This is a genomic window from Shewanella sp. GutCb (assembly GCF_002836135.1).
Taxonomy (GTDB): Bacteria; Pseudomonadota; Gammaproteobacteria; order Enterobacterales; family Shewanellaceae; genus Shewanella.
This window is the reverse complement of sequence record NZ_PJBL01000106.1, coordinates 1-230,686: the sequence shown is the minus strand read 5'-3', so window position 1 is coordinate 230,686 and position 230,686 is coordinate 1. Positions and strand designations below refer to the sequence as shown.

The 230,686-nt window shown below is 42.8% G+C and carries 204 protein-coding genes and 1 riboswitch (1 of these 205 cut by a window edge); of the genes, 66 read left to right on the top strand and 138 right to left on the bottom strand.

Translation table 11 applies throughout. The features are described 5' to 3' along the window. The 5 genes from pepN to CXF86_RS22435 form a co-directional block, all read right to left on the bottom strand. Positions 1-886: the start of an aminopeptidase N gene (pepN, locus tag CXF86_RS22455; protein ID WP_102040061.1), read on the bottom strand. 1,676 nt of this gene lie to the left of the window's left edge; 886 of the gene's 2,562 nt are visible here — the first part of the coding sequence; it begins with the start codon at positions 884-886; the stop codon falls past the left edge of the window. Between the two features lie 74 nt (positions 887-960). Beyond that, entirely contained in the window at positions 961-3,003 is a 2,043-nt protein-coding gene (gene prc / locus CXF86_RS22450; protein WP_101091034.1) for a carboxy terminal-processing peptidase, read from the bottom strand. Between the two features lie 33 nt (positions 3,004-3,036). Beyond that, positions 3,037-3,675: an RNA chaperone ProQ gene (gene proQ / locus CXF86_RS22445; RefSeq protein WP_101091035.1), complete on the bottom strand. Its 639-nt coding sequence runs from the start codon at positions 3,673-3,675 to the stop codon at positions 3,037-3,039. Between the two features lie 285 nt (positions 3,676-3,960). Further along, the gene (locus CXF86_RS22440) at positions 3,961-4,419 is read right to left on the bottom strand and encodes a GAF domain-containing protein (protein ID WP_101091036.1); all 459 of its coding nucleotides are present in this window, start codon (positions 4,417-4,419) and stop codon (positions 3,961-3,963) included. Positions 4,420-4,513: 94 nt separating this feature from the next. Then, positions 4,514-4,795 carry a YebG family protein gene (locus CXF86_RS22435; protein WP_102040060.1) on the bottom strand — a complete coding sequence of 94 codons (282 nt, stop codon included), beginning with the start codon at positions 4,793-4,795 and terminating at the stop codon, positions 4,514-4,516. Between the two features lie 196 nt (positions 4,796-4,991). On the opposite strand from CXF86_RS22435, the gene CXF86_RS22430 reads away from it, so the two are divergent. From CXF86_RS22430 to CXF86_RS22420, 3 genes are read left to right on the top strand one after another with little or no spacing between them, the layout of a single operon-like run. Then, a complete protein-coding gene (locus tag CXF86_RS22430; RefSeq protein WP_101091038.1) occupies positions 4,992-5,618 on the top strand; it encodes a paraquat-inducible protein A in 627 nt (208 codons plus the stop codon). After that, on the top strand, positions 5,608-6,252 hold the full coding sequence (locus CXF86_RS22425) for a paraquat-inducible protein A (RefSeq protein ID WP_101091039.1): 645 nt from the start codon (positions 5,608-5,610) through the stop codon (positions 6,250-6,252). The genes CXF86_RS22430 and CXF86_RS22425 overlap by 11 nt, the downstream gene beginning before the upstream one ends. Further along, positions 6,230-8,854: an MlaD family protein gene (locus tag CXF86_RS22420; RefSeq protein WP_102040059.1), complete on the top strand. Its 2,625-nt coding sequence runs from the start codon at positions 6,230-6,232 to the stop codon at positions 8,852-8,854. The genes CXF86_RS22425 and CXF86_RS22420 overlap by 23 nt, the downstream gene beginning before the upstream one ends. A gap of 97 nt (positions 8,855-8,951) precedes the next feature. Here CXF86_RS22420 and CXF86_RS22415 read toward each other — a convergent pair whose 3' ends face one another. After that, on the bottom strand, positions 8,952-10,178 hold the full coding sequence (locus CXF86_RS22415) for a nucleoside recognition domain-containing protein (protein ID WP_102040058.1): 1,227 nt from the start codon (positions 10,176-10,178) through the stop codon (positions 8,952-8,954). A 111-nt stretch (positions 10,179-10,289) separates the two neighbouring features. Here CXF86_RS22415 and rsmF point away from each other — a divergent pair, with 111 nt between their 5' ends. Next, positions 10,290-11,714, top strand: a complete 1,425-nt coding sequence (gene rsmF, locus CXF86_RS22410; protein ID WP_102040057.1) for a 16S rRNA (cytosine(1407)-C(5))-methyltransferase RsmF — start codon at positions 10,290-10,292, stop codon at positions 11,712-11,714. Positions 11,715-11,959: 245 nt separating this feature from the next. Here rsmF and CXF86_RS22405 read toward each other — a convergent pair whose 3' ends face one another. From CXF86_RS22405 to apbC, 9 genes are read right to left on the bottom strand one after another with little or no spacing between them, the layout of a single operon-like run. Next, the gene (locus CXF86_RS22405) at positions 11,960-12,748 is read right to left on the bottom strand and encodes a TatD family hydrolase (RefSeq protein WP_101091043.1); all 789 of its coding nucleotides are present in this window, start codon (positions 12,746-12,748) and stop codon (positions 11,960-11,962) included. A 41-nt stretch (positions 12,749-12,789) separates the two neighbouring features. Beyond that, entirely contained in the window at positions 12,790-13,116 is a 327-nt protein-coding gene (locus CXF86_RS22400) for a PilZ domain-containing protein (RefSeq protein WP_101091044.1), read from the bottom strand. A 6-nt stretch (positions 13,117-13,122) separates the two neighbouring features. Next, complete coding sequence (gene holB / locus CXF86_RS22395; RefSeq protein WP_102040056.1) at positions 13,123-14,040, bottom strand: DNA polymerase III subunit delta'; 918 nt, start codon at positions 14,038-14,040, stop codon at positions 13,123-13,125. A 1-nt stretch (position 14,041) separates the two neighbouring features. Continuing rightward, positions 14,042-14,686 carry a dTMP kinase gene (tmk, locus tag CXF86_RS22390; RefSeq protein ID WP_102040055.1) on the bottom strand — a complete coding sequence of 215 codons (645 nt, stop codon included), beginning with the start codon at positions 14,684-14,686 and terminating at the stop codon, positions 14,042-14,044. Continuing rightward, entirely contained in the window at positions 14,683-15,690 is a 1,008-nt protein-coding gene (mltG, locus tag CXF86_RS22385; protein ID WP_101091047.1) for an endolytic transglycosylase MltG, read from the bottom strand. Before mltG ends, tmk begins: the two co-directional genes overlap by 4 nt. After that, positions 15,687-16,505: an aminodeoxychorismate lyase gene (gene pabC, locus CXF86_RS22380; RefSeq protein WP_102040054.1), complete on the bottom strand. Its 819-nt coding sequence runs from the start codon at positions 16,503-16,505 to the stop codon at positions 15,687-15,689. Before pabC ends, mltG begins: the two co-directional genes overlap by 4 nt. After that, a complete protein-coding gene (gene dcd / locus CXF86_RS22375; protein ID WP_101091049.1) occupies positions 16,506-17,090 on the bottom strand; it encodes a dCTP deaminase in 585 nt (194 codons plus the stop codon). Positions 17,091-17,129: 39 nt separating this feature from the next. Next, entirely contained in the window at positions 17,130-17,768 is a 639-nt protein-coding gene (gene udk / locus CXF86_RS22370) for a uridine kinase (RefSeq protein ID WP_101091050.1), read from the bottom strand. 8 nt (positions 17,769-17,776) lie between these two features. After that, complete coding sequence (gene apbC, locus CXF86_RS22365) at positions 17,777-18,892, bottom strand: iron-sulfur cluster carrier protein ApbC (RefSeq protein WP_101091051.1); 1,116 nt, start codon at positions 18,890-18,892, stop codon at positions 17,777-17,779. A 160-nt stretch (positions 18,893-19,052) separates the two neighbouring features. On the opposite strand from apbC, the gene metG reads away from it, so the two are divergent. Further along, positions 19,053-21,098 (top strand): methionine--tRNA ligase, encoded by a 2,046-nt coding sequence (metG, locus tag CXF86_RS22360; protein ID WP_102040053.1) that lies wholly within the window; start codon positions 19,053-19,055, stop codon positions 21,096-21,098. Positions 21,099-21,184: 86 nt separating this feature from the next. On the opposite strand, the gene CXF86_RS22355 is transcribed toward metG, so the two are convergent. Continuing rightward, entirely contained in the window at positions 21,185-21,937 is a 753-nt protein-coding gene (locus CXF86_RS22355) for a Nif3-like dinuclear metal center hexameric protein (RefSeq protein ID WP_102040052.1), read from the bottom strand. A gap of 374 nt (positions 21,938-22,311) precedes the next feature. Between CXF86_RS22355 and CXF86_RS22350 the strand changes: the two genes are divergently transcribed. Beyond that, positions 22,312-22,653: a hypothetical protein gene (locus tag CXF86_RS22350; protein ID WP_101091231.1), complete on the top strand. Its 342-nt coding sequence runs from the start codon at positions 22,312-22,314 to the stop codon at positions 22,651-22,653. Between the two features lie 132 nt (positions 22,654-22,785). Here CXF86_RS22350 and CXF86_RS22345 read toward each other — a convergent pair whose 3' ends face one another. Continuing rightward, complete coding sequence (locus CXF86_RS22345; RefSeq protein ID WP_102040051.1) at positions 22,786-24,645, bottom strand: choice-of-anchor I family protein; 1,860 nt, start codon at positions 24,643-24,645, stop codon at positions 22,786-22,788. 504 nt (positions 24,646-25,149) lie between these two features. On the opposite strand from CXF86_RS22345, the gene CXF86_RS22340 reads away from it, so the two are divergent. The 3 genes from CXF86_RS22340 (at position 25,150) to ilvN (ending at position 28,863) form a co-directional block, all read left to right on the top strand. After that, positions 25,150-26,295, top strand: a complete 1,146-nt coding sequence (locus tag CXF86_RS22340; RefSeq protein ID WP_101091232.1) for a multidrug effflux MFS transporter — start codon at positions 25,150-25,152, stop codon at positions 26,293-26,295. Between the two features lie 352 nt (positions 26,296-26,647). Continuing rightward, positions 26,648-28,369 carry an acetolactate synthase 3 large subunit gene (locus CXF86_RS22335; protein WP_101091055.1) on the top strand — a complete coding sequence of 574 codons (1,722 nt, stop codon included), beginning with the start codon at positions 26,648-26,650 and terminating at the stop codon, positions 28,367-28,369. Further along, positions 28,369-28,863 carry an acetolactate synthase small subunit gene (ilvN, locus tag CXF86_RS22330; RefSeq protein ID WP_101091056.1) on the top strand — a complete coding sequence of 165 codons (495 nt, stop codon included), beginning with the start codon at positions 28,369-28,371 and terminating at the stop codon, positions 28,861-28,863. Before CXF86_RS22335 ends, ilvN begins: the two co-directional genes overlap by 1 nt. 123 nt (positions 28,864-28,986) lie before the next feature. Here ilvN and CXF86_RS22325 read toward each other — a convergent pair whose 3' ends face one another. From CXF86_RS22325 to CXF86_RS22315, 3 genes are all read right to left on the bottom strand, one after another. Beyond that, the gene (locus CXF86_RS22325; RefSeq protein WP_102040050.1) at positions 28,987-29,427 is read right to left on the bottom strand and encodes an Hsp20 family protein; all 441 of its coding nucleotides are present in this window, start codon (positions 29,425-29,427) and stop codon (positions 28,987-28,989) included. A 299-nt stretch (positions 29,428-29,726) separates the two neighbouring features. Continuing rightward, a complete protein-coding gene (gene ushA / locus CXF86_RS22320; protein WP_102040049.1) occupies positions 29,727-31,475 on the bottom strand; it encodes a bifunctional UDP-sugar hydrolase/5'-nucleotidase UshA in 1,749 nt (582 codons plus the stop codon). A 383-nt stretch (positions 31,476-31,858) separates the two neighbouring features. After that, positions 31,859-32,530, bottom strand: coding sequence for an alpha/beta hydrolase (locus tag CXF86_RS22315; RefSeq protein WP_101091059.1), 672 nt, complete (start codon positions 32,528-32,530; stop codon positions 31,859-31,861). A 440-nt stretch (positions 32,531-32,970) separates the two neighbouring features. Here CXF86_RS22315 and CXF86_RS22310 point away from each other — a divergent pair, with 440 nt between their 5' ends. Further along, the gene (locus CXF86_RS22310) at positions 32,971-33,981 is read left to right on the top strand and encodes a glutathione S-transferase family protein (protein ID WP_102040048.1); all 1,011 of its coding nucleotides are present in this window, start codon (positions 32,971-32,973) and stop codon (positions 33,979-33,981) included. 12 nt (positions 33,982-33,993) lie between these two features. Here CXF86_RS22310 and CXF86_RS22305 read toward each other — a convergent pair whose 3' ends face one another. The 4 genes from CXF86_RS22305 to CXF86_RS22290 form a co-directional block, all read right to left on the bottom strand. Beyond that, positions 33,994-34,212, bottom strand: coding sequence for a DUF3389 family protein (locus CXF86_RS22305; RefSeq protein WP_102040047.1), 219 nt, complete (start codon positions 34,210-34,212; stop codon positions 33,994-33,996). A 79-nt stretch (positions 34,213-34,291) separates the two neighbouring features. Beyond that, a complete protein-coding gene (locus CXF86_RS22300) occupies positions 34,292-34,774 on the bottom strand; it encodes an FKBP-type peptidyl-prolyl cis-trans isomerase (protein ID WP_101091062.1) in 483 nt (160 codons plus the stop codon). Positions 34,775-34,846: 72 nt separating this feature from the next. Continuing rightward, positions 34,847-35,710: a WYL domain-containing protein gene (locus tag CXF86_RS22295; RefSeq protein ID WP_101091063.1), complete on the bottom strand. Its 864-nt coding sequence runs from the start codon at positions 35,708-35,710 to the stop codon at positions 34,847-34,849. Positions 35,711-35,837: 127 nt separating this feature from the next. Further along, positions 35,838-37,028, bottom strand: a complete 1,191-nt coding sequence (locus CXF86_RS22290; protein ID WP_101091064.1) for a lytic murein transglycosylase — start codon at positions 37,026-37,028, stop codon at positions 35,838-35,840. A gap of 371 nt (positions 37,029-37,399) precedes the next feature. On the opposite strand from CXF86_RS22290, the gene CXF86_RS22285 reads away from it, so the two are divergent. Together CXF86_RS22285 and CXF86_RS22280 are read left to right on the top strand one after the other, a co-directional pair. Then, positions 37,400-37,759 carry a DUF2750 domain-containing protein gene (locus CXF86_RS22285; RefSeq protein WP_101091065.1) on the top strand — a complete coding sequence of 120 codons (360 nt, stop codon included), beginning with the start codon at positions 37,400-37,402 and terminating at the stop codon, positions 37,757-37,759. A 112-nt stretch (positions 37,760-37,871) separates the two neighbouring features. Then, positions 37,872-38,522 (top strand): hypothetical protein, encoded by a 651-nt coding sequence (locus CXF86_RS22280; protein WP_102040046.1) that lies wholly within the window; start codon positions 37,872-37,874, stop codon positions 38,520-38,522. Positions 38,523-38,536: 14 nt separating this feature from the next. On the opposite strand, the gene CXF86_RS22275 is transcribed toward CXF86_RS22280, so the two are convergent. Further along, positions 38,537-39,490, bottom strand: a complete 954-nt coding sequence (locus CXF86_RS22275; RefSeq protein ID WP_101091067.1) for a chemotaxis protein CheV — start codon at positions 39,488-39,490, stop codon at positions 38,537-38,539. Positions 39,491-39,714: 224 nt separating this feature from the next. Here CXF86_RS22275 and CXF86_RS22270 point away from each other — a divergent pair, with 224 nt between their 5' ends. Next, on the top strand, positions 39,715-40,359 hold the full coding sequence (locus CXF86_RS22270) for a sigma-70 family RNA polymerase sigma factor (protein WP_101091068.1): 645 nt from the start codon (positions 39,715-39,717) through the stop codon (positions 40,357-40,359). After that, on the top strand, positions 40,352-41,017 hold the full coding sequence (locus CXF86_RS22265; protein WP_102040045.1) for a ChrR family anti-sigma-E factor: 666 nt from the start codon (positions 40,352-40,354) through the stop codon (positions 41,015-41,017). The genes CXF86_RS22270 and CXF86_RS22265 overlap by 8 nt, the downstream gene beginning before the upstream one ends. A 64-nt stretch (positions 41,018-41,081) precedes the next feature. Here CXF86_RS22265 and CXF86_RS22260 read toward each other — a convergent pair whose 3' ends face one another. Together CXF86_RS22260 and CXF86_RS22250 are read right to left on the bottom strand one after the other, a co-directional pair. Beyond that, positions 41,082-42,689, bottom strand: coding sequence for a mechanosensitive ion channel family protein (locus tag CXF86_RS22260; RefSeq protein WP_101091070.1), 1,608 nt, complete (start codon positions 42,687-42,689; stop codon positions 41,082-41,084). Between the two features lie 893 nt (positions 42,690-43,582). Then, complete coding sequence (locus CXF86_RS22250; protein ID WP_102040044.1) at positions 43,583-44,503, bottom strand: pyridoxal-phosphate dependent enzyme; 921 nt, start codon at positions 44,501-44,503, stop codon at positions 43,583-43,585. 226 nt (positions 44,504-44,729) lie between these two features. Between CXF86_RS22250 and CXF86_RS22245 the strand changes: the two genes are divergently transcribed. Then, positions 44,730-45,137, top strand: a complete 408-nt coding sequence (locus CXF86_RS22245) for a YccF domain-containing protein (RefSeq protein WP_101091072.1) — start codon at positions 44,730-44,732, stop codon at positions 45,135-45,137. Here CXF86_RS22245 and CXF86_RS22240 read toward each other — a convergent pair. The 3 genes from CXF86_RS22240 to CXF86_RS22230 form a co-directional block, all read right to left on the bottom strand. After that, on the bottom strand, positions 45,134-45,880 hold the full coding sequence (locus CXF86_RS22240) for an alpha/beta fold hydrolase (RefSeq protein WP_101091073.1): 747 nt from the start codon (positions 45,878-45,880) through the stop codon (positions 45,134-45,136). The genes CXF86_RS22245 and CXF86_RS22240 overlap by 4 nt on opposite strands. A 48-nt stretch (positions 45,881-45,928) precedes the next feature. Next, positions 45,929-46,924 carry a M14 family zinc carboxypeptidase gene (locus CXF86_RS22235; RefSeq protein WP_102040043.1) on the bottom strand — a complete coding sequence of 332 codons (996 nt, stop codon included), beginning with the start codon at positions 46,922-46,924 and terminating at the stop codon, positions 45,929-45,931. Positions 46,925-47,048: 124 nt separating this feature from the next. Then, entirely contained in the window at positions 47,049-47,732 is a 684-nt protein-coding gene (locus CXF86_RS22230) for a substrate-binding periplasmic protein (protein ID WP_232775195.1), read from the bottom strand. A 426-nt stretch (positions 47,733-48,158) separates the two neighbouring features. Between CXF86_RS22230 and CXF86_RS22225 the strand changes: the two genes are divergently transcribed. Beyond that, the gene (locus CXF86_RS22225) at positions 48,159-48,386 is read left to right on the top strand and encodes a PGPGW domain-containing protein (RefSeq protein WP_101091076.1); all 228 of its coding nucleotides are present in this window, start codon (positions 48,159-48,161) and stop codon (positions 48,384-48,386) included. A 235-nt stretch (positions 48,387-48,621) separates the two neighbouring features. Next, a complete protein-coding gene (locus tag CXF86_RS22220) occupies positions 48,622-49,614 on the top strand; it encodes a cytochrome-c peroxidase (RefSeq protein ID WP_101091077.1) in 993 nt (330 codons plus the stop codon). Between the two features lie 87 nt (positions 49,615-49,701). On the opposite strand, the gene CXF86_RS22215 is transcribed toward CXF86_RS22220, so the two are convergent. Both CXF86_RS22215 and CXF86_RS22210 read right to left on the bottom strand, forming a co-directional pair. After that, on the bottom strand, positions 49,702-50,061 hold the full coding sequence (locus CXF86_RS22215; protein WP_101091078.1) for a DUF6508 domain-containing protein: 360 nt from the start codon (positions 50,059-50,061) through the stop codon (positions 49,702-49,704). Positions 50,062-50,762: 701 nt separating this feature from the next. Beyond that, positions 50,763-51,668 carry a LysR family transcriptional regulator gene (locus tag CXF86_RS22210; RefSeq protein ID WP_101091079.1) on the bottom strand — a complete coding sequence of 302 codons (906 nt, stop codon included), beginning with the start codon at positions 51,666-51,668 and terminating at the stop codon, positions 50,763-50,765. A gap of 158 nt (positions 51,669-51,826) precedes the next feature. Between CXF86_RS22210 and CXF86_RS22205 the strand changes: the two genes are divergently transcribed. The 3 genes from CXF86_RS22205 (at position 51,827) to CXF86_RS22195 (ending at position 54,942) form a co-directional block, all read left to right on the top strand. Then, entirely contained in the window at positions 51,827-52,987 is a 1,161-nt protein-coding gene (locus tag CXF86_RS22205; RefSeq protein ID WP_101091080.1) for a homogentisate 1,2-dioxygenase, read from the top strand. A gap of 64 nt (positions 52,988-53,051) precedes the next feature. Continuing rightward, a complete protein-coding gene (hppD, locus tag CXF86_RS22200) occupies positions 53,052-54,095 on the top strand; it encodes a 4-hydroxyphenylpyruvate dioxygenase (RefSeq protein WP_102040042.1) in 1,044 nt (347 codons plus the stop codon). Positions 54,096-54,321: 226 nt separating this feature from the next. After that, positions 54,322-54,942, top strand: a complete 621-nt coding sequence (locus tag CXF86_RS22195; protein WP_102040041.1) for a LysE family translocator — start codon at positions 54,322-54,324, stop codon at positions 54,940-54,942. Positions 54,943-54,974: 32 nt separating this feature from the next. Here the strand turns inward: CXF86_RS22195 and CXF86_RS22190 are convergent, their stop codons facing one another. Continuing rightward, on the bottom strand, positions 54,975-56,189 hold the full coding sequence (locus CXF86_RS22190) for a GNAT family N-acetyltransferase (RefSeq protein ID WP_257985430.1): 1,215 nt from the start codon (positions 56,187-56,189) through the stop codon (positions 54,975-54,977). Positions 56,190-56,412: 223 nt separating this feature from the next. On the opposite strand from CXF86_RS22190, the gene ggt reads away from it, so the two are divergent. Next, positions 56,413-58,164, top strand: coding sequence for a gamma-glutamyltransferase (gene ggt, locus CXF86_RS22185; protein WP_102040040.1), 1,752 nt, complete (start codon positions 56,413-56,415; stop codon positions 58,162-58,164). Positions 58,165-58,253: 89 nt separating this feature from the next. Here the strand turns inward: ggt and CXF86_RS22180 are convergent, their stop codons facing one another. The 27 genes from CXF86_RS22180 to hinT all read right to left on the bottom strand — a co-directional run bounded on the left by CXF86_RS22180 (position 58,254) and on the right by hinT (position 85,080). Beyond that, the gene (locus CXF86_RS22180) at positions 58,254-61,430 is read right to left on the bottom strand and encodes an NAD(P)-binding protein (protein ID WP_102040039.1); all 3,177 of its coding nucleotides are present in this window, start codon (positions 61,428-61,430) and stop codon (positions 58,254-58,256) included. A gap of 529 nt (positions 61,431-61,959) precedes the next feature. Continuing rightward, entirely contained in the window at positions 61,960-63,177 is a 1,218-nt protein-coding gene (gene nqrF / locus CXF86_RS22175; RefSeq protein WP_101091085.1) for an NADH:ubiquinone reductase (Na(+)-transporting) subunit F, read from the bottom strand. Positions 63,178-63,232: 55 nt separating this feature from the next. Further along, positions 63,233-63,841, bottom strand: a complete 609-nt coding sequence (gene nqrE, locus CXF86_RS22170) for an NADH:ubiquinone reductase (Na(+)-transporting) subunit E (RefSeq protein WP_102040038.1) — start codon at positions 63,839-63,841, stop codon at positions 63,233-63,235. Between the two features lie 8 nt (positions 63,842-63,849). After that, the gene (locus CXF86_RS22165) at positions 63,850-64,473 is read right to left on the bottom strand and encodes an NADH:ubiquinone reductase (Na(+)-transporting) subunit D (RefSeq protein WP_101091087.1); all 624 of its coding nucleotides are present in this window, start codon (positions 64,471-64,473) and stop codon (positions 63,850-63,852) included. Between the two features lie 3 nt (positions 64,474-64,476). Continuing rightward, positions 64,477-65,250 (bottom strand): Na(+)-translocating NADH-quinone reductase subunit C, encoded by a 774-nt coding sequence (locus CXF86_RS22160; RefSeq protein WP_101091088.1) that lies wholly within the window; start codon positions 65,248-65,250, stop codon positions 64,477-64,479. After that, a complete protein-coding gene (locus tag CXF86_RS22900) occupies positions 65,250-65,399 on the bottom strand; it encodes a hypothetical protein (protein WP_157822907.1) in 150 nt (49 codons plus the stop codon). The genes CXF86_RS22160 and CXF86_RS22900 overlap by 1 nt, the downstream gene beginning before the upstream one ends. Next, positions 65,389-66,603, bottom strand: a complete 1,215-nt coding sequence (locus CXF86_RS22155; protein ID WP_102040037.1) for an NADH:ubiquinone reductase (Na(+)-transporting) subunit B — start codon at positions 66,601-66,603, stop codon at positions 65,389-65,391. The genes CXF86_RS22900 and CXF86_RS22155 overlap by 11 nt, the downstream gene beginning before the upstream one ends. Further along, complete coding sequence (locus CXF86_RS22150) at positions 66,603-67,964, bottom strand: Na(+)-translocating NADH-quinone reductase subunit A (protein ID WP_101091090.1); 1,362 nt, start codon at positions 67,962-67,964, stop codon at positions 66,603-66,605. Before CXF86_RS22150 ends, CXF86_RS22155 begins: the two co-directional genes overlap by 1 nt. A gap of 624 nt (positions 67,965-68,588) precedes the next feature. Then, entirely contained in the window at positions 68,589-69,854 is a 1,266-nt protein-coding gene (locus tag CXF86_RS22145) for an ABC transporter permease (protein WP_180961140.1), read from the bottom strand. Further along, on the bottom strand, positions 69,851-71,038 hold the full coding sequence (locus CXF86_RS22140) for an efflux RND transporter periplasmic adaptor subunit (protein WP_232775196.1): 1,188 nt from the start codon (positions 71,036-71,038) through the stop codon (positions 69,851-69,853). The genes CXF86_RS22145 and CXF86_RS22140 overlap by 4 nt, the downstream gene beginning before the upstream one ends. Positions 71,039-71,088: 50 nt before the next feature. Beyond that, entirely contained in the window at positions 71,089-72,255 is a 1,167-nt protein-coding gene (locus CXF86_RS22135) for an efflux RND transporter periplasmic adaptor subunit (RefSeq protein ID WP_101091092.1), read from the bottom strand. Beyond that, positions 72,252-73,295 carry an HlyD family secretion protein gene (locus CXF86_RS22130; protein ID WP_101091093.1) on the bottom strand — a complete coding sequence of 348 codons (1,044 nt, stop codon included), beginning with the start codon at positions 73,293-73,295 and terminating at the stop codon, positions 72,252-72,254. Before CXF86_RS22130 ends, CXF86_RS22135 begins: the two co-directional genes overlap by 4 nt. Next, positions 73,285-73,971, bottom strand: a complete 687-nt coding sequence (locus tag CXF86_RS22125) for an ABC transporter ATP-binding protein (protein WP_101091094.1) — start codon at positions 73,969-73,971, stop codon at positions 73,285-73,287. Before CXF86_RS22125 ends, CXF86_RS22130 begins: the two co-directional genes overlap by 11 nt. Positions 73,972-74,366: 395 nt before the next feature. Then, positions 74,367-74,756 carry a hypothetical protein gene (locus CXF86_RS22120; protein WP_101091095.1) on the bottom strand — a complete coding sequence of 130 codons (390 nt, stop codon included), beginning with the start codon at positions 74,754-74,756 and terminating at the stop codon, positions 74,367-74,369. 149 nt (positions 74,757-74,905) lie between these two features. Beyond that, positions 74,906-75,310 carry a hypothetical protein gene (locus tag CXF86_RS22115; RefSeq protein WP_101091096.1) on the bottom strand — a complete coding sequence of 135 codons (405 nt, stop codon included), beginning with the start codon at positions 75,308-75,310 and terminating at the stop codon, positions 74,906-74,908. 427 nt (positions 75,311-75,737) lie between these two features. Further along, positions 75,738-76,340: a GNAT family N-acetyltransferase gene (locus CXF86_RS22105; RefSeq protein WP_101091098.1), complete on the bottom strand. Its 603-nt coding sequence runs from the start codon at positions 76,338-76,340 to the stop codon at positions 75,738-75,740. 51 nt (positions 76,341-76,391) lie between these two features. After that, positions 76,392-76,940 (bottom strand): NAD(P)H nitroreductase, encoded by a 549-nt coding sequence (locus CXF86_RS22100; protein WP_101091099.1) that lies wholly within the window; start codon positions 76,938-76,940, stop codon positions 76,392-76,394. A gap of 113 nt (positions 76,941-77,053) precedes the next feature. Then, positions 77,054-77,647, bottom strand: coding sequence for an HvfX family Cu-binding RiPP maturation protein (locus CXF86_RS22095; RefSeq protein ID WP_101091100.1), 594 nt, complete (start codon positions 77,645-77,647; stop codon positions 77,054-77,056). 110 nt (positions 77,648-77,757) lie between these two features. After that, a complete protein-coding gene (locus CXF86_RS22090) occupies positions 77,758-78,600 on the bottom strand; it encodes a DUF6279 family lipoprotein (protein WP_102040035.1) in 843 nt (280 codons plus the stop codon). A 135-nt stretch (positions 78,601-78,735) separates the two neighbouring features. Then, positions 78,736-79,764, bottom strand: a complete 1,029-nt coding sequence (locus CXF86_RS22085; protein ID WP_102040034.1) for a phosphotransferase — start codon at positions 79,762-79,764, stop codon at positions 78,736-78,738. A 1-nt stretch (position 79,765) separates the two neighbouring features. Further along, positions 79,766-80,428, bottom strand: coding sequence for a nicotinamide riboside transporter PnuC (gene pnuC, locus CXF86_RS22080; protein ID WP_101091103.1), 663 nt, complete (start codon positions 80,426-80,428; stop codon positions 79,766-79,768). Positions 80,429-80,551: 123 nt separating this feature from the next. Further along, positions 80,552-80,812 (bottom strand): hypothetical protein, encoded by a 261-nt coding sequence (locus tag CXF86_RS22075; protein ID WP_101091104.1) that lies wholly within the window; start codon positions 80,810-80,812, stop codon positions 80,552-80,554. A 66-nt stretch (positions 80,813-80,878) separates the two neighbouring features. Beyond that, the gene (locus CXF86_RS22070; protein ID WP_101091105.1) at positions 80,879-83,017 is read right to left on the bottom strand and encodes a TonB-dependent receptor; all 2,139 of its coding nucleotides are present in this window, start codon (positions 83,015-83,017) and stop codon (positions 80,879-80,881) included. A gap of 51 nt (positions 83,018-83,068) precedes the next feature. After that, positions 83,069-83,200, bottom strand: a riboswitch (TPP riboswitch). Between the two features lie 121 nt (positions 83,201-83,321). Then, entirely contained in the window at positions 83,322-83,711 is a 390-nt protein-coding gene (locus tag CXF86_RS22065) for a YcfL family putative periplasmic lipoprotein (protein ID WP_101091106.1), read from the bottom strand. Between the two features lie 49 nt (positions 83,712-83,760). Next, complete coding sequence (locus CXF86_RS22060; protein ID WP_101091107.1) at positions 83,761-84,231, bottom strand: PaaI family thioesterase; 471 nt, start codon at positions 84,229-84,231, stop codon at positions 83,761-83,763. Next, the gene (locus CXF86_RS22055) at positions 84,224-84,727 is read right to left on the bottom strand and encodes a PaaI family thioesterase (protein WP_102040033.1); all 504 of its coding nucleotides are present in this window, start codon (positions 84,725-84,727) and stop codon (positions 84,224-84,226) included. Before CXF86_RS22055 ends, CXF86_RS22060 begins: the two co-directional genes overlap by 8 nt. Continuing rightward, positions 84,724-85,080 carry a purine nucleoside phosphoramidase gene (gene hinT, locus CXF86_RS22050; protein WP_101091109.1) on the bottom strand — a complete coding sequence of 119 codons (357 nt, stop codon included), beginning with the start codon at positions 85,078-85,080 and terminating at the stop codon, positions 84,724-84,726. Before hinT ends, CXF86_RS22055 begins: the two co-directional genes overlap by 4 nt. Positions 85,081-85,267: 187 nt before the next feature. Between hinT and CXF86_RS22045 the strand changes: the two genes are divergently transcribed. Beyond that, entirely contained in the window at positions 85,268-85,681 is a 414-nt protein-coding gene (locus tag CXF86_RS22045) for a helix-turn-helix domain-containing protein (RefSeq protein WP_101091110.1), read from the top strand. Positions 85,682-85,760: 79 nt separating this feature from the next. Here CXF86_RS22045 and CXF86_RS22040 read toward each other — a convergent pair whose 3' ends face one another. The 16 genes from CXF86_RS22040 to bioB form a co-directional block, all read right to left on the bottom strand. Continuing rightward, positions 85,761-86,108, bottom strand: coding sequence for a hypothetical protein (locus CXF86_RS22040; RefSeq protein ID WP_232775115.1), 348 nt, complete (start codon positions 86,106-86,108; stop codon positions 85,761-85,763). A 169-nt stretch (positions 86,109-86,277) separates the two neighbouring features. Continuing rightward, the gene (locus CXF86_RS22035; RefSeq protein ID WP_101091112.1) at positions 86,278-86,913 is read right to left on the bottom strand and encodes a helix-turn-helix transcriptional regulator; all 636 of its coding nucleotides are present in this window, start codon (positions 86,911-86,913) and stop codon (positions 86,278-86,280) included. A gap of 263 nt (positions 86,914-87,176) precedes the next feature. Next, a complete protein-coding gene (locus tag CXF86_RS22030) occupies positions 87,177-89,000 on the bottom strand; it encodes a bifunctional protein-serine/threonine kinase/phosphatase (protein ID WP_180961139.1) in 1,824 nt (607 codons plus the stop codon). Positions 89,001-89,017: 17 nt separating this feature from the next. Beyond that, positions 89,018-90,499: a NarK family nitrate/nitrite MFS transporter gene (locus CXF86_RS22025; RefSeq protein ID WP_102040032.1), complete on the bottom strand. Its 1,482-nt coding sequence runs from the start codon at positions 90,497-90,499 to the stop codon at positions 89,018-89,020. A 31-nt stretch (positions 90,500-90,530) separates the two neighbouring features. Next, entirely contained in the window at positions 90,531-90,857 is a 327-nt protein-coding gene (gene nirD, locus CXF86_RS22020; protein ID WP_101091115.1) for a nitrite reductase small subunit NirD, read from the bottom strand. Continuing rightward, on the bottom strand, positions 90,854-93,472 hold the full coding sequence (nirB, locus tag CXF86_RS22015; RefSeq protein ID WP_102040031.1) for a nitrite reductase large subunit NirB: 2,619 nt from the start codon (positions 93,470-93,472) through the stop codon (positions 90,854-90,856). Before nirB ends, nirD begins: the two co-directional genes overlap by 4 nt. Before the next feature lie 295 nt (positions 93,473-93,767). Further along, a complete protein-coding gene (locus CXF86_RS22005; RefSeq protein ID WP_101091118.1) occupies positions 93,768-94,328 on the bottom strand; it encodes an ANTAR domain-containing response regulator in 561 nt (186 codons plus the stop codon). Continuing rightward, positions 94,306-95,487: a glycosyl transferase gene (locus CXF86_RS22000; RefSeq protein WP_102040029.1), complete on the bottom strand. Its 1,182-nt coding sequence runs from the start codon at positions 95,485-95,487 to the stop codon at positions 94,306-94,308. The genes CXF86_RS22005 and CXF86_RS22000 overlap by 23 nt, the downstream gene beginning before the upstream one ends. Further along, complete coding sequence (gene cobA, locus CXF86_RS21995) at positions 95,480-96,376, bottom strand: uroporphyrinogen-III C-methyltransferase (protein WP_101091120.1); 897 nt, start codon at positions 96,374-96,376, stop codon at positions 95,480-95,482. Before cobA ends, CXF86_RS22000 begins: the two co-directional genes overlap by 8 nt. Next, positions 96,376-99,156 (bottom strand): nitrate reductase, encoded by a 2,781-nt coding sequence (locus CXF86_RS21990; RefSeq protein ID WP_180961138.1) that lies wholly within the window; start codon positions 99,154-99,156, stop codon positions 96,376-96,378. The genes cobA and CXF86_RS21990 overlap by 1 nt, the downstream gene beginning before the upstream one ends. Before the next feature lie 374 nt (positions 99,157-99,530). Continuing rightward, the gene (locus tag CXF86_RS21985; protein ID WP_180961137.1) at positions 99,531-99,878 is read right to left on the bottom strand and encodes a tetraheme c-type cytochrome CctA; all 348 of its coding nucleotides are present in this window, start codon (positions 99,876-99,878) and stop codon (positions 99,531-99,533) included. Between the two features lie 301 nt (positions 99,879-100,179). Then, on the bottom strand, positions 100,180-101,043 hold the full coding sequence (gene htpX / locus CXF86_RS21980) for a protease HtpX (RefSeq protein WP_101091122.1): 864 nt from the start codon (positions 101,041-101,043) through the stop codon (positions 100,180-100,182). 293 nt (positions 101,044-101,336) lie between these two features. After that, positions 101,337-102,002: a dethiobiotin synthase gene (gene bioD / locus CXF86_RS21975; RefSeq protein WP_102040027.1), complete on the bottom strand. Its 666-nt coding sequence runs from the start codon at positions 102,000-102,002 to the stop codon at positions 101,337-101,339. Positions 102,003-102,029: 27 nt separating this feature from the next. Continuing rightward, positions 102,030-102,800: a methyltransferase domain-containing protein gene (locus tag CXF86_RS21970; protein ID WP_101091124.1), complete on the bottom strand. Its 771-nt coding sequence runs from the start codon at positions 102,798-102,800 to the stop codon at positions 102,030-102,032. 55 nt (positions 102,801-102,855) lie between these two features. Continuing rightward, on the bottom strand, positions 102,856-104,049 hold the full coding sequence (locus CXF86_RS21965) for an 8-amino-7-oxononanoate synthase (RefSeq protein ID WP_101091125.1): 1,194 nt from the start codon (positions 104,047-104,049) through the stop codon (positions 102,856-102,858). A 121-nt stretch (positions 104,050-104,170) separates the two neighbouring features. Next, a complete protein-coding gene (gene bioB / locus CXF86_RS21960; RefSeq protein ID WP_101091126.1) occupies positions 104,171-105,223 on the bottom strand; it encodes a biotin synthase BioB in 1,053 nt (350 codons plus the stop codon). Positions 105,224-105,469: 246 nt separating this feature from the next. Between bioB and bioA the strand changes: the two genes are divergently transcribed. Then, complete coding sequence (gene bioA / locus CXF86_RS21955; protein ID WP_102040026.1) at positions 105,470-106,834, top strand: adenosylmethionine--8-amino-7-oxononanoate transaminase; 1,365 nt, start codon at positions 105,470-105,472, stop codon at positions 106,832-106,834. Positions 106,835-106,928: 94 nt separating this feature from the next. On the opposite strand, the gene CXF86_RS21950 is transcribed toward bioA, so the two are convergent. Then, a complete protein-coding gene (locus tag CXF86_RS21950; RefSeq protein WP_102040025.1) occupies positions 106,929-107,915 on the bottom strand; it encodes a M61 family metallopeptidase in 987 nt (328 codons plus the stop codon). A gap of 1,207 nt (positions 107,916-109,122) precedes the next feature. Between CXF86_RS21950 and fusA the strand changes: the two genes are divergently transcribed. After that, positions 109,123-111,216, top strand: a complete 2,094-nt coding sequence (gene fusA, locus CXF86_RS21945; RefSeq protein WP_101091129.1) for an elongation factor G — start codon at positions 109,123-109,125, stop codon at positions 111,214-111,216. Between the two features lie 437 nt (positions 111,217-111,653). Beyond that, complete coding sequence (locus CXF86_RS22895; RefSeq protein ID WP_180961136.1) at positions 111,654-111,815, top strand: hypothetical protein; 162 nt, start codon at positions 111,654-111,656, stop codon at positions 111,813-111,815. 78 nt (positions 111,816-111,893) lie between these two features. On the opposite strand, the gene CXF86_RS21940 is transcribed toward CXF86_RS22895, so the two are convergent. After that, the gene (locus tag CXF86_RS21940) at positions 111,894-112,364 is read right to left on the bottom strand and encodes an AAA family ATPase (RefSeq protein WP_101091131.1); all 471 of its coding nucleotides are present in this window, start codon (positions 112,362-112,364) and stop codon (positions 111,894-111,896) included. Positions 112,365-112,369: 5 nt separating this feature from the next. Continuing rightward, a complete protein-coding gene (gene cobB / locus CXF86_RS21935) occupies positions 112,370-113,104 on the bottom strand; it encodes a Sir2 family NAD+-dependent deacetylase (RefSeq protein WP_101091132.1) in 735 nt (244 codons plus the stop codon). A gap of 268 nt (positions 113,105-113,372) precedes the next feature. On the opposite strand from cobB, the gene fur reads away from it, so the two are divergent. Further along, positions 113,373-113,804: a ferric iron uptake transcriptional regulator gene (gene fur, locus CXF86_RS21930; protein ID WP_101091237.1), complete on the top strand. Its 432-nt coding sequence runs from the start codon at positions 113,373-113,375 to the stop codon at positions 113,802-113,804. A gap of 123 nt (positions 113,805-113,927) precedes the next feature. On the opposite strand, the gene CXF86_RS21925 is transcribed toward fur, so the two are convergent. Next, the gene (locus CXF86_RS21925; RefSeq protein ID WP_102040024.1) at positions 113,928-114,428 is read right to left on the bottom strand and encodes a GNAT family N-acetyltransferase; all 501 of its coding nucleotides are present in this window, start codon (positions 114,426-114,428) and stop codon (positions 113,928-113,930) included. 210 nt (positions 114,429-114,638) lie between these two features. Between CXF86_RS21925 and CXF86_RS21920 the strand changes: the two genes are divergently transcribed. Further along, positions 114,639-116,309: an FMN-binding glutamate synthase family protein gene (locus CXF86_RS21920; RefSeq protein ID WP_102040023.1), complete on the top strand. Its 1,671-nt coding sequence runs from the start codon at positions 114,639-114,641 to the stop codon at positions 116,307-116,309. Here the strand turns inward: CXF86_RS21920 and CXF86_RS21915 are convergent. The 10 genes from CXF86_RS21915 to sdhC all read right to left on the bottom strand — a co-directional run bounded on the left by CXF86_RS21915 (position 116,304) and on the right by sdhC (position 128,000). Then, positions 116,304-117,227, bottom strand: coding sequence for an AEC family transporter (locus tag CXF86_RS21915; RefSeq protein WP_102040022.1), 924 nt, complete (start codon positions 117,225-117,227; stop codon positions 116,304-116,306). The genes CXF86_RS21920 and CXF86_RS21915 overlap by 6 nt on opposite strands. Positions 117,228-117,488: 261 nt before the next feature. After that, positions 117,489-117,797 (bottom strand): hypothetical protein, encoded by a 309-nt coding sequence (locus CXF86_RS21910; protein WP_101091136.1) that lies wholly within the window; start codon positions 117,795-117,797, stop codon positions 117,489-117,491. Between the two features lie 615 nt (positions 117,798-118,412). Continuing rightward, a complete protein-coding gene (gene sucD, locus CXF86_RS21905) occupies positions 118,413-119,285 on the bottom strand; it encodes a succinate--CoA ligase subunit alpha (protein ID WP_101091137.1) in 873 nt (290 codons plus the stop codon). Further along, a complete protein-coding gene (gene sucC, locus CXF86_RS21900; RefSeq protein WP_101091138.1) occupies positions 119,285-120,451 on the bottom strand; it encodes an ADP-forming succinate--CoA ligase subunit beta in 1,167 nt (388 codons plus the stop codon). Before sucC ends, sucD begins: the two co-directional genes overlap by 1 nt. An 80-nt stretch (positions 120,452-120,531) precedes the next feature. Then, positions 120,532-121,722, bottom strand: a complete 1,191-nt coding sequence (odhB, locus tag CXF86_RS21895) for a 2-oxoglutarate dehydrogenase complex dihydrolipoyllysine-residue succinyltransferase (RefSeq protein ID WP_102040021.1) — start codon at positions 121,720-121,722, stop codon at positions 120,532-120,534. A 32-nt stretch (positions 121,723-121,754) separates the two neighbouring features. Next, on the bottom strand, positions 121,755-124,577 hold the full coding sequence (gene sucA / locus CXF86_RS21890) for a 2-oxoglutarate dehydrogenase E1 component (RefSeq protein ID WP_102040020.1): 2,823 nt from the start codon (positions 124,575-124,577) through the stop codon (positions 121,755-121,757). Positions 124,578-124,777: 200 nt separating this feature from the next. Then, entirely contained in the window at positions 124,778-125,485 is a 708-nt protein-coding gene (locus CXF86_RS21885) for a succinate dehydrogenase iron-sulfur subunit (RefSeq protein WP_101091141.1), read from the bottom strand. Positions 125,486-125,496: 11 nt separating this feature from the next. Next, a complete protein-coding gene (sdhA, locus tag CXF86_RS21880; protein WP_101091142.1) occupies positions 125,497-127,263 on the bottom strand; it encodes a succinate dehydrogenase flavoprotein subunit in 1,767 nt (588 codons plus the stop codon). After that, entirely contained in the window at positions 127,264-127,611 is a 348-nt protein-coding gene (gene sdhD, locus CXF86_RS21875) for a succinate dehydrogenase, hydrophobic membrane anchor protein (protein WP_101091143.1), read from the bottom strand. After that, positions 127,605-128,000 carry a succinate dehydrogenase cytochrome b556 subunit gene (gene sdhC / locus CXF86_RS21870; RefSeq protein ID WP_101091144.1) on the bottom strand — a complete coding sequence of 132 codons (396 nt, stop codon included), beginning with the start codon at positions 127,998-128,000 and terminating at the stop codon, positions 127,605-127,607. Before sdhC ends, sdhD begins: the two co-directional genes overlap by 7 nt. Before the next feature lie 410 nt (positions 128,001-128,410). Here sdhC and CXF86_RS21865 point away from each other — a divergent pair, with 410 nt between their 5' ends. Beyond that, the gene (locus tag CXF86_RS21865; protein ID WP_101091145.1) at positions 128,411-129,700 is read left to right on the top strand and encodes a citrate synthase; all 1,290 of its coding nucleotides are present in this window, start codon (positions 128,411-128,413) and stop codon (positions 129,698-129,700) included. Positions 129,701-130,025: 325 nt separating this feature from the next. On the opposite strand, the gene CXF86_RS21855 is transcribed toward CXF86_RS21865, so the two are convergent. Continuing rightward, complete coding sequence (locus CXF86_RS21855) at positions 130,026-130,877, bottom strand: RluA family pseudouridine synthase (RefSeq protein ID WP_102040019.1); 852 nt, start codon at positions 130,875-130,877, stop codon at positions 130,026-130,028. A gap of 159 nt (positions 130,878-131,036) precedes the next feature. Further along, positions 131,037-131,291 carry a hypothetical protein gene (locus CXF86_RS21850; protein ID WP_101091147.1) on the bottom strand — a complete coding sequence of 85 codons (255 nt, stop codon included), beginning with the start codon at positions 131,289-131,291 and terminating at the stop codon, positions 131,037-131,039. Between the two features lie 580 nt (positions 131,292-131,871). Between CXF86_RS21850 and CXF86_RS21845 the strand changes: the two genes are divergently transcribed. From CXF86_RS21845 to CXF86_RS21830, 4 genes are all read left to right on the top strand, one after another. Beyond that, positions 131,872-132,933 carry an efflux RND transporter periplasmic adaptor subunit gene (locus tag CXF86_RS21845; protein ID WP_101091148.1) on the top strand — a complete coding sequence of 354 codons (1,062 nt, stop codon included), beginning with the start codon at positions 131,872-131,874 and terminating at the stop codon, positions 132,931-132,933. A gap of 16 nt (positions 132,934-132,949) precedes the next feature. After that, positions 132,950-136,243 (top strand): efflux RND transporter permease subunit, encoded by a 3,294-nt coding sequence (locus CXF86_RS21840; RefSeq protein ID WP_101091149.1) that lies wholly within the window; start codon positions 132,950-132,952, stop codon positions 136,241-136,243. Further along, positions 136,240-139,314: an efflux RND transporter permease subunit gene (locus tag CXF86_RS21835; RefSeq protein ID WP_101091151.1), complete on the top strand. Its 3,075-nt coding sequence runs from the start codon at positions 136,240-136,242 to the stop codon at positions 139,312-139,314. Before CXF86_RS21840 ends, CXF86_RS21835 begins: the two co-directional genes overlap by 4 nt. A 518-nt stretch (positions 139,315-139,832) precedes the next feature. After that, complete coding sequence (locus tag CXF86_RS21830) at positions 139,833-141,881, top strand: bifunctional 2',3'-cyclic-nucleotide 2'-phosphodiesterase/3'-nucleotidase (protein WP_102040018.1); 2,049 nt, start codon at positions 139,833-139,835, stop codon at positions 141,879-141,881. Positions 141,882-141,978: 97 nt separating this feature from the next. Here the strand turns inward: CXF86_RS21830 and CXF86_RS21825 are convergent, their stop codons facing one another. From CXF86_RS21825 to CXF86_RS21815, 3 genes are all read right to left on the bottom strand, one after another. Beyond that, complete coding sequence (locus CXF86_RS21825) at positions 141,979-142,164, bottom strand: hypothetical protein (protein ID WP_101091154.1); 186 nt, start codon at positions 142,162-142,164, stop codon at positions 141,979-141,981. Between the two features lie 215 nt (positions 142,165-142,379). Continuing rightward, a complete protein-coding gene (locus CXF86_RS21820; protein ID WP_102040017.1) occupies positions 142,380-142,685 on the bottom strand; it encodes a Fis family transcriptional regulator in 306 nt (101 codons plus the stop codon). Between the two features lie 27 nt (positions 142,686-142,712). Next, on the bottom strand, positions 142,713-143,078 hold the full coding sequence (locus CXF86_RS21815; protein WP_101091157.1) for a hypothetical protein: 366 nt from the start codon (positions 143,076-143,078) through the stop codon (positions 142,713-142,715). A gap of 281 nt (positions 143,079-143,359) precedes the next feature. Between CXF86_RS21815 and CXF86_RS21810 the strand changes: the two genes are divergently transcribed. Then, a complete protein-coding gene (locus CXF86_RS21810; protein WP_101091158.1) occupies positions 143,360-143,968 on the top strand; it encodes a DUF938 domain-containing protein in 609 nt (202 codons plus the stop codon). On the opposite strand, the gene yjjG is transcribed toward CXF86_RS21810, so the two are convergent. Next, positions 143,965-144,645, bottom strand: coding sequence for a pyrimidine 5'-nucleotidase (gene yjjG, locus CXF86_RS21805; protein ID WP_102040016.1), 681 nt, complete (start codon positions 144,643-144,645; stop codon positions 143,965-143,967). The genes CXF86_RS21810 and yjjG overlap by 4 nt on opposite strands. Before the next feature lie 158 nt (positions 144,646-144,803). Then, a complete protein-coding gene (locus tag CXF86_RS21800) occupies positions 144,804-146,594 on the bottom strand; it encodes an acyl-CoA dehydrogenase C-terminal domain-containing protein (protein ID WP_102040015.1) in 1,791 nt (596 codons plus the stop codon). 206 nt (positions 146,595-146,800) lie between these two features. On the opposite strand from CXF86_RS21800, the gene CXF86_RS21795 reads away from it, so the two are divergent. The 4 genes from CXF86_RS21795 to CXF86_RS21780 all read left to right on the top strand — a co-directional run bounded on the left by CXF86_RS21795 (position 146,801) and on the right by CXF86_RS21780 (position 151,987). Then, a complete protein-coding gene (locus CXF86_RS21795) occupies positions 146,801-147,646 on the top strand; it encodes a D-hexose-6-phosphate mutarotase (RefSeq protein WP_102040014.1) in 846 nt (281 codons plus the stop codon). Positions 147,647-148,121: 475 nt separating this feature from the next. Beyond that, positions 148,122-151,346 (top strand): intermembrane phospholipid transport YdbH family protein, encoded by a 3,225-nt coding sequence (locus CXF86_RS21790; RefSeq protein WP_102040013.1) that lies wholly within the window; start codon positions 148,122-148,124, stop codon positions 151,344-151,346. A gap of 95 nt (positions 151,347-151,441) precedes the next feature. Continuing rightward, complete coding sequence (locus tag CXF86_RS21785; protein ID WP_101091168.1) at positions 151,442-151,642, top strand: YnbE family lipoprotein; 201 nt, start codon at positions 151,442-151,444, stop codon at positions 151,640-151,642. A 24-nt stretch (positions 151,643-151,666) separates the two neighbouring features. Beyond that, positions 151,667-151,987: a YdbL family probable chaperone protein gene (locus CXF86_RS21780; protein ID WP_101091169.1), complete on the top strand. Its 321-nt coding sequence runs from the start codon at positions 151,667-151,669 to the stop codon at positions 151,985-151,987. A gap of 103 nt (positions 151,988-152,090) precedes the next feature. Here the strand turns inward: CXF86_RS21780 and CXF86_RS21775 are convergent, their stop codons facing one another. From CXF86_RS21775 to CXF86_RS21755, 5 genes are all read right to left on the bottom strand, one after another. Then, a complete protein-coding gene (locus tag CXF86_RS21775) occupies positions 152,091-153,245 on the bottom strand; it encodes an AI-2E family transporter (protein ID WP_101091171.1) in 1,155 nt (384 codons plus the stop codon). Position 153,246: 1 nt separating this feature from the next. After that, positions 153,247-153,924, bottom strand: a complete 678-nt coding sequence (locus CXF86_RS21770; RefSeq protein ID WP_232775117.1) for a potassium channel family protein — start codon at positions 153,922-153,924, stop codon at positions 153,247-153,249. Positions 153,925-154,440: 516 nt separating this feature from the next. Further along, positions 154,441-155,988 (bottom strand): winged helix-turn-helix domain-containing protein, encoded by a 1,548-nt coding sequence (locus CXF86_RS21765; protein ID WP_102040012.1) that lies wholly within the window; start codon positions 155,986-155,988, stop codon positions 154,441-154,443. A gap of 150 nt (positions 155,989-156,138) precedes the next feature. After that, positions 156,139-156,477, bottom strand: a complete 339-nt coding sequence (locus CXF86_RS21760; RefSeq protein ID WP_102040011.1) for a hypothetical protein — start codon at positions 156,475-156,477, stop codon at positions 156,139-156,141. A gap of 79 nt (positions 156,478-156,556) precedes the next feature. Next, positions 156,557-157,036, bottom strand: a complete 480-nt coding sequence (locus CXF86_RS21755) for a hypothetical protein (protein ID WP_102040010.1) — start codon at positions 157,034-157,036, stop codon at positions 156,557-156,559. A 347-nt stretch (positions 157,037-157,383) separates the two neighbouring features. Between CXF86_RS21755 and CXF86_RS21750 the strand changes: the two genes are divergently transcribed. The 3 genes from CXF86_RS21750 (at position 157,384) to CXF86_RS21740 (ending at position 162,183) form a co-directional block, all read left to right on the top strand. Beyond that, positions 157,384-158,547: an efflux RND transporter periplasmic adaptor subunit gene (locus CXF86_RS21750; protein WP_180961135.1), complete on the top strand. Its 1,164-nt coding sequence runs from the start codon at positions 157,384-157,386 to the stop codon at positions 158,545-158,547. A gap of 4 nt (positions 158,548-158,551) precedes the next feature. Further along, positions 158,552-161,635: an efflux RND transporter permease subunit gene (locus CXF86_RS21745; RefSeq protein WP_102040008.1), complete on the top strand. Its 3,084-nt coding sequence runs from the start codon at positions 158,552-158,554 to the stop codon at positions 161,633-161,635. A gap of 296 nt (positions 161,636-161,931) precedes the next feature. After that, entirely contained in the window at positions 161,932-162,183 is a 252-nt protein-coding gene (locus CXF86_RS21740; RefSeq protein WP_101091182.1) for a hypothetical protein, read from the top strand. 166 nt (positions 162,184-162,349) lie between these two features. Here the strand turns inward: CXF86_RS21740 and CXF86_RS21735 are convergent, their stop codons facing one another. From CXF86_RS21735 to putP, 3 genes are read right to left on the bottom strand one after another with little or no spacing between them, the layout of a single operon-like run. Beyond that, positions 162,350-163,597, bottom strand: coding sequence for a glutamate-5-semialdehyde dehydrogenase (locus tag CXF86_RS21735; RefSeq protein ID WP_102040007.1), 1,248 nt, complete (start codon positions 163,595-163,597; stop codon positions 162,350-162,352). Further along, entirely contained in the window at positions 163,594-164,694 is a 1,101-nt protein-coding gene (gene proB, locus CXF86_RS21730; RefSeq protein WP_101091185.1) for a glutamate 5-kinase, read from the bottom strand. Before proB ends, CXF86_RS21735 begins: the two co-directional genes overlap by 4 nt. Before the next feature lie 9 nt (positions 164,695-164,703). Next, on the bottom strand, positions 164,704-166,200 hold the full coding sequence (gene putP / locus CXF86_RS21725; protein ID WP_101091186.1) for a sodium/proline symporter PutP: 1,497 nt from the start codon (positions 166,198-166,200) through the stop codon (positions 164,704-164,706). Positions 166,201-167,102: 902 nt separating this feature from the next. Here putP and CXF86_RS21720 point away from each other — a divergent pair. Next, complete coding sequence (locus CXF86_RS21720) at positions 167,103-167,528, top strand: hypothetical protein (protein WP_102040006.1); 426 nt, start codon at positions 167,103-167,105, stop codon at positions 167,526-167,528. A 13-nt stretch (positions 167,529-167,541) separates the two neighbouring features. Here the strand turns inward: CXF86_RS21720 and CXF86_RS21715 are convergent, their stop codons facing one another. Further along, positions 167,542-169,467, bottom strand: a complete 1,926-nt coding sequence (locus CXF86_RS21715; protein WP_102040005.1) for a DNA repair helicase YoaA — start codon at positions 169,465-169,467, stop codon at positions 167,542-167,544. A gap of 562 nt (positions 169,468-170,029) precedes the next feature. On the opposite strand from CXF86_RS21715, the gene hisG reads away from it, so the two are divergent. From hisG to CXF86_RS21665, 10 genes are all read left to right on the top strand, one after another. Continuing rightward, complete coding sequence (gene hisG, locus CXF86_RS21710; RefSeq protein WP_101091191.1) at positions 170,030-170,929, top strand: ATP phosphoribosyltransferase; 900 nt, start codon at positions 170,030-170,032, stop codon at positions 170,927-170,929. A 4-nt stretch (positions 170,930-170,933) separates the two neighbouring features. Continuing rightward, the gene (gene hisD, locus CXF86_RS21705; protein WP_102040004.1) at positions 170,934-172,241 is read left to right on the top strand and encodes a histidinol dehydrogenase; all 1,308 of its coding nucleotides are present in this window, start codon (positions 170,934-170,936) and stop codon (positions 172,239-172,241) included. Further along, positions 172,241-173,308, top strand: coding sequence for a histidinol-phosphate transaminase (gene hisC / locus CXF86_RS21700; protein ID WP_102040003.1), 1,068 nt, complete (start codon positions 172,241-172,243; stop codon positions 173,306-173,308). Before hisD ends, hisC begins: the two co-directional genes overlap by 1 nt. A 73-nt stretch (positions 173,309-173,381) precedes the next feature. Further along, positions 173,382-174,461: a bifunctional histidinol-phosphatase/imidazoleglycerol-phosphate dehydratase HisB gene (gene hisB / locus CXF86_RS21695; protein WP_102040002.1), complete on the top strand. Its 1,080-nt coding sequence runs from the start codon at positions 173,382-173,384 to the stop codon at positions 174,459-174,461. Further along, positions 174,458-175,168, top strand: a complete 711-nt coding sequence (gene hisH / locus CXF86_RS21690; RefSeq protein ID WP_102040001.1) for an imidazole glycerol phosphate synthase subunit HisH — start codon at positions 174,458-174,460, stop codon at positions 175,166-175,168. The genes hisB and hisH overlap by 4 nt, the downstream gene beginning before the upstream one ends. Then, complete coding sequence (hisA, locus tag CXF86_RS21685; RefSeq protein WP_101091196.1) at positions 175,165-175,902, top strand: 1-(5-phosphoribosyl)-5-[(5-phosphoribosylamino)methylideneamino]imidazole-4-carboxamide isomerase; 738 nt, start codon at positions 175,165-175,167, stop codon at positions 175,900-175,902. Before hisH ends, hisA begins: the two co-directional genes overlap by 4 nt. Beyond that, positions 175,884-176,657 (top strand): imidazole glycerol phosphate synthase subunit HisF, encoded by a 774-nt coding sequence (hisF, locus tag CXF86_RS21680; protein ID WP_101091197.1) that lies wholly within the window; start codon positions 175,884-175,886, stop codon positions 176,655-176,657. Before hisA ends, hisF begins: the two co-directional genes overlap by 19 nt. Before the next feature lie 37 nt (positions 176,658-176,694). Next, complete coding sequence (gene hisIE / locus CXF86_RS21675; RefSeq protein ID WP_101091198.1) at positions 176,695-177,342, top strand: bifunctional phosphoribosyl-AMP cyclohydrolase/phosphoribosyl-ATP diphosphatase HisIE; 648 nt, start codon at positions 176,695-176,697, stop codon at positions 177,340-177,342. Positions 177,343-177,519: 177 nt separating this feature from the next. Beyond that, the gene (locus tag CXF86_RS21670) at positions 177,520-178,302 is read left to right on the top strand and encodes a type 2 periplasmic-binding domain-containing protein (protein WP_101091199.1); all 783 of its coding nucleotides are present in this window, start codon (positions 177,520-177,522) and stop codon (positions 178,300-178,302) included. Between the two features lie 153 nt (positions 178,303-178,455). Further along, positions 178,456-179,559: a phosphoribosylaminoimidazolesuccinocarboxamide synthase gene (locus CXF86_RS21665; RefSeq protein ID WP_101091200.1), complete on the top strand. Its 1,104-nt coding sequence runs from the start codon at positions 178,456-178,458 to the stop codon at positions 179,557-179,559. Positions 179,560-179,647: 88 nt separating this feature from the next. Here the strand turns inward: CXF86_RS21665 and lpxM are convergent, their stop codons facing one another. The 4 genes from lpxM to pheS all read right to left on the bottom strand — a co-directional run bounded on the left by lpxM (position 179,648) and on the right by pheS (position 184,370). Further along, the gene (gene lpxM, locus CXF86_RS21660) at positions 179,648-180,604 is read right to left on the bottom strand and encodes a lauroyl-Kdo(2)-lipid IV(A) myristoyltransferase (protein WP_101091239.1); all 957 of its coding nucleotides are present in this window, start codon (positions 180,602-180,604) and stop codon (positions 179,648-179,650) included. A 78-nt stretch (positions 180,605-180,682) separates the two neighbouring features. Then, complete coding sequence (gene ihfA / locus CXF86_RS21655; protein ID WP_101091201.1) at positions 180,683-180,979, bottom strand: integration host factor subunit alpha; 297 nt, start codon at positions 180,977-180,979, stop codon at positions 180,683-180,685. 4 nt (positions 180,980-180,983) lie between these two features. Next, a complete protein-coding gene (gene pheT, locus CXF86_RS21650) occupies positions 180,984-183,371 on the bottom strand; it encodes a phenylalanine--tRNA ligase subunit beta (RefSeq protein ID WP_102040000.1) in 2,388 nt (795 codons plus the stop codon). Positions 183,372-183,386: 15 nt separating this feature from the next. Further along, entirely contained in the window at positions 183,387-184,370 is a 984-nt protein-coding gene (gene pheS / locus CXF86_RS21645; protein WP_101091203.1) for a phenylalanine--tRNA ligase subunit alpha, read from the bottom strand. A gap of 429 nt (positions 184,371-184,799) precedes the next feature. On the opposite strand from pheS, the gene CXF86_RS21640 reads away from it, so the two are divergent. Together CXF86_RS21640 and CXF86_RS21635 are read left to right on the top strand one after the other, a co-directional pair. Then, the gene (locus CXF86_RS21640; RefSeq protein WP_102039999.1) at positions 184,800-186,293 is read left to right on the top strand and encodes a methyl-accepting chemotaxis protein; all 1,494 of its coding nucleotides are present in this window, start codon (positions 184,800-184,802) and stop codon (positions 186,291-186,293) included. A 202-nt stretch (positions 186,294-186,495) separates the two neighbouring features. After that, positions 186,496-189,105, top strand: a complete 2,610-nt coding sequence (locus CXF86_RS21635; protein WP_102039998.1) for a PDC sensor domain-containing protein — start codon at positions 186,496-186,498, stop codon at positions 189,103-189,105. A gap of 51 nt (positions 189,106-189,156) precedes the next feature. Here CXF86_RS21635 and CXF86_RS21630 read toward each other — a convergent pair whose 3' ends face one another. The 7 genes from CXF86_RS21630 to speA all read right to left on the bottom strand — a co-directional run bounded on the left by CXF86_RS21630 (position 189,157) and on the right by speA (position 196,464). Beyond that, positions 189,157-190,032, bottom strand: a complete 876-nt coding sequence (locus CXF86_RS21630; RefSeq protein WP_101091206.1) for a putative ATP-dependent zinc protease — start codon at positions 190,030-190,032, stop codon at positions 189,157-189,159. 608 nt (positions 190,033-190,640) lie between these two features. Next, positions 190,641-190,994 carry a DUF3802 family protein gene (locus CXF86_RS21620; RefSeq protein ID WP_101091208.1) on the bottom strand — a complete coding sequence of 118 codons (354 nt, stop codon included), beginning with the start codon at positions 190,992-190,994 and terminating at the stop codon, positions 190,641-190,643. 113 nt (positions 190,995-191,107) lie between these two features. Further along, positions 191,108-191,683, bottom strand: a complete 576-nt coding sequence (locus tag CXF86_RS21615) for a YceI family protein (protein ID WP_101091209.1) — start codon at positions 191,681-191,683, stop codon at positions 191,108-191,110. 195 nt (positions 191,684-191,878) lie between these two features. Beyond that, on the bottom strand, positions 191,879-192,520 hold the full coding sequence (pdxH, locus tag CXF86_RS21610) for a pyridoxamine 5'-phosphate oxidase (protein WP_101091210.1): 642 nt from the start codon (positions 192,518-192,520) through the stop codon (positions 191,879-191,881). 71 nt (positions 192,521-192,591) lie between these two features. Then, positions 192,592-193,521, bottom strand: coding sequence for an agmatinase (speB, locus tag CXF86_RS21605; RefSeq protein ID WP_101091211.1), 930 nt, complete (start codon positions 193,519-193,521; stop codon positions 192,592-192,594). 24 nt (positions 193,522-193,545) lie between these two features. Further along, a complete protein-coding gene (locus tag CXF86_RS21600; RefSeq protein ID WP_102039997.1) occupies positions 193,546-194,466 on the bottom strand; it encodes an adenosylmethionine decarboxylase in 921 nt (306 codons plus the stop codon). An 87-nt stretch (positions 194,467-194,553) separates the two neighbouring features. Beyond that, positions 194,554-196,464, bottom strand: a complete 1,911-nt coding sequence (speA, locus tag CXF86_RS21595) for a biosynthetic arginine decarboxylase (RefSeq protein ID WP_102039996.1) — start codon at positions 196,462-196,464, stop codon at positions 194,554-194,556. 537 nt (positions 196,465-197,001) lie between these two features. Here speA and CXF86_RS21590 point away from each other — a divergent pair. From CXF86_RS21590 to CXF86_RS21575, 4 genes are all read left to right on the top strand, one after another. Continuing rightward, positions 197,002-197,835 carry a CvfB family protein gene (locus tag CXF86_RS21590; protein ID WP_101091214.1) on the top strand — a complete coding sequence of 278 codons (834 nt, stop codon included), beginning with the start codon at positions 197,002-197,004 and terminating at the stop codon, positions 197,833-197,835. A gap of 128 nt (positions 197,836-197,963) precedes the next feature. Next, positions 197,964-198,638, top strand: coding sequence for a YceH family protein (locus CXF86_RS21585; RefSeq protein ID WP_102039995.1), 675 nt, complete (start codon positions 197,964-197,966; stop codon positions 198,636-198,638). 155 nt (positions 198,639-198,793) lie between these two features. Further along, positions 198,794-199,558 carry an ABC transporter permease subunit gene (locus tag CXF86_RS21580; protein ID WP_145992417.1) on the top strand — a complete coding sequence of 255 codons (765 nt, stop codon included), beginning with the start codon at positions 198,794-198,796 and terminating at the stop codon, positions 199,556-199,558. Further along, positions 199,555-200,454, top strand: a complete 900-nt coding sequence (locus CXF86_RS21575; protein ID WP_101091217.1) for an ABC transporter ATP-binding protein — start codon at positions 199,555-199,557, stop codon at positions 200,452-200,454. The genes CXF86_RS21580 and CXF86_RS21575 overlap by 4 nt, the downstream gene beginning before the upstream one ends. 679 nt (positions 200,455-201,133) lie before the next feature. Here the strand turns inward: CXF86_RS21575 and CXF86_RS21570 are convergent. The 3 genes from CXF86_RS21570 to CXF86_RS21560 all read right to left on the bottom strand — a co-directional run bounded on the left by CXF86_RS21570 (position 201,134) and on the right by CXF86_RS21560 (position 203,276). After that, the gene (locus tag CXF86_RS21570; RefSeq protein WP_012155714.1) at positions 201,134-201,340 is read right to left on the bottom strand and encodes a cold-shock protein; all 207 of its coding nucleotides are present in this window, start codon (positions 201,338-201,340) and stop codon (positions 201,134-201,136) included. Positions 201,341-201,645: 305 nt separating this feature from the next. Continuing rightward, entirely contained in the window at positions 201,646-202,452 is an 807-nt protein-coding gene (gene rlmA, locus CXF86_RS21565) for a 23S rRNA (guanine(745)-N(1))-methyltransferase (protein ID WP_101091218.1), read from the bottom strand. Further along, complete coding sequence (locus CXF86_RS21560) at positions 202,452-203,276, bottom strand: hypothetical protein (protein ID WP_102039993.1); 825 nt, start codon at positions 203,274-203,276, stop codon at positions 202,452-202,454. The genes rlmA and CXF86_RS21560 overlap by 1 nt, the downstream gene beginning before the upstream one ends. 170 nt (positions 203,277-203,446) lie before the next feature. Between CXF86_RS21560 and sbcB the strand changes: the two genes are divergently transcribed. Then, complete coding sequence (gene sbcB / locus CXF86_RS21555) at positions 203,447-204,859, top strand: exodeoxyribonuclease I (RefSeq protein WP_102039992.1); 1,413 nt, start codon at positions 203,447-203,449, stop codon at positions 204,857-204,859. 97 nt (positions 204,860-204,956) lie between these two features. Next, positions 204,957-205,847, top strand: coding sequence for a cytidine deaminase (cdd, locus tag CXF86_RS21550; protein ID WP_101091542.1), 891 nt, complete (start codon positions 204,957-204,959; stop codon positions 205,845-205,847). A gap of 77 nt (positions 205,848-205,924) precedes the next feature. Here the strand turns inward: cdd and CXF86_RS21545 are convergent, their stop codons facing one another. From CXF86_RS21545 to CXF86_RS21490, 12 genes are all read right to left on the bottom strand, one after another. Then, a complete protein-coding gene (locus CXF86_RS21545) occupies positions 205,925-206,800 on the bottom strand; it encodes an NAD(P)-dependent oxidoreductase (protein ID WP_102039991.1) in 876 nt (291 codons plus the stop codon). Positions 206,801-206,937: 137 nt separating this feature from the next. Then, entirely contained in the window at positions 206,938-207,417 is a 480-nt protein-coding gene (locus tag CXF86_RS21540; RefSeq protein WP_101091540.1) for an acyl-CoA thioesterase, read from the bottom strand. Between the two features lie 294 nt (positions 207,418-207,711). Beyond that, positions 207,712-208,080 (bottom strand): hypothetical protein, encoded by a 369-nt coding sequence (locus CXF86_RS21535; RefSeq protein ID WP_101091539.1) that lies wholly within the window; start codon positions 208,078-208,080, stop codon positions 207,712-207,714. A gap of 212 nt (positions 208,081-208,292) precedes the next feature. Beyond that, entirely contained in the window at positions 208,293-209,531 is a 1,239-nt protein-coding gene (gene fabF, locus CXF86_RS21530; protein ID WP_101091538.1) for a beta-ketoacyl-ACP synthase II, read from the bottom strand. A gap of 200 nt (positions 209,532-209,731) precedes the next feature. Further along, a complete protein-coding gene (acpP, locus tag CXF86_RS21525) occupies positions 209,732-209,965 on the bottom strand; it encodes an acyl carrier protein (protein WP_011496723.1) in 234 nt (77 codons plus the stop codon). A 158-nt stretch (positions 209,966-210,123) separates the two neighbouring features. Then, positions 210,124-210,870: a 3-oxoacyl-ACP reductase FabG gene (gene fabG, locus CXF86_RS21520; protein WP_101091537.1), complete on the bottom strand. Its 747-nt coding sequence runs from the start codon at positions 210,868-210,870 to the stop codon at positions 210,124-210,126. Positions 210,871-210,879: 9 nt separating this feature from the next. After that, entirely contained in the window at positions 210,880-211,806 is a 927-nt protein-coding gene (gene fabD, locus CXF86_RS21515; RefSeq protein WP_101091536.1) for an ACP S-malonyltransferase, read from the bottom strand. A 44-nt stretch (positions 211,807-211,850) separates the two neighbouring features. Beyond that, positions 211,851-212,810, bottom strand: a complete 960-nt coding sequence (locus CXF86_RS21510) for a beta-ketoacyl-ACP synthase III (RefSeq protein WP_101091535.1) — start codon at positions 212,808-212,810, stop codon at positions 211,851-211,853. 10 nt (positions 212,811-212,820) lie between these two features. After that, a complete protein-coding gene (gene plsX, locus CXF86_RS21505) occupies positions 212,821-213,849 on the bottom strand; it encodes a phosphate acyltransferase PlsX (protein ID WP_101091534.1) in 1,029 nt (342 codons plus the stop codon). 14 nt (positions 213,850-213,863) lie between these two features. Further along, entirely contained in the window at positions 213,864-214,034 is a 171-nt protein-coding gene (rpmF, locus tag CXF86_RS21500) for a 50S ribosomal protein L32 (RefSeq protein WP_012142966.1), read from the bottom strand. A 17-nt stretch (positions 214,035-214,051) separates the two neighbouring features. Beyond that, positions 214,052-214,576, bottom strand: coding sequence for a 23S rRNA accumulation protein YceD (yceD, locus tag CXF86_RS21495; RefSeq protein WP_101091533.1), 525 nt, complete (start codon positions 214,574-214,576; stop codon positions 214,052-214,054). A gap of 393 nt (positions 214,577-214,969) precedes the next feature. Further along, positions 214,970-215,167 carry a hypothetical protein gene (locus CXF86_RS21490; RefSeq protein ID WP_102039990.1) on the bottom strand — a complete coding sequence of 66 codons (198 nt, stop codon included), beginning with the start codon at positions 215,165-215,167 and terminating at the stop codon, positions 214,970-214,972. 262 nt (positions 215,168-215,429) lie between these two features. Here CXF86_RS21490 and CXF86_RS21485 point away from each other — a divergent pair, with 262 nt between their 5' ends. Further along, a complete protein-coding gene (locus CXF86_RS21485; protein ID WP_102039989.1) occupies positions 215,430-216,011 on the top strand; it encodes a Maf family protein in 582 nt (193 codons plus the stop codon). A gap of 210 nt (positions 216,012-216,221) precedes the next feature. Here the strand turns inward: CXF86_RS21485 and CXF86_RS21480 are convergent, their stop codons facing one another. Then, on the bottom strand, positions 216,222-216,866 hold the full coding sequence (locus CXF86_RS21480) for an HAD family hydrolase (RefSeq protein ID WP_101091530.1): 645 nt from the start codon (positions 216,864-216,866) through the stop codon (positions 216,222-216,224). Continuing rightward, on the bottom strand, positions 216,863-217,822 hold the full coding sequence (rluC, locus tag CXF86_RS21475) for a 23S rRNA pseudouridine(955/2504/2580) synthase RluC (RefSeq protein ID WP_101091529.1): 960 nt from the start codon (positions 217,820-217,822) through the stop codon (positions 216,863-216,865). The genes CXF86_RS21480 and rluC overlap by 4 nt, the downstream gene beginning before the upstream one ends. Positions 217,823-218,417: 595 nt before the next feature. Here rluC and rne point away from each other — a divergent pair. Both rne and CXF86_RS21465 read left to right on the top strand, forming a co-directional pair. Further along, entirely contained in the window at positions 218,418-221,720 is a 3,303-nt protein-coding gene (gene rne, locus CXF86_RS21470) for a ribonuclease E (protein WP_102039988.1), read from the top strand. 129 nt (positions 221,721-221,849) lie between these two features. Beyond that, a complete protein-coding gene (locus CXF86_RS21465) occupies positions 221,850-223,409 on the top strand; it encodes a SulP family inorganic anion transporter (protein ID WP_101091527.1) in 1,560 nt (519 codons plus the stop codon). Between the two features lie 71 nt (positions 223,410-223,480). Here CXF86_RS21465 and CXF86_RS21460 read toward each other — a convergent pair whose 3' ends face one another. Next, positions 223,481-224,395 carry a bifunctional methionine sulfoxide reductase B/A protein gene (locus CXF86_RS21460; RefSeq protein WP_102039987.1) on the bottom strand — a complete coding sequence of 305 codons (915 nt, stop codon included), beginning with the start codon at positions 224,393-224,395 and terminating at the stop codon, positions 223,481-223,483. A 385-nt stretch (positions 224,396-224,780) separates the two neighbouring features. On the opposite strand from CXF86_RS21460, the gene CXF86_RS21455 reads away from it, so the two are divergent. Further along, complete coding sequence (locus CXF86_RS21455; RefSeq protein WP_102039986.1) at positions 224,781-225,620, top strand: isopenicillin N synthase family dioxygenase; 840 nt, start codon at positions 224,781-224,783, stop codon at positions 225,618-225,620. Between the two features lie 106 nt (positions 225,621-225,726). Then, a complete protein-coding gene (ylqF, locus tag CXF86_RS21450) occupies positions 225,727-226,665 on the top strand; it encodes a ribosome biogenesis GTPase YlqF (protein WP_101091524.1) in 939 nt (312 codons plus the stop codon). 43 nt (positions 226,666-226,708) lie between these two features. On the opposite strand, the gene CXF86_RS21445 is transcribed toward ylqF, so the two are convergent. The 3 genes from CXF86_RS21445 to CXF86_RS21435 form a co-directional block, all read right to left on the bottom strand. Continuing rightward, complete coding sequence (locus tag CXF86_RS21445) at positions 226,709-227,194, bottom strand: low molecular weight protein-tyrosine-phosphatase (protein WP_374702348.1); 486 nt, start codon at positions 227,192-227,194, stop codon at positions 226,709-226,711. Positions 227,195-227,608: 414 nt separating this feature from the next. After that, positions 227,609-228,028: a DUF1353 domain-containing protein gene (locus CXF86_RS21440; protein ID WP_219622758.1), complete on the bottom strand. Its 420-nt coding sequence runs from the start codon at positions 228,026-228,028 to the stop codon at positions 227,609-227,611. A 127-nt stretch (positions 228,029-228,155) separates the two neighbouring features. Continuing rightward, positions 228,156-229,043: a DNA ligase gene (locus CXF86_RS21435; protein WP_101091522.1), complete on the bottom strand. Its 888-nt coding sequence runs from the start codon at positions 229,041-229,043 to the stop codon at positions 228,156-228,158. Between the two features lie 200 nt (positions 229,044-229,243). Here CXF86_RS21435 and CXF86_RS21430 point away from each other — a divergent pair, with 200 nt between their 5' ends. Then, positions 229,244-229,615 carry a diacylglycerol kinase gene (locus tag CXF86_RS21430; protein ID WP_101091521.1) on the top strand — a complete coding sequence of 124 codons (372 nt, stop codon included), beginning with the start codon at positions 229,244-229,246 and terminating at the stop codon, positions 229,613-229,615. A gap of 347 nt (positions 229,616-229,962) precedes the next feature. Further along, the coding region (locus CXF86_RS21425; protein WP_102039984.1) for a hypothetical protein at positions 229,963-230,686 on the top strand (724 nt) is incomplete at its 3' end.

The following is a 230,686-nucleotide window of genomic DNA, read 5'->3' as shown; positions in this document are numbered from 1 at the left end:
CATGACCAACAACGGACTCAATACCATGATAATCATCATCTGTCGCTGAGGCTTTATCTGCTAGTACATACTTAGTATTAAAGACATTGAGCCCTTTATTTTCCATGGCGCCCATATTGAAAAAATCAACGGCTACAATCATGTAAATATCGAGGTCATATTCTAAATTAAAGCGTGTTTCATCCCACTGCATCGACTTCTTAAGTGACGCTATCGCGTGATGCGCTTTATGTAAATTCCCCTTATCAACAAACACCTGTAACTTGACGGGTCTATCACTACGAGTGATGTACTCATCTTCTAAAAGATCGAAATCGCCTGCAACTAACGCAAATAAGTAAGCTGGTTTTGGAAAGGGATCATGCCATTTCACATAATGTAGACCGTCTTCTAGATCACCACTAGCAACAAGATTACCGTTACTGAGTAAGAATGGAAATAATGCCTTATTGGCTTGAATACGAACGGTATAAATGGCCAGCACATCGGGTCGGTCTAGGAAGTAAGTAATACGTCGGAAGCCCTCTGCTTCGCACTGAGTACAGTATGCGCCGTCGGACATGTAAAGGCCTTCAAGACTGGTATTTGCTTCAGGGTCCAGTATAGAAATAATTTCTAAATCAAAGCTTTGAAGATCCGTCTCTATAGTCAGCTGGCTAACCTGCTCGCTAAATTTAGCTTCAACACCATTAATTTTGACTGATTTAAGTTGAATATCTTCACCATCAAGGATTAAAGGCTCGCTATGAGTACCGACTTTGGTCACTTTGCTTGTAGCAACTATTACTGTTTGTATACCCGCTAAAGAGATATCTAAATCAAGATGAGATATTTGAAAACGCGGTGCTTGGTAATCTTTGAGATACTTAGCTTGTGGTTGTGTCATTGTAGGCCTACATATTCTAATTTTAGGTTAAAAAAAACGCGCTAAAAGCGCGTTTTCTAATTCAGGATGAATCACTATTTTTGATTCTTCGCTACTTTCTCTACGTCGACTAAATCGAGTGTAATGTAAGCAGTTTCATCAAGAAATGCATCTGTTTTTTCAGTGTCATCTTCAATATCGTCTAACGATTTAACAATCTCTAGACCTTCTCGAACTCTACGCTCATTGACACGATCAAGTTGCTTCTTATCATTTTCATCACGTTCAGCGAGTCGTTCACTTTCGACCAATGAAACGGTCTTGTCGTTATGACTCTCTTTAAACTCCGCTATATCTTGGAAGATATAACTGAATTCAACGTCAGTCTTAATTCTTTGCTGATGTTTACCATCAAGATTCTGAATTAACTCTGGGTATATTTCATTTAACGTACCGTATTGAGCAACAGGTACCTTATCCCACGGCAGTGCATTTTCTTCTTCAGCCTCGCCATATTCACCAGGCGCTAATGCACTTGGGAACGGAATATCAGGGGTTACCCCTTTAAGTTGAGTGCTACCGCCATTGATCCGGTAAAACTTTGCGATAGTGTACTGTACATGGCCAATAGGCTTCTCATACATATCGTATATACGGCCAAGTCCTTTATGCTGTTGCACAGTACCTTTACCAAAGGTAGATTCACCTACAATCAACGCGCGGTCATAATCTTGCAGCGCTGCAGCAAAAATTTCTGAGGCTGATGCACTGTAACGGTCTACCATCACGGTTAAAGGACCGTCATAAGTCACCCTTCCGTCATTGTCTCTATTTTGCGAAACTCGACCATTAGCGTCACGTATTTGTACAACAGGACCTTGTTCAATGAACAGACCGGTAAGCAAAGTTGCTTCTGTTAACGCACCGCCACCATTCCCGCGCAGGTCAATAATAATCCCTTCAACTTTTGCCTCTTTCAGCTCAGCAAGCTCTTTAGAAACATCCTTTGAAAGGTTCATATAAAAACCAGGGATATGGATGACGCCCACTTTACGATTAGCGTAAGGACCTTCTGTAGGTTCAACAACCTTTGATGTCGCTGCACGGTCTTCTAGTCGTATTTTATCTCTAACAATTGTTAGTTCAAAAGGCTTGGCACTCGATCCGCCTTTATTTGGCAAGATCTCTAAAACAACCTTACTGCCTTTTGGTCCTTTAATTAACTCGACTACATCGTCTAAACGCCAACCGATAACGTCAACAACGTCTTCACCTTCTTGGCCAACACCAACGATCTTATCTTCTGGTGATAACTTCTCACTTGTCGCCGCTGGACCACCTGCTACTAAGCTCTTAATAATCGTGTAATCGTCATCGACTTGAAGCACCGCACCAATACCCTCTAGGCTCAAATTCATTTCCATTTGGAAACGTTCAGCATTTCGAGGAGATAAGTAGCTAGTGTGGGGTTCTACCGTTCTTGCAAATGCGTTCATCACCCCTTGGAAAACATCTTCACTGTGGGTTTGACTCAGACGCTTAATTGAATTGTTATATCGCTTCGATAAAACAGTAACTATTTCATCCCACTTTTTGCCTGTGAGTGAAAGATTAAGCGCATCATATTTGACTCGCTGACGCCAGAGTTCATTTAACTCAGCTTCATTTTTAGGCCAAGCAGCATCTTTACGATCGAATTCGTAAGCATCGCCGACGACATCAAACTTCATCTCTTTATCTAGCAGAGAAAGTGCATAGGTAAACCGTTCATAGCGACGCTTTTGAATGACTTCAAACATTGAATATGCTTGCTGGAGATTGCCACTTTTTAACATTTCGTCAAATTGAGTTGAATAAGCCATAAAGCTATCAACATCGGATTGCAATAACACATTCTTACGATAATCTAATTGCTTAAGATAACGCTCGAAAACTTGCTTTGAGAACGCATCGTCCATTTCAAAACGATGGTAATGTGATCGGGTAAACAAACCAGTGACGCGTTTACTCGCCACCTTATGTTGGGGTTCCTGCTTTAAAGCAGGTAACTCGCTGAATTGAATAGTAGGGCTAACAGCCCACGCCGAGAATCCTACAAAAATACTGGCGATAGATACAGCCAGAGACATTTTCCGCATCAACAAGTTACTCCTTTACATGCTTTTAAACCATTACAGTAGTATGTATTCCGCTTTAACTTTAATCGTTAAACCTGAATCTAGCTGAACTTGAACATCTTCTTTTTTGATATCCAAAATAACACCAGCTACTGGCGCCTTACCTAGTTTGACATTTACACGTTGATTTTTCTTCAACTCAGCCAATACTGCAGGCGTTAAAATTGCTACCGCGACTTTCTCTTTTGCAGGTTTTGCGTTAGTAGCCGCTTTCGGTCTTCTCGCAACCGGTTTTTTAGCTGGCTTGTTAGCAGTAGCTGAAGGCGCTGGAGTTTTACCTGCCTTCGCTATTCTTTTTGCTTTCGCTTTTTCCTGACTTTCTTTAAGTGTAGCTTGAGCATGGTCAACGTGCTCTTGTTCTAGCTCACCACAAGAATTACCATCTAAATCGATACGGTGTGCACCGGCTTTCACACACTTAAGGTAACGCCAGCTACTTGTGTATCTTCTTAAAGCGATTCTTAGTTGAGTCTTACTGACTTTAGAATCATCAGCTAACCTTTCCGCTAAATCTTGAAACAACCCGATTTTTAATGGTTTCGTTTCACCTTCAGCAATAAAGCATAAAGGAAATGTTTCATATAAGTACGCAAGAATAGCGTTGGTATCGGTCAACTTTTCTGTTGATTCCATCTTTACTTCCACAGTTTAAAAAAGGGACACCACCAAAAGAGTTTATCTCTCTCATTGATTTACGTGTCGTTTATATTTGTCTGATTATGACCTAAAGCACAAATTAATAATGATTAATTTATATTTTTAGTGCCAAAATCAAACCTACCTTAGCAACAACCTATCATAAACGCTATTGATTCGCTTTAGCGAATAATCACGATTTGAAATTTCATTGCTCAAACCGCTCATTATAGAGACGCACGAAATGATTGCGACCACCAATTAGCAATAATTGGTCGTAGATTAACCAAATAGGCAGTTTTCGAGACTTTTAACCATCGTTTCCACACCACGCTGGTCAATTTCATCAAATCTTGATAACGAAGGGCTATCGATATCGAGTACTCCGATAACAATACCATCTCGCCTAAAGGGCACAACTAATTCTGAAACACTGGCAGAATCACACGCAATGTGTCCCGAAAATTGATGTACGTCGGCAATTCTTTGTGTTTGATTTTTTTCCACTGCTGTGCCACAAACACCTTTACCTACCGGAATACGGGAGCAAGCAACTTTCCCTTGAAAAGGTCCAAGTACTAACAGATCATTCTTTAATAGATAGAACCCAACCCAATTAAGGTCAGCTAAGTTGTCATTTAACAACGCTGAAAAATTGGCTAAAGCGGCAATTTGATCATCTTCACCCGTCAGTAAAGCGGTAACCTGACGGTTTAATGTGTCATAAAACGACGCAGTCATAAATATCCTTTAACAGTTCCATCAATTAAAACAAATAAATTCGTCGCATTTTACCAACAAACAATCAATTTCAAACAGACTATTTTCGACTTTTTTAGTTTGAATCAGTCTTTTTAGATACTTTTTTAGCGGGTGTACTTTTTTCCGGTGCACTACCTTTCAGCAAAGATTGCAGCTCATCTTTATGTTGCGCCAAATAAAAACCAATTTTTTCAATATCATTATCTTCGAGTCCTAGTTCAGATTTACTTAGAAAAGGGATCAAGTTGTCAGCGACATCAAGCATCTTGTCGTAGGCATCAGCCTCCTTCTTCGATGTAAAAGTCATCTTTTCAACCCCTTCTCTAACTACGACAAATTTTGTTATAACGGCCATAATTAACCTCACACTGTTTTTATATACAGTAAAGAGTCTCACACATTGAAGTTCTTATGCAAGTTTTCTTGAAAATCTGGTAGGCTTATCAATATAAGGACTCTGTATTAATCAATTGCCTACGCATAAATTGAGTTCAATATCACGATAAAGCTTTTTCTTTAACTTTGTACGTTTTATAGAGGTTTTAATTCTTATGACATCGGACGCGCTAGATAATAGTGTTACTTTATGTCGGTCTTGTGACCTCGTCATCAGAAAGCGTGCATTGCCTACAGGCGTCAGAGCCCTTTGTCCACGCTGCCACACCCAGCTCTATGACACACCATATTGCTCATTAAATGGCATGCTAGCACTGTGTATTACCGCAATAATATTTTTCTTCCCTGCCAATACCTACCCAGTGCTAGAATTAGAATTTCTTGGTAGCATGCGTACCACAACGGTATTAGAAGGCGCTTTAGCAGTATACCAACAAGGCTACTGGATTGTTGCCATTGCAGTAATGACTGCCGCAGTAATTGCACCAGGCATTCTACTTATGTCTATCTTGATACAAATCGTTATCATAAAACATGGATTGCAGCATCGTCTATTAAGGTCAATATTAAAGCAGGCATTAAAACTACAGGGATTGCTGACACAACTCACAATGCTCGAAATTTACGTCATTAGCTTTTTAGTGGCCGCTTTCAACCTTGCCGACTTTGCTACAGTTTCATTTGGTTTCGGCACCTTCTGCTTTACAATGCTGTTTATTATGAATTTATTCCTTTTAAGAGAGTACGATTTGGAGCATATGTGGAGTTTTCTTGAAAAGTAACCCAAACGAATCCACATTAGGTAAGCAAATAGGCCTAACATGTTGCCCAACATGCAATAAGGTTACCTGTGCTGAATCAGCTTGTTGCAGTCGCTGTGATACCAAACTCGTTATTAGAGATTATGGGAGTTTACAAAAAAGCTGGGCTTTGTTAATCACAGCCGCGATTTTACTCATACCCGCGAATCTATACCCGATAACGACGCTTACAAATCAGGGGCAAGTCACTCAAGACACTATTTTTTCGGGTATCGCACACCTTGTAAAAACAGATATGATCCCTATAGCAATCATATTATTCACGGCGAGTATTTTGGTGCCATTATTAAAAATAATTGGCCTTACCATATACTTAACCGCGATCAGTTTTAAATTACCTATTTCAAAAAAGAATTTGATGATAGGTTTTCATATTATTGAATGGATAGGCCGTTGGTCTATGCTCGATCTTTTCGTTATTTCGTTAACCGTTGCCGTAGTTAATATGGGGCAATTACTAGATGCGAAACCCGCACCGGCTGCTACTGCATTTGCCTTGGTCATTTTACTGACGCAACTGGCAGCAAAAGTAATTGATACGCGTTTACTCTGGGACCGACTGGAAACAAAAAATGACTCAAGTACAAACACCTAAAGTCGTAAAGAAAAAACTGTTCTCGCCTATTTGGTTATTGCCCATTATTGCGCTCGCGTTAGGCGCTTGGCTTGGCGTAAAAAGCATCCGAGAATCAGGTGTAGAAGTGAGAATTCATTTCCCAAACGCTACCGGAATGGATATTGGTAAAACACTGGTTAAATACCAAGGTTTAACTGTAGGAAAAGTGGCCGATATCAGTATTGATGATCAACTACAAGGTGTGAATGTCGATGTATTAATGGACTATCGCTCTTCGCCTTTTATCAATAAAGGGACTAAATTTTGGTTGGTGACGCCGAAAGCTTCAATCACAGGCATCGAAGGACTAGACACTCTATTTTCAGGTAACTACATCAGCATTTTGCCCGGTGAAGGTGAATCACGTTCATTTTTTGAAGCTGAAATTACCGCCCCCGTTATTACCCCTGGTAATGAAGGCCTTATTGTCAACATAACCTCGGATAAGCTAGGGTCTTTAGACGTTGGCTCACCGCTCTTTTATCGTCAAATTCCCGTGGGACAAGTCGTTGGATACCGCTTAGACAATAGCCAAAAAATCATTGTAACGGCGTTTATTCAGCAACAATATGCCAGTTTAGTCAAAGTTGATTCACAATTTTGGAATGTATCAGGGATCAGTATTGATGCATCACTTTCAGGGATAGAAGTTCGCAGTGAAAGCCTCGCCTCCATCCTAGCCGGTGGTATTAGTTTTAGCTCTAGTGATCATTCTGACGCGGCTCAGAACCAACATGAATTTTCTTTATACGACAGTGAAGAGCAAGCATTCGGTGGTGTAGAGTTGATGCTTACGGCGACGGGATCTGAATCCGTATCAAAGCACACGGCAATTATATTCAGAGGCATTAAAATTGGCCATGTCACTGATAAAATATTGACGGATGATGGAGTCAGTTTACTTGTTAAAATTGACAGCCAATATAGTGAGCTACTCGCTGGCAGTTCGTCATTCTGGCTAGAAGGCGCAGATATCTCTCTCAATGGTATAAAGCACCCTGAAAGATTATTGACCGGCAGCGTGATTAACTTTACTCCAGGTACTGGAGAGCCACTTCAGCAATACCCACTGTTAACTGACCAACCGCAGCCTTTAAATACGCAAAAACTGGCTTTAACGTTACATTCCGATACAAACCCGGGTATTTCCGCGGGTGCTGAACTGCGATTTAAACAGATAAAAATAGGCACTGTGTTGTCTAGCCAACTCAATGCTGCGTTAACAGAAGTGGAATATAACATTGAAGTCGACGCTGATTTTAGCTCGCTTGTCACTAAAGACAGTTACTTTATCGCCGAGTCGGCATTATCTATTGAGGCTGACCTTGGAGGCGTTGCCGTTAAAACACGTGATTTAAATACTTTTAGCCTTGGAGCATTAAGCTTAGTCAGAAGTAGTAATAATCAGCAGATCGCTAAGGGTGCATCATTAAATGTGTTTGCCAACAGCAGCGACGCTAAAAGCTTCTTTAAGAATAAGCAGCGAATCAATAAGCAGCTCACCAGTAAAGACGGAGCGGACGTGATTAAAGGTTCGCCAATTTATTATAAAAAAATGCAGATTGGTCAAGTAGAACAGGTCGAATGGCAGCGTAAAGAGAATAATTTCATCATCGATATCAGTATCCAAAAATCATTTGCCAGTTTACTCAACGACAAAACGGTATTTTGGCGTAATAGCGCATTATCAATAAACGCCAGTCTAAACGGTATCGAAGTTGAAGTCGCACCACTTCAAGCTGCCATTAAGGGTGGGATCACATTGGGGTTACTCGATAGTCCAGTGCTAGACAATGGTAAACACCTATACGATTCAAAATTTCTCGCCTTGAGTCAGTCAACAACAATCGCATTAACCTTCCCTGCCACGGTTAAATTGGAGAAAAAAGCACCCATCCGTTATTTAGGCCACAAGGTGGGTGAGGTTCACTCTGTGGTACTGAGTAAAGACCTATCTGAATTAAACGTAGAGGCTTACCTTTATGGTGATTATGCCGCCAGCTTTAATCAACAAGATGCTAGTTTCTCGATTGTCGATGTCAGAGTGTCTCTAGCAGGAATTGAAGCGCCAGAAACCATCCTAACAGGGCCCTATATTTCAGTGTTTCCAGGGGTGAGTGCTCAAACATCATCAGAGTTTATCGGTTTAATTGAAAAGCCGTTTCATAATATTAATAACGCGCTCACCTTCGTCATCAGCAATGATAATTTGGGTTCGATCAATAAAGGCACCGCCATATTCTTCCGTGGTATTAAAGTCGGTCAAGTTGATGAATACAGATTGATAGCAGATGGCACCAGCGTTGAAATGACAGTACACGTAGATAACCAGTATCGACACCTTATTAATAACACCAGTGTATTTTGGGATCTTTCCGGGGTAAAAGTTGATGTAGGTCTTTTCTCTGGAGCCCAAATTGAAACGGGGTCTCTAGAAACTATTCTTGCCGGTGGCATAGGCTTAGCGACCAAAGAGATTACCAGCTCGGATAACATGATTAATACCGACTACCGCTTTTCTCTTAGCTCAACAGTAGATCCACTTTGGCTTGAATGGGCGCCTAAACAAACGGCTCAATAGAGCCTGAGACATTGAATCTCTTTAAAAAGACGCTGCTCTTCGGTAGCGTCTTTTGATGTAATAACTATCGTTATGTACCCAAGTCACTTAGAGATCATTAACCATAAAACTGGTAACAAACAATAATAGCTGCCGAAATACCGGCGAGATCAGCAAACAAACCACACGCTAATGCATGCCTTCCATTGCGAATGCCTACCGCGCCAAAATACACAGCCAGTACATAAAAAGTGGTTTCAGTACTGCCCTGTAAAATAGCTGCCAACCGCCCAGCAAAAGAATCGACCCCATAATGCTGCATTGTCTCTAGCATCATCGCCCTCGCCCCTGAACCACTAAACGGTTTCATGATTGCGGTTGGCATTGCATCAACAAAACGTGTATCCCCGCCAGCAAATGCGACGAGTCCAGCTAACAGTTCTAAAGCGTAATCTAACGCACCAGAGGCGCGTAACAAAGCAATAGCAAGTAACATTGCAAGCAGGTAGGGAATAAGCTTTATTGACTGAGAAAATCCCTCTTTAGCACCTTCAATGAACTCATCATAAACCGCCACTTTTCTAAGTCCTGCAATCAACACAAAGCTGAAAATGAGTAACAGCAAAATACCATTGCCCATTGCGGTGCTCACCTCCCCTATCGCTGTTACTGTTAGGGTCGACAAATAAAACATCAGCGCCGTTAACGTCGCTAAAATACCTGCTGCATAAGCAATAACAACAGTATTGATAATTGATAGACGCTGCACAATGGCCACAGCCAAGACCCCGGCTAACGTCGATGCAGTCGTCGCTAACAAGATGGGCAGAAATATATCTGCAGGTGCGACCGCACCTTGCTGCGCCCGATATAGAAATACCGTGACGGGCACCAGCGTTATAGAAGAAGTGTTGAGCACCAAGAATAATATTTGAGCATTGGTCGCGGTATGCTTTACCGGGTTTAATGTCTGTAAGTCCTGCATCGCTTTTAACCCTAACGGGGTTGCTGCATTGTCTAGACCAAGCATGTTTGCCGTAAGGTTCATGGTGATACTGCCATAAGCGGGGTGTCCACGTGGCACCTCAGGCATCAACCTCGATAATAGCGGCTCGAAAGCACGAGAGAAAAATGCTACAACCCCCGCTTTTTCACCAACACGCATCAGTCCCATCCACAGACAAAGCACACCTATCAATCCTAATGCTATTTCAGCTGCCAGCCTTGCACTCGAAAAAATGGCTTCAACACTATGACTCAGTACAACGACATTACCGTTCAATAGCTGGATAAATATTGCGGCTAACGCTATAGCAAAAAAGCCAAACCAAATCTTATTTAGCACTGAAGTTCCTTTCCTTATCTAGTACAACGCGACGCAGTTCTCTACATGTGCTCCCACTATATCGCTGTTTAGGGTTATAATCTGAATACTTTATCGCATTATCTTCGGCATATGGCTCATTTAAATCAGAATTTTATCAGTAGCATTGAACAAGATCTTCCATCTCACCTTACCATGGAAGACTTTATCCGTTTCAGCAACAAGCCACTGCGGCCCTCTATACGTATTAATACGCTAAAAATATCAGCAGAAAATTTCATCGCATTGATGACGCCTAAAGGCTGGAATTTCACCCCAATACCTTGGTGTGAACACGGCTATTGGATTGAACTGAGCGTTGGCATACAACTCGGCAATACCATTGAGCATTTACAAGGGCTGTTTTATATTCAAGAAGCCAGTTCAATGTTGCCCCCAACGGCACTCATTACCGAAGGGCAAAACTGTACCAAACAATATGTGCTCGACATGGCATCAGCCCCTGGGTCAAAAACAACACAAATAGCAGCTCTGATGAACAACAAGGGATTACTTGTTGCTAATGAGTACTCCGCTAGTCGAGTTAAAGTCTTACATGCCAATATAGCGCGAATGGGTGTTTCTAATTGCGCGCTAACTCATTTTGACGCCCGTGTGTTTGGCGAGTACTTGTTTGAGACGTTTGATTCCATATTACTCGATGCACCATGCAGTGGTGAAGGCACCATTAGAAAGGATCCCGATGCCTTAAAAAACTGGGATAACAATGATGTTAAAGGCATCGTAAACACGCAGAAGGAATTAATAGACTCAGCTTTTCAATCACTAAAACCAGGGGGTGAATTAGTTTACTCGACCTGTGCTTTAAGTCGAAAAGAGAATCAAGATGTTTGCGCTTATTTAAAGGAGCGTTATTCTGATGCTGTTGAGTTTGTTAATTTATCATCACTATTTCCTGGTGCAGAGAGAGCTTGTACTGAAGAAGGCTTTTTGCATGTATGGCCGCAAATATATGATAGTGAAGGTTTTTTTGTCGCTAAAATAAAAAAGGTATCCAGTGTAGAAAGGCTATTACCTGAACCCCGAAAGCAAAAAAACTTCCCATTTGAGAAGGCCTCAGCAAAACAGGTCGAAGCACTAGCCGACTATCTTGAGACTTCCTTTAATATCATTGTGGCCAATGAAGCGGATATCTATGTTCGCGATGCCGAATTATGGCTTTTCCCTAAGCCCTTTCAGGCTCTTATCGGAAAAATGCGTTTTCAACGTATAGGGATCAAGCTGGCTGATACCTTAAAGAAAGGCTTTAAAGTGAAGCACGAAGCGATTTCGGCATTAACGACACCAACAAGCGTTGCGTTAACTGATGAAGAGGCGCAAACGTTTCTGATGGGACGTGATATCGCATTGATTGAAAAAATTAAGCCTCAAGGCGAAACTATTGTCAGTTATGCAGGTTGTTCTTTAGGTGTCGTTAAACACCTTGGTAATAAGCTAAAAAACAATCTTCCCAGAGACTTAGTCAGAGACAAAATTGCTCGCTACCCAACATTGTAATTTTTATTAGTATTGATAAAGCGTTTAATAAAAAAAGTAGGCCTAAATACAAATGCTCTACTACACTCTATTACATTAGTTTTACTGAATTGAGTAATAGCAGATTTTAACCGTAAAGGTTATCAACAGTAGCGCACGGCTCTTTAAGAGCCATTCCCCTAGACCCAGAACAATTGGAATAGTTTTGGGTCTCTTTTTGCCTAAAATTTGTCGTTAAAAGTACTGAAGGGAAATCACCAATGTGGTTATCTTCCGACTATACGCGCCGCATCTTTGAACAAGTTAAAGAAGTTCTCAGTCGTATACTCAGCAACATCAGAGTATTTTTCGCCCCTGAGCTCGGCAACAAACTCAGCAACATCACGCACAAAAGCGGGTTGATTCTCTTGGCCTCGATGAGGCACAGGTGCTAAATAAGGAGAATCGGTCTCTACAAGTAGTCTATCTTTAGGGACTTTCCTAATGACGCTACGCAGATCACCTGCATTCTTGAAAGTGACAATACCTGAAACCGAAATGTAAAAGCCCATATCAATTGCAGCTTTCGCCATTTCCCAATTCTCAGTAAAGCAGTGCAATACGCCACCGACGGTGTCTGCATTGCCGCGCTTGAGAAAATTAATGGTATCTTCCCTTGCATCACGGGTATGAATAATCAGTGGTTTTTTGACTTTAACGGCGAGATCTATCTGTTGTTCAAAACATGATTGCTGTAACGCTTTAGTTTCATTGGCATAGAAATAATCTAAGCCTGTCTCTCCTATCGCCACCACTTTTTCATCGCGTGCAAACTGCTCTATCTCTTCAACATTTAATCCGTCTTGCACATCGAGCGGGTGCACTCCAGCAGACAGAAAAACCTCATCAAATGAAGCCATTTTTTGCTTCATCTCTAGAAAACCTTGCTGCCTAACGTTTACGCACAAAAAATACGCGATATCACGCGCTTTGGCTGCATTAATAATGTTGGTTAATGCATCTTGATCGGGGGCAGTTTTGAGGCGGTCTAAATGACAATGTGAATCGATAAGCACTGGAGAGTCCTACTTTCTAAAAGGAGAGCAAGTCTACCGAGCTACATGGTGCAGGTCAAATTTCCAGATGCTAGTTCTGCAGAAAGCAGCTTTTCAATGTGGTGTTTGTGCATGTCTGGCTCGGAAATGATTTTGACCCCGATACCTGCAGGCCGTCCGCCAGAGGCGCCTAAAGGGTTAATCCAAACCACGATGCCCTCAAACTGCATTCTTTCCGTTGAACCAGGCAGGTGATAAGCCACGGACAGCGATTGTCCAAGGAAAAAACTCTCTGTAGTGCCAACAAATAAGCCCGCTGGTTTTATAAAAGGCATATAAGCCCTGTATAGTTGATGCAAGGTATCAAAGTTGACAACAAGATTAGTCATAATTATTTAGCGGTCCAATAACGTAACGTATTCAATGATTATGCCTTCAAACAATCCCAATACATTCACGGTTGGCATGACTGATAAGCGTACTTCTTGCTGCATGATCTTAGCTGCAAAAGTGGCGAGTGATGAGCGGATCAATGGATCCATGGTCTGATCTTTTACAAGCTTTCGATGCAGCACAAGATATAAAACCTTAATCGCGTCAGAAACTTGCTTCTCATTCACATTTTGTAAACTAGCACAGAGCTGAGCTGACGACAAACTTTGTATCCAACCTTTTCTGAAGTCCAACAAGCTCTGGTAACGGCCACTTTCGATAGCTGACACTATCGCTAATGGTCCACCGACGACGGGTAAACACCAGCTGTAATCATCAGCCACCTTTAGTTCTTCATTAAGCCAGCTCTTTACCTCCAGTCTTGAAGGGAGCCTGACTTGGATCCGTTGGCAGCGGCTGCTAATCGTCGCCATTAACCGACTAGGTGAATTTGCCTGTAAAAAAAGAAGGGTGTCTTTACCTGGTTCCTCTAAGGTTTTAAGTAATGCATTTGCAGAAGCTTGATTAAGGCGTTCACAATTAAGGATCACAGCGATTCTGCGGCCACCTTGCTGAGCAGTAGTGGTCAGTTTCTGGCATAACGCCCGGATTTGATCAACTTTAATCTGTGCACCATCGGCTTCAATTTTATAAAAGTCAGGATGACTACCCGCTTCTATTAGCTGACACGCTTTACAAAACCCACAAGCGCCAGAAATCCCTACTTGACTGCATAATGACGCTTTAGCAAGATCTAACGCTAACACTTCACCGCCATAACCGGCGTCTAGTCCAATGAGATAAGCATGTGCGACTTGTTGACGGCCTAATTGCGCTTGAAACTCATCGCTTGCGCCCTGCAACCACGGTAAATACTGCATATTACCAAGCCTGATCTTGAAGTACTGCAATGATATCTTTATGCACTGCCGCCATACTCTGGCTCGCATCAACGATCATAATAGAATCATCGTTGTCAGCATAAGACAAAAACGTCGCTCGGGTTCGGTTAAAAAACGCAATCTCTTGCTGCTCGATTCGGTCCAACTCGCCACGGTTGGCAGCGCGAGCTAAACCCAGCGTCGGGTCAATATCGAGGTAAAGCGTTAAATCCGGTTTAAACCCTTTTAAAGTCGCCTCACTAATGGCCGAAACCAATGGCATTAAACCACGCCCACCGCCTTGATATGCAAGCGATGAAAGGTTGTGCCTATCACCCAGTACCCATTTCCCCTCTGCAAGAGATGGCTTAATCACATTCGCGACCAATTGAGCTCTGGCGGCATAAAATATGAGGCATTCAGCTTCATCGCATAATGGGTCAGACTCATTGGCAATTTTGACTAAATCACGCATCTGTTCAGCTAAAGGCGTACCGCCTGGCTCGCGGGTGCATACCGGCGCTTGGCCAGTGTGTTTTTCAATAAAATCGCGTACTAATGCGATTGCACTGGATTTACCAGCCCCTTCAAGCCCTTCTATGACAATAAACTTTGCTTTTTTAGCCACGGTTGATTCAGTGTTCATCGATTTCTCTGATATTTATTCACTGCTCGGTTATGTTCTAACAGTGTTTTTGAAAATACATGGCTACCATCATTTTGTGAGACAAAATAAAGGTAATTAACATCAGCTGGATTGGCTGCTGCATGCAAGGCCGCAAGACTCGGAGCGGCAATTGGCGTTGGTGGTAGCCCGTTAATTCTATAAGTGTTAAAAGCCGTTTGCTCGCGCAGATCTTTACGGGTGATATTACCTTGGTAACGTTCCCCCATGCCATAAATGACCGTAGGATCAGTCTGCAAGCGCATGCCTTTGCGCAAACGATTAATAAAGACCGCAGATATCCAGGGTCTTTCACTCGCTTTACCCGTTTCTTTTTCAATAATTGACGCGAGTATTAATAGTTCATACGGTGACTTAAGCGGTAAGCCTGCTTGCCGACTGTCCCATGCCTTTTCAAGTTCTACTTGCATCTTGCGATAGCTTTCTCGCAATAATGTGTTGGCAGAACTGTGTGCCCTGTAATGGTAGGTATCAGGGAAAAACTTCCCTTCTGGCAATCCGGAATTATCACCATTATTCATTAATATATTGGTAAATAGCGCGTCGTCAAACCTTAACTTTTGTTGCTCTGATAATTGCACCCGCCACTCTTTTACGGTTTGCCCTTCCAGTAACGTCAGCGCAAATGATTTTTCATTTCCTGCCACTAGCTTTTCAAGCAAACTGTTGACAGTCTCTTGTGGAACGACTTCGTATAAGCCTGACTTTATTTGTGCTAATGCGGGGTTAAGACGCACTAACCACTTTAATTTCCAACCCTCTTCTATTAACTTTTTCTGGGTTAATATGTTGGTAAACTGATTAAATGATGTGCCTCTTTTAATCTCTAATTCTTGTGCGTTTACGACATTGAGTTGTGTTTGACCAAACGTCATTAACGTTTGGTAACCCCAATAGCCACCCACTGCGGTAATGGTGAGTAGCGTAAAACTTGTTGCTAGAAAACCAATTAAGAATTTTTTCATAATGTCAGATCAAGCTGCTCTCTTAATAATGAAGTGTAAGGCGCTATTTTAAAGGACTGTTGGTCTATTTTATTGATATCAACAACCCCGAGTAAACTGTTGGTCATGAAAACATGTTTCACTTGAGACAGTATATCAACATTTATTTCAGTCACCGATACCGAAAATTTCATCTCTAGCAATTGATAAATCACTTGTTCTCTCATCATGCCCGCCACTCCGGCATAGGAAAACTGAGGTGTTATGATGCCGGCATCGGTTTCAAAAAACAGATTAGCCATTGAAGATTCGATAATATTTTTATTGCTATCAAGTACTAACCAGTCATCGATCCCATTGGCTAAAGCAACCGACTTAATTAACACTTGCTCAAGTCGATTACAGTGCTTAATGCCCGCCAAGCGAGGTTGCCTTGCCAGTAACACATCCGATGATTGTAAGCTGATGCCCGTTTTTTGCCAATGTTGGTAAATATCAGGGAAAGGATGAACGGATACGATTTCAGTTATCGATGGGTTTGAATTTGGCGGCGTATAGCCACGTCCACCCACACCACGAGACAATAGTATTTTGAGGCATGACTGAGGGTTATCTTTAGCGCACTGCAACAACCGCTCTCTCAGCGCCGCTGTTGGTTGCCATTGAAAGCCTAACCGCTGTGCGCCTTGGGTTAATCGCAAAAAGTGAGATTCAATAAATTGAATCTCACTTTTGTTGACTCGCATTGTTGCAAATAAACCATCGCCGTAGGCTAATCCCCGATCAAGAGGACTAATAGTGGCATCAGGTTGTCCATTAACCCAAACTACCGACATTTAGTTATCCTGGCTAATTCTGCTAGCGACTGCGTTTTGCTGATCTTTGTACTTTGCACTCTTACGTTTATTGTAAGGTCTAGCAACAGGCTGAGACAAACGTTCAAAGTTAAGCGCGCCGATCGTCATATTAGGCTTAAGAGCCAATGGCAATTTACCACTGTTAAAAAACTCTAATACGATTTTTCCTTGCCAACCCGGATCAATGCGATGCGCGGTAACGTGGACCATTAACCCTAAACGGGCCAGCGATGAACGACCATCTAACCAACCGACAATATCTGCTGGTAAAGTAACTTCCTCATGAGTGACCGACAGTGCAAGTTCACCTGGATGCAAGAAGAATGATTGATCTTCTGCTATCACAATGGTTTCACTCATTACTCTATCAAGTGCTTGCTGCATTTCTGCACTCGGGCCGCTTAAATCAATAAAAGGGGCAGTGTGATCTTTAAATACGCGAAATTCATTGCCTAATTTAACGTCAACACTCACACCACTTATCGCCTCAGCGCAGGGCCGAGGCTCCATAACGATAGTGCCATTATCTAAACATTCTTCAATTTCAATATCTGTCAAACGCATAATCGTTAAGGTCCCTTATACTGATTTTTTAGGTTACTTTTACTTAACTAGAAGGTGCTGTATTCGTGCCTTTAAAATATCGGTCGCAATACGGTTCTTACCGCCACGAGGTACAATAATATCTGCGTATTGTTTTGACGGTTCAATGAATTGTAAAAACATCGGTCGTACCGTCTCGGTGTACTGTGCCATCACCGATTCCATTGTTCTACCACGTTCAGCTACGTCACGGGAGAGTCTGCGCATAAAACAGATATCGAGTGGAGTATCCATAAATACACTCGCATCCATTTGCTCACGCAAAGCAGGGTCAGTAAGCAGTAGGATCCCTTCAAGAATAATCACTTTCTTAGGGGTTAAGGTTACTTTCTCATCAGTACGAGTATGTTCGTTATAGCTATAAACTGGAATATCAACAGCGTTGCCTTCTTTGAGCGCACGTAAATGCTTACAAAGTAACTCGTGATCAAGCGCTTTAGGATGATCGTAGTTAGTTAAAACACGTTCATCCATCGACATATGACCTTGGTCACGATAGTAAGCATCTTCAGCAATAACACCAATTTGATCAGTGCCTAAATCACGGCATAACTCTTCATAAATCGTTTTGGCAATAAGACTCTTACCTGAGGCCGATGCGCCTGCAATTGCGATTACAACACATTGTTTTGAATTCATTTTAAAATCTACTCATCGTCCGATATGCTTATTGACACTTTAGATTGCGCTTGGCATAACGCAAGTTGAGCGCCCACTTTGCGGGCTATTTCACGATACATGCTAGAAACCTGACACTCGCTATCAGCGACTACCGTGGGTATTCCTTTATCGACATCTTCTCGAATATTTAACTGTAATGGCAACTGCCCCAATAATGGAACATTGTAACGAGTTGCCATTTTTTCGCCGCCATCAGCGCCGAAAGGATGATCTTTATGACCGCATTCAGGGCATAAATGAAAACTCATGTTTTCAACAATACCGAGTACTGGAATATTGACCTTTTGGAACATATTCACGCCTTTTTTAGCGTCAGCCAAGGCAATATCTTGCGGTGTTGTTACAATGACGGCGCCACTTACCGGTACTTTTTGCGATAAGGTGAGCTGGATATCACCTGTTCCTGGTGGCATATCGATCACCATATAATCCAACTCTGGCCATTCAGTCTCAGTCAGTAATTGAATCAATGCACCCGCTGCCATTGGACCACGCCATACAGCTGCTTGGTCACCATCTAGCATAAAACCTATCGATTGCGCAGAAATGCCATGAGCTTTGGCGGCAGTCATTATCTTTCCATCCGGAGAGACAGGTTTAAAACCTTCAACGCCTAGCATCATAGGAATGGATGGACCATAAATGTCAGCATCCAAAATACCCACGCGGGCACCTTCTGCTGCCAGCGCTAATGCAAGGTTGACAGCCGTTGTTGACTTACCTACACCGCCTTTACCTGATGCAACCGCAATAATCTGGCGTATATTTGGCAGAGGTTCTACTGCACTGATCGCTGATACAGTATCTGGCTGAAAATCGATTTCACACTCTACTTCATCAATTGCATCTAATACCGCTAACTCTTTTGTTACCGCCATGACGATATCTTGATATTGCGTTTGGCATGGGTACGAGTAACAAAGGCCCAATTGCAAGCGTTTACCTTCAATTGCAAGGCTAGTCACCATGCCGGCACTTAAAAAGCTTTTGTTTAAATATGGATCTTGGAACGCATCAAGAATGGCTAGAACAGGAACGAGAAGATCATCACTGAGATGATAATTTGGGTGAGATGAAGACAAAATGTAGACCCCCTAAATATGATTTGCGCAATTGTACCAGAATTTTAGGTAAACATTAGTTTAGATTTACCACAGTTACGCTAGGTTTTGATGAAACTCAGCATTGGATCGGTTAGTATCTATTCCATTCTATTTAGGTTCCCAGCGATTTCGAGAAAAGATGGCCAATTCACAACGTAAAATCTTAGTCACTAGTGCACTTCCGTATGCCAATGGTCCGATCCATTTAGGCCATATGCTTGAGTATATTCAAACCGATATTTGGTCACGTTTTCAAAAGTTACGTGGACATGAATGTCACTATATCTGTGCGGATGATGCTCATGGCACGCCAATTATGCTTAAAGCACAGCAGATGGGCATTGCACCAGAAGAGATGATTGCTCAAGTACAAAAAGAGCATGAAAAAGATTTTGCTGATTTCAATATTCAATTTGATAATTTCCACAGCACTCACAGCGAAGAAAACCGTGAACTTGCCAATGAAATTTACCTCAAGTTACGTGATGCGGGTTATATAAAAACCAAAACGATTTCACAGTTATTCGATCCAGAAAAGTTAATGTTCTTGCCAGACCGATTTGTCAAAGGCACTTGCCCAAAATGTAAAAGTGAAGACCAATACGGTGATAACTGTGACAATTGCGGCGCGACTTATAGCACTACCGACCTAATCAACCCTTATTCTGCAGTTTCTGGTGCTACACCAGTGATGAAAGACAGTGAGCATTTCTTTTTTGATCTACCTGCATTTGAAACCATGCTTGGCGAATGGTTAGCTTCTGGTTCACTGCAACCTGAAATCGCGAACAAATTAAGAGAATGGTTCGGTCAAGGATTGCAACAGTGGGATATTTCTCGTGATGCGCCTTATTTTGGGTTTGAAATACCGGATCAACCAGGTAAATTTTTCTATGTATGGCTAGATGCGCCAATCGGCTACATGGGTTCATTCAAAAATTTATGTGACAAACGTGAAGATTTAAATTTTGACGAATTTTGGAGCCTAGATTCTAAAGCTGAGCTATATCACTTCATCGGTAAAGATATTGTCAACTTCCATGGTTTATTCTGGCCTGCCGTACTAGACGGTGCCGGAATTCGGAAACCTACAGCGGTCTACGCACACGGTTATGTCACTGTAAACGGCGCTAAAATGTCTAAGTCAAAAGGCACGTTCATTAAAGCACGTACCTATTTAGATAATTTAGACCCTGAGTATCTTCGTTACTACTACGCAGCTAAATTAAATAGTCGTGTCGATGACTTAGATTTGAACCTTGAAGACTTCGCTCAACGTGTTAACTCAGATTTAGTCGGAAAGCTTGTTAACTTAGCCTCAAGAACAGCTGGTTTTATCAGTAAACGTTTCGATGGTAAGTTAGCTAAAATTAATGATATGACTTTGACTGAAGCATTCTTGTCAAAGCAGGACATTATTGCAGATTTATATGAAACACGTGAATTCGGTAAAGCGATGCGTGAAATCATGACGCTTGCTGATGTTGCTAATGCTTATGTTGCTGACGCTGCTCCATGGCAATTAATTAAAGATGACGCTAAGCAAGAAGAAGCCCATCAAGTCTGTAGTAACGCACTAAACTTATTCCGCATTCTAGTCACATATCTAAAACCAGTATTGCCAAAACTTGCGGCAGATGTTGAAGCATTCCTACAGATAGAGCTAACGTGGAATAATTTGGACGTCGATCTCGCTGATCATGAAATCGCTAAATTCAAAGCATTAATGCAGCGTATCGAAATGAAGAGTATCGAAGCGATTATCGAAGCTTCATCAGAGAATCTCCAAGTCACCAAAGACGTTGAAGTGCCTAAAGTTGAAGAAGTGCAAACGGAACTTGAGAAAGAACCGTTAGCAGCTGAAATTAGTTTTGATGATTTCGCCAAGATTGATCTGCGTATTGCGCTGATTTCAAAAGCTGAACATATTGAAAAAGCCAACAAACTGCTTCGATTAGAGCTTGATTTAGGGGGTGAAATCAAACAAGTCTTCGCCGGTATAAAATCAGCTTATGCGCCTGAAGATTTGGTTGGCAAGCACACGGTAATGGTGGCTAACCTTGCGCCGCGTAAAATGAAATTCGGTGAGTCTGAAGGTATGGTACTCGCTGCTGGCCCAGGCGGTAAAGATATCTGGATCCTTGAGCCACATGCAGGTGCAAAACCTGGTATGCGAGTGATGTAGCGCTTATCTAAACGCGGGCACCCGCCATAAAAAGCCGCTCAACGTTGAGCGGCTTTTTTGTATCCGTTTATCGTTATCAACTCAGTCTAAACTGGATTACTGATATCAATGAAATGGTGCTTTAAGCCAAATTTATCGGCTAGATGTTTACCGAGCGCCTGAATGCCATAAAGCTCTGTAGCGTGATGTCCCGCGCCGTAATACTGAATATTTTGCTCGATTGCGCAGTGATATGTGCGCTCTGATGCTTCGCCACTAATAAATGCATCAATCCCAAGGGATGCTGCAATATCGATGTAGTCTTGCGCGCCACCCGTGCACCAAGCAATTGTCTCGACTAGGCTTTGTTCGTCACCAAGGTGCAAACACTCTCTTGATAGCGTGTGTGAGATGGCCGCTGCAAGATCTTTTGCCAGCACGGGTGTGCTGAGTTCGCCACGCCATATTAAGCCTTGCGCGTGCCCTTCAATCACTCGTGCGTTTTCTATGCCAATCACTTTACCAAATTCAGCATTGTTGCCCACCTCAGGATGTGCATCTAACGGCAAGTGGTAACCAAACAAGTTAATATCATTGAGCAGTAACGCTTTAATTCTTTTCTGCTTCATCCCAACGATAATCTCGGGCTCACTTTTCCAAAAAAAACCATGATGTACAATAATCGCATCGGCGTTTAACGCTATCGCTTCATCAATCAAGGCTTGGCAAGCCGTTACGCCTGTCACAATAGTGTTAATCTCTTGTTTACCTTCAACCTGCAACCCATTAGGTGCGTAATCTTTAAAATTGGCGACCTGTAGGTATTGTGCCAAATACTGGCTTAATTCTGTGCGTGTCATTAGCTCACCTATAAAATGTTCTTTTGCATACCCTATTCTCGCTTTTTATGCCCAAACAAGCCAATTCAAGTTCCATTTAAGCAGCACATTTTTATACCAGTTGCATTAAAAGTTTGACCATTCAGCGGGAATTCAAAAGCCCTGTTGGCGAGTTAGGGGATTCAAGCTAATAGTTATTCTATAGCTAAAGCCCACCGAAATTTAAATTGTCATATCCCAAATATCAGCAATTTTGACTCACATAATGGCGGTGAAATGTCTAAATCATCCTATAGTTGAAGGCATTAGTGGTGAAAATTGGACTTTTTGGTGCATTAAACGATAAAATCACTCGAAACCTTCATGTAAACACAAAAAATAAACAGGTTATTATTATGTCAAAACTGACCAAAGAAGAGGTTATCAGTACACTTGAGGCCACACTTGCTAAGCAAGAAGGCCAAGCTGTTAAAATTGAACAGAAAGGTAGCTGGTACAAAATCGATGGCGGTAAATCATTACGCTTCAGTGAGTTAGAAGTGATGTTAGCCGAAATGGGTGACAAAAGTGCTCCCATAGAAGCTAAAGCCGATAAAAAAGTAGCAGCCAAGCCAGCTGCCATAAAAGCCACGCCTAAAAAGGTCGCTAAACCCGCGGCTAAAACTGGCGGCAAAACAGCTAAAGAACTTTGGCGTGAAAAGTTAGCGGGTAAAGGTCAACTTCCTCGCGGCTTCTAAGTCGGTACTTGCGGCAATTTGAGCATCGCTCATCATTTGCCTTGCTTAAGTGCTAAAAAACTCCGTTACTGTTGCAGCAACGGAGTTTTTTATTTTAACGCTTTTAATCATCGTTTCTAATACCAACTATAACTAGAAACTCAGTGCATACACACTGGTGGTTCCACTCACCTCATTGCCTATAACTAACAAAGGCTGCGAAGTAGGACTGTCGTTTGCGCTGATGAACTTCATCCCTTCAGGGCCGAGATCTCCAGCAAGACTCGCATCACCTTTCACTTCACCCGTATCGCTATCAATTTCAAAGTCTGTATCAAAATCACGATTGACCACATAGTCGACAAAGCTGACTGAAAATGGGTTGGTGATATTGTAAATCATAATGCCACCAGTGCGCTCTAAACCAATAAAAGCATAGTATTGGTCGGCTATTTTTCCAATCGCTAATGCTTCAGGTTCGCCGGCCTTGTCATCACTGCGGCTATCGCCTTTGTTCTCATCGTTATTATTATTAAAATTATCTCCAAGTACTGCGGCGGTAATACGGGAAAACTCTGAGCCACTGTCAAACACCTGATTGCCATGCTCGTCCCAGATAGAGAATGAACGGGCGCCATAACTGATAATTTGATCTACGTCACCATCGTTATCAATATCACCCATGCTGGTCGTCACTTTAAGACGGCCTAATTGGGTCTTGTCTTGCGCTGCACCTAATTGTGGGTGACTGGGGTCTAAATTCAAATCATCTGCTCTGGCTTCTTCTGAAAAGCCATCGTAGTCCCTAGCATCACCTTCGTTAGCGGTGACAATAAAATTAGTCTGCCGCCACTGATAGCTGCTAATGGTATCGGGTTGATACATGCCGTAGACCCCAGCATATGCACTGAAGTTAATCCGGCTATCTTTGTCACTGGCGTCAATTCTATTTTCATATAAGCCGTAATCTTTAAGCCCTAGCGGCAGAATAGATTCAATCTTTTTATCTTTAAGATCGATGACCGCAATGGCATTGTTTTCTTGTAAAGACACGTAAGCCTTTAGATTATCTTCACTCACCGCAATATATTCAGGCTCCAAGTCTTGTGCGACAGAGGCATTAGGCCCGTTGATCTTGATCATTGAGTCCAGCTCACCTTCGCGGGCTCCACCCTTGTTAAAATCAGCAAAACCGATAGCTGTCGCAGTCGTTGCTGGAATATTTTCTGTAATTGCAATCATTGATATGCTGCCTTCAGGATCAAGGCTATAAGCCGTGTTTGGCTCTCCTTCATTAGCCACTATCAATAACGAGCCATTGCGATTAAACGTCACGTTATCCGGTAATGCTCCGACTTCAACGGCATGAAGGAAGCTTGTTTCACCCGCGTCATTGATACGATAAAAAGCGACGAAACCATTGGCTTGTTTACTGTTGCCCAGCGCATCACCTCGCTCTATCGCCACCGCGAGCAGATCCCCATAAACACTTAAACTATTAACGCCGCCTAAATGAGTAAGACCCACATCTGCAGCCACATCAATATCAGTAGTTTTAACGATATTATTAAGGGCCAGTGCACCACTGCCTGACACCGCATCAGTGACATCGATATCAGCCGCGTTAAGTACATCGACTTTGCCGCTCTTAGCGTTGATCACAAATACTTGTTTCGATAACGGGTCAAAATCGACGATTTCAGCTGCGCTCAGTCCATAGATTTCGCTTTGGTAACGGCCGACCAATTCAGCCTTTAACGTCGCGCCCTGACCATGACAAACAGTTTGTGACTGAGCATCGTCAATCTCACTTTCATCCAAAACGCCATTAGCGTTTACGTCTAAACCTGACTGCAGTAGTTGTCCACCCATAGCACATTGTTCATTACCAATCGAGAGTGTTGACATTTTCACCAAGGTATTACTACCATTTTGCCCAGATGTGCCATCACTGCAAGCCGTTAGTAATAATGCCGACATTAACAGCGGTACAATTGTGTACTCGTTATTCATTTCATTCCCTTCGTAATAAGCAATTAGCTGCACCTACTTTTTCAGCAACTTGAATTATAAAGTCGCCTAATTTAGAACGAAATAAAGTCACGGCAATGACATTTAGATAACAGTTGAATGACAGTTGAATGACAGTTGCACGAGAAAATGGACTGACTAATTAGTTGCGAGGCTTTCAACACAAATTGAATCACTTTTTAGCACGGTTACAATATAATTTTGATTGGTTAAATGTTTTTAAAACGATAATATAGTGTCGTAAAATACTTTTTATACAATGAGTACCATCTCAATTCGACCTTAAATCAACTAAACTAACGGGTCCTTAATGCTTTAATTAAGTCACATTAAGATCGACTCCCTAGTTAATATATTTCAAGTATTTCCGACAAATCCGCAGCTCAGCAAGCAACACTCAAAGAGGCAGTATTGAAGAACACGTCCAACAATGAACAACCAAGCACCCATCCGGTTGGCATCCCCAATTTAGCATTACTCATCCCAATGCTTGCCGCGATTGTAGCCATTACACCGTTAGCCATCGATATGTATTTACCGGCCATGGCAGCGCTAGCCAGCAGTTTTGACACTGGCATTACGTTAGTTCAACAATCTCTTAGCCTATATTTAGCTGGCTACGCCCTAGGTATGCTGTGCTTTGGTCCGCTTGCTGATAGGTATGGTCGCCGCAAGATGGTGATAATTGGTTTAACGGGCTTTATGCTCACCAGCTTTGCTCTGACATTTGTTCAATCAATTGAAGCCTTTTTGGCATTAAGATTCTTACAAGCTTTTATCGGCGCTGCCGCCACGGTTGTTGTGCCCGGATATATTAAAGAGGTTTACGGACAGAACACCGCTAAAGGGATGTCCTATGTCAGCCTTATTATGATGCTTGCACCGCTTATTGCGCCGAGTATTGGGAGCTTAATTTTAGAACTTGGGGATTGGCACCTAATTTTCTTTATTCTAGCGTTTTATGCGCTGGCATTACTTTTTTTAGTGTGTTTTAAATTAAAAATGCCGAGTGACCGTGATGCAAGCAGCCGCAGTGGTAAATCATTTTTTGGCGCCTATGCCACCGTATTGACCAAACCAGGTGTGAAGCTCAATATTACCTGTGGTGTACTCACCTCCTTTGCCTTTTTCTGCTATTTAACCGCCTCACCGTTTGTCTATATGGAAGTGTTCGGACTCGACAAATCACTATTTGCCATTTTGTTTAGCACCAATGTTGGTGCACTGATGCTCGCGAATGTAGTCAATAGCAAGATTGTGGGTCGTTACGGCTCAAAAAGAATGCTACGTGTATCGACCATTTTCGGTGCAATAGCCGCAAGCGGCTTATTACTGGTCAACATGCTCGACTTAAACTACCTATTTACTGTTGTTATGTTACTGCCATTAATGGCGTGTCTCGGTGTGATGTCTGTCAATGCCGATGCCATTGTATTGATGAAATTCCAACAAGAAACCGGCACCGCAACGGCCGTAATAGGAACACTTAGGTTCGGATGCGGCGCACTCGCAGGTCCGCTACTTGCATTGTTCTATACCGGAACCGCAGTGCCCTTCTCTGCACTCATGTTGGCTGCTGTTATTCTTGTCGGCTTATGCCAACTGTTTAGTAAACGAGAGCCGAACCTATAACAATGTAAGACAATCACGCTTACCGTGATTGTCGCCTCTCTATAGCCAAACCTTCCTTTAATCACTTGTCATTAACCACCTGCAACTTTGCTTTTCTGTCCGCCATATTGAAAATTCTTCATTTAGAACGATTTATTTGCATTCATGCCTTGTAATCGTATGGGGGTTTTATATGATGAAGCTGACTCAAATTGAAGTCATCGCCGCACAAGTACCTCTGTGAAGACTCATTTTCAGTTGAGATTAACGGCAAACGAGAGCAAGGATTACCATCCAAGCTTAATTTTAGAGCGATTACCGTCGCTGTAGTGAGATACTGCATACCGTAGCGGTAACTTAAAAAGGAATTATTATGGAGAAGCTATCAGGCGCCAGTATGGTCGTCCGTTCTCTTATCGACGAAGGCGTTAAACATATTTTTGGCTATCCAGGCGGATCAGTTTTAGATATTTACGACGCACTGCACGAAAAGTCCACCATTGAACATATACTCGTGCGACATGAACAAGCTGCCGTGCACATGGCTGACGGTTATGCTCGTGCTACAGGTGACGTTGGCGTAGTCCTTGTCACCTCCGGTCCTGGTGCTACCAATACCATTACTGGTATTGCTACCGCTTACATGGACTCTATTCCTTTAGTGGTTATTTCAGGTCAGGTTCATAGCCACCTCATTGGTAATGATGCATTCCAAGAATGCGACATGATTGGTATATCTAGACCGGTTGTTAAGCATAGTTTTTTAGTCACTGATCCGCGTGACATTCCGACTATCATCAAGAAAGCATTTTTCATTGCCGCCAGTGGTCGTCCAGGTCCTGTGGTGGTTGATGTGCCTAAAGACTGTATGAACCCAGAAATTTTGCATGAATATCAATATCCAGAGGATATTTCCATGCGTTCATATAACCCCACTACATCTGGCCACAAAGGCCAGATCCGCAGAGGTTTACAAGCACTCTTAGCCGCTAAAAAACCTGTTTTATACGTCGGTGGCGGCGCAGTTATATCTGGGTGTGACAGCCAGATCCTCGCGCTGTCAGAAAAGCTTGGAATTCCAGTGGTAAGCACTCTGATGGGACTAGGCGCCTTTCCTGGTACTCACCCTAACAGTGTCGGTATGCTCGGTATGCACGGTTGCTATGAAGCAAACATGACCATGCATAACAGTGATCTTATCTTTGGTATTGGGGTTCGTTTTGATGATCGCACCACCAATAATGTAGAAAAATACTGTCCAAATGCCACTATTTTACACATTGATATCGATCCCTCTTCAATCTCAAAAACCATTAAAGTCGATATTCCAATCGTGGGTTCTGCTGATCAAGTATTGGATGAAATGCTAAAGCAGATTGAAGCCAATGATTATGCTATTACCGATCCGACTGCCAATGATCATTGGTGGGGCGACATTGCCAAGTGGTGTGGTCGCAAGAGTTTAGATTACCAAAAATCAGATACAAAGATAAAACCACAGCAAGTTATCGAAGTCATGCATAAATTAACCAATGGTGATGCCTATGTAGCATCCGATGTTGGTCAACACCAAATGTTTGCTGCGCTCTACTATCCATTTAATAAGCCACGTCGTTGGATTAACTCTGGCGGCCTTGGCACCATGGGCTTTGGCCTGCCTGCCGCAATGGGTGTTAAGCTTGCAAAACCCGATGAAACGGTTATTTGCGTTACGGGTGATGGCTCTATTCAAATGAATATCCAAGAGTTATCAACCGCACTACAATACGATATTCCCGTTAAAATCATCAACCTAAACAATCACTTTTTGGGTATGGTTAAACAGTGGCAAGACATGATATACGCAGGTCGTCATTCTCAATCCTACATGGACTCGGTACCCGATTTTGCCAAAATTGCCGAAGCGTATGGCCATGTAGGTATGACCATTCGTGATCCTGCCGAGCTAGAATCAGGTTTAGAGAAAGCCTTCGCCATGACAGACAAATTAGTCTTTGTCGACATTCACGTTGATGAGACCGAACACGTATACCCGATGTTAATTCGTGGCGGTGCGATGAATGAAATGTGGTTGAGCAAAACGGAGAAAAGCTAATGCGTCGGATTATATGTGTATTACTTGAAAACCAACCGGGTGCGCTTTCTCGGGTTGTAGGATTATTTTCTCAGCGTGGTTATAACATTGAAACCTTAACTGTAGCGCCAACAGAAGATAAAACCCTATCTCGCTTAACCATTGCCGTAAAAGCTGATGAAGCTGTTCTTGAGCAAATAGAGAAGCAACTACATAAGCTCATTGATGTACTAAAAGTATCTAATATCACTGAGTCTGCGCATGTAGAAAGAGAAGTCGCACTGATTAAAGTCAAAGCACAAGGTGAGCACAGAGAAGAAGTCAAAAGACTGGCAGATATTTTCCGTGGTCAAATTGTCGATGTCACTCAGAGCTTATATACGGTCCAATTAATTGGCACCAGTGATAAGTTAGATGCCTGCATCTCCGCCTTGGCAGATGTGACTAAAGTGATTGAGATTTCACGCTCAGGTGTGGTGGGTCTAGCACGCGGCGAAAAATCAATGCGCGCATAGCGACTAAGCTGAATAGCAATAGTAGATTAGCTGATTAAAAACACCCACTAAAAAGGGAGTCTAAAGACTCCCTTTTTTACATTTCACACTGTAAATAGATCAGCCAGGGAGGCGATAATTTACTTACTTAGCATCCAATATTCTTGATGTGCCGATCTCAATTTTTCTCGGTTTTAACGCCTCGGGGATCTCTCTTTTAAGATCAACATTGAGTAAACCATTTTCTAGATTTGCACCAATAACAGTGACGTAATCAGCCAATTGGAATGTGCGTTCAAATCCACGTTCAGCAATACCTTGATAGAGGTATTTACTCTCTTTATCTTGTTCGGCTTTCGTGCCTTTTACCAGTAGCTTATCACCTTCACTGGTAATATCGAGTTCATCCATAGTAAAGCCAGCAACCGCCATAGTAATGCGATAACGATGTTCATCAATGAGTTCAATATTATAAGGTGGGTAACCAGAATTACCTTTGTTCGACGCGGCATGTTCAGCAAGTTGCGCTAAACGGTCAAATCCAATGGCACTGCGGTAAAGTGGAGTTAGGTCGTAATTTCTCATGGGTATATCCTTGTATTAAGCAATATATTAAATTAATTTGGCCAACTAGATTGCAAATGCAATGTTGTCGCACCGATTTGTTAAAGGTTAACTTTTATGACCCCGAAGGCATCAATAATTCCGTTAACTTAAGAACCTCGTTGAGCGTTCCATAGTTAATATATGTAGGCATTTTTTTTGTTTTCAAGGCTAGAGTTACAATTATTTGAAGAAATAATCTTAGTAATATTTTTATAAATGAGAAAATTTAGACATAAAAAAAGCAGCCTCAAGGCTGCTTTCTTAAAACAAAGACTAGATTAGCGCTTACAAGCCAATGTGCTATTGCTGTTCAAGAACTGGATTTCACCCGCTACAGGAGCAAAGTCAGCAGCCTTGATATCACCAGTGTCTTTAATGAATGTGTACATAACTTCAGCATCAACATAACCTGTCATAACTGGAGTCAGCTTAGGGTAGCCATCGCCACCAGCAGCATTGAAGCTAGGGACGGTAAAGCTATACATCGCATCAGCAGCGTAGCCTTTACCATTAATGTCGTTAATTGAAACTGTTTTAGCTTCACAATCAACATCCATCTTAATACCCGCAAGTTGTGGATATGCTCCAGAACCTGTTTCACCAACATCAACTGTTGCTACAACATTCAAATATTCAGTAATCTCAGCGCCGGTTAAAGTACTCTTAGTAATTGAGTTGCCAAATGGCTGCACTGTTAACACGTCTTTATAAGTGATTTCGCCCATCTGGATAGAATCACGTACACCGCCAGAGTTCATTACCGCAAAGTCTGCATCTACTTTACTACGTTGAGCTTCAGCAATCAGACGACCCATATTAGTTTGTTGTGTACGAACGATATCTCGGTCACCTTCAAGCTTGCCATCAGTATTACCGATAACTTCAAGCAATTCTTCTTGACCGACATTTTGGTACTGCTGCATAACTTCAAGTACAGTTGCATCAGGCTTAATTTCTTCGCCGATAAGTTCGTAAACTGAGTTGCCATCAGCATCTTTAACCGTATTGCCATCAGCGTCTTTCAGTTTTGCCTTCAAGTTAACAGGGATCAACTTGTAGCTAGCTAAATGCAGCTCATCATTAAAGTATTCAAAATCAGCTTGGCCAACATACTTGCCCCATTCATGTGCCTGCATGATGACTGTACCGTTCTGAACGTCTGGCTTACATTCTGCACCAGGTTTGAACTCAGCATCATATCCGTCGCCTTCCATACAAACAGGATTCTGAGAGTGTCCACCAATCACTGCGGCTAAATCACCTGCTGTCATAGCACGTGCTAGAGCTACGTCACCAGGAGCATTGCTGCCGCTAGCGCCATCGGCATAGTGACCCATATGAGTCGTGGCGAAGATTAAGTCAGCAGTATCTGCGTCCTTAATGTCTTTGATAACTTTCTTAAGCTCTTCTTTTGGATCGGTAAATTCAAGACCGCTGATAAATTCAGGATTACCGATTTTAGCTGTATCTTCCGTCGTTAGACCGACAACAGCAATACGAATACCGTTAATATTAAAAATCTTGTACGGTTCGAAGTAACGAGCACCAGAAACTTTGTCATAGATATTAGCTGCTAGCATCGGGAAGTTAGCTAATTCACGCTGCATATCAACCGTTGATAATGGATTATCAAACTCATGGTTACCAACAGCCATGGCGTCATAACCAATCAGGTTCATACCCACGAAATCTGGACGTGCATCTTGCAAGTCTGACTCAGGTACACCCGTGTTGATATCACCACCAGAAAGTAAGATAGTCTCACCACCGTTCGCCTCAACTTCAGCACGGATCTGGTCGATCAGCGTCTTACGCGCTGCCATACCATACTCGCCCTTACTGTTTTCAAAGAAACGACCATGGTTGTCGTTAGTGTGAAGTACGGTGAAAATAGTACAAGCTTCACCAGCTTCTGCACATGTTGTCGGCAATACAACTTCTTTATTGTCATCATTGTCGCTGCCACACGCTGTTAACGCAGTTACAACAGCAGTCGCCACTAGCCCTTTGATTAAAGTCTTATTCATTAAAATCAACCCCTTGATTATTTTTATGTTTTCGTAATATTTTAATTAGTTCGGCAGAAATAACCCTATTTTCGCCGTGAAGCATCTTAGCAAAGATTATGCTTTATTTGTGTTACAAATATTACATTAGATGAACTAAATAACTCATTTCTAAGTGTTTTATTTCAAATTACGTGTTAAAAACAGAACAAAGGGGTAACCATAATGATTAAGCGAGGGCGTTATAAACTGTGGCAACATAAATACAGGCAACTAAAATAAAGCATTTCATCAATTTAGATATTTTAACGGTTTATAAAAGATTGTCTTTAAATGAGAACAAGCGTTGCAACAACTCACAACGCCTCGCTGCTCAAAAAACAAGCTATTAGACTATTCTAATCTTACTTTAGGACTTTTTGTAGCCATTTTGAGATGTCACGCAGCTGTTCCGGTAGCACATTATGTCCCATATCATAGGTTTGCCACTGATTAACATAGCCTTGCTCTTTAAGAAGTTCGAATGCCATTAACCCTGCACTTAATAGGACAACTTCATCCTGAACACCATGTTGCTGAAGTACTGGGGTCAATGCATTCACACTCGCAAGGTCATTTGGCAATTTATCAGCAGTAGGCAAATAACACGACAACCCCATTATTCCTGCCAATTTATGTTGCAGTCTTAAGCCGGTAAACAAACTCATTACACCGCCTTGGCTGAATCCTGCGAGCACGATATTACTCGACTCAATGCCCAACGCTATTTGTTCATCAATAAGCGCTCTGATGAGAACTTCACTTTCTAAAACCCCCTGCATGTCAGCGCGGTCATGCAAGTCCATACTTTTTATGTCATACCATGCACGCATAACATAGCCACCATTAATGGTGACAGCTTGCTCTGGGGCATGGGGAAAGATAAATCGAATAGCATGATCACTTGGCAGCCCTAATGCTGGCACCACAGGCGCAAAACCTGCACCTGAATCTCCCAACCCATGCAGCCAAATCACACAGGCAGTTGCCTTAGTGATGGGCTCGACTGTAATTCTCTCTAACGGCTTATCTAACATGACGTTCCTTTTCAATGGCAATGGCTAATTAACTGCGCGCAATAATATCAGGAGCAGAGCTGTTAATACCAGTTCCATTAAATATGTGACCAATTCAGAGCTCTCTCAGGGCTTTCAATTCCAGGCGCATTGTGGAAGAAATGGTTATTCCCTTTTAAGGCGATGCAACGCAGGAGTAAAAGTCCTGAGAAGCTCACAACGTGCGGGTTTAAAATCACTTTAATACTGCGCATGTGGCTTTCGATATAGAATAACTATTAGCTACAACCCACTTGCTTGCCTAAAGTAATTTTAATTCCCGCTGAATGAGCAACTATTTAATGGAATTGGTATAACACATATTTAATAGAAAGGTTTAAACCACTAAATGCGCTTTAATGTCGACCTTCTGGCAACTAAGCTGTGATTACTAATAATAGATAAAATGGAAATCGAACATAATGGGCTTACTGCATAATGGTCAATGGATCGACAAATGGTATCCAACAGATAAAACGGCTGGCGAGTTTAGCCGATCAGAATCTAGCTTTAGAGACTGGATAACCCAAGATGGGCAACCTAAAAAAGCGGGTACACAGGGGTTCAAAGCCGAAAAAAATCGCTATCATCTTTATGTATCATTAGCTTGTCCGTGGGCGCATCGAACATTAATCTATCTACAATTGAAAAACCTACAACACATAATAGGCGTTACAGTGGTTGAACCGCATATGCTCGCTAATGGCTGGGAGTTTTCTGGCGTCAACCAAAGCGAAATCGCACATCATATCGATGGTGCTCAACACGACGCATTAAACGCTGCCAATTTTCTCTATCAAATCTATCAAAAAGCAGATGCCAACTATAACGGCCGCGTTACAGTACCTGTGCTATGGGACTCGCATACACACACCATTGTCAGTAACGAATCAGCTGAAATTATACGGATGCTGAACAGTGAGTTTGATCATTTAGTTGATAACGACCGTGATTTTTATCCGCTGCAATTACAAACTGAAATTGATGAATTAAACACATGGATATATAGCAGCATTAATAATGGTGTCTATAAAGCCGGTTTTGCCACCAGCCAAACCGCATATAATGACGCTTACCAGCAACTCTTTGATGCACTCGATAAGCTAGAACTGCGGCTTACAACTAAACGCTACCTCACTGGTAATGTCTTTACTGAAGCTGACATTCGTCTGTTTACCACCTTAATTCGTTTTGATGCTGTTTATGTTGGACACTTTAAAACCAATAAAAAGCGCATAGAGGACTACCCTAACCTCTCCGGTTATGTGAAAGATATTTATCAGATGAAGGGAGTGTCGCAGACGGTAAATCTTGAGCACATTAAGCAGCATTACTATTTCAGTCATGACATGATTAACCCAACTCGAATTGTTCCCAACGGGCCGGAACTCGATTTTAACCAACCCCATAGTCGACAAGATATGAGGTCATGAATGTAAGCTTCGCTAGCCAATCCCGAGTTCTGTTTTTATTGTTTGTAGCTGTTCGTTGTTGTCCAATTTAATACTCCAACGAACGGCGCCAGCATCAGCAACCATCATTAATGCATCTGGATGAAACTTAATATCTTCCACCATCGCATAAAGCTGACACTGATTATTTAGTCTGATTTGAACTTCAAATGGACTCAGTACCATTTTGCCACTGCTTAATTCTATGATCATGTTTTGTCTCTGCAGTATTGACTCATTAATCAAAAAAGCCCAAACAATGTTGGGCTTTTTTGTTGCCGATTAAATCAGCTTAGTGGTGGTGACCACCTTTACCATGGGCGTGGCCGTGGGCAACCTCTTCAGGTGTTGCATCACGAACATCAGCCACTTCAATATCAAATGTTAATTCACGGCCCGCAAGAGGATGGTTAACATCCACAGTCGCCATAAACTTACCCATTTTGATAATAGTCACCTGACGTTGACCGTCATCGGTATTAATCAATGCACGCATACCCGCTTTCCACACTTTAGCGCCTTGCAGATGCTTAACCGAAACACGCTGCTCTGCATCATCATTACGCTCACCGTAAGTTTCGCTTGCTGGCAGTGTGACTGAAAAAGTAGCGCCAGCGTCTTTTCCCACAAGTGCTTTTTCAACACCAGGCATCATATTGTTGTGACCATGAAGGTACGCAATCGGCTCAAGGTCTTTATTGCTCTCTAAAACTTCGCCCTGTTCATCACGTAGTGTGTAGTTAAATTGCACTACAGAATTGTCTTTAATACTCATGGTAATCCTTAACTCAAATTTTGTTGCGTGAGCTTAACAAAAGTCTTTCAAAGCCACTAGTGTTATCTCTTGTTACGATTTGGCGCCAGGTACTATGGTCAAATGTTCTATCTGCTGCAGCACCTCATGGTTGGCCAATGCTAATTGGCATACTCCTGAACCAATCTGATGCTTTGCAGAGCAATCAACGCTCCATTGCCGAAGCAGGTAACCCGCTAACGATGCCCGGCACTTTAAGCTAAGGCGTTTGTCGACCATTTGATAGTCCAGCTCTATTGCCTCAGGGTGAGCTAAAGAGGGGTGAGGAATGAGCGTTAGCTGCACTTCTTGCTGCCAATATTGGTCATTTTCGCAAGTCTCCAAAGATTTAGCACTTACATCTGACATCGAAGCTGTCTTAATTCGTGTCACAACAAAATCAGTAAACACCTGGTTTGCTCTGTCAAAAGCGCGCACATGCCAACGCTGGCCGTTATTAACCAATGCATGGGGCACTATTTCTCGTTGTTTCTTGCCCGATGACACCGACACATATTCAATAGCAAGTGCCTGCTTAGCTTGAATGGCGCGCATTAACGCCGCAATAATCTCTGTATTTGGGTGAATAAGCTGTATCGCGTCAATACACACTGCGCTCGGCTTTATGGGGTGTGATAAACCATCGCCAAAGCCCTTAGCCAGCCCGTGCAGTATAGCTTCGGGCTCGTGGGTAAATAGCGCGGTAAACTCGGGTAAACGATGATAGCACTTCGTTTGATGTACCAAGCGCATATTGGTTGGCGCCAATGTTTTATAACTTTGAAAATCACGTGTAGCGGCGGCAAGTCCGGTGGCAAACTTATTAATTAAATCCTGACGGGAGACTTGACCAAAATACTGTAGGCTGAAATCGATAAATGCTAAACGTTGACGTTGTGCGTGGGAGAGGTTGTCCATTGATATAAGCCATTCCAGTCGATAACTTTATTGATGGAATTCAATCTAATGGATCAACAAAAAAGATGCAATCTTTTTGATTGCATCTTCATTATTGGAAAACGATATGCCTAATAGCCGCTAATGATTACTTTACGGCAAGGGCCTTAAACGTCGCTTCGCTCGGATAGCCGTCAGCAACTAAACCCTTGTCTTTTTGGAATGCTTGCAAGCCCTTTAATGACTTAGAACCCAAAATCCCATCAGGTTTACCCACATCAAAACCGAGAACATTAAGCTGAGTCTGTAACTCTTTTACCCTTGCTCGGCTTAAATTAGGCATTTTAGGCGGATTAACGTTAAGCCCTGCCGCGCCGTTTATTCTGTCAGCAAGATGGCCAACGGCAATGGCGTAGAACGTAGAGCGGTTCCATTTCATTATCACATTGAAGTTGTCATAACCTAAAAAAGCCGGTCCAGTATGCCCTGATGGCAAATATAACGCAGCTTGCATATCCGGTGTGCTAAGTGCGTTTCCATTGGTTTGTCTCAAGCCAAGCTCTGCCCACTTAGTGAGCGGCTGCGCCTCAGATCGCCCAAGGTATGCGTAGCTGAAATCCGCCGGCAGTGTCACTTCACGCCCCCAACGTTCCTCTTTCTTCCAGCCTAAATGTTGCAAAAAATTGGCTGCAGATGAAAGCGCATCTTCCGTACTGTTCCAAAGATCGGCTTTACCATCACCATCACCATCGACCGCATATTTAGCATAAGCAGACGGCATAAACTGTGTATGTCCCATGGCACCCGCCCACGAGCCCACCATTTGTTTTTCATCAAAGCCATACTGCTCTTTTAGCTTTAATGCTTGCATCAACTCAGTGGTAAAGTATTGGCTTCTACGAGGATCACATGCCAATGTTGCCAAAGAATTCAGCACCGACATCTTACCTTTATATGAACCAAAATTAGTTTCAAGTCCCCAAAATGCTAATAAGTACTGCGGGGGAACACCGTATTCTTTTGCTAAGCCTTGCAGCAGTGCTTTGTGCTCTTTATAGAGCTTTCGCCCTTGTTGAACTCGCCAATCGGTAACCCGCTTAGTGAAGTAATTTTCAAACGAGGAACTAAATTCAGGTTGTTTATTATCCAGTTCCATCACTCTAGCCACATATTTTACATTCGCGAGTGTTGTATCAATGGTATGTTGCGACAAACCTTGAGATTTAGCCGTTTGCTGAAGATTAGCCACACAAGTTCCCCAGTCAGGAGAAGCCACTGAGGCGATAGCGGTGGAACTTGTTAATATAAGCGTTGCTGCCAGGGGGATTGATTTAAACAAGAGAAGACTCCCAAAAAATTTAATGACACTAACGTGTTACTTTGATGTGTAGAGATGAAGCTTACCTTAAACGGGTGAGTTAAATGATGATCTTTAATTCATTAAACACTCTATTTGGACCTGTAAGCTGATTTACTCGAAAAACAACATCCTGCAGCATTAATATAGACTAAATCAATGTCATTATTGCAGTTATCTTCACTCATTTGCTTAACCGCTCAATTTCCGCCCGTTAGCCTATAAACACCTAAGCTCATCGCGCTAAAAACGTCGTCGAAAAACATTAAATAACTTGCTAAAAGTAACATGCAGTTGCAGACTATTGTGAGTGGATATAATCGATATCTTCCAATAACCAAAAGAGATTAATCATGACTGAGATCACTCCAGCATTAGAAAGCTTTATTAATAACGTAAAGCAACACCAAGTGGTTTGGGGCCTGCAAGATGAAACAGGTGAAGGTTGGGTCGTATGTGATTCATCTGAATTCGAAGCGACTGATGTGATGCCTCTATGGTCGGAAGAAGCGCAAGCTAAAAGCCATTGCACTGAAGAATGGCATGGTTATAACGCGGTTGCCATTACACTTAATGAATTTTTAGATTTTTGGGTTGCTGATCTAAATGACGATGGTGTACTCGTCGGTGTTGATTGGGTTGCAGAACAAGACTGCCTTGAAATCGATCCAATCGTGCTAGCCACTTCACTCGTTAATGTTGAAGAAGAGTAAATCTTTCTCCAAAGCGAATAAAACATTAAAAGTAAGCGCCAATCATCTGTGATTGTGCGCTTTCTTTTTAAGTGAAAATCCAATCTTTATCAATGCTATTAAGTGAGCCATTGTGTTTGAATTAGCCCCTTTAATCGACATCCCATTTGACTGCAGACACCAATGTTGGTTTTGTGGCGAACCCAGTTCTATGCAATTGAGTTATATCAAAGAGCACTACACGCCGCACCCATCGCTTATGCTTCCCGCGTGTAAAGAGTGCTGCAAAATTGCTAAACAGCATAAGCTGACCTCTATCTGGGATTGTAAAATGGCGGTCAAAGATGAGCTAATGAGAATTTATGAAAAGCATCTCGCCATTGGTATCAATTGGACTAAACAAGAGCTCGAAGAATCAGAGTTTGAAGACAAAGTCTTTGGTGGATTTAAAAAAAGTGCTTGGATGATGTATGAGATAGCCAGGGATAGAGTTAACTATCCAGCTTGGCCATTGAGTCTTACTGGTGTCACCATTGATGACTATGGTTATGACGCGGACTTTAGTTTTGATGGCGTCAATTACAGTTCAGTCACTCAAGCAATTAAGTTCTACGCTAAACAATTTGTGCTCGATAAACGTTTTTTAGAAGACATCATTAGCATTGTTGGTAAACAGCGGTTTGGTTATGCTATTCGAGTCGCACAGATCAATATTGCTGCTGCTCCAGAACTTAAGCGACAGATCATTAATGACTTAAAACAAGAACAAGAGCAAGAGGGCTAAATTATCTACTGGCTCTACTGCGCCTTAATCAATTCTGATTGGCGCAATTTATCTTGCACAACTTCGACAAGCAGATCAGGTTGAAATTTCGAGATAAAGCGATCACAACCCACCTTTTCAACCATCGCATTATTAAAACTACCACTCAGTGACGTATTCAAGGTGATATAAAGGTTACTCATACGCTTGTCGTTACGGATCTCGTGGGTCAGCTTGTAGCCATCCATTTCGGGCATTTCTGCATCGGTGATCAACATAATGATATGCTCTGTTACATCGATACCATCATCGCACCATTGGGTTAATTGATTTAATGCCATCAAGCCATCTGAGACTTCAATCACCTCTAAGCCTAATTGTTCTAATGTCTCTCTGACTTGACGCCTTGCGGTGGCCGAGTCATCCGCGATGAGTACCCTTTTTCCCTGCATTAATGGCAGTAATTGTTGATCTAATACACCTTCAGATAACTTAATATCGTAATGAATAATTTCAGCCAGTACTTTTTCAACATCAATAATTGACACTAATTCTTGTTTATCTTGATACTCAACCCGCGTTATTGCCGTGAGATAATTATTTCGCCCTACTGTCTTAGGCGGCGGTAAAATATCGCTCCAGGTCAGGTTGACAATATGCTCAACCTTGTCGACTAAGAATCCCTGCACTGAACGATTGTATTCAGTAATAATGAGGTTACTGTTCTCATGCACAACTGAAGGTCTGAAGCCGATGGCTTTACGAAGATCAATCACTGGGATTGCTAACCCACGTAGGTTAGCGATACCAATGATACTAGGGTGACTGCCAGGCAAAGTACTTAAAGGTGGCATTTTTACCACTTCTTTTACTTTGAAAACATTAATGGCAAATAATTGCGTCACACTAATTCTGAACAACAAAAGTTCCAATCGGTTTTCACCAACAAGCTTGGTACGCTGATCAACACTTGCAAGCATTTGCGCCATAAGACTTCACACCTAAGGTACTATAAGAACGACGATTATAACGATATAGAGTATAAAATCACTAAGCGAAAGCTAACTTTAAGGCATGCATCTCATTAAAAGTACCTCATCTCCTATCGGCAGAAAGTGACCAATAGCCTGATCCATTCTGCCACTAGCTGCGTAATAACGTTAAAGAGCTGATATTTAAAGTATCGGCGGCGTTACAACACAGAGTGAGAATAATGCAAAATATTCAATCACAACGTTCACAAAGTCGTTATGCTAAGGGTTATGTCCTCTACAATAAGCCCTATATGGAAGAAAAAAATTCCGATATAACAACTGAACAACTAAAAGAAAAGCTTATTAGTGTTGCTAACAGCCGTAGCAGATCTGACTACGCGATGCTGTTTAGCTATTTTGCGCCCAAAATTTTAGCCTTTGGTAATCAACGATTATCCACCCAAGGCTTAGCGATGGATCTGGTGCAAGAAACAATGACAGCAGTGTGGACTAAGGCGCATCTATTTGACGCAGACAAAGGCGCTGTAACAACTTGGATATTCACCATTATGCGCAATCGCTGTTTTGATATGCTGCGTAAAGTTCAGCACAACAGAGAAGATACGGTCAGTGATGATATTTGGCCTATTTTTGAAACCGTTGAGCATGTCGAGCCAGAAGATCACATGCTGACCAACAAGTTAATGAAGCATGTCGATGAGCTACCACCACTACAGCAGCAAATTGTCAGGGGGATTTACTTACAAGAGCTAAGCCAGCAGGAACTCGCAAGTAAACTGAATGTTCCTCTAGGCACCGTTAAATCAAGATTAAGATTGGGTTTGGTCAAACTTAGAAGCATTTTGGAGAAACACCATGATTAATTACCATCCAAATGATGACATGTTACTTGAACATGCTAAGGGCTGCCTCAATCTAGCAATGACAACCGCGTTATCTGCTCATTGTGAACTTTGCTCAATATGCCAAGAAAAACTGACCACTATGACTCAGCAGCATGCACATATTGCATTAATTGAAGAAGATGCCGCGGCTGATGAACTAGAAACCAGTATTGACCTTGATGATATGTTAAATAGCATTATGCTTTTAACCCCATCGTCCGCAAGCAAAAGACAGTCCAAGAGTGCCATCGTCACAGTAAAAGGGCATGAATATCAATTACCGAATGCTTTAAGGCAGCAGATTAGTGGGACTTGGAATGGCTTAGGTAAAATTAGTCGAATGCGACTTGAAACTGACAGTGGTGAGGCACGCGCTAGCTTACTGCATATCGACGCTGGTGGAGAAATACCAGAGCATACTCACCAGGGAACAGAATTGACACTGTTACTTGCAGGCCATTTTGAAGATGAATTTAATCGTTATAGTCCAGGGGATTTTATTTTACTCGATAGCGACCACCAGCATACGCCTAAAACTGAGGATGGATGCCTTTGTTACACAGTAGTCGATGCCCCTTTGCGCTTTACCAAAGGGATCAGTAAACTGCTGAATCCTATCGGTGAACTGATTTATTAAAAGCAGTATTGCCCCTAAAAAAGGCCGCTGATTAGCGGCCTTTTTTAATCGAACATTTGTTGCGCTATTCTGCTGCAATAGGCACTACTGGCACAATTCTAGTGCCATGTTTTACCACGGTATTCATAATACTAAAATGCAGTTCTTCAGAGACCAACTGAAACTCAGCAAAGTCGGTAGTACCGATGTAAGCAAACACATTGAGTTGCAGCCCGTGTAAGCCAAAACCTTTGAATGTAACTCTTAACGGTGTCTCATCTACTTTTTCATGCTCTATGAGGAGTGCACGTATATCTTCGATGATGCCATGTAACTGCGCTGTCGTGGTTTTATAATCCAAGCGGATATCAGTCTTTAAACGGATTTTTTCGCGCTCCGATATGTTTTCAATATCCATTTCAGATAAACGCGCGTTAGGTACGTTTATCACCGTTCTATCAATTGTCCTAATGCGAGTGCAACGTAGACCAATCTCTTCTACGGTTCCCGTAATAGTCCCAAATCGACCAACATCCCCAACCCTTATAGGTGCTGATGAGTATAGGGTGATGGTACCAATAAAGTTCTCAATAGATTGCTTAGAGGCTAATGCGATCGCAACACCACCAATACCAAGACCAGCAAGAATTGTGGAAGCATCAAAACCAAGATGTTCTAGCCAGATCAAAATAGTCAGCGCAACTAAAATCACTCGAAGAAAGTTTGCTAATGGCCGCAGTAAAGAAGCGGTTTGGCTCTTACCCTGATTAATCCAACGTAGGCGCAAACTGTTTTGCAGTACATCCGCTAAGTTCCAGATAAACCAAATGACGGCGATAACCAGTAAGAAACCGGTATTAATGGCTTCCATCACATTGGCGGAAAGCGTGGTATTTGCCATCCATATCCGGACTAATAGTAATGCAAGTAAAAAGCGTGAAGGCCCAACTACAAGATGCGCGACATCATCTTTATATTGATATTCGCTGCGCAAAATGAGTTTTTTTGCAAACCAAGTTAACGGGATAATAACGAGCAATGCCAAGATTAAGTAACTAATCAGCAGCGCCCATTCCCACAAGTTAAGTTTAAAGAGGTGACCTTGTGGAATATTTTGTACGTACCACTCAACGACTGGCCCATAACCCAGTTCGCTATAAAGCATCGGCACTTTGGCCACCGTCGCATTCGATATCTTCCAGATTTTACCTAGCTGTTTATCGGGTACTTTTTGCAGTAACAGTGTTATCTCATTACCTTTAACTTCAACTCTGCCAAAAGCATCTCGGTAATTTGGCAGTTGGTCATCGCTAGTACCACTTGGTACATCACTGATCTCTTCCAGATTAACCCAAAGATTACGCTCTATAATTGCTACTAGTTGCTTTGCGTATTCTGGCCCTAGCTCTTTTGACATACCTTCTGGCAAATAACGTAAATCTAAGTATTTGGAGGCCTTTTCGAAGTTCTGTTCAAATGTTGCTTCAAAAAAACCTTCAATTGTGCCTCGTGGTGTATCTCTAAATAAGCTGTCTTTATATTCATAAGTACTGGCTTTAAAGCTCGTCGGTTGCGCCTCTTCAGTAGGTTCTGCAGCCTGTTTAACAGCACTCACTAGCCCTGTAGCGCCATATGCCACGGATATATTGCCCATTAGCATGACTAACAGTAGAGAGAAAATAATCCTTGTCATCGAAAGACTCCATTTTGATACACCGATGTTTAATAAACATCGACAAAATATGATTAATCAAATATTAGTCAACCTAGCACTGATTAACGTATTGTTAACACTTAATAATAAACTATCTTAAACACAAGCGTTTTAATTTTATTTGTTGACAAGATTCATTTACTCGATATAATCCAGTCAGTTTTTAGAGATATACCCTTTTTTGATATACTTTCACCGCCTTCTGTAAACATCCACGATTCGTCGTTTGATCCCCACATAAGCGTTATCACAACTGGTTCAATCATCTTAATAGACAGTCATTTTACTGTCATATCTTTATGCTTTACTTGGTTCAGCTTGAGATTAGTTTTGTTTTTGCGACATAAACAACACATTCGTTAACAAAACTGACTACAAGTCACTTGTATAAGCATAAAAAGATGAGTACTCTCGAATTGAACTTAAATTCATCTTTCGCAAAAATGCTAAGGATATCTTATTGTTATAAATCACTACCAACTTGGTAGCGTTAATAAAAGGAGTGTGACCATATGTCATACCTAGTAAATGGACACGAAATTACAGTCAACTTTCCAGTAGATTCAATTTCAGTCAACAAATCTTCAATCGCCTTCACAGACAGTCAAGGCAAAAACAGACAGACTTTTTCAAAGCGCACTGAAGCGCTTAAATTTATGAATTGGTTATTGTCTTCAAGTAAGTAAAACCGACTTTTCGATACAACTCCTCTCACTCGTATCGATAGTTTGTCTTCATAGGCAAACGAATAGGACTGAAACATATTCAGCTATTTAGTCATCTTCATTTGGTTTAGGCTTTACCTCTGCTCAGGTATCTAGCCTAACCAAATGGAAATTCCTCCCCCCAGAAAAAAAGAAACAATCCTAAGCTCACAATACTGCCGTATATTTACGTTGGTAACGTGGCAACATCGTCTCATTTCCTAATAAACCACCTTGATGAATGTAGATAATCGCTGCATCTGGATATTCGGATAAATACTGCTCTACACACATCCAACCCTTAGGATCATACAGTAATTCAAACTCAATCCCCTGCTCACCCACTTTACGCCAAATGTCATAAAAGATTTTATATAGCTTTCCGAAATGATATTTTTTAGCTGTGCTTATTATCTCTGGGTGAAATGAAGTGTCATTGATTAGCTCAGAAAACTGCTGGTTAAGGTAGTCTTCATCTCCTACACAAGCACATGTCATTACTTTTATGTTGTTATTATTAAGTACAAAATATTCATTTAAGAATACCGCAGTAGTGCCGGTTCCAGACGGAAGAAAAACAGTCAATTCATCTAGCTGACTAGACGCGAACCAATTGACAATCTCTTTTGCAAGTTGGTGTACCCCTTCCCGAGCATAAAGACAACGGCCTCCCTCAGGAACAAACAAAGCCTTACTATCATTTGGTAGCACATCTTGCTCGATATACTCTTTACAGCCTCTACCCTTCCTATCAGCAACCAAAGAGAGATCGATGACGTTTGCGCCATTCTCGACAGCCGCTGCATAATTTCCCTTTGACGATGCTAAAACTTGCGCTGCAATATGATCAGTATAAAAATCAAGTTGCCAGCCTTTTAATTTAGCTAAAGCTGACATTGAATAAAGCGAGTTTGCAACAGGAGAACCATAACCGACTAATCGGGTGATACCAGGGAAGTCGTTATGTAGAAAGTAAGCAAATTTACGTGCCTTATTACCAGAGAAATCTTTATGTAACAGATCATCTCTTTTTACAAAAACACGGCAACCATTAAAGTCGATACTATCAACTGGAGTGTGAGTAAACACAGCAAATTCTCTTAATGTAATGAGTGACTATTGTAACGCTTTACTTAGTGCAGTTTTGACCTCGATGTAAAAAAATCACTAACTTTTGGTCTATTCCGTTATTCGAAAACATTCATAAACCCCCAAACAGCATATAAAACAACCCACCAACACATGGCGTGATAATTGCTTTATACAATATAGCAGTGCCCACAGGGCAGTATATTTTTATAGTGAGGGATCTTTCATGGCAGTTTTACGCTTAGTGTTTAATATAGCTTGGTTTGTGTTGGGCGGTTTTGTAATGGGGCTAGCGTGGTGGTTAGCCGGCCTTTTGTGCTTTATTACCATTATTGGGATCCCATTCGGACGAGCTTGTTTCGTTATCGGTGAGATGACTTTTTGGCCATTCGGTCAAGACTCTATAAGTCGCCGCTCAATCACAGGGGTGGAAGATTTAGGCACGGGTGCTTTTGGTATGCTGGGCAATATTGTTTGGTTTTTATTGTTTGGTATCTGGCTTGCGATTGGTCATATCGTTCACGCTTTTGCATGCGCCGTTACCATTATTGGTATTCCGTTTGCAATACAGCATTTAAAGCTCGCCATTTTGAGCTTAACCCCTATAGGTCAAACCGTGGTAGCAAAAGCTTAAGCCGATGACAAAAGCACTTTTTCCAGCTGCGCAATTAGCGCAGCTGGACAATCTAAACTAATATCATGTCCCGCCGCTTCAAACTCAATCAGTTCAGTTTTATAATAAAGTGACAGTTGTACACTACAACTGGGATTAACTAGCCTATCAGAGCTGCCATTGAAAACAAAAATGGGCTGCTGTAAATTATCAGGGGTTTGAAAGTTAGCACAGGCCCATATTTGCCGAACGACATTATGCATCTTGCTTCGATAATCTAATCTGAGTTCACTCCAATGCTCACACATCGCTTGATTGTCACCATAACGCTCACTCGAGAGTTTAAGCGCTGTGCACTCTAACCAATGCACCGCCCCCTGCTTAACTCGCCCCAGATAGGCAGTAACGATGGCTTTTAGATTAAACCTTGCATACCAAGGAGATAAGTTAGCCGCACTTGCGTTGATAACAACCACCTTGCTTACTTTTTGTGGCGCTAAGCGAGCCATTTCAAGCGCGATCATTGCGCCCATAGAAAGCCCTATAAGACAGTTGTCATTGCCTGTTAGTTGTTTAACTAATGCCTTAGCGTATGCCGTTATGGTTAGCGGGCTGGTGCAATCACTCAATGTCCCATTGCCTAACGTATCGAGCGCGATAACATCAATTTTATTTGCTGCCACTTGCACCGTTAAATCATCTTCAAATTCTCGCCAATGACGCTTATCTCGCATCAAGCCCCTAATGAGTACCCAGCTTTGCATAGTCCGTCCTTAATTAACTTTTAGGCCTGCTGTCTTTTATAGTTATCTTTAGTCATACCAGTCTTGCATTGCAGCAGCGTATTGACGAGTTAATAACTCACAACTCATGTCCTCTATAGCTCGGCTCGCCGCTAAGTCCATTAGAAACTGCATCAATACAGTGTGTTTTCGCAACGTTCTAACATGTCGATGTTGCTTTTGAGGGTTAAATAAACCGGCAAAATTGAATAGCTGTCGTGGGTTTTTCTTTACCCATGCCCAAGAGCCCATCTCCAATGTCAAAGGCAACAACGGCGCGTCATTTTGCTTCATTGCCAAATAATCCCATATATCACCATGAGTACGATAAATAAGGCTCTGGGGGGAGAACTGATAATGATTATGGTGCGGGAAGCTTGCTTTATAAAGCTGCTTTAAATGGTAAATTTGGCCTAGACTCTTTATCGGTTGATGAGACCCTGCAAACGGAAACCAAATATGATCTGATAGTCCAAATCCTGAGTGTGCATCCAGTGAAATAACACTAGAAGCATTTGATCGCAATAATTCTACATAGTTGATTAAGGCGGCGGTTTCCGGCTCCACCCCTTTTTTGCCTCGATACCAGGGTAATAGCGGAGTCACTCTTTGCCCCCCCACTAAAAAGGTCACTTTCGTTGTCGCATCAATTGGCGCGTTACGCATTAAATCAACTTGCTGACCATTGCACCGAGTGCCATTTAGCAAGCCTATTGGATTAACGATAGGCACAAATGCAATTCTAATTTTTGTTAACAGAATTTGTAACTGACTATCCCACTCCAGCCTGGCTAATAGGCTTTCGAGTAAAGCGAGGATCACTTGAGTGCCAATTCTTTCAACTCCATGTACACCTCCGACAAACAGCACACAAGGCTTGTCTGCTGCTTCACTGCCTAGTTCAGCACAAATGACAGGGAAAGACTGATTTTTATATGTCAGTTCAGTTAGTGTTTTGGCTCGCAATTGTGGAAAGGATTCAATAAGGGTTGTTAGTGTATTGAGTTCTGGTGGCGTTATCTGCATCATACCACTTGCAAAAGAGATGAATAATGTCGTAAAAATAACAGCAGATTAAGACAAAGTGAGGTCAGCTACATGACAATATCTAACGGGTGATATCTAATCGTTCGAGCCTAATCAAACGAACTTAATCGACCATGTTGTCTTTTAATATTTTATCGACATCTATTTGTTTCAAACCTCGATTAAACAAGTCTCGCCACTTCTTTCCCTCTACATTATTTTTAAAGGCAATATAGAGTTCTTTCTTTGTCAGTGTACGCTTATTTAACTGAACTCGACTGGCGACAGACTCCATATCGGGTTGCGCAAGCAGGTAACGCAACACATAAACGTCAATAACCGCAGCGTCAATTCGTCCAGACACCACTTTTTTAATGTTATGGATGTCAGACGCGACCACTTCAACAGGCTGAACACCTTGAGCTATCATGTTATCGAGTTGCTCGGTATTGACATAACCTTGCACCACACCAATATTGTATTGGTTAAGATCGCTTTGCTCTGACCAACTAATAGGATGGCGTTTTTGCTCAACCAGTCCCAGCGGGCTGCTTCCCATCGAGTCTGAAAAAACAAACTTTTCTGTTGGATAAGCATATTCTGGTAAATATCCAGAGTATTTTGAGTCCGCTCTTGAAGCCATTCTTACCGCTCGGCTCCATGGATAAAAATCGACCTCCACTTTATGGCCTACCGCCGCAAGAGCAGCTCGCGTGATAGCAATACTCGCGCCCTCATTTTTGAGCTGACTTCCAGAATAAGGCGGCCAATGCAATGATGTTAAGTACAGGGTATCAGCACTCACCATTGGTGAGAAGCAAGCCGCTATCAGTAGCAACCGCCTAAGCGCTGGAACAATATTAATCGTTCGGCGTACATAATCCATTAAATAACAACACATGTGTATTTCGCAGCCTTTCGTTTAGTAAGCCGTTTCAGTTTAAATGCTCTCGTGATGACTCACTGTCATTACCACCTATTTTAGTCAATAGTGCCGATATCACCAAGGTCACTGTACAAAACAATGTTATCGCTTATTGGTTATAAAGAGTCAATTTGGACTAAAGTGGCTCTTGAGGATGCAAAAACAAACAGAAAAGGATTTGTTACAGTTAGGTCAAGAACTGCAGATTAAATGCGCATATACTAAACGCTATAACGCTAAATGAATGAACCTGCGCATAACGCGCCATGCATCTTTTAGCTGCAAATACATACACCCTTGGAGTCAAAGATGTTAAAAAGAGCACTTATCACCATTGTGGGTGGTTTATTAACCCTAACAGGTGCAGCACTGATCATTCTGCCAGGTCCAGCTTGGTTGCTTTTACCTATTGGCTTAGCCGTATTAAGCATTGAATATCCTTGGGCTCATCGTTGGCTAAAGAAGAGTCAAAACCACATGAGTAACACCGCTCGCTGGCTCGATAGAAAAATCCTGCTGCGTAAGATGAAACGATAACAACCATTATGTTACTCAATGGTGATAACCATCACCATTTCTAGGGCAAAAGGTAAATCACTGCAGTCCCCCCCCCTACCAAGGCTATTGCCAATAGTCTGCGACTAAGGTCGCAATAAATCAATCCAAACTAACGATAGCCTCAATCGAAACAAAGCGTTACCTACTATAAAGATAACTATTTATTATGGCCTTAGAAATATAACCACAATTATTGTAAGCTTATAGGATAACCATGCTAAAACTGACCACACTCACTATCGCTATTGCAGCAATCTGTTCTGCTAGTTCATTTGCAGCAAGTGAACCTATTGAAATAATCCCCGCAGCGGTCATCACTAATCCAGAAAAAGTTGAACTGGGTAAAATGCTATTTTTCGAGCCTAGACTGTCTAAATCTGGTTATATCTCATGCAACTCTTGCCACAACCTATCACTTGGCGGTGTTGATGCTCTGCCAACATCTATTGGTCATCATTGGCAGCAAGGTCCTATAAACTCACCCACTGTATTGAATGCTGAATACGGCTTAGCCCAATTTTGGGATGGCAGAGCTAAAGATTTGCAAGAGCAAGCCGGTGGTCCGATTGCCAATCCTAAAGAGATGGGCTTTAGCCATGAACTCGCGGTTGATACTATTCGCTCTATGCCAGCGTATCAAGCACGCTTTGCCAGCGTGTATCAAACAAACAATATCAGTATTGATGCCATAACGGATGCCATTGCTGAATTTGAAAAGACACTAGTAACACCTAATGCACCTTTCGACCAATACTTGCTTGGCGATAAAAGTGCCATTAATAGCGATGCTAAAGCCGGCTACCAGCTTTTTAAAGACAAAGGATGTGTCAGTTGCCACAATGGACCAGCCGTTGGCGGGACGATGTACATGAAGATGGGGCTAGTAAAACCTTTCCATACAAAGAATCCTGCTGAAGGACGAAAAGGGGTTACGGGTAAAGAAGCCGATAAATCTGTCTTTAAAGTACCTACGTTAAGGAATATAGAGCTAACCTATCCTTACTTCCATGACGGCAGTGTATGGAACCTTGCTGACGCCGTGAATACCATGGCAGATATTCAACTAGGTCAAGCTTTAACAGCGACAGAAACCAAGCAAATGGTGTCGTTTTTAAATTCACTTACAGGCGAGCAACCACAGATAGTCTTACCTATATTGCCACCTTCAACACCGAATACGCCAAGACCAGTGCCTTTTGCAGACTAAATAATCTAAACTCGATTTAAAATATGATTACAGCAAAAAGCCGCTAAATGCGGCTTTTTATTTTCAAATTAATGTTCTATCTACTCGTTACATAACAGGTTCAAAAGATAATGCTTTAAATCGTTCTGCAATTGCATTAAGCACTCCTTGGCGGCGCATATTACTCAATACACCGGGACTAAATCGGTCTAATCTCGACATGGCGGTGACCAATAACTGGCACTCATATAACGTGGCGTCGGCAATATACTCAGGACGTTCAACCATATAACTATTGTTATACCACTCATCCCATTTAAAGCTTTCGAGTAATAATCCTTCACGTGCTAGATCAGCCACAAACTCTTGTAAACGTTTGTCCGACACAAAATGGTTACCAATAACAAGATCTTTAGCATACTCATTATATAAACCAGTAGCGTGGCTCTGTATTGTTGAGTTGTTCATACTGTACCTCCGTTTAGAACTGGTCTTTTGCCTCGGTGTATAGAGGACAAATATGCAGAATGTGTAAACATTCATCTGCATAAGCCATACCAGCTTTTAATGAGGTAATTCTAATTGAAGGTAACTGAACACAACCTTAACAACGGCTAGTCAAATTAAACTATTGTTATAAAAGAAATAAATACAGTATCATTAAATAAATCCGTTTTCTCAATACGCTATAAAGCGTTAATAAAGCATCACTGAATACCTAGAAATCTTATTTTGGCCGCCTTACTCAAGTCCACTTTCAACGGTTATTGCAAGATGTAGTCGCAATTTGCAATAACGATACTAATGCTTGATGAAGCCTAACATTGAGCCCGCTACAAAATTTACCCCCCGCTGAATTATGTTATTACTTGTTGCCAACACATCTGCTCGACTCCCGCTTATCTGTTGGCTAAACACGATAAGGACGACAAACAAAAAGGTAGAAAGAGGAGAAGCTCTGCCGCCTGAATGGCAGAAGAAACTCAAAGCAGAAGACAGATTAGGCAATAATCAATTTTAAAGAGCTAGGATAACGGCACCTGTAGACTCTTATGGCAACATAGCCATAGAGAGTCATCGATTAATCTTAATAGTAAGATCAGAGAGAGAATCGACATTAGATTAAAGATAACCTACACCCAAGTAAAAACGTCATCCTTAATAAATGATTAAGTTGATGCGGGCGGGTCTTCGGCATTAAACTCCTCCATTATCAACTCGGTAAACAGACGCCCTGCTTTTCCGAGTGGCCGCTCCATGGTAGAGACCAATTGCGGCGTAAAGCTGTAGCGGTTACCACCATTGAAATCGACTTCGGCTAACTGACCACTGGCTAGCTCCTCTGTTATCAAAAAGTCTGGCATCCATCCAAACCCTAATCCCATCAACAGAGCATTTTTTTTCATAATAAAGCCCGAAAGATAGAACACCTTATCACCACCAAACTGCAGCTCATCGCGGTATCGTTTCTCGGGTGAAGAATCTTCAATGGTTAATTCAACATGACGTTGCAGTTCAAATAGGCTGATATTTTTTTCGCTGGCCAAGGAGTGACTATTGGCAACAACCAAAATACTGGTAATTTGCGGTAAGGCTTGCGGCCGGTAATTGGGACCCGTTCGATAATCTTTAACCAACATTAAATCGGCACTGTCCCGTTCGAAGCGATCCTGTACGCCGCCCAAAAATTCCATATTCAATTGTACTTTTGTGGGTATTTGCTGCTCAGCCATTCGTTTTAGTGCCCGCATAATTGGCTTCATTGGCAATGCACCATCAACCACTAGCTCCAACTTGGGTTCCCAGCCCTCACTAAATCTGCTGGCTAAATGCTCAATATTTGCTAGGTATTGCAGCAACCTTTGGCCTTCAGCCAAGATAACTTTGCCCTCTGGCGTTAATTCTGCGCGGTATTGATCGCGACAAAAAAGATTTACACCTAGGTGTTGCTCTAGCTTTTTGACTTGATAGCTCACTGCCGACTGCGCTTTGTGCAATCGCTCTGCAGCCTTAGCAAAACTGCCTTCTTCGACTAAGACTTGCAGTACTTTAAACGCATCTACATCAATACGCATTTGGCTCTCCTAGCGTAAACACAAACATACCATCTATTTTTTAGATGGAGATAGAGTAATTATTATTCTTTTTTTTGCGGGTGTTAGCAACTAAATTGATACCTAGATCACGTTATCGACTAGATAAGTGCAATGTGCACATTACAAGGAAAGCCAGTATGCCATTTTATGTGAAGCAAGGGAGCATTCCCACAAAGCGTCATATCACATTTAAAAAAGACAATGGGGAGCTCTATCGTGAAGAGCTCTTTTCAACTCATGGCTTTTCCAATATCTACTCCAATAAGTATCACCATAATATGCCGACCAAGGCATTAGAAGTTGCACCTTACAGTCTGTCTCATGGTAAGGACTGGCAAGACTCTTTAATTCAAAACTATAAGCTTGATACTAAGCTGGCTGATAGTGAAGGTAACTTCTTTAATGCTCGCAATAAAATATTCTTCAATAATGACGTTGCGATGTACACCGCTAAGGTCACAGAAGATACAGACGAGTTTTATCGTAATGCCTATGCTGACGAAGTGGTGTTTATCCACGAAGGTGAAGGAACGCTTTATAGTGAGTATGGCGCTTTAGCGGTTAAAAAGTGGGATTACTTGATTATTCCGCGCGGTACCACCTATCAATTGAAATTCAGTAATTATAGTACTGCCCGCCTATTTGTTATTGAGTCTTCAACCATGGTTGAAGTGCCAAAACATTTTCGCAACGAATACGGACAGATGCTCGAGTCGGCGCCTTATTGTGAACGAGATATCCGCACTCCTGAGCTACAACAAGCTATCGTCGAAAAAGGCAATTTCTCTTTAGTCTGTAAGTTCGGTGATAAGTATCAACTGACCTCGCTAGAGTGGCATCCATTTGATTTAGTCGGTTGGGACGGTTGTGTATACCCGTGGGCTTTCAATATCCAAGAATATGCGCCGAAAGTGGGTAAAATCCACCTTCCACCATCCGACCATATTGTCTTTACAGCGCATAACTTTGTGATCTGTAACTTTGTACCACGTCCATACGATTTCCACCCTCAATCGATTCCAGCGCCCTACTACCATTCAAATATAGATAGTGATGAAGTGCTCTATTACGTTGATGGCGACTTTATGAGCCGTACCGGTATTGAAGCGGGCTACATGACATTGCATCAAAAAGGGGTGCCTCATGGACCACAACCGGGTCGCACCGAAGCCTCAATAGGCAAAACAGAAACCTACGAATACGCAGTGATGGTCGATACTTTCGCCCCACTCAAATTAACTGAACATGTAAAGAACTGCATGAGCATCGACTACAACCGTTCTTGGATTGAAAGCTAAGCAATTAACCAAGCACACCGGCCGTCAACGTAATGGCTAGTCTGAATTGATAAAGGATATAACAATGGCAAGCGAAAAAAACCCACTAGGCCTACTCGGTATTGAATTTACTGAGTTTGCGACACCTGATCAAGATTACATGCATCAGGTATTTATCGATTTCGGTTTTTCTTTGTTGAAGAAATCTAAGTCAAAAGATATTTTGTACTACAAGCAAAATGACATCAATTTTTTGCTTAATACTGAGCGTAAAGGGTTTTCTGCTGAATTTGCTAAGAGTCATGGTCCAGCCATTTGCTCAATGGGCTGGCGTGTTGAAGATGCTAACCTCGCCTTCGAAGGTGCAGTAGCGCGTGGCGCCAAGCCTGCAACTGATGCAGCATTGAAAGATATGCCATACCCCGCTATTTATGGCATTGGTGATAGCCTTATCTACTTTATCGATACCTTTGGCGAGTCAGACAACATTTATGCCACTGACTTTGAAGATTTAGATGAGCAAGTAATCACTCAGGAAAAAGGCTTTATTGAAGTCGACCACCTAACCAATAACGTCTACAAAGGAACGATGGAGCATTGGTCAAACTTCTACAAAAATATTTTTGGCTTTACCGAAGTACGTTACTTTGACATTAAAGGCTCAAAAACCGCGCTTGTTTCTTATGCGCTACGTTCGCCTGATGGTAGCTTCTGCATTCCGATCAACGAAGGCAAAGGCAGTGACAAAAACCAAATCGATGAATACTTACGTGAATATGACGGACCGGGTGTACAGCATTTAGCTTTCAGAAGCCGTGATATTGTAGGCTCTTTAGATGCGATGGAAGGTTCATCAATTCAAACTTTGGATATTATTCCTGAGTACTACGAGACTATCTTTGAGAAGTTACCCCAAGTCACTGAAGATCATGACCGTATTAAACATCACCAGATCCTGGTTGACGGTGATGATGATGGTTATTTACTGCAGATTTTCACCAAAAACCTGTTTGGTCCTATTTTTATTGAGATCATTCAACGTAAAAATAATGAAGGATTTGGTGAAGGTAACTTTAAAGCATTATTTGAATCAATTGAACGTGATCAGCAACGACGCGGCGTACTTTAATACAACACGTTAATTAAAGTGCTGGCATAAGAACGTTTATAACACCTTACCTCTCCATGATAAAACCAGCTATAGCCTTATCAATTGGCTAAGCTGGTTTTTTTCTGCCCCATCGTCTCCATATTTATAACTCGTTTGTATCCAAAGCTCATCATCTTCTCTACAATGACGCTTCCGTTTGCCCCAAGCGACTAAACCCTTTTAAACTCACGAGACTTGCCACGCCATGCCTGATATCGCTTTACTCGCCGTATTTTTACCGACCTTCTTTTTCGTCTCAATTACACCCGGTATGTGTATGACATTAGCCATGACACTTGGTATGAGCATTGGTGTTCGCCGCACTATGTGGATGATGCTAGGCGAGTTGGTTGGTGTCGCATTAGTCGCTGTAGCGGCGGTCATGGGAGTTGCTAGCATTATGCTCCATTACCCTGAGATGTTTGCAGTACTCAAGTGGGTTGGCGGTCTTTATCTCGCCTATATTGGCGTTAACATGTGGCGTTCGAAAGGAAGAATGGCGTTAGTCGAAGGTCAAACTGCACCGAGTGTTGGCAATATAGAGCTGATGACACAAGGCTTTATGACCGCGATTGCTAACCCCAAAGGGTGGGCTTTTATGGTTTCGCTATTACCGCCATTTATTAGCGTAGAGCGCGAAGTTGCGCCACAGCTGCTAGCCCTACTCAGTATTATTATGCTTACCGAATTCACCAGCATGATGGCCTATGCCACCGGCGGTAAAAGTTTACGCGTCTTTTTAAGTCGCGGTGACAACATTAAGTGGATGAACCGTATTGCAGGTTCGCTAATGATTGCGGTCGGCTTTTGGTTGGCGTTAGGCTAGGAGCTAGCTAGGACCAACAGCTTCGCTATTTCTTAGCTGGGGTCTTGTCGATAAGGTAGCTTGCTGGTTAATTGCTGCATATAAGTTTTAATATTGTCAGCTTCCTGAAAAGTAAAGTTTTCAATCGCATTGCGAAACTCAGGGTGAATAACCTCGTGAGTAGAGTATGTCGCCATAGGCTCAAAACCGCGTGCGACCTTATGCTCACCTTGCGCGCCTGCGTCAAACACGGCTAAATTGTGGGTAATGCAGTATTCAATGCCCTGGTAATAACAGGCTTCAAAATGCAGCCCATCTATATCGACTAAACTGCCCCAGTATCGACCATAGAGATGCGTTGTTGATTTAAAATACAGCGCAGAAGCCACCACTTCGCCTTCGATGTCATGCACCAACAATAACAAGATATTTTCAGGCATCGTTTTAGCTATCGACTCAAAAAAAGCCAAGTTTAAATAACCGGAATGCCCTGAACGTTTTGTATAGGTTTGTCGATAACAGGCATAAAAGGTATGCCACATTGCTGTCGTCGCTTGCGCTGCATTGATAAATTCAAAGCGCAGCTCGTGTGGCGTCAATTTAGCGCGTTCTTTGTTAATGTCTTTACGCTTACGAGATGTCAGTGCCGCTAAAAAATCATCAAAATGTTGATAACCTTTATTTTTCCAATGAAACTGAGTACTGAGTCGTTTCAAGCAAGAGTGGCTGTCTTCAGCAGATTTGGACATCTCTATGAACTGCTCTTTTGGCAGGAATAAACAATGCCAGCTAGAAAACCCATGCTCCAATAAACTGCCATCAAGCGCTTTTTTAATCACATCCCACACTAATGACGGTTGAGTAATATCACTGGCAATACCGATACGTTTGCCTGTAACTGGGGTAAATGGAATAGCAGAAACAAGCTTTGGATAATAAGGGATTTGATGTTTATCGTAAGCCTCAGCCCAAGCCCAATCAAAGATATACTCCCCATAGGAGTGTGTCTTAATGTACAGCGGCATGACAGCAATGATCCGAGAGGACTGACGCACTAACAGATGTAACGGAGTCCAACCCGTTTGCTGACTGACACAGCCACTTTGTTCTAGCGCCGCTAAATAAGCGTGTTGATTAAAGGGATTATCATCATCCATTAAATCATCCCAAATACTCGCATCCACAGCATCGATAGCGCGAATAAACTCTAAGCTTAGATCCAACGCTGCTCGCGGTGGCGGAGCCACTTTTAACTGATTTTTGTCCAAACTTAATCCCTGAGCCTTTAATAAAACTGATGTTAAATAAGCCAGTTAGCGCCTAATGCTGCACCTTTAGCCTATCGCTATTGCATTTAATTGCGATAAGCGTCACATTGCTAAACTCAAATGAAGAGTTGAACTCAAGACCTAGAGTTAACCTGGCGCTAACGTCGAGTTAACCAAGAGATTCAACCGCAATAGACAATACAAAAAATACAAAGGATTGAAAATGCGTATGTTTAAGAGCTTAGCATTTGCCATCTCCATGGCAATTCCACTCACAACTCTAACATTAACCGCCAGCGCCCCGCTATCGGTTAATGCTGCTGAAACTTCCATATACAGCCATATGGCAACAGCTCTCCCCGTATGGGCCGAGCACGGTATGGTCGCGAGCCAAGAAGCATTGGCCACAAGGGCGGGGGTTGAAATTCTTAAACAAGGTGGTAATGCTGTAGATGCTGCTGTTGCCGTAGGATTCAGTCTTGCTGTGACTCTGCCGCGCGCCGGTAATATTGGTGGCGGTGGTTTTATGTTGGTTCATTTAGCCGAACAGAACAAAACCATCGCAATTGATTATCGTGAAATGGCCCCTGCTAGCGCGCACAAAGATATCTTTCTCGATGAGAATGGCAATGCCGTCAATAAACTTAGCCGTGAGCATGGCTTGGCGGTTGGCGTACCGGGCACCGTCATGGGTATGGAATTGGCATTACAAAAGTACGGCACCATGACCATGACGCAAGTGACTCAGGCCGCGATTAAAATGGCTAAAGATGGCATCATCGTCACGCCCGATCTATCATCCTCGTTAACAGGTTTAAAAAGACGCATAGCACAGTGGCCAAGCTCTGCTGCAGTGTTTTACAAAAAAGACAATTCCGACTATCAAATTGGTGACACGCTTAAACAGCCAGAGCTAGCCCACTCGCTATCACTCATCGCAACACAGGGCAGTAAGGGCTTTTATCAAGGTGAGACAGCTGAGAAAATTGTCACAGCAATTAAAACGGCTGGTGGGATAATGACCCTTGATGATCTAAAAACCTACCAAGCTATCGAAAGAAAGCCCGTAACAGGCAATTACCGAGGCTACCAAGTGGTATCAATGCCGCCTCCCTCCTCTGGCGGAGTGCATATTATTGAGATGCTCAACATACTCGAGCAATACCCTATTGATAAGTTAGGTCACAATACCGCTGCCACTTTGCATTTAATGACAGAGGCGATGAAAAGAGCTTATGCCGACCGTAGTGAGTATTTAGGTGACCCAGACTTCGTCAATGTTCCCGTCGAGGCTTTGACTAACAAAGATTACGCTAAAGCCTTAGCTAAAAAAATCAACATGAATAAGACCACGCCTAGCAGTGAGATAAAACCAGGTAAAATAGCGCCTTATGAAAGTAATCAGACCACCCATTATTCTGTCGTGGATAAGTGGGGCAATGCAGTTTCTAATACTTACACGCTCAACTTCAGTTATGGCTCAGGTCTAGTCGCTAAAGGAACGGGGATTTTACTCAATAACGAGATGGACGACTTTTCAGCAAAACCAGGTGTACCCAACGGTTTTGGCTTAATTGGCGGAGACGCAAATGCGGTTGAAGGCAGAAAACGCCCCTTGAGTTCAATGAGTCCGACGATGGTGATGAAAGACGGTAAACCTTACATCATCACTGGCAGTCCAGGCGGTTCACGCATCATCACCACCACCTTACAAGTAATAATGAACGTAATCGACCATGGCCTGAACATCGCAGAAGCCACTAATGCTGCGCGTATTCATCACCAATGGTTGCCCGATGTGCTACGTGTAGAACATACGTTAAACCGCGATACTCGCGACCTACTTGAGGCCAAGGGACATCACATAAAGGTGAATAACTCGATGGGTTCAACTCAATCAATTATGGTCACTGACCAAGGTATTTTCGGTTCATCGGACCCTCGCCGAGCGGGCAGCGAAACCGTCGGTTACTAACGCATAAGAGATAGTAAAAGGCGCTTCAACATTGGTTGAAGCGCCTTTTTTATTGCTAGCCTAACGTCATTTTATACACAGAAAAGAGCTTAAAAGTCTTGCTCACCTTTTATCGCTGTTGGAAAACCGCTAATGGCTTTGGAGGTTTGCATTCCGGCCATTGTTGCCGCTTCAACACAACTGGCATTAATGCCGGTTTTTATCCAATCGCCAGTGACGAAAAGGTTATCTATCCCCGTACCATCAGTTGCGATACGATACTGCGTACTGCCTTTTACTGACATCACATAACGCTCAGACGGGTCGACATTGGCTCGCCAGTATTGGCTATCAAACCTCGCTACGCCAGAAGCCCCACTCTCATCATGTAACCACTGCCATGGGAATGATCCTGCTGTATCAGCCAGAGAACTGCCCGGCGTAGGAACATTGCCCCAGAGTTTATAGATTTGATGAGTAAGCTGGCCAATGGCCCCGGCTTTTGCCTCTAATGTCTTTTGAGTTTGAAAATCGATATCACTGCTCGGTGGATAACTATCGACAGGTAAAGCCGAGCAAAAGTAACTGGCATTTTTAGGTTGTATCGCTGGCCAGTCTTCTTTATCGATAAGGTGAGTTAATGATGCCCACGTATCAAAAGGTTCTGTAAAGCCAGACAGCACTGGCTCTTCACCATTATCAGGTGTTAAAGGCCAACCGATCCCGGCTAAATCTTGATCCATCCACAACTGATAAGCCTGCGTTGCAACCGTTTTGACTTTATCAACACTTAGGCTTAATGCTTCGCTCTGTGCCATCACTTCGCTGGCTACATGGGGTACAGAGCCTATTGAAAGGCCAAAGATAACTTTGTCAAAATCCTTGCCCTTAACCAAGCGCTTTTTCGGTAATGCATGGCCATAGTGTGACTGGTACACCTCGTCCCAATTGCTCCAAAAATGCTCCAAGTTAATATCATGCTCTTGCATTAACTGTGCTTGAATAGGCTCCAGCTGGTCTAAATTTGGTTTGCTAGGCCAACAATCTAAGCCTTTCACATCCACCAGTGGTGAGTATGATTGCAGCCCCTCTTTTAAAGCCACTTGCTCGGTGATCTCAATCGCCTGAATACTGGCATTTCTGCATTCAAGGTTGTCGACTTTATTGAAGAAATGAAAATTAACGCCACGGCGTTTAAGCACTTCATAATAAGGCGTAAACACGGTATCGCCCATACCTGCTTGCATCTCCCACATCACTCCGCCTTGATAGCAAAGCGCAATGCGCATCATAGACCGAATAATCGTCCCTGCCTCAAGATTCGGTTTATCAAAGTTGCCTTTTTCATAAGCAAACACCAGATCATAAAAACCACGTACTGGTGCAGAATCAACCGTGAATGTTTGGTTAGCACCGTGCTTGGTTAGCCACTCTCGATAATCATAATCATTGATCACATCAAAACCGTGCTTGAACACGTCATCAACGAACATACCTTTCAGAATGGTCAAACCCAAATCCGCAGCAATATACAAGCGGCGCAGCTCATCATTGGTTTCTAATTTGTCGACAAAACGCTCTTCTAGGCGTGCTCTGAAGGCATCAACCGCGGACTCGACAAAACCGCCTTCATCTTCAGTATCATGATGATGTGCTTCACAGTCACGACCGATCATTTGATTGAAATGACATTCCAACTTATCGGCAAGTGATGACAAACTCTCTTTTGCGTCATCAATTGAGTCTTCAATGCTGTCGTTTAGCTGTTCAAACCATTCACGACTGAACCAATGCACTGGCCTTGCAGACTCTTTAGTCGCAGCGGTATCTTCATTTTCTAGTGCATCTAGCAGATCGTCCATCTCAGTTAACCAGTGTCGGATCCAGCTAAACGCCGCCTTGACCACTTTCCACAGTGTTAGCACTTCAGTACTGTCACCAGGCAAGCCATTACGTTCAGGAAATTGAATAGGCCAACTATCAGAATCACCACCCACATCTTCTTGCAGCACAATAAAATTATGCGGTTTAAAGGCATCTAAAAAAGTTGCGAGTGGTGCCCCCGCTGGTCTATCAAGTTCTTCGTACGCTTTACGCATTAAGCTAAAGGCATTTTGATAGAATCCAAACCATATATGCAGGCCATGCTCTTCAATACGTTGGCCTTTTTCAGCATTACGCCCACTGGCACCTTTACCGCCAATACGCCAGCCCATTTGATAAACATCTATCTCATAACGATTTTGCCAACCTGGTTGCTCCGTTAGGCAAACTGCAGCCGTCATTGCTGCAACGCCGCCTCCCAATATCGCGATTTTCTCTTTTTTAACGATCGAGTTATCGACAAGTACCTCGCCTTGCGGTACCTCAAAGTCGAAGTTAACATGGTAAGGCAACAGTACATGCTGCTCGCCCAGCTCAACACCAAGTGAGTCTTTAAATGAGAATGAAGCATTGTCAAAAATGGTCGCCAGCAAGTCATTTTCTAATAACGCAATGGAATGCACTTTATTCACTTTGGCTGGCGCTGCGGTAATGGCTTGATACACCGCTTTATTACCCGCGCTATCCGGTAACTGCTTGAGAAACACTTGATCGATTGCAGGTTTAAACAACAAACTAAACAATTGATTTTCACCCAGCTTATCAAGCTCAGGGATAAAGTCAGTCTGCGCTTTAAATAAGTCCCATGTCTGGCTAATCGCTTCTAATGTCGATAGTTGTTGCTCTTCCGCTGCCTCGCAATCAACGCTAAGTAGGGGGTGAATGGCAAGTTCACTCTCCGCTGAGAACACCTTAAAGCTTTTAGCAGATAAGCTAAGCTTCGTTAGCGGCGCTCCCACCTCAGGCATTTCGTACTCGCACATGTATTTGGGATAGCCAAAAAGCTCACGGCCATTAATTAATGCCATCGCGTCGTTGACAAAAATATGTAACGGGTGGAAGTAAACATGACTCACATCATCACTGTCACTGCTGTTTTGCCTCCCCACCATCACCCAAGTGACAATATCAGTTTCTTGGATCCAGCCTTTATCTCGATCTTGAGGATCCTCAGAATAGGCTTTTTCTACCCGAGTAAAACTGGTTAACACATAGGGTGATAACACTTTGAAATACATGGCACTGCAAGCCACTTGATTAAGACAGGTATCGATAGATTTTTGCAGATTTGCCATTTTGCCTTTTAAGAAAAAGCCGTACATATCCGCTTTACTTAACATCAGTGGTGAGTGCATTAACATTGAGCCAGGGGGATAGATAAAATTGGGGCGTTGAGCGTCCATTGCCAGTTTCCTGTAAGTTCCAGAGTAAAAGTAGTTAACCCCTTATTAAACCAGTAAAAACACTGTTATACCAATGCCATTAAATATGTGATCAATTCAGAGCTCTCTGAAGGCTTTCAATGCTAAGCACATTGTTGAAAAAATGGTTATGCCCTTTCGAGACAATGCAACGCACGAATGGGAGTCCTGAGAAGCTCATAAATTTACTTCATGCTGCGCATGTGGCGTTCGATATGCACAACATTGTCTATTTTTTCCAAACGAAATAAGACATGCCCTTTCTCCATAAAGCTCAGATGAGGAAGCTATAGTAACGCAGGAGCAACAATCCACTCACTTGCCTACAGTGATTGAGATCACTCGCATAGTGAGGAACTATTTAGTAGCGTGGGTATTAAACAATGGCAATACGTTTCTGCTCTGCCACGTTACATCTCAGTCTAACATCGAGTAAGTTTGTAGCTTGCAGTCAATAAAAAAACGCAGCCAATGGGCTGCGTTTTTATTGTTTTAAACGATTGAGATTTGCTTAGTCACCAAAATCATCGAGTAAAATATTTTCAGGTTCCACGCCTAAGCTTTCAAGCAAGTGGATCACTGACGAGTTCATAATTGGAGGGCCACACATGTAAAACTCACAATCTTCTGGCGCTTTATGATCACGCAGATAGTTTTCAAATAAGACATTGTGAATAAAGCCGGTGTAACCTGTCCAGTTATCTTCAGGTAACGGATCAGACAGTGCCACATGCCAAACAAAGTTTTCATTCTCTGCAGCAAGCGCATCAAAATCCTCTTGGTAAAACACTTCACGTGTTGAACGAGCGCCATACCAGAAGCTCATCTTACGCTGAGTTTTTTTACTCTTAAGTTGGTCGAATATGTGTGAACGCATCGGTGCCATACCCGCACCACCGCCAACAAATATCATTTCAGCATCCGTTTCTTTGACAAAGAACTCGCCAAATGGACCTGAAATCGTCACCATGTCACCCGCTTTCAGGTTAAAGATATACGACGACATCTTACCCGGTGCCACTTTATCATTTGGCGGCGTAGCAATACGCACGTTCAGCATGATGGTGCCTTTCTCGTCTGGATAGTTAGCCATTGAGTATGCACGTAGCACTTCTTCATCGACTTTAGAGACTAACTTAAAGAGGTCGTACTTAACCCAATCATCACGATATTCAGCTGGAATATCGAAATCAGCATAGTTAACTTTATGTGCCGGCGCTTCAATTTGAATGTAGCCACCTGCTTTGAAGAGTACGTCCTCTCCTTCAGGAAGTTTAAGCAGCAACTCTTTGATGAACGTCGCAGTGTTATTATTTGAAATAACCTCACACTGCCATTTTTTAACACCAAAGATCTCCTCTTCAACTTCGAGTTCCATATCGGTTTTCACAGAGACTTGGCACGCTAAGCGACAACCTTCCTTCGCTTCTTTCTTACTGATATGATCTCGCTCGGTAGCCAAAATATCACCACCGCCCGATTTAACGGTCACTCGGCATTGGCCACACGTTCCGCCGCCACCACACGCTGATGGAATAAAGATATTCTTACTTGCGAGTGCCCCGAGTAATTTATCACCCGCTGAAGTTGAAATGCTTTTCTCTGCATCATCATTAATACGAATGTTGACATCACCCGTAGACACCAATTTACTTTTGGCGAACAAAATCACCATGACCAAGATGCTAACCACAACGGTGAACATACCGATACCAATTGCCATTTCCATCGAATCTACCTTTTGTTTAATTCGTTTTCATTAAGTCGTTTTATTGCTAACAGACTTAAATAGAAATACCAGAGAAAGCCATAAAGCCTAACGCCATCAAGCCTGTGGTAATAAAGACAATCCCAATGCCTTGCAGACCTTCTGGTATTGCATGGAATTTCATCCGCTCTCTAAGTCCTGCGAGCATGACAATGGCCATCGCCCAACCAAAGCCTGAACCTGCTGCAAACACCACAGACTCGCCTAGATTGTAATCGCGGTTAGCCATGAAAATAACACCAGCAAAAATCGCGCAGTTTACCGTCAACAAAGGTAAGAAAATACCTAAAGAGTCATAAAGTGCAGGAATGTACTTATCTAAGAACATCTCTAGGATTTGCACCAGCGCAGCGATAACACCAATAAAGGTGATTAACTGTAAGTAGCTCAAGTCCAATGCTGGATATCCTGCCCATGCAAGTGCACCAGGCGCTAAGATATTGGCATAAATCAACTGGTTAAGAGGGACAGCTAAGACCATCACAACGATAACCGCAACACCCAATCCGAAAGACGTCGATACTTTTTTAGATACCGCTAAAAAGGTACACATTCCCATAAAGAACGAGAGCGCCATATTGTCGATAAACGCCGCCTGAATAAACAGGTTTATATAATGTTCCATATCGCTTACTACCCTCGTTTACGCTGAATGACGTTTATTGACCAAATCATTAAGCCAATTAAGAAAAACGCACTTGGCGGTAACTTGAACATTTCATTGGCTAAATACCAGCCACCGTTTTCAACAGTCTTTAGAATTTCATGCCCAAATAAGGTGCCGCTACCCAAGAGTTCACGTACAAACGCGACGCCTAATAAGATAACGCCGTAGCCCATAGCATTACCGACAGCATCAACCACGGCGAGATGCGGCGGATTCTTCATGGCAAACGCTTCTGCGCGTCCCATAATGATGCAGTTGGTAATAATCAATCCAACGAATACTGAAAGCTGACGTGATAATTCATAAGCGATGTCTTGCAATACCATATCAACGATAATCACTAATGAAGCAATAATCGTCATTTGCGCAATAATACGAACACTATTTGGGATCAGAGAACGTATGCTTGAGATAATGAGGTTTGAAAACACCAATACAAACGTCACGGCCAATGTCATCACCAATGCAGTTTGCATTGAGTTACTGACGGCCAGTGCCGAACAAACGCCAAGTACTTGCATGGCGACTGGGTTATTACTAAAAATGGGACTGGTTAAAATGTCACGAGTCGATGCAGTTTGAGTACTCATCAATTACCCCTCCGACGCTTTTAGCTTATTAAAGAACATTTCGAATCCTTGAGCGCCAAACCAAAACTGTACTGCTCGCTGAACGCCACGACCGGTCATGGTTGCACCACTAACGGCATCAACGCCATGTAAGTCGCCCGCTTTAGCCCCCCCTTTAACAATCTTAAATGAGACCTTACCGTTAGCATCAAAAATTTGCTTACCATGCCATTTATCAGTCCAGTCTGGATCATTAAGAAAGTCGCCAATACCAGGGGTTTCACCATGCTCATAAAACACCACGTTTTCTATTGTATTAAAGTCGGATTGCAGCGCAACATAACCGTATATCATCGACCATAAGCCTTTACCGTAGATAGGCACCACGACGCTGGTTAACTTGCCATTGTCGTCAAACACTTTGAACACTCGCGCTTGATCAGCACGGGTCTTAATTTTTGCTTTATCTTTCTTTCTCTCTAGCTTACTCGACGTTTCTGGATTTATCGCCGCCATACGCTCGTCAAAATCAAGCACTTCGGCATTGGCTTCAACAACCCCCGTATCAAGCGATACCAACATCGATTTAACGTCTTTATCAAAAATGGCTCTAAAGTCTTTATCTGCGATATCGACATCTGCCGCGATTAATACATTACGCTTAAGTTCATCACGCTTTTTTACCAGCTTGCGCTCTTTAAGTAGCTCTGCTGTGCCAGTGATCATAAATGAGCACAGTAGGCATAGGGTCACCGTAAAAATCATGGTGCCCACAAATGAATCTTTCTTAAATGCCATTACGCTTTATTCCTCGTATTGACCTGCTTTGCACTTGTTGGCGTACGATAAAGTAGGTACTCAAATATCGCTTCCCAAAGTTTTGCTAACAACATTGCTGGCATTGCCACTGCGGGTAAGTCAGCTTTCTGATTAGGTTTAAAGGCCATTGCGTTTAAGTCTCCGTTTAATATTGGCTTTAGCCACGAGATAATCGAAGATAGGCGCCCACAAATTAGCGAACAATATTGCCAGCATCACGCCTTCAGGCATTTTGGGATTAACCACACGAATAAGCACCGTCATAAAGCCAATGAGCAGACCATAGGCCACCTTACCTTTACGGGTATAAGACGTTGTCACCGGATCGGTTGCCATAAACATCATCGCAATCGCAAAACCACCCGTGACCAAGTGCCAAGTCCATGGCATGGCAAAGAGTTCATTTTTAGACGAGCCGATAATGTTAAATAGGGTTGCTGTTACGATCATACCAGCGAGTACGCCTGCCACGATGCGCCAATCTGCAAGGCGTGTGAGGATTAAAAAGCCACCACCAATAAGTAATGCCAGCGTGCTGGTTTCACCAATTGCACCAACGGTAAAGCCGAAGAATGCGTTCCACCAATTAGGGTCGGTAAATGCTTCGTACCAAGCGTAATCTGCAAAGCTTAAATCGCCTGCAGCGGTTTGCATCAGTGTTGTTGCACCTGAGAAACCATCGACCGCAACCAATTGAGTCACCGCGGTGACTTGTGATGGATAGGCAAAGTAGATAAAGGCAAGACCTGCAAGCGCTGGGTTAAGGAAATTATATCCCATCCCTCCAAACACTTCTTTTGCCATTATTATGCCAAACGTTATCCCCATCGCGACTAACCAAAGTGGTGTCGAAACCGGTAAAATTAGCGTAAATAGCAGTGCAGTAACAAAGAAGCCTTCGTGTAACTCTTGGCCACGCACTTTAGCAAAGACCATTTCCCAAAACAGACTTACCAACAGCGCCGTTAAATAGATAGGGGCATAAAGGCTTAGACCGTAAACAAATAGGCCAAAAAAACCAGTTTGCTCTGTCATTCCACCAAAAACAAAATTAAAGGGGATAAGCTGCCAAATATCGGAAGCCACTAGACCTGATGCAATCGCGATTTGCGCTTGTAAGCCAATATTGTACATGCCGAACAATATTGCTGGCAGTAAGCACAAGCCAACAATCGTCATGGTTCTCTTTACATCAATTGCATCACGTACATGGACTTTGCCTTTAGTGCTGCGACCATTTGCAACTAATAAAGAGTGCAAGTAGCCTCTTACTGAGCTGCCCGGTGCATAATAATCTTCTTGGATATCAGGCTTTTTATCTTGCTGACTCATCAACCTTCCCTCTCAATAATTTCTAAGCAAGCACGTAACTCTTTACCAAAGTCGTACTTACCAGGACAAACAAAGGTGCACAACGCGAGATCTTCTTCATCGAGTTCGAGTGCTCCCAAAGCTTGTGCTTCATCTGTATCTCTAACAACGAGATCGCGGACCAAGAGTGTTGGCAATATATCCAGCGGCATCACTCTATCTAATTGACCGAAAGCCATCATGGCGCGAGCCGAACCACCGGTGTGGGTGGTGAAGTCAAATAGTTTCTTAGCACCCTTAAAGCGAGATGTTACCGCTCGGGTAATTGAAAACTTCTCAGAACCGCCTCTGATCCAAGGCAAGACCTGATGTTTTGAATCTTCTTGAAGGACGCTAATTTGATTATGGAAACGACCAAGAAAGTCATGCGCACCGAATGCAGTATGCCCTGATAGCACCGAGCCAGAGACCACACGAGAGTTGCCCTCTGTGAGTTCACCGGCAACCACTTGGGATAAACATGCGCCGGTTTGAACGCGGATTAATCGAGGTTCAATCACATCTGGCCCCGCGAGTGAAACGACGCGGTCGGTATAAATTTCACCCGTTAAGAACAGCTTGCCGTAAGCGATGACATCCTGATAACCCAAATGCCAAACCGGACGCTCAATACTCGCAGATAAGATAAAGTGAATATGAGTGCCGACAAGCCCTGCTGGGTGCACGCCAGTAAAACAATGATTGCTTACATGCGCTAAATCGCTACCAGGTAGTTCTGCACCCGGCGCCTGACACAAATGGACTTTACCATCGGTTAGGTGACCCAGTACTGCGATACCGGCAGCGAAAGATTCAGCTTGTTCAGCAATAACAATACGAGGGTCTGCAGCCAATGGATTGCTATCCATTGCACTGACAAAAATACCTGAAGGCGCAGTGTCTAACTGAGGTACTCGAGAGAACGGGCGAGTACGCAGCGCTGTCCACAGACCACTGTCGACTAATTTAGATTGCACTTGGCTGCGTTCTAGCGCGGAGATATCGTGACTCATACCAAAGTTAATAGCATCACCTTGGTTACATTCAATGACGATAGATTGAAAAAGTCTACGATCGCCACGGTTGATAGCGATGACTTTACCGCTAGCAGGAGCGGTGTACTTTACGCCAATGTTCTTTTTATCTTCCAAAAGAACCTGACCTTTTTGCACGAGTTCGCCAACTTCGACTAGCATCGTCGGTTTTAGGCCAACATATTCCTCTCCGAGAAGGGCAACATGGGAGCAAGATTTGCTAGTGTTAACAACTTGCTTCGGTTCTCCTGCAATAGGCACATCAAGGCCTTTTTTCACTGTTATAACTGGGTTTGAATAACCTGTCATCACAAACATCAACCGTTAAATAATTGGATGACTAATAGTAGTTGTTTGTTAACTAATATTCCACGTTTAACATCACACTTTACGGTCGATTTCGTAACTTACATACAGAACACCCTAATCTCGAGCTACATTGACACTATTACGCTGTAATTAATTAATACAAACGTGACGTAATGTAATTTTACAACACAAAGTATTGATCACTATCAGCTCTAGAGTTGCGTTCTAAAAGACCTAAAATAGATTTTTTTTTGTAAACCGATAGAAATTTCAACAGCCGTGACATTACCCCCTCGAAATAAGTTCAAATCACTACCACAACACCAATAACTAGTCGTTTACGCTTTACTATAAAATCCTTCTTCTTTGATGATATCTAATAAAGCGACACAAACTTGAAAGTTTACTCATGATATAAAACAGAGCACTTTTTTTGCCAGAAAAATGGCTATTTTATTGGATAACAATGATAAAAGTTGAGAATTTAGCGGTGAGTCTAGCGCTGATGTGTAGGCACCTTAAAATAGTGTTATCTAGGTTAGATATCATCAATAAAAAAGGGCAATAAATTTATTATTGCCCCTTCACAGGTTACTTTTATCGCTCCACTAGTCTATAAGCGATTTAATCGCGCTGTAGCGCAACAATAGGGTCTAACCTTGCCGCCTTTTTTGCAGGGTATAGACCAAAGCCAACCCCTATCGTCATACAAACCCCTAAGGCAAGCACAATGGCAAAAGGAGACCAAGCAACAGGCCAACCTGCGGCAGTGGAGATAACCAATGCCAGCAATAATCCAACCCCGATCCCGATAATGCCACCGGTGGCTGATATTGCGATACTTTCAATAAGAAACTGACGTGCTATATCCTTGCGCTTGGCACCTAAGGCTCTTAATAGCCCTATTTCACCAGTTCTTTCTAAAATGGTCGCTAACATAATATTCATTATGCCGATGCCGCCCACAAGCAAAGAGATCCCTGCGACGCAGGCCATCACGATATTAAATATTTGTTGGGTTTTTTGATGCTGCGCTAGCAGGTCCGCTGGCACCACTACATCAAAGTCTTTTTCCCCACCATGACGGCGATTGAGCAGATGTTGCACACTTTTAGATGCCAATGTGGGGTCAATGCCGTCAACAAGTGCTAATTTAAAGGAGTCCAGCTCATCTTCTAAATGTTTAAACTGCATCTTTTTTAATGCTGTACTAAGTGGGATAAAGACTTGGTTACGCTCGCCACCCAATTTAACACCTTGAATCGTTGACTTGGTCCCCTCTTTCTCAGACAAAACTCCCACCACCGTAAACCACTGATGGTTAACTTTAACTAAACTGCCTATCGCACTGCCCTGTGGGAATAGGCTCCGTGCCGCCTCCGGCCCTAGTACGGCCACTTGCTGAAAATGCGACTCATCAGCCGCATTAAGAGTACGACCCTCTCCTAAATCTAATGCACTTAAATCAAAGTAGCTTGGCGTTACGCCCAGTACTTTTGCATCGCTTCGACCTTTCAAACTAAACAAGCTAAATACTTTGACGTTCTTTTCTGCGCTCCAGTTTTCAACAAAAGGTAAGGTATCATTAGCACTGTCGATATCCCTTAGACTTAAGCCAATACTATGTTCGCGTATTGATTTTAATGCTTCGCCCTCAGTTGCTCTGGCGTTTACAACGAGGTTGTTCACCCCCATTGATTCAATCATCTTTAACGCTTCACGCTCAGCGCCTTCGCCGACACTGAGCATCGCGATAACCGCTCCCACACCAAAAATCATGCCTAGTAAAGTTAATAGGGTACGTAACTTATGATGACGCATCTCATCGAAGGCTTGTTTAATACCGTCCCAGTAAATCAACATATTTGCCGATGGTTTATTACCCGTCATACTCGATTCCTTTTCGGCGGCGTGGTAAGGGCGATAGTATCGCCTTGTGTGAGGCCTTCGGTAATAACAGTACGATTTAAACTGCGGTTACCTGGCGCTACTTTCTGCTTTATAAAGCCTGCTGAGGTTTTTAAGTAAACCCAATACTCACCTGATTTCTGGAATAAAGCTTGATTAGGCACCGTGATGACGTTTTTAAGATCTAATGCATGAACATTGGCGTTAACTTGTCTGCCGGGTTGCATCACTTCAACCAAGGTTTTATCAATACTCACGACCATCTCAAAATAATTAACCGGACTGTCTTTCTCTTTCGCTTTTGACAAAGCATCAAGCTGGGACACGGTGCCATGTATCGGCATTTCAGGGTAAGCATCGAGATATAAAGTCACCGATTTACCCACCGCTAAACCCAATGCTTCAGACTCAAGCACATACAACTTGGCTTGCATCTTTGACGTATCAGGTAAGGTACCGATTGTCATACCGGACCACATCATATCGCCCACTACAGGTGGTACCCCGCTCCAACCTGGTTTAGCCACAAATACCCCATCATGAGGTGCGATAATCTGCATTTGATTTAGGTTATTTGAATAGCGAGTCATTTTCGCCTTATGGCCCTTCTGCTTAAGCTTAATCAACTCCTGCTCAGCTTGTGCTTGAGAACCATGCTGATCGATGCCCCAGTTATAAAACATCATTTTTGCTTCTAAATAATCTTGATTACGCATCTGGTCGATAATGTCTATCTTGGTATACACTCGCTCATCTTCGCTAAAGAAGCGGTCAGCGAGCTCGCGTTCCTGCCCCGTTAACTTAGTGTCTGTTGTTAAAGTCTTATCGATAGTGTTGTCTTTCTCTGTTTGGATCTGACTGTCTAAGCCTAAGCGGTCAAAGTCCAACTTCTCCATTTCTAAGCGATAACTCTCACGTGTTGAGTCCATAGTGGCAACGACATCACCCGCTTTTACATTGCTAAAGTTATCCATGATCCACGCCAGAGATTGTGGCCCTCTAAGCCCGGATGGCACGGTTACGGTCGTTGAATTACTGGCCTCTAACTCCCCTGCTGCAGGGATATCAACCTTAAAATCGGCGGGCGCGATTTCAAGCGTCAACACGCCATCACTAGATTGTTGACTACAGCCTACGGTGCCAATTAAAAGCAATGTGCTTACCATGCTAATCGCGATACGGATTGCAGCCGAGTGGTGCCTTTTCGATGGATTATTCATGGTAACAGTACCTCATCGCCTTCATTTAAACCGGAAGCGATAACAACCTGTTCTTTTCCCATTGCCCCTAACGATACCGATTGTTTACTGTCGCTAAATAAGCCTGGGGTATACACGTAAGCATTACCCTGCTCGTAATGCACAGCATCAACAGACAGCAATAATTCTGGGATATCGTTAGCTATATCGATGCTAATTTTTGCCGTCATTCCAGGCCTCATCAAATCTGTATCCACCTCAGCAATACTGGCTACAGCATCAAAGATAACCAGAGGCACATCCTGATTCTTCACCCTAAATATGACACCAAGTTCTTTGATCTCACCATTAAAGCTTTTTTCTGGATTAGCATCTAATCGAATTTTTAGCTTCTGCCCAACCTTAACTCTACCGGCTTCAACTTCAGGAATCGTCATATTGACTTGCATATGCTTAAGGTCTGGAATGCTTAACAGCGTATCCCCATTAAACACATTTTGGCCTTCGGCGACTTTATTGCCTTGTTGATCATTGCCGTAAACGACCATGCCGCTGCGGGGGGCTATCAAGGTAAGAGATTGAATGCCTTTTTTTAGCGCGGCCACTTCGAGTTGGAACTTTTGTTTATCTCCTTCAAGCATTTTAACTCTTTGTTCAGCGCCCATGATCTCAAGTTCAATTTTCTTGTTAATCAAGCTCACTCTATCCGTTGCAATAATCGCATCACGCTGATACTTCTTTTTATCGATGACAGAGATAGTTTCATCAGAGATCTCAACTTTAAGCTGGCTTTTTTCCTGGTTCATTTTAGCTTCAGCTAGCTCTAGCTTTAGCTCCTCCAGTTTCTTTGCATTCCGAAGTTTTGATGTTGCTAGATCTTGTATGGTTGTTTCTAAACTTGCCGTTTTAACCGAAAGTCGTTGTCCCAGCTCAGAGGTGTCAAGTTGAGCAACCTGATCGCCTGCACTCACAACCCCACCTTCAGGCGCTAACATTTTAATTTGATATTGCCACACACGTCTAACCGCAGGCGGTTTTAGGTTGACCGTATTAGACGAGACTAGCTCGCCAGTCACCTCAATTTGCTGACTCAAGACACCGGTTTCAACTTGAGTAATGGCGATGTCTGAGCAACCCACTAAGAAAACACTCAATAAAGAAACACTCAATAACGATGCTTTCATGATGCATCCCTCTTAGGCTCGACTAACACACTCATTCCTGGAATAATTTTCACCCGTTCATCACCTGAAAAAGCGATCTTAACCCGAAACCAATTACTATTACCCCAAGCGGCTTGTTTGGTTGCTTGGCGACTAATACCTTGAACTGAGCCTTTAAGGGATATGCTTGATTGCGAGTCTAATCGAAGCTGTACCGGCTCACCAATAGTTAACCTATCAGCGTCAACCTCATTGACCCAAGCAATCACCTCTAGCTCATTCATGGCTGGAATGGTGGCGACTTGGCGGCCAATTTGAACTGAATCACCCACGGCAAATTTTTTATCTGACCAAGGATCGCGTGAATATAAAATAGGGCCATCTAGACTGGCGTTTATCTCTAACTGTTGAAGACCTTTAAGTGACTGCTCTAACTCTCTTTCAGCCCGTGTTCTATCAATCTGTAACTGTGCTATTGACGCGACTCTCTTGTCAGTGATCTCTTTCAATAACTGTGCCTTTTTAGACAGTTCAGATATTGCTTTAAGCTTATTAAATTGATTATCGGCATAATTCTTAGCCGCGATATAATCGGCAGGGATCCCAGCATCTAATTCTGCTTTTTCCAGCTCCAACCTCGCTTGTTTCAGGTCAAACTCCGCCTGCAATATTTGCGCATCCAGTTCTATCGATTGACTCTGTTCTTGCGCCGTGACTCTTAACAAGCTCGCTTCTAATTGCTCAATTCGATTTGCAATAGCACTTTTGTCAAAAATAACCACGACTTCGCCAACTTTAGCAATGCTACCCTCAGGTAGCATCCATTTGATCTGATAGCGCCAGGCATCACCGGCCTTGGGCACCATGATCGCTTGTGAGTCTACTGAGGATATTTTCCCGGTTAAAAGCAAAGGTGATAACTCTGCAGGCGATGGCGACAGTGGTGCAGTATTGAGCAGTGTAACTGGCTTGACGGCCACTTCATTTGCTTGAGCTAGGCTTGGTGAAAGGGCTAATAAAATACACAAACTGCTTAACCCAATAATCGTATTAGGCTGCATTAGTCGCCCTCTCTTCAATCTCAACGATATCACCATCTCTCATACGAATAATTCGCTGTGCATATGCGGCAACTTCCTCTTCATGGGTCACCAAAATAATGGTTTGGCCAGCCTTATGCAATTCAGTGAAAAGGGCCATAATTTCAACTGACGTTTTACTGTCGAGCGCCCCTGTTGGTTCATCGGCAAGCAAAATGGCAGGGCGATTAACTAAAGAACGGGCGATGGCGACGCGCTGCCTTTGACCACCTGACAGCTGATTAGGACGGTGATCATGCCGAGTCTCTAAACCGACTCTTGCGAGTAACTCATGTGCATAACGAGGGTCTTGATCAGGATGATCCGAAAACCTTAAAGGCAGTAACACATTTTGTAATGCTGATAAGCGCGGTAATAAATGAAAGCTTTGAAAAACAAAGCCTATCTCTTTATTTCTAACTGCCGACAATGCGTCATCATCCAATTGAGCTACTTCTTGCTCGTTCAAGCTATAGCCTCCTGAACTTGGTTTATCTAAACAGCCGATAATATTCATCAAGGTGGACTTACCCGAACCTGAAGGCCCCATAATCGCAACGAATTCATTTTTAGCGATACTAAAGCTCACTCCATTGAGTGCTTTTACACATGTATCACCCATGGGATATTCTTTTTTTAAGTCATGGACTTCTATCATAAAAATGCTCTTTATATAGCAATTAATCAGCCGAACAATGGGCCTATCATACAACCAAAGCCCAAATGATATAGCCAGCCATTGTGAAAAAAATTGTAAATTATCGTGATATTACCGAACCCCCTATCAATCGATAGTTGGCTAGAATGGTTTATCAACAGTGGGAATATGGGGGGAGGATTGTATTCGACTTAGCTTTGTTTGCATTTTTCATCCTGATTGCAGCGATCCAATCCATTTGGAACACACCTTACTCTGTAAACAACTTACTGATTATTTTTTATAAACACAACAAATAACACGATTAACAACGTGCAAATAATTCAACTCGTTTATCTATGACTGTCACCAATATAGCGCCACTCATCAGTCGTTATATAAGGTCGGCACCTCTACTATCCCAACAAAGCGCCTAATAGGGTAAGTACCGAAATTACAACAAAAAATATCCATTGGAATAGGTGTTTAAATGGCTGTTCAAGATCACTGCTAAAACCAATATAGATTTGCCATATCGCGAATAAGCCGAAATTAAGAGCAATAAACACCAACATGCCAAAGCTATGCATTTGAGAAATGGCTTCAAAAGCGCAAGCCAATAAAATAAACGTTGAAAGTAGCAGAAAGACTGAAATATAGTGAAAGACACATTGCATCACAGATTTAGCGATAGGGTCGAAAACAGCTTGCTGCATGGGCACTAAGAATTGTTGTCTGTCATAGGTAAAGTGCATGACACAAGTTAATGCAGCAATGATCCCCGCCAGTAAAAAATAGATATTCATCTCTTGCTCCGACACGATTTTTTCTTTCAAAAACAGCGCTAAAACGCTGCTTTTAAAGATAGCTCATATTTTAAGGGTTACTCATACCCGATTAGACAGGGAATATCGTGGTTATCTTACAAAAAAAGAGAGCTTTCGCTCTCTTTTTATTACATCGTTGCCATGGTCCAGTAATCAAGCCGCTTATCTGGCTGACTAATCACCACTTTACACGACTCTTTATATTTCCCCATCAAAGGACCTAGGCTCTTTGAGTTAGGCATTGATGCTTTATGTTGCTCTGTAGCTGCAATAACAGCCTGATTAACATACTCTGTGCTTTGATATTTATTCGCGATTTCAACCGCTTGTTCGCCAGAGAGTTTTAATCTATCACCTACAGCTTGCATTTGTGGTGCATTCATAGCTGCAATCGCATTCGACGCTATCTGATAATATGCAGCACATTCAGTTAACTCTTTAGTCAATGCGTCTTCAGCATCGCCCGCAACAGCATTAAAAGACAATAAACCGACGGCTATTGCTAGCGTACTTGCGTAAGTGGTACCAGACATGAAAATAATCCCTTTTTATATTCGTTCGATTTAACTACTTCTACTTTAGCTTTCATTTAATATCAAGCGTAACATCAAAAAAGATGCAAAGACGCTAGGGGCTGTTGATCTTTCACGGTTGTTTTTGCCGCAGTTTATTGGCTATTTTGACAAGGCGGAGGCTATGTCGTTTAGTTATTCTCCACAAATAGCCTACAGCACCGTAAAAATAGCCAAGAAGTGCGGCCCTTAGGGTTCGTTTCAATAATTTTAGTCTTTTATAACTAGAATGCGTTACGAGCTTTTCGCTTAGCCAGCTAAGCATCATCGCTCAAGCCTTGACCTAAAATCATTATTCTTTACGGTAAAGAGTCGAACAAAAACTAAGCTCGAAAGATCAACAGCCCCTAATGAACAGATTAAAAACCATCGTTTAATGTGTACACATTTATGGGGTAGTCACATTGAGTTTGTTACGCAAAGCGGTTTTTACCTCACCCCATTCAGAGTCAATAATTGAGTAAACGACTGTATCTCTTATAGTACCATTCTCTAAAATTTGATGGTTGCGCAAAATACCATCTTGATTCGCCCCTAAACGACAAATCGCCTGCCGTGACACTTCATTCTGAATATGAGTTCTAAACTCTACCGCGATAACATCCAATGTTTCAAAGGCATAGGCTAACAGCAGCAACTTACACTCGGTATTCACTGCAGTGCGTTGCACACTTTTAGCATACCAAGTATGGCCGATTTCAAGACGTCGATGATTTTGCTGCCAATGACAGATCCGTGTGCAACCGACAATGGCTCCCGAGTGACGATCTCGAACCGCAAATGCCAGTGTTTCCCCTTTTTCTTCGGCTAAAAGAGCTTGGCTAATATAATCGTTCACATCGTCGGGATGAGGGACTTTGGTAAACCACAGTTGCCAAAGCTCACCATCACAAACAGCAATACTCAATGCTGGAGCATGCGCTAACGTTAAAGGTTCTAAAACAACGTGTTCGCCCACCAGCGCGTTGTCATTCACTTGTTGTGCGTTCAACTCAACCTCCTTTTAAATTGTTGTCACTAACTTAGCATGGTTGCTCATCCACTATAAATATCGAGCGAACCCCATCCCCTCTTTCACCGGCTTAGTTGTTGCTTTCAGTGCTGGTGTCCCGATATAAAGGAAGCCAACAATCTGATCCGTCTGTTCAAGATCAAGTAATTGATGCACATTTTTATCAAAGGCTAAGGCGCCAGTTCGCCATATTCCGCCCAGGCCCTGGGCAAATACAGCTTGCTGCATTGCCATCGCCGCGCAACCTGCTGCAAGCTGTTGTTCAAATGCCGGAACTTTAGGGTGCTGCTTTACTTTAGCCACCACAGTGATAACCATAGGGGCTCTTAAAGGCATGTTCTTTGTTTTATTGATAACATCTTCTTCTGCACCATTTAATGCTGACGCTTCAGCAAAAACGTTCCCTAGTTTCTCAAGCCCACCACCCGTCGCAATGATAAACTCCCATGGCGTCAAACCACCATGGTCGGGTACTCGTGCCGCAGCATCTAAAATAGTCTTAAGCTGGTCGTCTGATGGGCCTGGCGCGATAAGGCGTGGCGCGGATTGTCTGGTCAATAAAAGGGTTAATGCGTCCAACGGATCATCCTTAATAAATTGCGATTAATAATTGCTTGCGTTGAGAGTATCAAGCTCCCAAAAAAAATCCCACCTATTTGGTGGGATTTAATAAAGTGAGCTCGTTGGCAGCGTTAAGCAATGCCGTTTTTCTTCGCAATGTAATAATCAAGACTGGTATATCGGCCGCCCCCCATAAATACCAGAGCCACCAACATAAAGAGGTAAGTTATCGCAAACTCAATGCCATTATTCAGTACCACAATATTACCTGAACTGGTTAGCCACTCATAATTCCCGTTCTGTTGTAGCAGTTCTTTAGCGCGTTCAAGCTTTTCTGTCGATGCCAACACCTTGTCGTTTGCTAACCATGAACTCGCATCCGCTATTGCTAACCAGCCGTTATCCCAATGAACCGCAAAAGCGGCAACTAACATAGTAATTGATAATGGGATTGCGATTAAACGAGTCGCTAAACCAAGAATGAGTAAGCCACCGCCGACAAATTCAGTACCCGCTGCTAATACGACCATCACTTCAGGGAATGGCAGACCAAGTCCCCAATCAGGATTACCAAACCAAGCCGCTGTGTCACCAAAATGAGAGAGTTTGTTATAACCCGCCTGCATTAATACCGGCGCAAGATAAAGTCGTAGTGCCAACGGTGCAATACCTTCAGCATAGCGAATGGTGTTTAGAAATTTTTGATATAGTTGTCCAAGTAGCATGTCGATCCCTCTTTAAATTCCATTAATCCATTAGACCTTAACAAACATAACAATCTTTCAACTGTAGTTGATAAAAATTGTCCTGCTACAATAATATCAAGATGTTAAGGTTAAATATCTTCACTGATTTCAGTAAGCTCTCTAATGAGTGTATTCAATTTTTTTTCAAAACGCTGTTTTTGTTTTTCACTTGTTAAACGGTTTAGTTTGATCAGTAGCTCACCGAACCTTGCCGTGTTGTCATCCAATTTTGTCTGATAGGCTTTTGATTTCAGCGTATCAGGCTGAGTCATTAGCAACCTTAAGCTATGTGACAGCGCTTTTTGGTTTTGCCTATTTTTTAATGCTTGTGAGAATAAACGGATCCAATCATGACGGTATTCAAGCCACATATCTAACGTATCCCCGCGCTCAACATTGTAAGTATGTATTGCTGTTTTTTGCGACGGCAAGAGTTTTCCAACCCATTTTTCAACCCGTTTCTCTATTCGCTCATCAGCCATTTCAATCAATTGCGATTGACTCTTGCCAAGGTACTTCTCATTTAACTCTTTTTCTTCGACTCTTAGATGAGCAATCACCTGTTTAACTTGCTCATCTGAGAAAGAACTTATGATTGGGATTAACGATGGCTCAACAAAATCAAACACTCGAATCCAATGTGCTTTGGCCGAACGCACATGGTCACTCCAAGATTGTGTACTAAAACGTTGATGATTGATTTCAGCCCCGAGCAGGGCTAACTGATCTCTATAGCGGGGCATTTCTTGTGTCCGATGCCACACTAAAAATGTATCTAACGCCAATTCAAATTGCTTGCCCTGCTGGTCATCTAATGTCACGAACTCCTCGAGTTTCCACTCAATAGCCCAATCCAAAAAGTAATAACCGACTTTGGTGGAGCAGCCAATTAAGCTAATAGACAACAATCCCCATAAAATCACTTTTTTCATATCTCTCCCCAACCGTTAATATCAACCTAGCACAGAATATGCGCAATCGTATGAACGGTTACAAAGTGTCAATAAAGGGAGTTTACAAGGTCGCGTTGGATATATTGGCAGGTTTACGGCGTAAAGGGTCTTGAATTATGAACAACTGGCAATAATATGCTGGTATTGCTCGGCGCAAATAAGATAATTACTCGATTGTTCATTAGAGGATATTGGTTGGCTGTTTTCATCAAATGCTAGAATATTATCAAACGCCATTTGCAGCGCCCAACAGACAGCAAAAACCCAATAGAGATCAACGGCTGCGGGTACAGCATCCGCTGCGTGTTGATTCAAATTACCTTGCTGTCGCAGATAATTTGCTATCAACCAATGCCGCTGTTTCGACGACAAGGAATGACTCGCGATCACTGAGGCTAGATCGCATAATGGATGCGAGCTACAGGCATATTCAAAGTCGATGCAATGGAGCTTGTTTTGCCCGATTAATATGTTAAATGGATTTAAATCACGGTGGCTAAACTGCAAATTAACCAAGCACTGTTCAAGAGTGTCTAACATTGAATTAATTGCATCAGTCTGTGTGATTAAACAATCAAACTGTTGTAACCAAGGCTCAATATTTGGATGAATATCACTGTCTTTATTCAGTAATTGTTGCTGCATTTGGCACAAGCGGGCGTGATATATCTGCCATTGTTTATCCACTGTGATGACATTTTTAGGGGGAGGCAACTGTTTTAAACCATTGAGTAATTGCAGTAACAATTGTTCTGCACCCGGCCAATTCTCTTGGGTATGGGTAACAGGGTGAGCCCCATTCGCACTTATAAGCTCACTCCAGCTACGGTGGTGCTGTTGGGATAAGAACTCACTCAAATAAAATTGCTTATCAGGGCTGATATAGACCATCTTAGGCGCCAGGTTAGCATCGCTTGCAGAGCGCCAAGCATGCACTTCACTGTCTCGGTCACAGATTTGAGAGCTAGCCCAGCTGTTGAGCCTAAGCACCCACTCAGACTCTACGGCCTTACTCGGGTGTAATCCGCGAACATAATAGTTTTGATTGCTCAAACCTTGCGTTAAAGGGGCTATAACACTTACCCGAGTCAAACCTGACAGAGTCAAATAGCGAGCTAAGTCTTGCTTAAGCGAGTCACTCAACTTAAGCCGCTCCTGCCAGTACAACCATACTGTCACTTGGCCGTTGCGTTTTCATTTGATTGCGCCACATAAAGTAACCAAACACCACCATAACGACATAGAACACAAAGAGCACTGACGTTAACATCAGTCCCTTGCTTACATACAAGTAGATAGACACAGCATCAATAACAAACCAATAGATCCAGTTTTCCAACACTTTTTTAGCCACTAAAAAAGTTGTCATCACTGCAAAACAGGTCGTTGCGGCGTCTAAATAGGGAAATGAGGCTTGAGTTTGTGTTGCCATAAAATAACCAATAATCAACGCCAACAATGTGGTACTTGCAATCAATTTAAGGTGAGTCGACAGTCGCCATGAAACAATTTTAACCCCATCATGGCCATTGCCTCCTTTGGTCCACAGCCAATAACCATAAACGGCCATCGCCATATAATAAACGTTAAGCACCGATTCCATCAGCAATGACACTTTCCAAAACAACACCGTATAAATTGCAGTACTGGTTAATGCCGCGGGCCAACACCACACGCTACCTTTCATCGCGAGTATCAAGTAGGCTAAAGCCAGCAGCACAGCAACCGCTTCCCACGCTGTTAGGGCTTGCGCTTCACCGAATGCTGATGTAAAACTGTCGACTAACGATAGCCAGAAATCTGCCATTGACTTAAGTCTCTCTATTAAAAATATATACTATTAAAAGCTCAAAATAAAAAGCCACAAAGTATCGATAACACCCTGTGGCTAATTGTCATTACGGCTGTGGCTTATATTACTTTAGCTTAGTTATTCACTGTGGCTTAAGTCGAGCTCACCACCAATAAATTTACATACAAATACCGCTTTGCCCCACTTTTCGTGGGCCGCTTCCATCTCTGTTGCCAACATTGCCATCACCTCGGCGTACTCACCGCACACCTGTGTTGCCATAGCGTTAGTCACACGTTGGATATTGTCATAGGTATCGACCCGGCCTATAAACCACCTTATTGGATCTAAATAATTGTCTTGTAGTGGGTAGCAACTAATTTCTGCCGTTAACTTCATTTTTGACCTCAAGCACTTATTGTTGGTAACAATATTAAAGAGTAATAACTATTTATTAATTAGGATTTACATAAACTTAACGTTTAAAGTAACCCCTAGTTGGCGTGGATCACCATAGCGCACATATTGCTTATCTGCCCAGCCTAAATCTGGCTCGTTGCCAAAATAGAAGCCTCGAACGCCGTATTTTTCATCAAATAGGTTACGTCCCCAGAGATATGCAGACCACATGTCAGCTTCGTAACCTATTTTGGCGTTAAAAATTTGGTATGCATCTGATGTAGACTCGTTACTATCCGAGTAATAAAAATCACTCTTACCACTGGCATTCACGTTAGCAAACCAACCAGCATCGTTGCGATAAGTCGCGCCAACACTAAAGGTAAAGTTAGGGGAATGCGCTAGCTCACGGCCAGAAAGATCGACTACGGTGCCATATTTATCTTCGTACTCGTAATCACCATAAGCGGTTTCTAACCAACCTAAACTGGTGTAAAGCTTTAGGTTATCGGTTGCATACCAGTTGCCGTCAAGCTCAGCACCATAGTTATGAGAACTGCCTGCATTTTCGGTAAAGAGAATAAAATTCCCCTCTTCGCCAGGTACTGTCGATTGTTGCGATGCCGCGACTTGTTGATCTTGTCTATCCATAAAGAATACCGACAGATTAGTGCTTGCTTGACCATCAAACCAAACCGACTTCAAACCCACTTCGTAGTTATAAAGAATTTCAGTGTCGTACTCTTTTTTATCGGCGAGTTCACTCGGCAGTGACATATTAAAGCCACCCGCTTTATAGCCTCTCGCCACGCGGATATATGACTCGTGGTTTTCACCGAGTGCTTTGCTTAACGCAATATGCCCGCCCCACATGGTTTCGCTTGGCTTAAATTCGTCGCCATCTGAATCACTGTATTCACTATCTCGACGCTCTGTCCGCAGTCCTACCGACAAAGCATAGCCCGAACCTAGGTCTGAATCTAATTGACCAAATAACGCATAGTTTTGCGCCTCGTATTCCGCACTTAACTGACTATAAGTATCCATAGTCTCATTGTCTTCTTGTAGATCCATTGCGTATACACCGACGAGCCAGTCAGTACTGCCCGCAAATATACGGCCTGATTCAGTTGAAGCTAACCTAAACTCTTGCGTGATGGTCTGCCTGTCGCCTTTCTTATCCCAGTTATACTCATATTCACAAGGGCTACCATCGCAATCTCGACTGTCCCAATAATCAGGGTTAGCCCAGTCACCGTCATAGTTATGGTGAGTTTTTGACTGTGCCAGAGAGGTTAATGAAGTCAGTTCAACATTTTCAGCACCAGTGTAAATAAACTTTAAAACGGTGCCGTTAGTACGTTGCTTATCAACGCCAGGTGCATCCGTTAACGTATCAAAACCGTTATTATCTAATGTCCAAGCATCATATCCATTATCGTAATTTGCATGTAAGTAAGTCAGGTCAATTTCTAGTTCTTCAGTCGCGTACCAACGTAATTTTGCGCGACCAGTGAATTCATCACGGTTATTAGTATCGCTCTCACCAAGATAAAGATTATCTCGATAACCATCTTGCTGATGCTGTTGCAGCGACACACGGTAAAGCAAGTTTCCAGAATCGGTTAATGGACCCGAGCTAAAACCACTAAAGGTCTGTAAATTATCATCGCCTAGCGAGATCTCTGCACCATTTTCAAATACGTCGGTAGGATCATTACTTTTAAGGTAGATAAGACCTGCTAACGCATTAGCGCCATAACGTGTACCTTGAGGACCGCGTAATACTTCAACTTGTTGTAAGTCGTACATGCTTGAAGCCATGCCTAAACCGGACAAATCGATATCATCAACGATAAAGCCAACAGAGGAGTTAGGTGCGCCTTGATACTCTTCTTGCTCACCGACACCACGAATTTGGAAGTATTTGGGTCTTGAGCTACCACCGGACCAGTTGAAATTAGCAATTGAGTTTAAGATATCTTCAAAGTGCTGTGCACCTTCATCCTCAATTTGCTGCTGATCAATAACGGTGACGCTTGATGGCATTTTTTCTAGCGATGTGCCCCGAAAATCAGATGTCACAACCATGACTTCCATCTCATCAACAGGTGTTTCTGAGTCAGTATTGGCAAACGTAGGTGATGAAACTAGCGCAGCCATGACGGCAACCGCTATAGGAGAATAAGTTTTTAGATTTAACATAGGACCTCAAATTAAAATTTTGAGATCCGGCAACATAAAGAAGCGTTCGGGAAATGAATTGTGGCCCATTCCTACGCCGGTATTAGCCGGATCAGGTTCTAAGGGTTCGTTTTTCAACATCTCAGTTAAAATCCACAATATCCAACTTATGGTTTATAGACTTTAACACCCCTTGGCGCGGCCGATTATACATGAATTTCACAAACTGATGACAGTCTTCTTAACGTTTACAATCTTTATGCATAAAAAAACGTCAGCTTTGCTGACGTTTTCATAACAAATATAATTTCTAATCATCTACATATTAATTTGAAAAGGCTTTTCTTACATATAGCTCAAAGCGAGTTGCGTTAACATTAGGCGCAACCGCTGATACTTGTAGCTGCTGCTTGCCATGCAATTTTACTGACTTCCAGCTTACGCCTTCATCATCAATCGTCATGCCACTGGTATCAAACCAAGTGAATTTATACTGCAAGCGCAAGTCAGTAGAGACCTGACTAATAATCGTGCCCGTGCCTTGTAAAAAACCACCTTCAGGGCGCGCCATTACACTTCGTACGGTGACTTCTTTACCAAAGCTGTTGTTATCAACACGCACTTCACCTTTAGAACCCACCATTAAGCCTGCTGTGTGTGGTGCACAAGCCGCGACAATCAACGCTGTAAATAAGCCTAAAATCAATTTTTTCATTTTGTTCCCTAGAATAAAATCATTCAGTGTTAATACAAGGATAGCTAAGTTAATCTATTAAAAAATGGGCTCTTGCCGTCGCAATCAAGTGTTTACGATTAGTCTGCCAACAAGTAATGCTCACGTTAGCGACTCGTCGACCTTGGCGAGTGATCTTACATTCAGCAAAGCTACCTTTATGGTAGCCAGCTCTGAGATAATCAATTGAGAAATCAACTACTTTTGGTACTTTAGTGGTCTGCATAAAGACCATTAGCTGCACAATGGCTGACATTTCCATAAAACCTGCGATAACACCACCATGCAGTGCAGGTAGTACTGGGTTACCGATATTATCATCTTTTGCTGGCAGCTTAAAAACTAGTTCATCGCCAAAACGCTCAACACCCATTCCAATAAACTGGGCGTAAGGCACATGTTCAAGCAAGTGACCAAAATCATTTAGTTCCGTTGCTTTTCGTACGATACTTTTGAAATCTAACTTTGTCGCATCAGATTCTGAATGACTCGGGTTAGTCATGACGCGGCTCTCCCATCAGTGCTTGTCTAAACTCTTCGCCAACCATTTCTGGACTAATTCGCATAAACGAGCCTACCGCATTAGCAATGGGATCATCGATTGAATCTTGGTAAGCAATAGCACGAGTAAAAGCGACGCTAGATGACAATTTATAACACTCTGCAAAACCATAGACTGGCTTAAACGGTTCAGCAGGTTTCATGTAATCAACTCGCAGATCAAGCGTTGGTGAGATCTCCAAAGCACCAAACTGATAAAAAATAGAACACACGACAGCGCAGCCACTGGCCGTATCCATCAATGTTGTTATCACTCCACCGTGGATCACACCAGTGTCTGGGTAACCAACAAGTTGAGGATCATAAGGCAGCTCAATGAGCACATGTTTATCACTGCCCTCTAACACCTTAAGCTTTAATTTTTGGCACTGAGTAAGTTGCCCAACAAATCGACTTGCCATCTCCGTTAACGGAAAAACATCGGCAGCTTTTTTCATCGTTTTTGACTCAACATAGGGCCTAAAGAGTGGCCTCCGACTAAATGCATGTGAATATGGAAAACCTCTTGGCCTGCGTGTTCATTACAGTTCAAGATCACGCGATAACCGTCTTCTGCTATCCCTTCCTCGCGAGCCAGTTTGGCCGCAACAGACATCATTCTTCCCAACGCTTTCTCATCGGAAGCCTTAATATCATTTATTGTCGGGATCAGATGGTTAGGAATAATCAATATATGCGTCGGTGCTTGTGCACTGATATCTCTAAATGCAGTCACTAGCTCATCTTGAAATAGGATATCTGCTGGAATTTCACGTCGAATAATTTTGCTGAATATGGTTTCTTCGGCCATTTTATTGCTCTCATAAGAATAAGTTAAACCTAGTATACTCGAAAAACGGCATCTGGCGATTCGCGTTTTTATGCGTTAAAAAGTCTATTTGCAATGATTTGAGTGCCAATTGAACAGCTGTATACACAATATGATTGACTTTAGGACCATATCCATTTTAAATAAATAAAAAATTACAGGACTCATCATGCTCACCGCTAAAGAAACCGCACTGCTTAATGCTGCCGCCGAGCTGATAAAAGAAAATGGCATGATCGCGCTCAATATGTCCGACGTTCACAAAAGAGCTGGTTACTCACGCGCTGCTCAATATCAGTCATTCAGTGACAAAAACTCACTACTTGCCGCACTTAGCATGCGTGAACTGGTGTTGAATACGTATGCGTTAGAAGAACAGCGTTACTCAGATCTTAGCGGGGATTTTTCAGTTGTTTTAAGACCTGTTGTGTATCGTTACCTCAAATTATCAGATCGACTTATGATTGACTCAGCTTTTAACAATATGCTTAAAGAAGTGAGAAAGTTACCTGATGAAGAGCAATTTATATTTTGGAAAAGAGGCTTTGAATTTTTAAACAGTGAACGTGAGCAAGACAAGTAATATTAGATTTGGTGCTCGTTATATGTACATGGCCAAAACAACACCGCTTTCCGTTGATTTGGCCCATAGATTATCCAAGTTAACTCTGTTCCTTAATCAGGTAAACAACGCCATCTTTTTCATAAACATTTTTAACTTCATTACCTTCCCCAAGCACCACCACTTTATCGCCTTTATTGGTTACCGCATTACCGGCAGCATCTAGCACAATAGCTAAGCCTAATGCTGAAAGCAGTGGCGTATGATAAGCATGGTAATGAAGATGACTTCTAGGAATGACAATCACTTTTGCACGTTTATAGGACTTGTAGGGCTTATTAACTTTCTGGCATTTCACTCCACCCGCCCTATCACAACCGACAGTGGCCGCCTCAGCAAAAAACATTACCGATAAAATAGTAATAACCAACATAATAACTTTAATCATATTCATCTCTTTCGATCTCATAGTTTAACCACGAAAGCGATAATACCAAATGAATACACAACTGTATAGCAATGAGTTTAGTTGTGATGGTAGTGATAAAAAAGGCACTTAAGTTGAGCGCCTAACAATATCAGTAAAGTCAATGAGAGCTTAATCCCATTGAAGAGATTTATTGAATGACTTCATGGGTATTCATTTGTGCCCAAGCGATTGCTTGGCCGCGGCTAGAAACTCCAATTTTTCTAAAAGCACGATATAAATGGGTTTTAATCGTACTTTCACTCACAAATAGTTGATTGGCAATATCAATGTTGGTACTCCCTGAACGCAGGACCTGCAGTACTTCACGTTCTCGGATAGTCAGAGCGTCTGACTCTTCATCAGTACTGACGTTATGAACATCTTGTTGATTAAAATCGTCTGGAATACAAGTTAACCCCTGAACTATTTTGGCCATGCCTAAACCAATAGTGTCTAATGAGGCGCCCGAATAGAATAGACCCGCTGTAATATTGCTTTGAACTAAGAATTTGGCATCTACTTGTTGAGGATAATGCAGGAACACAACCCGAGCCCCACTCCTCTCTTTATCTAACCTTCGTTGAATTTGATAGGCTTTTGGGATATCTACACTAGAGAGATCAATAATGACCAGACTTACTCTGTTTTCAGTAAAATAATCGATAACATTATCTGGAATAACATTATGAATTTTAACTAAAAATTGTTGAGGCCATCGAGTATTGAGCAGATCGACTAATATTTGTGATCGGGTTACAATAACCCAGTGCATAACTTTAAACATTTAACTCTCCATGTTTATATGGTAACCATCCTTGTATCTATTAGTGTAATACAAAATTCAAATAATGAACTAACGAAAGAAATTCAGCATTGAATATTTATAATTTTCATACTATTTTTGCTATCGAAAATCCAGATTGTATACCTCCATAGTCTGTTAATAAAATACGCTCGTCGCTGTTATAAGCCCTCTTCCTTTGAGACGTCAATTCATTCAAAAATATAGCAAGCCAATCTTGAGTACAACTCAAGATATAACCCATCTTAAAACAGGGCAAGTAGTACGGCCAACAACCCAAAAAATACAGTCAAACATTGCCAAAAAAGCAATGGTTGACGATCAATCAACGGCGATTTCACGGCTGATTGCTGCCAATGTGTTACCGGCTGAGTCATCTCAAACAACCATTCACGGCTGTCAGCTTGGCGCTGCTCTGGCGCAACACTAAGCCCCTTTTTAAGGGCTTTATCCATCCAGATTGGCACCAGCGGATTAATGTCATAACTGGGGGTATACTTAAGCCGTAAAAAATCCTGTTTTGTTTTACAGTGCGACTGCTTTCCATCGAAGGGTAATCGACCCGTTAACATCTCAAACGCTATGACCGCAATAGAATAAAGATCCGCTTTTTGATTAACTTGATAACCCAATATGCTCTCTGGGGCTGAATAATCTGCAGTACCCAAGATTAGGTCTCGTGGTAAGGGGCTGGTGATCTCAGCAATACCTTTAATAAAACAGGCGCCAAAATCGATGATCTTCAGCCGCCTCTCATTGGTCAACATTAAATTGTCTGGCTTAAGGTCTTGGTGCAGTGTTTCTTTACGATGAAATGCTCGTACCCCCGCCTCTAGCTGTTTTAACAGCTCTAATACCTCTTGAACTTCAGGTGCTGGATTGTGTTTAATCCATTGACTCAACGAATGACCTGCAAGGTATTCGGTTAAATAGTAGAGTGCCGACTTCTCTCTATCTCGATCGATTATCGACACCACATAAGGGCTATTAATACGTTTGCCAATCCAGCTTTCAAGCAGAAATCGCTCTATGTAGGCCGCATCATCTAAATAGTTGATAGACGGTGTTTTCATACACATCAAACTCCCTAGCTCATTTTTAACTAAATAGACTTGGCTCCTCTGGCTTTCGTGCAACACATCAACCACCTTGTAACCGTCTAACGTCATACCAATGCTGAGCGGTGGTGGAAATGGCAGTTTAGATAGGCTTTGATAAACCTCATCAATGTTTTTATCCGGTAAGGCCTCGATATGCAGCAGTTGGCAACTAGCGTTATCCTGAGAACGGTAATTGAACGCGTTATCAACCATCGCCATACAAAACTGATCACAATCTTCATCGGTAAATCCAGCACTTTTCCCTGCATCATAACGACTTTGGGAAAACTGCTGCAGTCTTGCCTCAATTTCGACGTCGGTAATGACATCATGCACACCATCTGTGGTGAGCAAATACAGATCGTCCTTGGCTATTGCTAACATTCGGTAATCTACGTCAACGTTGACATCTAACCCCATGGCTCGGGCCAGGTACTGCTGGTTTTTCCCCACAAGGCTGGTGTGATCATGGCTAAGTTTATCAAGCGTGCCATCGCGGTAACGGTAAACTCTTGAGTCCCCAACATGAAACATATGTAGATGGCAGGATTTAAAGACTAATGCGCTAAAGGTACATACGTAGCCCCGCCTGGCATCGCGGTAATCTTGCCCTAATCCGTAAAGCCATCGATTCAGTGCCGTTAATACTTGAGTACTAGACTTTTCTACCGACCAAAGATCAGGAGTCGAGTAGTAATCCGCGAGGAAATTACTCACACTAATAGCGGAGGCGGCAGCGCCACTTTCGGCCGTACTCACGCCATCACTTATTGCAGCAACAGCCCCCTTAGTTGTGAGCATGAGCCCACTTGGAATACGGATCCCAATAGCATCCTCATTTGTGGCTTTAATGCCCTTATCAGAATACTGACCAGCCGCTATCATTAAGCCGTTAGCAGGTTTTAATGAGGCTATAGTATTGCTATCTTTGAAGAGTTCATCCGTTTTATCCAAGGTCTGCCTAGCCATGTTCAATAAACTCATGATTAGTTGACGCTAATCAAGGTAACTTCACCTTTCTCATTTACTTCCGCGATATGGCCTTTGGGCTCGGTCATCAGGAACAATGTAAAAAAGCCAAATAGCGCACTAGCCGCAATAATGTAGAAGAATGTTTGCGTTGATACCATTGAATAAGCGGTTAAAAAGAACACTGCGCCCACATTGCCATATGCTCCAGTCATACCAGCTATCTGGCCAGTCAAACGGCGCTTAATCAGTGGCACAGCCGCGAATACAGCGCCCTCTCCAGCTTGAACGAAAAACGAGCAAGCCATCACCATCAAGATCGCTAAAGGCAATGCCCAGCTACCATCAATTTGCGCAACTCCTAAATAGCCGATGGCGAGTCCTGCCGTTAAAATCAATAACGTTGATTTGCGGCCAAAACGGTCACTTAACCAACCTCCTCCAGGACGAGACATTAAATTCATAAAGGCATATGAAGACGCCACCATTCCCGCTTGAGCAAAACCAAGCTCAAATGTCTCGGCAAAGAAAAGCGGCAACATAGAAACAACTGCCAGTTCAGAGCCAAATGTTGAAAAGTACAATACATTGAGCACTGCCACCTGCTTAAACTCGTAGCGTTCAAACTCTGGGATCGTGCCAGTAAACACTTGTTTGTTAACTTGATAAGTCTGATATACGTCAATGATAAATATGGCGATAAGTAGCGCATAAATGCCATTGGTGACTTGTTGGCTAAACATCACTACGCCGGTGGGTGACAATTTCCAAGCCAGCAATGCTAACGTGGCATACATAGGCACTTTCATGATCAGTAACAACACAAAATCGCCCTTACTAGTGACTTCCAGTGCCCCCGCCTTTTTCGGTTTAAAGTAGGTTGAGCCTTTAGGAGTATCTGTCACATTAAAATAGTAGATAAATGCAAAACCTAAGCTCATCAAACCGGTAAGACCAATGGCATAGCGCCATCCATCTGGCCCTCCAAATGCTAATGCTATCGTAGGCAACGTAAAGGCGGCTGCCGCTGAACCAAAGTTCCCCCAACCACCATAGATCCCTTCTGCAGTACCTAACTCCTTCGCAGGGAACCATTCACTGACCATGCGAATACCGACAACAAAACCTGCGCCAACAAAACCAAGGAGGAAACGTGCTAATGCCAGTTGCTCGAAAGTCGTCCCCAAAGCAAACATAAAGCAAGGGATAGAGCAAAAGCCAAGTAGTAAGGAGTAAACCAATCTGGGTCCATACTTATCGGTCACCATACCGATCAATACTCGAGCCGGGATAGTTAAGGCGACATTGAGAATAAGCAGGGTCTTTATTTGCGATGTCGTCAGCCCAATACTTTCAGCAATCACCCCTAGCAGAGGCGCCGCATTAAACCAAACCATAAAGGTAATGAAAAATGCCATCCAGCTTAGGTGCATCATTTTCATTTTTCCTGAAAACGAAAACAGCTTAAATGTTGACTGACTTACATTGTTATTACTCATACTGTCCTTGAACATAATAGCGACCTCATCCTTAAGCTAATGCACGCGCCAGGACGTTGCCCGACTGACGTTTGATTTCAAAAATATCGACACTTAGCGCTTCATTTTCCAAACACTGGCCAGTCGTTAAACTGTAATGTTGCTTATGAATTGGGGAGGCGACAAACAGCTCATTATTGAGTTCACACAATAGTCCACGCGACAGCACGCTAACCCCGGTAGCGGGATCAATATTATCTATCGCGAATATTCCCGCTTCTCCCAAATGAAATACCGCAACAGCTCGACCAGCAACCCAAGCGGCAACCCCTCTTTTTGCCGGCAGTACCGACTCTTCGCAAATAGTGACCCAACTCATACCAACGCCTCCTCGTTATCCAATAGGGTGATAGCAATATTGCCAGCCCCTGACTCACGGTTATTTATCGCAGCAAAAGTCTGCACATCTGATGTTATTGGGAATTTTTGTTCACGTTGATATTGATAGTGTTTTTCAGCGTTCATCGGCGCCTCTTCTGGATTAACAAACTCACTAAAGCGCTGCAAAAAAACGTCATCTTGTAAGCTGGTTTTCCATTCACACTGATAATTAGCCACCACTTTATCCATCTGCTGCTCTAATTCATGATTTACACCTAGTGCGTCATCAATGATCACCGACTGCAAATACTCAAGCCCACCAGCAACAAGTGACTCCATCCACACTGAAGTGCGTTGTAGTCGAGCGGCTGTTTTGGTGTAGAACATCAGTACACGGTCGATGTACTGAACTAATTGTTCAGTAGAAAGATCAGTGGCAAATAGATCACCGTGTCTTGGTCGCATGCCGCCATTACCACACACAAACAGGTTCCATCCTTTTTCAGTGGCTATCACACCGATATCTTTACTTTGTGCTTCGGCGCACTCTCTTGTGCAGCCCGACACGGCAAACTTAATCTTATGGGGAGAACGCAGACCCTTATATCGATGCTCCAACGCAATCGCTAACCCGACAGCATCTTGCACACCATATCGACACCAAGTACTGCCAACACATGATTTAACCGTCCGCAATGACTTGCCATAGGCATGTCCGGTCTCGAACCCTTGTGCTATCAGTTCTGACCAAATCGCGGGTAGGTCTGAAAGTTGTGCGCCAAACATGTCTATCCGCTGCCCACCGGTGATCTTGGTATAGAGATCATATCGTTTGGCAATTTGCCCCATAGCAATTAACTTGTCTGGGGTGATCTCCCCTCCAGGAACTCTTGGCACCACCGAGTAGCTGCCATTTTTTTGTAGATTACCCAAATAGGCGTCATTACTGTCTTGCAGTGCCACATGCTTTTCATTAAGCACATACTGATTTTCAAGCGAAGCAAAAATAGAGGCGGCAACAGGTTTGCAAATATCACAACCCAGTGCTAATGGTGAGGCATTCTCGACAGCGTGCTGTTGGTACAAGTGTTCGAAGTCTTTAATATCTTCAACCTGGCATAGGTGAAATAGCGCCTGACGGTCATGATCAAAATGACAACAGATCCCGGAGTCCGTTTCTAACCCTTGCGCCTGCATCGTTTGATCAATGATCTGCTGTACCAAAGCAGAACAACCACCACAACCAGAAGCCGCTTTGGTACAGCTCTTTACCTCAGCCAATTGATGATTACCCGCTATCACCTGTTCAACAATATCGGCCTTGGTCACCTGATGGCACGAACACACTATGGCGTTGTCTTTTAGCGTTAGTGGCGCAGACTCATCCGCTAGCAATAAGGTTACTGCTGGCTCTTCAAGTGCTTCACCGCTCAAGTATTGACTGAGCAAAAGGCTATATTCATCGACGTTACCGACAAGCACTGCGCCGCGAAGATAAAGACCCGTTTCGTCAAGCCACAGCTTTTTGTAGACGCCCGCTTGTACGTCACTCAACTCAACATATTGTGCTTTATCAAAGCCTCGACTTTCGCCAATTGACGCCACATCAACACCCAGTAGCTTTAACTTGGTGCTCATGTCTGCCCCCGAAAATGTCAAAGGGGCCACCGATAAGCCCGGCATTAGCGGCGTAATTTGTGACAAGGCCACTTTTGCCATTTGATATCCAGGGGCCACTAAGCCAAATATCTTTTGTTGCCATAAAGCGCATTCGCCTATCGCATACACATCATTAACAGAGGTCTGGCAGTTATCATCAATAACGATGCCACCTCGCTCACCTACGCTGATATGACTGTTTCTTGCCAATGTATCTTGAGGTCGAATACCCGCAGAAAATACAATCATGTCCGTTTCTAAAAAGCTTCCATCACTGAATTTAAGCCGATGTTGTGCAGTCTCCCCATCGACAATTTCTTCAGTGGCTTTACTTAAATGGACGCCAAGCCCTAACGCTTCGATTTTCTGCTTCAGTAGCTCACCGCCTTTATCGTTTAACTGAACTGACATCAGTTGCGGTGCAAATTCAACGACATGTGTCTTTAAGCCTAATGCGCTCAAAGCATTAGCCGCCTCAAGCCCGAGTAGACCCCCACCGATCACGACCCCAGAGCTGGCATTGAGCGCTGCTTGCTCTATTGCTTCTAGATCGTCAATCGTGCGGTAAACCATACAATCGCGGCGATCATTGCCTTTTATTGGCGGCACAAATGGATAAGATCCTGTCGCGAGCACCAGTTTGTCATATGGGGTTTGCTCGCCATTAACGGTCAGCCATTTATTCGCGGTATCGATATGAGAAACCTGCTGACCCAGGTGTAGTGCGATACCTTTAGACTCATAATCAGCTTGTGACGTCAGCATCAGTTCATCAGCGCTGCCATTGGCAAAATATTTAGACAGTTGCACTCTATCGTATGCAGGTATCTTTTCGGCGCCATACACCTCAACATCATAGTGTTGGCTTATCTGTCGTTCACATAACTGCTCGACAAAATGGTGGCCAACCATGCCATTTCCCACCACGACCAACTTGGGTTTATTTGTTTTCATGTTTCGCCCCTATCGCTATCCACACTGGCTTTTTGCCAACAAAAAGGCGCCAATCTCCCTTGCAGGAGATGGCGCCTTTGCCAAAAATTAAAATTGTTAGTTTTCTATACTGCTATTATCTGTTCTATTTATATGTTGCAGAGAGTATGCCAGTTTACAAATTACCTACTTCCCAAGCTAAAGCACTGTTACTATTAACTTTAATATTGAAAATAAAAACGAGGCCAACGCATTTCAATATGTTCCACGCTGCCATTGCACCATTGTGGTTACCTTGTGCTGATTTAGGTGCAATTTAGCGGCTCGGAGCATGATTACCAAGGTGAGTAGCAACTTCAGTCAAGCTCAATCCACTGCTCATCGATTGTTGCTGTAGTGCCATATGTGCGTCTTGCTCAGATAAGCCAATGTGTTGCAGCTGTTGTTTGGCGACACGCACTTGTTTTTGGTCTTCAAGGCTTTGCTTCAGTTCCGCCAGCTTATTAAGCAATTGATTTGCTGTTTTAAAGCGTATCAACGCTAACTCTATAATTTTATCTAGACGTGCAAAATTAAATTGCTGCGGGATATAAGTCACTCGTCCACATTGTAATAGTGCCGCGATTTGCGAGGGCTCTGCACGCCTTGAGGTTATAATCAGCGGCACAGCTGCAAACATCATGACTCGTTCAATGAACTGGACGTGCATCGCCGTCATTGAGTCAACGCATAAAAGCACAATATCGCTATCCGTTTTTAGCGAAAAACGTTCTAATTCAGATAACGTGTTGAATTTTATTAGCTCATGGTTGCGGTTGACTGCACTGCTTAATAGCGGCTCATGATCCGTCATATCATATAGATTCAGTATGCGCATTAGCCACCTCACAATTAGTCGTAAGCGATAGATAAGGCTTGAAAATAGCTGTAGCAGATTGAGTCATTAAGTGGGAATGCCTACTCATCCAATATTCACTCGCCAACCTCTTAGCGTTATCAATATTGAGGGACTGATCCGTTAACATCAGTACCGCCATGACATTGGTCATAATAGCGCTGTGAGCCCGAAGAGCTTCGGTTGCATTTCCAGTGCTAGTACAAATATCATGACTATCGCTGTCCAACGGCTCACCATTCCAAATTGCCGTTAACCACTGCGCCTGAAGTTGTGCCGCTTGCGCCTTACGGCCTATTAACGCATTAAGCTGAGTTGTAATCTCAACCTGAGCAAATCCTTCATGCCTGAAAACATTGATGCTGCTGCTCGATCTTGGATTTAATTCACACTCTCCTTGATAGCCTTTAAATATCGCCACATTCGTTCTATGTAATGCTTGCGCATTGTCAGCCATTAACTTGGCCACGTTCAAATGAATATCATCTAGGCCCGGATGAAAATAACTTCTAAGACTGAGCCTTGCCCCCGTAGGGTTGATACAACGGATGGCACTTTGATAAAGACTTCTAAGGCCAATTTCCTGATGAATATCCGTAAACGAATTCACTAGGGGGGACAATACATCGGCGTTGACATAACAGATCCCCGTTGATGTTAATGCAACTTCCGCTTCGGCCATTGAAGTGGCACTGGTGATCCCTACCGCCTCAACGAAACCCGCAATGTGTTGCCGATGAGGCAATACCCTATTATCGCCGTGCAATAATATCTTAAACCCATTACCAGCCAACAGTTTGGCGCTCAGCAGTAAATAAGGCAGCTGATCTCTCTTTGCGCCATAACAGGGCCAGTCAATATCGACCTGAAGTTGCTGCCATTGATTATCGACCGTAGAGCGCAGAGCGAGTGCCGCCCCAGCAACCTCTTCTGCGGTCTCACCTTTTACGCGCATAAGCATTAACGCCACACTAAGCTGGGTAACAGTGCCAATGTTGTCGTAAAAACCACGAACCAACTGAAAGCTTTCAACTAACGTCAATGATCGAGACCCTTTTTTACCTCGGCCAAGCGTTTTAATAAGCTGTCGATATTCTGCCGGGTCAGTCACTCCTGTGAGCTTATTATTGTGACTATCCATATGCACGCTCAAATGCATTACTTTTAACATCGCTGTTGATATCACAAGCAGCCAACCATTGCGCTAGCTCTTGCCCTATACCAACCACCTCTCCCACGATTAAAAGCGTTGGACCGTCGACGTTAATGGTCGTGGCAACATCCACCATATTTTGCACAGAGGTGGTCATTATCGATTGATTATCGCGGGCACCATTGCTAATAAAGGCCACAGGTAAAGAGAGTTTTGCTCCCGCTTGTAGTAAACCATGGGCGATATCAGCCGCTCTCTCTTTTCCCATATAGAAAACCATGGTACTTTTTGCCGCTAACAATCCCGCCCACTCTATCGCGGTGTCATCACAAAGATGTCCGGTCACAAAAGTAACCGAGCGCGCAACCTTTCTATGCGTCAACGGGATCCCCGCACCAGCAGCGCAGCCTAACGCGGCAGTCACTCCAGCGACGAAATGGCTTTTAACGCCGTTTTCAGCCAAAAATAGGGCCTCTTCAGCGCCTCTACCAAACACATTAGGATCACCGCCCTTAAGTCTAATAACCACTTTACCTTGTTGGCTTAACTGCAGCAGTTTTAGGTTTATTTGTTCTTGCGTTGCACTGGGTTTTCCAAAACCCTTACCCATGTCATACATGTCGCAATCATCAGCGGCTAATTGCAAAATATCTTTACTCACCAAATTGTCATAGACGATCGCTTGTGCTGCTGTAATCGTTCTGGCCGCCTTAATCGTTAACATATCGATATCACCACAACCCGCCCCTACAATCGTTACTGTATTGGGGTCATCGTTACCCGTGGGGTCCTTAAGCTGCAGTAGCTCTACCAACAATAAGTCACTATTTGTTGGCTTTATTGATCGCGTTAACTTGCCAATATGATTGAGTTTCATTAAGCAACCTCCTGCTTTGATTTCTGTTGTTCTGCAATAACTGAATCGGCAATATCATTCACTTGGTTTAAGCAGCTGCCACACACAGCACTGCATTTGAGTTTTTGCTGCACCGCGTCGACAATCAACGCCGTTGTTGTCGCGCCACAGTCAAAACTCACCAGCATCTGTTGCTCAATTTCATTTTCGGTCACGCCAGTACAGGCGCAGACCACTTTGCGACTACCTGCTCGTAAAACCTGGTGTAAGTATTTAATAAATTTAGTATCAAAAGGATTGTTGATAAAGGATTGAATCGCGTTAACATCAATGTCTAACACCTGCTCACATGTGATAAGTAAGCTTTTGAGGCTACCTTGGCTGAGGATGCAGTAAATCTGTTTGTCTTGATCGCGCCAGTGCATAATACGGTGGTAAGACAATGGACTGAGGTTCGCCCCACGGTGCTGTTCAAGCTCCATCATCTCAGAGGTAAAGCTCGATGTTGCCGCAATATGACGGCAGACCCCACCGCGGAGTTGCTGCTTTACGTCCCAACAAAGTTGCTGAGGATCGATTAGCGTCTGCCCCCACTCGATCCCCTGCTGCAACACCTGCTGATGTTGCAATTCAACCCATTGATTTTTAAAACCGGGTTGTTTTGAAAAAGGATCAACATGAGCGGCTGTTACCTTATTTACACCACCACTTTTGCTAAATTGCGATGACCAATGCATTGAAAGAAACGCTGTATCTTGCAATAGTGATTCATCAATCACCGCTCGAGCGATAAGTGGCTCCACTAGGTTATCGGTTTTAATTGCCACCAGCCCACCAGCCTCTAACCCATGCTTATTCAGAGTATGTGCATCGAGCATCAATTCAGGTTGATAATTTGAGGCTGCCAGTTGCTCAATATGCCCCGTTCTCGTCATGGTGTGCCATTGATCGCGACTACGACCACTGTTTAACCGCACTCGATTCTGACTTAAGGAATGATGGTCAATCACGGCTTGGATATCGCTCGCTTGAGACAATCGAGTCTCTACAAAGTGAGCTTTACCACTGTGAGTGGCAAACTGACCTTGGGTAAATAAGCGAATGTTTTTTTGGCCGATCGCATCGACATGTTCAACCGGCCATTGGGTGGGTATTAGTTGCTTATATTGCTCAGTGGATAGATCTGATAAACCCGCGAGGGATAATTGTTTTTCAGGAAAGTTTTGCTGCACTTTTACAGTGAGATTAGCGTACTCATTAAAGATATCGGCACTGTCTTTGAATGCAAACTCATCATTAAACCCAAGCTGTTTTGCGACTTCACACAGCGCCCACCAATCCGCTTTTGACTCTCCTTGAGGCTGAATAAAGCCGCGTTGACGGCTAATAGTTCGTTCACTGTTGGTGACCGTGCCTGACTTTTCTGACCACCCCTGCGCCGGTAGTAACATATCGGCATATTGAGCGGTATCGGTGTCGGCTGTAATATCAGAAACCACCACATAATCACACTGCTGTAATGCCTGTTTTACTAACTGGGTATCAGGCATTGAAACCGCCGGGTTGGTGCCCAAAATCCACACCGCCTTTATTTTACCCTTTGCCATATCGGCAAACATCTCAGTGGCGGTTAATCCTTTGGATTTTGGCAGCGCTGATGTCTGCCAAAAGTCTCCCACTAACTGCCGTTCTGGCTCCGAAAAGCCAAGGTGACAGGCTAGCTGGGTTGCCAGGCCGCCTACTTCACGACCTCCCATTGCATTGGGTTGTCCCGTTAACGATAAGGGGCCACAACCAACTTGACCGATATCACCTCGCGCCAAGTGACAGTTAATAATCGCATTAGCAGTGTTAGTGCCAGAGGTTGACTGATTAACGCCTTGGCTACTGGCTGTAACCACTTTATGATCTTGTTGGTAAAGTGCGTAAAACAATTCAATCTTATCTGCTTCAAGCCCTGTGACATCGACAATGTCGGCCTGCGTGGCACCGCTTTGTCGGGCACTATGAAGTGCTTGTTTGAAGCCTTCCGTATGACGATGTATATAGTCATCATTCAGTTGGCCTTTATCGGCTAGGGAACAGAGTAAACCATTAAATAAGTGCAGATCTGAGCCTGGAGTGAGTTGCAAATGTAGATCTGCTTGCGACGCTGTGGCTGTTAGCCGTGGATCGATTACCACAATTTTAGTACCACGCTTTGCTCTAGCAGCGAGAATTTTTTTAAATAGAACCGGATGGGTCCAAGCGGTATTTGCCCCGACTAATACCACCACATCAGCAAGTTGCAGATCTTCATAACAACCAGGAACCACATCTTCTCCAAAAGCTCGTATATGGGCACTTACCGCTGACGACATGCATAATCTGGAGTTAGTATCAACATTTGCGGTACCCATAAACCCTTTGGCAAGCTTATTGGCAACATAATAGTCTTCGGTCAGTAACTGACCTGAAAGGTAGAAAGCGACAGAATCGACTCCGTGCTCAGCGATGGTATCTTTAAAATTTTTCGCTATTTCTACTGTCGCAGCAGACCAGCTAATATTTTGATCGCCGGCCTCTAAACCTGAACGGTTTCTTCGGCGTGGGTACAGTAATTTATTCGGAATGTTTAAACTATCGATTAATGCAAGTCCCTTACCGCATAAGTCTCCAGAATTAGCCGAATGTTCACTATCACCAGAAACCGTCAATGTAGGGTGGTGTGAAAAGCTGATGCTGTCTGTTTCGATAAGATTATTAACTGTAACCCCGCAGCCAACGCCACAGTATGCACAGGTTGTTTTACAGCTTGGCATGATTAGCATCTCTTAATATTAGTATTAACTCATGCCTATCACTTCGCAAATCCTATGCCAATACACAACCAACTGTTTTATATACTAAATAAAGAAAACGAATTCATAAGTTATCATCTAATGTGCTACATGAGTGCATATTCACGCACTAAAATCAGGCAAACTATTGATAAAAAACAATGGGATAACCATAAAGAGGTATTAGCAGATTTAAAACGATAGACAAATAACAACAAGAGGACGAATCAACGGAAAAAGATCAGGTGACCACATTGAGTCACTATTGACGCCTGACATCGATTAAAAACATCAGTCTCAAATTTTTGGCACAAAAAAGCCAGCGCGAAGCTGGCTTTTATTGGTAACGGTTTAGGTTACTTAAGTATTGACTCTGCCGTACGGCCATCATCGTGACAGCTGTCACATGTTGGCTTATCACCCACGTTCATTTCGTGAGGTGCATGACAATCAGCACACATCAACATGCCATCGTGTGGTTGATGAACAGCGTCCATCTCGTCTAATGTACCGTGACAAGATTGGCATTGCTCAAATTCGTACTCGCCATCTGCAGATGGAGAACCGTCTGCGTGACATGCTTCACATCCGTCCATTTCTGCATGCATTTCAGCCAGTTCTTGGCCTTCAGCGAAAACAGCAGGAGATAATGCTAGCGCTGCGATAGCCGCACCAAAGATTGCACTTAATAGTTTTTTGCTCACAATTGTATCCTCATTTAATGTCCGCATAGTGGAAACGCTATCAGTCAGGTTTGTTTCCATCTTGCGATCAATATTATTAGCACGACTTAGCTTAATTTAGCTAAGGAATGACAAATTCGCAACTAATTTAGTTTGAAGATCATATCATTGTGGTAAATAGCAAAACGTGCGCTCCATCAAATTATACGGCTCACTTGCGCTATGAAAGCCCACAAGCGTTCAATTATCATCTTGATTTTGAGTGGTAAAAACACGATTCGGAAGTTTAACCTCCGAATCGGCTTTATTAGTGAAACATGAATTAGCTTGCTCTTAGAGCCGCAATACGTTTCTCAAGTGGTGGATGGCTCATCAATAATTCAGACATTGATTTCTTACCATTGATACCAAGTGCTGACATCTGAGCTGGCATAGCGCCTGTCTCTGGGCCTTGACGAAGCCTGTCGAGCGCAGCAATCATCTTCGCTTTACCGGCCAATTTAGCACCGCCTTCATCTGCTCTAAACTCACGAATACGAGAGAAGTACGCCACTATCATTGATGCCAAGATACCAAACAGCATATCGAGCACAAAGACAACGCCCATATAGGCGAACATACCAAGGCCTTCACCTTCTTCATCATTGCTAGACACAAAATTGTTGATAATGCCTGCAACCACTCGAGCTGCAAAAATCACAAAGGTATTAACCACGCCTTGAATAAGCGTCAGCGTCACCATATCACCGTTAGCAACGTGGCTGATTTCATGAGCGAGTACCGCTTCAATCTCATCATGATTCATACCATAAAGTAAGCCACTACTGACTGCGACCAACGAGTTGTTTTTACTCGGGCCCGTTGCAAAAGCATTGAATTCTGGCGATTGATAAATGGCCACTTCAGGCATTTTAATCCCCGCTTGCTCCGCTTGGCGCGTAACCGTCTCAACGAGCCAACGCTCGGTATTATCACGAGGCGTTGTAATGACTTCACAACCCATGGTTTTCTTTGCCATCCATTTAGAGATAGCCAAGCTGATAAATGCACCACCAAAACCAAAAATAGCAGCGAAGACTAACAGTCCACCCATGGTTGAAGTATTAACACCCAAAATAGACATCACGATTGATGCCACTAATAAGATCGCCATATTGGTAGCAATCAGTAAAAATATACGCTTCATTTAAGCTCCTGTAGGATTCATACGTTCCAGATAAACACTCTTAAAGACATAATATGTCCAAAAGTTGAAATTTCAAGGTGCGCTAAGCAAAAAACAGTTCAACTGCGTTTATCTTAGACGATTCGCTTTATTTATCAGGAGCTGCGAGTTTATGCCGTTTTTATTAATCTAATCTTAAATCGCTACTGAATAGAAGGATAAGAAGATTAATCTTTTTTAACAGAGGGATAGCCCTTAATAAAATGAACAATTTAGCGTCATTTAAAGGGCTAAAATAGCGAGGAGTTGATTGTCTAAGCGAGCAGTGTTACATCAAGGTGCAACGCCGCTTCTGCTGCTGTAGCATTACCTAGATAAGGAATATGGCCAAGAAACGGTGCTGACATCATCTGTTGTAATGCCGCTAGGTTATCTTGTTGATTAGCCATGTCAGCGTCAACTTGATTCGCAACCCAGCCCGCAATTACAAGGCCATCTCGCTCAATCGCTTCTGCAGTCAACAACGCATGATTTAAGCACCCTAGTTTCATGCCAACCACTAATATTACTGGCAGTTGCATCGCTTGCACCACTTCAGACATGAAGTGACCATCGCCTAATGGCAAACGCCAACCACCCGCCCCTTCGACAAGTGCGAAGTCGGCCCCTAAATATTGCGCCATATTGAGTTGGGCTTGGATCTTTTTCGGTGACAACAAGATATTTTGTTCGCTCGCGGCGATATGCGGTGCAATAGCCGGTAAAAAGGCAAACGGATTAACGTCGTCATAAGGAAGCTTGATGCTTGATGCTGCCATCAGCGCTAGTGCATCACTGTTTCTAAGGCCCTGTTCGGTTTGCTCACAACCTGACGCTACAGGTTTAAACCCAACCGTTTCTCCCTTTACTGCTGTTAACAATGCTGAAGACACTAACGTTTTACCGCAGTCAGTGTCAGTCCCGGTTACAAAATAAGTCATGCATACTCCAAGGTTTTTCAGCCTTTATTAACGCGTCTTTCTCGCTTTGATAAAACTGATATTATAAGTCAAAGGAAGCCCCTGCGGGCCGCGGCTTAACTCTGCCTTATTAAGCAATTTTTGCCAATCGCCTCGCCCTCTCAATGTGACGTGACCTTGATTAAGCTGACTTTTAACCTCAACGGTAGATGCACCAACACCTTTAATGGACTGAAGTAACGACTTAAAGTCATTAAAATATACCGTGATAGCACGCGTCTCTATATGCTCAATGGTCCAAACATCTTCATTAAAGCAGTCTTTTATCGTTCGTTCGCTTTTAAATCGGTTAACGTTTAAGCGGAGATCTGACAGTTGGTACAGACTATTTTCGGCTACAATACTGGCATTAAACTCCCCCCCCACGTTAAGGACTCTATTGGCTTCTGCTACCGCAAGCGGCAGATTGCTACACCATTGCAGTGCAACATTGGAATAAACCGTCGCTATTGAAGCATCCAACAAAGGTAAGTTTTGCGCATCACCACACAGCGCCTTGTAATCTGGAAAGTCTTGTTTCAGCGTGCGCAGCATTCCTTGTGCGATGTCGACACAGATAACATCTTCGATATGATTAAAACGCGTAAATGAGGTTCCGGGGCCGCAACCAAGATCGAGTAAGGGTTGAGTAGGCGACATTTTATCGAACAAATACTTAGCTGCAATTCGCTGTAAAACATCATGTGAATGGTATGAAGATGCCGCTGCGGAGAACCGATGAGCGACATCACTTTTTAACTGGTTTACCCCTGTTTTCACGACATTGGATCCTAAACGCTATGAGAGATGGAAATCATACTGATAAACAAGCGCTTTAATCATCTTGTAAAATATCAGCAAGTACGGCGACAAATGCGTTAATCTCTTCTGCGCAATGCTCTGCTGTTATGGTGATTCGGAGTCTGGCACTTCCCTGAGTTACCGTAGGGGGTCTTATTGCGCCAACCCAAAAACCATGCTCTTTCAATCGTTTTGCAATCGCAAGGGTTCTCGCACTGTCACCGATAATAATCGGTTGAATTGCAGTGGTTGAGCCCGTTAAAGTGATATCTTTTGTTTTACATACTTCTATAAAACAATCAATGTTCTGCTGTAGCTGCTCATTGAGTGAGGGACGCTCAATAATTGTTTCTACTGCAGCGCAAACAGCGCACGCCATGGCAGGAGACAACGCCGTCGAATAGATATAATGACGGGCATTGGCAACGAGGTAGTCGATTAACTCACGGCTTCCTAAAATGGCTGCGCCCTGGCCGCCGAGTGCTTTTCCAAAAGTGACTATCTGCGCATCGATATGAATATCGCCTGCAAGTGCGCTGGCGCCAAGCCCCTTGTCGCCGATAATCCCAAAGCCATGTGCATCATCAACAATAAGCCACGCATTATACTGTCTACACAGCGCCGATAATTCAGCCAAAGGCGCAATATCGCCATCCATGCTAAAGACGCTTTCAGTTAATAAAGCGCAGGGAGCATGACGTTCAAAATGGGTGTTTACTGATGCTAAATCATTATGAAGAAAACGCTTTATAACAGCGCCACTCTCTTGTAATCCATCAATCACCGAGGCGTGTACCAGTTTATCGGCCACTACCGTATCGTTGCCGTTAAACAGGCTTTTCATTAAGGCATTATTGGCGCTAAAACCGGAGCAAAATAGTAATGCGGCTTCGTGACCCGTTGCTTGGCAAAGGACTTGCTCCAATTGTTGGTGGGCTTGATTATAACCAGTCACCAACGGAGACGATGTGCCGCCAACACCATAATCCTGCGCGCCTTTATGCAGCGCATCAATGACATTTGCAGACCTCGACAAGCCTAAGTAGTCATTACTGCTAAAATTTATGTATGGTAAATCATCGACTTCAAAGCAATTAGCATGTTCAGTATCAAGGATAACCTCAACTCTCTTTCTCAACAGTCCTTTATTATCGAGTTCACGATTTTTATCGATGACTCTCGATTGCAGTGAAGGCGGTGTTGTATTTCGATCAGCAGCGTCAGACATTAACTCGACTCAATTGAAAAGCGGAACCTAAGTACTCATAGTATAATAAAAACTTATCAATACGTTAGCCAAACGAGGCGCTAAAAATGAATGTTAGCGCCTGATATTGTTTTACTGAAAATTAAAGCGCTGCTGCATCGTAAAATGCTGAGGATTTTTTGTCTTGCTGTGCTGCAGCTTTAGCCAGCATGGCTTTATCTTGCTCTTTCGTTGCAGCCACGCCCTGCTCTGGGTGCAAACCTAAACGCTTAAACAAACTCATATCATCATTTTCTTCAGGATTTGCCGTGGTAAGTAACTTACAGCCATAGAAGATTGAGTTTGCCCCCGCAAAGAAGCACATGGCTTGTAATTCATCAGACATGCTTTCACGGCCGGCCGACAAACGTACACGAGATTTGGGCATGATAATACGCGCCACAGCGATAGTTCGCACAAACACAAGCGGATCTAAATCTTCAATATTCTCAAATGGCGTGCCTTCGACTTTAACCAACATGTTAATCGGTACTGAATCGGGGTGTTGCTCTAGGTTGGCTAACTGCTGCAGTAGCCCTGCTCTATCGGTTGCCTTCTCGCCCATCCCCACAATACCGCCTGAGCACACTTTCATTCCTGAAGCTCGCACATTTGATAGCGTGTCTAATCGATTTTGGTAAGTGCGGGTAGTGATGACTTCACCATAATATTCAGGTGAAGTGTCTAAGTTATGGTTGTAATAATCTAGTCCTGCATCGGCTAATTCACCGGCTTGGTCGGATGAAAGCATGCCTAGCGTCATGCACGTTTCCATGCCCAAGGCTTTAACCTCTTCAACCATGGTCTTTAGATAGGGCATGTCGCGCTCTTTTGGATTACGCCAAGCAGCCCCCATACAAAAACGTGAAGCGCCAGCCGCTTTTGCGCTACGCGCTTCAGTTAAGACCGTTTCCATTGCGACTAAACGTTCTTTTTCTAAACCAGTGTCATAACGAGCACTTTGCGGACAATACTTACAATCTTCCGGGCAAGCCCCTGTCTTTATAGAGAGTAAACGGCTGATTTGAACCTCATTGGGATCAAACTCTTGGCGATGTACGCTATGCGCCTGAAACAACAAATCATTCATTGGTAACGCAAACAAGGCTTCTATCTCTTCGCGTTGCCAGTTATTTCTCACTTGTACTTCAGACATACTTAATCCTTTTCTACCACACTCATTAAAAAAACGTGCTTTGGTATCAATACTAACGCTGTGTTTATAATTACTGAGCTAATAAATGTACAGGGAAAAGTAAGGGTTATAAATTATATCCTTACTAAGCAGTAACATAAGCCACAGGCATCGCGTGATCTAGTTATTATTTATCTTGCCTAGGATACCTACAAGCCTTAACCTGTCAACGCCAACCAGTTTAAAAGGTTTACTAACGGTTAATTTATGAACACAAAAAAATACTCAATCACTCAAGCCGTCGAGCAATCGGCCGATCAATCTATTGATTTGGAGTTTGATAAGAACCATCTTTGGCACCCTTATACGTCGATGGAAAATGCCTTGCCGGCTTTTGGTGTGGTAAGCGCTGAAGGGGTCGAACTCACATTGCAAAATGGTGACAAGCTAATTGATGGCACCAGTTCGTGGTGGGCCTGTGTTCATGGTTATAGTCATCCAAAAATAGTGGCCGCGATGCAACAGCAGACACAGCAGCTAAGCCATGTGATGTTTGGTGGTATCACCCATCGCCCTGCGATTGAGCTGGCAAGAATGCTTGTGGATATGACCAGTGAGCATCTTACAAAGGTATTTCTAGCCGATTCAGGTTCTATTGCAGTTGAAGTTTCAATGAAAATGGCGCTGCAATATTGGCAAGGTAAAGCCAAACCCGATAAACAGAAAATTCTTACGGTCAAGAGTGGTTACCATGGCGATACTTTTGCCGCTATGAGCGTTTGCGATCCTGATGGCGGTATGCATACCATGTTTGGCGAGTTGGTGACCAAACAGTTGTTTGCCCCCGCGCCAACCTCTTGCTTCGGGGATACGTTCGATCCTGAAGAATTGGTCTCTATTAGTGACATGTTTGAAAACAATCACCAACAGATTGCGGCAGTATTGATAGAGCCCATCATGCAAGGTGCGGGTGGCATGCGCTTTTATCACCCTGAGTATCTAACAGCTTTGCGCCGCCTTTGTGACAAATACGATGTGTTGCTCATTTTAGATGAAATCGCCACTGGATTTGGCCGTACAGGCAAATTATTTGCTTATGAACACGCCAACATTGAAGCCGACATTTTGTGTTTGGGTAAAGCGCTCACGGGTGGCTATATATCACTTGCTGCAACTATGTGTAGTGATAAGGTCGCCAAAGGTGTTAGCGACTCTCCTGCAGGCGTTTTCATGCATGGTCCTACTTTTATGGGGAATCCACTCGCTTGCTCTGCTGCCATCGCCAGTCTAGAACTGATAAACCAACAACAGTGGCAAGCGCAGGTATCAAGTATTGAGTCACAGATGAAATCTGAACTTGCTGACGCCAAGGCGTTTAGCAACGTTGTGAATGTCAGAGTACTCGGTGCCGTTGGCGTATTAGAGATGAATTCGATATTGAATACCGCTGAGCTTCAGCAGCAGTTTGTTGATTTAGGCGTTTGGATCCGACCTTTCTCCAATCTCATCTACATCATGCCGCCCTATACCATCTCAGCCACGCAGTTATCTAAACTCACAGCTGCGATGAAAACCGTCGCTAGCCAAATTAAGCTATCTGATGATAAACAGGCGTTTATCAGTCACGGTTAGGACAACAATAAACTCGCTGACGGTACAGGCCGTTGGCGTTGCATTATCTTTTTAGCCCACATTTTTATCGCCTTGAAGATTTAATGCTGAAAACTCAATTCTGTAATGAACCATCTTTTGAATGCGCTTGCGAATGCTCTGGAAAATGCCTTAGTAAATTGCCTTGTGATGAATAATACCGCGCTAATCGTTGCAGCTGCTCAGCTTTAATCATCGGGAAATCCTGTCTATCGATATAACGGCGGTACGTTTGATAAAATAAGCGAGTATCAGCAATAGCATCTAACTGCTGCATCAATGCTTCACCCGTACTCTCTTGTGCCAAACAACACTGACTGTATTTTCCGACCACCGCCGCCAAACTGCTTCCTTGTTGCATCAGCAGTAAGTCAACCTCAACAAAAAAGGCTGTACCGGTCCAATACACCCGCATATAGGCGTGCTGACGCCACATATCGGCCGAAACGTCGCTTAGTTTTCCCGGTCTTAATAATGTATTTTTACGCCCCCTCTCTAACCCCGCAAGCACCTTCTGCATGAACGCCTTTTTATCAATCACCCCACCGTTTAGCATGCTGACATTCTGCATATAGGTGGCAAAGCCCTCATTGAGCCAAAACGCTGAATAATTCAGGTAGGGAAGATATAGGTGTGATAACTCATGATATAAGGTCCAGTCATCAACAAAGTTTTGCAAAGGCCAAGTTGGATTAACTTGCAGCTTAACTTTATTGGGATCCCCCCGTATGACTTGAGCAAAAGGGACGGGTTCATTCGCAAATGATTTTTTGACCAATTCGACATTCAGTCTGTCGGCAGGCATTGGGCCTAACGTCAGTTCAACCACTTTCACACCATTTTCAAGCCAGTGCTTCATCTTCTGTAGCTGTGCTTTTTCGATATGAGATTGCTGAATCAAAACCTCAGTGGTATCACGTTCAGCTTTACTATAAGCACCTAAAGGCACTAGCAGCAGAATGAATACCATCGCTAAGCCAAGTAAGAGCCTGCTAATGAGGCCAATAAAGTTAACCGACTTGAGTTTACCGCCAATAGCAAAAATCATCCCTTTTACCTGCATATTTTATCCCTTACTCTATTTAGTTTTCAGCTAATCAAGTGGATTACGTAATGCTAGTGTAAAAGGGACAAATTATTGTGCAAAGGACTGTAACAAAGCATGAACGGTTTCGAGGGAACAAAATGTGGATAAGGTGGCTTGGGTGCCATTAAGTCAGCGATATATTCGCCACGCGCTTTTCCGCGTCGCTCAGTCGCTCTATTGTGGATTTGGCTACCGCGAGCATTTAAAACCGTCAATTCCCAGCGCTAACCGTCCTTACATTTGGTTACTATTTAGCTCATAAATGCTGCTTCTAGCGCTGATATTAACGCATTATAAACGTGCTCTTTAATGATCACCTTTTGACTGTCCATCGTCAGTAATGGTGTAAGTTTCAGCTAGCAGATGAACTAAGATGCGCTATACATTAGCAGTCATATCTTGCACCTTCGCACTCGCAACAACATCTTTACGACGCAGTTTATGTTCAGAAACCGGTTTTGCACAGCGGCTCTGCTCACCTCAGTGAATCGAAGCGCTTGATCTAGCTCAACATAAGATGAGTCGATAAGCCGAGGACTTTACTTGTTATTTGCAACGCCCGCTTATCCTGAAAGTGCACTAAAAGCGTGCGCCAATCATTAAAAGTTAGCAGTGTTACAATAGCAACTAGGTCAATTTATTTTTAAAGCTCAATCGATTAGCGATGCAGGTTAAGGTAAAGGCAAGAGCAATCATGAGCTGTTGAGCCCGTTCTTTCATTGGATTAGGTTCCGTTGAGCCTAAGCCCGCACTTTTCATGTTATTTATTTAGCATTTAACATTAATGTTGAATGCTAATATATCAAATACTCGCTGTTAGCCTTTAACGTCAGCTAACGGCTATTTTTCGAACTCACTATTGCAACTGACATTGCCGTTGGAATAACCGTTGGAAGTGCACCAAAAGCAACGCGAATCCTCTTCGTTTATTGGATCTGCTGAATCTGCAATATGCGTTAGCTTGCCACTGGCTTTTCAGTTCTCAGTATAAGAATTAAGCAACACCGCCTGCCAAACGGAGCGTTGTGAAACATTGCCCGGAGCCCTTTTAGGCCAAAAAATATGGTTTTTTCATGATATTTCGCGAAATTTAGCCCTGAATGATAAAAATGAATAAAATAAATGGGAAAGTATTGCTATACTTGCGCGGAATTTTAGAACGTAACTCCAATAGAGTAGAAAAATGACTGATTTATCAAAGTACAGAAACATTGGTATCTTTGCTCACGTTGACGCGGGTAAGACCACCACAACTGAGCGTATCCTTAAGCTTACCGGTAAAATCCATAAGATCGGTGAAGTTCATGATGGCGAATCAACAACTGACTTCATGGAACAGGAAGCTGAGCGTGGTATTACCATTCAGTCTGCTGCTGTTAGTTGTTTTTGGAACGACCACCGTTTCAACGTTATTGACACCCCTGGCCACGTTGACTTCACAGTAGAAGTTTATCGTTCTCTTAAAGTGCTTGATGGCGGTATCGGCGTATTCTGTGGTTCTGGTGGTGTTGAACCACAATCAGAAACTAACTGGCGTTATGCTAACGAATCAGAAGTTGCTCGTATCATCTTCGTCAACAAGTTAGACCGTATGGGTGCTGACTTCCTACGTGTTGTTAAGCAAACTAAAGATGTTCTGGGTGCTAACCCGATCATCATGGTACTTCCGATCGGTATCGAAGATGAGTTCACAGGTCTGGTTGATCTGCTGACTCGTAAGGCTTGGATATGGGACGAAACCGGACAAGCTGAAAACTACAAGATTGAAGAAATTCCTGCTGACATGGTAGAGCTTGTAGAAGAATACCGTGAAATGCTAATCGAAACTGCTCTTGAGCAAGACGATGACTTATTAGAAGCATACATGGAAGGCGTAGAGCCATCTATGGAAGACATCAAGCGTTGTATCCGTACCGGTACTCGTAAGATAGATTTCTTCCCAACATACTGTGGTTCTGCTTTCAAGAACAAAGGTATGCAGCTTCTGCTTGACGCCGTTGTTGATTACTTACCAGCTCCACAGGAAGTTGATCCACAGCCGCTTACCGACGAAGAAGGCGAGCCAAATGGTGAATTCGCTATCGTATCTGCCGATGAGCCACTTAAAGCATTAGCATTCAAGATCATGGATGACCGTTTCGGTGCCCTGACCTTCGTACGTATTTACTCAGGTACACTTAACAAGGGTGACACCATCCTTAACTCGTTCACAGGTAAAACTGAGCGTGTTGGTCGTATGGTTGAGATGCAAGCCGATGAGCGTAACGAGTTATCTTCAGCACAAGCTGGTGACATTATCGCTATCGTGGGTATGAAGAACGTGCAAACTGGTCACACTATTTGTGATCCTAAGCACCCTTGTACTCTAGAAGCTATGGTATTCCCAGAGCCAGTTATCTCTATCTCTGTTAAACCGACAGATAAAGGTGGCAGTGAGAAGATGGGTATCGCTATCGGTAAAATGATTGCTGAAGATCCAACTTTCCGCGTTGAAACTGACGAAGATTCAGGTGAAACCATCCTTAGAGGCATGGGCGAACTTCATCTAGACATTAAGGTTGATATCCTTAAGCGTACCTACGGTGTTGACTTGGTTGTCGGTGAGCCACAAGTGGCATACCGTGAGACTATCACTCAGGTTGTTGAAGATAGCTACACGCACAAGAAGCAGTCTGGTGGTTCTGGTCAATTCGGTAAGATCGATTACATCATCCGTCCAGGCGAAGCCAACACTGGTTTAACATTTACCTCTAAAGTTGTTGGTGGTAACGTTCCTAAGGAATTCTGGCCAGCCGTTGAGAAAGGCTTCAAGAGCTTAATGGGTACCGGTACTATTGCTGGTTTCCCTGTGCTTGACGTTGAGTTTGAACTTCATGATGGTGCTTTCCATGCAGTTGACTCGTCAGCTATCGCATTCGAAATCGCTGCAAAAGGTGCTTTCCGTCAGTCAATTCCAAAGGCAGATCCTAAGCTTCTTGAGCCAATCATGGCTGTTGACGTGTTCACTCCAGATGACCATGTTGGTGATGTTATTGGTGACCTTAACCGTCGTCGTGGCATGATTAAAGACCAAATGGCTGGCGTTTCAGGTGTTCGTATAAAAGCTGACGTAGCGTTATCAGAAATGTTTGGTTACATCAGTACACTACGTACTATGACATCAGGCCGTGGTCAGTTCTCTATGGAGTTCTCTCACTACAGTCAGTGTCCAAACAACATTGCTGAGAAAGTTATCGCTGATGTTAGAGAAAGAAAAGCTGCTGAAGCTAAGAAGTAACTATTAATCATAGTTATTGCTCCTAGGAGTTTTACACTTTAATAAAAGCCTATAGATGAAAATCTATAGGCTTTTTTATTGACTCACATATATGGTTATTTTAATCATCTTTATCTTTGACTTACAATAATGCCCTTGTTTTTAATAATCTAACGCACGTAATTATTCAGGGCTTAGACGCAAAGTCTCTGTTATCTTACAATGCTAAAATCGACTAACCTTGCCCTAGCCCCTGTTAATATGCCCTCTCGGTTTACAATCTACTTATTCAATCAAAACACTCACCCCCCCACGTGTTAGCAGATAACGAATTCAAGTTCAGAGAGACAGCAGATGGTGTGCCCCATAGAGCCATTTGATGGTGTTATGCCTGAACAAGTGTAAAGCAGGGCTTGCGACAAAGATGGTCAATTACAACTCTACGCTTAGATATTGCCTTGTCAGAAACCTATCTGAACCTCGACGATACCCAAGGCAACAAGGGTATTGACGCCAAACTAGAGCATGTTGAAGTTTACGCTGTGGTGACAATATTGTGCAGTCGAGCATACCTTGCATATCGCGATAAACGATGGATTAGCAACAGTGATGAGCGGTAAGATTGGCCCCATTATGGCTGATACGCCATTTACCATAATGACGTTTAGCGTAATAATGAAAGCTAAGCAGCCTAAGAATTAGTGGGCTTCAAACACTGATCCCATGCGTTTGATACTATTGAGTGGAACATGATGACGATTGCGTTTTGCGCACACTAATTGGTGTTCTAAATCTGTAGGAACACCCATTTGCTGTATGCGAACCTCGTACCCTAACGCTACTGCAGCAGCTTGATATGCCTTAAACTCCCACAGTGCTAGATTGGTGTTATCACAAATAACAAACGGTACAGCATCCGACATCGCTTCAATAAAGGCTGTCAGGTTTAATTGGTGGTATTTGGACAACAATTTAACATTAAACTGATAAATACCGTTTTGACAAAAGTACTGGTCGGTTGAAAAAACCTCGACTTGAGCGGGCGTGCCGCTCAACTCCATCTGCTGAACTTTAGCCTCGACAAACTGCGACACCCAGTAACTTTTACCACTACCGGGCAGTCCACGCATTATAATCGCCTGCCTTGGAGTATCAATTTGTTCACGCATTGACGCTACCCTACTTGTAACTGATCATTAAGGACTTTACCTTGCAGGATCTGTTCAACTAATTTCGGTAAAACCTCACTGGCTTTACCCTCTAAATGATACTGAAATTGACTGTGGCGATCTGCCGGCAATAAATTAACATCAATCGTTTGAGCACCATGGTGATTAGCGGTATCGACAAAACCCGCTGCGGGATAAACCGTGCCTGAAGTGCCAATGGCGATAAACAGATCGCACGTATCCAATGCATGTTGAATTCTATCGAGGCCTATTGGCATCTCTCCAAACCAAACAACATGAGGCCTGAGCCTTTGCGCTGGAATACAGCAGGTACAAGTATGATCTGGGCCAAAAGGCTCTCTAAGCAGAAAGGTTTGTCTAGAACGCGGACAACGTCCTTTTGAAAGTTCGCCATGCATATGCAATAGACGCTGTGATCCCGCTCTCTCATGCAAATCATCAATATTTTGCGTTACGACGAGCAACTTACCATCGAACTCACTTTCTAATTTTGCCAGGGCTAAATGACCTGCGTTAGGCTCGATGGACCCATTATGAAACTGTTGCCAGCGCTCATTATAAAATTTTTCAACGAGCAGTGGGTCATTCTCATAACCTTCAGGTGTGGCAACTTCTTCAATCTTGTGCTCCTCCCATAAACCATCTTGATCTCGAAAGGTACGTAATCCAGATTCTGCGGAGATCCCTGCTCCGGTTAATATCACTATCTGCTGGTACATCTACAATCCTATTTCTTAGTTTTATTATTTCCATTTTGCCTAGTTAACAACCCTTTTCACATTAGGCGTTAGTATAAACACTAATAACAATACAAAAAGTATGCTTAAATTGCTTGTTTTATATCGGCTTTATCGCTTTTATCTACAATAGATGGCTTATTGATAGATCAAAGGTTTAAGTTTTCTAATTGTGCACATATAATGGATTGCATACCCACATATGAACTGGCTCGTGTTATCAGGCCGTTCTGCAATCAAGAGACCAATAATGACAGATGGAAATCAAGCGCTAAAGAAAGCGGGTTTGAAAGTAACCTTACCACGAGTCAAAATTTTAGAATTGATGCAAGCGCCAGAGAGTCAACACATCAGTGCTGAAGATCTCTATAAAAAACTGCTCGTATTGGGTGAAGAAATTGGATTGGCAACTGTTTATCGAGTTCTCAATCAGTTTGACGATGCAGGCATTGTTACCCGCCACCACTTTGAAAGCGGCAAAGCAGTATTTGAACTTGCTACCCAGCATCATCATGACCATCTAGTTTGTTTAACTTGTGGCAAAGTGTTCGAATTCTCAGACGATATGATTGAGCAGCGTCAAGATGAAATCGCGATGAAGCACAATATTAAACTGACAAACCACAGTTTATACCTTTATGGTGTTTGCACTAACGACAACTGCGAGCACGGCGAAGCATAAAAGAAATTAAAAAAACAAAAACCAGCTTAATGCTGGTTTTTTTGTTTTATCTCCATTCCACTATATAGTTGCTCATTCCGCGGGAATTGAAATCACTGTATTCGAGTAAATGGGTTCTCGATATTAGAGATGTTTGTGAAAGACGTTTACTTTATGCCCCATAAATTTGTCTCTACCACGTTCTGTCATGCCTAACTTTTTAGCGACCCCTTCAGAGCCTTTATTACCGATCAAAATCAATGCAATCGCTTCTTTGACACCGTAATCTACGAATTTTGATAGTGCGGCACTGCCAGCCTCGCCTCCGATCCCTTTCCCCCAATAAGCGGGTAAGTAACGGTATCCCAATTCCACTTCATCAAACTCGTCGATATATTTCGGCCCACAAAAACCGATAACGTTACCATCGGCCTTATGCTCTACAGCCCAACGGCCATAGCCAAATTGTTCATAATTTTTCAATATCATATTTTCGAAAATCTGTTCAGCCTGAGAAATGTTCGTCATCGGCGCACCCGGTATATAGGTGAGAATTTCCGGAATACTATTGAGTAAAAAAATAGCTTTAATATCTTTAGACTCAAACCTGCGTAAGATTAGCCGTTCCGTTTCTGCGATTATCACTTTGAACTCCTTGGTATTGCACATCACTGCAACATACGACTGATTCAGCTTTGTATGCCTATCTGTATTCGCGACTCATTGACGATTATTGCTATTAATATACCCAGTTTCTGTTTAAATTAGAAAGTATTAAAACAAGTTTGCCTAAATTGCAATAATGGCTTTCAATATCACTGAGACTTATCTGCTGTATAATAGTAAGGAACAATTATGACCATCATGCAAAAATTCTTTTGGATTATCGCTTCCTTTGGAAATTTGTTCGCCATTAACTTTGCCCTCAGCCAGGTAGGTGTAGGGACGATATTATTGCTGCTGTTTACGCTCAGCTATACCGCTGTTGGTTATTTTGATATGTACCACAGCAAACATACTTTAAATCGTTTATACCCTGTTGTGGCGCATATTCGATACTTCCTTGAATCCTATCGTGTCGAAATTCAACAATATTTTATTGCCAATGACACTGAAGAGAAGCCTTTTAACCGCGAGCAGCGCTCACTAGTGTATCAAAGAGCTAAAAATGTACGTGACACCATTGCTTTTGGTACTCAGCGCGATCTTTTAGAAGATAATTATTTAAGTCTCTGGCAATCATTACACCCTCTGCATGTGGTGGCAGAGGCTAAACGTGTTCGCTTTGGTGGGCCTGACTGCTTAAAACCCTACGATGCCTCCTACTTAAACATATCAGCAATGAGCTTTGGCTCTCTTAGTGCTAATGCTATTGAAGCGCTAAACCTAGGCGCCCTGAAAGCCGGCTGTTACCACAATACAGGAGAAGGTAGTGTTAGCCCTTACCACTTGAAACATCATGGTGATATCGTTTGGCAGATTGGCTCAGGATTATTTGGATGCCGTGATGATGAAGGTAACTTTAACCCAGACACTTTCAGTGCCATGGCAACTCGACCACAGATAAAGATGATTGAGATAAAGCTCTCACAAGGCGCAAAACCCGGACATGGCGGCGTTTTACCCGCAGCAAAAATCACTGATGAAATTGCCGCTATACGCCATATTCCCAAAGACAGAGATTGTGTGTCTCCCGCGGTTAACCCTGAATGTACAACTCCCAAAGATCTGCTCAATTTTGTTGTTAAACTGAGAACATTAAGCGAAGGAAAACCGGTTGGCTTCAAACTATGCATGGGTAATCCAGTTGAATTTCTGGGTCTATGCAAAGCGATGCTTGAAACAGGGATAACACCCGACTTCATCACTGTAGATGGTGCAGAGGGCGGCACTGGTGCCGCACCCGTCGAGTTTTCTAATCGTTTAGGCATGGTATGTCTTGAAGGCGTATATTTTGTTCACAATGCGCTTATAGGCACTGGACTCAGAGACAAAATTAATATTATCGCTTCGGGTAAAACAGCATCCAGTTTCGACTTGTTAGCCAAAATTGCCATGGGTGCGGATACCGTTAATGCAGCCCGCACCATGATGATGTCGCTTGGCTGTATTCAATCTCGTCATTGTAATAACAACATGTGTCCTACGGGCATTGCCACACAAGATCCCGCCAGAAGCAAGGCGGTTAATGTGGTTGAAAAAAGTGAACGGGTTAAAAACTACCACAACAACACCATTGAAAGCTTCTTCGAACTGGTCGGTACGATGGGGTTAGATAATCCCGCCAAACTCATGCCGCATATGCTAAAAAGACGCACCCCATATGGCCTACTAATGTCTGTAGGCAGTCTCATTAAACCTTTAAAGGAAAATGACTTGGTCGATGAAAAACCAATAGAGGGACCTTGGAGAGAATGGTGGAGGATGGCAAACAGCGAAGATTTTTACAGCGAAGATACCTATATCCTATCGCCAGCGGAGTTTTCTCGCGCTAGACATGCGAGCAATAATGTAAATCACTCATAATAAAATCGCTAACCAAAAGCTCATTGAAAATACACACAGTACTGTGGAAAGCACCACAGTACTGGCTATCACTGTTTGTTGAGCCTTTACTTGCATTGCCACCAGATATGCATTGATACCGAGAGGTGAAGCACTTAAGAGTACAAGTACCGCTAACAGTTGCTCCTCCAACTTCAATGATAACCCCAAAGCATAAACGAGCGAAGGAAGCAGTAACAACTTAACCAACGAAGCAAGCAATGCCAATTTCCAGTCCTTAGCTATTTTATAAAAACTCAGGTTGGCACCCAATACAAAAAGTGCACAGGCTAACGCTGGCTGACTAAGTAAATTAATCCCATTAACCACATTTTCATATAGCGGAATGTGCAGTAAATTCAGCAGTAAACCTAAAGAAATACTCATCACTATCGGGTTAAGCACTATCCCTTTTATAAAAGGCCAACACTTAACACCAGCGCCCTCTTCTCTCAACGCTAGCATGAAGGTTAAAGAGAACAGTAATGCACTATGAAATGTAATAATTACAAATACATTTCCCATCATCTCTTGTCCAAGCGCCCCGATAATAATAGGTAGGCCGACCAAGATTGTATTTGAATAACTGCATCCGAGGCCGTAAGCAGACGCATTAGCGATAAGCTTAGCCTGACCTTTACGTAGGAAACAATATAACGCGACGCCGACGCCATATGCTGTAAGTACAGGCAAGTAAAAACAGGCTAAGGCTTTAACATCAAAGCTCTTACTAAGGTCTGCTTGAACCATATTAATAAACAAAAACGCAGGTATGCTGAGATAGAAGGTAAACAAACTAATACCGCTAATTTGTTCTTTAGAAAAAATGGATTTAGTGGTTAATACATAACCTAAAACAGCCATAAAAATGAGCGGGAAAACGATTGAAATAATAACCATTTTTTGTTTACAACATCCTATAAAATTGTAGCAACCCAAGTCTATCGACCGAGAAAAATTAGCCGTAATGGTAACAGATTAAAGGGATATTAAAGTCATTTAACGAAGTGAACCAAGGTAAACACTGACTTATATGAAAAATAGTGTTTGGAGATAGGAATTAAATTATTGAGGGGCTATAAGCATCCGCTGCTAACAATATTAAATTTTTTACAAAGAGACTAAATCCCAAAGAAGATCCCACAGACTCGTTGACCTCGCTTAATTATTAGAGATATTTAGCGGTATGACATTACAAAAAATCTCTTTCTCAAACTGCTCTTCGAGCTTTACACGCCACGATTGTTTATTAATTGGAACTAGATAAAAATTTTCACGAGACGTGTCCGTCACAAAAGCTAAATCATGACGCATTAATTCAAAATGAATATCATTAACAAAATCTGATGAAAAATTTTGCCGACCCGTAAGCTGATTGATATCTTTTCGGCTTAAAGATACTCCTTCACTAAGCCCTTCAAACCTTAACCTTAACCAATCCGAAAACTCTTTTGCACTGACCATAGACATATAATGTACCTACAAGTTCCTCTATAGATAAATTAGGTATAACAGATGGTGGCTATACCGCCATATTTTTGACTAAATATAGCGATTTTTGCACCATAAGTTCTAGCCACACTGATAAATGCACTATTAAGCTCTAAAAACAATAAGGCAGATTAATGTAGATACGCTAACAGTGCTTCTTTAAATGAGTCTTCTCCAGTGTTTAACCCATCACGTTAACGGCATACCAATAGCTTGTTTAAAACTGCAACTCGATTAGCTTTTCGTTTGATCAATAGGACTTCTATATTATTCGCTGATTAATATTTTTAATCGTTTAAATACCGTTAACCCCACCGACTTTAATTTAAGAAGTGCTGGTAGAAATATTTTATGGTAGCTAATGCTGCAAATTGAAAACGTTGCAGATGGTACGCTAGGTATTATGGAAGAGTCAGTGATTTATAATGAGCAGTAATAGTGCTGTCTTATGCTTGCGACAAAAATAATAATTAGAAATGACTTAATGCCCTAATGAATATCGCTAACTAAAATAGAAATCATCTATGAGCCCTTTAAATGAGCCAATAAAAAAGCCGCTCTACAAGAGAGCGGCTTTTCAATAAAACGTGGTTATTACCAACCCGTTCTAGTACGAAGTGCTTTACCAATATCAGCAAGAGAACGTACAGTTGTTACGCCTGCTGCTTCTAGCGCAGCAAACTTATCTTCTGCAGTACCTTTACCGCCAGCGATAATCGCGCCAGCATGGCCCATACGCTTGCCTTCAGGTGCAGTAACACCAGCAATGTATGAAACAACAGGCTTAGTCACATTCGCTTTAATGTATTCAGCTGCTTCTTCTTCAGCAGTACCACCAATTTCACCAATCATTACGATTGCTTCAGTTTGTGGATCGTTTTGGAACATTTCCAATACGTCGATGAAGTTAGTACCAGGAATAGGGTCGCCACCAATACCAACACATGTTGATTGGCCGAAACCTTCGTCAGTTGTTTGCTTAACCGCTTCGTACGTCAACGTACCAGAGCGAGAAACAATACCGACTTTACCCGGCTTGTGAATATGACCAGGCATGATACCAATCTTACATTCACCCGGAGTGATAACACCTGGGCAGTTAGGACCGATCATACGTACGCCAGTCTCTTCAAGTTTAACTTTAACTTGAAGCATATCTAACGTAGGAATACCTTCAGTAATACATACGATTAGCTCAATGCCACCGTCGATTGCTTCAAGGATTGCATCTTTACAAAAAGGTGCTGGTACGTAGATAACTGACGCTGTAGCGCCTGTCACTTCAACTGCGTCTTTAACAGTATTAAATACTGGAAGACCTAGGTGAATTTTACCGCCTTTCCCTGGTGATACACCACCGACCATCTGAGTACCGTAATCGATAGCTTGCTCAGAGTGGAATGTACCTTGACCGCCAGTGAAACCTTGACAGATAACTTTGGTATCTTTATTAATTAAGACAGACATTATTTGCCCTCCGCAGCTTTAACAACTTGCTCAGCCGCGTCAGTTAGACTTGTAGCAGCAATGATATCTAGATCTGAGTTCGCAAGCACTTCACGACCCAGTTCAGCGTTAGTCCCTTCTAGACGTACAATAACAGGCACTTCAACGCCAACTTCTTTCACTGCGCCAATGATGCCTTCAGCAATCATGTCACAACGAACGATACCGCCAAAGATGTTCACAAGAACAGCCTTAACATTTGAATCTGACAAGATGATCTTGAATGCTTCAGCAACACGTTCTTTAGTTGCTCCGCCTCCTACATCGAGGAAGTTAGCCGGCTTGCCGCCATGAAGGTTTACGATATCCATCGTACCCATTGCTAGGCCTGCGCCGTTAACCATACAACCCACGTTTCCGTCAAGTGCTACATAGTTAAGTTCAAACTTAGCAGCGTGAGCTTCACGAGCATCATCTTGTGATGGATCGTGCATATCACGGATTTTAGGCTGACGGAATAAAGCGTTACCGTCGATACCAATCTTGCCATCAAGACAATGAATGTTGCCTTCGTTTGTGATAACAAGTGGGTTGATTTCGAGTAATGCGAAATCATGATCTTCAAACATTTTCGCCAAGCCCATAAAGACTTTAGTGAACTGCTTCATTTGTGTTGGGTTTAGACCCAATTTGAAGCCAAGATCACGTGCTTGGTATGGTTGAGGACCTGTAATCGGGTCGATGATAGCTTTATGGATCAACTCTGGCGTTTCTTCTGCCACAGTTTCAATTTCAACACCACCTTCAGTTGAAGCCATGAACACAACGCGTCGTGTTGCACGGTCTACAACAGCACCTAGGTATAATTCTTCTGCGATATCGGTACAGGTTTCTACTAAGATTTTAGCAACCGGCTGGCCTTTCTCGTCAGTTTGATAAGTTACTAGGTTCTTACCTAACCACTTTTCAGCAAATGCTCTGATCTCTTCTTTATCGCCAGTAACTTTAACGCCACCTGCTTTACCACGGCCGCCTGCGTGTACTTGACACTTAACAACCCACATATCACCGCCAATATGTCCTGCAGCTTCTACAGCTTCTTGAGCTGTATCACATGCAAAACCTTCTGACACTGGTAAACCATATTCGGCAAATAAAGATTTTGCCTGATACTCATGCAAATTCATGATGATCTATCCATTATACTACTAATCAATTTTTCAACAGGCCCAAATGGACCTGCAGCGAGGGTATTGTCTGTCTTGATTTATAGGTCAAGTAGCAGACGAGTTGGGTCTTCTAGGAAGTCTTTAATAGCAACCAAATAACCAACCGACTCACGACCATCTACGATACGATGATCGTAAGAAAGTGCGAGGTACATCATAGGCAGGATTTCAACCTGACCATTAACTGCCATAGGGCGATCTTTGATGGCATGCATGCCTAAAATCGCGCTTTGTGGCAGGTTCAAAATTGGAGTCGACATTAGCGAGCCAAATACACCACCGTTAGTGATGGTGAAGTTACCGCCGGTCATGTCAGCAACAGTTAACTTACCGTCACGGCCTTTAAGCGCAAGTTCACGAACATTACGCTCGATGTCTGCAAGGCTCATCTTATCGGTGTCACGCAGCACTGGAGTCACTAGACCACGAGGGGTCGAAACGGCGATGCTGATGTCGAAATAGTTATGATAAACAATTTCGTCACCATCAATAGAAGCGTTAACTTCTGGGAATCGCTTCAATGCTTCAGTCACGGCTTTCACGTAGAAAGACATAAAACCTAAACGGATACCGTGGCGCTTCTCAAAAACTTCTTGATATTGCTTACGGATATTCATGATTGGCTTCATGTTAACTTCGTTAAACGTCGTTAGCATGGCAGTAGAATTTTTAGCTTCAAGTAGACGATTAGCAATCGTCTTACGCAGACGGCTCATCGGTACACGCTTTTCACTACGTTCAGCAAGCGGCGCTGCAACAACGGCTGGTGCGCTAGGGGCAGGAGCTGCTTTAGCATTTTTAACAAATGCTTCAACATCTTCCTTAGTAATACGGCCACCAACGCCAGTGCCTTTAACTGCGTTTGCATTAAGATTATGCTCAGCAATTAAACGTCGAACTGATGGGCTTAAAGCATCACTTGTCTCTTCAGCTGCAGCTGCAGGCGTTGCCGCTTCAGCTTCAGCTTTAGTCACTTCTTGACCCGCTACTGCGCCAGCAACGAACTTAGCAATCACGGCTTCGCCTAAAACAGTCTCGCCTTCTTCCGCAAGGAATTCAGCAATTTGACCATCTTCAGGTGCAACAACTTCAAGTACGACTTTGTCGGTTTCAATATCAACAAGGATTTGATCACGAGAAACTTGCTCACCAGCTTGAACATGCCAAGTAGCAATAGTTGCATCAGCAACAGATTCTGGCAGTACGGGTACCTTAATTTCGATACTCATGGATAACGATCCTTTTTATATAATGTCTATAACTACAGTTTTAATGCACTGCTAATTAACGATTCTTGTTGCTGAGCGTGCAGCGTAGGGTAACCACATGCTGGCGCTGCTGAAGCTTCACGACCGGCGTAGCTCAACTGAGCTCCTGCAGGTACAACGCTCCAGAAATGATGTTGGCTGCAATACCAAGCCCCTTGGTTTTGCGGCTCTTCTTGGCACCAAACAAAATCTTTGACGTGTGCATAATCAGCGATCATCGCTGCCGCTTCTTCATGTGGGAACGGATATAATTGTTCCACGCGAATAAGTGCGACGTTATCTTTGCCTTCTTTACGACGACGCTCTAGCAATTCGAAGTAAACTTTACCGCTACAGAACACAACGCGATCAACTTTACTCGGCTCTAAGTCATCAATTTCACCGATAACATTTTGGAATGTACCTTCGGCTAACTCTTCCAAGCTTGAAACCGCTAATGGATGACGTAGCAGTGATTTAGGTGACATAACCACAAGTGGACGACGCATAGGACGTACAACTTGACGGCGCAACATGTGATAAACCTGCGCTGGCGTTGATGGCACACAAACTTGCATATTGTGGTTAGCACAAAGCTGTAAGAAGCGTTCTAGACGCGCACTTGAATGCTCAGGGCCTTGACCTTCATAACCGTGTGGCAGCAACATCGTTAGGCCACATAGACGGCCCCACTTTTGCTCACCAGATGACAAGAATTGGTCAATCACCACCTGTGCACAGTTAGCGAAATCACCAAACTGAGCCTCCCACAGTGTCAGTCCACCAGGTTCCGCCGTTGCATAGCCATACTCAAATGCAAGCACTGATGCCTCAGACAAGACAGAATCAATAAGGTCAATTGGGCCTTGATCGTCAGCGATATTACGCAATGGCATATACGCCGTTGCGTCATTTTGATTATGCAATACAGCATGACGATGGAAGAATGTTCCACGGCCTGAATCTTGACCTGTAATGCGGATACGCTTCTTATCTTCAAGAATGGATGCGTATGCCAACGTCTCGGCAAAACCCCAATCGAGAAGCTTTTCGCCAGCAGCCATCGATAGACGGTCTTTGTAGATTTTTGCTACTCGAGATTGCAACTTGTGGCTTTCTGGCACATAACTGATTTTATCGGCGAGGTTCTTAATGCGATCCATTGACATTTGCGCAGGATAATCATCATTCCACTCAGCGCCGATATAGGGTGTCCAGTCGACAGAATGTAACGTCATAGGACGCCACTCTTTAACCACACAATCGCCTTCATCTAATGCATCACGATAAGCGTTCACCATCGAGGTTACTTCGTCGCTGCCGATTGCATTTTCAGCAATGAGCTTGTCGGCGTAGATTTTTCTTGGTGTAGGATGTTTTTTGATTTTGGCGTACATCAATGGCTGAGTCGCACTCGGCTCATCCGCTTCGTTATGGCCATGACGACGATAACAAACCAAATCAATCACCACATCACGCTTAAATTCATTTCGGTAATCAACAGCAAGTTGAGAAACAAAAGCGACCGCTTCAGGGTCATCAGCATTAACGTGAAAAATAGGCGCCTGTACCATCTTGGCAATATCAGTACAGTATTCTGTTGAACGAACATCTTCCATCAAGTTTGTGGTAAAACCGACTTGGTTGTTGACAACGATACGGATTGAACCGCCTACTTTAAAGCCGCGAGTTTGCGACATATTAAAGGTTTCTTGAACAATGCCCTGACCCGTAATAGCAGAATCACCATGGATGGTGATTGGCATCACTTGCAGGCCGGTGTCACATTCACGTCGGTCTAAACGAGCACGTACTGAACCAATAACCACTGGATTTACGATCTCTAAGTGAGATGGGTTAAAGGCGAGTGCAAGATGGACATTGCCACCGGGTGTTTCAAAATCTGAGGAAAAACCTTGGTGATACTTAACATCACCCGAGCCGTTAAGTTCATCGCTATGCTTACCGGCAAATTCATCAAACAACTCTGATGGTTTTTTACCAAGCACATTGACGAGTAGATTTAAACGACCACGGTGAGCCATGCCGATGACCACTTCTTTGGTACCTGCATCACCCGCACGATAAAGTATTTCGCGCATCATAGGAACAAGCGCATCACCACCTTCGAGTGAGAAACGTTTTGCACCTGGGAACTTAGCTCCAAGGTATTTTTCGATACCTTCGGCTGCGTTAAGTCCTTCAAGAATGCGAGTTTTATCGGCTTTAGAATATTTTGCGGCACCGAGAGACGGTTCGAGACGTTGCTGGATCCAGCGTTTCTCGTCCGTATCAGTGATATGCATGTATTCTGCGCCAATCGAACCACAATAAGTGGCTTTTAACGCTTTAACAAGATCGACTAGCTTCATGGTATCACCACCATGAGCAAACGAACCGGTATTGAATTCACGCTGCATATCATCGCTGTCTAGACCGTGGAAAACCGGGTCTAATTCAGAAACTTTATCGCGTTTCCAAATGTCTAACGGGTCCAAATTCGCGTTCTGATGACCACGAAAACGGTGCGCGTTAATCATCTGTAGGACTTTAACTTGTTTTGCATCGACTTCGTGATCGGTCACCTTAGGTGAACCTTTCTGACGTCCATCTAATGCAAGACTACGAAAATAGTCGCGTACTTTAGAGTGGGCAGCTTCAGGCACGTCACTAGATGTACCATTCACTAGAGGGAGGTTATCAAACACGACACGCCAGTCTTCAATTACTGACTGCGGATCTTCTTGATAGGCTTCATACATCTCTTCTACATAGGTCAAATTCGCGCCATTAAGATGAGACGATTCAAGCCAGGCTTTCATGATGCCTTGGTGCATTTCTATTCCTTTCAAACTGTATACACGTGCTTAGCCAAAGTCATAAATACAGAATCTTGTTCTAAGCAAGGATTCTGCAATCTCTGTAGCCCCTAGAGTTCCAGATTTACTATTTTTGTCTTCCATGACAAAAAGAGTCACTCTCCTAAATGAAAGTGACTCTCATAGAGCTATATCAATATCGGCTCTTTAATTTGCATCTAAACAGCTCTCTTCAGAAGCATAGACTTAATGTGTCCAATTGCTTTTGTCGGGTTAAGCCCTTTAGGACAAACATCAACACAGTTCATAATACCGTGACAGCGGAATACACTGTACGCATCATCAAGCTCTGATAAACGCTCTTCAGTCGCAGTATCGCGGCTGTCGATCAAGAAGCGATAGGCATGAAGCAAACCACTCGGACCGATGAACTTATCAGGGTTCCACCAGAACGAAGGACAAGCTGTAGAACAACATGCACACATGATGCACTCATAGAGCCCATCTAAATGTGCACGCTCTTCTGGTGATTGCAGATGTTCACGCGCAGGCGTTTTCTCATCGTTAATCAAGTAAGGCTTTATCTTTTCGTACTGGGTGTAGAACTGTGTTAAGTCTACAATTAAGTCACGCACTACAGGCATACCAGGTAGTGGGCGGATCTCAATCTTCTTATTTTTGAAGGTAGAAACAGGCGTGATACACGCTAGACCGTTTTTACCGTTCATGTTAACACCATCACTACCACACACACCTTCACGGCATGAGCGTCTAAATGACAATGTTGAATCTAACTCTTTTAGCTTTATCAGTGCATCCAGTACCATCATATCAGTACCTTCGTCCACTTCTAAGCTGTAATCCTTCATGTAAGGCTTAGTGTCTACATCAGGATTGTAGCGATAAACTGCAAATTCCAATTTCATCGGGGCTTCTCCTAGTAGGTGCGCTTAACAGGCGGGAACGCATCACGAAGCTTAGGCTCCATGTTCACATCACGCTTAGTCATAAGCTCGGTAATCGGGTCATAAACACTGTGGCATAACCAGTTTTCATCATCACGTTCTAGATAATCTTCACGAGAATGTGCGCCGCGACTTTCAGTACGGAAGTTAGCTGCCGTAGCTGTCGCAATCGCTGTCGCCATCAAGTTATCAAGCTCTAAGCACTCGATTCGCTGAGTATTAAACTCAGATGAATTATCAGAGAGCTTAGCGTTTGCTAGACGTGTTCGAATAGTCTTCAGTTCTTCAAGGCCTTCAGCCATTGCGTCACCACTTCTGAATACTGAGAAGTTAAGCTGCATACAAAGTTGAAGATCTTTACGGATAGCCTCAGGCTCTTCACCATCTTTGTTACTTTCCCAACGATTTAAGCGTGCTAGAGAAGCGTCAATATCGGCTTCAGTGGCATCTTTAGGGTTAGGTGTAGCATCAAGCGCTTTACCTAAGTGCTGACCTGCTGCACGGCCAAAGACCACCAAATCAAGCAGCGAGTTACCACCTAAACGGTTAGCGCCGTGTACTGATACACACGCAATCTCACCAACGGCAAATAGACCCACTATATCTTCTTCGCTGCCATCAGCATTTTGGCGTAACACTTGACCGCTCACTTTGGCAGGTAATCCACCCATCATATAGTGACAAGTCGGTAATACTGGAATTGGACCATCAGCTGGATCGATGTGCGCGAATGTGCGAGACAATTCACATACACCAGGAAGACGCGCTTCAAGCGTTTCTTTACCCAAATGATCAAGCTTAAGTAAACAGTGCGGTCCTAATGGACCGTCAAGACCACGACCTTCACGAATTTCAGTCATCATCGAACGTGCTACCACGTCACGAGAAGCCAAATCTTTCGCGTTAGGGGCATAACGTTCCATGAAACGTTCGCCGTCTTTGTTTAGCAGGTATCCACCTTCACCACGACAACCCTCTGTTACAAGAACACCTGCGCCAGCGATACCCGTTGGGTGGAACTGCCACATTTCCATGTCTTGCATTTGAACGCCGGCACGGATCGCCATACCAACGCCGTCACCGGTGTTGATGTGTGCATTAGTAGTCGATGCGTAAATACGCCCTGCGCCACCTGTCGCTAAAATTGTTGCCTTAGCTTTGAAATAAACGATTTCGCCAGTTTCAATTTCGATTGCTGTACAACCGACAATGACACCGTCGTCGTTTTTAACTAAATCTAGCGCGTACCACTCTGAGAATACTTGAGTCTTATGCTTAACGTTTTGCTGGTATAAACAATGAAGTAGAGCGTGACCTGTACGGTCAGCTGCTGCAGCAGTACGCGCCGCCTGTTCGCCACCAAAGTTCTTTGATTGGCCACCGAACGGACGTTGGTAAATAGTACCGTCTTCAAAACGAGAGAATGGTAGACCCATCTGCTCTAATTCGATAACGGCTTCAGGACCGGTTTTACACATAAACTCAATCGCTTCTTGGTCACCGATAAAATCAGAACCTTTCACGGTATCGTACATGTGCTGTTCCCAGTGATCTTCGTGCGCATTACCCAGTGCGACTGTAATGCCACCCTGTGCAGATACGGTGTGAGAACGAGTAGGAAAAACTTTAGATAACAGCGCGCAGCTCTTACCTTCTTTTGAAATCTGCAATGCCGCGCGCATACCCGCGCCACCAGCGCCGATAACAACCACGTCAAATTCGCGAACTGGAATACTCAATTAAACACCCCACACAATCAAAATGCCTGCGGCCATATAAGAAAAGGCTGCTACGACAAAAACAAACTGAAGCACACCACGTAATGACACACACTTAACGTAATCGGTAAGTACCTGCCAAACACCAATCCATGCATGGACTAGAATCGCAACCAGTGCGAGAAGTGTGAAGACTTTCATCGGCAGAGCACTGAATAAACCGTGCCATGCATCGTAAGTCAATGGAGAGCTACATGCGATAAAACCAACCATAAAGATGGTGTAACAGGCTAGAATTACTGCACTTGCACGTATAAGAATAAAGTCATGGACACCACTGCGACCAAGACTTGCTGCATTAGTTACCATACCCAAATCCCCGCGATGATAGAAAACACTACTGATAACGCCATAGCGACTTTAGCTGAAGTTAATCCTGAAGAAAGTTCTTCCCAGTAGCCGGCATCCATCACTAAGTGGCGTAAACCCACTATCAAGTGATAACCCAACGCGGTAAGAATTCCCCAAACGATAAACTTGACGATAAAGTTATCAAAAAGAGATTGGACGCCAGCAAAACTTTCAGCGGATGCTAATGATTCATTAAGCAACCAAATAAGAATACCGACAGCAAACAACATAATAACGCCCGATACACGGTGTAGGATGGACGCGATCGCCGTTGCTGGGAACTGTATAGTCTGCAGATCTAAATGGACAGGTCTTTGCTTTTTCACGTTCTGCTCACTCTGCTCAATTGAGCTAATTTTTGTTATACGAACCGCTTTTACTCAGATCCCCATCCGTGAACTAGGTCACAGTTTAAGCCCTTTGCAAAAGAAAACTTGAAACAAACATTTAACAGTTTAGCGACCACTAATTAAGGTTGTATAAATGTGGTAACTATTCGTCAATGTATGCAGCTCATCTGAGCCGCAGCAAGTATACGTGGGTGAAATGTCAAATACAAACATCACATTATGCAAATTTTGTTTTTTTGGTAAAAAAATCTGCCAAGCCCCTGTTGCAACAGGTGGTTATTGCTAATTAAGACCATGGTCTAACAAATTTAAACGCTTATTTAAATTGAAATGTGATCTAGATTCACTGTAAAGTATTGGGGTTTGATAAGCCGCACTCAATAAGAATGAAGTAAGGAGAATGGGGTATGGCTGATAATATAGCCAAGTTGGAACTACCAGGGAACGAATCAATCGATTTGCCGATCAAGAAAGGAACGGCAGGATTTGATGTAATAGACATCAGTAAGCTAGGTAGCACAGGTCACTTTACCTTCGATCCAGGATTTCTCGCTACAGCTTCCTGCGAATCAGCTATTACTTACATCGACGGCGACCAAGGGATCCTGCTTCATCGCGGATACCCAATTGGCGAGTTGGCAATAGATTCTGATTATCTAGATTTATGCTATTTGCTGCTTTACGGAGAGCTTCCGAATAAAGCACAGTACGATACATTCGTACACACGGTTAAAAACCACACCATGGTTAACGAGCAACTTGCGAGCTTCTTTAGAGGTTTCAGACGTGATGCTCACCCAATGGCAATGTTGTGTGGCGTTACTGGCGCCCTTTCTGCATTCTACCAAGATTCTTTGGATGTGAATGACGAGCGCCATCGCGAAATTGCTGCTTACCGCTTGGTGTCAAAAATGCCAACAATCGCAGCGATGTGCTACAAGTACTCTATTGGTCAGCCTTTTGTCTATCCACGTAACGATTTAAGCTACGCTGGTAACTTCCTAAGCATGATGTTTGCAGTGCCATGTGAAGAGTACAAGGTTAATCCAATCGTTGAACGTGCTATGGATCGTATCTTCATACTACATGCGGATCATGAGCAAAATGCATCGACTTCAACCGTTCGTTTAGCCGGTTCATCTGGGGCTAACCCATTTGCGTGTATTGCTGCGGGTATTGCGTCTCTTTGGGGACCTGCTCACGGTGGTGCAAACGAAGCTTGTTTAAACATGCTTGAAGAGATCGGTAGTGTTGACCGTATCCCAGAGTTTATTGCACGTGCTAAGGACAAAGAAGATCCTTTCCGTCTAATGGGCTTTGGTCACCGTGTTTACAAGAACTTCGACCCTCGTGCAAAAGTTATGCGCGAAACATGTCATGAAGTGCTTGCCGAACTCAACGTCAATGATCCATTGTTAGATGTTGCAATGGAACTTGAACGTATTGCTTTAGAAGACGAGTATTTCGTGTCTAAGAAGCTGTACCCGAACGTTGATTTCTACTCAGGGATCATCATGAAGGCTATTGGTATTCCAACAAGCATGTTCACCGTACTATTCGCATTAGCGCGCACAGTCGGTTGGATTGCACATTGGAAAGAGATGCTAGATCAGCCTGGTCACAAGATCAGTCGTCCTCGCCAGCTATACACTGGTGATGCTGAGCGTAGCTTTGTTGCTAAAGACAAACGCGATTAATGACTCAATCGAGTAATTAATAGCTAAAAGGCACTCATTGAGTGCCTTTTTTATTGGCTAACAAAGCACGTTCACCCCGTTATGATTCGCCCTAGCGCGTACAGCTGGTTGGATTGCACATTGGAAAGAGATGCTAGATCAGCCTGGTCACAAGATCAGTCGTCCTCGCCAGCTTTATACCGGTGATGCTGAACGTAGTTTTGTTGCTAAAGACAAACGCGGTTAGTAAGCAAGCTCATTGCTAAACTAAAAAAGGCACTCATTGAGTGCCTTTTTTATTACCTGCGTCAAACATTATTGGCTAGCATGGTGAGGCAATTTGCTATTATCGGAGCAAATTAAGAAAGTCATCCGGTGCCGGTGTCTCAAAAGTAAGTCGCTTGCCAGTCTTTGGTCGCGTAATACTCAGGCGCAACGCATGCAAACCCATGCGCGGGCCTTCAGTTCCATAACGGGGATCGCCAATCAGCGGATGCCCTAGCCAAGCCATATGGGCACGAATTTGATGTTGTCGACCCGTCTCCAGTTGAACTTCAAGCAATGACCGCTCCCCCACTGTTCGCTGGGTGTTAAAATGCGTGATGGCTTTTTTAGCTTCTGGATGTGGACCAACTATCATTTGATACTTCTCAGGATCTATTCTCAAGGGCTGGTCAATGGTGCCTTGACTCGGATTAGGGCAACCCTCAACCACCGCAAGGTAGGTTTTTTCAGCCTCAGCCCAACCATCCATAACGGCTTCGCGCATCTCGCGAGAAGTTGCAAACATCAAAACACCCGATGTATCACGGTCAAGCCTATGTACAGGCCAAAGATTAACAGTACGCTTAGGACGCGTGAGCTGCTTGCGAAGAATGGCAAGCGCATGGTCTTTGTTTTCATTGGCTGTTGCCACTGACAACAAGCCAGCAGGTTTGTTGATGACGATAAGATCGTTATCCGAATACAAGATTTCAAGCCGGGAGACTTTAAGTTGCACGTTCTTCCCCGTTGCCCGAACTTCCACGTCATCGCCGACGTTGATCTCATGATCATGGCGCATGATAGGCTGACCGTTGACGATGATGCATCCTGTTGTCAGCCGTTGTTTTATTTTGCTGCGACTCCAGCCTTTTAGCTCTGTGGTGAGGAAAGAGAGTAAAGGCGATGCCTGTTTCACTCGTAATCTTTCAGACATAGTAAGTTGTTCTCCAGCTTGGTGTTTCCAGTAATTCAATAGACATAATGATCATAACAACGCCCACGTAACAGGCAAATAATGCTTGGCTAAAATTGGCGGGAAAATTAGCGTTTGACGTACATTAGATGCGTTTGTTAAGTGTCGCAGCACTGATTTTCAGTAATAAAAGTAAATGAATTCAGCGATTGAGTTTGAAACATTGATACCGATAACGGTCTCATTATGTTCAATGAACTGCCACATTATAAAATCAATAATGTGAGATTCTAACAGCAAGAGATCAATACCACTAGATAACAGCTCTTTATAAAAATGGCCTTCAATGCTTTCCATCAGTAAAATTTCAGTTATGGAGTCAATGACAATGGCTTGGGTGTAAAAATGTTCACCCTCATGAGCATAGGTAAACAATAACGTTTGAACCCTTCTTCACTTAGTTCTGGACAGAATTTTGTTAACGCATTTTGGACAAAAGGCGTTACAGGGCTGCCCTAACCCACTTATGGAAAGGAATGAACTACACTTTCCACCTCTATGAGTTCAAGTCTTGAATCAAATTCTGGGCTACTTACAAAATCCAATAATCGATAACCACCACAATTGAATTTTATGAAACCAAGAGCGGGTACAAGCGCTTTCTCCCTTGACTCTGCTCTATTACAACAGAATGGGCGAAGCGCCACGACCTTGACTTATTAAGAGAAAGCCACAGATTGATAGATTCACAAGTCCAATCGTCAACGAACAAACTTTAGCGCAAAAGTAATTGACCTCAATACCCTAGAGGTCATCGCACTCTCTCTACTAAAGTGAGCTTCCGCTTACATTGTTAAAAACCGCAACAATTGAACCTTTTCGCTACATCACCCATCAAAATAACCAACAAACATTCACGTGCACAACCTAAGCTATTGTATCTAAACTCAATTAAACTTTGGCACACATAATGCTTAGTAAAGCCTAATGAAATAACTTAAATGGGTTTAAAGACATGGAAGCATTCAAAAACAAAAAAATCATTCTCCCAATACTACTTGCTGCACTGCTTAGTGCTTGTGGCGCAGAAGAAGAGGTTAAAGAAGAAGAGAAATATGCCGTCCCTGTAGAGACAACCACAGTGATCCAAGGGGATGTGTCGTCATTTTATAGCACTACCGCGACCCTAGAAGCACCAGAAGAAGCTAAAGTTGTTACCCGCGTTGCCGGACTTATCCAGTCAATCAATGTTGAAGAAGGTGATCGCGTCGCTAAAGGCCAGCTGTTGGCGATTATCGATTCAAAAAGACAGAAATTTGATTTAGACCGCTCACAAGCTGAAGTCGAGATTATTCAACAAGAGCTGAATCGCCTCAAAAAAATCAACAACAAGCAATTTTTTAGTGCCGACTCTATGGCTAAACTCGAATATAACCTACAAGCTGCCATGGCTAAACGTGATTTGGCCGCATTGTACGTACAAGAAAGCATGATCCGCTCACCCATTGAAGGCGTGGTCGCGACGCGATTTGTTAAATCAGGCAATATGGCTAAAGAGTTCGACGAACTGTTTTATATCGTTAACCAAGATGAGCTGTACGGCATTGTCCACCTCCCAGAGCAGCAGCTGCAACACCTCCGCTTAGGACAAGATGCACAGATTTTTGCCAATAAACATACTCAAGATACCACTCACGCGACAGTGTTGCGGATAAGCCCTATTGTTGATGCTCAAAGCGGTACATTCAAAGTTACGCTTTCAGTGCCAAACCAAAAGGCAACCTTAAAAGCTGGTATGTTTACCCGCGTAGAGCTTAGATACGACACTCATAATGACGTAATAACCGTTCCGTATAACGCGCTTGTAAATCAAGACAATGAATTTGCCCTTTATGTGATTGACGGAACAAGTGCTAATCGCCGTACAGTAACACTCGGTTATCGCGAAGCAGATACAGTAGAAGTCGTTGCTGGTATCGAACCTGGTGAGCAAATCGTTATTCGTGGTCATCAAAATCTAAAAGACCAATCGCTCGTTGAAGTGATTAGCTCTTTAGATATTGCATCAGCTAAGTAGACCGGGAGTAAGCGCTATGTCAATAATAAAAACCTCGGTAAACCGACCGGTTACCGTGTGGATGTTTATGTTTGCCGTCATTCTTTTCGGCATGGTTGGATTTTCACGCTTAGCAGTGAAACTACTGCCTGACTTAAGCTATCCAACCATTACCATACGCACGCAATATGTGGGTGCTGCGCCCGTTGAAGTAGAACAACTGGTATCAAAACCTATTGAAGAAGCCGCAGGTATTGTGAAAGGCTTACGAAAAATCAACTCTATTTCTCGTTCTGGTATGTCAGATGTAGTACTTGAGTTTGAATGGGGTACTGACATGGATATGGCCAGCCTCGATGTACGAGAAAAACTCGATACTATTGAATTGCCATTAGATGTTAAAAAGCCGTTATTACTGCGGTTTAATCCCAATTTAGATCCCATTGTCCGTCTCGCATTATCGGTTCCAAGTACCAGTTCTGATGTGGCTAAATCTGCGAGCGAAAGTGATTTAAAGCAGATGCGTACCTATGCTGAAGAGGAGTTGAAACGTCAACTTGAGTCATTATCTGGCGTCGCTGCGGTGCGTCTTTCAGGAGGACTACAGCAGGAAGTTCATATACTGCTTAATCAACAAAAGCTCACTCAGCTTAACCTCAGCGCCGACCTTATTCGTGCTCGTATCGCTGAAGAAAATATTAACCTCTCCGCTGGTAAGGTGATTCAAGGCGACAAAGAGTATTTAGTCAGAACCTTAAACCAATTCAACTCATTGGATGAGCTCGGACAAATTGTTATCTATCGTGATGAACAAACGTTAGTGAGATTGTTTGAAGTTGCCGATATTGTTGACTCATATAAAGAGCGTAACGATATCACCCGTATTGGCGATAGAGAGTCTATTGAGTTAGCCATTTACAAAGAGGGTGATGCCAATACTGTGGCTGTCGCACGTAAGGTCACTAGCGAACTCGAAAAACTCAACAAAAACAGCCCCAAGGCTGAATTAAAAGTCATTTACGATCAATCAGAATTTATTGAAAGTGCCGTCAATGAAGTCACATCGGCTGCGCTCATCGGTAGTCTATTGTCTATGTTGGTTATCTATCTATTTTTAAGAGATATTATTCCAACCCTTATTATTTCAATCTCAATCCCCTTCTCGGTTATTGCTACCTTTAACATGATGTATTTTGCGGGTATCAGCCTCAATATTATGTCTCTTGGCGGAATCGCATTGGCCGTGGGCTTGCTTGTCGATAACGCTATTGTGGTGCTGGAAAATATAGACCGCTGTAAATCACTGGGCATGAGTAAACTCGAAGCCGCTGTCACTGGGACTAAAGAGGTTTCAGGTGCTATCTTTGCTTCAACATTAACCACGCTCGCCGTATTTGTTCCTTTGGTCTTTGTTGATGGTGTGGCTGGTGCGTTATTTTCAGACCAAGCACTTACCGTGGCATTTGCGCTACTGGCATCGCTGTTAGTGGCACTCACCACCATCCCGATGTTAGCCTCACGTGAAGGCTTTAAAGCCCTACCACCATTATTAACAAAGTCTGAAAAAATCAAACCAGACACCAAATTTGGAAAATTTAAGCACTACAGCGCAACGGTCTTTTCATTCCCTTTCATACTGCTATTCAACTACATACCCAGCGCACTATTGACGCTGACATTAATTGTAGGCCGCACTGTCTCTTGGGTGGTAGGACTCGTTATGCGCCCATTGAGTAGCGCGTTTAACTGGGTTTATAGTTTGCTCGAAGCTGGCTACCATCGCCTGTTGGCAGCGGCCTTAAGATTTAAAGTGCTCACCTTGTCTATTGCTATCGGTATTACGGCAGGCTCTGCGTTGCTGGTGCCAAGCTTAGGAATGGAGCTCATTCCACCGATGAATCAAGGCGAGTTCTACGTTGAAGTATTACTGCCACCAGGGACCGAAGTGTCTGAAACAGACAAAGTACTGCGCACGCTAGCACTTTCTATTAAGGATAGAGCTGATGTAAAGCATGCGTACAGCCAAGCGGGTAGCGGCGGTTTAATGACCTCCGATACTTCACGCGGTGGAGAAAACTGGGGACGTTTACAGGTTGTACTGGCCGATCATGATGCTTTTGACGCAGTCACGCAAAAATTACGTGCCGTCGCAATGCGGATCCCAGAGCTTGAAGCCAAGATCCAACATCCTGAGCTGTTTAGTTTCAAGACTCCACTTGAAATTGAACTGGTAGGTTACGATCTTGCCCAACTGAAAACCACGGCTGATACCTTAGTTGAAGCCTTGTCTGAATCGGACCGATTTGCCGATATCAATACCAGCTTGCGAGATGGCCAGCCAGAGTTAAGTATTCGATTTGATCATCAGCGTCTTGCAGCCTTGGGGATGGATGCCCCCTCTGTCGCAAACCGTATTGCTCAACGCATTGGCGGTACGGTTGCCAGTCAGTATACGGTGCGCGATCGTAAGATTGATATCTTGGTTCGCAGCGAACTTGATGAACGTAATCAAATTAGTGATATCGACTCAATGATCATCAATCCAAACAGTAGCCGCCCAATTTCGCTGAGTGCCGTTGCTGATGTCACTCTCAAGCTTGGCCCTTCGGCTATCAATAGAGTGAGCCAACAACGCGTGGCTATCGTGTCGGCCAACTTAGCTTATGGCGACCTTAATGATGCGGTGTTAACAGCTCGAGAAATTCTTGCCAATCAAACACTACCCACCTCGATTCAGGCGCGTTTTGGCGGTCAAAATGAAGAGATGGAACATTCATTCCAGTCGTTACAAGTTGCATTAGTGTTAGCGGTGTTCTTGGTGTACTTGGTCATGGCAAGTCAGTTTGAATCGCTATTGCACCCTTTACTCATTCTTATCGCAGTGCCAATGGCAGTAGGCGGCAGTATTTTGGGGCTTTATATCACTCAAACTCACTTGAGCGTGGTGGTGTTTATTGGCTTAATTATGCTTGCGGGTATTGTGGTCAACAACGCTATTGTTCTGGTTGACAGAATTAATCAATTACGCCGATCAGGGCAAGATAAACTGACTGCAATAACAAACGCAGCAGAGTCACGCTTACGTCCAATTATCATGACCACCATGACAACCGCTCTCGGATTATCACCCATGGCCTTGGGCTTAGGTGATGGCAGCGAAGTGCGCGCGCCAATGGCGATTACGGTAATATTTGGTCTATCGCTATCAACACTGTTGACGCTGGTTGTCATCCCCGCTCTTTATGCACTTTTTGACCGCAAGGATTATGCTCAAGAAACGACAGAGCCACAAAGTAATGATTCGATGATAACAGAAGGAGGCCAGGCATGAGTATCACACGCTTAGCCATTGCAAGGCCGGTAACAACAGCCATGTTCTTTGTCGCCATTTTACTCTTCGGCCTCGCCTCTAGCAGATTGTTACCGCTAGAGATGTTTCCCGGAATTGACATTCCTCAGGTCATCGTTGAAGTCCCATACAAGGGGTCAACGCCGTCTGAAGTCGAACGAGACATCACCAGTATCTTGGAAGAAACGCTTGCCACCATGGGGGGCATAGAAGAGCTTCGCTCTAGCTCTTCGCAAAACGGCGCTGAAATAGAGCTCAGAATGAAGTGGGGAGAAAACGTTGCCACTAAAAGCTTAGAAGCGAGAGAAAAAGTCGACTCTGTCCGTCACTTGCTGCCAAAAGATGTCGAACGTGTTTTCATCAGGCAATTCAGTACCGCCGATATGCCCGTACTCAATTTACGCATATCCAGTGACCGAGAACTGTCTGGTGCATTTGATTTGCTCGATAAACAACTAAAGAGACCACTGGAGCGCGTTGAAGGCGTGTCTCAAGTGACCTTGTATGGCGTCGAGCAAAAGCAGATAGAAATTCGCATTAACGCAGACAAACTTGCCGCGAGCAATATCTCTATCAAAGACCTCACTCGTCGCATGCAGCAAGAAAACTTTGTGATAAGCGCAGGTGTGTTAAAAACCGATTCACGTGTTTATCAAGTATCTCCTAAAGGGGAGTTTAGGAATCTCGATGAGATAAACTCGCTAGTGCTTACCCCCGGGATCACGTTAGGTGATATCGCATCGGTGAAGTTTGCCTTGCCTGAGCGTTTAGACGGTCGTCATTTAGATCAAAATTATGCTGTCGGTTTGGATGTTTTCAAAGAATCAGGAGCTAACTTAGTCGACGTATCGGCTCGCGTAATGAAAGTCATCGAAAGAGCTAAGCAAGATCAGCAATTTCAAGGAATTAAACTCTTTGTAATGGAAGATCAAGCGTATGGCGTAACATCATCGCTGAAGGATTTATTAACCGCAGGCTTGATTGGCGCCCTGCTCTCTTTTGTGGTGCTGTATCTGTTTATACGTAACCTAAAAATGACCTTGGTCATTGTGTCATCGGTACCTATCGCTATTTGTATGACGCTCGCCGCAATGTATTTACTGGGATACAGTTTAAATATCCTTTCGATGATGGGACTACTGCTCGCCGTCGGTATGTTAATTGATAACGCCGTTGTGGTCACCGAAAGTGTATTACAAGAAAAACAGCTGCAAAAGATGGCAAAAGGCGCTTCACAACAACCATCAAAAAACGACAACAGTTCGGTACTCAACGGTGTCGATAAGGTGTCACTAGCAGTGCTAGCCGGTACCTTAACCACCGCCATTGTATTTCTACCCAATATCTTCGGCGTTAAAGTCGAGTTAACGATTTTTCTTGAACACGTCGCCATCGCTATCTGCATTTCGCTAGCGGCATCACTTTTGGTCGCCAAAACCCTGTTGCCATTGATGCTCAGTAAAATGGAGTTTGACCTACCTGAAAAAGTACATGAGAGTAAATTACAACAGCGCTACCTTAAAAGTCTTAACTGGATATTGGCGAGACCACGTCTATCAGGAGTGATAGCGTTATTACTACTCGCGTCGACAGCGTTACCACTGTCAATGGTGCAGCAGGATCAATCCGATGGTGAAGGTAATAATCGACTCTATATTAACTATCAAGTTGAAGGACGTCATAGTTTAGATGTTACCGAAGCCATGATTAATAAAATGGAGGATTACCTTTACGCCAACCAAGACAAGTTCCATATCGACTCAGTGTATAGCTACTTTGCAGCAGATAGAGGCCAATCGACTTTGCTGCTAAAAGAAGATATTGAAGTGGATATGAAAGCCCTTAAAAAAACCATTCGCGAAGGGTTTCCAAAATTTTCTATCGCAAAACCACAATTTGGTTGGGGTGGAGAGAATAACGGCATTAGGGTTTCACTGACAGGTCGCTCTACCACTGAGCTAATCCACATCAGCGAACAAGTCATTCCGCTACTGAGTGCTATTGAAGGCTTAACCGATGTGCGTTCAGAACTGAGCGGTGCTCAACAAGAAGTGGTGATTAGAATTGATCGTGAAATGGCCGCGAGACTCGATCTTAAATTAAATGAAGTGGCATCGAGTATCTCAATGGCATTGCGCGGAACTCAGTTACGTTCATTCCGCCATGATCCCAACGGCGAGTTACGTATTGAGATGGCCTATGAACAACAGTGGCGTTTATCACTTGAAAAACTTAAACAGCTACCGATTATTCGTATCGATAGCCGCGTTTATACGTTAGATAGCCTAGCTATCATTGAAATTTTGCCGCGATTCGACACCATTCGCCATTATGACAGACAAACAGCATTGTCTATTGGCGCTAACTTGGATGACATGACCACCGAAGAGGCTCAAGAAAAAATTACCCAAGTCATGGAAGCCATAAACTTCCCAGCGGGTTATGGATACTCACTGCGAGGCGGTTTTCAAAAGCAAGATGAAGATGAAGCAGTAATGGCAACCAATATGATTCTAGCTATCGCGATGATTTATATTGTCATGGCAGCTCTGTTTGAATCCTTACTGTTACCCACAGCCATTATCACCTCAATCTTGTTTTCGATTACTGGCGTATTTTGGGCATTACTGTTTACGGGGACGCCGATGTCCATTATGGCCATGATCGGGATATTGATTTTGATGGGGATTGTGGTCAACAACGGCATTGTATTGGTCGATCAGATTAACCAGCTTAATCCAGAGTTAGATAAACTCTCTGAAGCCATCAGCCAAGTATGTCATACCCGCTTACGTCCTGTGCTGATGACAGTAGGTACCACGGTATTGGGCTTGGTTCCTTTAGCAATGGGAGATGCACAACTGGGTGGCGGCGGTCCATCATACTCACCGATGGCGATTGCCATTATTGGTGGTCTGACGTTTTCAACCGTGACCAGTCTGTATCTAGTGCCTCTGTGTTATCAGGCCCTTTATAGAATGCGTTATCAATCAGCAATCCGTTTGGGTCAAGCTGATCGTTTCTCACGAAAGGTGCTGCCTTGGATGAGTTAACAGCAAAAAGAGGCCTTGATATTAAAAGGCGTTAACTGTAATAAAGCTGACGATAACTTATTTTGAACAACTGTTTTTGTCGTTATCAAAACCTAAAAATCCGAGTCCAGTCTAAGGTCTCGGATTTTTTATGCCCACACTTGATACTTTGATGCAAAATCATTGATGAATTTTATTTTTTGGCTATTAACATATTATTAATTGATATCGGCAACTGCCAGTATGTTCCCATCCCTTGCGACTTAATTTTAACAGCTGCCCCCGCTACAAGATCAACACTAAAAACCAACACCAACGCAACAACAAACATCTGTATTGATTAATAAAAAACCGATAAGCAAATGTTGAGCTACGTCACAAATTGATACACTGAAATTCATCTATTGATCGCAAAAGTTACACAAATAGTCGCTATAATCGCGTCCGTTAATAGAGAGTTATGCCAAAAATAAACCTATTAACAGTTTAAGAAGTGCTTAATGCCTTCTTGGGGTCTAAACAAATATAAGAGAATGGATATGTTAAACAAAAAACTTTTAGCAGTTGTTATCGCATCTACACTGGGTCTAACCGCATGTGGTTCAGATGATGATAAAAATAATAGTGGAATTCAAGTTGATCTGCGTATTTTAGAAACATCTGATCTACACGCCAATATCATGGATTATGACTATTACAAAACTAAGTACGATCCAACTATCGGTCTTGCAAGAACAGCCAGCTTAATTAAGCAACAAGGTGCAGAGGTAAGCAACTTCGTATTAGTGGATAACGGAGACTTATTGCAAGGTAGCCCTATGGGCGATTTCGTCGCCGATAACTTTAAACGAGATCATACCATTGGTGGTACTCACCCTGCATATAAAGCGATGAATACGCTAGGTTACTCAGTGGGTAACTTAGGTAATCATGAGTTTAACTATGGACTGGATTTCTTAGAAGAGGCGCTTGCTGGTGCTAACTTCCCATACATTAACGCTAACGTATTGTGTGAAGCGGATTGCTGGGAAGGTAAATCAAAAGGTGACAACTTATTCACCCCGTATATCATCGAAGAAAAAACAGTTATCGATAGTAATGGCGATCAACAAATCGTTAAGATCGGCTATATTGGCTTTGTGCCCCCTCAAATCGTTCTTTGGGATAAACAAAACTTATCTGGCAAAGTGTCAGTGATGGGAATAGTTGAAGCCGCTGAAAAATTTGTTCCATTAATGAAAGCGGAAGGCGCAGATGTGATTGTCGCGATTCCACACTCAGGTGTCGGTACCCCGTCTAATCCTACTGATGTCAACGACGAAAATGCCACTTATGCGCTATCGCTTGTTGAAGGTATTGATGCGATAACTTTTGGCCACAGCCACTCAGTTTTCCCTTCTGCAACATTTGAAGGTCTTGAGAATGCCGATTTGGAAAAAGGTACTATCAATGGTGTTGCAGCGGTTATGCCTGGACGCTGGGGTGACAACTTAGGCATTGTCGATCTCAAACTTGAAATGCAAGACGGTGCATGGGTTGTTATCGACCGCACGGCAAAAGCCGCTCCTATCTATGATAAGAATGCAGAAAATCCAGAATTAGTGATTGCAGACAATGGCATACGTGATTCAGTTGCATTAGAGCACCAAGGTACGCTTAATTACGTAAACCAACCAATTGGTAAAGCCTCTGCTGATATGTATAGCTTTTTGACTTTAGTACAAGATGACCCAACAGTTCAAATTGTGTCTGATGCACAAATTGCTAAAGTAAAAGCTAACCTGACTGCTGAACTTAAAGACATTCCGGTCCTGTCTGCATCTGCTCCATTTAAAGCCGGTGGACGTCATAGCACAACTGCTGATGCCGAATCTTATGTTCAAGTCCCCGCTGGCGACTTAACCTATAAGAATGCCGCTGATCTTTACTTATATCCAAACACTATGGTTGCGGTTAAAGTGACCGGTGCTGAACTTAAAGATTGGTTAGAGTGTAGTGCTAACCAATTCAATCAAATTGATCCAACGGTTAGCACACCGCAGATGTTGATCAACTGGGATACCCACCGTACCTATAACTTTGATGTTATTGACGGCGTAACCTACAAAATTGATGTCACTCAACCGACGAAGTTTGATGGCGATTGCAAAGTCGTTAATGCCGATGCGAATCGCATTGTCGATTTGACATTTAATGATGGCACGACCAGCTTTACTGGCACTGACTTAGACAGCAAAGAATTTATCATTGCATCAAACAACTACCGCGCCTTTGGCGGCAAGTTCGCTGGTACTGGTGCTGAGCACGTCGTTATGGAACTACCTGATTCTAACCGTGAAGCACTAGCACAGTACATTACCAGTGAAACTGAGAATGTTGACGGGCCTGGTTACGTTGATCCAAGCGCTGACTACAACTGGGGGTTTGTGACGATCACACCAACCACTACCCTTGATGTGCGTTTTGAAACGCAAGACAGTGCAACGGCTGATCAATTCATTATTGATAATCAACAGCGTAAGCTTGAGAAACAAGCTGAAAACGATGAATTTGGCTTCGCCATTTATAAAATTGATCTAACTCAGTAGGTTGAATTGAGAAATGAGTAACCCTAGCGAACGTTAGCCGTTACCTAAAAAGGCTCCTTCGGGAGCCCTTTTTAATGCAACAGCAATACTCATGTTGTTAGCCCACAGGGAATAACCATTGATACACCCAACGAGCACTGTAAAAGCCAGCGGGTAAACCTGCAACAATGCCGATCATTAAGCCAAATAACTTTAATCTTTTACGATTTAATTGTGACAACATCTCAATATCGTTATCGCAATCAATAGGGTCCTGTTCATTAGTCACTTGATTGGTATCCATATTTGATTCGACTCCCTGTCTTTTTATTAGATGTCCTTCTCGACAAATTATGGCTGGCAATTGCAGTTAATGCCACTCATCACTTGCTACAAAATGTTAACCCTCTTTTAACTAACGCATTAACAATCGTGTTTAACAACCATCAGGCCTACTTATTATACTTGTATTCCAGCCCAGAAATCGATGTCAGCATACGGAGTCAAACCCACTATCGATTAACGGCTTCGCTCTTCAGTTTCAAAACAGCACTGCTTTGCGGCATTATTAATATGGATATTATGCTTAGCGAGCGCGCTACAGGCAAGGTTTGCCATTTTGTTTGTTTGTAACTGCAGCTTAGCTTTTCTAAGTGACTCGTTAGTGGCAAACATAAAAGTGACCTGCAAACTATGGTTCACATTTGAGAAATCAACTTTATGGCTCAACCATTCAAATCCAAACACTTCACCTTTAAAGCTCTCGCACACCTCCGTTAACGAGATGCGGATAGTGTTTTCAATTTTTTTGTCAGTCTTTTTCAAACTCACCTCTATGTTATCGCGCCAATATTAACCTTGATTAATCAAGATTAGTTTTTTGATAAAACCTTTTACAGCATCGATATTTTCGAAACTAAAGGCCAAACCATAATGGATTCCGTTAACACTCTTTTGCACCCGCTTCGGAAAACGAGTCATCTCTGAATAGTGACAAAATTGATCTTTTGCAGTGACACCATCAAGCGCTGCAAAATCACCTTTAAACACTTCATAAGCAGGCCGAATCACTAACTGAACCTGCTTACCATCTATATAGAGGTAAAAAGGCTCTTTTAGTTTAGGTAACATATACTCAGTGACTTTTTTGATAGTGAAGTTTGTACGGCATTCAAGTTCACTTAATAACGCCATCATCTCTTGCTGTTCAATCGCCAAGTTATTTCCTTACCTAGGGCTGTTGATCTTTCAGGGTTGTCGCTGTTTATTGGCTATTTTGACCTGGCAGAGGCTATGTCGTTTAGTCATTCTCCACCAATAGCCTACAACACAGTAAAAAGCGGCAAAATATTAACGCTAGATAATAACGCCTTTACTTATCGCTGCCTATGACTATCTCTTTGATAGAGATAAATTGGCGAACAAACGCTGTAGAGTTGTTTTTAGGCAAGTAACGCGGTAAACATTAACCCTTATTGAATCGACAGGAGTATTTTGTGATGCCATTACCCTACTCTCAATCATGTGAGAATAATAAAGCAGCCATCGCTGTGATCTTGGAAAGTGCCTTCAGCCAATCATCACATGTATTAGAAGTTGGCAGTGGTTCAGGGCAACACGCGGTCCATTTCGCCAAGCTTTTACCGCATTTAACCTGGCAAACAAGCGATCAAGTTGAGTATCATGCAGGTATCAACGCCTGGTTAAACGAATCACCGAGCACTAATTTACAGCAACCATTAGCACTTGATGTGTTAAAACCATGGCCGATAGATCCCGTAGCGCATCCTGTCATTGATGCCATTTTCACTGCGAATACACTGCATATAATGTCCAAGGAGATGGTTAAAGCATTTTTCAATGGTGTTGGTCAGTACTTGAGTGTGCATGGGCAGCTGTGTGTTTACGGACCCTTTAATTATCAAGGTCAATATAGCAGTGATAGCAATCGTAATTTTGATGGTTGGCTCGCTGCACAAAATCCGCAGAGTGCAATTCGAGATTTTGAGTGGATTTTACAGCTTGCAGCAGAGCAACAATTAACATTAATAGCCGACTTTTCTATGCCGGCCAATAATCAAATACTGCATTTTGAAAAACGAGCTTAATGACCTGCTAACAGGATCTGCTGTAATTCATTTAACGAGCGTACTTCATAGTGAGGCGTAATACCCTCTGGTTGATTTTCGCCATGGCGATTCAACCAACAAGTATCTATGCCAGCGTTTAATCCGCCCTGTATATCGGAATGTGGGTTATCCCCTACCATTAAGATAGATTCACGAGCAGGGTGGCCCATGCGCGCAAAAGCATGCTCAAAGATCCCAACATCGGGTTTTGCCAGCCCAACCTGCTCTGAAATGACTAAAGGAGAAAAGCGCTCACCAAAGCCTACCTTCTGTAATCTTATCGTTTGTAACTCAGTAAAACCGTTGGTGATGATCCCCATATTGACCCTACCCGTTAAGGTATCAATTAACTCTTGTGCCCCAGGTAATAAGGTACAGATATCAGCCATAGCGCTAAGAAAGTCACTGTTGAGACGCTGAGTAGAGACACTTATTTTTTGAGCCCAAGTTTCAAAACGGGTATTTTGTAACTGTTTAGCGGTGAGTCTTCCATCTTGGTAATCGACCCACAAAGGCTTATTCACCCTTTGATATTGCTGAAAATCTTCTACCGTAAACTCAACATTAAAGCGAGAGAACATCAGCTGCAAACCTTTAAATGCATCAAAATGAAATAGAGTTTCATCGGCATCAAATAGTACCCAATCATATTTCACAGGTTTATCCTTCTAAAACAACATGTCGCGAATAGCTGGCTATACTAACCTAAAATGCCTCCAGTAAAGCAGACCATCTAATTAAACGGGCATAAAAAAACCTATTACGTCGGCGTAATAGGTTTCTCATTGACCTTTTGGCTTGCTATCTTTGTTGCCTAGAAGTCAGCTTCATCGAACTCACAAATAATCTGACTTGCAGACTCAATCTGCTTCACTAAGCTGCGTGTTTGCGGAACCCAATAGGCCATATAAAACTGGGCTGTTTTCACCTTATTTTGATAAAATGCCGTATCTTCACTCGCGCTATCTAAGCCAGCTAAGGATTTTTCAGCCGTTCTAGCCCACATCCATGCTAAAGAAGTTATGCCCAATAGTTGCATATAGGCAAATGACGCCGCCCCTATCACATCGGGTTTTGCAGCCGCTTCAGTGGCAATGATTGCCGTGGCTTTTTCAAGATCTGCCGCCGCGAGCATCAAACTTGAAACCAGTGGTTTCATCGCTTCATTACCAAGATTAGCTTTGATAAACACCTTAACCTCTTCAGACCATAATGTTAATGCAGCCCCTTTATCAGACATGATTTTTCGGCCAACAAGATCAAGCGCTTGTACCCCATTGGTACCTTCGTAAATCATTGAGATACGAATATCACGCACATACTGCTCCATGCCCCACTCATGGATATAGCCATGCCCTCCAAACACTTGCTGTGCATCAACACAGGCCTTAAAGCCTTGATCGGTTACAAAACCTTTTACAATCGGTGTGAATAAAGCCGCTAATTTAGAAGATTTCTTCCTTTGTAGTGGGTCACTGTGACGCTCTGCCTCATCAAGCCAAAGCGCTTGCTGTCCCATCAGTGCGCGGGCACCTTCATTAAATGATTTTTGCGATAGCAGCATACGACGCACATCACCATGAACCAGAATAGGATCAGCAGCCAACTCCTTGTGCTTTACGCCACTTAATGCGCGACCTTGAAGACGGTCTTTGGCATAAGCTAACGCATTTTGATAAGCAATTTCAGAGACGCCAAGACCTTGAAGACCCACACCCAATCTTGCTTGGTTCATCATAGTAAACATCGCACGAAGACCTTGATGCGGTTCACCGACCAGTTCACCGATAGCACCGTCAAAGTTCATCACGCAAGTCGAGTTACCATGGATCCCCATCTTATGTTCAAGACTCGCAGCACATAAAGTATTGGGCTCGCCGAAACTGCCATCGTCATTGACCCATATTTTAGGCACCGCAAACAACGAAATCCCCTTCACACCTTCAGGCGCATCAGGTAATTTAGCCAACACTAAATGAATAATATTATCTGTTAAGTCATGATCGCCAGAGGAGATGAATATTTTCTCTCCCGTAATGGCAAACGTACCTTCTCCCGCGGGAATCGCTTTGGTGCGCAGTAATGCCAAATCGGTACCAGCATGAGACTCTGTCAGGTTCATGGTGCCAGTCCACTCACCACTGACAAGCTTGTCCAGATACTTGCGCTTTAAGCTATCACTTCCATGAACATGAATAGCAGCGTAGGCACCATGCGTAAGGCCTGGATACATGGCAAACGCCATATTAGTGGCCGTTTTCATCTCGGTTGCAAATATACCCACGACTTCAGGCAACCCTTGACCGCCATATTCAGGATCGCAAGTCAGTGTAGCCCAACCATTATCAACATATTGCTGATAAGCATCGATAAACCCTTTCGGGGTAACGACTTTACCATCGACTAATTTACAGCCTTCGACATCTCCAGAACCATTAAGTGGCAACATAATGTCGGTAGTAAAATCAGCAACACCTTGCAATACCGCTTCAATAAGTTCTGGATCAAACTCATCAAAACCCGCTAAATCCTTTTGGTTATAAATGTCGAGCAATTCATTAAGTACAAACTGATAGTCACGTAATGGTGCTTGATAAATTGGCATTGCGTCATCCCTTTAATTATTGTCTTTATGGTCAGTGCTCCGACCACCTTATCTAAATTTGAGCAAAAACTCAGCATTATTTTTGCTTTGTTTATTTATCAGAACAGCGTTACCGTAAAATCACTTTAAATAGCCCTTATCTCACTTGTAAAAACGGGTTAAGCTAAATCATCTATCCCGTTAACTCTCTGAAAGGACATGTCTCCATGGGTTTTGTCACCACTAAAAAACACGCCAACGGTCTAGAATATGTCGATATAAATACCCCTCATTGCAAGGCGCGGATCTTTCTCCAAGGCGCGCAGATTGACTACTTTGAACCTGCTGGTAAAAAGCCTCTTTTATGGGTATCAACTGCTGATGATTATCAACCAGGAATGGGTATTCGTGGTGGAGTGCCAGTGTGTTGGCCTTGGTTCGGCATGAGTTCAACGCCGGGTTTTCCACAACATGGTTTCGCGCGCACTCAAATTTGGACATTAGATTCGGTCAAAATGGATGAAGATGCCGTAGAGATAAAACTCAGCTTACCTCTGACTGACAACGATAGAGAATTTTGGCCACATAACACCAGTGTAGAGATGTCATTTAGGCTTAATGAGACACTCTCAATAAGTATTACTAATATTAATCATGCTGATTATGATGTGAGCTTAACCCAAGCTTTGCACAGCTATTTTCCTATTGAAGATATTCATCAATTAAAAGCCACTGGGTTTGAGGGTGCTAACTACATAGAGTTTGCTAAGGGCCCGTTCCCTCAAGCACAAGATCATGTCGATTTCACTCGCGAAACAGACCGTGTTTATACCGAACTGGGCAGCACACAAGCGTTACATACTGTTGATGGCGTCATCGAAGTCAGCCGTGAAAACAGTAAAAGTGCAGTATTGTGGAACCCTTGGATTGATAAATCTCAGCGTTTATCTCGATTTAATGATGATGATTACTTAACAATGGTCTGCCTGGAGGCTGCAAATGTACTTGACGATAAAGTCACTTTAGCCCCAAATGAAAGTCATACATTAACGACCCATATTCGCTGGAAATAGCATTAACGGAGTGAACCTACATAGCACTTTGGTCCTCAAGTTTATGTAGGTTCGTCAATCGATACTTAAGCCACTTCAACATACTCTCCCCCCGCGTTTTTAGGTTGTTTTGGTCTTCAAGCAGATCGACTGCGGCTTTAAATCAATAGAATGTAACAGTGCCATTAATAAGCAAATAACCTAACTCCAAAACCAATATTGCGCAGTACTTCCCATGGTATTGCCAATGAAAACAAACTCGCGAACCTAATAAAGACTGCAAATGACAATAAGCGCTAGACGTAGCCTTAGCAGTCGATAGATGCAATTGCTTAGCACTTCTGCTTTGCAGTGGCATAAATTGAAAAGTCTGAGGCGCTCTGAATGGGTCAAATACTTAATATAATTGGTATAAGATGCTAGAATCAGCCCACTAAATATAGCCGCAATTAGCGTTAATATAGATAAACGTGAGTAAGCTTAGAGAGTGTAACGAGTGCAACAGTCGGTACCAAAGACATTTAGCCAAACAGCCCGTCGCTTATTGTCGATATCATTCGGTATTGTATTAAGCGCAACCTTAATGACGGCACTCTATGTCGGCTGGAATTATCAGCGCTTAACTATCAAGCTGGCTAATCATTTTTTACAACCTTACCAAATGCAAATTGAACAACTTAGCGTTAAGCCGCTGACATTCACGCATTGGCAAGTGCCATTTGTTTCCTTGACGGTCAATAATAGCAATATTGAGATTACAGAGCTGGATATTGTCCTTGGGCAAGACGCTGCCTTTTGGGCATTAAGCGTTGCCGATTTACGCTCGCTTTCAGCCAAAAGCCTCAAGGTACAACTAGACCCAGGCGTGTTACGTCATTCAGCAACACCCAATAATGACTCAGGGCCCACAATGGCGCTCGACTTTACAGCCTTGCCCGAAATACGAATAGGACAAACACAGTTCACTATCAAAGGAGTTACAGCCGCTAAACTCAATATGGCTTTAGAACACCTGACGCTTGATCAAAATGGTCATTTTAGCAGTGAAATTAGTCATAACCAGCATTCAGTTCTTGCTCTGAAAGCACAACTATCATCTTCGGAGTGGCGCGCCACAACGCGTCTCGATTTGACTCAACTACAGGTATTTAGCGCTGATCTTCGTGCCGCTGAAACTGCTTTATTTCCATCATTTAGTGATACCAATGCTGATGCGAATACTGACACCCAACAAGACACCAGCTTACTTGCCCCCTTATATGCCCTGCAAACCGCAATTCAAGCGCAGCGAATTGAACTCAATGCAACGTTAGATTCAACCATCACATTGGCAATAAAATCGGGGCAGTTACAATCAAAGCATCGGTTAAGTCAGCTACAAATAAGACTGAATGCGTTAGCCGGGTTACAACTTACTCCAACTCTAATGGTAAACGACAGTCATCATGCTCTCTCTGCCAAAAAAATCATGTCGCGAGCACCGTTAAAACAACGGGGGCAACTGGCATTCAACATCGACGGGCACCTTGCCGATTTGCAACTGACCTTGCAGCCTTTTGAGTTACCGATAGCATTGAACAAGCAACTCTTGTCGACAAGTCATAAAAGTGCAGTTCCCCATCAGCTAGCCAGTTTATTAAACCACCTTGATGATGCTCCTCTAGAGGCCGCACTGGCTCATCTATATCAAGTCTTGTCATCAAATAGTGGTACAAGTCCGTCTAAAATAGGCCCTGTATTACGCATCAAAGTGGCATCGCCGCTGGTTTACCAGCTTAACGATAAGGCTTTATCGTTGCCTACGTTGTCAGTTGCGATTGAAAATACCAAACTAGCCGCTGTGGCTCTTTTTCAAGATATTGACTACGAATCACAATCCACATTAGCAAATACTCCCACAGCGCAGCAGGGTGACTATCAATTGGCTTTTGGGTGGCAACTACAGGCGAGCCATCAACAAAATATAACCATTAATACGCTGTGGCCAACGTTAGCAAAGTTACCTTACAAAGTTGCAATCGACAATGCTTCCCTTGCGCTACAGGGGCAATTTTCAGCGATGAAAAAACAGGGCAAGTCGGCATATAAAGTCAGCGTCCTACCTCAAGCTTCTCAGCTAACTCAAGGGATAACCCTCTCGCCGAACAACGTTAATCTTGATAATCAGCATGATCCCTTGCTCACGGCGAATATTGCTGAAACCCAGTTATTGTGGGATTCTGCTGCTGAATACCGTTTTGCAAACGGACAAACCCACATTTCCATACCGACATTGCATTACCACGTTAACAGCGCTGAACTAAGCCAAAAAAATAATGATGAACAGCAAACTCATTATCAACTGTTTATCGACACAATAGACATAGCGCTAAATGCGCCAATCTCTTTGTCGTTGGACTCGAACAACTCACACCCTTTTATCACCCAATTAATGCGGCAGAAACAGATCAACCAACTTCACTTATCGATAGAAAACCTAGTACTAGATAAATCGGCTCTAGCGTTGAAATCAAAAAAATCAGCTAAGATAAAAAAAGCACGCCCACTAACAAAACAAACGTTATTGCATTTAAAGCAAGTTGAACTAAGCCAGCAACTTGATCTGGATTCTGGCCAACTCAGTACCGATGAGACTTGGCTGATAAATGGCTTAGATCTGTCGAGTCAACACCATTATCTTCCATTAAAGAGCACTCTTAGCCAGTTCCAATTAGAGGGGGATTGGCAATTTAATAGTGATTTTGAACCTATTATTGCCTTTTTTAGCCAGAGTAATTCATTACCTGAATCAATTGACCTTAACGGAAATGCAGCGCTAAACATGCATTACCGATTAAACAGCAACAAAGACACCAGCTTCGCTCTGACCCTAGAACCCAATGTTACCGATATTGAAGGCAGCTTCGCGAATTTACCCTTCGAAGGCGGTAATATGAAGACCCATTGTCAATATGACTGGCAACAAGTTCAAGCCAAAAACAGCACTAGCAGCTTTAGTTGTGATGATATAAAACTGTCATTACTGGCTTTCAATCCAGGCGTGTTAATGACAGACATTGAGGCAAAAGCGGCCGTCTCTTTTAGCACTGATTCCAACCAGCCTACAGCAGAGTCAAACAGTAGTAGCCAACATAAGCTGGCTTTACCTGCTGAGCTACTCGGTATTAAACAGGCATCTATCAGCCTCACGGCGAAGGGGGACTTACTTAATGGTCAGTTACTTATTCCCCAATTTCAATTGAATTTAAAGCAGCCTTCATCTGCTTATTTTGTTTTACAACATATTGATCTTGAGGAACTACTCGCGGTTCAACCTCAGGTTGGTGTTTACGCTGATGGTATTTTTGATGCTGTACTGCCTGTCACGCTTGAAAACGGCCACGCTGCCATCGCTGGAGGGCAGATAGCAGCGAGAGCGCCCGGTGGACTCATCGCGGTCAGTGGCAACCCTGCTGTTGATCAAATGCGCTTGAGTCAGCCCTATCTTGAATTCGCCTTTTCAGCATTAGAACACTTAGCTTATTCAGAGTTATCCAGCAGTTTTGATATGGACTCTCTGGGCAATGCCATACTTAAAGTTAATGTCAAAGGCCAAAGCCGCGGCATTGAACGCCCTATCCACTTGAACTATTCTCAAGAAGAGAACATGTTACAGTTACTTAAAAGTTTGCAAATTGGTAATAATTTGCAAAACCAGATTGAAAATTCAATACAGCAATAAAACGATTGGCGTAAAAGGTAAATCTGTTTAATCTAGATGACATCAAGCCAAGGATTATTTACTCTACCCTTTTATTATGAAGTAAGGATAAGTCATTGAAGATATTTAATATCCCTAAATCGACTCTGAGCATACTCATTGCAACCTATGCCTTAGTCGGCTGCAGTCCTACGGTTAAAATTGAGCCTCCAGATAAACCCATCGTCATTAATCTCAATGTCAAAATAGAACATGAAATTAAAATTAAAATCGACAAAGAACTCGATGAGTTACTCGCCGATGATGAACTTTTTTAACCTAAGGATAAAAAGGAGTAATCAATGAAATCTAAAATATTAGTACTGTTTGCTAGCCTATTACTTAGCTTCAATGCCTTGGCTATTTCGCTGCAAGATGCAAAAGCACAGGGATTCGTAGGTGAGCAAACAAATGGTTACTTAGGGCTTGTAAAAGAGACCTCTGATGCTAAAACCTTGGTCAGTTCAATTAACGCCAAGCGTAAGTCTCACTATCAAAAAATAGCCAAAAAGAACAGTATTTCTGTGAATGATGTTGCTAAACTCGCGGCGGAAAAAGCCATTAAAGCGACTAAAAAAGGTCAATACATTCAAAATACGCGCGGCAAATGGATCAAAAAATAACCAAGCTCCGCCCGCTTTAGTTAAAGCTAAGACACGATTTGGAATTAAAAAAGCCCGTATTACACGGGCTTTTTTTGTTGCATCATGTGCCTAAAAGTAAGCGTTATTCATCTGTAGCATTATGAGGTGCTGCACTCACCAAAGGTTTATTCACATCGTCATTATCCGGTACTGTTGCTTTGACACGACCATCTTCAGTGTTAAGCCAGGTAATAAACAATTCATACCAAATAGCCAATACAACCGCCCCGAGGAATAGTCCGATAATACCTGCGCTGATCATGCCTCCAATAGCGCCAATTAAAATAACGGGCATAGGCACATCAACTCCACGTCCCATCAACATCGGCTTCAAAAAGCTGTCAGACACACCCGCGATGAGCACCCAAACGGTAAATATGGTTGCAGGTGTAGAGTCTTGAGTTGAAAAGACATAAAAAATTAACGGTAACACCACCAATAACGGCGGAAGCTGTGCAATTCCAAGAATAAAGATAATAAAAGTAAATAAACCTGCTGCAGGAATACTAAAAGTGAATAACGCAGAGCCAATCAGTACCGCTTGTATAAATGCAACCCCCACAACGCCTAGCAACACGCTCCGAATCGTCGCAGCGGTTAAACTGGTCCACTCCTCACCATGTTTGCCAACAACTTTTACAGCAACGGTGCTTACTGCAGCAGCTGATTTTTCAGCATGGGCCATAAAGCCGCCCGCTATCGCTAAGGAGATCACAGACATCACCAGTGTGCCGACTCCACTGCCTAATACTCCCGCCATGGTGCCAACAGTTGATTTAATTTGAGGTAGAAAATGAATAACGGCTTTTTCAAGGTTTGTCGAAAATAGCGCCCATGCATCATATAACTTATCACCAATTAAGGGGATATCAGCAACCCTCTGAGTGGGGCCAGGGATCTTAATCTCTCCAGACTGCAACACATTAATTGTATGACTTATTCCGTCAATCAATGAACTAGAAACAATCACAAACGGCGCTATAAGCAAAGTGATTCCAGCTAAAGCTAGTATGGTTGCCGCTAGACCACGTCGTCCTTTAAGTGCTTTTTCTAATTTGTTTGTCAAAGGCATCAATGCCACTGCGATAATCGCCCCCCAAAGCACAGGGATAACAAATGGTTTTATAATATCGTAAGTCCACACTATCAAGATAAATAGCAAGCCTATACGGATAGCGGATTCCATCATGTTGCTAACGAACAATTTACTTTGATTATGCTGCATCGGGTTTTCCATATTAAGGTTCCTGTTCTGTCTCTTTTTGAGCCAATCCAGCACTCACTAAACTCGCAACAACAATTGCCATATAAAACACACCGGCAATTGCCTCCATATAAACCACTACCTGAGCGAAAGGCGTATTGGGGCTAATATCGCCATAGCCTAAAGTGGTTAATGTTACAAAACTAAAGTAGGCCATTTTAGAAAAATTTTGCCCCCAAGGTATCTGTTCAACCCCCGTAAAAGCATCAGGTGAAAAAGCTAATACGAGTAAATAGATCAAAGCCCACTGTAGACCAAGCAGTAAAAATAGTGCAATCGAACCAACAACTTTATTGGTATCGACTGAACCAGAGAATAATATTTGCTTTGAAATAGAGCTAAACGTGCCCCAAAAAAAGGCAAACATAAGCACTAGCATGAGCAAATCTAGATGAGGAACAACGACAAACCTTTTAACCAATATGGCGGCAACCCAAACCACAATCAGCGTTTGCATAAAGTGTTTCCAACTTTTATCAACACCCAGGCTAACGACACACACTAAGAAAGTGACCCCGATAATACCTTCCAGAATAGACTCAAGCATTCCATCAGCAACAGTACGTACAAGCGATGCACTCAATAAAAGCACAACCAGCGCTGCGGTCATGTAGTAAAAGTTATTATGCTTATTAATTTTGCGCTCAAGCACGCTAAAAACTCCCTAAATACATTGTTATGACTGACCTTATCAAACTCCCTATTAAACATCGCACAAAATTCACATAGGTCAATGTTTAATCTGACATAATCTGGCCGTTAATCGGAAAAGTACCATTAAAAATTGAAAACCACTGGCTTAGCCAAACAAAGCACCTAAAAATAAAATGCTGTAGCAAAAAGAGAAGTCCATCTGAGATGCTAGGTCGAGATATAACGACAAGAGTATGACTTATGAGCACGCAGCGTGAGCAAGCAACAGGAAAACTTAACGGCTAAGTGAGCCCATTGATTGGCCGTTAGCATATGTTGTCCAATCAACGGCACGATTGATAATCGAGCCAATCGTAAAATAACCGAGTAACAAATTAAAACTATGAGACTTTGATTGATAGTGAATAAACTAGAAAATAAGAGGCAGTACTTAGGAATGGCATTGCTAAACGTTAGCGCCGTAAATGTCATCCCTACCCGGTAAAAAGCACTGCATTGTTATAACCTAATAGCTTTAATCAGTTAGATCTGTTGTTAAAGTGCTATTTATTTTGCTCTTCATTTTACTCAAGTCACTGTAAAATAATAGACTTTCAGCAAAATCTAAAACTCTAGGGGTACCAGATTCATGCAAAGCTTGATAATAGAACTCTTCTGCTGAGGCTGGGTTGCCAAAAGATTCAGATAATTTTGCCCGCAAAATAAAGGTCATTATGGTGTTATGAGTGTGGGGGATTTTATTCAGGTACTGCACTGCTTCAATCGGTAAGTCTTTTGAAAGTGCGTGTAACGCCAGTGCTTCGTATACTTTAAAAGAAGCAGGCTCTGCGATTAGATCAGCAATAACCAGCTCAAACTCATTATTAAGGGCCTTTATTTCATCGAGTGCTAAGTTAGACTTATCAAGGTAGGCTATCGTCATTTGGTAGATATAACTCATCGATATCAAATAGTGATTACTAGGTTCAATATCCAGTGCTTTTTGCAAAATTAAAACGGAATCAAACTGATTTTTCGAACTATGCAATGCGCCAATGGCTTCTAGCGAGTAAGCTAATGCTTGTGGATCATTGGGCATTGCAGCCAGCACTTGGTCAATATCCGCATTAGCAATATCGATATTAAATGCATCTAAAATATCGTCTAACATAACCTTAATACTGTGTTTTAAATGATTTTCACTGATAGGGTACTTTCTATCTAAATGCTGATAATTGGAGATTTTATTAAGATATTCGACGTTAACATAGTCAATTCCATTTTCATTAGTGACGATAAAAGACACCACTTTTGCCGCCATCGCTTCATCTTGAGCGTTAAAGGAAACACGATAATTAACATTATATTTAAGGTATTCAATGACCTTAAATATAATACCGTTCTGCAAGTTAGCATTTACAAGTTGATTATCGATTGATGCCTGAATAAATCGTGGCTCTAACGCAATATATTGACTTGTCTGAGTAGGCACAGGCTTAACCATTGACGGGCTAAGATAAAAAACCAAAGCAGCAGTTAATCCAATAACGCCCCCGACAGAGGCGACAATGGTTGACAGTCTAAACTCAAATTTTTTATCTTTACCAAGCTTCATCTGCGTTGCTATTGCGTCGTTTGTTTCAGCTTCAATTGATGCTGCTTGCAATGGCAAAGCCGTCGCAACAGCATCTGAGGCTACAGATCCCGTCGTTGTACCGCTTGCTGTCTCTTGTAATGCTAATAATGGCTTAAATGGCGCAGAAATAGTTTCGACGTCAATATCGAGCTTATAACCTCTTTTCGGTACTGTAATGATATAGCCCTGAAGATGGAGGTTATTCGTTTTAAGTATTTTTCGTAATTCGAATATGGCTTGAGTGATCACTTGATCAGTAAGAATTGAACCTTTCCAGACGTGATTGATTATTTCGTCACGACTAAGAGTGGTTTTAGGGTGATGACACAGAAAAAGCAATAAATTTGATAAGCGGTTATCGATTAAGATCTCCTGCTCATCGAGGATAAGTTTGTTTTCATGAGGAATAAAAAACCAATTATCGATCCTATAACTTTGCTTTACCATTAAGCGTCCTAACGTATTCTCTCTATAGGATTATATTAGGCTGTTTTGAGGAAATATCAACAACCTAGCCTAACCCCTGCGCTACTTCATATAGAACTGAACCAGCTTAGGGGACTCAATACACAGAGTAAGACTCTATAGCGTTATTTGCTAACCAATACCTTTGATAAAGACCACTTCGTTGCCTTTATCAACGACATCCACCTTGCCCGCTTCAATCAACTTAGTTTCAACTACAATGGACTGTTTGCCCTCAACTTTGGGTTGCCCTGTTGCAGCGTCAATAATAATAGCAGCACCGACTACGGCGCCAAAGGCGGCCCATGGATTGGCTTGATAACCTGGCGTTACCACTACGCTATGGTGTTTATTAACCACAACGGTGTTGCTGTTGCCACAATAACGACTACCATTGACCCAGCGACATGATGCAAAACTAGATGAGCTAAAAGAAACAAGTAATAAGGTAAGCACGATGGTCTTTTTCATAAAATATTCCACTTAAATTTAAATGAGCAAGTTGTAATTAAATTCAATTACGCTGAAGAGATAACAATGACTATACGAGTTAAAGACTATATTCAGTCACTTTGGCTATGTACTCACTAAAACCATTATAGTATTTATCACCTTTTAACAGTGTTGTTGAAAAGTAAGCGGGCTCATTATCATTCAGATGCTTTTCAACATTGTCGGTTAAGCCTTTCAATCCATTAACACTGTAAATATAATAAGACTTAGTTTCGTACAGTCCCATTTCAACTGCTTTTCTATCAGTCACCCTCTTGATTAATGTATATTCAGACATGTATTCGATAGTTTCGGTAATGTCTTCAAAAGAATTAGAAACGGTAGCTACGTAAATATTGCCATTGATTTCTACTTGTTCAAGCTGATCCATCTCTTTATTAAATATACTGATATCATGTTTGTTGTTATCGACACTTGCAGCTGATGAAGATAAAGAGACGAAAGCGAGCATAACAATTGATGCTGCACGGATAGATTTGTGACTAATAATACTAGCGTTATTAATAAGTGTCTTCATGGTAGTTCCTAAAAGTGAATAACTAACCCTTGTTAGCTTAGGAAGAATTTTAGGCTATTGAACGTACGATACATCAAGCAAGTATAAACAATACATAAAACTTGAAATTTATATATCAAGCCATTGTAAAGAATGGATTTAAACTGGTGTCACCATCATTAATTTGATCCAGTAACGTTTTTCTTTAGATAGATTTCACATTGCCAATAATCATTCAATATATCGTTTATGAAACCGTTATTTTTTGCTTATTTCTTTATCTGATAACAACGTTAACCTAGCGTCAAGTTATGAGTCTATTGAACTATAGATGTGTTATCGACACCCTTTATATAAGCGAGAACAAAATGTCTAAGAAAGCTACCCTTATCAGTACAGCATCTATGCTCACTATTATTGTTGTTGTATTTGGTTTTAACTCATTTAAACAACATATGATTAAAACTAAACTAGCAGCCTACAAGCCAGCTCCAGCTGCGGCAACCTCTTTTACTGTAAAAAGTAATGACTGGAAGCAAACTATTGCTGCAGTAGGTCATATTACAGCTGACCAACAAGTTAATATTACTCCGCAACTATCAGGGCAAATACGCAGTATATCCTTTAGCTCTGGCGATATAGTAAAGCAAGGTAGCGTGTTACTTCAATTAGACGACCGACTATTACAAGCTAATGCAAAAACAAGCATTGCTAATTTAAAATTATCGCAAATAGAATATAAGCGTCAATTAAAACTACTAAAAACTCACAGCACATCGCAAGATTCCGTTGATACTGCTGCAGCAACGCTAGCAACAAGCCAAGCAGACGTCGAATATATTAAAACGCAAATAGATTTTATGCAGGTTAAAGCACCATTCTCTGGCCGAGTCGGCATTAGACAAGTGAATAAAGGAGACTTTATTCAGCCAGGAACGACCGTGGTCGAGCTACAAAATTTGGACGAGCAATATATCGACTTTTCAATACCTGAAATACAGCTCGCCAATGTTGCTTTGGGTCAAACAGTGACCTTCACCACCGATACCTATAAAGGTCAGAATTTCGTGGCTCGCATTTCGGCTATCCAACCTTCAGTCGATAGCCAATCACATAACTTGGATATCCGTGCAAAAGTAGATCAGAGCGAGAATACCAAGAAGGTTTCATTTATCTCAGGTATGTATATCGAAGCCAGTATTGATACTGCAATTGAGATAGCTGTCATCCCAGTACCCAATATCGCGGTGACTTATTCACTTTATGGTGATGCGGTATATGTATTAAAAGCGGGCTCGAAAATCGTCAGTAAAGAGAATGATAAATTATTTGAATACAAGGTTGAGCGACGATCAGTAACAACCGGTGGCGAACGAAACGGTCTAGTCGGTGTGACATCAGGACTAAAAGCCGGAGAACAAGTCATTACATCCAATACACAGTCTTTAAAAGATGGAGCGCAGGTACTAGTAAACAACAGCCGTCCATTTACTCAAACTGTTTCAAAAGCAGCTAGCCAAGGCGAGAAATAATCAGATGAACTTTACCGATATATTTATTAAACGTCCTGTTCTGGCAACAGTACTCAGCCTCATGTTGTTGGTGTTAGGCCTTAAAGCCTTTGGCATGATGCAAGTAAGACAATACCCAGAGCTAGAAACGGGTGTTATTACCATTACCACTCAATATCCAGGAGCCAGTGCGTCCAGTGTTCAAGGTTATGTAACTCAACCCTTGCAAGCGCAAATAGCGCAAACGGCAGGTATTGACTATATGACTTCAGACAGTAGCTTGGGCAAATCACTTATCACAGTATATTTAAAACTAGATTACCCGTCAGATAAAGCACTAACAGAGATACTGTCATTGGTACAACAAGTTAAGTACCGTCTGCCTGCAGGAGTGTTAGATCCTAGTATTTTAAAATCGACGTCACAATCACCGATCCTTTATTTGTCATTTTCCAGTGACACATTAGCGACCGAGCAGATCTCTGATTACATTAGCCGTGTCGTTAAGCCGACTATCTCAACCGTCAGTGGCGTATCAAAAACAGATATCCTAGGTCAGCGTGATTTTGCGATGCGAATTTGGTTAAATCCAACCAAAATGGCTGCCTTTGGGATCACAGCTGCTGATGTACAGAATGCTATTAAAGGCAACAATGCGGTAAGTGCTGCAGGTAAAGTGAAAGACCAGTTTATAGAAGTCGATATTAATGCGCATACTGACGCATCGTCTGTCGCTGAATTTAAGCACATAGCATTAAAAGCGAGTGATGGTCGCCTGATCCATATGGAAGATGTTGCAACAGTAGAGCTAGGTGCCAATAGTTATGATTCAGTGGTTAACTTTAATGGTAAGCCAGCCGTGCTAACTGCCATAAGCAACACATCAAACTCAAATCCACTGACTGTGGCTGCCGATGTTTATACTGTTTTACCGAGTATTATTGATAGTTTGCCAGCTGGAATGAAAGCGGATGTCGTTTATGACTCAACCAAATATATTCAGACTTCGATAGATGAGGTGGCAAAAACACTGATGGAAGCCGCGCTTATCGTGGTTATTGTCATCTTCGCATTCCTAGGTTCAATGCGTGCAATGATGATCCCATTGGTGACGATCCCACTATCTCTTATTGGCTCGATGTTTTTTATGCTCGCGATGGGCTTTAGTATTAACATTTTAACGCTATTGGCAATGGTATTAGCCATTTCATTGGTTGTTGATGATGCCATTGTTGTGGTTGAAAACACCTTCCGTCACTTGGAAGATGGTACAGACCCTGTCAAAGCAGCCATTATTAGTGCCCGTGAAATAGCAGGCCCAGTATTCGCTATGACAATTACCTTGGCTGCAGTGTATGCCCCAATTGGTTTCATGGGCGGCTTGACCGGTAAGTTGTTTACCGAGTTTGCATTTACCCTTGTAGGTGCCGTGCTTATCTCAGGATTTTTAGCACTGACTTTAACGCCGATGATGTGTTCAAAAGTATTATCGCAAAAGACGCTTGAAGGAAAGCTGGTTAAAAAGATTGATGGCGTTATTGAAGTTGTCACTCAACATTACACTCGAATGCTGAATGTCGTCATCGATAACCGTAAGTTGGTATGGCCATTTGCCGCAACCATTTTGATAGCATTGGTATTTATGTTTACTCATACCGCTTCAGAGCTTGCGCCACAGGAAGATCAAGGCGTGATGATCATGATGGGTAAAGGTCCAACAACCTCTAATACCAATTACTTGAACCACTTTACCCAACCATTAACGCAGCTTGTTGATACGTATCCAGAAAAAGATATGGATATGATGGTGAATGGTTACCAAAATGACCAAACATTCTTTGGCCTTGCAGTACTCAAAGACTGGAGTGAGCGTGATGCCTCAGCCAAAGATATCATGACCCGTTTCCAAAGTGACATTAAGACCATTCCAGGCCTGCAAGTTTATACTTTCTCGCCACCAGATTTACCGGGTACAGCGCAAGGTTTGCCGTTTCAAATGATCTTAAAAACACCGACGGGTACCTATAAAGATCTTTATAAGTACGCTGAAAAAATGAAAGATTACGCAATCAAGAGCGGAAAGTTCATCTATGTTCAGAATGATTTAGACTTTAGTAAGCCACAGATTGAGGTCAGTATTGATCGCGACAAAGCCGCATTAATGAATGTTGATACGCAACAAATTGGTTTAGTGTTATCACGTTATTTAAGTGAAGGTTTCGTCAACTACTTTGCCTTGAACGAACGCAGCTATCAGGTCATTACTCAAGTACCACAAGATGACCGCCGAATTGCAAAAGACTTAACGCAGTACTACGTCAAATCAGCAAATGAACAGATGGTGCCATTAGCGTCATTAGTCACCATTACCAAGAGTGTTCAACCATCAGCGGTTGATCAGTTCCAGCAACTAAACAGCGCGATGATTGAAGCTAAAATGATGCCTGGAGTCAGTATTGGTGAAGCCTATACCGTGATGGCTGAAGCTGCAGAGCAAATATTACCTAAGTCGTATAGCACCGATGCTTCTGGGCAGCTGCGTCAGTTCTTAGAAGAAGGTTCATCACTAATAGCGACATTCTTCTTAGCTATTATTATTATTTACTTAGTATTAGCGGCGCAGTTTGAAAGTTTTCGTGACCCACTTGTCGTATTGACCAGTGTGCCACTGTCTATTTTTGGTGCCATGATCCCATTGTACTTAGGTCTTGATACCTTAAATATCTATACTGAGGTCGGTCTGGTTACCTTAATCGGCCTCATCAGTAAGCACGGGATCTTGATTGTTGAGTTTGCTAACCAACTTCAAGCTGAAAATGGTTACAGTAAACGCGAAGCTGCCGTTAAAGCTGCTGCAGTGCGACTCAGACCAGTATTGATGACAACTGCCGCCATGGTCATTGGTGTAGTACCTTTGTTAGTTGCTGTTGGCGCTGGCGCAGAAAGTCGTTTTGCCATTGGTTTGGTGATCACCGTCGGTATGTCAATTGGTACCTTGTTTACATTGTTTGTATTGCCAACGGTTTATACCTTCTTGGCACAAGACCATAGACAAGACATTGAAGTGACAGACCAAAGTAACCCTGCGAAAACAGACGCTACAGCGTAGATAAAGTCTTAGGAAGATGATCTCAGTGCGACCTTAATAAGTAAGGTCAAACCAATAAAGCCTAGAGCCTTGCTCTAGGCTTTTTGCTATTCAAACAATGGTTGCATTAAACAATGAGTTGAAGCTTAGTAATTCGATAAGTCAGCCCATAAATACACAAGCTAAGTAAGCAGTAAATGCTATCTGATCTAGAAATTGATTTTGACCTATAAACCCGAACTGACTATGGAATCGGCCTAATAAGAATAACAATATAGAGAGGATGTCACTTCTCTACAGAAGTGACTAACACAGCCATGCCATCATTATCATTCAAACCCGCGTTACTGGCTGTTTTACTGCTATTTGGACTACTACAATTTGGGCTGATGCCATCAGTACAAGCGGCAGGATCTTTTTATGCAACTCAAGCCTTACAATCTCAATCCCCACAAGCATTCGCCCTGCAACCTGAAGCTCAAACATTTGTATTAGCTGCTCAATCTAAAACAATTGCAGATGCCAACAAATTAGTTAAGCTCATCTTGGCTGATGGTAATCGATATTAAATCACCTGATTATATGTGTATTAGTCAGCGGGCAATAACCGTGGATATCGCCTATAGAATGCCCGCCAGCGGACCCGATGGCTGGCACCAATAATTACTGTAGTGGGTAAAACATCACGGCATGCCGGCCTAAGTACTAAAACCTAAAGAACTAACACCTAAAGAGCTAAGTTCTGATTTGGCCATTCCCCTCAACCAGATATTTTTCTGCGGTTAAAGACTCTAATCCCATGGGGCCATAAGCATGTAATTTTGTGGTTGCGATACCAATTTCAGCACCTAAACCAAGCTCACTACCATCTGAAAAACGTGAAGAGGTATTTACCATCACCACAGAAGCGTCTACACATTGTTGAAACTTCAGTGCTCGTTGTCTGTTCTCAGTACAAATCACTTCTGTATGATGGCTGCCAAAGCGATGAATATGCTCTAACGCTCCTTCCATTTCATCAACCACTTTTATGGCAATTTCTAAGCTTAAATATTCCTGGCCAAAATCTGCATCATTAAGTAAATTTGCCGACTCAAAAAATGTAAGACTTTGCTGACACGCATTGATGCGGACATCATGTAACTTAAGCGCTTTGGCAACTAAAGGCATAAAATCATTAAGGATGGCTTTATGCACAATCAGACCCTCTAATGCATTACACACTCCTGTTCGCTGGGTTTTACCATTAAGTAATAAATCTAATGCTTTTTTAAAATCCGCTTCTTTATCAACGTATAAATGACAAACACCTTTAAAGTGTTGAATCACTGGGATTTTACTATTGTCAGTAACAAAATTAATCAGTCCTTCACCGCCACGAGGAATAATCACATTGATGTATTCTCTTTGCTGCATTAAATCCATCAGTAAGGCTCTATCAGCATTCGGAATAACAGTAATCAAGGCTTCTGGTAAATTGAATTTAGCTAATACTTTATGTAATACAGCAGCAATGGCTTTACTGGATCCTAGGGCTTCTTTACCGCCACGTAAAATGACTGCATTGCCTGATTTAAAACATAATGCCCCCGCATCAGCGGTGACATTGGGGCGCGCCTCATAAATCATGCATACCACGCCCAAAGGTATTCTCATTTTGCTAATTTTAATGCCGTTTGGTCGAGTGCCCATGTCGCGAATTTGACCCACGGGATCAGGTAAATGGGCAATGGTTTCAATGCCTTCGGCCATGGCTTCAATTCGCTCAGCATTGAGGGTCAGTCTGTCGATCATCGAATCGGCTAACTGGTGCTCTTTAGCCTGTAATAAATCAATGTTATTCGCTTCGATAATGGCTGCTTGATTGTTTCTAATCTCATCAGCCATCTGTTGTAAAATAGTATTTTTCGTTGCTTCATTCAGTTGCAATAATGCCCGTGCGGCGCGATTTGCATTGGCTGATAATGTTGAGATTAAACTCATGCTCTCTCCAAAACGGCTAAATTTATTTGTGAAATGATTGAATTGTTTTGTGGCTGACTACCTGAAGTTATACTGCTATCAGCTTGCTGCATGAGATAGTTAAGCAAACAACTGCTGTAATTAGACGTCGCTTTCGCCACTTGTGAGCCGTCATAGGTGCGGAGCAAAATGGTATCCCCCACTGCAAACTCCCCTTTTACCGAAAGAATGCTGGCACTGGTGATAACATCATCATGCTGGCTTAGCGCCGCATGTTGATCTTCAATAACCACCTCACCTCGTTCGCGCACAGTGTGGGTCATCCAATGTTGCTCTGGTGACATGGGGGTTTTACAAGACACAAAATGCGAACCTGGGTTTTCATCTTGCAACAAGGCGCTAAAGGCTTGATGATTGAAGCCATTAACAATGTAAGTATCAATGCCATGGGCAACTGCTTTTTCAGCCGCTTCTATTTTGGTTTTCATGCCGCCAGTGCCCATTGAGCTGGTTGCGCCGCCCGCCATTTGATAAATTGACTCATCAATCACATCAATGGTTTTAATTAATTTAGCATCAGCATGTTGCTGGGGATTTTTATCAAACAACCCATCAACGTCGGTACAAAGGATTAAGCCATCAGCCCCCGTCGATGCAGCAACCATAGCAGCGAGATTATCGTTATCACCGACTTTTAACTCTTCAGAAGTCACCGTATCGTTTTCATTTACGATAGGTAATACCCCATGATCCAATAAGGATTCGATGGTTTCTTTAATGCTGGCATAGCGCTCTTTATTACATAAGTCTGCATTGGTAAGAAGAATTTGCGCGGTGGGGAAATCAAATAACTTATCCCATACTGCCATCATATTGGTTTGTCCGGCTGCAGCCATTGCCTTTTTTAGAGCGATTGACGGTGATTTAATATCAATCCATTGACGACCAGCAGCAACTGAACCTGAAGAAACCAAAATAACTTGCTTACCCTGCTTACGACAACGAAGTATAAATTGCGCAATACTCAGCAGGTGATGCGAACTACAACCATTGTTTTCAGGGGCAATTAACGCACTACCCACCTTTATCACCAATCGTTGATTGGATTTAATAGACATGAGTAGACCTTATGATAATTGTTGAATTAATTGATGATTAACATCTTTAAATGTTTTTTGAACTTCAGCAGATGGTGCTTTGGTCATTAAACTCACTAACCAAATCGATACAGCACTAATGATAAAACCTGGCAGCATTTCATAAATCACACTGCTTAAGGTTTCGCCATTGGCCAACACGGGGGCAAAAATCCAAAATAGAACCGTAACTGTACCAGTAATAATGCCGGCTAATGCACCTTCGTAGGTTACTTTTTGCCATAACAAACTGAATAAAATCAGTGGCCCAAATGCTGCCCCAAATCCGGCCCAAGCATTACTTACGATAGATAAAATGCTACTCGATGGATTCATTGCGATAAAAGAGGCCACAACAGCAACACCAAATACGCAAAGTCGGCCAATATTCACTGCCGTTTTATCGGATACTGCTTTTTTGCTGTAGGCACGATAGATATCTTCTGTTAGTGAACTTGAAGAAACCAGCAATTGCGATGAAATTGTACTCATCACCGCTGCTAAAATTGCCGCTAGTAAAAAGCCACCAATTAAAGGATGAAACAACACTTCAGAAAAGAAAATAAAAATAGTTTCAGGATCGGCGAGTGTAACTTCAAATTTTCGAGTATAAGCCACCCCCGTCAAGCCTGTCGCTAATGCGCCAATGATGGTGACTATCATCCAACTCATACCGATACGTCGAGCTTTTTTAATATTTTTAACTGAGTCTATGGCCATAAACCTAACAATAATATGAGGCTGACCAAAATAGCCAAGTCCCCATGCCAAGCTAGACAGTAAAGAAACCATGGTTAAATCAGATAAGCTTTCACTAAAGGAAGGAATCGTCTCAAGAGAATAGCTCATCATACTTGATGGACTATCAAAATTCGTGTAAGCAACAGCAGGGACTAAAATGAGTGCGATAAACATAATCACACCTTGTACAAAGTCAGTCATGCTTACGGCTAAAAAGCCCCCCATCAAGGTATAAGCAACCACCACCAGCATGGTAATCACCACACCGGTTTGATAGTTCATTGCAAACGCGGTTTCAAATAACTTACCACCACCGACAAGACCTGCAGAGGTATATAAGGTGAAAAATATGATGATGACGACAGCTGAAATCAGACGAATAACGCCATTTTCTTTATCGAACCGTTTACCAAAAAAATCTGGCAGAGTTAAAGAGTCATTGGTTGTTTCTGTGTACAAACGCAATTTAGGCGCAACAAGTTTGTAGTTTGCCCATGCGCCAACCACTAAGCCTAGTGCAACCCAAATAGTATCAAAACCTGAAACAAAAATGGCGCCGGGTAAACCCATTAGCATCCAACCACTCATATCAGATGCACCTGCAGATAATGCAGTCACTTGAGGACTCACTTGTCTGCCACCCAACATATATTCGGAAAGATTTGAAGTAGATGTTTTAGCGGCATAGATACCGATACCTAACATGAGTACAAAATAAATCCCTAATGAAAGATAGGTATATTCCATTACTTAGACGCCTTAATGATTTTTGTTAGCGGATAAAAAATATAAGTACTAAGAATTAACCATAAACATAGTAATCCCACTGTATGTTTTGCTATTTCAACTGAACGTGTTGTAAATTTTTGCAGATAACTGGGGCTGTCGCATGAACGGATTTCGCCTTGCATTTAATTCTACCTCTAATGATTAGTGATCTAACCATTATGTTATAGACTTATTACACTAATATCAACCAGCCAAAGTTAAATCACTGTTTTACAAGACCTTAATATTTAGACGGTTTCTCAGAATGAAAATAAATCATTTTATTCAACGCCATCATTAAGTGAGGGATAGTTGTTAAAATGAAAAACACTTAGTATTCGACAAGAAATACTGCCAATACCAAGCGCAATAATTTCGCAGGTCACTCCGCGAAAATTTAAATCACGTTAATCAAAACAAAGGCTTGAAGTCAGGGTAAGATCACGAAGTTTTACCTTGACTTAAGTTTGTGACCTTATACTTCTTTATGGTAAGAAGTATAAGGTCACATGTCGCAAATACCGCTCTTCCAGTACTTTTCAAATATCGATGACCCTCGCCAGCAAGGCTAAAGTGGGACATATGCTCTTTGATATTCTATTTCTTGATCAGTGCAGTGATCGCAGGTAGCCAAGGTTGGGAGGACATTGAGGACTTCACACACGAGCGATTGGATTGACTGCGTCAATTTGTCCCTTTTAAGAACGGTATTCCTAAACATGACACGATAGCGATCAGCAAGATCGATATGGTTAAGTTTCAATCATCCTTCTCTCTATGGATGAAAGATTGTTATCTATACACCCTTAATAGGCTAGATTTATATAATGTACTTTTTGTTTTCATCGCCATCAACGGCTTGCTTTATTTGGGGGGGATATATGCGCCAGATCAACGTCGATTGGTTCAGACTATTTCGCTACTCATTATTATTCATAGCCTTTAGCGCTGTTGTGACGATAGTAATGCTGCTTTACTTTTCAACTAGTCTTGATGAAGCTTTGCGTAAAGGCTTAATGCTAACGCTAGAGGAGCTAGAGATAAGCTTCGAGTTGAGCTTAACCCTGTTTATTTACATTAGTTTTCCGCTATTGCTGTTTCGATTTATGTACTATTTTTCAAAAATGCTGTATCGAGGAAGACTGGAAGGCGTGTCAATGTTCAGCTATAAAACGTTGTTTAATCCTATGAATTTTTTACTCTTTCCAAGTTTACTCAACCCAGACGGCCTGTTATATCGCAGACGTTGCTTATTGGCGCTGCTACTCATGATATTAATCTATCTGATTATTATACTCATAACCTAAGCTCTTCTTTCGGCTACTTAATCTGTTGTAGAAATTGTACCGCATTGTCCAGCTCTCGCGTTCTAGCCATTGGCGGTAGCGAGTTTAGAAATGCTTGCCCATAAGGTCGATTAACAATGCGGTTATCACATAAAATAAGTACACCGCGATCTTTTTCATCGCGAATTAATCGGCCAACCCCCTGATTGAGAGAGATAACCGCTTGCGGCAGTGAGATCTCGGTAAAGGGGTCTTTACCTTCACGTGAAATACTCTCACTACGGGCACGATAGAGATTATCTTCCGGTGACACAAAGGGTAATTTGTCGATGATCACGCAGCTAAGCAGCTTGCCTCTAACATCAACTCCCTCCCAAAATGCCCCCGTACCAAGTAATACTGCATTGCCCAATTGACGATACTTTTTTAATAGGCTTTGCTTGTTCGCTTGTCCTTGTACCAGCAATGGGTAAGACACCCGCCGTTGTAACTCGATAGCCACCAGCTTAAGCATTCGATGGCTGGTGAATAAGATAAAGGTGCGACCTTTTGCTGCTTCAATCGCTCTAATGCATACATCGACAAATTGCGGTAGGATCGCATTATGGTTACTGACGCTGGCAAGATGCCGAGGGACGCAAAACAACGCATTGTTGGCGTAATCAAATGGGCTTTGTAGTAACAGCTCCTTGCACTTACCGATGCCTAGTTGCTTGGTAAACAGGCTTAAGTCTTGATTTATCTGTAAGGTTGCCGACGTAAAGATCCACGCGATATTCTCATCAAACAGCTTTTTACACTCCTTGGCGACATCAATGGGCGCGATCCTAAGCATGAGATAACGATGACCATAATCAATACTGTACGCCGCTTGATTGTTCTCACACAGAAAAAATAGCTGTAACTTTGCCGTATTAGCATCAAGTTTTTCAAGCGCATCATCCAAATTATCACTGCGGCCAACGTGTCCTTGTAATAAGGCTTGCAGTGCATTTAGCTCTTTTAGCAGCGACCAAGACAGGACTGACAAGGCTTTATTGCTCAGCATTCGGCGCCAATCAGTGTCTCCAGTGGCAAAGAGTGCCTGATGCCATTCATTTAACAGCGTTAAACAACGTGCGCTTAATAGCTCGATCTGCTTTGCATCGCGTAATTCAGTACGATAAATATCGGCGAAACGTTCAAGCAGTTCAGCAATTTGCCGAGTTGAGCACTGCTGACCAAAATAGTTGACGGCGATATCGGGGAGTAAATGGGCTTCGTCAAAAATAACCACATCAGAGTCAGGCAGTAACTCTGCAAAGCCAGTTTCTTTTATGATCCTATCAGCCAAGAACAGGTGATGATTCACCACAATGATCCGCGCATCCATCGCACGATTACGTGCTTTGCGGGTAAAACAGACATCATAATGGTCGCAACGCTGACCAATACAGGTCTCTTTTGCACTATTAATCAATGGCAATGCCGCTGAGTTTTCAGAAACCGACGTTAAGCCGCCAAGGTCGCCGTCAATGGTCCGTCCTGCCCATTGATTGATCCTCAGTAAATCATCAAGAATTTGAGTATCCATCGAGCTTGCACCCGATAACTCTGTCTCCATAAGATGCTGACATAAATAGTTATTGCGGCCTTTAAGTAGCGCCACTTTAGGCGTGAGGCCTAGCATCAACAGTAATGCCGGAAGATCTTTATAAAACAGCTGCTCTTGCAGATTTTTACTGCCCGTACTCACGATGATCTGCTTACTGCTCAGCAGCGCAGGAATGAGGTAGGCAAACGTTTTACCGACTCCAGTGCCCGCTTCAACGACTAAATTATCGCGACTGCTTATCGACTCACTGACCGCTTCAGCCATCTGTTGCTGCACTTCGCGGCGACTAAACCCTTTAATGGCTTTTGCCAGCGCGCCGTCAGCAGAAAAAGTCGCCGCGACTTGCTGTGTCAATTTAACGCTCAAAAGCCACCGTACTTAGTTGTCATAGAGTCCAACATTATTGCCATTAAAAATAAAAATCGGTGAAGTGTAACGTAAGCCGCTTTTTGGTTAAATACCCTAGCCTATATGCAACGCCTCAAAAAAGAATTATACCCGCCGAAATAGTTAGCTATAACTGTCTTGTCATCAAAACAGACAGCAGCGCATTTATCTGAGTGCTAAAAAAGTGACATTTAGATGAACATTACTCATATGCCAAAATAGTAGTTGCAATCAGTGATGAAACTGATTAATTTAAATGCATCGCAGATTGAAAATCTTCTTCAGCTAGCAGATATTACGGTCATCAGACCCAAACGTTTATTACATTATTGAGATAAGAATATGACACAGCTTACGAACGCTATCCATCATCACCACCATATGCGGTAGCCTTCGGAAGCTCACTGCCGAAGGACTCATTCCTTCTGGCGGTTGATTCAAGAAAAATCAAAAACCCCTGGAAGGAATTCCAGGGGTTTTTTGGTTTCAGATTAACAGATTGTTTTATAAAAATTTTTGAATCAACTTAAAGGAAGTCACCATGTCAGAGTCAAATAGATTAAGAATAGCCATCCAAAAGTCAGGTCGTTTATCGAAAGAGTCGCTGAAATTATTAAAAAGCTGTGGCGTTAAATTCAATATCAATGAACAGCGACTCATCGCCCACGCTGACAACATGCCAATCGATCTGCTACGAGTTCGAGATGATGATATTCCAGGCCTAGTGATGGACGGCGTGGTAGATTTAGGCTTTATTGGCGAAAATGTATTAGAAGAGGAGCAAATTGAGCGTCAAACCTTAGGAAAGCCAGCAGAATGTATCAAATTACGTCAGCTTGATTTTGGTGCTTGCCGTTTATCACTCGCTGTTCCTAACGAGTTTAGCTACCAAGATGCTAACTCACTGGAAGGCCTGCGCATTGCAACATCTTATCCCAACATACTTCGTCGCTTCATGCAGGAAAAAGGCATTACCTATAATGACTGTATGCTAAAGGGCTCGGTTGAAGTGGCGCCCCGAGCTGGATTGTCTGACGCAATATGTGACCTCGTATCAACGGGCGCAACATTGGAAGCCAATGGATTATACGAAACTGATGTCATCTATCAGTCAATGGCGTGTCTCATTCAGTCAACAAAAAGCCAGCCAGATGATAAGCAAGCGCTGATCAATAAAATACTGTCGCGTATTAATGGTGTCGTCCGTGCTAAAGAGAGCAAATATATCCTGCTACACGCACCGACCGAAACACTAGAACAAATTGTAGCGCTACTTCCTGGCGCAGAAAACCCAACCATATTGCCACTAAAAGATGATAGTAATCGCGTCGCCATTCACGCTGTCAGCACAGAAGATCTCTTCTGGGACACCATGGAAGAGCTAACACAGTTAGGTGCCAGCTCAATTCTTGTTATGCCTATCGAAAAAATGATGGGGTAAGCTGATGGACATCCTCAATTGGCAAACGCTAACGCCCAGCGCAAAACAAGCAGCACTGTTAAGATCGCCTTTAATTGGTGATGCAAATCTAGAGCAAAGCGTTGCGACGATTATTGAAGCGGTCGTTAATGATGGCGATCAGGCATTGCGTCGTTTCAATAAGCAGTTTGATAACGTCAATATTGACCAACTTAAACTGTCAAAAGATGAAATAGCCAACGCCTGCGCTGCAGTGCCCGAACAACTTAAACAGGCGATTGCGCAGGCCAAAGGTAATATCAAGGCTTTTCATCAAGCGCAGATCTCAACCAAGGTTGATATTGAAACTCAGCCAGGGGTGCGTTGTGAGCTGAGAACTGAGCCAATTGAGAAGGTCGGACTCTATATTCCAGGGGGCACAGCGCCGTTAATTTCAACGGTACTCATGCTAGCACTGCCCGCAAAAATCGCCGGCTGTGCCAAGCGAGTTTTGGTCAGCCCACCGCCGATCAACGACGCCATTATCTATGCTGCCAATGCTTGTGGTATTACCGAAATCTATCAAGTTGGCGGCGCTCAAGCGATTGCCGCGTTAGCATTTGGCACTGAATCTGTGCCGCAAGTCGACAAGATTTTTGGCCCCGGTAACCGTTTTGTCACTGAAGCTAAACGCGCAGTCAGTCAAGATAGTCGTGCAACGGTCAGTATCGATATGCCTGCGGGTCCATCAGAAGTATTGGTGATTGCAGATGCTGACGCCAATGCCGAATTCGTTGCTGCCGATCTGTTATCGCAAGCAGAACACGGCCCTGACTCCCAAGTCATGCTCGTTACCGACTCAAGCATACTTGCAGACCAGGTTAATCAGGCATTAACCCAGCAACTCGCGCTACTTTCTCGCTCAGAGGTGGCTAAAACGGCGCTCGGTTGCAGCCGCACATTGCTGGTGAGCAACATGATAGAAGCTGCAGCGGTGTCAAATCGTTATGGACCAGAGCACTTAATCATTCAAACGGCACAACCCAGAGATATTCTGGTCAACATCCGCGCTGCTGGATCAGTTTTCCTAGGGCCTTATACTCCAGAATCTGTGGGGGATTATGCCAGTGGTACTAATCACGTATTACCCACATACGGCTACAGCAAAACGGTTTCAAGCTTGTCTTTAGCGGATTTTAGCCGCCGATTTACGGTACAAGAACTGACCCCTGCAGGCTTAGTCTCTTTAAGCGATACCGTGATGATATTGGCCGCAGCAGAGCAGCTCGATGCTCATAAAAATGCGGTTGCGCTGCGTATTGCCGCAATCAACAACCAAGCTCTGGAGGCGTGATGACAACTGCAAAAAACCTTGCCCAGCGCCTAGCCAGACCAGAACTGTTAGATCTACAAATCTATCAATCTGCGCGGCGTATCGGTGGTCAAGGAGATATCTGGATCAACGCCAATGAATCACCGTTTAATAACAGCAGTTTAGAAGGCGTAAACCGCTATCCAGAGTGCCAACCCTCTGCATTGATAGACGCTTATAGCCGCTATAGTGGTGTTGCTAATAATTGCATATTAACGGGACGCGGCGCAGATGAAGCGATTGAAATCCTCATTCGTACTTTTTGTACTCCAGCACAAGATGCGATTGCAACTTTCGGCCCTACTTATGGCATGTATGCCATCAGTGCAAAGACCGCCAATGTCGCCGTAACCGCGCTGCAATTGACTGATGATTTCCAGCTGCCAAGTGACTATGCCTCTCAACTCGACGACTGTGCCTATAACGCAAACACCAAAATTGTGTTTATCTGCAACCCGAATAATCCAACCGGCAGCGTTATCGCTAAAGCCGAACTTATCAAGGTGATTGACAGTAACCCTGAGCGGATCATTGTCGTCGATGAAGCGTATATTGAGTTTAGCCCCGAGTATTCGGTAGCTGATCTTGTTGAAAGTAGAGCCAACCTAGTGGTACTGCGTACCTTGTCAAAAGCATTTGCGTTAGCGGGCGCCCGTTGTGGATTTTTACTGGCAAATCCTGACATTATTGATATGTGCATGCGAGTGATCGCCCCCTACCCGGTGCCGCTCCCCGTGAGTGATTTAGCGGTAAAAGCACTCAGCCCGCAAGGGTTACTGACGATGCAAAGCCAAGTTGACGACATGAGCCAGCAAGGCTTGCGGTTAGCACACGCTTTACAAGCCTATGGTGCGACAGTAGTGAATGCACATGGCAACTACGTATTGGCCCAATTTAGCGATAAAACGACCGTGCAACAAAAATTGACTCAAGCTGGCGTCATCGCCAGAAGTTACAGCGATAGCCGTTTAGCCGACTCGATTCGCTTTAGTTTCTCAAACCGGTCGCAAACAGATTATTTAATTAGCCTGTTTTCAGCGTCGAATTAACAAGAATAACAATGATAATGGTTCGACCCTAGGTTAAGCCATTCAATCTAAAAATCTGAAAGGTATCACCGCTATGAAACAGAAAATACTCTTTATCGACCGTGACGGCACTATTATCGAAGAGCCAATCACAGACAAGCAAGTCGATAGCTTGGCAAAGTTAGTTTTTGAGCCCAATGTCATTCCTGCATTATTGAAGCTACAAAAAGCAGGCTATCGTCTTGTCATGGTCAGCAACCAAGATGGCCTAGGCACTCCGTCTTTTCCTAAAGATGATTTTGATGCGCCGCAAGACATGATGATGCAAATTTTGAGCAGCCAAGGCGTGAAGTTTGACGACGTGCTTATTTGCCCACATTTCAATGATGAAAACTGCAGCTGCCGCAAACCTAAGCTTGGCCTTGTTAAAACGTACCTGACAACAGGCCGTATCGATTTTACCCAGTCAGCCGTTATTGGTGATCGTGAGACAGATATGGGCCTCGCAGATGCAATGGGGATCCAAGGATTACAGTACCACCCACAAAATCTTACCTGGGATGATATTGCCGATAAGCTACTGAGTAAAAACCGTATTGCGACGGTCATACGCACCACCAAAGAGACTGATATCAAGGTGACTATCGATTTGGACTCTGGCGTAAAAGGCAGTATCGATACTGGCATCGGCTTTTTCGACCATATGCTGGAGCAAATTTCGACTCACGGTAACTTTAAGATGGACGTTAACGTTGATGGCGATCTGGAGATTGATGATCACCATAGCGTTGAAGACACTGCGTTGGCGATTGGTGATGCATTGCGTCAAGCATTAGGCGACAAACGCGGTATTGCACGATTTGGCAATGCATTTGAACAGTCCATCCCAATGGATGAAGCCAGTGCCGAGTGTCTACTCGATCTATCGGGTCGTCCCTTTATCAAGTTTTCCGCCGAATTTGAGCGTGAAATGGTCGGTACGATGGCAACAGAGATGGTACCGCACTTCTTCCGCTCCTTTGCTGATGGCCTACGTTGCACTTTGCACTTAACCACCGTCGGCGATAACGACCACCACAAAGTGGAGAGTCTGTTTAAGGTGCTTGGTCGCACTTTACGCCAAGCTGTTGCGATTGAAGGTGATGCGCTGCCATCGAGTAAAGGTGTGCTATGAGCAAAATAGAGGCCCAAAGTCAGATTATCGAAGATGCTGCGGTGACAGGGTCCACGGTCATTATCGATACCGGCTGCGCCAATTTAAGTTCTGTTCGCTACGCCTTTGAGCGTTTACTCTCTGTTGATGAGCGTAAAAACTTAGTGGTGACTGACGACATAGCGGCAATTAAGGCAGCGACCCGGGTGATCCTGCCCGGAGTCGGCACAGCGGGGGCTGCGATGGCGTCATTACACAACAAACAGTTGGTAGAGGTTATTAAAGCCTTAACTCAACCCGTGCTAGGCGTCTGTTTGGGCATGCAAATGCTGACCCGAGTCTCTAAAGAGCGTGGCGCAACGGCAACCGATTGCGAATGTTTAGGTTTAATCCCAACGGATATTGAGCAATTGGACAGTAAAGGGCTACCGCTGCCGCACATGGGCTGGAATCAGATCACCCCTTCAGCGCATCCCATATTCAACGGTATCGACACTGGCGCCTATGTGTATTTTGTCCATAGCTACCGAGCGCCAATCAGTGAATACACCATAGCAACAGCTGAACACGGTGAGCAATTTAGCGCAGCCATCGCCAAAGATAATTTTATTGGCCTGCAGTTTCACCCGGAAAAAAGCGCTGCAGTGGGGGCAAAGATGCTTAAAAACTTCTTAACCATGACTCAGTCCACCTTAGCAAGAAGCAAACCGTACCAGAGGCAATCATGATAATACCTGCAATTGATCTAATAGAAGGTCAAGTGGTTCGTCTCTATCAAGGCGATTACAACCAACAGACGACATTTGACTTAAGCCCGTTAGCACAGCTGCAATCTTACCAAGAGCAAGGGGCTAACTTACTGCATATTGTTGATTTAACCGGGGCTAAAAACCCGAGAAAACGACAAACTCAACTGATCGCCAGTTTGGTTAAAGGTTTAAACACGCCTATCCAAGTCGGCGGTGGTATTCGAACTGAAGCCCAAGTCAGCGAACTGCTAGAGATTGGTGTCAGTCGTGTGGTCATTGGATCTTTGGCCGTAAACGAACCAGAGTTAGTCAAACGCTGGTTTTTGAAATATGGCAGCGATGCCATCTGTTTAGCACTTGATGTCAATATCAATGAGCAAGGCGAAAAGATAGTTGCGGTATCGGGTTGGCAATCAGGTGGTGGTAAAACGCTTGAGTCCTTAGTGGCAGAGTTTGAGACTGTTGGTCTTAAACATGCGCTAGTGACCGATATTAGCCGCGACGGCACCTTAAAAGGCGCTAATAATGCGCTTTATCAAGAAATAAGCGCCACCTATCCAGACATTAACTGGCAAGCATCTGGCGGCATCGCAACTCTTGCAGATGTTACCGCAGTAAAAAACAGTGGTGCCAATGGTATTATCATAGGCAAAGCCCTGCTTATTAATCAATTTACGGTTAAGGAGGCAATTGAATGCTGGCCAAACGCATAGTCCCTTGTTTAGATGTTAAAGAGGGAAAAGTGGTTAAAGGTGTGCAATTTCGAAACCATGAAATTGTGGGCGATATAGTGCCCCTCGCCGCTCGTTACGCTGAAGAAGGCGCCGATGAGTTGGTGTTTTATGACATCACTGCCAGTGCGCATGATCGCGTCATTGATAAATCTTGGGTTAGCCGTGTTGCTGAACGTATTGATATCCCTTTCTGTGTTGCGGGTGGGATAAAAACCATCGAACAAGCCCGTGAAAAGTTAGCGTTCGGTGCTGATAAAATATCAATTAACTCACCAGCCTTAACCGATCCTAGCCTGATTGAACGACTGCAGGATGAATTTGGTCGCCAATGTATCGTCATCGGTATCGACTCCTACTACGATGACATCAGTGATAGCTATAAAGTAAAGCAGTTTACGGGCGATGAGTCCGCAACCAAAGACACTCAATGGTATACCCCCGATTGGGTTGAAGAAGTGCAAAAACGAGGTTGTGGCGAAATAGTGCTTAATGTGATGAACCAAGATGGTGTTCGTCAAGGCTATGATATCAAACAACTGTCGATGATCCGTTCACTGTGTGATGTTCCGTTAATCGCCTCAGGAGGCGCAGGCACAATGGCACACTTTAAAGATGTATTTACACTCGCCAATGTTGATGCAGCATTAGCTGCCAGTGTATTTCATAAAGGGATCATTGATATCCAAGCATTAAAGCGCTATCTGCGCGATAACAATATTGCCGTACGTATCTAAATTGATCCGAATAAATAGACCTAATTAAGGATGTAATATGACATCGCTTTACCAATCACAGCAAGAAGACCGTGAATTACTGAGTCAATTAGACTGGGCAAAAACAGATGGTTTAATCCCCGCCGTGGTGCAAAACCACTTAACTGGTAAAGTCCTTATGCTGGGCTATATGGACCAAGCAGCCTTAGACAAAACCTTGTCCAGTGGTCAAGTGACTTTTTATAGCCGCAGTAAAAAGAGGTTATGGACCAAAGGTGAAACCTCTGGCAACACGTTGGATTTAGTCGCTCTCGATATGGATTGCGACAACGACAGCTTATTAGTGCAAGTGATCCCCAATGGACCAACTTGCCACAAAGGCACACAAAGTTGCTGGAAAGACGGTAAAGCCCACAGCTTTATTGATAACCTCAGTACATTAATCGCCTCACGAAAAGGGCAGGATCCCAAATCAAGTTACACCGCATACCTGTTCGACCGAGGCACTAAGCGAATTGCACAAAAAGTCGGGGAAGAGGGACTTGAAACAGCCTTAGCAGCCGCCACTAATGACAAGCCAGAGTTGATTGATGAAGCCTCAGATCTCATCTACCACTTACTGGTGTTATTAGAAGATCAGTCGCTATCACTTGAAGATATCACCGCCAATTTAATGAAGCGACATAACGCCGCCAAACAAGCTTAGTTTTCAGCTAAGGTTAGCGATATCTTTTAAGGTAACGCTAACCTTTCTAATAAATTCATACGTCAAAATAAAAACAATCAAACTCTATTAATAGTTAATTCCCGCTATAACAGTTACATCCAATAAAATAGTCGATATACTTATCGCGAATGAGCCACCTCTTATTAGGGATTAGCCATGAGCCGTATGATCAACTCACTTGCCTTAATTACAGCGCTTTTATGTACACTGTTTAGTCAGTCTGTTACCGCTGAAAAACTCACTTACCTGATCATAGCGGAACAAGCAGAGCCGTTTCAAATCAACAGTGTGACCGACCATGTGCAGTCAGGGACCATCACTGACATCGTTAAATTTATTGCACAGAAAAAGTCACTTGAAATTGACCATCAGATCATGCCATTCAAACGCTACCTTTACGAGATCAAGCAACAGTCCTACCCTAATTGGATAAGTTATGGCTCACCTACATGGCGTGCAGCCGATGATCATATGGCACAAAGCAAACGTCTTTCAAAACAGGTTTTATTCAGCGCAGAACATATTATGGTGTCACTAAAGAGTCAGCATGATTCCCCATTGAATATTAACGATTTAGTCGACAAAACCGTTATCCTGCTAAAAGGATTTGATTACCCTGGCCTAACACCCATAATCCAACAGAATGCGATGAATACACTTGAACTTAACAGCCACAAAAGTGCACTTCTTGCCCTTAAAAATGGTCGAGGGGATCTGTTTATCGAAATGAAGAGTCGGGTTTTGTATAGCATTAGACAGCACCAGATAGATGCATCCACCTTTAATTTTACAGATATTCCTGATGCTATCGCACCTGTCGACATTCACTTAAGTTACGGTGATGCCGTACCGCAGGAGCTTATCGACTCGATTGATCTACAAATTTTGCAGATGAAAGCTAACGGTGAGATAGCAAGAATTATCAGTCATTATCAATGAGTCTCACTCTTAGTTAGGTGATGTTATTTTCTTTTATTAAGAACACTGTTTTCTACTGACATAAAACAGCGCTTGCCATAGTGTTGCCAATTCTAAGTTCTGATACAATCTGCGCCACTAAAATGAAGCTTCTTAATAATAAAAGTGTGCCCTATGAATCTTGCCGATAAAGTTTTAGTCGTAAATGACAACCTTCCCATCCGTACCGACAAACCTGTCCATTCTGGTAAAGTTCGCAGTGTTTACTGGTTAACAGCAGAAGACAGCGCTCGCTTAATCAAAGATAAAGGCTATGACGTTCCCTCTGACGCCCCATTAGCAATAATGGTGATCAGTGATCGTATATCTGCTTTTGATTGCGTATGGCAAGGTGAGAACGGTTTAAATGGTGTTCCTGGTAAAGGAACAGCGTTAAACGCGATTTCAAACCACTGGTTTAAGTTATTTAAAGAGAAAGGCTTGGCTGATAGCCATATCCTTGATATTCCTCACCCGCTGGTATGGATTGTCCAAAAAGCACGCCCAGTGATGATTGAAGCGATTGCCCGCCAATACATTACCGGTTCAATGTGGCGCGCTTATAGCAAAGGTGAACGAGAGTTTTGCGGGATCACGCTGCCTGAAGGTTTAGAGAAAGACCAAAAACTGCCTGAGATCCTTATCACTCCTTCAACTAAAGGGGTGTTAACTGGCCTTGAAGGCGTACCTGAAGCTGATGATGTCAATGTATCTCGTCGTGACATAGAACGTCATTATAAGGGCTTTAAATTCAGCAATACTGATGACATCGATCTTTATGAGAAATTGCTTTCTGAAGGCTTTGATGTGATAAGCGAAGCATTAGCAGAGCAAGATCAGATTTTTGTTGATACCAAATTTGAGTTTGGCTATGTCCATGACGCAGCTGGCAACGAAAAACTCATCTATATGGATGAAGTCGGCACCCCAGATAGCTCACGTATTTGGGATGGTAGTTCTCATCGTGACGGTAAGATCATTGAGCAATCAAAAGAAGGCTTTAGACAGTGGCTGCTAAACCACTTCTCTGATGCGGATATCTTACTCAATAAAAACCGTATGGAAGAGCGTTTCTCACTCGCTAAAGACAACAAACTGCCAGAATCGGTAATGATGGATATCTCAAATACCTACGTTGGTATTGCAGAGAAAGTGATCGGTAAGAAACTTCACATCAGTGAAAACCCAAAGCAAGAGATCATTGATACTTTGCGCAATGAGTATCAACTTATCGTTTAAGCTCGATTGGGTTTAACGTTCAGTAAAAATATATAGCAAAAAGCCGCAATTAATATTGCGGCTTTTTAATGGTGTGTGACCAGAGTCATTATTGCTTACGTGGCTTCTTTTTATAAATAGACTCTTCGCCCTCAGGACGTGTTTTTAAGACTTTAAGAAACCACATATATTGTTCAGGGTAAGCTAATATGACTTGCTCTACCGCTTTATTCAATGCAATCGCTTCATTCTCTTTCCCCTGCATGCTGTCAGGTGCGATGGCCGGCATCACCGTTAACTCATACTGACGCTTAGTTTGGTCATAACCAATCTTGACCGGCATCACTTGCGCATTTCCTGCTTGAGCTAGACGGCCAACGACGGGCAGCGTTGCTTTAGTCGTGCCGAGAAATGGCGCAAAGATACTTTTATCGGGTCCAAGATCTTCATCGGGTAGATAAAAAAAGCTGTTGTTGCGCTTTAATTCTGAGAGCAATGCTCTAATCCCCGCCTCACGCATATAGATGTTGCCACCTTGCGAGCTGCGCATACGATTATTAAACCAGTTAAAGAGGTCATTCTTGTGGGCTTTAGCCATAGAGACCATAGGTAAATCAAGATTTAGGCGCAGACCTGCATACTCAATCCCCCACACATGCGGCATGATAAAAATCACCGGTTGCCCAGCTGCGGTTGCTTGCTCAACATGCTCAAAGCCAATAAGTTTAACTCTGTTACGAATATTTTGACGAGACTTAACTAACAGCTCTGATTGAGCTAGCAAAATCATTACAAAATTTTCGACATTATCTCGAATCAACCCCTCTATCTCATCATCCGATTTATGAGGGAAACAGGTCGTTAAATTTGCTCTTGCAACTTCAATAGGCTTTACCGCAATTTTCATTACGAGTTTAGCCAACTGACGCGCGATGGGATCTCTTAACCACGCAGGCATAAGGCCAAAAAGCACTAACACTAATATCGCTACCCAAGTAAGCCAATACTTAGGGTGTAATAAAGATAGCCTGAAGCGACGGTCAAAATATTTAGGTTTTCTAGACAAACGCAAAACCTCGTTAGCAGATGAATAACAGAAAAAGCCACTCAATTGAGTGGCCTCTTCATCACGATGCTAGTGCAATTACTTCTTTGCGTTAGCTTCTTCGACGCGACTTTTCAGCTTTTGTCCTGGACGGAACGTCACAACACGGCGCGCTGAAATAGGGATATCTTCTCCCGTCTTTGGGTTCCTTCCCGGTCTTTGATTCTTATCTCTCAGGTCGAAATTGCCAAAGCCAGATAGCTTGACCTGCTCACCACTTTCAAGGGCTTGACGAACTTCTTCGAAAAACGTCTCTACCATCTCTTTCGCTACTCTCTTATTGATACCTAGCGTTTCAAAAAGATGTTCTGCCATTTCGGCTTTGGTAAGTGCCATACTTTTAGTCCCTCAACGATGCGTTGAACTCGTCTTTCAAAGAAGAAACCACCACATCTACCATCGCTGCGATCTCTTTCTCTTCAAGTGTACGAGAGTTATCTTGTAATAAGAGTGCGATTGCAAGGCTCTTTTTGCCTTCCTCTACACCTTTACCTTGGTATACATCAAACAAGTTTATGCCAACCAACTGATTTTCGCCAACTTTTCTTATCATTTTTACAACATCAGCCGCTGCAACAGAGTCATCGACTACGATGGCGATGTCACGACGGTTAGCTGGAAACTTAGATACAGTCTGGGCTAGCGGTAAATTAGCATGCAATAACGCGTCTAACTCGAGCTCGAAAATAATTGTTTTGCCATTAAGGCCAAATGGCTTCTCAAGGGTCGGATGAACCGTGCCTATGATACCAATAACACAATCATTTCTCAATATTTCAGCACATTGGCCCGGATGAAGCGCTGGATGTGATGCTGCTCTAAAGCTAAATTCACTGTCCGCAACCGTTAATCCGATGACGGCTTCGAGATCACCTTTTAGATCGAAGAAATCAACGGTATTTGATTCCATTGACCAGTGCTCATCATTCTGATTACCTGAAATAACCGCGGCAAGCATAGGTTGCTGTGACACACCAGAGTCTGCCGTTGCATTGGGGATGAAACGCAGGCCGCTTTCAAATAATCTAACGCGATTTTGCTGACGGCTTTGGTTATAACCGACTGCCGATAAAAGACCGGTAAACATCGATAAACGCATTGCTGACATTTCAACCGAAATAGGATTCGGTAAAATCATCGCCTCTGCACCAGGGTGCAGCAGATTCTGTTGTTTAGGATCTACAAAACTATAAGTAACCGCTTCTTGGAAACCACGTGCAACCAACATGCTACGAACACGTTTAAGACTGATATCAGACTCATTGTGATCAGACATGCTTAGTTGCGCAATTGGTGCAATATTTGGAATATTGTTATAACCGTAGATACGAGCAACTTCTTCAATTAAATCTTCTTCAATTGCCATATCAAAACGGTAAGTCGCTGTAGTAACGCTCCACTGTCCTTCACTCACGTCAACCGCAAAGCCAAGACGCTCTAGAATTTCAGTGACATCGCTATCTTCAATATGGTGACCTAAAATGCGATCTAACTTGCTGCGACGCAATACTATTTGTACTGGTTGTGGCAAGTTTGCGTCAGATTTAGCTTCAACGACAGGACCCGCTTCACCACCACAAATATCAAGCACGAGACGGCTGGCGCGATCCATTACTTTATGTTGCAACTCTGGGTCAACACCACGTTCAAAACGGTGTGATGCATCTGTGTGCAAACCAATTTTACGGGCTTTACCTAAAATGGCTAAAGGTGCGAAGAATGCGCACTCAAGCATAATGTCGGTAGTTTCAGCAGTAACACCTGAGTACTCGCCGCCAAATACGCCAGCAAGTGCTAATGGTTTAACCTGATCGGCAATAATCAACATACCTTCAGGGATAGTGATCTCATTACCATCAAGTAATGTCAGCTTCTCTTCACCATTAGGTTTGCGAACCTGAATACCGCCTTCCAATTTAGCATTATCAAATGCATGCATTGGCTGACCAAACTCAATCAACACGAAGTTAGTGATATCAACAATCGGGTCAATTGAACGAATACCACTACGACGTAGCTTTTCTTGCATCCAAAGAGGGGTAGCCGCTTTAACGTCGACATTTTTGATAACGCGACCTAAATAACGTCCACACTCTTGCTCAGCTTGAAGATCAATACTCACTTCATCGCTAATGGTTGCCGTAACCGCTTCCCAAGTTGGTTCAGTAACCGCTTGACGGTTTAATACACCCACTTCACGAGCCAAACCCGCCATACCTAAACAATCGGCACGGTTAGCGGTTAAATCTACATCAATAACCGCATCATCAAGTTGCAGATATTCACGAATATCTTGACCGATAGGCGCATCGGTTGGTAACTCAATAATACCATCACTTTCAATGTCGATACCTATCTCGCCGTATGAGCAAAGCATACCGAAAGAAGGTTCGCCACGGAGTTTTGCTTTTTTGATTTTAAAATCACCAGGCAAAACAGCACCAACCATTGCAACGGCAACTTTAAGGCCTAAACGACAATTTGGAGCACCACAAACAATGTCGATTAGCTCTTCACTACCCACATTAATTTTAGTCACGCGGAGTTTATCCGCGTCAGGGTGCTGACCACACTCTACAACTTCACCTACTATTACACCGCTAAATTCTGCAGCAACAGTATCAATACCGTCGACTTCAAGACCCGCCATCGTAATTTGGTGTGCTAATTCTTCACGATTAACGCTTGGGTTAACCCATTCACGAAGCCAAGATTCGCTAAATTTCATGCTATACAGCTCCGTTTATTTAAATTGCTTAAGGAAGCGAAGATCATTTTCAAAGAAAGAACGTAAATCATTCACGCCATAGCGCAACATTGATAAACGTTCGACACCCATACCGAAGGCGAAACCAGAGTATATTTCTGGATCAATCCCCACGCTACGCAGTACATTTGGATGTACCATGCCGCAACCAAGCACTTCTAACCATTTACCATTTTTACCCATTACATCCACTTCTGCTGAAGGCTCAGTGAATGGAAAGTAAGATGGACGGAAACGCACTTCTAAGTCTTCTTCAAAGAAATTACGTAAGAAATCGTGCAATATCCCTTTAAGCTCTGCGAAGTTAACCTTCTCAGCAACCAACAAACCTTCAACTTGATGGAACATTGGCGTATGTGTTTGATCGTAATCGTTACGGTATACACGGCCAGGAGAGATAATACGCAGTGGAGGCTTTTCATGCTCCATAGTACGGATCTGTACACCAGATGTTTGAGTACGCAACATCACTTTCGGATTAAAATAGAAAGTATCGTGATCAGCACGCGCTGGGTGATGCTCTGAAATGTTCAATGCATCGAAGTTATGAAAGTCATCTTCAATTTCTGGACCATCTTTAACTGTAAACCCAAGTTCACCGAAGAAGCTCTCAATACGCTCAATCGTACGAGTAACGGGGTGCAGTCCACCGGTCTCGATATGACGCCCAGGTAGGCTCACATCAATACTCTCAGCTTTCAACTGCGCTTCAAGCTCTGCCGCTTTCAATCCATCGATGCGTGTAGACAGTTGCTGTTGAACCGCTTGTTTAGCTTGGTTCACAGCTTGACCAAAGGCCGGTTTCTCTTCTGGGGGTAGTTTCCCCATCATCTTCATCATGTCAGTGATTTTACCTTTCTTACCAAGGTAATCGACACGGAGGTCATCAAGCGCTTTTAAATCTGTAGCGTCTTTGATGGCGGCTAAGGCCTGTTCTACGATCTCTGTTAACTGTGACATCATCTCTTCCAGTGCATGTAGGAAAACCTACGAGTCTTCGGGCTTACATATTTTCTTAGGTGAAAATAGAAAAAGACACAAATTTTACGCGAGCAAACCCTATTTTACTAGGGTTAATTACGCCTTTTTATAAGCTAACTGTTTATTTTGCTTAGTCCTTGTTCGAGTACAAACCACTCCTATTCGCTCGCGTTGTAAAATTTGCGCCCCTTTGCGTAGATATAAGCGGGTTATTATTCTGCCTCAAAGGTACTCTATCGCGATTAGTTAACATCATAAAACCCAAGCTATAATAACAGTTTCAATCACTTAACCCATCTAAAGAACAAAAAAACCACAAACAGATATGAATCTGTAACACATTGGTAAAGTAATTATTGTTTTTGCCGATAAATAATATGGTCGCCGTTCTAGGATTGAGAGAAAATTATGAAAGAAGTTAAGTTTCGCTGGGTCGATAAATACCTTATCCATATGACGTTAAAATCAAAATTTGCTGTTATGGCAATAATTCCTATTTTAACTTTGATAGGTTTCACGCTCGTATTAAGTCATCATTTCGATGAAAACCTACAACAGTCTCAACTGATACAAGCTCAGCAATATAATCAAAAAATGAGCGATGCGCTCGACAAAGCCTATCAATTTGTTGCAGATGAAGACAAACAACCTTTTTTAAATGCGTTGAACGGTGATATCAGCCTATATGATGAGAATGAGGCTACGCGAGATGCCAAATCCTTTGCAAGTCAGGGCGGAGGAGCTCAAGTACAAGGTAACCGTATTAAAAGTGTCAGCCGCAGCCAAAACGGCTTGATAACGGTATCGAATATTGCATTAGAGCAAGAGAGCAGCAACGGTTATTTTATCTACAGTACGCTTGCTGGATTGATTCTGTTAATTTTAATCACCAGTTATTATATCTCTAGCTTTGTCGGTGGCGCGTTATACACCAATGTTATGGCGTTAAAGAGAGCAGCTGATGGCGATCTCACCGGTCGACTTAACTTTTTTGAAGTCAAAGATGAGTTTAGTATCTTAGCGATTAGTATCGATACCTTGGTTGATCGGCAGCATAAGCTGGTCACTCAAATGACCCATGCCAACACCCAGATCCGTAACGTAGTGCAAGCATTTAGAGATACAGCTCAAGAAGGCCAATCGCTGGCAATGAACCAAAGGCAGCATTTAGACTCTCTTGCGACCGCAATGGAAGAGATGACAGCCGCAGTGAAAGAGGTTGCCCGCAATGCAGAACAGTCGTCTATAGAAACCCAAGAAGCAAATAACCAAGTTGATGCAGGCTCTCGAGACATAGCTGTAACAGTGGATGCTATTGGTGGTCTCAGTAATGAAATTGCGCAAGCGTCTGATGCTGTCAATAATCTTAACGAAAATGCCGCAAAAATTGATGAAGTAGTTACGACCATTAATGCTATTTCCGAGCAAACTAACCTGCTCGCGTTAAATGCTGCAATTGAAGCCGCAAGAGCAGGAGAACAAGGTCGAGGTTTCGCCGTCGTCGCTGACGAAGTCAGAACGCTAGCAGGACGAACTCAAGCCGCGACAGTTGAGATAAAATCGATGATCGAAGCGCTTCAATCTGGTTCGAGAAATCTAAAACATGTCATGGGCCGTACGGTCGAAAAGGCTGAAGAAGGTAAAAAACATGTGCTTGATACCGGTAACGATCTTCAAGGCATTGCGCATCATAGTGCTAAGGTCTACGAAATGAGCATATTGATTGCAACATCCGCCGATGAACAATCTGCCGTTGCCAATGAAATTGCAACCAACTTAATGGAGATCCGCAATCAATCCCATGATGTTGAACAATCCGCTAATCAATCCGTTGCAGGCTGCGATGAACTGCACGCAACAGCGGAACAACTTGATACATTGTTGATAGGGCTCAAAATATAGTTAACATTGTTAATATAAAAAAGGGTAGCACTTTAGTGCTGCCCTTTTTTGTGTCACTATCTAAATTGTTACAATCCTAATAGTGTATTGTTTTACAATAATTTAACAAGGCTTGTATACTTGACCTATCGTTTCAATTTTATCCTTAAACAGTATGGATGCTCGTTAAGGAAGCAACTCACTATTTGAGCGTAACTTTAGCATGCAAAATCGTAAGAACCGCCCCCCTAAATTGACTGATTGGCGTAAAAGTTTACCGATGAAATTCATGTTCATCCAACTCGCGGTGGCTACAATCATCATATTAGCCAGTGTTTGGTTTCTTAAGTCTATTGAAATAAATCGACTCATTGATAATCAGCAAACATTGAATATTAATGTCGGTAAAGCGATTACAGCAACTTTGCAGCAAAAAACCAATCGAATTGAACGTTTAGCCGTCTCCATTAGCGCGCTTGGTGAGCTGTACCAGCACAACCCTTCTCTTTTAGACGAAAGTATTCCAGCATTACTCGATCAGTTAGGCCAAGAAGCGGTTATTCTCGGCGGTGGAGTTTGGCCCGAGCCCAAGGCTTTTGACAAAGATAAACGTAAAGATAGCCATTTCTGGGCACGCAACCCCAGCGGGAAACTGCTCAAAGTTGACGATTATAACCAAGACGACAACCCTAATTACTACCAAGAAAACTGGTATATCCCAGCAAAGTATTACCCAGCAGACACGACATATTGGTCTAAATCTTATATCGACCCTTTTACACAAGATCCAATGATTACCGCCTCGGTGCCGATGTGGTCTCATCATGAGTTTATTGGCGTATCTACCGTTGATGTTGCGCTATCGAGTCTCGACGGTTTTTTCAAAACAGCCCTATCTGGACAAAGAGGCTATGTATTTGCACTGGATCAGCAAAATAGGCTGCTCTCATTCCCAAGCCTAGATACTGATCTTACTGAAGAGGGAGTCCTAAAGCGTTTATTTCAACCTTTTGCTGATTTCACCGAGCAATATGAGTCGTTCAAACCACTGCAAGCTAGAATAGATGAAATCGACGCAGAGTTTATGCGCCAAGCCAATATAGACAAGGCTTACACTGCAAAGCAACTTGAAAATGTTACGGCAAATATCCCGCCGAATGAACGTGCCAAACTTACCGCGCTGATTAACCAAAATGCAAAAAACAAACTGCAAAGTGTTCAATTAATTGCCAGCATAGAGCTCGACAATGATCCGCAACTGCAAGAGCCTGTTATTGTCACCGTTTTCTTAATGCCGGGGACTTATTGGAAAATAATCCTTGTGACGCCATTAACAGCGGTAGAAACCAGCGCTAAGTCGATGGCGAGTTCCGTAGGTCTTTATTTAGTGGGCATTCAGATTTTTGCACTGATGTTGTTATTCATTTTGCAAAACAAACTCTTTATTAACCCCATTAGTCGAATGGTGAACGCACTCAACAATAGCAACTCGGCATTAATTGAGCTTGAAAGCAATAATCGAAAAGATGAGATTGGCATGCTCGCAAAAGCATTCAGTTCCCGCACGCACCAATTAGAGATAGCCCTGGCCAGTTTAGATGCCACCAACCTTGCTTTAGAAAAGCAGTTAGAGGTTCAACAGCTAGCACAAGCAGAACTAAAAGAGAGTAAAGAGCAGCTCAATTTGGTATTGAACTCCGCACATAACTTAATATTCATCAAAAATATCAATGGTGAGCTCACACTTGTTAACGATCAATTCTGCCGTACTGTTGCGTTAAATCGAGATGACATTATTGGTGTGAGAGACCATTTAGTATTGCCCAGAGATGTTGCCAAAGTAAATAGCGACAACGATAAGATGGTTCTCACGCAGAAACGAGAACTCAGTTACGAGCAAGCATTCCCAAGTGAAGGCAATTTTCACACCTATTTAGTCACCAAATTTCCAATATTGAACAGTCAACAAGAGGTTGTATCCATAGGCACGATTGCATTTGATATAACTGAAACCAAAAAGCTTGAGCTAAAAAACAAAGCCCAGTTTGAGATCCTCAGGCAAGAAAAGTCCAAAAACATCCGTTTCATTGAAAAATTGGAACAGACCAATAAACGACTACAAGATGAAACGGTACAAGCACGCATACAATCAAATAAGGAGTTTAACTACGAAAAAGTTAAACTTGATAATCAAGCACTATACCCTACCCTAGTGGCAAACCTTGTCAGGCCAATATTTCGACAGCAAGATGAACTCGCAGCCAAGGCTTACCGCTTATCCAATGGTACCCTTAATGCGGCTGATTTTGGTGTAGAACTGACAGAACAGACAGAACGTTTAAGACATTTAGAATACTTACTTTCAGCGCAAGACTATGGGGCTAAGCCAATTGATTTAGTCCAACTATTAGAGCATATCATCGCACTATTACGGCCTAAGTTTGTCGACGCAGATATTGATCTAGAGATCCAAAGTGATAATAGGCTCATCGTAGACGGTATCCATTGGCACTTTTTAATCCTGTTTTATAGGCTCATTAATAACACGTTAACCGATGCGTTTGATCCTCATCAAACGAACAAAAGTATTAAGCTAATTTTGGTGAAACAGAAAAATGAGCTGATCATCACCGTTTATGATAATGGCAAAGGATTTACCACAAACCAGCGGGATGCATTACAGCTGCAAATTACTGAAAATGAAATTCATGGCACAATATCTACATTGTCGGTGTGGTTGCAAAGTGAGTTTAATGGAAAAGTACAATTGCGCAGCTTGCAGGCTGGAGCTCAATATAAAACACAAATCAGTTGCTCTTTATCGCTGACATAAAAAAACACTCATTAGAGTGCTTTTTTATACGCCTAAAGAGCGTCAATCAAACTACATTGATACATCGACAATATAATGACCTTGTATCCAGTTACGGCCGATTAACAGCTTGTAGGTCATTTTACTTCTATCTCGTAGATTAACTTTAACTTTATATTCTTCACCTAACTCGCCAATGTTGAGTTCAACCATGTAGCGGGTTTCACTGCCTTGCGCGTTGCGAATAAGTGATGTTTCAACGATACGAGATTTTACGACCTTAGACTCACCCTTTTCATTCTCAGTGGTAAAATGAATCACCTTACCGACATTTTTATTCATGTCGGTCTCTTCATTTTCAATCTTAAAGTCGACAGCATGTAAGGAGTTTTCTACCGCTCCCGTATCAATACGAGTTTTAAACATCATACCTGACTCAACAATGCTGATCGGAGCGGTCGGGCCAATATACTTTTTATCAGAAACATCCACTACATAGCGGCCTTTGAGCCAATTACGGCCAATGAGCAATTTATAATCCATATGGCTACGATCACGTAAATTAACTCTTACCTTTCGCTCTTCTCCTTTAAAGCCAACATCTAGGTCGACCATATAGCGTGTTTCTGTGCCTTGAGAATTACTGACTGTCGATGTCTTAACAATCTTAGCTTTTATGCGTTTAGACTGACCCGTTGCGTTTTCGGTCGTAAAGGACAACGTTTTACCGATGTTGTCTTTCATGTTTTTAGCACTTCCACCTTCCACTTTAAGATCGACAGCATGTAAAGAGGTATTCACCGCCCCTGTATCTATACGCGCAACATAGGGCAAATCTGCATGTGCTACAAACATATTCGCTGTAGAGCCAATTACCGCCTTATCATTGGCCTGAACAGATAATGAAGTCATCAAGGTCAAGAGGCACCATCCCATTTTTTTTAGCATCGCTATTCCTAAATATAGTTAAGTCAATTTATGGCTTGTTTGAAGTTATCATAGCAAGAAATCTTACCGTTTGGCGCCAAAGCTGTATCGGAAATGATGCTTATCTCATCGATAAACAATTCAATAAGCTTGAATTTTTATCGATAGCACGCCAACCAAATAAATTTAGCAGCTCAAAGCTGACGTTAGGTTGAACAAAGTGTCTAAACAAGTGCTCAGAAGAAATGAAGAACAAATAGCACCAACAACATAGCAGAAAAGACGCAATGGCATACATACCAGCGCTTATGAAAACTCTGTTTATAGAGCCTAACGTTCCGATAAAACTGCACACCTAGCCAGACAAGGATAAACGGTACAAAAGGGAGAGAGATGACGAGAGGGAAAAAACCCCAGCCTAAGTCCAATGCATTCTGACTGAATAGGCGCAAAAAACACCAAAAAACAAACAAGCAAAAATAAACAAGCAAATGTTGTCCATTTATAGAGCGCTTTAGATTTTCTAGCATCGAACTCTCAATGTTCATAACTGAACATTAGGCCTTATTGAAACAAGCAACAAGGCTAAATAGAGAGAATTCTGTAACGAAATATAAAATCAATTTGCACTATGCTGCCATGAGCTTAGCAATCTCTTGGTCAAACAAGTTCTTGATCAGGCATGAAAACTCTGTAATGAACAATGTCTGTTCAGCAGTTGCTTTATGCGTCGCCACTCTTGCAAGGATCTCTTCAAGATCATACACAATCGAGTCAACCTCTCTAATCACTATGTTTCGCTGAGCAAAGCTCAAAGACGGGTTTTGACCACAAACCATGATAATTTGAGCTGCAAGCTGTTCTTCAAACAGCTCCATAACCGTGTCTTCAGCCGCTGATTGTTGTTGCGAGTTTTCAAATATACCTAAATGTTCAGTCAAATATTGAACAAGGTGCATATACCCGTCTGTATCGGTAACCATATCCCTTCCGAAATATGCAAAGTGCATAAATGATAAAGCGGCTCAAAAAGAGCCGCAAATTCTTTTGGATAAGAATCTTATCTGAGTTTAAAGTGAAATGATATTGCCTAGATCTATTTCTTGAGGTTCAAAATAAAGGAGACTGGCACCGCTTTACTAATTGCCGACAACCCTGCTATCTCGCGCAACTTTTCAATACCTTGCGTCAAACCGAAGCTGTCTGAATTAACAATCACTGGCATGACACTCGCAACGAGTAGATTAGCGTCAGAAAGCCTAGCAATGCTCACCGTAAAGGGGAGACTCACTTTCTTGCCGTGTAAGTCCACCTGCCCATCAATCGTGGCGATTTTTGACTCTCCAACGGCAATACTATTAAGCAGCTTCTTATCTACTTTGGCAGATAACGTCAGCTTGGGGTATTTATCAACGTCAAACAATAACGACCCCATACGTTCGTCTCTTATCTCAACTTGGGTATCAACACTCGCAAGAGAAATGGTCAACTCAAATTCGCCATTATCATTGAGCGTTCCCGCAATGGTTTTAAAATGGTGAACTTCGGCGATATCGCCTTTTTTAATCGAAATGAAATTGACGTTTGATTCATCATTTGTCACTTTCCAGCTTGCTGCTGACGTGACAAACGATAACGGAATGAGTAGTAATCCAATTATTATATTGTTCATGGTTGATCCCTCTAGAAAAATAGTGATAGATATCAATATGCAAAACAACATCAGCTGCTAATTTAGCACAAGCGGTTACCTCACACAGTAAATTCTAATTTCACAGTATGTGATTATTTTAGTACATGGGGCGATTTTGCTGCCGTTAAAAGCAAAAATGCCACTTAATGAAGTGGCATTCTTACTAATAAATGACTACGGGGCTAGTCTATCTCGCTGCCATTGACCATCGGCTGATTTAACATAAATAAATCGATCATGCAGCCTGTTCTCGCCGCCCTGCCAAAATTCAATACTTTTTGGTTTAACGATGTAGCCTCCCCAAAACTTTGGCAATGGAACATCGCCATTGGCAAACTTAGCCTTCATCTCGGCGAATTTAGTTTCCAGTGCTTTCCTGGCTGAAATCGGGCTAGATTGCTTGGAAACCCATGCCGCAATTTGACTGTCTTTTGGGCGAGACATGAAGTATTTCACTACTTCCGTCTTTGATAATGGTTCGGCTATACCTGTTATCGCCACTTGTTTTTCTAACGTATGCCAAGGAAATAGCAAGCTTACTTGTGAATTATGAGCAATATGCTGCGCTTTACGGCTCTCAAGGTTGGTAAAAAACACAAAGCCATCATTGCCAAATCTTTTAAGTAAAACAATCCGCTGAAACGGCTGACCACTTTCATCCACAGTGGCAACTGACATTGCGGTTGGATCTTTTATCTCTGAGTCCTTAACCACTTCTAGCCAAGAAGTAAAAAGGTCCATCGGATCATCAGGCACATTCTCACTGTGCATCTCTCCTAGAGAATACTCTCGCCTGATATCGCTTAGCTCTGACATCTATCAATCCTTTCATATTGCATGCAAAAAGAAGTACTGCAGATATTCATGTAAATACCTGTCCCAATAGCTTACTTAACTTTGCCGTTAGAATCAGCCCAAACATGCAATAATTCAAGCCCTAATGTGGCACCTGCCAATGCAGTGATCTCAGCACTATCATACGCTGGTGCGACTTCCACCACATCCATACCAACGATGTTCATACCATTCAAACCACGAATGATTTTCATCGCTTTATCGCTCGTTAGACCACCACATACAGGTGTGCCTGTGCCTGGCGCAAATGCAGGATCTAAGCAATCAATATCAAATGTAACGTACATCGGCATATCGCCGACTCTTTCACGGATTTGTGCGACGATTTGCTCAGCACTTTGATCATTCGCGGCGCCTGCATCAATCACTTTGAAGAGGTGGTTTGATTGATCGTACTCCGTTCTTATACCCACTTGAATAGAGTGTTCTGCAGCAATAAGGCCCTCTTTCGGTGCGTGATAAAACATCGTACCGTGGTCATACTTACTGCCTTGGCTGTAAGTGTCAGTATGCGCATCGAAATGGAGTAACGCCATTTTTCCATGTTTTTTATAGTGAGCACGTAGTAGCGGTAAAGTAACGAAATGATCACCACCGAAACTCAATAGCGCTTTACCAGACTCAACAATTGCCGTAGCAAAATCTTCAACTCGCTTAGTAAAGTCAGCAGAGTCACCACAGTCATAAACCAGATCACCGGCATCAACCACTTTAATGTGATCACTTAGTTTAAATTTCCAAGGCCAACGTGACTCTTCCCACGCTAAGTTAACGGAGGCTTGACGGATTGCACCCGGTCCCATGCGGCCGCCTGAACGTCCTGTGGTTGCCATATCGAAAGGCAAACCTAACACCACAACATCTGCATCACTCTCTAATGGCTTAAACTCTAATGGCAATCTTAAATAGCCAAACGCATTTGAGTAAAGCGAGTAATCAGGTTTGTCAGCGATAGTAGTCATAAAAGCTCCGTAAAAGGTCTAAATTCACAATATATGAGCTGTTAACTTGTCGCTAGCAGCTTGAATGTAATGTTTATAATTAAAATAATTAGTTGTATTAAGCTGCAGGTCACAACGAGCTACTTCAATATGTTCAGGAAAGCCACTCGTGCTAATTTGTTGATTAACACCGATCACATCCCAACTACGGGGGTGTAAGATATTTAACATGGCGGTGAATATATTGAACGCATACAGCTCAAAGTTCAAGTTCGTTTCAATACTCACATAAGCACTTTGTGCTTGAGGTGTAATATGAACGGTTAAGAACTGTTCGCCATTCAAACCATTTACTGAGTAGCCACAAGGATCGAAAAGGTGATCATCAAAAATGAAATCGGGTAATAATGCGTGTAGATTGAGCAGGCTCAATATCATCGGCTTGATTTGATTGGGTTGACGAAGGTAATCAGCGACCTCGCCTTTGATATGATACATCAACAAACTAGTGCTACTGCTGAGTTTTTCAGTCATTTCGCTGCAAAAAAGATAATGGTGATGGCCATCTAAATGACCCACACGATATGCGGTTCCGCTTAGCCTAGATTGTAATTGTTTAGCGTCATCTTCAAAGTGTGTAGATTGAAGGTGAGACAAAAACTCGCTCTTTCTCTGATAGTTAAATGATGAAATATTATCTGCACCGATTTCATCAATCAAAAAAATGCCAGCTTTAACTAGGTTGGTATTGCCACATGTAATGAGTAATAGTTTGTTATCCCAAACAAAAAGGCTAGATTCACTTAAGATATAAGCATCACAGTCGTCATTTGACATGACGGAAAGAATATCTGCTCCTGCTAGTGTAAGTCCACGATCCCAGAACGCACGTTCATAGCTTCGTAGTGAACGAACTCCACATTTGACTCGGAGCTCGATTTTCTTTTCTGAACCTTCAAAAAACATCTAGCTACTCTTTTTTGCGTAAAAAATAAGACCAGCGCTGAGTACACTCAACACTGGTCTGATAAAACTCAACATCTATCTAAACGATCAAAAATCTTCTAGATACGTGTACCCTTTTAAGCCTAACTGCAGCTCTTCAAGAATACTACTGCGCTCATCTTCATCAATATGCTTATTAACTAATTCTTCGTAAGTTCTCATAAATGAAACCGCTTCCAAATTCACATACCTAAGCACATCTGCGACCGTGTCCCCTTCTAATACCGAATCAATATTAGTGCGGCCATTTTCATCAATTCGAACCACTGCAGAGTTAGTATCGCCAAATAAGTTATGCATGTCGCCTAAGATTTCTTGATATGCCCCGACTAAAAAGAAGCCTATAAGGTAAGGGCTTTCTTGCGTCCAAGCAGGTACTGGCAGCGTGGTTTCAATACCTTGTCCATCAACATATTGATCAACAATACCGTCAGAGTCACAGGTAATATCAAGCATTACCGCGCGGCGTTCAGGTGCTTTATCTAATCCTGAAAGGGGTAATACCGGAAAGACTTGATCAATCCCCCATGCATCAGGCAATGACTGAAACAATGAAAAATTAACAAAGAACTTATCGGCTAACTTTTCGTTTAACTCATCAATAACCGGACGATGGAAACGATATTTCGGACTCATGCTGCCTTGTAACTCATGGCATACACGCAAGTTAATTTGCTCTGCCCAGGCTCTATCTGCAAGGCTCAGTTGTCCTAATGCAAATAGAGAATGCGCTTCACTAAGATCGCTTTGACAGTCATGGAAAATTTCGATTAATGCTCTTTGATCCGCTTTACCACTCACTTCAGTCCAAGATTGCCACATATTTTGTAGCAATTGTGGTGCATCATCAGCAGGAGGTAAGATGTTTTCCGGCTTATATGACTCAGTACCGATAACATCTGTCAATAATACCGCGTGATGTGCGGTTAAGTAGCGGCCAGATTCTGAGATAATCCTCGGCATCGGCTGCTCATATTCTTTACACATATCATTAAGCACGCTAACGATATTGTTGGCATACTCAGTTAAACCGTAGTTCATCGAGTTTGCGCTTTGACTACGGGTACCGTCGTAATCAACCGCCAGCCCACCGCCAACATCAAAGCACTTAACATTGGCGCCTAGTTTCATTAATTCACAATAAAAACGGCCGGCTTCACTTACGCCTTGGCGAATATCTCGAATATTGGCAATTTGCGATCCTAGATGAAAATGCAATAACTCTAATGAGTCCAACATACCTGCATATTTCAATTCATCGATAACTTTGAGAACTTGTGCGGCTGACAGCCCAAATTTAGACTTTTCGCCGCCACTCGCCTGCCACTTACCTTTGCCTTGAAATGCTAAACGCACTCTTAAGCCGAGTCTCGGCGTCACGCCAAGCTCTTTAGCTTGTTCTAGCACCACTTTAAGCTCAGACATTTTCTCAAGCACAATATAAACCTTATGCCCAAGCTTCTCGCCAATTAATGCTAAGCGAATATATTCTTTATCTTTATAACCATTGCAGATAATCACAGAGCTGGCTTTTTGAGCCATTGCAAGAACAGCCATTAATTCAGGCTTACTTCCCGCCTCAAGCCCTAATTGCGGCACTTCTTTTTCAACCTGACTCGCCAAGATCTCTTCAACAACCGTTTGTTGTTGATTCACCTTAATCGGGTAGACTAATAGATAGTCAGCTTCATATTGGTACTTTTGAATCGCCTGATTAAACGCCTGGCACAGACTATTAACTCTGTGATGAAGGATCTGTGGAAATCGAACTAAAACAGGCAGAGCAACGCCCGCTTTAACCATGTCTTTGGCAAGTTCATTTAACCCAATTTTACAATCAGGACGACTAGGATCTGGAGAGGCTGTCACTTCTCCCTCATCACTAATACCATAGAGCCCTTGGCTCCAATAGTTTACGTTGTAACTTGCACGTGCATCATCAATAGACCAATTGCTCATATTTTCCTAACCTGCCTATTTAACCTATATAACGTCAAACAAAGCCCATTGCTCCATTTAACCATCTTATTACTCTGTGCCATTCACGAAAAAATGACTAACTCTATGTCCTGTGCTACTGCACTTACCGCCTTTACACGCACTAAAATCTGACGTTGCTAGCTGATAAACATAGCATGTAAAACGCGTGGGTTAAATTCATCACTGCGTTTTTGTCGGTGGTAACCTTGTTAAACACCGAGCAAACATTACGTATTATTAACGCTATTTGACCGTGTTTTTTGGGGCGCAATTAAACCTTGAGGAGTTGAATAAATCAAGCTTAACCTTAAGGATCTAAGCAAAAATATTCGTATCGCTTGACCTAACGGACCAAACCATGACCACAACAACAAAACGCCCCCTAAAATGACCTCATTTATTCAGGCTAAATCACATCTTCTCTGTATTAGTGCATTGTGACTAAAGCATATTGAAATGAATTCCACTATAATCGCTGCAGAAGTTAGTTGTCATAGTTAAAAAGTAGAGAGAAACATGATTGAGATAGGCAAACCCTGCAAGCTCGAAGTTGTCAAACAAGTTGAATTTGGCGTTTATTTAGATGCCAAGGACTTAGGTCAGGTGCTGCTCCCGAGCAAAGTCGTCCCGAAAGAGTGCCATGTCGGCGATATGGTCAACGTGTTTCTCTATTTAGATTCTGAAGACATGGTTATTGCAACGACTAAACGTGCATTAGGACAAGTAGGCCAGTTTGCCTTTTTGGAAGCAAAAGTGAATGGTCCCTACGGATGTTTTCTTGATTGGGGATTAGACAAAGATCTACTGCTACCTTTTGGCGAGCAACATCGTGAAATTGAAGAAGGTAAATCATACCTTGTCTATATCTATACCAGTCACGTTGATGACCGCATTGTAGCCTCCTCTAAAGTCGATAAGTTCTTAGATTTAACAGAACCTACTTATGAAGATGGTGAAGAAGTGAGTCTTATTATTGGTGGAACCACTGATCTTGGCTTTAAGGCGATAATCAACAATGCACATTGGGGTGTACTTTATACCAATGAAGTCTTCACTCGTCTTAGCTTTGGTCAAAAAATCAAAGGCTTTGTTAAGCGTGTTAGAAGCGATGGTAAAATTGATTTATCTTTGCAGAAAGGCGTCAAAGAAGAGTTAGATCAACATTCAACAACCATCTTGTTTAAATTAAAACAAGCTGGCGGTTTTTTACCTCTCAATGATAAAACAGATGCTGAAGTCATATACTCTCAACTTTCTATGAGTAAAAAAGCCTTCAAAAAGAGTATTGGTGGCTTGTATAAGAAAGAGCAGATCACTATCTCACCCGAAGGGATCCGCTTAGTCGATTAATATCTGACTGTGTAGCCTGTATAAACGGCTATAAATACAGCGATTATAGGTGATGTAAGTTAAACCACCTTTGCATTGAAGCATGGCTCTGTTATAACAAAGCCATGCTTTTTTATTAAGGGATCAAAATGGAACTTACTCAACATGAAGCGCGGATTATTGGTGTGCTACTCGAGAAAGAGCTCACCACGCCTGAACAGTACCCTTTATCTCTCAATAGTTTGACGTCCGGTTGCAATCAAAAGTCTAGCAGAGAACCCGTGCTTAACTTAAGCGAATCAGACGTTCAAAATACACTCGATAGCCTCACAAAAAAACGCCTAATTTCAGACCAATCTGGCTTTGGTAGTCGAGTACTCAAATATAAGCACCGTTTCTGTAATACTGAATTTAGTGATTTGCGGTTAAATCCTGCGCAACTGGCCATTGTTTGTCTGCTATTACTCCGCGGCCCACAAACACCAGGAGAATTAAGAACGCGTAGTAATCGATTACATGAATTTGGCGACGTAAGTGAAGTTGAACATGCACTAATTGAGCTCGCTCGCAGAGAAACGCCACTCGTTGCTCTGTTAGCCAAAGAGCCCGGAAAAAGAGAAGCACGTTATTGTCAGCTTTTCACCCCCTGCATTACAAACGTAGAATCTAGCGCCTTATTGCCTATCGAAGCAGTAAAGCCTGACAATTCACAGCAGGGACTGAGCGACAAAGTCGCTAAGCTCGAAATTGAAGTCAGTGAGTTAAAGGTACTGGTGCAACAACTGCTAGCAACACAAGCCGATACCGAGTTAAATAATCATTAATCCACAATAGCTCACCAATGATTAGCGCCCGTCAGTTCTGGTGTTAATCTGTTAGCCGTTTTAATTCCACATATTAAGGGAATAGTTTGGAAAACAGTAAACACAGCAATAATTTGCGCAATACGCTTTTACTTGCCCAATTTGAAGTCAAAAAAATGTTATTCAACCCTAGAGGGATGATTGCGCTTGCCGCTTTTGCTCTCGTTTGGTTACTTATTTTGCTCTATCCAATCCGCGGAGCATCAGAGTTTTTAATCACTCCCCACTACAAAGATCTTATCGAAGGCATATTTGGGCCGGACGTTGTCAGTGAATTGTTCAAATGGTCTGTCGCTGAATTGGCTATTTATTGGATTGCAGCGCTGTACCTTTTTCCAATGTTCAGTATCTTTATTGCAGCTGATCAGTTCTCCTCTGACAAATCTCGCGGTACATTCCGCTTCTTAACGCTTAGAACCAGTAGAGAAAGTATTTTCTTCGGCCGTTTTTTAGGCCACATGACAATCCAAACGATCTTAGTTTCTTTAACGGTGTTAGCCACTATTGCGCTCGCAGTGAGTAGAGAAACAGCACTATTAATGCCCGCTATAACCAGTGGCATATTGGTTATCGTCAACCTTGTTATAGTAATTTTACCCTATACCGCATTAATGGCGATACTCTCGCTCTATGCAAACTCAGCGCGTCAAGCAACCATATATGCCATTCTTATTTGGGCTGCAATGTCGATAACAATCGCTGTCATCAATAACTTCCTACCCATTATTAGTGAATTAAAATGGATCCTTCCAGGCTCTCAGATTTCATTAATGATTAACACCCAAGGCTTAGGCAGCTTTGCATATGCTCCTGTGGCTTTATTGCAAACAATAGTGCTTCTGTTACTAGGACGTATATATATCAAACGGAGCGCGCTATGAGACTCATTGAATGTAAAGGTTTATCGAAATCCTACGGCAGTAAACAAGCATTAAGGCAGGTTGATCTTAACTTGGAAGCCGGAGAGCCGATTGCTTTAGTTGGACCCAATGGTGCGGGTAAAACCACGCTATTCAGCCTTTTATGTGGTTATATAACACCGACTGATGGCGAGGTTAGTATACTGGGTCATACGCCGGGAGATAGCGCACTGCTTGGACGTGTCTCTTCTCTACCTCAAGATGCCACTCTTGATCCTAACTTTGATATCCTGACTCAACTAATGCTGTTTGCTACTTTGCAGGGTTTTTCTAAAAGTGACGCTAAATCGGAAGCCCTTAGAGTCTTATCCTTAGTCGACTTAGCCGATTGTGCCTCACAAAAGCCTAAATCATTAAGCCACGGTATGGCAAAACGAGTCGCTATCGCTCAATCATTAATTGGTTCGCCAGAATTAGTGTTATTAGACGAACCGACTGCGGGTCTTGATCCCGCCAACGCCAAGAAAATTCGAGAATTGGTTAGAACGCTTTCAAACAAGACAACCTTTATCATCAGCTCACACAATTTAGATGAACTTGAAAAACTCTGCGGACAAGTTTTGTATCTAGAGCAAGGACAGCTAACCCAATCAGTGTCCATGAATGATAACTTACAAAATCAGTACATTACGCTAACGATGCAGCAGTGTGATGCCGATAAAGTCGTTGATGCTGTCATGGCACTACCTGACATAAACTCAATTGAGAAAAAACAACATAACGAGTTTTTGATAAAGCATAATAGCGAAGAGGATTATGCCATTGAAAGTGCCCTATTCGCGTTATTCAAGCATAATAACTGGCAATATAAAGCCATCCTCAAAGGACGAACCCTTGAAGATAAACTCTTCTCTTAATAAGTGACTCGCTGAATAAATGGTCTATTGAATAATGATCGCACACCACTGGTACCAAGCAAGGTACCAATGGTGTTTTCAGTGTCCATTGCTCCCTGTTCCGCCACTAACATTACTTTCTACAATACTTCAAACTGCATAATACTCTTTACCCAACACTGCTTAACCCGCCAAATAACCAAAGTAAGCAGTGCTCTGCATTGCATTGATTGTAGATAATGGTGGTCCGTGAAAAAATCCATAACACGGAATAATGCTCAATCGATAGTCACCATTAATGCCTAGTACTTAGCTTAAGTATTTAAACGCCCTCCGAATGAACGGACACTTAATGCAATCGCTATCAATCGCCGTGCAGCTGGCAAGCGGATTGTGACTGAGATAACGATAGTCGTATGCTTAAGCTACAAAACAGCGTAGAAAACTAACATCCACCCATAGAGTCGTACGATGGTACTTTTAGGCTAGTAGCGTTTAGGCAAGCAAGACAGAGCATGTTTTGTGTTTAGGGGCGTAACTAGATTAGGTAAAACGGAGTGATACTGGGATTTACATTTTATTGCGGAATTAAGCTGGGAATGAAATGTTTTCTAAAATACAGAAAAGAAAAAAGAGCCGTGATAAATCACGGCTCTTCGGAATTTTTTTGCGATTAGCTAGATGCTAATCAAGCTGGTAACTAAACTACAGTTACGTTCTCAGCTTGTGGGCCTTTTTGACCTTGAGTAACAGTAAACTGAACTTTTTGACCTTCGTCAAGAGTTTTGAAACCGTCAGAGTTGATAGCGCGGAAGTGTACGAATACATCTGGGCCAGACTCTTGCTCGATAAATCCGAAACCTTTATCAGAGTTAAACCACTTAACAACGCCAGTAACTTGAGACATAATATTGAATCCTGTAAATATAAATTAAAGCCTTAACGGCGGTAAAGCTGGAAAATGCCGGTTTACTTAATGTTAACAGGACGAACATTGTCGTATTGAACACATAAAAATAAGCCCTAACCTTCAAGCTGCAAATACTATAAACCATTCTCATGATAAGTCAACATACATTAATGACTAAATTTGTAGTATTTTTAAGGCTCTATCTTCGCCCTGAAAAATTTCAAACTGAACTAACACGTAAAACTTATACAACCTATTAAAACAAATACTTAAACCATGAGTACTGACTTTTACGTCCTATACTAGTGAGCTCTAAAAACTTCTATCTTGAAATCTAATTCACACTCAAATCCTGAGGCTGATAACTCCAGCTTTTGTTCGTCTGTAAGCTTCCAGTTATAGGGTGTCATTTGCAAAAAGTGACGAATATCGTTTTCGTCACTCAACATTAGCGTACTTTCAAGGCGCTTTTGTTCTAATAATGTAAAGCCTTCAATGGTCGATGGCTCTTGAGTATGCTCTTTGGGTGTCTCATATATGAGCTCTTTCAGTGCAAAATGATGTCGCGGCCCAGCACATACGGTTATCAAAATTCCGCCAGACTTTATCACTCGTTTAAGTTCCGTATCTAATGAAGGCGCATAGATCCTCAACATGAAGTCGAAACTATCATCAGAAAACGGCATATCAAAAGCACTGGCGACACTAAAAGCAATATTGGGGTAACGTTTTGCGGCATACTTCAAAGCTGATTTACTGATGTCTAATCCGTACAAGGTAAAATCATCACCTAGCTCTTGTGCCAAGCGATTCGAGTAATACCCTTCGCCGCAACCAATATCAAGACCATATTCAGCATCATTAAGATAAGCCTTTGCCAGCAGATTAACATTATCGCTTAGTGCTTGATAATAACCTTTATTCAGGAACTCTCTTCGAGCAAACATCATCTCTTTGTTGTCACCAGGATCACTAGACTTCTTCTTTTGAACTGGAAGTAAGTTTACATAGCCTTCTTTCGCACAATCAAATCGATGATTAGACTCGCAAAACCAAGTTTTGTTCTGCAGCATTAAAGGTTGTTCGCATATTGGGCAACGGTAAATCATCAATCATTCTCCAATGCAAATGAACTCTCAGTATCATCTGCCATAAGTTGTTCTACAATTTTATTTAGCTGTGGTGGCGCTAATAGTTGATAGCTTTCAAGCTTTCTCATCAACATATCTTGGTTAATATCAACGTTAGCTGCTCGATACAAGTTTGGTCGCTCGATGAGTTGAGAATATAGCCGACTGAGTAACTGCCTTTTTCTTATCAATTGAGCATCTAGTTGACTTATATCGTCATTGGCGTGCTTTAAAAAACCTTCGGCGGCAAAGTGTTTTAAGTCGTAACAAATACTGTCTAACTCGCTAATTTCGACTAAAAGGCTTTCAGCATTGGGCTCTACATCCATTGAACGAGCAATAATGTGTTTCGCTCGCTGGATCTCTCTCGCGAAATTACCTAATCGAAAATCTGCTTCTAAAGGGATTAACTCCCATTTTACAGGACCCACGATATTAAACTGGCAGCCATTACCGATACTCACTGCGACGAAGAGCCCTTTTCTAAGCTGCTCGGCACAAAGTCTAGGCGAAATACCCAGCGTTGAAAATAAGCGCCAACCTTGACCAACGCTACGATTAAGGATTGCATCAGATGCGGCATATTCATTCGCTTCGATAACATCAAGCGACAAGTATGGATGAAGCCGAATCATCAGTGACACTTTAGTCGCTGTTACGCTTACAACAACGACTTCAGCAATAGGGCCAGATTGCAGCTGCAATACACTAAAGTTGCCAAACTGCTCAGACAAAACGAGTTTTAATTTTGATTGGTGGTTAATTTCGATTATTTGCGGTTGGATTAACAGCGGTTCAAGCATACAACACCTCATTGACGTAGACGTATTGTACTTGCTATAGAGGCTAGGTTCCAGTGATCAAACTGGCGTAAATTCAAGCAAATAAGAGTCTATTTTCTGGAGGTTAAGACAATTGAACTAAGGCAATGCTATGATGAAACTACTTAATAGAAGTTAATAGCCATGATTTTATGCCTTCAAAAACACAGAACACCCTCTTCTGGCACGATTATGAAACATTCGGTGCAAACCCAGCAAAAGACAGACCGTCGCAGTTTGCAGGGGTCAGAACGGATATGGACCTCAATATTATTGAGGAGCCTGTGACCTTTTACTGTAAACTGGCAAACGACTACCTCCCGTCGCCTGAAGCCATTTTGATAACTGGGATCACGCCGCAACTGGCTAATCTAAAAGGGATGCCTGAAGCTGAATTCATGGCTAAAATTAACCAACAATTCAGCCAAGAAAAAACCTGTGTTGTCGGTTATAACTCAATTAGATTCGATGATGAAGTTACTCGTTATGGCTTTTATCGTAACTTCTTCGATCCCTATGCTAGAGAGTGGCAAAATGACAATAGCCGCTGGGACATCATTGATTTAGTGCGTGCTTGTTATGCATTTAGACCCGATGGCATAAACTGGCCACAGAAAGAAGATGGCTCTCCTAGTTTTAAACTTGAACAACTCACTGTTGCCAATGGCCTTAGTCATGAAAAAGCGCACGATGCGATGTCTGATGTTTATGCAACCATTGCTATGGCTAAGCTTATAAAGTCAGTACAGCCTAAACTCTTCGATTACTACTTCAGCTTACGACGCAAACAAGAAGTCACTAAGCTAATCGACGTGCTAGAAATGAAGCCGTTAGTGCATGTAAGTTCGAAAATTAGCGCGTTAAATGGCTGCACCACATTAATCGCACCGCTTGCCTTTCACTCCACCAATAAAAATTCGGTTATATGTGTCAATTTAACCATGGACGTCACGCCACTCATCGAGTTAACTGCTGAGCAAATTCGAGAACGAATGTACACAAGGCGTGACGATTTGGCTGAAGATGAGCTACCTATCGGCATCAAACAGATCCATATCAACAAAAGCCCATTCCTTGCCGGTGCTAAAACGTTAACCGATGAGAATGCCGCGCGTCTTGATATCGATAAAGCATTTGCCAGAGAGCAATACAAAAAGCTTAGACAGCACCCGGAGATAAGAGAAAAGCTGGTTGCGGTGTTTGATATCGAGTCTGATAGAGTCATTACAGATCCTGATCTTCAGCTTTATAGCGGTGGCTTCTTTAGTCGCGCAGACAAAGCAAAAATGGAGATGATCCGTAATACTAAGCCCGTCAACTTAGCAGCACTTGAGCTGTCATTTGACGATGAACGCCTACCGGAAATGCTATTTCGATATAAAGCACGTAATTATCCTGAAACACTTGATGAGTCAGAGCTCATTCGTTGGCGTGAATTCTGTCAGCCAAGACTCAATGATCCTGAGTATATGATCAAGCTTGAAAACATCATTGAAGAAACTGAACAAAATGAAACAAAGCAGAAATTATTACAGGCTTTGTGTCATTATCTTAGAAGTCTTTAGGATTTTTAGACGGCAGAATGCGATCTAGATCGCATTCTATATGTAACAAGCTTACTAGAATGTTATTTCATTAGCGTTAATAAAAAGGCAGTAGCGTATGCAAGACCGATTTTTAAAAAGCATAGCTAATTTACCAGAGTCTCTGGCTAAGGCACTTGTACCGATTCTAGATAAAGACTTTACTGGGCATATCGATGCTCAGCAACTTAATGAATTGAAAACAGCAACCCAGATGGAAGAACAAGCATTACTGCTTGCCTTATTACCTATTGCAGCAGCACTTGCAAGAGTACCTATCAGTAACTTTTATGTTGGCGCTATTGCTAAAGGCAAAAGTGGTGACATCTATATGGGTGCCAACCTTGAACTTGCTGGTGAAGCGCTGTTTCATTCTGTGCACGCAGAGCAGAGCGCGATTAGCCATGCTTGGCTAAGTGGTGAACGGCAAATTGAAGATGTCATCGTCAACTTCTCACCATGTGGCCACTGTCGCCAATTTATGAATGAGCTGGTTGAAGGCCAGAAAGTGAACATCCACCTTCCTGAACAAAAAATGCTACCTCTGTCCCATTATCTACCCTATGCCTTTGGTCCGAGCGATCTGAATATCACAGAGCCCTTGCTAACCAAACAGCAGCATACGCTAACGCTTGACTCTGCCGATCCGATGATTATTGAGGCTGTAGATCATGCAGGCCTGAGTTACGCTCCGTACACTAAAAATTATGCTGCTGTGGTATTAGAAACGAAAGATGGCGCTACTTTTTGTGGCCGTTATGCAGAAAACGCTGCATTTAACCCATCGATGTTACCAATGCAAATGGCCTTGTCGACTATGGCGCGTCACAATCGTGATTTCAGTGACATTAACCGTGCAGTACTCATCGAGTCCGCTAAAGGCGTGGTTTCATTAGTGGGTGCAACAATGGATGCGCTACACGCAGTTGCCGCTGTAGAGCTTGAACATATCGTTGTTGAGCCTGAATAACGCATATACTTGCGTGTTATTCTTAGCTTAAATAAAAATGGACTGCAAAAGCAGTCCATTTTTTTATACTCAATAAATTAACGTCTGTTTTTTTCAAGCTTTGCCAGTAAACCAGAGGTATCCCAACGATTACCTCCCATCGACTGTACTTCCGAATAAAATTGATCGACCAGCGCGGTTAGCGGCAAGTGAGAACCATTGCTACGTGCTTCTTCTAGTGCAATGCCTAAGTCCTTGCGCATCCAGTCAACCGCAAAACCAAAGTTATATTCGCCCTGCCACATTGTTTGATAACGATTTTCCATCTGCCACGATTGCGCAGCACCTTTACTGATCACTTCAACCACTTTTTCACCGTCTAAACCCGCGCTACGAGCAAAATGCAGACCTTCAGCGAGTCCTTGTACCACGCCGGCGATACAGATTTGATTCACCATTTTGGTCAATTGCCCGGCACCCACGTCACCAAGTCGCTCCGCACAGCGTGCATAGGAGTCAATGACAGGTTTAACGCTATCAAAAGTTGTTTCTGCACCACCGGCCATAACCGTCAGTACACCTTTTTCAGCACCGGCTTGCCCACCAGAGACTGGTGCATCGATAAAACCGACTTCAATTTTGCTTGCAGCTGCTCCAATCTCCCTTGCAACGTCTGCAGAAGCCGTGGTGTGGTCAACGAGGATAGCGCCGGGTTTCATACCGGCTAACACTCCCTCTGCCTCAAGTGTTACTTGTCGTAAGTCAGCATCATTGCCAACACAAATAAATACAATATCTTGGCCTTCTGCTGCCGCTTTGGGAGTGGAATAATATTGTCCTGAAAACTCGTCACACCAAGCCTTAGCTTTAGACTCAGTACGATTATATACCGTCACATCATGACCATTTTTGACCAGATGACCCGCCATGGGATAACCCATCACACCTAAACCGATGAATGCAACTTTAGCCATTATTATTCCTATTTGTAGGGTTATTTTATGTTGTTTAAAGGCATTCTACTGCGCTTAGCGCGAACAAAACAGTCTCTCGCAGATAATAAAAAAGCCAGCAAAATGCTAGCTTTCTATTCTTATAGTCAGACTTAGCCCTATAAAGTCACGTGCGCCGCCATTTCTGCACCAATTTTTTTGCGCATATCCATTAACCGCACGGCAGACTCACGCAATTCAATATCAGCATCAGTGCTCGGAACCCACTCAGGAACCTGTGTTGGCTGTCCAGCATCGTCAACCGCAACCATAATCAACACACAATGCGTTGTAAGATGCCTTTCAGATTCCTTTGGATCGCCTGCTTTTACGTCGATCCCTAAATGCATTGACGTTCTACCAGTATAAATGACTTTAGCAGTGACCTCGACGATATTCCCAACATGAATAGGCTTAACAAAACGAATTCCGCCAGCATAAGCCGTAATGCAATATTTACCACTCCAACCCGCAGCGCAAGCGTAACCCGCGAGATCAATCCATTTCATTACCGCGCCACCGTGGACTTTACCACCAAAATTAACGTCTGCAGGTTCTGCTAAAAATCGTAACGTGAGCTGTCTATCGGTTCCTGCCATATCGACCTCAATACATAGTAATTTATAGCTTTAGTTTACACCTTTTCACTTAGCAACACATTATGCCAATGGCAATACATACTTGTAAGCTCATAGGAAAGTCAAATCTTCGAAGCCAGTCATTAGGTTTTGCTAATCATAATGCTCAACATGAGGGCGTGCCCAGCTTCCAACCGCTTATATCTCAGTGTTGTCGCTCTGACGGTGCCTGTACCATTGACTCAACTGTCAAATTAGATTTCAAAGCTTTGGGGCCGCTCTACATAGCTCAGTAATTCAATAGACTGGTTGTTTCTATCCAAAGTGAACCACCAAATATGATCCCAGCGCCATCAGCGGCAATGCCAAACGATAGATCCATACTTGCGTGCTAGCACTTAAAAACTTCGCCCCTTTAAATATCCCATATATCGCAATACCCAGCAGAAATAGACCGATGATGAGTGCACCGGTAAGAGCACTGTATTGGTCACTGATAGAAATAGCAGTCACCAATAAGGCAAACCAGATAAAGGCAAAACCTGCCGCTGCTGCATTAAATGTTTTAATCCCGATCATGAGCTTAGGGTGCAAATTAACCACCTCTCCTCTGATGAGTTCATTTAAGTTTGCAGTGAGTACTCCCAATACCGGCATGATCGGGATCACAAGTGGATTTATCAATTTTTCAACCTCAAATATGATGTTTAACGCTATGTAACTAGTATCTGCCTCAATAAGTGGTTATACCAGTTTAGAGTGGCAAGATGAACCAAGGTTAACCTGTGAAATATACAAAGTTAATCTAACGAGGATAAAGCATATTATTTGAGGTTTAAAAAATGATTTCCATAAAAAAAGCGCCATAAAGGCGCTTTAATAATGAGTGGTTGTGGCTAGATTTTCTTAAACAGTAACGAGCCGTTAGTGCCACCAAATCCAAACGAGTTACATAGACCATACTCAAATTTACAGTCTCGAGCAGTATGAGGAACAAAGTCCAAATCACAGCCTTCATCTGGATTATCTAAATTCAATGTTGGCGGAATAACCTGATCTCGAAGTGCTAACAAAGTAACGATAGCTTCAACAGATCCTGCCGCACCCAAAAGATGCCCTGTCATTGATTTAGTCGAACTAACAGCTAAGTCGTATGCATGAGCACCAAACGTCGACTTTACCGCTGCAGCCTCCGCTCTATCGCCCGTAGGGGTCGATGTACCATGGGCATTAATGTAGCCGATAGCTTCACGACCAATTTTAGCATCATTAATCGCATTAGCCATTGCCGCTGCAGCGCCTGCACCATCACTTGGAGGTGACGTCATATGGAACGCATCGCCACTCATACCGAACCCGACAAGTTCACCGTATATCGTTGCACCACGTGCTTTGGCGTGTTCGTACTCTTCCATGACCATGACACCAGCACCATCGCCAATGACAAATCCATCACGGTCTTTGTCCCAAGGTCGGCTAGCCGCCAGTGGATCATCGTTACGGGTAGAAAGCGCTTTAGCAGAGCCAAAACCTGCAACCGCTAATGGACAAGTCGCATCTTCAGCGCCACCTGCAACCATAACATCAGCGTCGCCATACGCGATTGTACGCGCCGCAAAACCAATATTATGCACACCTGTAGTACAAGCCGTTGTCACCGCGAAGTTAGGGCCTGTCATGCCGTATTTAATCGATAGGTGACCTGATATCATATTAATGATGGTGCTTGGCACAAAAAATGGCGACACTTTACGCGGTCCACCTTTCAATAAAGCGCTGTGATTTTTCTCAATCAAAGGTAATCCGCCCATGCCCGCACCAATAGCGGTGCCTACACGTCCAGGATCAACCTTGTCCATCTCTAAACCTGAATCTTCTACAGCTTGTATGCCAGCAGCCATACCGTATTGGATAAACAGATCCATCTTACGGGCATCTTTACGTGACATGTACTGTTCAACGTCAAAGTCTTTAACAGAACCGCTAAAACGAGTAGTGAACTCGCTAGCATCAAATTTGGTTATTGGTGCGATACCACTTTTACCGGAAACCAGTGCTTTCCAAGTTGAATCTACAGTATTGCCCACAGGGCTAACTAGGCCTAAGCCAGTTACGACGACACGACGTTTAGACACGCTATCACCTTTATCTAATTAAAAATGAATTGTTATGATAGTACTAAAGAGTTTGAACTACCAATACCTTCACGAGCCAGGTCTGATTGGTGTATTGAAGCGGAAGCGAGGACATTATTGCTTAAAGACTTACATCAACCAGCGGCTTTTACAAACAAAAACAGGCGGCATAAATGCCGCCTGTTTTCAGAAATTCTAGATTACTGATTCTTAGAAACGTAATCGATCGCTGCTTGAACAGTAGTGATCTTTTCTGCTTCTTCATCAGGGATCTCGGTATCAAACTCTTCTTCTAGAGCCATAACCAATTCAACAGTGTCTAGAGAATCGGCACCTAAATCGTCAACGAAAGATGCTGCTGATTTAACGTCTTCTTCTTTAACACCTAGTTGCTCGATGATGATTTTCTTTACACGTTCTTCGATGTTGCTCATTGTTTTCTTTCCTATTCAAATTACGCACTTGCGTAAGATTGCGAGTAGTTTATTGAATTTGACAGACATTGCAAGCTTAACTTTTGTGGTCTAACCACAAAATGGGCTCACGTTTGATGCAGATCACCTCTCGAAAGAGGTAATAGCCCGTCATTCACTTAAACCATGTACATTCCACCGTTCACATGGAGAGTCTCTCCAGTGATGTAAGCGGCAGAGTCGGACGCTAAAAAGAGGACTGCGTTAGCAATTTCCTGCGCCTGACCAAGTCTTTCCATTGGCACTCTAGACATAATAGCTTGTTGCTGCTCTTCCGTCAGCTCATCTGTCATGTCTGTCTGGATAAATCCAGGAGCAATAGCATTAACTGTTATTTGACGAGATGCAACCTCTCTTGCAAGAGATTTTGTAAATCCGATCAAACCTGCTTTAGCAGCAGAGTAGTTAGTTTGGCCTGCATTGCCCATGGTGCCTACCACAGAGCCAATATTGATGATGCGTCCATGACGTTTTTTCATCATAGGTCTCATGACCGCTTTTGAAGTGCGAAATATCGAAGTTAGGTTAGTGTCAATAATATCTTGCCACTCATCGTCCTTCATTCGCATCAATAAATTATCACGAGTAATGCCTGCGTTGTTAACTAAAATATCAACATCGCCAGCTTTTTCTTTAATTGTGCTGAACAAGGCTTTAACCGAGTCGCCGTCAGTAACGTTTAAAACGAGACCATGACCATTATCACCTAAATAGGCTTGAATAGCTTCTGCGCCACGTTCACTTGTTGCTGTCCCTATTACCACAGCACCAGCAGACACTAGAGTCTCTGCTACTGCACGACCAATACCACGGCTAGCGCCTGTTACAAGGGCAACTTTGCCAGTCAGATCAAAACTTATACTCATTAGATTTCCTTATTCGGTCAATGCCGCGAATGACGCAACATCGTTAATTGCTTTTGCTGTTAGTGAGCGATTGATACGCTTACTAAGCCCAGTCAGTACTTTTCCTGGACCAATTTCAAACAAATCGGTGATACCCTGCTCAGCCATTAGCTCTACAGTTTCCGACCATCTGACTGGACAATATAACTGGCGAACCAATGCAGCTTTAATCTCTTGTGCTGCATTAGGGCTTGCGACATCAACATTATTGATCACTTTTACTGAAGGTATGCTGAATTCAATATCAATTAGTGCTATTGCAAGTTTATCTGCAGCAGGTTTCATCAATTGGCAATGTGAAGGTACACTCACTGGTAGCGCAACGGCCATTTTGGCACCGTTTTCTTTACATATTGCCGCAGCGCGTTCTACGGCTGCTTTTTCACCCGCAATCACGACTTGACCGGGGCTGTTATAATTAACAGGGCTAACGACTTCGCCTTGAGCAGCTTCTGCGCACGCAGTTGCGATAGCGTCATTGTCTAAACCGATTATGGCAAACATGGCGCCAGTGCCTGCTGGAACCGCTTGTTGCATTAGCTGACCACGTAGCTCAACCAATTTAATTGCCGCTTCAAAACCCATCACACCAGCACACACGAGTGCTGAGTATTCACCCAGACTATGGCCAGCCATCACCTTTGGCAAACTTTTACCCGAGGCTGCATAAGCGCGATAAATTGCAACACTCGCCGCTAATAACGCTGGCTGAGTTTTATCGGTTTGATTCAGCGCTTCAACCGGACCTTGTTGAACGAGTTCCCAAAGGTCATAACCTAGAACGTTGCTTGCTTGAGCAAATGTCTCACCTATAATCGGTTGAGATTCGGCAAGTTCTGCCAACATTCCTAATGCCTGTGAACCCTGTCCTGGGAATACAAAAGCTGTATTTTCCATATTAATCTACCTTTAAAATTGACGTCTTACCGTTAATACGGCTGTTAGAACCGAACTAAAGCACTTCCCCAGGCAAATCCTGCACCGAAGGCTTCAAGCAAAATCATTTGACCACGTTGGATACGCCCATCTCTCACGGCTTCATCTAAGGCAATCGGCACTGACGCAGCGGATGTATTACCATGCTTTGCTAAAGTCAGTACGACTTTATCAAGACTCATGTCCAATTTCTTTGCGGTCGCTTTGATAATTCTAAAATTAGCCTGATGTGGTACCAGCCAATCAATATCAGACTTTTCAATATTATTTTGACGCAATGTTTCAGTGACAACATGGGACAGCTGCGTAACGGCAACCTTAAACACGTCGTTACCTTTCATCGTCATGTACCCAAGCTCTTCTGAATCATCCCCTTTACGCGATGGAATAGAACACTTTAACAAGTCAGCTTGACGGCCGTCAGCATAAATATGCGTTGAAATAATACCAGGTTCTGTGGATGCACTTAATACTGCTGCGCCGGCACCATCGCCAAATAGAATGATAGTCGAACGGTCTTCAGGTTTACACAAACGAGATAATACATCGGCACCGATAACCAACACATTGCGCGCCGCACCCGATTTTACATATTGATCAGCTACCGATAATGCGTAAACAAAACCAGAGCATGCTGCTGCAATATCAAATGCCGGAATAGTATGAATTCCAAGCATCGCTTGAATTTCACAAGCCGCGGCGGGGAAAGCATTGCTCGCACTAGTGGTGCCACAAACAATCATATCGATTTCAGTTGCATCAATACCGGCCATTTCGATGGCTTTTAATGCAGCTTGATACCCCATCGTCGCAACAGTTTCTTCTGCTGCAGCGATTCGACGCTCTGAAATACCTGTGCGATCAACGATCCATTGGTCGGTGGTTTCCACCATTTTCTCTAGATCTTGATTACTGCGCACTTGTACCGGTAGATAACTACCAGTACCGAGAATTTTTGTATGCATAAGAAATTTATCAGCTATTAATATCTAAAAGAATCGACTCTAGACGGTCTTCGATCATCTGAGGGAGTCGACGTTGTGCTTCTGTTACTGCCAAGCTTATTGCTTGTAAAAAAGCAGTTTCATCTGCACACCCATGACTTTTTACTACAATTCCGCGCAATCCTATCAGACTTGCGCCATTGTAGTGGTCGGGGTTCATCTGATCTAACAAAGAATGAATGCGTGGCGCTATAATTTTGGCGAGAATACGTACAAAAAAACCATCAGACAGGCCTTTTTTCAACTGATGAATGAGTAGCCTTGCAATACCTTCCGACGTTTTTAACGTAATATTGCCGACAAAACCATCACACACGATCACATCGACATTACCCGAATAGATCTCATCACCTTCAATAAAACCAGTGTAGTTCACTTGAGGAATTTGTTGCAGTAGTTGACCTGCCTGCTGGACCTGGTCATTACCTTTAATCTCTTCAATACCGACATTGAGCAAAGCCACCTTTGGCGAAACCGTTTTATCAACCGTTTCACTCAGCACTGAGCCCATCACCGCAAATTGGAGTAAAGTTTCTGAATCGCAAGATACGTTTGCACCTAAGTCTAATAAATAAACAGGCGTATTATTTACCGCAGGTAAACAAGTAACAAGTGCTGGGCGGTCAATGCCGGGCAAAGTCTTAAGCAGTACTTTGGACATCGCCATTAACGCACCTGTATTACCCGCGCTCAAGCAAGCTTGTGCTTTACCGTCACGCACTAATTCTATTGCGAGGCGCATAGAACTTTGCTTACGATTTCTTAAGGCATGGACAGGTCGATCGGACATAGTAACCACTTCGGTTGTATGTTTAATCTCAATACGATTTTTAACTGCTGGTTCAGCAGATACAAGATATTTGTCTATCTGGACTTGATCGCCCACGAGTATGACTTTTAAGAGGGGGTTTAAGCGAAGTGCCTGCAAAGTTGCAGGCACTGTGATGCGGGGACCAAAGTCGCCCCCCATCGCATCTAACGCAAGCGTCAGATTTGTCATCAGGGTCTCAACAATTACTTGTTGATAACCTTTTGACCACGGTAAAAACCATCCGCAGTCACATTGTGACGAAGGTGTAGTTCACCACTCGTTGAATCCACAGACAATTGAGGCGTGCTCAATGAATCATGTGAACGACGCATTCCGCGCTTTGAACGAGATTTTTTGTTCTTTTGTACAGCCATTGGACCTGTCTCCTAGATTACTTGCTCTTCAGTTTTTCTAACACTGCAAACGGATTTGGACGCTCCTCTTGAGCGGGTTCGATCTCACCTACAACTACGTCTTGTTTACCTTGATGACAATCTTCATTCTCATGCATGGCAATCAAAGGCATAGCGATTATCAATTCATCTTCGATCAATTGATGTAGACGCACTTCGCCAATTTCATTGCACTCAATAGGCTCATACACATCCGGGAGCTCATCGATTTCAGCTTCAGTCTTACAAAGACCAAAACTAAACTCGACCGTAACCTCAGTGGTAAATAGTGTCATACAACGTTGACAATCCAGAGTGAGCTCCGTCACAGCCTTCCCGTTAAGGTAGACTATCCCCTGTATATCTACGCCACATTCAAGCGACACTGCCACATCAGAACAGTCGCCGGCACATAATTCATTTAATCGCTTTAACTGCTTACCAGGCACCAAACCTTCATACGAAAGTTGGCTAGCGGAAGCGCGAACGGGATCAATTGAAACCGGTATCTTTACTGTTTGCATAAGGCGCGCATTTTAGGTGAATTTTAGCAGAAGTCAACACCCTTATTCTTCCAAGGTGATTAACCGCCGATGGATTCAGCTAAGTGAGTTGTTAGGTAACCGCATTGTACAAGAAACCCAAGGCGCATGACATTAAATTTCATCGGTAAATGCGTTTAAGTGTTCGTAAATCCATCGAAGGCGCAAAATTTGTGATAACAGCGCTACTATCGAGCTATTTTCGCATCCGATTAATACCCCTTCGGCTAAGCATTAGGTCCGTTTGATGCCGTTTGTGCTCCCCCCTCTTCGGATAAACGGCAAGTAAAATCGTCGCACGACTCGCAACGTTAGCGATTAGCACTGGTTAATAAAAATAAACACTTGGTACAAAATGATTTTCGCTAACCAATCTTAGTATGACTTAACCGCCGAGCCAGCCCTTGATACCCAACTAACGATAATATGATCAAGCATTGCTATCCCTTCTCTCGCCACAGCGCCCAATACCATGGCAAATAAAATGGTGGGATAAAGTGGTCGACTCACGTCACCACTTAAATGCACCACAACGCTGAGCATAATTAGAATCGCGACCCATAGCTTAAACATATTTATCTCCAAGTGAATGTCTTCTGTGACTGCATGGTATTCACCAACACCTGTATAACGGCTGAACATTACCTGTTGACATCAATTTACCCTATCAATAGATATTATTACGTAAAATAGAAGTAAGGCCATCATCCATTGATGTCGTCTTGTAAATGATAAAAAAGGCGTTGAGTACAATAATGACTTGCTAATGCCATTCATCTTTAGCGAAAATACTTATCTATAAAAGTATCTCGATTGCCAACTCTAAGGTTAAACCATGTCAAAAGCGCTTATATTGGCCTCCACATCTCCATTTCGAAAGCAGCTCCTAAATAAGCTCAACTTGCCCTTTAGCTGCTGCTCTCCTGAAGTCGATGAAACACCTTTAGACAACGAATCCCCAAAAGACTTAGTTCTTAGGCTATCCAAGCTTAAAGCGGCGGCAGGCGCGGCCAAATATACCAAGGGTGTCGTAATTGGTTCTGATCAAGTAGCAGTCATCAATAATCAGATTATTGGCAAACCACTTAATCGTGAAACCGCAATACAACAACTGTCACAATCGAGCGGTCAATCCATCACCTTCTATACAGGACTTGCGCTACACGATGTAGAAAGCGGTCAGGTTGAAGCTATCGTCGAACCCTTCATTGTCCACTTTAGGACGCTCACCCCTGAAGCCATTAGCCGTTATGTCGATACTGAACAACCTTTTTATTGTGCTGGTAGCTTTAAATGTGAAGGTTTGGGTATTGCACTATTTGAACGCTTAGAAGGTAAAGACCCCAACACATTAGTCGGTCTGCCGTTAATCTCTCTCATCGATTTATTGCACCTACAAGGGATAGATGTGTTGTAAATGACAATGTCTTCCAAGACTAGATGAGTATGCTCATGACGCGAGGGAGTGAATATGAAAGAAAGTCGTCAAAAGCGTGCAAGCTGCAGCAACTGAGATAAATATAATGACAAGGATGGACAGTGGCGAGTCACCAATTTGGATTGACGAGACCGCGGCACTGTCGTCCTACGAGCGTTAACGCGGTTTAGCGTTAAGCATATGAATAACTTATAGCACGCTCAACAGCGCTAACGGCGTAGCGATAATGGCTTTGGGCTGCGCTAAAATCAGTTTGTCGTGGCTATGAGCACCGTAGCTAACGCCTACCGCATCAATGCCAGCGTTATTTGCCATGTTCAAATCATGCAAAGAGTCACCGACCATCACCGCACGTTCAGGCGCAACATTAAGCTCTTTTAACAACTCGAGCAGCATGTCAGGATTAGGCTTACTTTTTGATTCATCAGCGCAGCGGCTAGATTCAAAATGATGTCCCAAACCTGTTTCGGCTAAAACACGATTTAAACCATTTCTACCCTTACCTGTCGCCACGGCCATACGATAGTTTCTCGCAGATAGCTGCTTTAGTAACGTTTCACTATCCGCAAACAATGGGCTCGGAGTGGTGTTTAGCGTTAAGTAATGCTCTTTATACGAGGCTATCATTGGCGCAAAGTTAGCTTGCCCCAACAATGGGTAAAGCGTCTTAAGCGCTTCATCCATAGATAAACCAATAATATCACGAATAGCGTTTTCGCTTGGCTTAACTAAAGATAGAGAATCGGCCATCTGTTGCATACAGGCCACGATTTTACTGATGGAGTCCATTAAGGTTCCATCCCAATCAAAAATGACGAGTTCGTATGACTTCATGCTTTTTTAAGCTTGGCTAACGTTGATTCTAGAATAGGATCCATTGGCGCTTTTACTTCCATCATCTCTTCAGTGTCAGGATGAATAAACCTAAGCTGAGCAGCGTGTAAAAAGAGTCTATTCAATCCGTGGACACGCATCGAGTCATCAAATTTCTGTTCGCTGTACTTTTCATCACATGCTATAGGGTGACCCGCATATTGACAATGCACACGAATTTGATGAGTTCGACCCGTGATAGGACTTGCTTGAACAAGCGTTGCATCACTATAGCGTTGCATGATCTTAAAGCGGGTTTCACACTCTTTACCCTCTTTATTGACTCTAACAATGCGTTCACCAGATTTAAGCGTTAGTTTTAATAACGGTGCTTTGACTGCCTTATCATGCTTTTGCCACTCACCTCTAACAAGCGCTAGGTAATCTTTTTGCATCTTCTTAGATCTAAGTTGATCATGTAGATGTTTTAGCGCACTGCGTTTCTTGGCAATAAGCAACAGGCCTGAAGTGTCTTTATCTAAGCGATGAACCAGTTCTAAAAACTTCTGCTGAGTGCGTAACGAGCGCATTGCTTCAATAACACCAAAATCAACACCACTGCCACCATGTACTGCGATACCTGATGGTTTATTCAGTACAATAATGAATTTATCTTCGTAGATAATACGATCTTCTAACTGCGAGACTTTCGTTAATTTAGCTGACGGCCCAGGACGTTCACTCGAATCAGAGACACGCATAGGCGGGATACGCACGATATCTCCATCTTGTAATTTGTACTCAGGTTTAATGCGTTTCTTATTAACTCTCACCTCCCCTTTACGTACAATCCGATAGATCATACTTTTAGGAACGCCTTTTAATTTAGTTAACAAATAATTATCGATACGCTGTCCGGTATGGTCTTCATCGATGGTAACCATTCGAACTTCTACTTTAGGAGATGGAGTATTCATGCTGCGCCGCTATGTGTTTCGTTGTGCATATTGTACAACAAGTGAAAAGAATTGTGCCTTTTCAATTGCTGATTTTATCTATTATTGCTATATTTCTCTCGCTAACGGGGATAACCAGTGGATAAAGTGTTCACAAATCCCCCATGCATCACGTTAAAGCATGAGACTAAAAATGTTTACAGTTTGATAGTAAATAATTGATTTACAGGTCGTTGTATCAATCAAAAGGTCAATAAATGGACCTTCACGACTAAATCAAAACGTAATCCCAACTTACAACTGGTTTCTCTGCTTTAAACGCCCCAATTTCGAAGAATAATTTTAACTCGTCGTCAGACGCTACCATTTCGAATTGGCATTACCGGAAAGTATTTAAGAATTTATGGGGTTGGTTGACGTTTTACAACGAATTCCTTGTTTTTGTAAACATTAAAAAATAAGCCATAAATAGGATGCGACACGCAGAGAATGCGTCTAACAGCAATGCGCACCTTGCCTAGAGACCGACCGTGAGGTCCTGTTTTTTAATCCTAGGCCCGTAATGCAGTGAAATAAGTATCGTTTGATGACCTTTATAAAGAAGAATTAAATCATCATGAAACGGATGTTAATCAATGCAACTCAATCTGAAGAGTTGCGCGTAGCCCTAGTTGATGGGCAACAATTATACGATCTAGATATTGAAAGCCCAGGTCACGAACAAAAGAAATCAAATATCTATAAAGGGACGATCACTCGAGTAGAGCCGTCTTTAGAAGCTGCTTTTGTTGACTATGGTGCCGACCGCCATGGCTTTCTCCCTTTAAAAGAGATCGCACGCGAATATTTCCCAAAAGGTTACTCTTTCCAAGGCCGTCCTAATATTAAGGAAGTCATAAAAGAAGGCCAAGAAGTTATTATTCAAATTGATAAAGAGGAGCGTGGCAACAAAGGCGCTGCACTCACAACCTTTATCAGTCTTGCGGGTTCTTATCTTGTATTAATGCCAAATAACCCAAGGGCTGGCGGTATTTCTCGTCGTATCGAGGGTGACGAACGTACTGAGTTAAAAGCAGCACTTTCTGAACTTGATATCCCACAAGGTATGGGCCTCATCGTCCGTACTGCGGGCGTAGGAAAAGAGCCAACTGAATTGAAGTGGGACCTAAAAGTTCTGCAACATCACTGGGCTGCAATTAAAGAATCGGCTGAAAGTGCGCCGGCTCCTTTCTTAATCCACCAAGAAAGCAACGTGATTGTTCGTGCTATCCGCGACTATTTACGTCGTGACGTTGGTGAGATCCTAATCGATCACCCACGTATTTATGAAGAAGCTAAAGAGCACGTTTCGTTAGTACGTCCTGACTTTGTTGAGCGTATTAAGCGTTATGACGCTGAAGTGCCACTATTCACGCATTTCCAAATCGAGACTCAAATTGAATCGGCCTTCCAACGTGAAGTTCGCTTACCCTCTGGCGGTTCGATTGTTATCGACCCAACAGAAGCATTAACCTCTATTGATATTAACTCTGCCCGTGCCACTAAGGGCGGCGATATTGAAGAGACAGCGCTAAACACTAACCTAGAAGCGGCCGACGAAATTGCACGTCAATTACGTCTACGTGATTTAGGTGGTTTAGTGGTCATCGATTTCATCGATATGACCCCTGTTCGCAATCAACGTGAAGTTGAAAAGCGTATGCAAGATGCTGTTCATCATGACCGAGCACGCGTCCAATTAGGCCGTATATCACGCTTTGGTTTGATGGAGATGTCACGCCAACGTTTGCGTCCTTCTCTAGAAGAGTCAGCAGCTCACCTTTGTCCACGTTGTCATGGACAAGGCACCGTTCGCGGTACTGAGTCACTTGCCCTTTCAATTTTGCGTTTGATGGAAGAAGAAGCCATCAAAGAAAACACATCGCAAATTGAGGCAATTGTTCCTGTTGATGTTGCTGCGTTCCTATTGAACGAAAAGCGTAAAGCAATTCGTATCACCGAAGAACGTCACAATGTTGAAGTGTATGTGATCCCAGATCCAAACATGACCACACCTGATTATCGCGTTGTACGTCATCGTAAAGATGACCAAATCAGCGAATCTAGCTATAAATTGCTTGAGCAAGAAGAAGCTAAGCTTTACGAGCCTCGTAAACTTGAAAGAGCTGCGCCACCACAGCCAGCACTGAAAGGTTTCTCAACGCCACAAATAGCAGCGCCTACACCTGCAGAAGCTAAACCCGCGCCAGTGAAACCAGCTGAGCCCGGTTTATTTGCTAAAATTGCAGCCGCAATCGGCTCACTTTTTAGTAGCAGTGAAGAAGTAAAGGTTGAACCTAAGCAGCAAGATAAAACAAGCCGCAATGGTCAAGCACGTAACAATAATCGTCGCAATAGCAATAACCGTCGCAACGACCCTCGCCGCAACCGCAATGAAGGTCGTAACGAAGGCCGCAATGAAGGTCGTAGTGAAGGTCGTAGTGACAGTGAGCAAGGTAAAGATACGCGTACTAAGAGCAATCGCAGTGACGCTAATGAAAACCAAGCAAAAGTGCAAGAAGAGACTAAACGTCCACAACGTAGCGAAAAGCCACGTAAGGCCGTAGAAACAACTAGCACCGAAACTGTCGAGCCTAAGCAAGAAGCAGCACGTGAGCGTCGTCAACGTCGTAACATGCGCCGTAAAGTTCGCGTCAGTAACGAGCAAGAAGAAACTAAAGCAGTGGTAGCTCAAGCTGAAGAGCCTGTTCAAACACAAGCAGTTGCAGATGATAAGCCCGCTCGTCCTAAGCGCCAGCCTCGTAAGCCAAGAGCTAAAGTTGAAACAGTAGAAAATACTGAAGCAACTGATGACGCTGTTGCAGTAGTGGCTAACGTTGAAGTCGCAAATGTTGTTGAAACCAACACAGCGACAGATACAACGCCTAAGACTGAAGTTGTTTCAACACCGATTGAAACTGCTGAGTCAGTTGCTATTGATCAAACTGAAGATGCAACAGATGATAAATCACGTGAACCTCGAGAAGGTCAGCGTAGAAGCCGTCGTAGTCCCCGTCACCTTCGTGCCGCAGGCCAACGTCGTCGTCGCGATGAAGATGAAAACACCTCTGAGACTCCAGCATTTACACCAAATGACATGGTCGAAGTTGCAACGTCAGCTCAAGCTTATGAAACTCACGAAGAAGCACCTGTTGCTAAAGTTAATGAGCCTAAAGTTGAAGCTGCTCCTGTTGAAGTCGCAGTAAAAGCTGAACCTGTCGCAGTTAAAGCAGAAACAGTAAAAGCTGAACCTGTCGCAGTTAAAGCCGAAACAGTAAAAGCTGAGCCTGTCGCAGTTAAAGCAGAAACAGTAAAAGCTAAGCCTGTCGCAGTTGAAGCTGAAACTGTAAAAGCTAAAACTAACTCAGTAGCAAGTTCATCAGCGATGAATACATCACCGGCTTATAAGCCTGCGACTGAAGTTAAAGCTCCTGCTCCTACAGCTAACGTGGTTGAAGCACCTGTTGTTGCTAAGGCTGCACCAGCGGTTACGGTAGAAGTAAAACAAGAGCCTAGCCCAGTTGTAACGCCTGAGCCTGTTAAAACCGCTATTGCAGTAAAACCTGTAGAAGCTACTGTTACCTCAAAGACTGTATCTGCACCAATGGCAAAACCAGTAGCCATCAAGCCTACTGAAAGCAAAGCGGTTGAAGTCGAAGCGGTTACACAGCCTGCGGCAATAGAAGTAAAGCCTGTTGCTAAAGCTAAGCCAGCAAGTCGTTTTGGTTCAATGGTGATGTCTGATACGACAAAGCCCGTTGTTAACGTTAGAGAGAACATAGAGACCCCAGCTGGTCGCCAATATGAAACCTCTGAACAAAATGATGAAGTAAAATCAAGAGTTTCAAACAGTGCTAACTCGGATATGACTCGCACCTAATCTAGATTTAGACTCGCGACAAAAAAGCCATGCTGAAGAGCATGGCTTTTTTATTTTAAAACAACGTGAATTTTGATAGTATGCGCGCCCAGACTTATTCCTATTCAACAAACTGTTAACAGAGGTTAAATGTTCGATCTCATTCGTCACAAAACGGCCAGTTCAAGAGCTGACTTACTTTCAGGCTTAACCGTCGCCCTTGCTTTAGTACCAGAAGCGGTAGCATTTGCATTCGTAGCGGGTGTTGAACCTATGGTCGGTTTATATGCCGCCTTTATCATGGGATTGATCACTGCCGTTATTGGTGGCCGCCCAGGTATGATTTCTGGTGCTACTGGCGCTATGGCTGTTGTTATGGTGGCACTCGTTGCCGAACATGGCGTGCCATACCTTTTTGCCGCTGTTGTACTCGCCGGTCTCATTCAAGTCTCTGCCGGTGTTCTTAAGCTCGGTAAATTTATCCGTATTGTGCCCTACCCAGTCATGATAGGTTTTGTGAATGGCTTAGCGATTGTTATTTTCTTAGCACAGCTAGGGCAATTTCAAACACCTGACGTTAATGGTGTTATGAGCTGGTTACCTCAAGACCAACTGATACTGATGTTAGGTCTTGTGGCTGTTACCATGGCAATCATTCAGTTTTTGCCAAAGCTAACGACCGCGATCCCATCATCACTTGCTGCCATTCTAACCGTGACTTTGCTAGTAACCTTCTTAAATCTAGACACGCGTACCGTATTGGATTTTCTGAAATCAATGAGCGGTGATGAACACGCAACAATCGCGGGTAGCTTACCCACTTTCTCTATACCAGCTGTCGAGTTTAGTTTAGCAACCCTTTACATCATTCTACCTTACTCACTTATTCTGGCCGCTGTAGGCCTGATTGAGTCGCTATTAACATTGACCGTTATCGATGAAATGACAGGTACTCGTGGTCGTGGTAACAAAGAGTGTATTGGTCAAGGTGTTGGTAACATCACTAGTGGTTTCTTTGGTGCTATGGGTGGTTGCGCGATGATTGGTCAATCAATGATCAACATTAACTCTGGCGGCCGTGGTCGTCTATCAGGGATCTCGGCAGCACTAGCCCTACTTGCCTTTATCTTGTTCGGCTCATCATTAATAGAAATGATCCCGCTTGCAGCACTTGTTGGTGTGATGTTCATGGTGGTGTTAGGTACATTTGAATGGGCTAGCTTTAAAGTCATGCGCAAAGTCCCTAAACACGATGCGTTTGTGATTATCCTAGTGACAATCGTGACAGTATTCACTGATTTAGCATTTGCTGTGTTTGTTGGTGTTATTGTGTCGGCATTAGTCTTTGCATGGGAACATGCAAAACATATCAACGTAGAGATCAGCGAAGATAAAAATGGTTGGAAAGTTTATAAGCTAAATGGTCCACTGTTTTTCGGTTCAGTTGCTGAATTTTTAGACCTGTTCCCTGCTAAAACAGATCCTGAAGATGTGATAGTCGACTTCCAGAACTCTCGCGTTTGTGACCATTCTGCACTTGATGCTATCGATACCTTAGCTGAGCGTTATGTCAGTGAAGGTAAGAAACTGCATTTACGTCATCTCAGTAATGACTGTAAAGAGTTACTGCATAAAGCAGGTGATTTAGTTGAAGTTAACTTGATTGAAGATCCTCACTATAAAGTCGCTGACGATAAACTCGATTCATAACAGTTTACATCAGCAATAAAAAAGACGAGCTAAATAGCTCGTCTTTTTTTGTCTGCGATTGACTGCCTATTTCACGACTTATCTTTCATTAACTCTGCAAAGAGTACTTTTACTTTATCGACTTTAGGTTTAACGATGATTTGACAATAAGGTTGCTCACCATTAAGTTCAAAATAGTCTTTATGACCATCTTCAGCAGCAAAAAAACCATTAAAAGCTGAGACTTCAGTCACTATCGGGTTTTGCCATACGCCCGCATCTGTCATCGTAGCAATCATGCCGTTAGCAATCTCAGCCTGCTTCTCACTATGAATAAACACAACGGAGCGATACTGTGGCCCGCTATCGTTTCCTTGCCTGTTTAACGTAGTTGGATCATGGCTTTGCCAAAATACGGCTAACAGGTTGTCGTAGCTAATAATCTTTGGATCAAACTCAATATGCACGACCTCAGCATGCCTTGTCATGCCACTGCAGACCGCCCTGTAATTGGCATCATCAGCATCACCTCCGGCATAACCTGAAACAACACTATTAACGCCTTTTAAAGCCGTAAAAACCGCTTCAGTACACCAAAAACAACCACCACCAAAGGTGGCTAATTCATACTGCTTTTCAACGATAGGCTTCTCCGATGCAGACTTAAAGGTCATCGATACCGAATTAACACAGTGTCTGACATTCTTAGGAGTGAGAAACTCACCTTCAAATACATGGCCTAAATGTCCATCACACTGTGCACAGACGATTTCAACACGTTGACCATCAGCATCAATATTGCGTTTTACCGCGCCGCTAATTTCATCATCAAAGGCTGGCCAACCACAATGGGCATTAAACTTACTGTCTGAGTTGTACAAAGGCGCATCGCATTTCTTACAACAATAAGTTCCTTCAGCTTCGTGCTGATAATACTCTCCGCTAAAAGGTCTTTCAGTGCCTTTTTGCTCTATGACTTGTTTTTCAAATTCTGTCAGTTTATGCATGATAACGACTCTATCTATATTTTATATCTTGATCCACATAGACCATAGATCCAACCAAATGCTTTCATATACCATCACTAATCGGCCATTTTACGGCGTAATTTGTATATCCGATAAATCAACACCCGTTCTATATTCTAGCCAATAATGCCACAGAACAGCGTGAATGTTGCTTACTTAACAAAAAACATTAATTTTTTTAGCCGTATAATACTCAGCAGTGTTAATTGATAACACTCTAATATCTATTGTATTAATGTCTATCTCAGCAACACTATTCATCTTGGTAAACAATAACCGATGTGATCTAAATCACTAACGTTTGCGTCGCGGTATCCGCGCCGCTAAACTTGCCCCGGGCTAACTAAAAATAAGAATAGACAATATGATTTTAGAGACAATTGATTATAGAGCGACTGGCAGTGCAGAAAAATTTGTAAAATCACTGCGTGACACTGGCTTTGGCGTTTTAAGTAACCACCCAATCGACAAACAACTCGTCGAAGATATCTACACCGAGTGGCAAGCGTTCTTTAATACCGACGAAAAAAGACAATTTCTATTTAAACCTGAAACACAAGATGGATTTTTCCCTGCGGAGATTTCGGAAACAGCCAAAGGCCACACCGTTAAAGATATCAAAGAGTATTACCATATCTATCCATGGGGACGTATTCCTGAGCAACTAAAAGCCAACATTTTAAAGTATTATGACCACGCAAATAGCTTAGCGGCGGAACTGCTTGAATGGGTAGAGCTATATTCACCAACAGAAGTGAAAGATAAGTTCTCAATCGCGTTACCAAAAATGATAGAAGACAGCCAAAAAACACTTTTACGCGTACTACACTATCCGCCAATGTCGGGTAATGAAGAAGCGGGTGCTATCCGCGCTGCAGCGCACGAAGACATCAATTTGCTGACGGTACTCCCCGCAGCAAACGAGCCGGGTCTGCAAGTTCAGCTAAAAGACAACTCTTGGATCGATGTACCAAGCGACTTTGGTAATATCATTATCAACATCGGTGACATGTTGCAAGAGGCATCAGGTGGCTATTTCCCATCGACTAGCCATAGGGTTATTAACCCAGAAGGCAGCGATGTGACCAAGGCTCGAGTCTCTCTGCCGCTATTTTTACACCCTAATCCTGAAGTGAAATTATCAGAGAACTACACAGCGGATAGCTATTTAATGGAACGCCTTCGAGAATTAGGGGTTATTTAGCCTCTATTGCATTCAAAAAGCGCTTTATAGCGCTTTTTGTTTGTTATAAATCAGCTTAACAAGGTAAAATCCCCACAATAATGTAATTTGATAGTAGAGCAAGCACATGGCAATTCAGTGGTATCCGGGACACATGTACAAAGCACGTAAAGAGATCGAAGAGGTAATGCCTCAGATCGATTTAGTTATTGAAGTGCTCGATGCGCGTATCCCTTACAGCAGCGAAAATCCTGAGGTGCAAAAGCTTCGAGGTGATAAGCCTTGTATCAAACTACTGAATAAATCAGATTTGGCCGATCCGGTAACGACCCAAGCTTGGATTGAATACCTTGAACAAGAGCAAGGTGTTAAAGCGATGGCGATTACCACTTTACAAGCAGCTCAAGTCAAGAAAATTCCTGACCTTTGCCGTAAATTTGTCCCGAGTAGAGACAAACTTGAAAAAGATATTCGTACCATGATCATGGGGATCCCCAATGTCGGTAAATCCACGATCATCAACACCCTGGCAGGCCGTACAATTGCTAAAACAGGTAATGAACCTGCGGTAACCAAAATCCAACAGCGTATTAATTTACGTAATGGTATTGTGCTGTCTGATACCCCTGGTATTTTGTGGCCAAAAGTCGACAATGAAAGAAGCAGTTACCGACTTGCCGTGACTGGTGCCATTAAAGATACCGCGATGGAATATGAAGATGTTGCTATGTTTGCCGCTGAGTATTTCCTCCTAGCCTATCCTGAAGCTATGAAAGAGCGTTATAAGCTAAAGGAGTTGCCGGAAACTGACATAGAGTTACTTGAAGCCATTGGCCGTAAGCGTGGTGCACTTCGCCCAGGTGGTCGTATCGACTTGCACAAGGTATCTGAACTACTGTTGCATGAGTTCCGGTCAGGAAAAATTGGCCAGCTATCATTAGAAACACCTGCCATGGCAGAGATTGAAAAAGCAGAAGTCGCCAGAATACTTGCAGAGAAAGAAGCTAAAGAGGAAGTTAAACGTGAACAAGAACGCTTAAAGCGCTCAGGCAAACGATTTAACTAGACTGATAGAAACATATTAAAAAGCGCTTAATAAGGCGCTTTTTTTATGTGTTGTTATCTCTAATGCTAGCAACGAGATGACTACAACTGTTCTCAAGCAGATCCAGTACTAATTCAAAACCATCACCAACGCCATAATAAGGATCTGGCACCTCTCGATAATCAACGTCATTGTCACTAAACGGACAAAAATCCAACATAAGCATGAGTTTTGATTGATATTGCACAGGGCAAAGCCGCATAAGATCAGCTAAATTTTGCTTGTCTGCAGCCAAAATAAGATCGAAATGAACAAAATCATCATTATTAACCTGTCTTGCCGTCATACCCTCAAAGTTTAAACCACGCTTCTCACCCGCAATCATCGAGCGTCTATCTGGTGAATGACCCTGATGATAACCAATAGTTCCAGCTGAATCGATCTCTATATCCAGCTTAGCGTTTCGTGCTTTATGCCTAAACATGGCCTCTGCCGATGGTGAACGGCAAATGTTGCCCATACAGACAAACAGTACACTTTTAATAGCCATTAGAGAGTTTTCCATTCTGTTTATCGCAAATTTACTATAAGTTGACTTATTAATCCTAACCAATTTGAAACTCACTAGGTATCATAAGTATAATTTACTGAGGGGAAGTGAAAGTGCTTTTTTTAGGATATTCTTAGACGATACCTAGCAGGATTAATACAAGTATCTACATGTGATGATGCGGCCTAACTTCATAAATAATCCATGTTAGTTATTTAGGTTTTCATGAACATAATCAAATTTTTATATGCCCGGTTTACCAATCACCAATGAACCTGACGCTGGATTGACGACCATCATATTTCCTATACAAGAAACTTAGGTGAAATTTGTCCATAAAACTTGGTAACGCTATCAAGTGTCTACAGCTCTAAGGGCTTACCACCGCATAAACTTAGCTGATAAACACGCCTGTTACGGCGCACTTAAAAGGTCGGGCTCAGCCGACTTTGCCCCCCCGAATCTCACACCTTGGTAGACATACCATGCTCTAAATGCTGACATGCCATCTTGCAAGCACACCTCTTTAAGGATCTCATCAACCCGTTTTCTATCCGACGGTGGTAACACCTGATCTCTCATAAGCTGATATAACGCGTCATGAATTAAGGAACCTTGCATAAAGTTTTTGCTGTCTATTGCCGGGCTACTTGGCCCATCCCATGCGTAACCAGCCTTTATAATTAAGCGGCCGCTGGCGTTGATCTCAAGAAAAAGATTGGCAATAGGTACTTTAACAGACAGACCTGTCTCATAGATTAATTCTGAATGTAGGTTGTATTTGTATTTTCTACGCTGCTTATACTTAATCAATGCCTTCTCCCAAGTATGCACTTCGCTGCCTTTAACACTGCTAGTTAAGGTTTTGCCAGTAAGATATAAAATATTAGTGCGAATAACATACTGAAATAGCAGTAAGAAATAAATAGCCTTGCAGCTAATTAAAGGGTGAAACGGTGAATTAGAATGGATCTCTAACTCGCAAAAAACTCGCAAATCTAGGGGTGCCTTTTTGTGTTTTACCGTAGTATTTAAACGTTATAATGCTACCCACCTTTGGTGGATTGCGGCGCTCTTCATCAGTAAAGCCGCTGCCAATACTAAATCGTTTTCCCTGCATACTTTCAACCAATAATGCCCCCATCATGCCAGTGTATTTACCCTTCCCTTGCTGATGCGCTAAAACAACAGCTTCTGCGTCGTAAACAGGTTTTAATTTAACAATGTCATGACTGCGCCCAATTTGGTAATGCGCCGTTTTTCGATGCAGCATCAAACCTTCACCATTTGCCTCAACGATAACATTAAGCCTTGTATCTAATTCAGCTTGGTCATCAATTGAGAACTGCTCAATAACGTGAATGTAGGGACTAATCTGTGATAAATCAGCCAGTGCTTTTTCATATCGTTCTATAAAAGGCATACTTTCCGCTGGCAGATCAAAAACCATAAAGCTGACTTGCTGCCACTCTGCTTTGCTGGCGTTATTCTTGCGGACAATAGCCGAGACTTGTTCGAAATGATTACGATCAATCCATAGCTCGCCGTCAATGGGGTAGTTTGGGAAACCTTCAACAAACCAATTGGGTACATTGATGACTCTGCCTGAACGAGACAACATATCGGAGCCATTCCAATAGCCCCTTACCCCATCGAGTTTTTCACTTATTAAGTAATCAGATAATTTAGTAATGCGCTGCTGTTCATATTCTTTTGCTAGTTGAATCTGCGGTTTAGCCATTTCTGCTGCAGTTAACTCCGCAGTCACAACAAAGAAAAACGCCAATCCCCCACAACAAAGACGTACCAAATAATTGAGTTCTGAACTTAGCCAGTAGATTTTTGTCATAAACAACTCGCATTACTAAATAAGCACCGCGCTCATTCTCTTTTAAAAAGCCTAGCCCCATAAAAGAGATATTCAATCAGCAAAATGGCAGAATTATCGCTGGGCTTTTTTGCATTAACACATAATTTTAACGTGCTATACTGAGCCGCAATTTTTGGGATCAATTCAAATTAAAAATAATCGTACATAGATGAGAGTATATGAAACCTGCAAATAATCATGGTATTAAACGCGTAATTAGAGCGACTGGATTTTCGATGCAAGGCCTTAAACTTGCGTGGAAACATGAAGCTGCATTCAGACAAGAATTGATGCTCGCTATCATTATGTTACCTATAGCGCTATTAGTTGACGTCACCACTGTAGAGCGCATTTTACTGATCTTTGGTTTGTTTTTGGTGCTAATCGTTGAGCTATTAAATTCAGCGATTGAAGCTGTCGTGGACAGAATTAGTGACGAGATCCATCCACTAAGTGGTCAAGCTAAAGATATTGCATCAGCAGCGGTATTTATGAGCTTAGCTTTTTGTGGCTTAAGCTGGGCGCTGATCTTATTGCCTAAATTTATATAACGCTCTTTTCAGTTAAACATGCTCTTTCTGTTAACGACATCTCGCTAGCGAAAGGGCATCTTGTGCCATAGAGACCAATATAAGCCCCTATAACACGTCCACCGTCTGCAAAATCACATCAGAGTTAAGTCACGTTTAGTACACTTTCTGTCATTTCCTCCACAAAACACGCCAAAACTAGTTAAAAATACAGCTTTACTGCAACAGATCAAACAAATTACACATATCTTGAAACAACTTATTCACATTTTGACATATGCTGTTATGCTGTTTCTAATATCTCTAAGCACTTGACTCGATTCAAATGCGAAAAATAAAAATTATAAAAGATTGCGGAGTTACTTTTAATGTCTAAAAGTTTCACATTTATCACAGCCACGTTATTGGCCTTGATGACAAGTTATAGTGTCAAAGCCGAGAATAATACCATTATTCGCGTGGGTGGTTTTTATGCAAATACTGATTCAAGTATTGATGTTAACGATCCTCTTCTGGGCAATAATTTCTCCCTCGATTTTGAACAAGACTTAAAGCTTGAAGAGTCTCAGTTTTTACCCTTCTTTGAATTCACTTACCAATTTAACGAACGACACAATGTTTATGTAGACTGGAAACAGCTGCACCGTAACGCACTCGTCCAGTCGGTCGAAAAGCCATTTCAATTTACTTGGGATGACATTACTTATGATGTCAAATCTGGAATTGCATTAGATACCACGCTAAATATCGATATTGCACGTATCGGTTATGGCTATGATATTTGGCAAGGTGATAACTACGACGTTGGTGTGTCGATTGGTTTGCATGCCATGTTTATTAAAACAGCTTTCAGTGGTGATATTGGGATCTGTGACGTCGATACTGAAACTCGCTGCCCTGACACGATTAGCATTCCTAAAATTGTTGATGAGAAGCTGACTGCCCCCCTACCTGATATCGGTGTCTATGGCAGTTATGAAATTTACCCTGGATTTAAGTTCAGCGGACACGCACAATATTTCTATATCAAGCTAGATGAATTAAAAGGCGGCTTAGTCGATATTAGACTCGGTGTCGAAGCGGCGATTACTG

Coding starts and splice junctions, on each gene's coding strand:
- prc (WP_101091034.1), bottom strand. CDS start 3,003: ATGCGGAAAATGTCTCTGGCTGTATCTATCGCCAGTATTTTTGTAGGA.
- proQ (WP_101091035.1), bottom strand. CDS start 3,675: ATGGAATCAACAGAAAAGTTGACCGATACCAACGCTATTCTTGCGTAC.
- CXF86_RS22440 (WP_101091036.1), bottom strand. CDS start 4,419: ATGACTGCGTCGTTTTATGACACATTAAACCGTCAGGTTACCGCTTTA.
- CXF86_RS22435 (WP_102040060.1), bottom strand. CDS start 4,795: ATGGCCGTTATAACAAAATTTGTCGTAGTTAGAGAAGGGGTTGAAAAG.
- CXF86_RS22430 (WP_101091038.1), top strand. CDS start 4,992: ATGACATCGGACGCGCTAGATAATAGTGTTACTTTATGTCGGTCTTGT.
- CXF86_RS22420 (WP_102040059.1), top strand. CDS start 6,230: ATGACTCAAGTACAAACACCTAAAGTCGTAAAGAAAAAACTGTTCTCG.
- rsmF (WP_102040057.1), top strand. CDS start 10,290: ATGGCTCATTTAAATCAGAATTTTATCAGTAGCATTGAACAAGATCTT.
- CXF86_RS22400 (WP_101091044.1), bottom strand. CDS start 13,116: ATGACTAATCTTGTTGTCAACTTTGATACCTTGCATCAACTATACAGG.
- holB (WP_102040056.1), bottom strand. CDS start 14,040: ATGCAGTATTTACCGTGGTTGCAGGGCGCAAGCGATGAGTTTCAAGCG.
- tmk (WP_102040055.1), bottom strand. CDS start 14,686: ATGAACACTGAATCAACCGTGGCTAAAAAAGCAAAGTTTATTGTCATA.
- mltG (WP_101091047.1), bottom strand. CDS start 15,690: ATGAAAAAATTCTTAATTGGTTTTCTAGCAACAAGTTTTACGCTACTC.
- pabC (WP_102040054.1), bottom strand. CDS start 16,505: ATGTCGGTAGTTTGGGTTAATGGACAACCTGATGCCACTATTAGTCCT.
- dcd (WP_101091049.1), bottom strand. CDS start 17,090: ATGCGTTTGACAGATATTGAAATTGAAGAATGTTTAGATAATGGCACT.
- udk (WP_101091050.1), bottom strand. CDS start 17,768: ATGAATTCAAAACAATGTGTTGTAATCGCAATTGCAGGCGCATCGGCC.
- metG (WP_102040053.1), top strand. CDS start 19,053: ATGGCCAATTCACAACGTAAAATCTTAGTCACTAGTGCACTTCCGTAT.
- CXF86_RS22355 (WP_102040052.1), bottom strand. CDS start 21,937: ATGACACGCACAGAATTAAGCCAGTATTTGGCACAATACCTACAGGTC.
- CXF86_RS22350 (WP_101091231.1), top strand. CDS start 22,312: ATGTCAAAACTGACCAAAGAAGAGGTTATCAGTACACTTGAGGCCACA.
- CXF86_RS22345 (WP_102040051.1), bottom strand. CDS start 24,645: ATGAATAACGAGTACACAATTGTACCGCTGTTAATGTCGGCATTATTA.
- CXF86_RS22340 (WP_101091232.1), top strand. CDS start 25,150: ATGCTTGCCGCGATTGTAGCCATTACACCGTTAGCCATCGATATGTAT.
- CXF86_RS22335 (WP_101091055.1), top strand. CDS start 26,648: ATGGAGAAGCTATCAGGCGCCAGTATGGTCGTCCGTTCTCTTATCGAC.
- ilvN (WP_101091056.1), top strand. CDS start 28,369: ATGCGTCGGATTATATGTGTATTACTTGAAAACCAACCGGGTGCGCTT.
- CXF86_RS22325 (WP_102040050.1), bottom strand. CDS start 29,427: ATGAGAAATTACGACCTAACTCCACTTTACCGCAGTGCCATTGGATTT.
- ushA (WP_102040049.1), bottom strand. CDS start 31,475: ATGAATAAGACTTTAATCAAAGGGCTAGTGGCGACTGCTGTTGTAACT.
- CXF86_RS22315 (WP_101091059.1), bottom strand. CDS start 32,530: ATGTTAGATAAGCCGTTAGAGAGAATTACAGTCGAGCCCATCACTAAG.
- CXF86_RS22310 (WP_102040048.1), top strand. CDS start 32,971: ATGGGCTTACTGCATAATGGTCAATGGATCGACAAATGGTATCCAACA.
- CXF86_RS22305 (WP_102040047.1), bottom strand. CDS start 34,212: ATGATCATAGAATTAAGCAGTGGCAAAATGGTACTGAGTCCATTTGAA.
- CXF86_RS22300 (WP_101091062.1), bottom strand. CDS start 34,774: ATGAGTATTAAAGACAATTCTGTAGTGCAATTTAACTACACACTACGT.
- CXF86_RS22295 (WP_101091063.1), bottom strand. CDS start 35,710: ATGGACAACCTCTCCCACGCACAACGTCAACGTTTAGCATTTATCGAT.
- CXF86_RS22285 (WP_101091065.1), top strand. CDS start 37,400: ATGACTGAGATCACTCCAGCATTAGAAAGCTTTATTAATAACGTAAAG.
- CXF86_RS22275 (WP_101091067.1), bottom strand. CDS start 39,490: ATGGCGCAAATGCTTGCAAGTGTTGATCAGCGTACCAAGCTTGTTGGT.
- CXF86_RS22270 (WP_101091068.1), top strand. CDS start 39,715: ATGCAAAATATTCAATCACAACGTTCACAAAGTCGTTATGCTAAGGGT.
- CXF86_RS22265 (WP_102040045.1), top strand. CDS start 40,352: ATGATTAATTACCATCCAAATGATGACATGTTACTTGAACATGCTAAG.
- CXF86_RS22260 (WP_101091070.1), bottom strand. CDS start 42,689: ATGACAAGGATTATTTTCTCTCTACTGTTAGTCATGCTAATGGGCAAT.
- CXF86_RS22245 (WP_101091072.1), top strand. CDS start 44,730: ATGGCAGTTTTACGCTTAGTGTTTAATATAGCTTGGTTTGTGTTGGGC.
- CXF86_RS22240 (WP_101091073.1), bottom strand. CDS start 45,880: ATGCAAAGCTGGGTACTCATTAGGGGCTTGATGCGAGATAAGCGTCAT.
- CXF86_RS22235 (WP_102040043.1), bottom strand. CDS start 46,924: ATGCAGATAACGCCACCAGAACTCAATACACTAACAACCCTTATTGAA.
- CXF86_RS22230 (WP_232775195.1), bottom strand. CDS start 47,732: ATGGTGAGTGCTGATACCCTGTACTTAACATCATTGCATTGGCCGCCT.
- CXF86_RS22225 (WP_101091076.1), top strand. CDS start 48,159: ATGTTAAAAAGAGCACTTATCACCATTGTGGGTGGTTTATTAACCCTA.
- CXF86_RS22220 (WP_101091077.1), top strand. CDS start 48,622: ATGCTAAAACTGACCACACTCACTATCGCTATTGCAGCAATCTGTTCT.
- CXF86_RS22215 (WP_101091078.1), bottom strand. CDS start 50,061: ATGAACAACTCAACAATACAGAGCCACGCTACTGGTTTATATAATGAG.
- CXF86_RS22210 (WP_101091079.1), bottom strand. CDS start 51,668: ATGCGTATTGATGTAGATGCGTTTAAAGTACTGCAAGTCTTAGTCGAA.
- CXF86_RS22205 (WP_101091080.1), top strand. CDS start 51,827: ATGCCATTTTATGTGAAGCAAGGGAGCATTCCCACAAAGCGTCATATC.
- hppD (WP_102040042.1), top strand. CDS start 53,052: ATGGCAAGCGAAAAAAACCCACTAGGCCTACTCGGTATTGAATTTACT.
- CXF86_RS22195 (WP_102040041.1), top strand. CDS start 54,322: ATGCCTGATATCGCTTTACTCGCCGTATTTTTACCGACCTTCTTTTTC.
- ggt (WP_102040040.1), top strand. CDS start 56,413: ATGCGTATGTTTAAGAGCTTAGCATTTGCCATCTCCATGGCAATTCCA.
- CXF86_RS22180 (WP_102040039.1), bottom strand. CDS start 61,430: ATGGACGCTCAACGCCCCAATTTTATCTATCCCCCTGGCTCAATGTTA.
- nqrF (WP_101091085.1), bottom strand. CDS start 63,177: ATGGAAATGGCAATTGGTATCGGTATGTTCACCGTTGTGGTTAGCATC.
- nqrE (WP_102040038.1), bottom strand. CDS start 63,841: ATGGAACATTATATAAACCTGTTTATTCAGGCGGCGTTTATCGACAAT.
- CXF86_RS22165 (WP_101091087.1), bottom strand. CDS start 64,473: ATGAGTACTCAAACTGCATCGACTCGTGACATTTTAACCAGTCCCATT.
- CXF86_RS22160 (WP_101091088.1), bottom strand. CDS start 65,250: ATGGCATTTAAGAAAGATTCATTTGTGGGCACCATGATTTTTACGGTG.
- CXF86_RS22900 (WP_157822907.1), bottom strand. CDS start 65,399: ATGGCCTTTAAACCTAATCAGAAAGCTGACTTACCCGCAGTGGCAATG.
- CXF86_RS22155 (WP_102040037.1), bottom strand. CDS start 66,603: ATGAGTCAGCAAGATAAAAAGCCTGATATCCAAGAAGATTATTATGCA.
- CXF86_RS22150 (WP_101091090.1), bottom strand. CDS start 67,964: ATGACAGGTTATTCAAACCCAGTTATAACAGTGAAAAAAGGCCTTGAT.
- CXF86_RS22145 (WP_180961140.1), bottom strand. CDS start 69,854: ATGACGGGTAATAAACCATCGGCAAATATGTTGATTTACTGGGACGGT.
- CXF86_RS22140 (WP_232775196.1), bottom strand. CDS start 71,038: ATGGTAAGCACATTGCTTTTAATTGGCACCGTAGGCTGTAGTCAACAA.
- CXF86_RS22135 (WP_101091092.1), bottom strand. CDS start 72,255: ATGAAAGCATCGTTATTGAGTGTTTCTTTATTGAGTGTTTTCTTAGTG.
- CXF86_RS22130 (WP_101091093.1), bottom strand. CDS start 73,295: ATGCAGCCTAATACGATTATTGGGTTAAGCAGTTTGTGTATTTTATTA.
- CXF86_RS22125 (WP_101091094.1), bottom strand. CDS start 73,971: ATGATAGAAGTCCATGACTTAAAAAAAGAATATCCCATGGGTGATACA.
- CXF86_RS22120 (WP_101091095.1), bottom strand. CDS start 74,756: ATGAATATCTATTTTTTACTGGCGGGGATCATTGCTGCATTAACTTGT.
- CXF86_RS22115 (WP_101091096.1), bottom strand. CDS start 75,310: ATGTCTGGTACCACTTACGCAAGTACGCTAGCAATAGCCGTCGGTTTA.
- CXF86_RS22095 (WP_101091100.1), bottom strand. CDS start 77,647: ATGCTACTTGGACAACTATATCAAAAATTTCTAAACACCATTCGCTAT.
- CXF86_RS22090 (WP_102040035.1), bottom strand. CDS start 78,600: ATGAAAAAAGTGATTTTATGGGGATTGTTGTCTATTAGCTTAATTGGC.
- pnuC (WP_101091103.1), bottom strand. CDS start 80,428: ATGGCAGATTTCTGGCTATCGTTAGTCGACAGTTTTACATCAGCATTC.
- CXF86_RS22075 (WP_101091104.1), bottom strand. CDS start 80,812: ATGAAGTTAACGGCAGAAATTAGTTGCTACCCACTACAAGACAATTAT.
- CXF86_RS22070 (WP_101091105.1), bottom strand. CDS start 83,017: ATGTTAAATCTAAAAACTTATTCTCCTATAGCGGTTGCCGTCATGGCT.
- CXF86_RS22065 (WP_101091106.1), bottom strand. CDS start 83,711: ATGAAAAAATTGATTTTAGGCTTATTTACAGCGTTGATTGTCGCGGCT.
- CXF86_RS22060 (WP_101091107.1), bottom strand. CDS start 84,231: ATGACTAACCCGAGTCATTCAGAATCTGATGCGACAAAGTTAGATTTC.
- CXF86_RS22055 (WP_102040033.1), bottom strand. CDS start 84,727: ATGAAAAAAGCTGCCGATGTTTTTCCGTTAACGGAGATGGCAAGTCGA.
- hinT (WP_101091109.1), bottom strand. CDS start 85,080: ATGGCCGAAGAAACCATATTCAGCAAAATTATTCGACGTGAAATTCCA.
- CXF86_RS22045 (WP_101091110.1), top strand. CDS start 85,268: ATGCTCACCGCTAAAGAAACCGCACTGCTTAATGCTGCCGCCGAGCTG.
- CXF86_RS22040 (WP_232775115.1), bottom strand. CDS start 86,108: ATGATTAAAGTTATTATGTTGGTTATTACTATTTTATCGGTAATGTTT.
- CXF86_RS22035 (WP_101091112.1), bottom strand. CDS start 86,913: ATGTTTAAAGTTATGCACTGGGTTATTGTAACCCGATCACAAATATTA.
- CXF86_RS22030 (WP_180961139.1), bottom strand. CDS start 89,000: ATGGCTAGGCAGACCTTGGATAAAACGGATGAACTCTTCAAAGATAGC.
- CXF86_RS22025 (WP_102040032.1), bottom strand. CDS start 90,499: ATGAGTAATAACAATGTAAGTCAGTCAACATTTAAGCTGTTTTCGTTT.
- nirD (WP_101091115.1), bottom strand. CDS start 90,857: ATGAGTTGGGTCACTATTTGCGAAGAGTCGGTACTGCCGGCAAAAAGA.
- nirB (WP_102040031.1), bottom strand. CDS start 93,472: ATGAAAACAAATAAACCCAAGTTGGTCGTGGTGGGAAATGGCATGGTT.
- CXF86_RS22005 (WP_101091118.1), bottom strand. CDS start 94,328: ATGCGCATACTGAATCTATATGATATGACGGATCATGAGCCGCTATTA.
- CXF86_RS22000 (WP_102040029.1), bottom strand. CDS start 95,487: ATGGATAGTCACAATAATAAGCTCACAGGAGTGACTGACCCGGCAGAA.
- cobA (WP_101091120.1), bottom strand. CDS start 96,376: ATGAAACTCAATCATATTGGCAAGTTAACGCGATCAATAAAGCCAACA.
- CXF86_RS21990 (WP_180961138.1), bottom strand. CDS start 99,156: ATGCCAAGCTGTAAAACAACCTGTGCATACTGTGGCGTTGGCTGCGGG.
- htpX (WP_101091122.1), bottom strand. CDS start 101,043: ATGAAGCGTATATTTTTACTGATTGCTACCAATATGGCGATCTTATTA.
- bioD (WP_102040027.1), bottom strand. CDS start 102,002: ATGACTTATTTTGTAACCGGGACTGACACTGACTGCGGTAAAACGTTA.
- CXF86_RS21965 (WP_101091125.1), bottom strand. CDS start 104,049: ATGTCTGACGCTGCTGATCGAAATACAACACCGCCTTCACTGCAATCG.
- bioB (WP_101091126.1), bottom strand. CDS start 105,223: ATGTCTGAAGTACAAGTGAGAAATAACTGGCAACGCGAAGAGATAGAA.
- bioA (WP_102040026.1), top strand. CDS start 105,470: ATGAACACAAAAAAATACTCAATCACTCAAGCCGTCGAGCAATCGGCC.
- CXF86_RS21950 (WP_102040025.1), bottom strand. CDS start 107,915: ATGCAGGTAAAAGGGATGATTTTTGCTATTGGCGGTAAACTCAAGTCG.
- fusA (WP_101091129.1), top strand. CDS start 109,123: ATGACTGATTTATCAAAGTACAGAAACATTGGTATCTTTGCTCACGTT.
- CXF86_RS21940 (WP_101091131.1), bottom strand. CDS start 112,364: ATGCGTGAACAAATTGATACTCCAAGGCAGGCGATTATAATGCGTGGA.
- cobB (WP_101091132.1), bottom strand. CDS start 113,104: ATGTACCAGCAGATAGTGATATTAACCGGAGCAGGGATCTCCGCAGAA.
- fur (WP_101091237.1), top strand. CDS start 113,373: ATGACAGATGGAAATCAAGCGCTAAAGAAAGCGGGTTTGAAAGTAACC.
- CXF86_RS21920 (WP_102040023.1), top strand. CDS start 114,639: ATGACCATCATGCAAAAATTCTTTTGGATTATCGCTTCCTTTGGAAAT.
- CXF86_RS21915 (WP_102040022.1), bottom strand. CDS start 117,227: ATGGTTATTATTTCAATCGTTTTCCCGCTCATTTTTATGGCTGTTTTA.
- CXF86_RS21910 (WP_101091136.1), bottom strand. CDS start 117,797: ATGTCTATGGTCAGTGCAAAAGAGTTTTCGGATTGGTTAAGGTTAAGG.
- sucD (WP_101091137.1), bottom strand. CDS start 119,285: ATGTCTGTCTTAATTAATAAAGATACCAAAGTTATCTGTCAAGGTTTC.
- sucC (WP_101091138.1), bottom strand. CDS start 120,451: ATGAATTTGCATGAGTATCAGGCAAAATCTTTATTTGCCGAATATGGT.
- odhB (WP_102040021.1), bottom strand. CDS start 121,722: ATGAGTATCGAAATTAAGGTACCCGTACTGCCAGAATCTGTTGCTGAT.
- sucA (WP_102040020.1), bottom strand. CDS start 124,577: ATGCACCAAGGCATCATGAAAGCCTGGCTTGAATCGTCTCATCTTAAT.
- CXF86_RS21885 (WP_101091141.1), bottom strand. CDS start 125,485: ATGAAATTGGAATTTGCAGTTTATCGCTACAATCCTGATGTAGACACT.
- sdhD (WP_101091143.1), bottom strand. CDS start 127,611: ATGGTAACTAATGCAGCAAGTCTTGGTCGCAGTGGTGTCCATGACTTT.
- CXF86_RS21865 (WP_101091145.1), top strand. CDS start 128,411: ATGGCTGATAATATAGCCAAGTTGGAACTACCAGGGAACGAATCAATC.
- CXF86_RS21855 (WP_102040019.1), bottom strand. CDS start 130,877: ATGTCTGAAAGATTACGAGTGAAACAGGCATCGCCTTTACTCTCTTTC.
- CXF86_RS21845 (WP_101091148.1), top strand. CDS start 131,872: ATGGAAGCATTCAAAAACAAAAAAATCATTCTCCCAATACTACTTGCT.
- CXF86_RS21840 (WP_101091149.1), top strand. CDS start 132,950: ATGTCAATAATAAAAACCTCGGTAAACCGACCGGTTACCGTGTGGATG.
- CXF86_RS21835 (WP_101091151.1), top strand. CDS start 136,240: ATGAGTATCACACGCTTAGCCATTGCAAGGCCGGTAACAACAGCCATG.
- CXF86_RS21830 (WP_102040018.1), top strand. CDS start 139,833: ATGTTAAACAAAAAACTTTTAGCAGTTGTTATCGCATCTACACTGGGT.
- CXF86_RS21825 (WP_101091154.1), bottom strand. CDS start 142,164: ATGGATACCAATCAAGTGACTAATGAACAGGACCCTATTGATTGCGAT.
- CXF86_RS21810 (WP_101091158.1), top strand. CDS start 143,360: ATGCCATTACCCTACTCTCAATCATGTGAGAATAATAAAGCAGCCATC.
- CXF86_RS21800 (WP_102040015.1), bottom strand. CDS start 146,594: ATGCCAATTTATCAAGCACCATTACGTGACTATCAGTTTGTACTTAAT.
- CXF86_RS21795 (WP_102040014.1), top strand. CDS start 146,801: ATGGGTTTTGTCACCACTAAAAAACACGCCAACGGTCTAGAATATGTC.
- CXF86_RS21780 (WP_101091169.1), top strand. CDS start 151,667: ATGAAATCTAAAATATTAGTACTGTTTGCTAGCCTATTACTTAGCTTC.
- CXF86_RS21775 (WP_101091171.1), bottom strand. CDS start 153,245: ATGGAAAACCCGATGCAGCATAATCAAAGTAAATTGTTCGTTAGCAAC.
- CXF86_RS21765 (WP_102040012.1), bottom strand. CDS start 155,988: ATGGTAAAGCAAAGTTATAGGATCGATAATTGGTTTTTTATTCCTCAT.
- CXF86_RS21760 (WP_102040011.1), bottom strand. CDS start 156,477: ATGAAAAAGACCATCGTGCTTACCTTATTACTTGTTTCTTTTAGCTCA.
- CXF86_RS21755 (WP_102040010.1), bottom strand. CDS start 157,036: ATGAAGACACTTATTAATAACGCTAGTATTATTAGTCACAAATCTATC.
- CXF86_RS21750 (WP_180961135.1), top strand. CDS start 157,384: ATGTCTAAGAAAGCTACCCTTATCAGTACAGCATCTATGCTCACTATT.
- CXF86_RS21745 (WP_102040008.1), top strand. CDS start 158,552: ATGAACTTTACCGATATATTTATTAAACGTCCTGTTCTGGCAACAGTA.
- CXF86_RS21740 (WP_101091182.1), top strand. CDS start 161,932: ATGCCATCATTATCATTCAAACCCGCGTTACTGGCTGTTTTACTGCTA.
- CXF86_RS21735 (WP_102040007.1), bottom strand. CDS start 163,597: ATGAGTTTAATCTCAACATTATCAGCCAATGCAAATCGCGCCGCACGG.
- proB (WP_101091185.1), bottom strand. CDS start 164,694: ATGTCTATTAAATCCAATCAACGATTGGTGATAAAGGTGGGTAGTGCG.
- putP (WP_101091186.1), bottom strand. CDS start 166,200: ATGGAATATACCTATCTTTCATTAGGGATTTATTTTGTACTCATGTTA.
- CXF86_RS21720 (WP_102040006.1), top strand. CDS start 167,103: ATGCGCCAGATCAACGTCGATTGGTTCAGACTATTTCGCTACTCATTA.
- hisG (WP_101091191.1), top strand. CDS start 170,030: ATGTCAGAGTCAAATAGATTAAGAATAGCCATCCAAAAGTCAGGTCGT.
- hisD (WP_102040004.1), top strand. CDS start 170,934: ATGGACATCCTCAATTGGCAAACGCTAACGCCCAGCGCAAAACAAGCA.
- hisC (WP_102040003.1), top strand. CDS start 172,241: ATGACAACTGCAAAAAACCTTGCCCAGCGCCTAGCCAGACCAGAACTG.
- hisB (WP_102040002.1), top strand. CDS start 173,382: ATGAAACAGAAAATACTCTTTATCGACCGTGACGGCACTATTATCGAA.
- hisH (WP_102040001.1), top strand. CDS start 174,458: ATGAGCAAAATAGAGGCCCAAAGTCAGATTATCGAAGATGCTGCGGTG.
- hisA (WP_101091196.1), top strand. CDS start 175,165: ATGATAATACCTGCAATTGATCTAATAGAAGGTCAAGTGGTTCGTCTC.
- hisF (WP_101091197.1), top strand. CDS start 175,884: ATGCTGGCCAAACGCATAGTCCCTTGTTTAGATGTTAAAGAGGGAAAA.
- hisIE (WP_101091198.1), top strand. CDS start 176,695: ATGACATCGCTTTACCAATCACAGCAAGAAGACCGTGAATTACTGAGT.
- CXF86_RS21670 (WP_101091199.1), top strand. CDS start 177,520: ATGAGCCGTATGATCAACTCACTTGCCTTAATTACAGCGCTTTTATGT.
- CXF86_RS21665 (WP_101091200.1), top strand. CDS start 178,456: ATGAATCTTGCCGATAAAGTTTTAGTCGTAAATGACAACCTTCCCATC.
- ihfA (WP_101091201.1), bottom strand. CDS start 180,979: ATGGCACTTACCAAAGCCGAAATGGCAGAACATCTTTTTGAAACGCTA.
- pheT (WP_102040000.1), bottom strand. CDS start 183,371: ATGAAATTTAGCGAATCTTGGCTTCGTGAATGGGTTAACCCAAGCGTT.
- pheS (WP_101091203.1), bottom strand. CDS start 184,370: ATGTCACAGTTAACAGAGATCGTAGAACAGGCCTTAGCCGCCATCAAA.
- CXF86_RS21640 (WP_102039999.1), top strand. CDS start 184,800: ATGAAAGAAGTTAAGTTTCGCTGGGTCGATAAATACCTTATCCATATG.
- CXF86_RS21635 (WP_102039998.1), top strand. CDS start 186,496: ATGCAAAATCGTAAGAACCGCCCCCCTAAATTGACTGATTGGCGTAAA.
- CXF86_RS21630 (WP_101091206.1), bottom strand. CDS start 190,032: ATGCTAAAAAAAATGGGATGGTGCCTCTTGACCTTGATGACTTCATTA.
- CXF86_RS21620 (WP_101091208.1), bottom strand. CDS start 190,994: ATGGTTACCGATACAGACGGGTATATGCACCTTGTTCAATATTTGACT.
- CXF86_RS21615 (WP_101091209.1), bottom strand. CDS start 191,683: ATGAACAATATAATAATTGGATTACTACTCATTCCGTTATCGTTTGTC.
- pdxH (WP_101091210.1), bottom strand. CDS start 192,520: ATGTCAGAGCTAAGCGATATCAGGCGAGAGTATTCTCTAGGAGAGATG.
- speB (WP_101091211.1), bottom strand. CDS start 193,521: ATGACTACTATCGCTGACAAACCTGATTACTCGCTTTACTCAAATGCG.
- CXF86_RS21600 (WP_102039997.1), bottom strand. CDS start 194,466: ATGTTTTTTGAAGGTTCAGAAAAGAAAATCGAGCTCCGAGTCAAATGT.
- speA (WP_102039996.1), bottom strand. CDS start 196,464: ATGAGCAATTGGTCTATTGATGATGCACGTGCAAGTTACAACGTAAAC.
- CXF86_RS21590 (WP_101091214.1), top strand. CDS start 197,002: ATGATTGAGATAGGCAAACCCTGCAAGCTCGAAGTTGTCAAACAAGTT.
- CXF86_RS21585 (WP_102039995.1), top strand. CDS start 197,964: ATGGAACTTACTCAACATGAAGCGCGGATTATTGGTGTGCTACTCGAG.
- CXF86_RS21580 (WP_145992417.1), top strand. CDS start 198,794: ATGTTATTCAACCCTAGAGGGATGATTGCGCTTGCCGCTTTTGCTCTC.
- CXF86_RS21575 (WP_101091217.1), top strand. CDS start 199,555: ATGAGACTCATTGAATGTAAAGGTTTATCGAAATCCTACGGCAGTAAA.
- CXF86_RS21570 (WP_012155714.1), bottom strand. CDS start 201,340: ATGTCTCAAGTTACTGGCGTTGTTAAGTGGTTTAACTCTGATAAAGGT.
- rlmA (WP_101091218.1), bottom strand. CDS start 202,452: ATGATTTACCGTTGCCCAATATGCGAACAACCTTTAATGCTGCAGAAC.
- CXF86_RS21560 (WP_102039993.1), bottom strand. CDS start 203,276: ATGCTTGAACCGCTGTTAATCCAACCGCAAATAATCGAAATTAACCAC.
- sbcB (WP_102039992.1), top strand. CDS start 203,447: ATGCCTTCAAAAACACAGAACACCCTCTTCTGGCACGATTATGAAACA.
- cdd (WP_101091542.1), top strand. CDS start 204,957: ATGCAAGACCGATTTTTAAAAAGCATAGCTAATTTACCAGAGTCTCTG.
- CXF86_RS21545 (WP_102039991.1), bottom strand. CDS start 206,800: ATGGCTAAAGTTGCATTCATCGGTTTAGGTGTGATGGGTTATCCCATG.
- CXF86_RS21540 (WP_101091540.1), bottom strand. CDS start 207,417: ATGGCAGGAACCGATAGACAGCTCACGTTACGATTTTTAGCAGAACCT.
- acpP (WP_011496723.1), bottom strand. CDS start 209,965: ATGAGCAACATCGAAGAACGTGTAAAGAAAATCATCATCGAGCAACTA.
- fabG (WP_101091537.1), bottom strand. CDS start 210,870: ATGAGTATAAGTTTTGATCTGACTGGCAAAGTTGCCCTTGTAACAGGC.
- fabD (WP_101091536.1), bottom strand. CDS start 211,806: ATGGAAAATACAGCTTTTGTATTCCCAGGACAGGGTTCACAGGCATTA.
- CXF86_RS21510 (WP_101091535.1), bottom strand. CDS start 212,810: ATGCATACAAAAATTCTCGGTACTGGTAGTTATCTACCGGTACAAGTG.
- plsX (WP_101091534.1), bottom strand. CDS start 213,849: ATGACAAATCTGACGCTTGCGTTAGATGCGATGGGGGGCGACTTTGGT.
- rpmF (WP_012142966.1), bottom strand. CDS start 214,034: ATGGCTGTACAAAAGAACAAAAAATCTCGTTCAAAGCGCGGAATGCGT.
- yceD (WP_101091533.1), bottom strand. CDS start 214,576: ATGCAAACAGTAAAGATACCGGTTTCAATTGATCCCGTTCGCGCTTCC.
- CXF86_RS21490 (WP_102039990.1), bottom strand. CDS start 215,167: ATGTTTAAGCTATGGGTCGCGATTCTAATTATGCTCAGCGTTGTGGTG.
- CXF86_RS21485 (WP_102039989.1), top strand. CDS start 215,430: ATGTCAAAAGCGCTTATATTGGCCTCCACATCTCCATTTCGAAAGCAG.
- CXF86_RS21480 (WP_101091530.1), bottom strand. CDS start 216,866: ATGAAGTCATACGAACTCGTCATTTTTGATTGGGATGGAACCTTAATG.
- rluC (WP_101091529.1), bottom strand. CDS start 217,822: ATGAATACTCCATCTCCTAAAGTAGAAGTTCGAATGGTTACCATCGAT.
- rne (WP_102039988.1), top strand. CDS start 218,418: ATGAAACGGATGTTAATCAATGCAACTCAATCTGAAGAGTTGCGCGTA.
- CXF86_RS21465 (WP_101091527.1), top strand. CDS start 221,850: ATGTTCGATCTCATTCGTCACAAAACGGCCAGTTCAAGAGCTGACTTA.
- CXF86_RS21460 (WP_102039987.1), bottom strand. CDS start 224,395: ATGCATAAACTGACAGAATTTGAAAAACAAGTCATAGAGCAAAAAGGC.
- CXF86_RS21455 (WP_102039986.1), top strand. CDS start 224,781: ATGATTTTAGAGACAATTGATTATAGAGCGACTGGCAGTGCAGAAAAA.
- ylqF (WP_101091524.1), top strand. CDS start 225,727: ATGGCAATTCAGTGGTATCCGGGACACATGTACAAAGCACGTAAAGAG.
- CXF86_RS21445 (WP_374702348.1), bottom strand. CDS start 227,194: ATGGCTATTAAAAGTGTACTGTTTGTCTGTATGGGCAACATTTGCCGT.
- CXF86_RS21435 (WP_101091522.1), bottom strand. CDS start 229,043: ATGACAAAAATCTACTGGCTAAGTTCAGAACTCAATTATTTGGTACGT.
- CXF86_RS21430 (WP_101091521.1), top strand. CDS start 229,244: ATGAAACCTGCAAATAATCATGGTATTAAACGCGTAATTAGAGCGACT.